A 229,781-nucleotide genomic window follows, 5' to 3' on the forward strand; every position below is an offset into this window, starting at 1 on the left:
TGCCGCAGGTCGCCATTTTGGGTGTGACGCGCGTGGCCAAGCGGGTCGTGGTCAAGGACGACAGCATCATGATCGCGCCCATGATGGGCCTGCATCTGATCTTCGATCACCGCGCGGTGGACGGCTATCCGGCCGCGCGCTTCCTGACCGATCTGAAGACGCGGCTGGAAACCGTCGAAGGCCTGTGATGCTCGCCCCCGCCTTTCTCTCCGATGGCATCCACTGCGCAGACGAGCAGGATTGGAACCGCGCGCAGCTTGCGCAACCGGTCCTGCGGCCCGCTGTGCGGTTGTGGACGTATGCCGCGCCCGGTGTCGTCCTGGGGCGTGCGCAGGCGGCGTTGCATCCGGGCATGGCAGGCGGTGCCACGCCGGTGGTCGTGCGCGATGCCGGCGGCGGTGCGGTGCTGGCCGGGCCGTGGATGTTGTCGGCGTCGATCGTCCTACCGGCCGATCACCCGTTGGTGGCCGGCACCGGCACGGTATCGAGTTACCGCTGGCTGGGGGTGCTGCATGCGGGGCTGCTGCGCGATCTCGGCATCCCCGCCTATGCGGTGCCGCCCGAAGAGTTGCAGATGGCACCGCCGGACCGGTCGCTCAAGTGGGCCTGCTTCGGTGGGCTGTCGCCGTGGGAGGTGGTGGTCGGACAACGCAAGATCGTCGGCCTTGCGCAGGTGCGGCGGCGCACGGGTGTGCTGCTGACGTGCGGCACGCTCATCTCGCCGCCGGACTGGCCGCTGCTGTGCGCGGCATTGGGCGCGAGCCCGGCCGACGCGCAGCGCCTGCAGGCCTGCACCACGTCGTGCACCGAGCAACTCGGTGTGCCGCTGATGGCCACCGTGCTGGCAGAAGGTCTGCATCACATGCTCGTCGATGTGCTCGGCGAACACGACCCCACCAATCCATCCCAGCCTTCCCGCCGCGCGTGGCATACGGCGCAGGCAACCCTGTCCGCTGCGGCGGGCCCGTGAGCCCACGGTCAACGTTGTGCATTTCAACAAGATAAGGCGCGCACTGTGCTCGCCCACAAAAGGAGGCAACCAATATGAAACCCACGCCAGCCGCTGGCTCTGCCATGCGCGTTTTGGACAAGCAACCGAAGGTGTCGCGCCGGGGTTTTCTACGCGGCAGCGGCTTGGCCGCCATCAGCGTCACGGTCGTTCCCGCGGCCATCGCGGCCAGCAAGGATGTGGCGGTTGAGCAGAGCTTTCCGCGCCTGGGCATGGCCGCCGGCAAGACCCTGTTGCGCATGGCGCGCGACATCTATCCGCACGACAAGCTGGCCGAGAAGTTCTACGTCGAGGCCGTCGCGCCGTATGACGCGGCAGCAGCCAAGGACCCGGCGGTGAAGACGCTGCTGACCGATGGCGTGCACGATCTGGATCAACGCGCCAAGCAACGGTACGGCGTGCCCTACGTCCAGGTGAAGACCGAGGACCAGCGTGTCGCGCTGCTCAAGGACATCGAGGCCACACCCTTCTTCAAGAAGGTCCAGGGCGATCTGGTCACTGGTCTCTACAACAACAAGAAGCTGTGGCCGCTGTTCGGCTACGAGGGTTCGTCGTGGCAGAAGGGCGGCTACCTGAACCGCGGCTTTGACGACATCGACTGGCTCTGAGCCTCGGCGCATAAAAAATACGGAGACAAGCATCATGACGGATCAGGCAAAGTTTTCCCTCGACGATGACAGCGTCGTCGTGATCGTCGGCTCGGGCGCGGGCGGCGGCACACTCGCCAACGAGCTGGCACAGCGCGGTGTCAAATGCGTGGTGCTGGAAGCGGGCAAGCACTACACGCAGGCCGATTTCGAGAACGACGAATGGGCCATGTTCAACAAGATCTCGTGGCTCGACAAGCGCATCTCGGCGGGGGGCTGGCACCACACCAAGACGTATCCCAACCTGCCGGCCTGGATCGTGAAGGGCGTGGGCGGTTCCACGGTGCACTGGTCTGGCGTGGCACTGCGTTTTCAGGAGCACGACTTCCACACCCGCACGACCTACGGCGCCATCGACGGGGCCAACGTGCTGGACTGGCCCATCACGCTGGCCGAGCTGGAGCCGTATTACGAGCTGGCCGAGAAGAAGATGGGCGTATGCGGCACCAAGGCCAGCGGCCTGCCGCCCATGCCGCCGAACAACCACTACAAGGTGATCGAGGCAGGTGCAAGGAAGGTCGGCTACAAGCACATCGTGCGCCCCGCCGCTTCGAACTCCGAGCCGTACGACGGCCGCCCCGGCTGCATGCAGATCGGTTTTTGCATGCAGGGCTGCAAGATCGGTGCGAAATGGTCAACGCTCTACACCGAAGTGCCGCGCGCGCAGGCTACGGGCAAGGTCGAGCTGCGGCCCGAGTCGATGGTGCTGCAGATCCAGCATGACAAGCAGGGCCGTGCGAATGGCGTGCTCTACGTCGACAACCAGGGCCGCAAGCAACTGCAGAAGGCGCGCGTGGTCTGCGTGGCGGGCAACTCCATCGAGTCGCCCCGGCTGTTGCTGAACTCGGCATCGAGCCTGTTCCCGAATGGGATGGCCAACTCGTCCGGGCAGGTGGGCAAGAACTACATGAACCACGCCACGGCCGCAGCGGTGTCGATCCACAAGAAGCCGGTCTACATGTACCGCGGCTTCGACATCGCAGCGGTGGTGGCCGATGAGGTGCCGCTCAACACCAAGCGCGGGTTTGTCGGCGGGTATTACCTCGAAGGGCTGGCGCTTCACCTGCCGTACACCGCCGCGTTCATGAAGCCGGGGGGCTGGGGGCGCGACTTCACCTCGGCCATGGAGATGTACGACCACATGAGCTGCGTTTGGGTGTGCGGCGAAGACCTGGCGCGCGAGCAGAACACCATCACGCTGCACCCCACGGAGAAAGATCAGTACGGCCTGCCCATTCCCATCGTTACCAAGACCTATCACGAGAACGACGACAAGATCGCGGCCCATGGCCTCGTGCAATGGCGCAAGGTGTCGGAGGCGGTGGGCGCGACGCGTGTGATCGACATGCCCGCCTATCCGGCCAGCCACAACATGGGTACCAATCGCATGAGCGCGAAGGCCAGCGACGGCGTGGTCAATAAGTGGGGCCAGGCGCACGACGTGAAGAACCTGTTCATCTCGGACGGCAGCCAGTTCACGTCCAGTTCGGCGGCCAACCCGACGCTCACCATCGTGGCGCTGGCAATCCGGCAGGCGGAATACATTGCCGGGGCATTGAACCGGAAGGAAATCTAAGCCAGCCAACCCGGTTGCCATTGCGTTGCGGCATCCGGGTAAATCGATTAGCGTAGAACCGCATCTGCCCTCGTCCAAAGGCCGGCAAAGACCGGCGGCGCGGGCTTCGCACCCTACAAATGCGGCGGCTAAGGAGACAGTCGTGCAGCAAAAAGCACACCGCGCACATATCGAGCGGCTGCTCGCCTTTTCGCAGCAGCCGGGCGAGGCGCATGGCGTCATCGAGCGTTCATGGCGGCGCTGCCTCGACGATTACGGCCGCGACCCCAGCCGCCCCACGCCTGCCTACATCGTCGAGGCGCAGCGCCTACGCGAGCACAAGGACCAGATCGAAGATTTTCTGAGCGTCGCGCGCACCGGCATGGAGCAGCTCTACAAGCGTGTCTCGGGCCTCGACTACGTGCTGCTGCTGACCGATGCCTACGGCGTGACGGTGGACTTCATCGGCAACGACAACCTCGACCGCGAGCTCAAACGATCCGGCCTCTACCTCGGCGCCGACTGGAGCGAATCACGCGCCGGCACCTGCGCTGTGGGCGCATGCATCGTCGAGCAGGCTCCGGTGACGTGCCACCAGACCGATCACTTCGACGCTTGTCACATCACGCTCACCTGCAACAGCGCACCGCTGTTTGATCCCACGGGCAACTTCCTGGGCGTGCTCGATGTGTCCGCACTGACTGCACCGGCGCCGCGCGAAGGGCAGCATCTCGCGCTGCAGATGACGGCCATGTACGCGCAGAAGATCGAAGACGCCAACTTCCTGCGCTACTTCCGTGATCAGTGGATTCTGCGGCTGGGCTCGACCTGGTCCTTGGTCGATGTGGACAGCGAAATCATGGTCGCCTTCGATGCCGATGGCGTGATCCGCGGCATCAACAGCGGCGGACGGCGCAAGCTGCGGCTCGAGAGCGATCCCCACGCCGATGTGCGCGGCCATCTGCTGACCGAAGTGTTCCGCGAAAACATGAGCGAGCTGTGGCGCATTGCGCGTGCTGGCACCTCGTCGGAACGCACCGCCGTGCGGATGTTCGACCACGGTCTGTATTACGCGACGGGCATTCCGCCGCGCGGCGCACCCGGCAAGCCGTCCACACCGTCTGCGACGGCGTCTCAACCGGCATTGCCGAGCCCCGAGGCCAGCGCCGCACTGGAGGCCCTCGGCGCCGATGATCCGCAGATGCAGCGGCTGATCCTGCAGGCCAAGCGCTTGGCCAACAAGCCGCTCAACATCCTGGTGCAGGGCGAGACCGGTACCGGCAAGGAAGTCCTGGCCAAGGCACTGCATACCGCCAGCGAGCGTCGTAGCAAGGCGTTCGTTGCGGTCAACTGCGCGGCCATCCCCGAATCGCTGATCGAAAGCGAGCTGTTCGGCTACACGCCCGGCACTTTCACCGGCGCGCGCAGCAAGGGCATGCGTGGCCTGATCGCCCAATCAGACGGCGGCACGCTGTTCCTCGACGAGATCGGCGACATGCCGCTGCATCTGCAGAGCCGGCTGCTGCGCGTGCTGTCCGAACGCGAGGTGATGCCGCTGGGCTCGGAAAAGCCGATCCCGGTCGACCTGCGCGTCATTGCCGCCTCGCACCGCGACCTGCGTCAGCTGATTGCGGAGCAGCGCTTCCGCGAGGATCTCTACTACCGCCTGTGCGGTGCCACGCTGCACCTGCCGACGCTGCGCGAGCGGCGCGACAAGGACTACCTGATCGCGCGCATCGTCGAAGAAGAGGCGCGCCAGCTCGACATGCATGCAGAACTGGCGCCGGCCGCGCTGGCAGTGCTGCGCGGCTACCCGTGGCAGGGCAATGTGCGGCAGTTGCGCAACGTGCTGCGTTTCGCCCTTGCCATGAGCGATGACGGCCTGATCGACATCGATGCGTTGCCGCCGGAGATTCTGGAAAGCGTGACGGACAGCGCGGCAGACGTGGTGTCAGCCACGGCCGATGCGGCACCGGACAGCGAGCGTGAAACCTTGCTGGCGGCCTTGCGCCGGAACAAATGGCGCATCACCCAGGTGGCGCACGAGCTGGGCATTGCCCGCGCGACGGTCTATCGCCAGATGGAGCGTTTCGGAATTGTCGCGCCGAATCAGCAGTAGGGAAGCGAGGGGCTTGCGTCTCAGGCTGGACGAGCGATGCGGATGAGGGAGGGGGGAGCCGGTCGAATGCCAGTTCGTGGTGGGCAGAAATGCAAAAAGGGTTACAGGCAGAACCTGTAACCCTTTTTTTATTCTGGTGCCGCTGACCGGAATCGAACTGGTGACCTTCGCATTACGAATGCGCTGCTCTACCGACTGAGCTACAGCGGCGTCGGAAACAGCGATTCTAACAGAACTTTTTGTTGCCCTGCAAGAGCCGCTGAAACACTGACCTTACACGGCGTGGTTACGCCGTCTTGCCCGCTTCGAGGTGGTACTGCGTGACACGATCCACTTCGTTCTTCGAGCCCAGCACCACGGCCACACGCTGGTGCAGCTTCTCGGGCTGGATATCCAGGATGCGCTGCTCGCCGTTGGTGGCCGCGCCGCCGGCCTGTTCCACCAGGAAGGCCATCGGGTTGGCTTCGTACATCAGGCGCAGCTTGCCGGCCTTGCCCGGCTCGCGCTTGTCCCAGGGGTACATGAAGATGCCGCCGCGCGTCAGGATGCGATGCACGTCAGCCACCATCGAGGCAATCCAGCGCATGTTGAAATCCTTGCCGCGCGGGCCTTCGGTGCCGGCCAGGCATTCGTCGATGTAGCGGCGCACGGGCGGGGCCCAGTGGCGCATGTTCGACATGTTGATGGCGAATTCCTTCGTGTCGGCCGGAATCTTCACGTCGCGGCTGCTGAGGATGAAGCTGCCGACTTCGCGGTCGAGCGTGAACATGTGAACGCCGTTGCCGACGGTCAGCACCAGCGTGGTCTGCGGGCCGTACACGGCGTAGCCGGCAGCGACCTGCTTGGCGCCGGGCTGCATGAAATCAGCTTCGGTCACGGCTTCGCCGGCCTTGGGCATGTGCAGCACCGAGAAGATCGTGCCGATCGACACGTTCACGTCGATGTTGGACGAGCCGTCGAGCGGATCGAACAGCAGCAGGTATTCGCCCTTCGGGTAGCGGTGCGGAATCTCGTAGAACGACTCCATCTCTTCCGAGGCCATGGCGGCCAGGTTGCCGCCGTATTCGTTGGCTTCGAGCAGGACTTCGTTGGCGATCACGTCCAGCTTCTGCTGGGTTTCGCCTTGCACGTTGCCGGTGCCGGCTGAGCCGAGCACGCCGGCAAGGGCGCCCTTGTTGATGCTGTGCGAGATCGCCTTGCAGGCGCGCGCCACGACTTCGAGCAGCAGGCGCAGCTCGGCCGGGATGGTGTTGTGCTCGCGCTGTTCTTCGATCAGGTAGCGGGTGAGGTTGATGCGCTTCATGGGTTCTCCTGAGACGGGCGCGATTTTACGATATCTGACGTTTGCATCCCGTCAGGCCAGTGCCTTGCCGACGATCTCGCGCACGTCGCGCGAGAGGCTGGGGTGGGCTGCCACGCGCTTGAGCGCGTCCTGCATGGCATCGCGCAGCGCCGGCACGTATTTGCGCCAGCGGTCGAGCGCGCGCGCCAGACGGGCGGACACCTGCGGGTTGATGGCGTCCAGCGCCAGCACCTGCTCGGCCCAGTACGCATAGCCGGAGCCGTCGGCAGCGTGGAACTGCGCCGGGTTGCCAGAGCAGAAGCTGAAGATCAGCGAGCGGGCGCGGTTCGGGTTGCGCAGCGTGAAGGCCGGATGCGCCATCAGCGCGCGCACGGTTTCCAGCGTGGGCTTGCCGGCACCGCCCGGCTGCATCGCCTGCAGCGAGAACCACTTGTCGATGACCAGGGCGTCGTCCGCAAAGCGTGTGTAGAAGTCGGCCAATGCGGCTTCGCGGCCCGGAGCGTAGCTGGCGACCATTGCCGAAAGGGCACCCATGCGGTCGGTCATGTTGGTGGCGCGGGCGTATTGCTGTTCGGCCAGGGCTAGCGCTTCGGGCGCCTCGGTCTCGACCAGATAGCCCAGAGCGATGTTCTTGAGCGCGCGCTTGCCGGCGGACACCGCATCAGGCGAATAGGCACCTTCGGTCAGGTTGTTCTGGTAGGCGTGCAGCAGTTCGGCGTTGAGGGCTTCGGCCAGCGTGCGGCGCAGCGTGCGGCGCGCGGTGTGGATGGCGGCCGGGTCGGCCACATCCATGCGCTCCGCCAGGTAGCTTTCGGCCGGCAGGATCAGCATCTGCTCGCGGAAGGCCGGGTCGAGCGTGGCGTCGGCTACCACGGCGCGCAGGGCTTCCACCAGCGCAGGGTCGACCGCTGGCGCGCGGCCATGCTGGATGTCGGCCACCATGCGCAGCAGCGTGTCGGTGGCCAGGCGCTGGCCGGCTTCCCAGCGGTTGAACGGATCGGAATCGTGCGCGAGCTGGAAGGTGAGCTGCTCGGTCGTGTAGCCGTATTCGACGATGACTGGTGCCGAGAAATTGCGCAGCAGCGAGGGCAGCGGCGCTTTGGCCACGTCTTCGAAGACGAAGGTCTGCTTGGCCTGCGTGAAGTCGAGCACGCGCGTGGTTGCGGGTTGGGTCGATGCGGTTTCACCGCGCAGGCGCAGTGGCAAGTCGCGGCCTTGTGCATCGATCAGGCCCACCGCAAACGGAATGTGGAACGGCTGCTTCTGGATGCCACTGTTCACTTCGATACCGACCGGCTCGCAACGCTGGCGCAGTGTGAGTGTGTAGGTGTGCGTGGCCGCATCGTGATGGCCTTCCACGGCAACGACCGGCGTGCCGGCCTGGCTATACCAGCGGCCGAATTGCGTGAGGTCGCGGCCATTGGCATCCGCCATGGCAGCGCGGAAGTCGTCGCAGGTGACGGCTTGGCCGTCGTGGCGTTGGAAGTATAGGTCCATGCCTTTGCGGAAGCCGTCGCGGCCCAGCAGGGTCTGGTACATGCGCACGACCTCCGCGCCTTTCTCATACACGGTGACGGTGTAGAAGTTATTGATCTCTTCGTAGCTGTCGGGGCGCACCGGGTGGGCCATCGGGCCCGCGTCTTCCGGAAACTGTGCCTGGCGCAGCAGGCGCACGTCTTCAATGCGCTTGACGGCGCGCGCGCTCGCCGCTGCCGCTTCGTTGCCAGCCTGTGCTGCCATGTCGGCGGAGAACTCCTGATCGCGGAATACGGTCAGGCCTTCCTTCAGGCTCAGTTGGAACCAATCGCGGCAGGTGACGCGGTTGCCTGTCCAATTGTGGAAGTACTCGTGGCCCACCACCGACTCGATGTTGGCGAAGTCCACATCGGTGGCGGTCTCGGCATTGGCCAGCACGTACTTCGTGTTGAAAATGTTCAGGCCCTTGTTCTCCATCGCGCCCATGTTGAAGTCGCCCACGGCGACGATCATGAAGCGATCGAGGTCGAGTTCCAGCCCGAAGCGGCGCTCGTCCCAATGGATCGAGTGGATGAGCGAGTCCATCGCGTGGCGCGTCTTGCCCAGGTCTTGCGCCTCAACCCACACCTGCAGCAGCTTCTCCTTGCCCGAGGCGGACTGGATACGCTCTTCGATGCATTCGAGCTTGCCCGCCACCAGCGCGAACAGGTACGACGGCTTCTTGAACGGGTCGTGCCACACGGCTTCGTGTCGGCTGTCCGGCAGGTCGCGCTTCGACACGAGGTTGCCGTTGGACAGCAGCACGGGGTAGTCCGCCTTCGACGCACGCAACGTCACGGTGTACACCGTCATCACGTCAGGCCGGTCGAGGAAGTAGGTGATCTTGCGAAAGCCCTCCGCCTCGCACTGCGTGAAGAAGTTGCCGTTGGACACGTACAGCCCCATCAGCGACGAGTTGGCGGCGGGATTGCAGTAGGTGGTGAGCTCGAGCGTGAAACTGGCGCCAACCTCGGCCGGGACGGCGTCGATGGTGAGCGTGTCGTCGTCGGTGTGCAGGCCGGACACGGCTTGGCCATCCACCGTTGCGCCCGCCAGTTCCAGCCCTTCGCCTGCCAGCACGAGCGGCTTGCCGGCGTCCGTGCGCGTCATGCGCATGCGGTTGACGACGCGGGTGCGCTCGGGCACAAGGTCGATCTCCAGCGCCACTTCGTCGATGCGGAAGGCAGGGGCGGTGTAGTCCTTGCGGTAAATCGTCACGGCGGTATCGGTGCGCAACATCGGTAACATCCTCGTAGCGGAACGCAAAAGACCATTGTACTCAGGCCCTCGGCGGGAATCTTCCAGGCGGCGCGCGACTCTGACCAACAGGCCGTGCGCAGCCAGTTCCGGGCGTGCAAAGCCATCTGTCTGATTGAGAGTAGGGGGAATTTCTATGTGGAAGTGGATCAAGACATCGGGCATCTGGCCGATGGCCGGCGCGCTGATGGCGGCCAGCCTGCTGGCGGGCTGCGCGAGCACGGTCACCAGTCAGGTGACGGCCTTCAGGCAGCCCGGCTGGAACGACGCCCCGCCGCGCACCTACGCGTTCGAGCGTACCGCAGCGCAGCAGAACGACCTGGAGCGTCAGACCTACGAGGCCTGGACGTCCGACCAGCTTGCTGCCCACGGCTTTACCACCGCCCCGCGCGCCAGCGCACGCTATCTCGTTCGGCTGGACTACTCGACGGCCACGCGCCTTGTGCAGGTGCGCCAGCCGGTGTACCCCGATCCGTACCTGGGCCCAGGCCCGTGGGGGCCGTGGCGCAGCCCGTGGGGGCCTTGGGGCCCGTGGGGTCCGCAATATGTCGATACCAACGTGCAGGTGCCGTTCTATGCCTATCACGTCGACATCGACGAAGCCGCCACCGGCAAGCGCGTGTATCAGGTGACGGCGCAGACGCAGGGCGGGGACGGCTCGCTCGCCGCCGTCATGCCGTACCTGATCCGCAGCGCGTTCGCCAATTTCCCGGCGCCGAACGCGCAGCCGGTGCTCGTCGAGCTGCCGGTTGATCCATCGGTGAAACCGGCACCTAAGTAGTGCGCCTGAGTGGGCGTGGCGGCTGGTCTACGTTAAAATGCCTGACCTAATTTGTAGGCCGCCAGCCGTACCCCGCTTGAGCGTTGTCACCCCATCCCATCTCGCGCCGACCGCCACCCCTGGCCGGCGCCGCCTGCGCCCCGTCGCTACCCTTTTGACGGTGCACCGCAACGCTTGCGGCCTCACTCCCGGTTTCCCCCTGTTCCCACAGTTTTCTGCCACTCCGTGCCCGGGTGTCTCTGCCTGAGCGCGTGTGCGTCTCATCTGCGGAACGCCCCCATCAGGCCCCATCAGGATTCATCGATATGAACGACAAGCTCCACGACGCCTCGCCCGCTTCCCAAGATCAAGGCGCCGAGGCCGAACTGCGCCGCGCCGCGTTTGAATACCACCGCGCCCCGACGCGCGGCAAGATCGAGGTGCGCCCGACCAAGGCGCTGATCAACCAGCGCGACCTGTCGCTGGCGTATTCCCCGGGCGTGGCCTATCCGTGTACCGCGATCGAGCAGGACCCGTCGCTGGCGGCCGAATACACCTCGCGCGGCAACCTGGTCGGCGTGATCACCAATGGCACCGCTGTGCTGGGCCTGGGCGACATCGGCCCGCTGGCCAGCAAGCCGGTGATGGAAGGCAAGGGCTGCCTGTTCAAGAAATTTGCCGGCATCGACGTGTTCGACATCGAGCTGGCCGAGCGCGATCCGGACAAGCTGGTCGACATCATCGCCTCGCTGGAGCCGACGCTGGGCGGCATCAACCTCGAAGACATCAAGGCACCCGAGTGCTTCTACATCGAGCAGAAGCTGCGTGATCGCCTGAACATCCCCGTCTTCCACGATGACCAGCACGGCACGGCGATCATCTCGTCGTCGGCGCTGCTCAACGGCCTGAAGGTGGTCGGCAAGGACATCGGCAGCGTGAAGGTGGCGGTGTCGGGCGCGGGCGCCGCGGCGATTGCCTGCCTCGACGTGATGGTGGGCCTGGGCGTCAAGCGCGAGAACGTCTACGTGGTCGACTCCAAGGGCGTGATCTACGTTGGCCGCGACGCCAAGATGGAAGCGAACAAGGCACGCTACGCGCAGGACACGTCGGCCCGCACGCTGGCTGACATCGTGCGCGATGCGGATGTGTTCCTGGGTTGCTCGGCCGCCGGCGTGCTGACCGCCGAGATGGTCAAGACCATGGCGCCGAAGCCGATCATCCTGGCGCTGGCCAACCCCGAGCCGGAAATCCGCCCCGAAGTGGCCAAGGCCGCGCGCCCGGACTGCATCATCGCCACGGGCCGTTCGGACTATCCGAACCAGGTCAACAACGTGCTGTGCTTCCCGTACATCTTCCGCGGTGCGCTGGATTGCGGCGCCACCAAGATCACGGAAGCGATGAAGCTGGCGTGCGTGAAGGCCATCGCCGAGCTGGCCGAAGCCGAAACCAATGACGCCGTAGCCCAGGCCTATGCCGGGCAGGACCTGACCTTCGGCCCGGACTACATCATCCCGAAACCGTTCGATTCGCGCCTGATCGAGAAGATTGCGCCGGCCGTTGCCAAGGCCGCGGAAGAGTCCGGCGTGGCCACGCGCCCGATCAAGGATCTGGACGCCTATCGCGCGCAACTGAGCGACTTCGTGTACCACACGGGTCTGACCATGCGTCCGGTGTTCTCGGCCGCCAAGGCCAACCCGAAGCGCGTCGTCTATGCCGAAGGTGAGGAAGAGCGCGTGCTGCGTGCCGTGCAGACGGTGGTGGACGAAGGCCTGGCCAAGCCGATCCTGATCGGCCGTCCGCACGTGATCGAAATGCGCATCCAGAAGGCCGGCCTGCGCCTGAAGGCCGGTGTGCATTTCGAGCTGATCAACCCGGAGGATGATCCGCGTTTCCATCAGTATCACAGCGCCTACCATGAACTGATGGGCCGCAATGGCGTGACGCCGGACATGGCCAAGTCCCAGTTGCGCCGCTCGAACACGCTGATCGGCGCGATGCTGGTGCGCCTGGGCGATGCCGATGCCATGCTGTGCGGCACCGTTGGCCGTTTTGATGCGCACCTGGAGCACGTGCGCGACGTGATCGGGCTGGCACCGAACGCCAAGGTGTTCGCCGCCATGAACGGCCTGATGCTCGAGAAGCACACGCTGTTCATCACCGACACGTTCGTCAACGAGAACCCGAGCGCTGAAGAGCTGGCCGACATCACCAAACTGGCGGCAGAAGAAGTGCGCCGCTTCGGCCAGGAGCCGAAGGTCGCGATGCTGTCGCACTCGATGTTCGGCTCGTCGAAGAGCACGTCGGCCCGCAAGATGCGCGCGGCATACGACCTGCTCAAGACCGAAGCTCCCGAGCTGCAGGTGGAAGGCGAGATTCAGGGTGACGCGGCGCTGTCGGAAGACATTCGCCATCACTTCCTGCCCAAGAGCGCGTTCTCGGGCAGCGCCAACCTGCTGGTGATGCCGACCCTGGATGCCGCCAACATCGCGTTCAACCTGCTCAAGATCACGGGCGGGCAGGGCGTGACGGTGGGCCCGATCCTGCTGGGCGCGGCCAAGCCGGTGCACATCCTGAACCCGTCGGCCACGTCGCGCCGCATCGTCAACATGACGGCGCTGGCGGTGGCGGACGTGTCGGCCGCTCGCTGATCGGTTGATGGTCAATACGCTGGGCTGCCGTGTGCGGTAGCCCAAGAAAGGACGGCGCCTGGAGCGATTCAGGCGCCGTTTTTTCATGCGGGTTTGAGAACCGGAAATCTGCAGGCAAAAAAAACGGCGCCCGAGCCTCGGAACGCCGTTGGAATGATCCGCCCGCGTGTCGAAGCGCGGGGCGGTGACAAGGAAAGCAACCGCTTAGAACTTTGCGCGGATGCCCACGCCGAAGGTGTCGGCCGAGCTCAGGTTCGAGACCTTGTCGCGGAAATACGCGGCATACACGTCCGTGCGCTTGGACAGCGAGTAGTCGTAACCGACCGCCCAGGTGTTGCGCTTCACGTCGGCAGCGCCCGAAGTCTTCGTGTAGGCATACGATGCCAGGATGCTGCCCGGGCCCAGCGGAATCGATGCGCCCAGCTGGCCGCCGTTGCTTTTGGCGTCGCCCGTGTTGATCGTGTTCTTGATGTACTGGTACTGACCGTACAGCTTGACCACGCCAAAGTCATACGTGGCACCCAGCTGGCCCGCCGTCTGGCGCGAGAAACCCGTCACCAGCGCGTTCAGGTCGCCTGGGTTCGAGTTGAAGCGCACTTGCTGGAACGCTGCGGTGGCCGCGAAGTTGCCGTGGAAGTACAGGACGTTGCCGCCCCACTTGTTCTGGCCGTTGTGGCCGGCTTGCTCGCCCGCGCCATAGATGAAGTTGGCGGTCAGGCCATTGAAGTCCGGCGTCGAGTACAGGATCGAGTTGTTCCAGCCCGAATCTCCCACCAGACCCGAAATGCCCGCGGCGCCGGTCAGGCCGTTGCCGAGGTAGGTATGGAAGATCATCGGCGAGAACGTATACGAATCGCCGTACGGGTTGAACAGGATCGTCGAGACGAAGTACGGCGGCGTGATGCGGCCGAGCTTGATCGTGCCCCAGGAATTGGAGGACAGACCCACGTTGGCGTTGCGTGCGAAGAACGTATCGCCGTCAAAGCGGCCAGCCTTGCCGGTGTCGGGGCGGAAGAAGGCTTCCAGCGAGAAGAGCGCCTTCAGACCGTTGCCCAGGTCTTCGCTGCCCTTCATGCCCCAGTACGACGTCGACATGCCGCCGGAGTTGACACCCCATGCGCGGTCGGACGCGCCCAGGTTCTTGGTTGCACCGGCCCAGGCGTCCACCTGGCCGTAAAGCATGACCGACGACTGCGCTTGTGCACCGGCGCTCATTGCCCCCAGTGCCGATGCCACTGCCAGCGCAGCCGCGCCACGCTTCATGTTCCACTGCATAGCTACCTCCTTTGTTGTTGAAAGTTCGCTGCGGGGTGTGCCGCACTCTTTGTTGCGGTCACACGCGGCCGGTCAGGTTCCGTGCCGTGCGGTGTCCTACGCCCCATGACACCGCGCCCACAGCGTTGTTTGTACTGATTAACCTGAAATCAAATCATTCAAGCGGAAGCTCACGACGCGATCGATCTGCTCCAGCGAATTGCGCAGTTCGGTGTCGCGGTCGTTGTTCAGCCGCTGGGTCATGGCGGCGAAGATGGCCTGCCGATCATGGCCGCGCACCGCCATCACGAACGGGAAACCGAACTTCTCGCTGTAACGGGCGTTCAGGCTTTGCAGGCGTGCCAGCTCTTCCGGTGTCAGCTGGTTCAGGCCCGCACCGCCTTGTTCGCTGGTCGACGCAGCAGTCATCTCGCCTCGCGCGGCCGCTGTGCCCGCCAGTTCCGGATGGGCGCGCACGAGCTTGATCTGCTGCGCTTCACCCGCTTGCTGTACCGCGCGGCGCATGGCGGAGCGCAGCGCCTCGGCCGAGGCAAACGGGCGTTGCGACACGACGCGCTCGGCCACCCACGGCGAGTGCTCGTAGACGGCACCGACGATCTGCACGAACTGGGCGTCGCTCATCGCATTGAGTTGCGCGATGGTGTATGTGGTGTGCGCGGCTTTGGCGTGTGCGGGTTGGTGGGGCTGTGGCGCGGGCGATTGGCCGTTGGCGCCCGCGCTCAGCACTGCGAGCGCGGCCGTTGCTGCAACCGTCGTGATACCGCGTTGGATCGTCCACTGCATGGTCTTTCATCCCTAAGGTTCTGTGCCGCATATCCCCGCCGCATTCTCTGCTGCGGTCAGGGACCAGCCGTTCAGGGTTCCGGCCGGGCGACGCCCCGTGCACGCCACGTTCGCGGCGTGGTGTTGCTAGCCTGAAATCAAATCGTGCAGGCGGAAACCCGCGATGCGATGAATCTGTTCCAGCGACGTACGCAGCTCGGTATCGCGGTCGTTGTCAACACGCTTGCTGAAGTTGTCGATGATTCCGTGGCGGTCGTAGCCGCGCACCGCCAGGATGAACGGGAAGCCGAACTTCTCGTTGTAGCGGGCGTTGAGTTCTTGCAGGCGGGCGAACTCTTCCGGCGTGCACTGGTTCAGGCCGGCGCCGCTCTGTTCGCGCGTCGATTCAGCGGTCAGTTCGCCGCGCACGGCGGCCTTGCCGGCCAGCTCCGGGTGAGCGCGCACGAGCTTGAGCTGCGGCTCAACGCCAGCAGCGTCCACGGCGTGGCGCATGGCGGCAGTCAGCGCATCGGCGGAGGCAAACGGGCGCTGCGTGGCGACTTGTTCGGCCACCCACGGCGAGTGCTCGTAGATGCCGCCCAACACTTGCACGAACTGCGCTGCGTCCATGCCGTTGAGCTGCTGAATGGTGTAAGGAGCGGTGTACGTGGTCTGGCTCATGCTGCGGTGCTCAAAACGGGTTGCTTTGCATACGGGTGGTTCTGCATCCAATGATTGGCGATGTCGATGCGCCGGCAGATCCACACCTTGTCGTGCGATTGCACGTAATCCAGGAAGCGCTGCAGCGCGCGGAAACGCGCCGGGCGGCCCAGCAGGCGGCAGTGCATGCCGATCGACAGCATCTTCGGTGCGGCCAGGCCGTTGGGGTCGCCTTCTTCGTACAGCACGTCGAAGGCGTCCTTCAGGTACTGGTAGAAATGGTCGCCCGTGTTGAAGCCTTGCGGGCTGGCGAAGCGCATATCGTTGGTGTCGAGCGTGTACGGCACCACCAGGTGCGGCTTGGTCTCGCCGGATGAGGTTTCGACTTCGGTCCAGAAAGGCAGGTCGTCGCCGTAGTAGTCCGCGTCGTAGGCGAAGCCGCCGTGCTCGACCACCAGGCGGCGCGTGTTGGGGCTGTCGCGGCCGGTGTACCAGCCGAGCGGCGCGTTGCCGGTCAGCTCGCGGATGATCTCGACGCCGATGCGCATGTGCTCGCGTTCGGTGGCTTCGTCGATGTTCTGGTAGTGGATCCAGCGCCAGCCGTGGCAGGCGATTTCGTGGCCCAGGTCAACGAAGGCCTGCGTCACGTCGCGATGGCGCTGCAGGGCCATCGACACGCCGAAGATCGTCATCGGCAGGCCGCGCTTTTCGAACTCGCGCAGGATGCGCCAGACGCCCGCGCGCGAGCCGTATTCGTAGATGCCCTCCATGCTCATGTGGCGAGCAGGGTAGGCGGCTGCGCCGATGATCTCGGAGAGGAATTGCTCCGAGCCGGCATCGCCGTGCAGCACGCAGTTTTCACCGCCTTCTTCGTAGTTGAGGACGAACTGCAGTGCTACGCGCGCGCCGCCCGGCCAGTTGGCGTTGGGCGGATTCTTGCCGTAACCGATGAGATCGCGCGGATAGCTATTGTTGGTCATGATTTTTTGGGTCGAGGAGACTTCATACAACACCGGTCAGACGGTTGAATGGCGCTTTCCAAATTCACGACATCACGGTTGGATGTTGTTCCTGCCAGCGGGCGGGTCCAGCAGCTTGAAGGCGCTGGGTTGTCGCTGTTGCAGGAACGCCGCAGTTGTGCGGTCTTGTCATGAAATTGGCGAGCCTCCATCACGTCAGGCCGAGACTGCCCGGGCAGCCTGCGCCAGTTCCAGCGCGAGCTTCCGGTGAACCGTGAGATGGGCGTCGAGTTCAAGCGTGGTCAGGCGGCCGTCTTCGACAACCACGCGCCCGTTGATCACGCTGTGCGCCACGTTGGACGGGGCGCAGAAGACGAGCGCGGCAACCGGGTCGTGGTCGGCGCCGGCAAAACCGACCTGGTGGCGATCGAAGCTGACAAAGTCGGCGGACATGCCCGGTGCGAGCGCGCCGATGTCATTGCGGTTGAGCACGCGGGCGCCGCCAAGCGTGGCGATTTCCAGCGCCTCGCGCGCGCTCATTGCCGCGGGGCCGAAGCCAACGCGCGCGAGCAGCATCGCCTGGCGCGTTTCACCCAGCATGTGTGCGCCGTCGTTCGAGGCGCTGCCGTCCACGCCCAGGCCGACGGGCACGCCGGCGTCGCGCATGGTGCGGATGGGCGCGATGCCCGAGGCCAGGCGCATGTTCGAGCAAGGGCAGTGCGCCACGCCCGTGCCGGTACGTGCGAACACGTCGATGCCGTGCGCGTCGAGCTTCACGCAGTGCGCGTGCCAGACGTCGTGGCCGACCCAGCCGAGGTCTTCTGCATACTCGGCCGGCGTCATGCCGAACTTCTCGCGCGAGTAGGCGATGTCGTTGTCGTTCTCAGCAAGGTGCGTGTGCATCGACACACCGTAGCTGCGCGCGAGCTTGGCCGATTCGCGCATCAGATCGCGCGAGACAGAGAAGGGCGAGCACGGCGCCACCACCATGCGCAGCATGGAGTGGCGATCGGCGTCGTGCCACGTTTCAATCAGGCGCTGCGTTTCCTTGAGGATGGCTTCTTCGCCCTCGACCACACGGTCCGGCGGCAGGCCCCCCTGGCTGCGGCCGACGCTCATGCTGCCGCGCGCGGCATGAAAGCGCATGCCGATCTGCTGTGCGGCTTCGATCGAATCATCGAGCCGGCTGCCGTTGGGATACAGATACAGGTGGTCGCTGGAGGTCGTGCAACCCGAGAGCAGCAGTTCCGCCATCGCCGTGAGCGTGGACACGCGCACCATCTCCGGCGTGAGGCCCGCCCACACCGGATACAGGTTCGTGAGCCAGCCGAACAGTTCGGCGTCCTGCGCGGCGGGCAGCGCGCGCGTCAGGCTCTGGTACATGTGGTGGTGCGTGTTGACGAAGCCTGGCGTGACCACGTGGTCACGCAGCTCCATTACACGTACGTTGGGTTGGCCGATGGCATCGCGATACTGCGCGGGCAGATCGGCCGTGGCACCCACCCATTCGATCACGCCACCGCGCGCCACCAGGGCGCCATCGGGGATCTCGCGGCGTTGCGCATCCATGGTGACCAGCACGTCGGCATGACGGGCAATCAGCAACGAGGTCGGGCGCGCGTCGGTGTGCGCGACAGTGGCGTTCATGCGATTACTCCGTGCCGTGGGTGTTGGCGGCAGCGTCGCGCATTGCGTGCTCGGCCGACTGCATGCCGTTGTAGTAGAGGTTCAGGATGACCGCGACCAGCGTGCCCAGCACGATGCCGCTGTGCGTGACCGGCTCCAGCCAATGCGGCAGGTATTGGAAGAAGGTCGGAGCCAGCGTCGGGATCATGCCGAAGCCGATCGAGATCGCCACGATGAACAGGTTGTGGCGGTACTTGTTGAAATCGATCGAGCCCAGAATGCGCACGCCCGTTGCCGCCACCATGCCGAACATCACGATGCCTGCGCCGCCCAGTACGAAGGAGGGCACCGATGCCACGATGTGCGCCATCTTCGGAAACAGGCCCAGCGCGATCAGGATGACGCCGCCCATGGCAGCCACGAAGCGCGAGCGCACACCCGTGACGGTCACCAGCCCCACGTTCTGCGAGAACGACGTGTACGGGAACGTGTTGAACAGGCCGCCGATCACGGTGCCCAAGCCGTCAGCACGCAAGCCGCGGGTCAGGTCATCGGTGGAGAGCTTCTTGCCGGTGATCTCGGCCAGCGCCAGGAACATGCCGGTCGATTCCACCAGCGTGATCAGCATCACGATGCACATCGAGGCGATGGCGCCGAAGTGGAACGTCGGCATGCCGAAGTGCAGCGGTGTGATGACGGCCATCCACTCTGCATCCGCAATGCCGGCGAAGCTGACCTTGCCGAACGCCATGGCGATGAACGTACCGATCACGATGCCCAGCAGCACGGCGATGTTGCCGATCAGGCCTTTGCCGTATTTAGTCAGCAACAGGATGATGACCAGCACCGCCAGCGCAATGCCCAGGTTACCGAGGTTGCCGTAGTCGAGGTTCGGCACGGTCTGCAGCACACCGTCCACCACTGCCTTCTTGGTCGGCTGCCCGCCTGCGGCCCAGTTGATGCCCACGCCCATCAGCGACATGCCGATCAGCGTGATGACGGTGCCGGTCACGACCGGCGGGAAGAGCCCGAGCACGCGCCCCATCAGCGGCGCGACGATGATCCCGAATATCCCCGCCGCGATCACCGCGCCGTAGATGCCCAGCAGGCCGATGCTCGGGTCGGTGCCGATGGCGATCATCGGGCCGACCGAGGCGAAGGTCACGCCCATCATGACGGGCATGCGAATACCGAACTTCCACACGCCGAACGCCTGGATGAGCGTGGCCAGGCCGGCGGCGAAGAGGTCGGCATTGATGAGGAATGCGAGCTGCTCCTTGGGCAGATGCAGTGCACCGCCCACAATCAGCGGCACCGCCACGGTGCCTGCATACATGACCAATACATGTTGCAGGCCCAGGGCCAGCAGGCGTCCGTAAGCGACGCGCTCGTTGGTCAGATCCGCCGTGGGGGCGGCGATGGTGCTGCTTGCCATAAAAACGTCTCCTTTGAATGGTGAGCCGGACGGCGTCCGGCTTGGAGCGGCCAGCCTCTGACGTGCCAGCTCGCCCGATACAGCAAAACGGGTCCTAGACCTTGTTGCGCGGGCCCAATACCGAGCGCAGGTCGAAATCAGCTGGCGCCTCCGGGCGCACGCGGTCGGCACAGCATTGCAAGTGCTGGGCCATGTGGGCTTGCGCGGCACTCGCGTCGCCACGCTCCAGGGCGTTGAGAATGTCCAGGTGTTCGTCGAACGAGCAGGCGTTGTTGCCCGGGGCTTCGACGCTGGCGATCATGAGGGTCGTGCGCGACACGAGGCGGCGCATCATCTCGACCACCAGCGGGTTGCCCGACTGCTCGGCCAGCGCAACGTGGAACTCCGCAGACAGGCGGATCCAGCGCGGGCGGTCGTGCGTGACGAAGGCCTCGCGCTCTTCTTTGACGAGCTGGACCAACGGTGCGATGGCCGCCTTGGGGTTGCTGCTGTGGCCGACCTTGTCGAGCACGGCGTGCTCCAGGATCTGGCGCAGTTCGAACATGGCGTGAGCCTCGTCAATGGAGGGCGCGGCGATGAACGCGCCGCGGTTCGGCTCCAGGTCGACCAGGCCGTCAGCGGCCAGTTGAGAGAAGACCTTGCGCACCGTATGGCGCGCGGTGGCATAGATTTCGCAAAGCGCATGCTCCGTCAGCTTCGTGCGCGGAGGCAGGCGGTGCTCCATGATCGCGTCGTAGATCTCGTGGTACATCCGCTCTTCGACCGACATACGCATTGCTCCCGATGCCTTGGTGCCCGACTTCGACGCCGTTTCCGTGGAGACCAGCTTGAGATTCTTGGACATGGCAGATCCGCCTTTGAGTAGTGCAGCGCAACACAAGTCGACTGCGAAGCCGCTGCGAAAATCTGTTGACAATTATTCGTGTGGGCCCTCAATATTGTCAACAAAATGCGTTCGGGTTTCCGACAAACTAGGGAAATCCCTGTCTCGAGTCCCCACCGAGGCTGGGAGTCGGACCCAGAACGAGCGACGGCTTTGCCGGTTTGGCATGCCTCTTCAACATGAAGGTGGCAGGCGTAAACCGGCTGGACGCGCGCCGGGATGCGTGCAGTGCACGTACCGAGCGGGCCCCGACGTCAGCCCCTGTCCCGCTTGGGACACAAGGGATTGGCGCGAGGTGCAAGTGGAGGCAGCGGCGCTTCTGAAAATTCGAACTACAGAGGAAGACAAATGGGACGCTTGACCACCCATGTGCTCGACACCGCTGCAGGCACGCCGGGGCAAGACCTGGCGATTGCACTGTTCAAGATTGTCGACAATCAACGCCAGCCGATCAAATCGGTTCGCACCAATCACGATGGCCGTTGCGATGCGCCGCTGCTGGAAGGCGACGCGCTGCAGACCGGCGTCTATGAGCTGGACTTCGCGGTGGGCGACTACTACCGCGCAGCCGGCGTCAAACTCCCCGAGCCCGCGTTCCTCGACGTGGTGACGCTGCGCTTTGGCGTGGCCGATACCAGCGCGCACTACCACGTGCCGTTGCTGGTCTCGCCGTGGTCGTATTCGACCTATCGCGGTAGCTAACGGGCAGGGAGTCATCATGGAAGGCTATATCCTCGACTGGGCCAACCTGCTCTTGCGTTGGCTGCACGTGATCGTCGCGATCGCGTGGATCGGTTCGTCGTTCTACTTCGTCTGGCTCGACAACAGCCTGACCAAGCCGACCGCATCGGACCTGAAGGACAAGGGCGTCGACGGCGAGCTGTGGGCCGTGCACGGCGGAGGGTTCTACAACCCGCAGAAATACCTGCTTGCACCGAAGCAACTGCCGGATCATCTGCACTGGTTCTACTGGGAGTCGTACTCCACCTGGATGTCGGGCTTTGCCCTGCTGACGGTGGTGTACCTGTTCAACGCCAACGTCTACATGATCGACCGCAGTGTGTTCGACATGACGGCGACGACGGCGGTGATCCTGGCGCTGGCGTTCCTGGTGGTCGGCTGGCTGGTGTACGACACCATCTGCCGCGTGTTCGGCAAGAACGACCGCGTGGTGGGCATTCTGGTGGCGGTCTATGTGGTGCTGGCTGCGTATGCGGCGTGCCACCTGTTCTCGGGCCGCGCGGCATTCCTGCTGATCGGCGCGATGATCGCGACCATCATGAGCGCCAACGTGTTCTTCTGGATCATCCCGGGGCAACGCAAGGTGGTGGCCTCGCTCAAGGCTGGCGAGAAGCCGGACCCGATCCACGGCAAGCGCGGCAAGCAGCGCAGCGTGCACAACACGTACTTCACGCTGCCGGTGCTGTTCGCGATGTTGTCGAACCACTACAGCATGACGTACTCGTTCAAGTACAACTGGGCTGTACTGGTGCTGATCATGCTGGCGGGCGTGCTGATCCGTCAGTTCTTCATCCTGAAGCACAAGGGCGTGGTGAACTGGGGCTACCCGGCCGCTGGCGTGGCTGTGCTGCTGGGTGTAGCGGTGTGGCTGGCTCCGGTGCAGCGTCCGGCGGCACCTGCCGCAGAAACGTCGGCAGCAGCACCCGCCGCGGCAGAAGGCGGCGCTTCGGCACCGGCAGCAGCCGCTCCGGCAGCTGCCGGCGGTTCGGACTTCGCCAAAGTACAGGCAGTCGTTACCGCACGGTGCTACCAATGTCACTCGGCGCATCCTACCCTGATGCCTTCGCCGGCCAAGGGCGTGTTGCTCGATACGCCGGAACAGCTGTCGGCACATGCGCAGCTCGTCTACCAGCAGGTTGTGCAGCAAAAGCTGATGCCGCTTGGCAACGTGACGCAAATCACCGATGACGAGCGCGCGATCATCGCCAAGTGGTTTGAAGGCGGCGCCAAGACCAACTGAGGCGCACGCTGAAGCAACAACAGACAGGTTTATCGGAGCATGCCATTCGTTCCCTAGCGGGTGGCATGACCGGTGAGGGTTGAACGGGGCTACGGCCCCGTTTTTTTTTTCGTCTGGGGCTTTCAGCGCGTGGCGCTCTGCGCGGCACAGCCTTGCACGGGCATGGGGCAGTTCGCCATGGATCGTGAGCAGGCTCCGAGCATGCGCCCAGAGCCCTCTCGGGACTGGGCTTACTTGCCCACCCCCAACAGCGCCAGCACGCCCAGCACCAGGAAGATCAACGCCGCAATCCGATGCACGAGCGTGATTGGCATGCGCGACGCAAACTTGTTACCCATCAGCACGGCGGGCACGTTGGCCAGCAGCATGCCGACGGTCGTACCAGCGACAACCCATGCGACGTCGTGGAAACGCGCTGCCAGGGCCACCGTGGCGATCTGCGTCTTGTCGCCCATCTCGGCAAAGAAGAACGCAACGATGGTGGTGCCGAGGATGCCCGGGCCGCGCGTGTCTTTTGGTGCTTCGTCGTCGTCGAGTTTGTCGGGAATCAGCATCCAGCCAGCCATGGCGATGAACGCGATACCGAGAATCCAGCGCAGCGCGTTCTCGCCGAGCACATGCGTGATCCAGCCGCCGACAGCGCCGGCCAGTGCGTGATTGACGAGGGTGGAGATGAAGATGCCGAGGATGATCGGCACCGGCTTGCGAAAACGCGCGGCCAGCAGGATCGACAGCAGTTGCGTCTTATCGCCGATTTCCGCAAGGGCGACGATGCCGGTGGAGACGAGGAAGGCTTCCATGTTGTTGTGGTGTCCGGGCCGTGTGCGAACCAATGACGCGCCACTGCCGGCCCTGTCCGCAGTGGGTTGTCATCGGTCTCGCCAGGCGCGTCACCAAGGTGCCAAGATGGCACCCTGAGTGGCTGCTGACCACGCCATAACCACCTGTCATTGCGACGGCAGTCAAGTCTGTTGACGTGGTCCTCGAAGTGTCGACTTCGAGCGGCTACTCCCCAATGGAAGCCGCGATTATAAGTGCATCAGGCGTTGGCGCCAACCGCAAATTTGGCCGGCTCGCCCTGGATGTAAGTGGCGGAGACAGCACGGTCCTCACCGAGCAGTGCGAGGGAGAACAGCAGCTCTTCCAGCGTTTCCGAGCGTGCATTGCGGCGCGCCAGCAGCGGCGTGGCGGCCGGATCGAGCACGATGAAGTCGGCTTCGGCGCCCGGCACGAAGCTGCCGATGCGGTCTTCCCAGCCCAGAGCTTCGGCAGCGCCGCGCGTGGCCAGGTAGAACATGCGCAGCGCGGTCAGGTGATAGCCGCCCATGCGCGCAACCTTGTGCGCCGTGCCCATCGTGCGCAGCATCGAGAACGAGCTGCCGCCGCCCACGTCGGTAGCGAGCGTCAGTGCCAGGCGGTGCGCGTCGTTCTTGTGGAAGTTGTACAGGCCGCTGCCCAGGAACAGGTTGGACGTGGGGCAGTGCGCCACGGCCGCGCCCGATTCCGCCATGCGTTGGCGGTCGCTGTCGTCCAGCCAGATGGCGTGGCCGTAGAAGGCGCCCTTGCGCAGCAGACCGTACTTGTCATACACGTCCAGATAGCTGCGCGCGTTCGGGAACAGGTCGGCCACCCATTTCACTTCGTCGGGGTTTTCGGCGACGTGGGTCTGGATGAAGACGTCCTTGTACTGCTTGGCGAGCTCCGCGCAGGCCTGCAGTTGCGCTTCGCTGGAGGTGGGTGCGAAGCGCGGCGTGATGGCGTAGCCCAGGCGGTCCTTGCCGTGCCAGCGCGAGATCAGGTCTGCCGTATCGCGCGCGCCCGATTCGGCCGTGTCGCGCAGGTATTCCGGGCAGTTGCGGTCCATCATCACCTTGCCGGTAATGAGGCGCATGCCGCGCTGTTGGGCTTGGCTGAACAGCGTCTCGGCGGAGCTGCGATGCACGGTGCTCCACACCATCGCGCTGGTCGTGCCGTTGCGCAGCAACTCGTCGAGGAAGAACGAGGCGACGCCGGCGGCGTACTGCTCGCTCTCGAAGCGGCGCTCTTCCGGGAAGGTGTACGTCTCCAGCCAGTGCAGCAGGCCCGGGGACGGCGACGCAATCATGTCCGTCTGCGGGTAATGGATGTGCGTGTCGATGAAGCCGGGGACGATCAGCTTTCCGCTGTAGTCGTGCAGCTGTGTGCCGGCGGGCAGGCCTTCGCGCAATGCGGCGTAATCGCCGGCCTGCAGCACCTTGCCGCCCGAGACCACGAGCAGGCCATCTTCCCAGTACTCATAGGCATCGCGCTCGCGATACTGCGGATCGTGCAGGAAATGCAGCACGCGGCCGCGGTAGGCGTGAACGGTTGCGTTGGGATTTGGAGGCATAGTGGTCATCGTCGTCTCGTGGGTTTTTACGTCGCTAACACAACCTGCCCGGCGTCGTTGCGCCTCCTGGCCGTACGTTTGTACTGTCTGCGTCGGCGCGCCTAGCCAGGCAGGCTGTGTTAGCGACTCTTAGTGTGTGTGCTTCCAGTGGTCGTCGACCTTGGCAAGCCACATTGCTTTGTCCTGCTCGGGCAGGAAGGACGCCTCGAAGCTGTTGCGCGCGAGCATGTGGGCATCAGCGGCGCTCAGGTCGAGGGCGTTGAAGGTGGCGAGCCAGTTGGTGTTCATGTAGCCGCCAAAGTAAGCCGGGTCGTCGGAGTGCAGGGTCACTGCGCAGCCGGCATCCAGCAGTTGCTTGAGCGAGTGGTCGCGCAAGTCGGGGTAGACCTTCAGCTTTTCGTTCGACAGCGGGCAGACCGTCAGCGCGATGCGCTCGGCGGCCAGGCGCTTGACGAGCGCGGCGTCGTCGATGGCACGCACGCCGTGGTCGATGCGCTCGACCTTCAGGATGTCGAGCGCGTCGATCACGTACTGCGCGGGGCCTTCCTCACCGGCGTGGGCGACCAGTCGCAGGCCGAGTTCCTTGCAGCGTGCGAACACGCGCGCGAACTTCTCCGGCGGGTTGCCGCGTTCCGACGAATCCAGCCCCACACCGACGATGCGGTTGGCCGGATCCTGGATGTAGGGCAGGGCGGCTTCGAGCGTGGCGAATGCATCTTCCTCGCTCAGATGGCGCAGGAAGCAGAGGATCAGTCGGCTGGAAAAACCGTGCTCGCGCTCGGCATCATCCAGCGCGCGGACGATGCCGTGGATGGCCACATGCATCGGTACATTGCGCGCGGTGTGCGTCTGCGGGTCGAAGAAGATTTCGGCGTGGTGGACGTTGTCGGCCAGCGCGCGCGCCACATACGCGGCGGTCATGTCGTAGAAATCCTGCTCGGTGAGCAGCACGCTGGCGCCGGCGTAATACAGGTCGAGAAACGATTGCAGATCGTCGAACGCGTAGGCCGCGCGCACTTCTTCAACCGATGCATAGGGCAGCTTGACACCGTTGCGTTCGGCCAGCGCGAACATCAGTTCGGGTTCGAGCGAGCCTTCGATGTGGATGTGCAGCTCAGCCTTCGGGCTGGTGGCGATGCGTTCTGCAAGCGCTGGCGAGATCGGCATGATTAGACAGATGTGGGGACTCGGTATGGAACCGCCGCGCCGCTGCTAGCACTGGTGAGCGCATGTTGTTGCAGCTCGCGTACCTGCAGCAGTTGCGCGACGACGGAGACCGCAATGATATCCGGCGCCTTGTCCACAATGCCCGCCACACCAATCGGGCATACCATTTCCGGCAAGCGTGCCGGGTCCACACCGTGCTCCACCATGCGGTGCTCGAAACGCGCGCGCTTGGTCTTGGAACCGATCAGGCCGAAGTAGGCAAAGTCCGTGCGGCGCATGATGCGTTCGCACAGCGCGAGGTCCAACGCATGGTTGTGCGTCATGACCAGGAAGTAGCTGCCGGCGGGCGCGTGGTCGATCACGGCTTCCGGCGTATCGGTCGATTCGATGACGACGTTCGGCGGCACTTCCGTCGGGAACGGGAACATCGCATCGCGCTCATCCACCCACGTCACGCGGCAGGGCAGATGGGCCAGCGCACGCACGATGGCGTGACCGACATGGCCCGCGCCGCACAGCACGATCGACATGTCGGGCGGCAGTACAGTCTGCGTGAAACCGTTGGCGTCGAACTGCACACCGGCTGCGGCTGCATCACCGATGCTCGCTTCGACGTTCACAGACGCATCTGCAGAGACAAAGCGGCGCAGGCTGCGGCGCTGGCGCATGGCGTCGTCGGCCAGGGCGATCCAGTCCACATCACGCGCATCGAGTCGTTCGAGCGACAGGCGCACCACGCCGCCGCAGCACTGGCCCAGCGCGGGGCCCAGCGGAATGCGCACGAACTGGCGGCGTGCTTCGCCGCTGGCTTCGGGCGCAGCCATCATGGCCTGGGCGATTTCCATCGCGCGCCATTCCAGATGGCCGCCGCCGATGGTGCCGAAGAAACCATCACCGCACACCAGCATGAGCGTGCCGGGCTCGCGCGGGGCGGAGCCCTGTACGTCCGTCACCGTGACCAGCACGCACGGCTGCCCCGCTTGCACGGTGGCAAGCACATCGGCAAAGCGGAATGGGCGCAGTTGCGTGTGGTCGATGGCGGTCATGACAGGGTCTCCGGACTCAGGCTCAGACGGACAGCGGGGCGCTGCGGATGGCGTCCACGGCCTTGAGGATTTCCTCGCACGTGGCTGGCGCGTTCAGCGGTGGGTTGACGCGGCCATCGCCCACGGCGGCCACCGCATCGCGGATGGCAAAGAACACCGAGAACGGCAGCAGCAGCGGCGGCTCGCCCAGCGCCTTGGAGCGGTGGATGCTGTCTTCCACGTTGGCGTTGTTGAACAGGTGCACGCGGAAGTCCGGCGGGCAGTCGTTGACGGTCGGGATCTTGTAGGTGGACGGTGCATGCGTCATCAGCTTGCCGCTCTTGTTCCACCACAGTTCTTCGGTCGTCAGCCAGCCCATGCCTTGGATGAACGCGCCTTCCACCTGGCCGATGTCGATGGCCGGGTTGATCGAGCGGCCGGCGTCGTGCAGCACGTCGGCACGCAGCAGGCGCCATTCGCCAGTCAGCGTATCGACCACCACTTCCGACACCGCTGCGCCATAAGCGAAGTAGTAGAACGGACGGCCCTTCAACTTCGACTGATCCCAGTGCAGCTTGGGCGTGGCGTAGAAGCCGTCAGACCACAATTGCACACGTGCCACGTAGGCTTTGCCGATCAGCTCATCGAACGGCACACGGCGTGCGCCGATCTCCAGATGGTCGCCCACAATCGTCACGGTTTCGACGGGCACCTCGTAGTGCTCGGCGGCAAACGCGATCAGGCGTGCACGGATCTGGCGTGCGGCATCCTGTGCGGCCTTGCCGTTCAAATCGCTGCCGGTCGATGCGGCCGTGGCGGACGTGTTGGCCACCTTGCTGGTGTCCGTGGCGGTGACGCGGATGCGCTTGAACGACACGCCCAGCTCGTGCGCCACTACCTGCGCGACCTTCGTGTTCAGGCCCTGGCCCATTTCGGTGCCGCCGTGGTTCACGAGGATCGAGCCGTCGTTGTACACGTGCACAAGCGCGCCGGCCTGGTTGAAGTGCTTGACGTTGAACGAGATGCCGAACTTGACCGGCGTCAGCGCCAGGCCGCGTTTGAGCACCGGGCTCGTCGCGTTGAATGCGCGGATGGCTTCGCGGCGGGCGCGGTAGTCGGATGACGCTTCCAGCTCGTCGAGCAGCTCATGGATGACGTTGTCTTCCACGGTCTGGCCGTACGGCGTGATGTTGTTCGTGTCCTTGCCGTACAGGTTGGCGCGGCGCACGTCGAGGGCATCCTTGCCGACCGAGCGCGCGATGTTGTCCATGATGTACTCGATGGCAAACGCGCCCTGCGGGCCGCCGAACCCGCGGAAGGCGGTGTTCGACTGCGTGTTCGTGCGCGCGCAGAAGCCATCGATTTCCACCTCGGGCAGCCAGTAGGCGTTGTCGAAGTGGCAGATGGCGCGCGTCATCACGGGGCCGGACAGGTCGGCCGAGAAACCGGCGCGCGAGGTCATGTCGACCTTCACGCCCTGGATGCGGCCGTCGTTGTCGTAGCCGGCCTCGTAGGCAAAGCGGAAGTCGTGCCGCTTGCCGGTGATCATCATGTCGTCGTCACGGTCCGGACGCAGCTTGACCGGGCAGGCGAGCTTCCACGCAGCCAGCGCGGCGCAGCAAGCAAACAGGCCCGATTGCGATTCCTTGCCGCCGAAGCCACCACCCATGCGGCGGCATTCCACCAGCACCTGGTTGGCGTGCCAGCCCAGCATGTGCGATACCAGGTGCTGCATCTCAGTCGGATGCTGCGTCGAGCACCATACGTGCATGCCGTTGTCTTCCTTCGGCACTGCGTACGAGATCTGGCTTTCCAGATAGAACTGCTCCTGACCACCCAGGGACATCTGACCGGCTTCCGAATGCGGCGCGGCCGCGATGCGCTCGGCCGGTTCGCCGCGCTTCAGATGCATCGGCGGCAGCACGGATTTACCGGCGGCGCGGGCTTCTTCGGGCGTCAGCAGTGGGGGCAAGACTTCGTATTCGACATCGCCCAGGCGTGCGGCGCGGCGTGCCGCGTCGTGCGACGTGGCCACCACGATGAACATGGGCTGCCCGATGAAGTGCACCGTGTCGGTCGCCAGGATCGGGTCGTCGTGAATGATCGGGCCACAATCATTGGTGCCCGGAATGTCGCCCGACGTGAATACCGCCACCACACCAGGGGCGGCCTTCACACGCTCCAGGTTCATGTTGACGATGCGTGCATGCGCCTGCGTGCTCATGCCCAGCGCCGCATGCAGCGTGCCGGCCAGCTCGGGGATGTCGTCGGTGTAGGTGGCGGTACCCGCAACGTGCAAGTGCGCGGACTCGTGCGGGCGCGAGATGCCGACCACGGCACCGCGCTGGTCAGGGATCGCCGCCGCAATGTCGGCTTCTGCGAGCAGGAAGGCTTCGGTTTGCTTGTTCATGTTCTCAGGCCGCAGTGAGGGTATTCAGTTCGACCGCGCGCACATTGATCTGTTCGGGGTTGAGCGGCGCGTCGGTGCGGGTTTCCAGCCAGAAGCGGTACACCGTGTTGGCTGCCGAAATGCGGCGGTAGTTGTCGGTGGCACGCATGTCGGTCAGCGGCGTGTAGTCGCGCGACATGGCTGCCATGGCAGCGCGCACGGTTGCTTCGTTCCACGGCTGGCCGATGATGGCGTTCTCGGTCTCCGTGGCGCGCTTGGACGTTGCCGCCATGCCGCCGTAGGCGATGCGCGCGCTGCGCACGCGAGTTTCCCCATCCTTGCCGTCCAGCTCGATGGCGAGCGCGGCGCACACGGCGGAGATGTCTTCGTCAAAGCGCTTGGACAGCTTGTACGTGCGGAAGCGCATGGCATCGCGGCCCTCGCGCACCGGAATGCGCAGGCCGGCGACGAACTCGCCTTCCTCCATCGCGTTCTTCTGGTAGGCGAGGTAGAGGTCTTCGAGCGGCAGCTCGCGGCGGACTTCGCCACGCTGCAGCACGACGCGTGTGCCGATGGCGATGAGCGCCGGTGCCGAATCACCAATCGGCGAGCCGTTGGCGATATTGCCGCCAAGCGTCCCTGCGTTGCGGATCGGCAGCGAGGCGAAGCGCTTCCACAGCTCGGTTAGTTCGGGGTAATCCTCGGCGAGGAACGCGTAGGCTTTTTCCAGCGACACCGCTGCGCCGATCTCGATCCAGCCGTCGCGCTTTTCCAGGGCGTACAGGTCGGCCACCTGGCCGATGTAGAGGATGTCGCCCAGATCGCGGAACTGCTTGGTGACCCACAGGCCCACGTCGGTGCTGCCAGCCAGGATGCGGATCGTCGGGTGCGCGGCCTTGATGGCGGCAAATGCCGATGCCGTGCGCGGGGCGTAGAAATGCGGCGCCTTTTCGGTACCGAGGGGCGCGTAGCTGAAGGTGTCGGTGCGCTGCAGCTTGCGCAGCGTTTCGGCCAGTTGGGTGCGATCGATGCCAGCCGGCGAGGGCAGTTCGAACATGCGTTCGCCCGCGTCGATGATCGGGCGGTAGCCGGTGCAGCGGCACAGGTTGCCGGTGAGCGAATCGCAGATGGTCTGGCGCGAGGGGATCGGGGCCTCGCTGCCGGTGTTCTCGTACAGCGCGTACAGCGACATCACGAAGCCCGGCGTGCAGAAACCGCATTGCGAGCCGTGGCACTCCACCATGGCTTCCTGCGCCGGGTGCAGCGCGCCGTCCTTGCCGCGCACGTCTTCCACGGTAAACAGCGCTTTGCCATCGAGCGTGGGCAGGAACTGGATGCAAGCATTGACGGCTTTCAGGCCGACCGTGCCGTCTTCCTGAAGCTCGCCAAGCACCACGGTACATGCACCGCAATCGCCCTCGGCGCACCCTTCCTTGGTGCCTGTACAGTGTGCGTCTTCACGCAGGTATTGAAGCACCGTACGGGTGATCGGCGCGTCCGTGATGGTGCGCACCTGGCCGCGGTGGAAGAAACGGATGGGCTGAGTCTCCATGGGGTTCTACGCCTGTTTGTGTGTCGTTGGGTCTGTACTGGAACCATAGCACCGGGCCAGGAATGCAATATTTGGCCCAGGTGATAACCCGCATCGGAAAGCCAAAATCCGGGGTATACCCGCCGGTAGCGGTCTGGCGGCGCGGCGTGCAAGTGACATACACTGACAGCGTCCTCCCGCAAGTTTCTTTTGACCGCTCGGCGCTGCTTCGCCACCCATTTCCGCCTCCAGATGCACGGCAAAGATCACCTCGATACCTACCTCCTGCGCGTCCTGTACACGCTGCTGACCGAGCAGAGCGTGACGCGTACGGCGGTCAAGCTCGGCCAGTCGCAGCCGGCCATCAGCAACACGCTCAAGCGCCTGCGCGAGATCACCGGCGACGCCATCCTCGTGCGCGGCAAGAGCGGCATGGTGCCGACCGAGCGCGGCCACGAGCTGCTCTCGCTGGCTCAGCAGAGCCTGGAGGCAATGGAGCGCATTGCGCGGCCGTCGCAGGAGTTCGATCCGGCCAACACCACGCGCACCTTCCACCTTGGCGCGCCGGACTATCTGGACGCCTTCTTCCTCCCGAACATCGTCGAGCGGCTGCGCAAGCAGGCGCCGCAAGCCAAGCTGGTGGTGCATCCGCTCAACGCGGGCGTCGACTATCTGGCCGCACTGGAGCAGGGCGGCATGGATCTGGTGATCGGCAACTGGCTTTCGCCGCCGGAACATCTGCACATTTCGCCGCTGTTCGACGATGAAGTCGTCTGCATGCTGGGCGCGCAGCACCCGCTGGCGCGCAAGGGCATCTCGCTCAAGCATTATGTGGAGATGCCGCACCTGGCGCCCGCACCGTACGCCGTCATGCAGCGCAGCATGATCGATCAGGCACTTGCGGAGCAGGGGCTCAAGCGTCAGATTCAGGTGTCGCTGCCGTACTTCGGGCTGGTGCCGTATGTGCTGATGCGCACAGATCTGGTCTTCACGACTGGCCGCCAGTTCGCGGCGCATTGCGCGCAGTACCTGCCGATCCGCATCCTGCCGCCGCCCATGGCGTTCCCGAAGATGCGCTTCTATCAGCTCTGGCACGAACGCAGCCATGCTGCGCCCGATGTGATGTGGCTGCGCCGCATGATTGGTGAAGTGGCTGCCGATCTGCCGCAGCATCCGCAATTGGAAACGGCAGCCTAAGCTGCCGTCCTGTCTCCAAGCAGCGGACGTTACTTCCCGCTCGCCACCGTCTTCCCGTAGTCGGGGAAGAACACCTGCTCCCCGTTGACCTTGAAATCGGCGATCGCCTGCTGGCCGGGCGACGAGGTGATCCACTCGATCAGCTTTGTGGCGTCGGTGTAGTTGATGCCCGGGTACTTCTTCGGGTTCACGGCGATGATGCCGTACGGGTTGAACATGCGCGTGTCGCCGGCCAGGACGATGTCGAGGCCGGTCTTCGCGCGGTAGGCGCCGTACGTTGCGCGATCCGATAGCGTGTAGGCGTTCATCTGCGCGGCCATGTTCAGCACTTCGCCCATCCCGAGGCCCGCACTGATGTACCACGGCTTGCCTTTCGGGTCGATGTTGGCCGCCTTCCAGTAAGCCTTTTCCATGACGTCTGTGCCGGAGTTGTCGCCGCGCGAGATGAACTTCGCTCCCGCACGGGCCATGGCGTCCATGCCCTGGATGACGTCTTTCTGGCCGCGCAGGTGCGCGGGGTCTGCCGCCGGGCCGACGAGGATGAAGTCGTTGTACATCACGTCGCGCCGGTCGATGCCGCCACCGGAGGCAACGAAGGCGTCTTCCAGTTGCCGGGCGTGGACGAGCACCACATCCACGTCGCCAGATTCCCCCAGCTTGACGGCTTTGCCGGTGCCAACGGCAATCACGTGCACATGGACGCCGGTGGCCGCTTCGAACTTGGGCAGCAGGACTTTCAGCAGGCCGGAGTTTTCGGTGCTGGTGGTGGTGGCCATGCGGAGATCGCCAGCATATGCGGTGGTGGCGATCGCCAGCGTCAGGCAGATAACAGCAGAAAACTGAAGGGTTCTGGACAATCCGGGCATGTTGTCGGGGTGGTATGGAAGACGTGGACGCTTTATGTCGGATGCTGCATGATTGCGGCAAAACAGGGGGCAATCGGCGGCCACGATGCGCCTGCCCCGGGGTGAGCACGATTGTTCCCCGGGGCCGCAGCCGAAGTAAATAGGAAGCCATCAACATAATGACATTCCAGTTCGAGGTATTTCCGGTGGTGGGGCCGGACGACAATCCGCGTGCCAACGGCAAGGTGTTTCAGTTGCTGCGGGCGGTGCGCGAAACCGGCTCGCTGCATCGGGCGGCCAAGCAGGTGGGGCTGTCATACCGGCATGCCTGGGGGGTGATGCGTTCGTGGGAAGAGATGCTCGGGCGTTCGCTGCTCGACATGGAGCGCGGCCGCGGCGCCTCGCTCACGCTGTTCGGCGAACGCATGCTGCGCGCCGAGATGCGTTTGCGCGAGCAGCTCGATCCGGTGCTGCACCAGGCCATGGGGCAGTTTCTGTCGGAGCTGGAAGACGCATCGCAATCGCAGGCGCGCATTCGTTTCTCCGGCAGCCATGATCCGGCCGTGGAGCTGCTGGCCGAAACATTTGCGAAGCAAAGCCACGGCGCGCACATCGATACCGTGTTCTGCAGTGCCGTCGAGGGGCTGATCTGCCTGCAGGAAAAGCAATGCGAGGTGGCCGGCTTCTATGTGGCGCCGCAGCAAGGGGCTGGCTCGATCGCGCACCAGACCTTGCGCAAGTGGCTGCGCCCCACCTCCGTCCGGCTGATTGCCCTGGCCGATCGTGAGCAGGGGTTGATGATGTCGGCGGAATGGGCCGGGCGGGTGCAGTCGCTCGGGGATCTGGCGCGCACGCAGGCGCGCTTCATCAACCGCCAGCGCAGCTCGGGCACGCGTCTGCTGTTTGACCAGTTGCTGGTTGCTGCCGGGCTGTATCCGGATCAGATTCACGGCTATGAAGAGCAGGAGTTCTCCAGCGACAAGATTGCCGTGGCCGTGCAGGAAGGGCGTGCGGACGTCGGCTTCGGCCTGCGCCCGGGCGCCGAGGCCCATGGCCTGCATTTCGTGCCGCTGACGCGCGAAACGTATTACCTGGCGGTGCGCCGCAATGACGCGCTCGCCCCATGGGTGCGCGAGCTGATCGAGCGCATCGGCCAACCGGCCTTCCGTGAAGGGCTGGGCCATCTGGCGGGCTACCGGCCGACCGAGCATGTTGCGCTGCTCACCGCCGAGCAGGCGCTGCCCTGGCACGCCGACGAGGCCCGCGCGCTGGCCCGCTGAAGTCGTGCGAACATGGCGGAGTTCAAGCATCAATGTCGATGTGCTCTCGTCCATGTTCTGCCCATGTCACGTTTTTCCGTCTGGACCCAAGCCCTGCGCATGCTGCGCCGCGACTGGCGCGCCGGTGAGCTGAACCTGCTGCTCATCGCGCTGGTGCTGGCCGTGGCCGCGCTGGCGTCCGTCAGCTTCCTGGCCGATCGCATGCATGCCGGCCTGGAGCGCGATGCGCGCCAGTTGATCGGTGCGGATGTGCTCGTGGTGTCCGACCAGCCGCTGCCCCCCGATATCGAGGCGCATGCACAGGCGAGCGGCCTGCAGGTCACGCATACCGCCACTTTCCCCAGCATGGCTAGCACGCTGACGAAGGGTTCGTCCGGCGAGCCCGCATCCCAGTTGGCCGCCATCAAGGCGGTCGACGCGGGCTATCCGCTGCGTGGCGCCCTCAAGGTGAGCGGCGGTGCGCACGATACCGTCGGCGCCCCGATTCGCGGCATTCCCGCCGCCGGCACGGTGTGGGTGGATGCGCCGCTGCTCGAGGCGCTGGGCCTTCGCGTGGGCGATGCCATCCGCCTCGGCTCGCGCACCTTCAAGGTTGCCCACGTCATCACGCAGGAACTCGATCGTGGTGCGGGCTTCATGAACTTTGCCCCGCGCGTGATGCTGCCGATGGCGGATCTGGCCTCGACCGGCCTCGTCACCTACGGCAGCCGCGTGACGTATCGCCTGCTGGTGGCCGGCCCCGATGCCGCGGCCAACGCATTCCACACGTGGGTCGAGGCCCAACTGAAGACGCGGCAGCTGCGCGGTGTGCGCGTGGAGTCCTTGCAGAACGGCCAGCCGCAGATGCGCGAAACGCTGGACCGCGCCGAACGCTTCCTCTCGCTCGTGGCACTGCTGGCCGCGATGATCGCCGCGGTGGCGATCACCATGGCTGCGCGCCGCTACACGGCGCGGCATACCGATGCGGTAGCCGTCATCAAATGCCTGGGGCTCAGGCAGGGGCAGATTCTCGGGACGTTTGCGCTGGAGTTCCTGCTGATCGGCGTGCTGGGTTCGGCGGCGGGTGTGGCGCTCGGCTATGGCGCGCACTGGCTGCTGCTGGCGTCGCTCGGTGATCTGGTGACGGTGACGCTGCCGGCGGCGTCTTTCTGGCCGGCCGTGGTCGGTGTGACGGCGGGGCTGGTGCTGCTCGTCGGCTTTGCGGTGCCACCGTTGCTGAGTCTCGTGCGGGTGCCGCCGTTGCGCGTGTTGCGGCGGGACGTGGCGGAGCGCGCCGTTGCCGCGTGGGTTGGTTATGCGTTGGGGGCGGCGGCGTTCTTTGCGCTGCTTGTGGTGTCCGCGCGCGACGTGAAGCTCGGCGCGCTGACGGCGGCCGGGTTTGCCGGCGCGATCGTTGTGTTTGCGTTGCTGGCGGCGGGCGGCCTGCGTGCACTGGCGGTGTCGCTGGGGCGGGGCCGTGCGCTGGGCGTGGGCTGGCGTTTTGCTCTGGCCGTGCTGGAGCGCCGTCGCAGCGTGAGCGTGCTGCAGACCGTGGCCCTGGCCGTTGGCCTGATGGCGCTGCTGCTGCTCGCCATGACGCGCAATGACCTGATCCGCTCGTGGCACAACGCTACCCCTGCCGATGCACCCAACCGTTTCATCATCAACATCCAGCCGGACCAGATGGCATCGGTCAGGCAGGCACTGACCCAGGCCGGCGTGGCTGACCCGAAGCTCTACCCGATGGTGCGCGGGCGCCTGACGCAGGTGAACGGCGAGACGATCAATCGCCAGACCTATACCGAATCGCGCGCGCGCAACCTGGTCGAGCGCGAATTCAACCTCTCCTACGCGACCGAGCAGCCGCCCGAGAACCGCGTGGTCTCGGGCCAATGGTTCAACGGGCAGAAGCCCGAAGCCTCGGTGGAAGAGGGCATCGCCAAGACGTTGAATCTGCGCCTGGGCGACGTGCTGCGCTTCGATGTTGCCGGGCAGACAGTGGATGCGCCCATCACTTCATTGCGCAAGCTCGACTGGAGCTCGATGCGCGTGAACTTCTTCGTGATCCTGCCGCCCGTGGCGCTGCATGACATGCCGCAGACGTACGTGACCGCGTTCCGCATTCCAGCAGGACAGGCCGATCTACCCGCCAGGCTCGTCCGCGAGTTTCCGAACCTGACGGTGGTCGACACCGAGCTGATCCTGCAACAGGTGCAGGGCGTGCTGGATCAGGTGACAGCGGCGGTGGAGTTCCTCTTTGTCTTCACGCTGGCGGCGGGCGTGCTGGTGCTGTATGCGGCGTTGTCCGGCTCGCGCGACGAGCGCCTGCGTGATGCCGGTGTGCTGCGGGCGCTGGGCGCGGGCTCCGGCGTGGTGCGCCAGACGCAGTACGCCGAGGTGTTGATCGTTGGCGGCCTGGCGGGGCTGATGGCGGGTGTGGGTGCCATCGCGATCGGCTGGGTCTTGTCCGCGCAGGTGTTCGATTTTCCGTATCGTTTCAACCCGCTGATCCTGCCGGTCGGCATCGTGGGCGGCATGGTGTGCGCGTTCGCTGGCGGCTGGCTGGGCCTGCGCGACGTGCTGCGCCGCCCGGCCATGGCCACGCTGCGGGATGCATGAGACCTTTTTTCTTGATGTGATGGCTGTATGACTGACGACGCAACTTCCGGCCAGGAAACCCTGGCGTTCGACCTGATTGGTGGCGAGGCGCGCGTACGCGAACTCGTTGACCGGTTTTACGACCTGATGGATCTGGAGCCCGAGTTTGCCGTGCTGCGGGCGCTGCATCCCCAGAGCCTCGACGGCTCGCGCGACAAGCTGTTCTGGTTCTTGTGCGGCTGGCTGGGCGGTCCGAACCATTTCATTGAACGATTCGGCCACCCGCGCCTGCGCGCGCGCCATCTGCCGTTCGAGATCGGCACACAGGAGCGTGATCAATGGATGCGCTGCATGGCGCTCGCCATGCAGGACATCGGCCTGGACGAAGCGCTGCAGATGAGGCTGATGCAGGCCTTCTGGCAGACCGCTGACTGGATGCGGAATGTGCAGCGCTAAGGTGCCGCGCTAAAGCATCATCACAAGAACAATTCGAGGAGACCCCGATGATCGGTTTGCCCACCGCCGACGATGTGCTCGCGTTCTGGTTCGGCAACGCGCCGCTGGCCGATGCACGGCCAGAGTGGTTCACCAAGTCCGGCGCATTCGACGCCGATATCCGTGCACGCTTCCTGCCGCTGTGGGAAGCGCTGTCCACCGGAGATGCCGATACCTGGATGGACACGCCGCAGGAGGCCATCGCGCGCATCGTGGTGCTCGACCAGTTCTCGCGCAACATGTTTCGCGGCAGCGCCCGCGCGTTTGCCAGCGATGCGGCGGCATTGCACACTGCGCAGATCGTCGTCGCCGCAGGCTGGGATGCCCAGTTGCCGACGCGCCATCACCGCATGTTCTGTTATCTGCCCTTCGAGCACAGCGAAGCGCTGGCCATGCAGGACGAATCGGTCCGTCTGTACACGCGCCTGCGCGATCAGGAGGGCGATGCCGATTCCCTCGTCTGGGCGGAAAAGCACCGCGAGATCATCGCGCGCTTCGGGCGCTTCCCGCATCGAAACGCGGTGCTGGGGCGTGAGTCGACACCGGATGAGGTGGCGTTTCTGGCCCAGCCCGGATCGTCTTTCTGAGATGGCACGCTGTGCCGCTCAGTGGGTCAGCACCGAATACATCAGCGAGCCCGAGAACGTGAGCAACACCAGCGATGCACCACGCAACAGCGTGGGCGTATGAGACGCCCACGTGCGCCGCGCCGTGAGCAGCATGCCGAGCGTCGACCAGCCGATGGCAATGGGCACCAGCACGACAAGGAACACGCCGATGGTTCGCCCGAAATAGGCTGCGGACTGGAATGCAGCAAGCGGAAACAGCGTGCTGGCAAACAGCAGCGCCTTGGGGTTCATCACGGTGGTGACGAACATGTCGCGCAAGCTGACCGGGCTGGCGGTGACGTGCTGCAGTGCGCCACTTTGCCGCCAGATCTTTGCCGCCAGCAAGAGGATGTAGGCCGAGCTCAGCAGCTTGACCACGACCGGCAGCCAGGGCCGGTCAGCGGACAGGGCATTCAAGAAGAAGCCCCACAACGCGATCGACGAGACATAGCCCAGTGCCTCGGCGGCAATGAGCGGGCTCGTGCGCCGTACCCCCACCTTCAGGCCAGACGAGAGTAGCAGCGTGTTCGTCGGCCCCGGCACGATCAGCACCAGAGCCGTGTACAACGCCAGCATCAGCAGAGGGTCTTGCATGAGGGGAGGGTTTTTCCTGCTTACGTGCGGTCGCGGCGCTCCGACCACTTGTCGACGGTTTCGCGCGGCGCACGGGCCAGCATGTCGATCAGCTCGGCCGGGTTGTCGCTCACGTGCAGAAGATCGGCGTGGTGGCGCTTGAGGAAGCCTTCCTGCACCGCATGGTCGATGAAGGCGAGCAGCTTGTCGTAGAAGCCGGCCACGTTCAGCAGGCCGATCGGCTTGTTGTGATAGCCGAGCTGCAGCCATGTGAACGTCTCGAACAGCTCTTCGTAGGTGCCCACGCCGCCGGGCATGGCGATGAAGGCCTCCGCGCGGTCGGCCATCATCTGCTTGCGCTGGTGCATGTTCTCGACGATGTGCAGTTCGGTCAGCTCTTTATGCCCGACTTCCTTGCGCACCAGTGATTTGGGGATGATGCCGATGACCGGGCTGCCGCCGTGCAGCACCGCATCGGCCACCACGCCCATCAGGCCGACGTTGCCGCCGCCGTAGACGAGCGTGAGGCCGCGTTTGACCATCTCGTTGCCCAGCGCGATGGCGCCGGTCTTGTATTCCGGGCGCTCGCCCGGGCTGGAACCGCAATAAACGCAGATCGATTTCATTTGGCAGGAGTGGTGGGGGTGAGCGGCGGATCGTTGCTGCGGCTCACGGCCAGCAGATCGAAGGCTCGCCGCGGCTTGCCGCGCAGGTAAGGCGCAAGGATCGACAGGATGTGGTAGCTCGCGCCGTGCAGGTGATCGCGGATCGCCTTCTGGTCGTTGTACTGGCGCGGGTGCTGCACGAACTGGAACGACAGCCAATAGGTGGCGATCACGACGATGTTGGTACACATCACATCGATCTGCTCGGGCGTGGCTTCCATCTCGCCGTCTTGAATGAACTGGTGGCAGATGTCCATCGCAAAATGGCGCTTCTGCTCGACGATGCGCTTGAAGTTCAGCTCCAGCATGCGGTTGCGTGCGAGCAGGTCGTTGATGTCGCGATACAGGAAGCGGTAGTTCCACAGGAACTCCGACATGTACTGCAGATAGCCCCAGGTTTCGTCCAGCGTGGCCTTGTGGTCGTCTGGCAGCTTCAGGCGGCGCGCGATTTCCTGTTCGAACTGCACAAAGATCGAGTTGATGATGTCGTCTTTGTTGCGGAAGTGGTAGTACAGGTTGCCAGGGCTGATCTCGAGCTCTTCGGCGATCGTCGTGGTGGTGACGTTGGGTTCGCCCAGCTCGTTGAACAGACGCAGCGACACCTCGAGGATGCGATCGCGCGTGCGGCGTGGGCCGGTGGAATGCTGCTTGGTTTCCATTGAACTGCCAAGGCCAGTGGCCCTGTCTCCGTGGCGTGTTGGTGCCCGGATTATAAGAGATCGTGCTTGTGCAACGACTCCCCCGCAGCGGGTGGGCGTCACATCGCCAAACGTTGACGCGGCGTAAGCGCGGGTATGTCCTAACGCAATAGCGACGCCGCCCACGGCCACGCAATCGCCCCCCATGTTCCCACGCACAGCAGCAGGGCCAGCATGACGGCGGCGCTGCCGAAATCCTTGGCGCGCTTGGACAGCCCATGCTGCTCCAGCGAGATGCGGTCGACGGCCGCCTCCACGCTCGAATTGAGCAGCTCGACAATCAGCACCAGCACCAGCGTGCCGAGCATCAGGATGCGCTCCACCACCGTAGCGGGGATGACGAACGCGCACGGCAGCAGGATCGCGCACAGCGTAAGTTCCTGGCGGAATGCGCTTTCCTCGTCGATGGCGAAGCGGATGCCGCTGATGGAGTTCTTGAGCGCGAACCAGGCCCGTGTGATGCCGCGGTTGCCCTTGTGCGGGTTGTCGGCCGGCGAATAAGCGCCGGCCGCTGGCGGCGCTGGCGCGTCTTCCAGTCCCCGATCCGGCGGGGTGGTGGGCTTCATGGAACGCAAGGCTCAGGCACCCGCTGCAGTGGAGGGTTCGGCGGCCTTGGTGCTGCCGGTGTGCGAGGCGGGCATCGGCCGCAGGTGAGCGAGGAATTGCTCCGACGCCGCGCGCCACGAGAACTTTTCGGCATGCGCGCGCGCGGTTGCACGGTCGATGCGCAGTGCTTCCAGGCAGGCTTCGCGCAGGTCTTCGCGCATGGCGCCGGCCGGTGAATCGCCCAGCACGTCGATCGGGCCCGTCACCGGGTACGCGGCAACCGGCAGGCCGCTGGCAAGCGCTTCGAGCAACACGAGGCCAAACGTATCGGTGCGGCTCGGGAAGACGAACACATCGGCCGAGGCATACACTTTGGCCAGTTCCGGCTGCTTGAGCACGCCCAGGTAGCTGGCGTTCGGATACTTCGCCTTCAGGCCGGCCAGTGCGGGGCCTTCGCCGACCACCCACTTGGAGCCGGGCAGATCGAGTTCCAGGAAGGCTTCCACGTTCTTCTCCACGGCCACGCGACCGACGTACAGGAAGATCGGGTGGGCCGTGTTGAGCACGTTGCTGCGCTGGGCGGTGAACACATCCAGATCGACGCCGCGCGTCCACAGCACGCCGTTGGTGATGCCGTAGGCGGCGAGATCTTTCAGCACCACGGGCGTCGGTGCCATCACGGCCTGGGCGGGGCTGTGGAACCACCGCAGGAAGCGATACGTCCAGGCCAGCGGGATGCCGAAGCGGGCCTGCACATACTCGGGAAAGCGCGTGTGGTACGCGGTCGTATAGGGCAGCTTGTGGCGCAGCGCGTAGGCGCGTGCGGCCAGCCCGAGCGGGCCTTCCGTGGCGATGTGCAGTGCCTGCGGCGCAAACTGTTCGATGCGCTCACGCACGCGCTTGGAAGGCAGGATCGACAGGCGGATCTCCGGATACGTCGGGCACGGCACCGTCTTGAATTCCAGCGGCGTGATCATGTCGACGATGTGGCCCATGGCCTCAAGTTCGCGGCGCGTCTGGGTGAGGGTACGGACGACGCCGTTGACCTGCGGTTCCCAGGCATCGGTGACGATCATGACTTTCACGGGCTCTCCTTGGGGCGTGGGAGTGGGTTGCGCGGCGGCAGGCTGCACGATGTCGATGTTGGTGTGGGTCATGTGGGCGTTCATCAGGCGGCAGCCGCAGCGGCACGGCGTGCGCGGCGGGACATGGGCGGCGCATCGAGCAGGTGCGTCCAATAGACGATCTGCAGCTCGCCTTCCATCGTTTCGACCAGGGCAGATAGGCTCTCCACCCAGTCGCCGTCGTTGCAGTAAAGCTGGCCATCGATCTCGCGGATCTCGGCCTTGTGGATATGCCCGCAGACCACGCCGTCGCAGCCGCGGCGGCGTGCTTCGTCGGTCATCACGCGCTCGAACGAGTTGATGAAGTTGACCGCGTTCTTGACCTGGTGCTTCAGGTATTGCGACAGCGACCAGTATGGAAACCCCAGCCGCACGCGGATGCGATTGAAGTGCCGGTTCATCGCCAGGATGAAGGTATAGAGCGAGTCGCCCACATAGGCGAGCCAGCGCGCGTGCTGCATCACGCCGTCGAACAGATCACCGTGCACGACCCACAGACGCTTGCCCGTGGCGGTCACGTGTACGGCGTCTTCCGCGACTTCGATGTCGCCGAAATTCAGGCCATGGAACTGGCGCGCCATCTCGTCGTGGTTGCCGGGGATGAAGACCACGCGGGTGCCCTTGCGCGCGCGGCGCAGCACCTTCTGCACGACGTCGTTGTGTGCCTGCGGCCAATACCAGCCTTTGCGCAGTTGCCAGCCGTCGACGATGTCGCCCACGAGGTACAGCGTGTCGGATTCGTTGTGCTTGAGGAAGTCGAGCAGGTAGGTGGCCTGGCAGCCTGCGGTGCCGAGGTGGATGTCCGACAGCCAGATCGTGCGGTAGCGGTGGATTTTCTCGGGCGGTGGGTCGGTGTCCTTGTTCGCCAGCTGATCGGGGGCCAGCGCAGATGCCGGTGCGGCGACAGGTGCCTCGTGATCACGCACATCGCCGCGGCCCGCTGGCACTGCCGAGCCGAGCACGCCTGCGGCGGCAAGCCCGGCGGCCATTTGCATCAGAGGCGGTGGAGCGTTCCAGTCGGAACCGGCGAGTGGAGTGGCGCGAAAGCGTTGCGCGAGGCGGCGGAGAAAACCAGGGCTGGGCAGATTTGGCAGGACCATGTCGGCAACGGAGGCTGCGTTGGACGGATTTCGCCACCGCTGCGTGAATCGGCCGTGTCAGAAACATGACCGTCACATGACGTGGTTGCCGCAAGGCAGAAGGTGATGTGCCGAAGATCCGCGCCAGTCGCGCGTTTCAGGCGGATGGCGTTAGCGGGATGCCGTCGATGCGGTTGAGTTCCGCCAGCACGGCAGCGCGCACCCGCGCGTCGCATAGCAGCGACACATGGCCGATGCCGGCGAAGGAAACGTGTCGGGCGCCATCCAGCCAAGACGCCCCGGCCGGCCCGACGATGGAGTCGTGCCACGAGAAGATCGAGGTGATGCGCGCGCGCGCAGTTAGCGTTTCGGATGCCGCCAACTGACGCAGCCACGGGCTCGCCCAAGCCATCTGGCGCACGTTGCGGCTGCGTCCTGTACGTGCCATCGCGGTGCCTCGATGTGGGGTGCCGAGCGTGATGACGTGGGCCACGGGGCTCATCTCCGATCGGCGCAATGCCGCACGCGCGGCGAGTCCACCCATGCTGTGGCAGAGCAGAACGGGTGGCCGGCCATGCGCGCGCGTGAGGCGCACGACCGCTGCTGCAATGTCACGCGCGTAGTCGTCGATGTCGCCCAGCAGCGGCATGAGATCGATAGCCTCGGTCGGATGGCCGGCGGCGGCCAGATGCTTCTGCATCGGCAGCCATACCGCGCGATTGCAGCCGTAGCCGTGAATCATCAGCACGGGCACACGTTTGGTATCGCCCGCTGGCACATCGAACGTGGCGTGCGCACGGAACGGCTGCAGCACGTTGAACATCCACGCGACCGACAGGCATTCGCGCAACCAGCACACCATGAAACCGGCCGCGCCGATGCGTTGTTCGTGGGGCACGGGCACGCGGTCCCATGCCGGGTCATCCGGAATGGGGGAGGCCGTGCTTTTCAAGGACACCAGAAACGCCCAGCCCACCGAAACGAGATAACCGAATACCAGCGCCACGCCCGCGAGGGTTGCCGCAGCCGGCCAACTCCATCCCGCCCAATGATGCGCAGCACCGGCAACCGCCAGCGTTGCCGCGCACTGGAGCGCCACGGCAATGCGGCGCGCGGTGGCGGCGGTCAGAGAAGCCAGGGGAGCAGGCGTTGCGGACAGATCGGCGCGCGTCATGGTGGTGATTGCGCCAACGGTGTCGCCGAATCAGTCGCGCACCAGCCGCGTGCCGGCCAGACGATCGTGCAGGAACTGGCGTTGCGGATCGATCCACGCCAGCGCACCCCAGGCCAGCAGGCACGCCAGGGCAACACCCACACCGGCCCAGCGGGACGCCCCGCTCAAGTGGATGACGCCGACTGCCACAACCACCCACACCCATGCCAGCACATAACGCGCGATGGCACGACCGAGCGAAATGCGCGAGCCGTCGGCGTTGACCACGCGCATGCGCCACGTCTGCATCGCCAGCGTCTGCCCGCGCTTGCGCCAGAACCACACAAAGTACAGACCGAGCGCCAGGAAGCCCCAGACCTGCAGCCCTGCATCACCGGTGCGCGCCAGTGGCGGCACGATCACGCGCAGCAACAGGAAGATGGCCGTCGCGCCAAACATCACGCCAAACAGCAGCAGGCCTTCATAGAGCATCGCCGCAAGACGACGGCGCAGGGTGGGGGCTGCGAGCGGATCAGTTGCCGCTACCGGCGAAGAGGGAGAGACGGAGGTGGCCATCGAACAGGGGGGAGTGCGGCAAGCGCAATGCGTCATGCGCCGGCAAGGGTTGCACGGCGCGTGTTCAGATTATGCCAAAGGGTGTACGGACTCAGCCGCCCAGGACGGTGGATGGCGGCGGATTGCCCGGTTCTCCGCCGGGCGCCACAGGCGGAGCCACCGGGTGCGCGGGCGTGAGTGGCGCACTTGCGGGCGCTGGCGCGGCGGCGGCAGGTGCCGGAGCCGGTGTCGGGGCAGGCGTAGCAACCGGCGCCGATGCCGCAGCGGTCACCTTGTTCGGCGCCGACCGGGTCGTGCCCGGTTTGGTACGCCCATGGTGAACCGCCTTGGCCGCATCTTTTGCGAGGCTCGCATTGCCCGGCAGCGCCGTGACCGCAGACGGATGCTTCTGCGCCTTGGCCGCAGCAGCGAGCGCCTTCTTCTGATCCTCCGTCAGCTTCTGGTAGCTCTGCCACGCTTCGCTTTTCTTCTGAACCGGGACCGACTTGGTGGTCTGGAAATTCTCACGCGCGCGGTGGCGCTGCTCTGGGGTGAGCTTCACCCAGTCAGCCATGCGCGTTTGCAGGCGCTGCTGCTGCGCAGGCGAGTATTTCGGATAGGCCAGGGCGATCTGCAGCCACTTCTTGCGGGCAAGCTCCGGCATGCCGTTCCACTCCGGTGCCAGTGGCGCGAGGATGCGCTGCTGCACGATGGGCAGCTCTGCCCAGTTCGGATGTACGGACGGTTGCGGATTGGTCGCCGGCGGCGTCGGCAGATCGATCGGCGCGTTGGCGGTGACGCCGGAGGCGGGCGTGGGCGCCAAAGCAGCCGGAACCTGCCCAATCGCGAGGCCGGTCATCAGTCCCGCCGCACCGAGCAGCGTGGCGATGCCAGCGCGCAGGCGCAGGCCCCGATCGCCTCGCGGTGGTTGGCCGTGGGTGTGCTGGAAGTCGCTCATCGATCAGCCTTTCACTGATCGTGTTTGAGGTACTGGTGGAAGCCTTGATCGGCGTAAGCGGCCAGCGGCAGGTCGTCGAGCATCATGGCGGTGTCGACTTCGGCGAGTTCGTCCACGCGTTGCTGCTGCTGCCACTGATAGATACCTGCGAGACCGGCGATCAGCGCAATGGTCGGCCACAGTAGGCCGAGGCGGCGCAGGAATGCCGCAGCGCGTTGCAGCGGCGACTGTGCTTCGCCTTCCACGTCGAAAGACACCGCACCAACGCCCGGCATCGCCAAGACGGGCGAGCGCACCGTGCTCGGTGCTTCCGCTTTCTTGTGCGCGAGCGCCGTCCGGCGCGCCGCTGCGAGGCGGTCGCGCACGTCAGGCGGCAGTTGTCCGGCCGACTCGTTCAGAGCGGTACGGACAGCATGCACAAAACGGCGTTCTCGGAGTTCTGCCTTGTTCATAGTCGGATCCCTCGCGCCCGCAGCGCTTGGGCCAGGGCGTGTGTTGCCCGCGAGCAGTGCGTCTTTACGCTCCCCTCGGAGCAGCCCATTGCCTGGGCTGTCTCGGCAACATCCATGTCTTCCCAGTAACGCATCAGGAAGGCCTCCCGTTGACGTGTCGGGAGTTTCTCGATTTCGCGCTCCAGGATTTCCAGCATCTGCGCACGCTCGACCTTGTCGGCGCTGCTCTCCGCCGCTGTGGAGCCGGCTTCGCTTTCGATCAGCTCGAGCGGGTCGGTGTCGTCGCCCTCGGCGTCTGTGCGAAAGCTGGAAAACAGGCTCACCCACGTGTTGCGCACCTTGGTGCGGCGGAACCAGTCGTGGATCGTGTTCTGCAGGATGCGCTGGAATAGCAGCGGGAGCTCGGCCCCCGGCTTGTCGCCGTATTTCTCGGCCAGCTTGATCATGGCGTCCTGCACGATGTCGAGCGCGGCATCGTCGTCGCGCACAGCAAAGACTGCCTGCTTGAAGGCGCGTTTCTCGACGCTGAGGAGAAAGGCCGACAGTTCCTGTTCAGAGGCCATACAACGGCGGTGCGAATCCTGGTGGAGCGGCCGGGCGAACATTCACATTGCGAATGTGACGATCGCGCCGCGTGCCTGCGATGGCCGTGGCCGTGAAAAATGTTGCGATGCTAGCAAAAATGCCGGTCGGCGGACAGCCCGACTGTCTGGTGGACGGCCCGGTGTGGCCGCCGCGTGGCGAATCGCGCCGCCGCTGGACCACCATGCGGCATTGCAGTATCATCCCCGGTTCACAACATCTGTGGTTTGTCTCATCTGGCTGCCCATCAGGCGGTCCTCCATGCAGACGCGCAACCGCTCAAACCCGCGCCACAAGCCCGGTAGAGAGCATCCAAACAATTTTTTGCCGAAAATTGCAAAGGACTGAAATGAATATGCCTAGCGCGGAATTTTCCCACGCCAATAGCGGTTCATCTGCCGACATGATGGGGGCTGACATCCTCGTCAATGCGCTCGCGGCAGAGGGTGTCGAGTTCGTCTGGGGTTACCCCGGCGGCGCGGTGCTCTATATCTACGACGCGTTCTACAAGCAAAACAAGATCGAACACATCCTGGTGCGCCATGAACAGGCGGCAGTCCATGCGGCTGACGGCTATGCGCGCGCCACGGGCAAGGTCGGTGTCGCCCTCGTGACGTCCGGCCCGGGCGTGACCAATGCCGTCACCGGCATCGCGACCGCTTACCTGGATTCGATCCCGATGGTGATCATCACCGGCAACGTGCCGACGCACGCCATCGGCCAGGACGCCTTCCAGGAATGCGACACCGTCGGTATCACCCGCCCGATCGTCAAGCACAACTTCCTGGTCAAGGACGTGCGCAACCTCGCTTCGACCATCAAGAAGGCGTTCTACATCGCCTCGACCGGCCGTCCGGGCCCGGTGGTGGTGGACATCCCCAAGGATGTCTCGCGCGAGATGTGCAAGTACGAGTATCCGAAAACCATCGAGATGCGCTCGTACAACCCCGTCAACAAGGGGCACTCCGGCCAGATCCGCAAGGCCGTGAGCCTGCTGCTGCAGGCCGAACGTCCGTACATCTATTCGGGTGGCGGTGTGGTGCTGGCTGAAGCCAGCGAAGAGCTGCGCCAGTTGGCTGCGCTGACCGGTTACCCGGTGACGAACACGCTGATGGGCCTGGGCGCGTTCCCCGGCACCAGCAAGCAGTTCGTCGGCATGCTGGGGATGCACGGCACGTACGAAGCCAACATGGCGATGCAGAACTGCGACGTGCTGATCGCCATCGGCGCGCGCTTTGACGATCGCGTGATTGGCAGCCCGGCGCACTTCACTTCGCAGCCGCGCAAGATCATCCACATCGACATCGATCCGTCCTCCATCTCCAAACGGGTGAAGGTCGACATCCCCATCGTCGGCAACGTCAAGGACGTGCTGCAGGAGATGATCGCCCAGATCCAGTCGGGCGAAGCCAAACCGAACAAGGCGGCGCTGGCCAAGTGGTGGGAACAGATCGAACAGTGGCGCAGCGTTGATTGCCTGAAGTACGACCGTACTTCCGAGATCATCAAGCCGCAGTACGTGGTCGAGAAGATCTGGGAATTGACGAACGGCGACGCCTTCGTCTGCTCCGACGTCGGTCAGCACCAGATGTGGGCCGCGCAGTTCTACAAGTTCAACGAGCCGCGCCGCTGGATCAACTCCGGTGGCCTGGGCACGATGGGGGTGGGCTTGCCGTACGCGATGGGCATCAAGAAGGCGTTCCCGGACAAGGAAGTCGTCACCATCACCGGTGAAGGCTCGATCCAGATGTGCATCCAGGAACTGTCGACCTGCCTGCAGTACGACACCCCGGTGAAGATCTGCTCGCTCAACAACGGTTACCTGGGCATGGTGCGCCAGTGGCAGGAAATCGAGTACGACAACCGGTACTCGCATTCCTACATGCAGGCGCTGCCCGACTTCGTAAAGCTGGCCGAATCGTATGGCCATGTGGGCATGCGCGTCGAAAAGACAGCAGACGTCGAGCCCGCGCTGCGCGAAGCCTTCCGACTCAAGGATCGCACCGTGTTCCTCGACTTCCAGACCGACCCGACCGAAAACGTCTGGCCGATGGTCCAGGCAGGCAAGGGCATCTCTGAAATGCTGCTCGGCGCGGAGGACCTGTAATGCGTCACATCATTTCCGTCCTGCTGGAAAACGAAGCCGGCGCGTTGTCGCGTGTGGTGGGTCTGTTCTCCGCGCGCGGCTACAACATCGAGACGCTGACGGTCGCTCCGACCGAAGACGCCTCGCTGTCGCGCATGACGATCGTCACGACCGGTTCGGACGACATCATCGAGCAGATCACCAAGCACCTGAACCGCCTGGTGGAAGTCGTCAAGGTCGTCGACCTGACCGAAGGTGCGCACATCGAGCGCGAGCTGATGCTCGTGAAGGTGCGCGCGGTCGGCAAGGAGCGCGAGGAGATGAAGCGTACGGCGGACATCTTCCGCGGCCGCGTCATCGACGTGACCGAGAAGACCTACACGATCGAGCTGACCGGCAACGGCAGCAAGCTTGACGCGTTTCTCGATGCCATCGATCGCACTGCCATTCTTGAGACCGTCCGTACGGGCGGTTCGGGCATCGGCCGCGGCGAGCGCATTCTGAAGGTTTGAACCGGCGCGTGCATGCTGCCGGATCCCATCGATATTTGAAAAATTAGGACATCACCATGAAAGTGTTTTACGACAAGGACGCCGACCTCTCCCTGATCAAAGGCAAGAACGTCACCATCATCGGCTACGGCTCGCAAGGCCACGCCCACGCCCTGAACCTGAATGACTCGGGCGTGAAGGTCACGGTCGGTCTGCGCAAGGGCGGCGCGTCGTGGAACAAGGCCGTCAACGCCGGCCTGCAGGTCAAGGAAGTGGCCGAAGCCGTGAAGGACGCCGACGTCGTCATGATCCTGCTGCCGGACGAGCAGATCGCCGACGTGTACAAGAACGAAGTGCACAACAACATCAAGGAAGGCGCCGCGCTGGCGTTTGCCCACGGCTTCAACGTGCACTACGGTGCCGTGATCCCACGCGCTGACCTGGACGTCATCATGATCGCCCCGAAGGCTCCGGGCCACACCGTGCGCGGCACGTACACGCAAGGTGGCGGCGTGCCGCACCTGATCGCCGTGCACCAGGACAAGTCGGGCGCAGCACGTGACATCGCCCTGTCGTACGCCACCGCCAACGGCGGCGGCCGCGCCGGCATCATCGAGACCAACTTCCGCGAAGAAACCGAAACCGACCTGTTCGGCGAACAAGCCGTGCTGTGCGGCGGTACCGTCGAGCTGATCAAGGCTGGCTTCGAGACGCTGGTGGAAGCAGGCTACGCTCCGGAAATGGCTTACTTCGAATGCCTGCACGAGCTGAAGTTGATCGTCGACCTGATCTACGAAGGCGGCATCGCCAACATGAACTACTCGATCTCGAACAACGCCGAATACGGCGAGTACGTCACCGGCCCGCGCGTCGTGACGGAAGAGACTAAGAAGGCCATGAGGCAGTGCCTGAAGGATATCCAGACCGGCGAATACGCCAAGAGCTTCCTGCTGGAATACAAGGCAGGCCAGCCGACGCTGATCTCGCGCCGCCGTCTGACCGAAGAGCACCAGATCGAGCAAGTTGGCGCCAAGCTGCGCGCGATGATGCCGTGGATCGCCAAGAACAAGCTGGTCGACCAGTCGAAGAACTGATCGCCCGCGCCTTGTGCGAGAAGAAAGCCAGCCTCCAGGCTGGCTTTTTTTATGCTGAACCGATGGGATTCGCCACCGTTTCAAGTGCTGGCGCGGCCCCGTGTCGGCTAGAATGCCGCATTTCCTTCAAGACGCTGTCGAGGTCTGATTTGAACAACACGTATCCGCATCCCATCATCGCCCGCGAGGGCTGGTCGTACCTGGGCGCGATCTTCATCGTCTCGCTCATCGTGCAGGCTGCCGCCGGCTTCGGATGGGCCTGGCCGTTCTGGGTGCTGACGCTGTTCGTGCTGCAATTTTTCCGCGATCCGGCGCGCGCTGTGCCGACGCAGGCCAACGCGATTCTCTCGCCGGCCGATGGCCGCATCGTCGCCGTTGAACAGGTGCGCGACCCGTACGCCGATCGCGACTCGCTGAAGATCAGCGTGTTCATGAACGTCTTCAACGTGCACTCGAACCGCGCGCCGGTGGATGGTACGGTGCAGCAAGTGCAGTACTTCCCGGGCAAGTTCGTCAACGCCGACCTGGACAAGGCTTCGCTCGAGAACGAGCGCAACGCCGTCGTGCTGCGCCGTGCCGATGGTCAACTCGTCACCTCGGTGCAGGTGGCTGGGTTGATCGCGCGGCGCATCCTTTGCTATACCAAGGCAGGGGAAGCCCTCACGCGCGGCCAGCGCTATGGTTTCATCCGCTTCGGCTCGCGCGTCGACGTGTACCTGCCGCTGACGGCGCGCCCGCGCGTGACCATCGGCGAGAAGGTGTCCGCCACGCTCACAGTGCTTGCCGAGCTGGACTGATCCGGAGGCCGCCATGCCCGCGTTCAACCGACGCAAGAAGCGTTTCACCGCCAGCAACGTGACGCACTTGCGTCCGCTGCGACATAACCAGCCGCGCTCGGACGACGACGATCTCGAGATCGTGCGTCCGCGGCGCCGCGGCATCTACCTGCTGCCCAACGCATTCACGACGGCCGCGCTGTTCGCCGGCTTCTTTGCCATCGTGCAGGCGATGAACCTGAACTTCGAGACGGCTGCGATTGCCATCTTCGCGGCCATGGTGCTCGACGGCATGGATGGCCGCGTTGCGCGCATCACCAACACGCAAAGCGCGTTCGGTGAGCAATTCGACTCGCTTTCGGACATGGTGTCGTTCGGCGTTGCCCCAGCGCTGGTGATGTACGAATGGATCCTGCGGGATCTGGGCAAGTGGGGCTGGCTCGCGGCGTTTGTGTATTGCGCTGGCGCGGCGCTGCGCCTGGCGCGCTTCAACACGAACATTGGTTCGGTCGATAAACGCTTCTTCCAAGGCATGCCGAGCCCAGCTGCCGCAGCGCTCATCGCAGGCTTCGTCTGGCTGGCAATCGATAACAAGCTGCCGGTGAAAGAACTCTGGATGCCGTGGGTGGCATTCGGACTGACGCTGTATGCGGGATTGTCGATGGTGTCGAACGCGCCGTTCTATAGCGGTAAGGCGCTCGACGTGCGGCATCGCGTGCCGTTTGGCGTGATGGTGCTGGTGCTCGTGCTGTTCGTGGTGGTTTCGAGCGACCCGCCGGTAGCGCTGTTTGGGTTGTTTGTCGGCTATGCGGTGTCGGGCTATCTACTTTGGGGCTGGCGCACGCTGCATGGGCAGCAGGGTAGTCCGCGCATGCCGAAACAGGCGTCCGATGAAGCCCATGAGTGACCAATGCGCTGCACCATTGTGCGCTTGCGTCAATTTTTGAATTCGTCTATAGTCATTCGTATGCTTTCGCGCCCGATTTCCATTCTGATTACGCTAGTCTCGATTGGTGGCCTACTAGGTCGTCAGGTCGGGACACGCGCATAGGAAATCGCAAGACGAGGCAAGCAAAACCGCCAAGTTTTCGCGAACCAGGATTCAACAGCGCCCCGGCCTGCAACCATGCACGCCGGGGCGTTTTGCATTCTGCGCCGCCAAAATCCAATTATTCGAGACACCACCAAGACCGACGCCAAAAACGTCACCCCACCAAGGAGCCGCCATGAGCGACAAACTGATTATTTTCGACACCACCTTGCGAGACGGCGAGCAGTCCCCCGGTGCGTCGATGACCAAGGAAGAGAAGATCCGCATCGCCAAGCAGCTCGAGCGACTCAAGGTGGACGTGATTGAAGCCGGCTTCGCTGCCAGCTCCAATGGGGATTTCGAGGCGATCCGCGCGATTGCCCAGTCGGTCAAGGATTCGCGTATCTGCTCGCTGGCCCGTGCGAATGATCGCGACATTTCGCGCGCCGCCGAGGCGCTCAAGCCGGCAGGCCAGTTCCGTATCCATACGTTCATTGCCACGTCGGCGTTGCACATGGAGAAGAAGCTGCGCATGACACCGGATCAGGTGTACGAGCAGGCGCGCCTGGCCGTGCGCTTTGCACGTCAGTTCACGGATGACATCGAGTTCTCGCCGGAAGACGGCAGTCGCTCGGACATGGATTTCCTCTGCCGCGTCCTCGAAGGCGTGATTGCCGAGGGCGCGACCACCATCAACCTGCCGGATACGGTGGGCTATGCGGTGCCGGAAGGCTATGCCGCGTTGATCCGCTCGGTGCGCGAGCGCATCCCGAACTCGGACAAGGCGATCTGGTCTGTGCATTGCCACAACGATCTGGGCATGGCGGTTGCCAATTCGCTGGCCGCGGTCAAGCTGGGCGGCGCCCGCCAGATCGAATGCACGATCAACGGCCTGGGTGAGCGCGCCGGCAATACCAGCCTCGAAGAAGTGGTGATGGCGGTGAAGACGCGTCGCGATTACTTCAACCTCGACGTCGGTGTCGATACCACGCAGATCGTGCCGGCTTCCAAGCTGGTCTCGCAGATCACGGGTTTCGTCGTGCAGCCGAACAAGGCCGTGGTGGGCGCCAACGCGTTCGCGCACGCTTCGGGCATCCACCAGGATGGCGTGCTCAAGGCGCGCGATACCTATGAAATCATGCGCGCCGAAGATGTGGGCTGGACGGCCAATAAGATCGTCCTGGGCAAGCTTTCGGGCCGCAACGCCTTCAAGCAGCGCCTGCAGGAGCTGGGCATCGAGCTGGACTCCGAAGCTGAGTTGAACGCCGCCTTCACGCGCTTCAAGGAGCTGGCCGACCAGAAGGCCGAGATTTTCGACGAGGACATTGTCGCCATCGTCTCGAACGAGGCGCAGCACAGCGAAGGCGAGCACTTCCGCTTCGTGTCGCTGGCGCAGCGCTCGGAAACCGGTGAGCGCCCGCACGCACGCATCGTTTTCGTTGCCGACGGCAAGGAAGTGACGGGCGAGGCGGAGGGCAATGGCCCAGTCGACGCCACGCTCAACGCGATCGAAAGCAAGGTTGCCAGCGGCGCCGAACAGCTTCTGTACTCGGTCAATGCCATCACCACCGGCACGCAGGCGCAGGGTGAGGTGACGGTGCGTCTGTCCAAGTCGGGCCGTATCGTCAATGGCGTCGGCACGGATCCGGACATCGTTGCCGCGTCCGCCAAGGCCTACCTGGCTGCGCTGAACAAGCTGCAGGACAAGAGCAGCGAAAAACTCAACCCGCAGATCTGATCGCGGTTCCACCGATACAGGCAGGAGTCAGTCCGACCCTGACACGATCACAACAGAGCGCGCATCCGGGTATCCGCCGGGACGCGAAGCGGGTGCAGCGGCACAGGACACGCCAGGAGCGTGCACCATGCTGATTGTCTTTGAGAGCGATGTCCGTGCGATCCACGACATGGCCGACCCGAACATCCACGCCAGGTGACGCGCCTCGCGTGGATGTTGCCGTTGAAACGATCCCATGCGTCAAATGCGGCTGCGTGTGCCTTGTGTTGGCGTGCGCAGCCGCTTTACCATCCGCGCTTCACGGAGGTTTGCCATGGTGTTTCGTTGGTTGGTGGCCGCGCTGGCGGTCGTAGGGTTGTGTGGTGCGGCAAGCGCCCAGCCTGAAGCCGTGCCGATTCGGCTGGCGCTGATCGAGGGTCTCTCGGGCCCGTTTGCCAATGCGGGGGAGGCGGTGGACCGCAATCTGCGCATCGCCATCGAAGGGGTTAATGCGCGCGGGGGCGTCAAGCTGCCCGATGGACGCCATCCGCTTGTGTTGGTGCGTTTGGACAGCAAGAACACAGTCGATGAATCGTTGCTGCAACTGCAGGCCGCCACCGATGCCGGCATGCGCTTCGTCCTGCAGGGCAATAGCTCGGCGGCTGCAGCGGCGTTGTCGACATCGATTTCACGCTACAACGAGCGTCATCCGGACGCGCGCGTGCTGTTCCTCAATTACGCCGCCGTCGATCCGGCGTTGACCAACGAGGCATGCAGCTTCTGGCATTTCCGCTTCGACGCGTCAGCCGACATGCGCATGCACGCGCTCACGGAAGTCATCCGCGCGGACAGGGCTGTCAGGAAGGTCTATCTGATCGGCCAGGACTACACCTTCGGCCGCCAGGTGGCGCAACTCGCGCGCCAGCAACTGGGTGAGAAGCGGCCGGACGTGGCCATCGTCGGTGAGGTGCTGCATCCCATCGGCAAGGTGAAGGACTTCGCGCCGTATGTGGCGCGCATTGCCGCGTCGGGTGCGGACACCGTCATCACCGGCAACTGGGGCAATGACCTGACGCTGCTGGTCAAGGCGGCGCGCGATGCGGGGCTCAAGGCGCGTTTCTTCACGTTCTACGGCAACTCGCTGGGTGCGCCGGGTGCGATGGGCGAGGCGGGCGTCGGCCGCGTGGTCGCAGTGGCGGAGTGGCATCCGAACTTGGGTGGCGCCAGGTCCGACGCGTTCTACAAGGCCTTCCGCGCGCGCTATCCGTCGCCTGCCGACGACTACCCGCTGCTGCGCGACCAGATGATGATCGACATGCTGGCTGCCGCAATCGAGCGTGCCGGGACCGCAGAGGCGGGTGCCGTGGCACGTGCGCTGGAAGGCGCTTCACTCGATAACGGGTTTCATCGGATCACATTGCGCGCGGATGATCACCAGGCCATCCAGCCGCTTATCGTCACGCAGATGGAACGTGCCGGTACGCCCGGCGTGCCGTTCGATATCGAGGGTTCCGGTTACGGTTTTCGTACGCTGAAAGTGATCCCCGCGGCGCAAACGGCGTTGCCGACGACGTGCAAGATGGTGCGCTATTGATCGCGCGTGACACAGAATTGTCGTCAGGGCGGGGTTCTCGGCTATAATCGCGGTCTTGCCGTCCAAACCGGTTTCGGAATGGCCGGCAAGATCATTGTTCAACACGGCACCCGCGGCGGCTATTCAGGTATTCAGGCGCTGCAGTGTCCGCAAGTCAAAGGAATCAAAATGTCCGTCGCTGACATCAAGAAGCAAGACATCGTCAAGGATAACGGCCGCAGCGCCAACGACACGGGTAGCCCGGAAGTGCAAGTTGCACTGCTGACCGCCCGCATCAACGAACTGCAGCCGCACTTCAAGGCGCACATGAAGGATCACCACAGCCGTCGTGGCCTGCTCAAGATGGTGAGCCGTCGTCGCCGTCTGCTGGACTACCTCAAGAGCAAGGACGCTGACCGTTACACCGCGCTGGTTGCCAAGCTGGGTCTGCGTAAGTAATGGTGGGTCTCACGCACTGCGCGTGATGAACAAGTGCCTGCGTCAGCATGCTGATGCAGGCATTTTGTTTTTGGCGGCCGCATTTGCGGCTGCGCCGGGCAACCGGCAATGATGGCAGTCGGTGATATCGCCGATTGTTAGGACCGGGGGCGGCAGGAAGCAGAATCTTGTGTCATTCCAGCGCGACGTTGAGCCGCAGCGCTGCGCTGGAATGGCATAAACACACCTCTGCAACCGTACCGTCTGCCGGAACGTGTTTGTCGCGGCGAAGCGTAATGAAGCGCGCCGCGAATACCGAACAGGAGATGCTATGACCATGTTCAACAAGGTCGTCAAAGAATTCCAATGGGGCGGCCATAAGGTCCGCATGGAAACGGGTGAGATCGCCCGTCAGGCGAGCGGCGCCGTGCTGCTCGACATGGAAGACACCGTCGTGCTCGCCACCGTCGTGGGTGCCAAGAACGCCAAGCCGGGCCAGGATTTCTTCCCGCTGACCGTCGACTACCTCGAGAAGACCTACGCCGCCGGCAAGATTCCGGGTGGCTTCTTCAAGCGTGAAGGCCGTCCGTCGGAAAATGAGACGCTGACCTCGCGCCTGATCGATCGTCCGCTGCGCCCGCTGTTCCCGGAAGGCTTCTACAACGAAGTCCAGGTCGTCGTGCACGTGCTGTCGATCAACCCGGAAGTGCCGGCTGACATCCCGGCGCTGGTGGCCGCTTCGGCTGCGCTGGCTGTGTCGGGTCTGCCGTTCAACGGCCCGGTGGGCGCTGCCCGCGTGGGTTACAAGGATGGCCAGTACCTGTTGAACCCGAACCGCGCACAACTGGCGCATTCGGAGCTGGACCTGGTGGTTGCCGGTACCGAGCGTGCCGTGCTGATGGTCGAATCCGAAGCGCAGCAACTGTCGGAAGAAGTGATGCTGGGCGCCGTGGTGTTCGGCCATGAGCAGATGCAGATCGCCATCAACGCGATCCACGACCTGGTGCGCGAAGGCGGCAAGCCCGAATGGGATTGGCAAGCTGCCCCGAAGAACGAAGCGCTGATCGCCAAGGTGTCCGAACTGGCCCTGGCCGATCTGCAAGCTGCTTACCAACTGCGCCAGAAGCAGGCACGCAGCCAGAAGCTGAAGGAAGTCTACAAGTCGGTGGCCGAGAAGCTGGCGGCAGCCGGCGTGGAAGCCGACGGCGTGGAAGTCGACAACATCCTGTTCGAGCTCGAATCGAAGATCGTGCGCGGCCAGATCCTGAACGGCGAACCGCGTATTGACGGCCGCGACACCCGCACGGTGCGCCCGATCGAGATCCGCTCGTCGGTGCTGCCGCGTGCGCACGGTTCGGCCCTGTTCACGCGTGGTGAGACGCAAGCGCTGGTGGTGGCCGCTCTGGGCACCAAGAGCGACGAGCAGATCATCGACGCGCTGCAAGGCGAGTACCGTGACCGCTTCATGCTCCACTACAACATGCCGCCGTTCGCCACGGGCGAAACCGGCCGCGTGGGCAGCCCGAAGCGTCGCGAAATCGGTCACGGCCGTCTGGCCAAGCGCGCACTGATTCCGGTGCTGCCGCCCGCTGACGAGTTTGGCTACACGATCCGTCTGGTGTCGGAAATCACCGAGTCGAACGGTTCGTCGTCGATGGCTTCGGTGTGCGGCGGTTCGCTGTCGCTGATGGACGCTGGCGTGCCCATCAAGGCGCACGTCGCTGGCGTGGCCATGGGCCTGATCCTGGAAGGCAATAAGTTCGCGGTGCTGACCGACATTCTGGGCGACGAAGATCACCTGGGTGACATGGACTTCAAGGTGGCGGGTACCGACGCTGGTATCACCGCGCTGCAGATGGACATCAAGGTGCAGGGCATCACCAAGGAAATCATGCAGGTGGCACTGGCGCAAGCCAAGGAAGGCCGTCTGCACATCCTGGGCAAGATGCAGGCTGCCATGGGCGGCGCACGCACCGAGCTGTCGGAGCACGCACCGCGCATGATCACCGTCAAGATCAATCCGGAGAAGATCCGCGACGTGATCGGCAAGGGCGGCTCGACCATCCAGGCGCTGACCAAGGAAACCGGTTGCACGATCGACATCGGGGAAGACGGCACGATCACCATCGCGTCGACCTCTTCGGAAGGCATGGCCGAAGCCAAGCGCCGCATCGAAGGCATCACGGCCGAAGCCGAAGTGGGCAAGATCTACAACGGCACCGTGCTCAAGCTGCTGGACTTCGGCGCGATCGTGAACATCCTGCCGGGCAAGGATGGTCTGCTGCACATCTCGGAAATCGCCAACGAGCGCGTGAACCAGGTCTCCGACTATGTGAAGGAAGGCCAGGCCGTGCGCGTGAAGCTGCTGAGCACCGACGAGAAGGGTCGTATGCGTCTGTCGATCAAGGCCGCCAAGGCTGAGGAAGGCGACGTGCCGGCCGCTGCACCGCAAGCACCGGGTGCTGGCGACGCTGCCTCGCAACAGCAGCAGCAACAACAGCAGTAAGCGCGGGGTTTCTCGCTACCCAAAAACGGCTGGACAGTGTCCAGCCGTTTTTTTGTTTACACTGCCTCGCGAGTTCTCCTTCCGCGACCCATCATGAGCCGCCTGTTCGAGCAAAACCGCATCGCCGTCGTCTGGGATTTCGACAAGACGCTGATCCCGCGCTACATGCAAGTGCCGCTGTTCGAGCGCTTCAACATCGCCGAACAGGGTTTCTGGGATGAGGTTGAGGCCGGATCAAAGGCGATCGAATCGCGCGGGCAGAAGGTCAACCGCGAGACGTTCTATCTGAACGTACTGCTGCGCCATGTGCGCGATGGTCGCATGGGTGGCCTCGACAATGCCACATTGCGCGAGCTGGGTGCCGAGCTTGAATTTTTTCCTGGTGTGACCGATTTCTTCGAGCGCAGCAAGGCCTGGGTGCGCGACAACGGCGCGTATCAAGCCTTCGACATCAAGCTCGAGCACTACATCGTCAGCACTGGTTTGACGGAGATGATCAAGGGTTCGCCCATCGCACCATACATCGACGGCGTGTGGGGCTGCGAATTCCTGGAGGCGCCTGATGCGAGCGGTCGCCCCGTCATTTCGGAAGTCATCTACGCGATCGACAACACCACCAAGACGCGGGCGCTGTTCGAGATCAACAAGGGCGTCAACAAGCACCCCGAGGCGGTCAACGTGAACTCATCGATTGCCGAGGATGAGCGCCGCGTGCCGTTCGCCAACATGATCTATGTGGCCGATGGCCCGAGCGATATTCCCGCGTTCTCGGTGGCGCGCAAGGGCGGCGGCCGCACGTACGCGGTCTACAACCCTGAGAGCCCGCGCTCGTTCGAGCAGGCCGACAACTTGCGCGCCGACGATCGCGTCGACATGCTGGGGCCCGCCGATTACCGCACCGGCTCCCCGACTGAGATGTGGCTCAAATTGCATATCAGCAAGATCGCCGACGCCATCGTCCACGGCAAACAAGAGATCCTGCGCGAAACCACGCGCGGCATTCCGCAGCACTTTGTTGAACCGAAGCGTGCTGCCTCGTAACCCTCATCGATCCGAATCCCATGAAAGCGATTGAAATCACCCAGTACGGCGGCCCCGAAGTCCTGAAGCTCGGCGAGCGCCCGATGCCCGAGCCGAAGGCCGGCGAAGTGTTGATCCGCGTGCGCGCGGCCGGTGTGAATCGGCCGGATGTGTTTCAGCGTACCGGCAACTATCCGGTGCCGCCCGGCGCGTCGGATATTCCGGGTCTGGAAGTGGCGGGGGAAATCGTCAGCGGTGATCTGGCGCACGCCGACAACCGCTATGGCCTGAAGGCTGGCGACCGCGTTTGCGCGCTGGTCCAGGGCGGTGGCTATGCGGAGTTCTGCACCGCGCCGCTGGGGCAGGTGCTGCCGGTGCCGGCAGGCCTGTCCGACATCGAGGCCGCGGCATTGCCTGAGAACTACTTCACCGTGTGGTCGAACGTGTTTGACCGCGGCTTGCTGGGGCGCGGCGCACACGGTGCCGACGAAACGCTGCTCGTGCAGGGCGGCTCCAGCGGCATTGGCACAACGGCGATCCAGATCGCGTCCGCGCTGGGTCATCGCGTATTCGCCACGGCGGGCAGCGCTGACAAGTGCGACGCCTGCGTCGAGCTGGGTGCCACGCGTGCCATCAACTACAAGACCGAAGATTTCGTCGAGATCGTCAAGGCCGAGACGGGGCGTGGCGCCGACGTGGTGCTCGACATGGTCGGTGGCAGCTATGTCGCGCGTGAAATCGCCTGTACGGCCGACGACGGCCGTATCGTGCTGATCGCCCTGCTGGGCGGTGCCAAGGCCGAAGTGCCGCTCGGCGATATCCTGCGCCGGCGCATCACGCTGACGGGCTCGACGTTGCGCCCGCGACCGGTGGCGTTCAAGGCGGCGATTGCGGCCAACCTGTATCAGAAGGTCTGGCCGTTGTTGGCGTCGGGGCGCATCAAGCCGGTCATCCACGAGGTTTTGCCGGCCGCCGAGGCGGCGCGCGCCCACGCCTTGATGGAATCCAGCGCCCACATCGGCAAGATCATGTTGGTTTGGGATTGATTCCAAAACGCCGAAATTGACCCTGTTTTTGCCGCCACGGTAGAATGCCGGGTTTATTTGACAGTCGACCGGGCAAAAACGTGAACGCAAGACCGAAGCTGGTGGTGGGCAACTGGAAGCTGCATGGCAGTCTGAGTGCCAATGCGGCGCTGCTCGAGCAGATCAAGGCGGCGGGCAAGACCAATGCCGCGCTGGCGGTGTGTGCGCCGTTCCCGTATCTGGCGCAGTGCCAATCGTTGCTGACCGGCTCGGCCGTGGGCTGGGGCGCACAAGACGTGTCGGCCGAAACGCGCGGCGCCTTCACCGGCGAAGTCGCGGCCTCGATGCTGTCGGAGTTCGGCTGCGGCTACGCGATCGTCGGCCACTCCGAGCGCCGCACGTACCACGGCGAAACCGATGCCCAAGTGGCGACCAAGGCGCTGCGAGCGCTCGAACACGGCATCACCCCGATCGTCTGCGTGGGCGAAACGCTCGCCCAGCGCGAAGCCGGTGAAACCGAGCAGGTGGTTGGCCGCCAGTTGGATGCGGTGCTTGATGCGTTGTCGGTCGAGCAACTCGGTCGCATCGTCGTTGCCTACGAGCCGGTCTGGGCGATCGGCACGGGCAAGACGGCGACGAGCGAGCAGGCTCAGGCGGTGCATGCATTCCTGCGCGCGCGCGTTGCTGCCCGCGATGCGGGTGTGGCGCAACGTCTGGCGATCCTGTACGGCGGCAGCGTCAAGCCGGACAACGCGGGCGAATTGTTCGCAATGGCGGACATCGATGGCGGCCTGATCGGCGGTGCATCGCTGAAGGCCGAAGATTTCCTGGCGATCGGTCGCGCATAAACGACCGTTCGGGTCGCCGTGTGGCGCATGTGCGACCGCAACATATTATTGAGAGAAGCGAAATGGCAATTCTGAAGACTCTGCTGCTGGTGGCGCAAATTCTGAGCGCGCTCGGCGTGATCGGCCTGGTGCTGCTGCAGCACGGCAAGGGTGCCGATGTGGGGGCCGCGTTCGGCTCCGGCGCATCGGGCAGTTTGTTTGGGGCCACGGGCTCGGCCAACTTCCTGTCGCGCACCACGGCAGTGCTGGCTACGGTGTTCTTCGTGGCCACGCTGGCGCTGACGTTGATCGGCACCAACAAGGGCAGCGTGTCGGCAGGTGTCATGGGCTCGGTGGCGCCTGTTACGTCTGCGGCATCGGCCCCGGCAGCATCGGCTCCTGCCGCTGCGGCTGAGGCGTCCGCGCCGGCAGTGCCGAAATAATTTGGCGTAACGAAAGGGCGCACGTACCCGAGGCTTTTCAGTGCGCCCTCAGGCATAAGTTTTTTGTTTGTGCATTGAACAAAAGCGTAGCTTTGCGGTAGAATGCAAGGCTTGAAACAATACGGGAAACAGCAAGGGCGGCTAAGCCTGATGCGGTGTCCTAGTAGGGTTTCTTCCCCCAGCCGACGTGGTGAAATTGGTAGACACGCTATCTTGAGGGGGTAGTGGCGAAAGCTGTGCGAGTTCGAGTCTCGCCGTCGGCACCAATCAAATTTCGGGGTCTGTTCAACGGGAGTGTTCCGCGCAGGCCCCTCCGCAAGACGACGCGCAGTCGAGGCGTCGTGAGGCTGCGGACCCGGCGCCTTTGATGGGGCGACAAGGCGCCGCCTGCGGGCAGTGCTGTTGCAACCATTCAAAAAGGCGGGCGTCCCTTGAACCTCGAAGCCTATTTCCCCGTACTGTTGTTCATCGTTGTCGGTGTAGGCCTTGGCCTTCTCCTGATGACCATCGGCCGAGTTCTCGGTCCGAACAATCCCGATCCTGACAAGCTCTCGCCGTACGAGTGCGGCTTCGAAGCATTCGAAGACGCGCGCATGAAGTTCGACGTGCGCTATTACCTCATCGCCATCCTGTTCATCCTGTTTGATCTGGAGACTGCGTTCCTCTTCCCGTGGGGCGTGGCGCTGCGTGATATCGGCTGGCCGGGGTTCTTCGCGATGGGCGTGTTTCTTCTCGAGTTTCTCGTGGGCTTCGTCTACATCTGGAAAAAAGGCGCGCTCGATTGGGAGTGATGTGAAATGGCGATCGAAGGCGTACTCAACGAAGGCTTTGTCACGACCACCGCTGACAAGCTGATCAACTGGACCCGCACCGGGTCGCTCTGGCCGATGACGTTCGGCCTGGCATGCTGTGCCGTGGAAATGATGCACGCTGGCGCGTCGCGTTATGATCTTGACCGCTTCGGCGTGGTGTTCCGCCCGTCGCCGCGTCAGTCTGACGTGATGATTGTGGCCGGCACGCTGTGCAACAAGATGGCGCCCGCACTGCGCAAGGTGTACGACCAGATGGCCGAGCCGCGCTGGGTCATCTCGATGGGGTCGTGCGCCAACGGCGGCGGCTATTACCACTACTCGTATTCTGTCGTGCGCGGCTGCGATCGTATCGTGCCGGTCGACGTGTACGTGCCGGGCTGCCCGCCGACGGCCGAAGCGCTGATCTACGGCATCATTCAGCTGCAGGCCAAGATCCGTCGCACCAACACCATCGCGCGCAAGGCCTGACATGACCGACAAGCTTGCCACCCTGAAAGCCGCGCTGGAAAAGGCGCTCGGCAATCGCGTTCAAAGCCTGACCGAGTCGGTTGGTGAACTCACCCTCGTGGTGAAAGCCGCTGATTATCTCGATGTCATGCGCACGCTGCGTGATGACGCATCGCTCAAGTTCGAGCAACTGATGGACCTGTGCGGCGTTGACTATGCAGATTATGGCGACGGTGCCTGGAATGGCCCGCGTTTTGCCGCTGTGTCCCATTTGCTGTCGGTAACGTACAACTGGCGCGTGCGCGTGCGCGTGTTCGCACCGGACGATGACCTCCCGGTCGTCGCTTCCGTGGTTGATCTCTGGAATTCCGCCAACTGGTTCGAGCGTGAAGCGTTCGACCTGTACGGCTTGGTGTTCGAAGGTCACCCCGACTTGCGCCGCATCCTGACCGACTACGGCTTCATTGGTCACCCGTTCCGCAAGGACTTCCCGGTGTCGGGTTATGTCGAAATGCGTTATGACCCGGTGCAGCGTCGCGTGGTCTACCAGCCGGTGACCATCGAGCCGCGCGAGATTACGCCGCGTGTGATCCGCGAGGATCAATACGGCGGTCTGAAGCACTGAAGGGCGCCCGACGATCATGGCAGATATCAAGAATTACACCCTGAACTTCGGCCCGCAGCACCCGGCCGCACACGGCGTGCTGCGCCTTGTGCTCGAGCTGGACGGCGAAGTCATTCAACGTGCCGATCCGCACATCGGCTTGCTGCATCGCGCGACTGAGAAGCTCGCCGAACAGAAGACCTGGATCCAGAGCGTGCCCTACATGGACCGCCTCGACTACGTGTCGATGATGGTCAACGAGCACGCTTACGTCATGGCCATCGAGCGCCTGCTCGGCCTCGAAGTGCCGCTGCGCGCGCAGTACATCCGCGTCATGTTCGACGAAATCACGCGGATCATGAACCACCTGATGTGGATCGGTTCGCACGCGCTGGACGTTGGCGCCATGGCGGTGTTCCTGTACGCCTTCCGTGAGCGCGAAGACCTGTTCGACATGTATGAAGCGGTGTCGGGCGCGCGCATGCACGCTGCCTACTACCGTCCGGGCGGCGTGTATCGCGACCTGCCTGACACGATGCCGCAATACAAGGCATCCAAGGTGCGCAACGAGAAGGCGCTGGCTGCCCTGAACGCAACGCGTTCGGGCTCGCTGCTGGACTTCATCGAAGACTTCACCAATCGCTTCCCGAAGTACGTCGACGAGTACGAAACGCTGTTGACCGACAACCGGATCTGGAAGCAGCGTCTGGTTGGTATCGGCGTGGTGAGCCCCGAGCGTGCGCTCAACAAGGGGTTCTCCGGCGCCATGCTGCGCGGTTCGGGTATCGCCTGGGATGTGCGCAAGAAGCAGCCGTACGAAGTGTACGACCGTGTCGATTTCGACATCCCGGTCGGCGTGAACGGCGATTGCTACGACCGTTATCTGGTGCGCGTGGAAGAAATGCGCCAGAGCAACCGCATCATCCGCCAGTGCATCGAGTGGCTGCGCAAGAATCCCGGCCCGGTGATCACCGATAACCACAAGGTGGCTCCGCCGTCGCGTGTGGACATGAAGACCAACATGGAAGAGCTGATTCACCACTTCAAGCTCTTCACCGAAGGCATTCACGTGCCCGAAGGCGAGGCGTACGCCGCTGTCGAACACCCGAAGGGCGAGTTCGGCATTTATGCGATCTCGGACGGCGCCAACAAGCCGTATCGCCTGAAGATTCGTGCGCCGGGCTTTGTTCACCTCGCGGCGCTCGATGAGATGGCCCGAGGCCACATGATCGCCGACGCTGTGACGATCATCGGAACGCAAGACATCGTGTTCGGCGAGATCGATCGCTAAGCACTCGCAGGAAACAACCGTTTGACGCGCAGGCAAGCGCGGCTGTGAAACGAGGACGCGCGCCGGGGTAAGGCTGTCAGGTAATAGGCCCCGCGTCCCGCACCAATTGCAACGAACATGCTATCAGCAGAAGCTCTCAAGGAAATCGACCGGGCGGTCGCGAAATATCCCGCCGACCAGAAGCAGTCCGCCGTGATGGCGGCGCTGGCGGTCGCGCAGAGCGAGAAAGGCTGGGTCTCGCCCGAAGTCATGCAGTTCGTGGCCGAGTACCTCGACATGCCGCCGGTGTGGGTCGAGGAGGTGGCGACGTTCTACAACATGTACGACACCAAGCCGGTGGGCCGCTTCAAGCTGACGGTGTGCACGAACCTGCCGTGCGCGCTCTCGGGCGGCGAGCGTGCAGCCGACTACCTGAAGAAGAAACTGGGCATCGGTTTCAATGAGACCACCGCCGACGGCAACTTCACGCTGAAAGAAGGCGAGTGCATGGGCGCGTGCGGTGACGCACCGGTCATGATCGTCAACAACACCAATATGTGCAGCTTCATGAGCAACGAGAAGCTCGACGCGCTGATCGCCGATTTGCAGGCGAAGGCGACCAACGGAGCAGGCAAGTAATGACCTCTCTGCACGATCGACACATCCAGCCGTTGATTCTCGCCGGTCTGAACGGTGACAACTGGCACCTTGAAGACTACGTTAAGCGCGGCGGCTATCAGCAACTCAAGCGTATCCTGACGGAAAAGATTTCTCCTGAACAAGTCATCGCCGACGTGAAGGCCTCGGGCCTCCGCGGCCGTGGCGGTGCAGGCTTCCCGACCGGCCTGAAGTGGAGCTTCATGCCGCGCCAGTTCCCGGGCCAGAAGTACTTGGTCTGCAACACGGACGAAGGCGAGCCGGGTACGTTCAAGGATCGCGACATCATCCGCTACAACCCGCACGCGCTGATCGAAGGCATGGCCATCGGCGGCTACGCGATGGGCATCACCGTGGGTTACAACTACATCCACGGCGAGATCTGGAACGAGTACAAGATTTTCGAGCAGGCACTGGAAGAAGCGCGTGCTGCGGGCTTCCTGGGTGACAACATCCTCGGCTCCGGTTTCAACTTCCAACTGCATGCGCACCATGGTTATGGCGCGTACATCTGTGGCGAAGAAACGGCGTTGCTCGAATCGCTGGAAGGCAAAAAGGGCCAGCCGCGTTTCAAGCCGCCGTTCCCGGCGAGCTTTGGCCTGTACGGCAAGCCGACCACGATCAATAACACCGAAACCTTTGCAGCGGTGCCGTTCCTGCTGGCGATCGGTCCGGACAACTACCTGAAGATGGGCAAGCCGAACAACGGCGGCTCGAAGATCTTCTCGGTGTCCGGCGACGTCGAGCGTCCGGGTAACTACGAAATTCCGCTGGGCACGCCGTTTTCCAAGCTCCTCGAGCTGGCCGGTGGCATGCGTGGTGGCAAGAAACTCAAAGCGGTCATTCCAGGTGGTTCGTCGGCGCCGGTGGTGCCGGCCGACCTGATGATGGCCTCCGACATGGACTACGACTCGATCGCCAAGGCCGGCTCGATGCTGGGCTCGGGCGCAGTCATCGTCATGGACGAGACGCGCTGCATGGTGAAATCGCTGCTGCGCTTGTCGTATTTCTACTTCGAAGAGTCGTGCGGCCAGTGCACGCCGTGCCGCGAGGGCACGGGCTGGCTGTACCGCGTGGTCGATCGCATCGAGCACGGCAAGGGCCGCCAGGAAGACCTGGACCTGCTGAACAACGTGGCCGAAAACATCATGGGCCGGACCATCTGCGCGCTCGGCGATGCCGCCGCGATGCCGGTCCGCGGCATGCTCAAGCACTACTGGGATGAGTTCGCGTATCACGTCGAACACAAGCAGTGCATGGTGCCCACCTACATTTAAGCGTGGCAGAACATGGTTGAAATCGAAATCGATGGCAAGAAGGTCGAGGTTGCCGAAGGCAGCCTAGTGATGGAGGCAGCTCGCCAGGCGGGCACCTACATTCCTCACTTCTGCTATCACCGTAAACTGTCGGTCGCGGCCAACTGCCGGATGTGCCTGGTCGAGGTCGAGAAGGCGCCCAAGGCGCTGCCTGCCTGCGCCACGCCGGTCACCGCGGGCATGAAAGTCTTCACCAACTCCGAGAAGGCGGTGAAGGCGCAGAAGTCCGTGATGGAATTCCTGCTGATCAACCACCCGCTGGATTGCCCGATCTGCGATCAGGGCGGCGAGTGCCAACTGCAGGATCTGGCGGTCGGCTATGGCAAGTCCGAATCGCGCTACAAGGAAGAGAAGCGTGTGGTGTTCCACAAGAACGTGGGCCCGCTGATCTCCATGGAAGAAATGACACGCTGCATTCACTGCACGCGTTGCGTTCGCTTTGGCCAGGAAGTCGCCGGCGTGATGGAGTTGGGCATGCTCAACCGTGGCGAGCATTCCGAGATCACGACGTTCGTCGGTCAGACCGTCGACTCGGAACTGTCGGGCAACATGATCGACCTGTGCCCGGTCGGTGCGCTGACCAGCAAGCCGTTCCGTTACTCGGCTCGTACGTGGGAACTGGCACGCCGCAAGTCGGTTTCGCCGCACGACGGCCTGGGCGCCAATGTGATCGTCCAGACGAAGAACCAGCGCGTGATGCGCGTGCTGCCGTTGGACAACGAAGCCATCAACGAATGTTGGCTGTCCGACAAGGATCGCTTCGCCTATGAAGGTGTGAACAGCGACGACCGCCTGACCCAGCCGATGCTCAAGCAAGGCGGTCAGTGGAAGGCCGTCGACTGGACCACGGCACTGGAATACGTTGCCAATGGCCTGAACGAAATCAAGCGCGACCATGGCGCCGAGCAGATCGGTGCGCTGGCCAGCCCGCACAGCACGCTGGAAGAACTGTTCCTGCTGCAAAAGCTGGTGCGCGGCATCGGCAGCGACAACGTCGACTTCCGCCTGCGCCAATCCGATTTCTCCGTTAAGCCGACGGGCGCCCCGTGGCTGGGCCTGCCGATCGCCGATGTGTCGTTGCTGCAGCGCACGCTGGTGGTAGGCGCATTCCTGCGCAAGGACCACCCGCTGCTGGCCGCGCGTCTGCGTCAGGCTGGCAAGAAGGGTGCGCAACTGAACGTGATCGGCGCCGGCGGCGAAGATCTGCTGATGCCGGCCACGCAACTGCTGGGTGCGCCGTCGCAATGGCTGTCGCTGCTGTCGCAAGTGGCTGTGGCTGTGGCTGCCGCCAACAACGTTGCGCGTCCGGGCGGCACGGATGGCGTTGAAGCCGGTGACGTTGCCAAGCGCATCGCCGAAAGCCTGGCTTCGGGTGAGCGCAAGGCCGTTTTCCTGGGCAATGCTGCCGTGGCGCATCCGCAATTCTCGCAGCTGCACGCGCTGGCCCAGTGGGTCGCGCAACAGACCGGCGCCACGTTGGGCTTCCTGACCGAGGCGGCCAATACGGTCGGCGGGTACATTGCTGGTGCGCTTCCGCAAGGCAATGGTCTGGACGCCGCGGCAATGCTGGCGCAACCGCGTCGTGCCTACGTGCTGCTGGGCGCCGAGCCGGAATTCGATTCCGCCAACCCGGCGCAAGCCCGTGCTGCACTGGACCAGGCTGACACGGTGGTTGTGCTGTCGCCGTTCGCCTCACGCGCCGCTCTTGAATACGCAGACGTGCTGCTGCCGACCGCGCCGTTCACGGAAACCTCGGGCACCTTCGTCAACTGCGAAGGCCTGCCGCAGAGCTTCAACGGCGTCGTGCGTAGCCTCGGCGATTCGCGTCCGGCCTGGAAGGTGCTGCGTGTGCTGGGCAACCTGCTGAACGTGTCGGGCTTTGAGTACGACAGCTCGGAAGTGGTGCGCGACGAAGTGCTGGCCAAGCCGGTCACCGCACGCCTGTCGAACACGACCACTGCACAGACCGCCGCTCCCACCGCTTCTGCTGCGGGTATCGAGCGCCTGGCTGACGTGCCCATCTATCACGCTGACCCGATCGTGCGCCGCGCCGGTTCGCTGCAACTGACCGCAGCCGCCCGTGCCGCAGTGCGTGCCAGCCTGCCGGCTGATCTGTATGCGCAACTTGGCCTGACAAACGGTGATGCCGTGCGCGTGACGCAAGGGCAGGCGAGTGTGGTGCTGCCGGCCGTGCTGGACAAGTCGCTGGCTTCCGGCGTGATCCGCGTACCGGCCGCTACCGAGGCTTCGGCCCAGCTGGGTGCCATGTTTGGCGCGGTGAGCGTTGAGAAGGTTGAATCGTCCGCGCTGGCGGCTACGGTGTAAGGGTCAACATGATCGAGTCGATTACTTCTTTCGGTACCGCCACCTTTGGTGGCTGGTGGCCGCTGATCTGGACGCTGGTGCGGGCGGTCTGCATCGTCCTGCCGCTGCTGTTGTGCGTGGCCTACCTGATCCTGTGGGAGCGCAAGCTGATCGGCTGGATGCACGTGCGTCTGGGCCCGAACCGCGTAGGCCCGATGGGCTTGCTGCAGCCGATTGCCGACGTGCTCAAACTTCTGCTCAAGGAAGTCATGGTGCCGAGCGCGGTCAGCCGTGGCATGTACATCATCGCGCCGCTGATGGTGCTGATGCCGGCCGTGGCGATCTGGGCGGTGGTGCCTTTCCAGGCAGAGGCGGTGGTGTCGAACATCAACGCCGGTCTGCTGTATGTGATGGCGATCAGCTCGGTGGGTGTGTACGGCGTGATCCTGGCCGGCTGGGCCTCGAACTCCAAGTACGCGTTCCTGGGTGCGATGCGCGCCTCGGCCCAGATGATTTCGTACGAAATCGCCATGGGCTTCGCGCTTGTGACGGTGCTGATGGTGACGGGCAGCCTGAACCTGTCGGACATCGTCAACTCGCAGAACCGCGGTTTCTTCGCGGGTCACGGCATCAACATCCTGTCGTGGAACTGGCTGCCGCTGCTGCCGATGTTTGGCGTGTACTTCATCTCTGGCGTGGCTGAAACGAACCGCCACCCGTTCGACGTGGTGGAAGGCGAGTCCGAAATTGTGGCCGGTCACATGATCGAGTATTCGGGCATGGCGTTCGCGCTGTTCTTCCTGGCCGAGTACATCAATATGATCGTCATCTCGGCGCTGACGGCGACGATGTTCCTCGGCGGCTGGGCCTCGCCCATCGATGCACCGGTATTCAACTGGATCCCGGGCTTCTTCTGGCTGCTGATCAAGGTCTTCCTGCTGCTGTCGGTCTTCATCTGGCTGCGTGCGTCGTTCCCGCGTTATCGCTATGACCAGATCATGCGCCTGGGCTGGAAGATCTTCATTCCGCTCACTGTGGGTTGGCTTGTCGTTGTTGCCATCTGGATCGTGTCGCCGTGGAACATTTGGAAGTAACGGGACAATAGGAAGCCACCATGTTGCTTGCCATCAAGGAATTCTTTAACAGCCTGCTCCTGAAGGAACTCTTCAAGGGGTTGGCGCTGACCGGGCGCTACCTGTTTGCGCGCAAGATCACCGTTCTCTTCCCGGAAGAGAAGACGCCGCTTTCACCGCGTTTCCGCGGTCTGCATGCGCTGCGTCGCTATCCGAACGGAGAGGAACGTTGCATTGCTTGCAAGTTGTGCGAAGCCGTATGCCCGGCCCTGGCCATCACGATCGAGTCCGATCAACGCGATGACGGTACCCGCCGTACCACGCGCTATGACATCGACCTGACCAAGTGCATTTTCTGCGGCTTCTGCGAAGAGGCTTGCCCGGTGGACGCCATCGTCGAGACGCACATCCTGGAATACCACGGTGAAAAACGCGGCGACTTGTACTTCACCAAGGACATGCTGCTGGCCGTGGGTGATCGCTTCGAGCCGGAAATTGCGGCCAACAAGGCGGCCGACGCAAAGTACCGCTGATTCAGGACGCCCGCCGAGCAGTTGGCGGGTGGTGCAGTTGACATCCCGGAAGGACTTCGGCTCCACGTGAGCCAACCAGTTGTGGCGGCAAGTTGCAAATCTTGCCGCCACGGCTTTGGACAAGCACGTGCCGCAAAACGGCGCGTGCCAGGATCATGGAAATCACGACGATCATCTTCTACTGTTTCGCGCTCGTGCTGGTGCTCGCAGCGCTGAAGGTCATCACCGCGAAGAACCCGGTGCACGCGGCGCTGTTCCTCGTGCTCTCGTTCTTTACTGCGGCGGCGATCTGGATGCTGCTGAAGGCAGAATTCCTCGCCATCACGCTGGTGCTGGTCTACGTGGGGGCAGTGATGGTGCTGTTCCTTTTCGTGGTGATGATGATCGATATCGACATCGAGCATCTGCGACGCGATTTCTGGACATATGTGCCGATGGCGGCCTTTGTGGGCGTGGTCATCATCTTGGAAATGGCCGTGGTGCTGACGAAGACCTTCATGGGCCGCGTGCAGCCCGTGCAGGAACTGCCCAAGGGCTTCAACGGCCCGAACACCCAGGCGCTCGGCAAGCTGATCTACACCGATTACATCTACGCCTTTGAAGTGGCTGGTGCTGTGCTGCTGCTGGCGATCGTCGCAGCCGTGGCCCTGACTGCCCGTCGCCGCAAGGACACGAAGGCGCAGAACCCATCCGAGCAGATCCGCGTACAGCGCAAGGATCGTGTGCGTCTGGTCTCGATGCCGGCAGAGAAGTCCGCTGGTGCAGCTTCGGCTGAATCCAACAGCTGAGCCCCGGGAGTATCCATATGTCTTCGCTATCCCTTGCCCATTACCTCGTGCTCGGCGCGGTGCTGTTTGCCATCAGCATCGTCGGCATCTTCCTGAACCGCAAGAACGTCATCGTGCTGCTGATGGCGATCGAACTGATGCTGCTTGCGGTCAACCTGAACTTCGTCGCGTTCTCCCACTACCTGGGTGATCTGGCGGGGCAGGTGTTCGTGTTTTTCATCCTGACGGTGGCCGCGGCGGAATCCGCGATCGGTCTCGCCATCCTGGTGGTGCTCTTCCGTAACCTGGACACCATCAACGTCGACGATCTGGACAGCCTGAAGGGTTAAACCCCTGGGCTGACCTCCGCATCCACCTATAAGAAGCGTTCCATGGCTACCACGCTCAATCCCAACCTGCTGCTGGCGATTCCGCTCGCGCCGCTGGCCGGCGCGGCGATCGCCGGGCTGTTCGGCACCAAGTTCTTCGGCGAGAAGATCGGCCGCGCGGCGTCCCACAGCGTCACCATCCTCGGTGTTGCGATCGCCTTCATTCTGTCGGCGCTGACGCTTTCCGACGTCATGAACGGCGCTGGCTACAACGGCACCGTCTATGAATGGATGACGGTCGGCTCGCTGAAGATGGAAGTCGGCTTCCTCATCGATTCGCTCACGGCGATGATGATGTGCGTGGTGACCTTCGTCTCGCTGATGGTGCACATCTACACCATCGGCTACATGGCAGAAGACGACGGCTACAACCGTTTCTTCGCGTACATCTCGCTGTTCACCTTCTCGATGTTGATGCTCGTGATGAGCAACAACTTCCTGCAGCTGTTCTTCGGCTGGGAAGCGGTGGGCCTGGTGTCGTACCTGCTGATCGGCTTCTGGTTCAAGCGCCCGACGGCCATCTACGCCAACATGAAGGCGTTCCTGGTCAACCGCGTGGGTGACTTCGGCTTTGTGCTCGGCATCGGCCTGCTGCTGGCCTACAGCGGCAGCCTGAGCTACGCCGACGTGTTCGCCGCCCGCGATAACCTGGCGACGATCGGCTTCCCGGGTACCGACTGGCACATGCTGACGGTGGCTTGCATCTGCCTGTTCATCGGCGCGATGGGTAAGTCGGCCCAGTTCCCGCTGCATGTGTGGCTGCCGGACTCGATGGAAGGCCCGACGCCGATCTCCGCGCTGATCCACGCGGCCACCATGGTGACTGCTGGTATCTTCATGGTCGCGCGCATGTCGCCGCTGTTTGAACTGTCGGACACCGCGCTGTCGTTCGTGCTGATCATCGGCGCCATTACCGCGCTGTTCATGGGCTTCCTGGGCATCATCCAGACCGACATCAAGCGCGTGGTGGCGTATTCGACGCTGTCGCAGCTCGGTTACATGACGGTTGCGCTGGGCGCATCGGCTTACCAGGTGGCCGTGTTCCACCTGATGACGCACGCCTTCTTCAAGGCGCTGTTGTTCCTCGGTGCGGGCTCGGTCATCATCGGCATGCACCACGATCAGGACATGCGCAACATGGGTGGCCTGCGCAAGTACATGCCGATCACATGGCTGACGTCGCTGGTGGGTTCGCTGGCGCTGATCGGCACGCCGTTCTTCTCGGGCTTCTACTCGAAGGATTCGATCATCGAAGCGGTGCGCGAATCGCATCTGCCGGGCGCCGAGTTCGCTTACTGGGCGGTACTGGCAGGTGTGTTCGTGACCGCGTTCTACTCGTTCCGCATGTATTTCCTGGTGTTCCACGGTGAAGAGCGCTTCGGCAAGGCCGACACGCACCACGACGAGCATCACGAAGAGGAAGACGGCGGCCACGAGCATCACGGTCTGGCCCCGGGCGAGAAGCCGCACGAGTCGCCGTGGGTGGTGACGGTGCCGCTGGTGCTGCTGGCGATCCCGTCGGTCATCATCGGTGCGATGGCGATCCAACCCATGCTGTTCGGCGAGTTTTTCAAGCACGGCGTGGTCTTCTCGGAAGTCATCTTCAACGGCGAGAACCACGAAGCGATGAAGGTGCTGGCCGAAGATTTCCACGGCTGGGTCGAGATGGCGCTCCACGGCTTCACGTCGGCACCGTTCATCTTGCTGATGGCTGGCGTCGTGCTGTCGTGGTTCTTCTACCTGAAGCGCCCGGATATTCCGGCAGCGATCGCCAAGCGTTTCTCCGGCGTCTACACGCTGCTGGACAACAAGTACTACATGGACAAGATCAACGAGATCGTCTTCGCCAACGGTGCGGTCAAGTTTGGCCGTGGCCTGTGGAAGGGCGGCGATCAGGGCGTGATCGACGGCGTGGTCGTCAACGGCAGCGCACGTCTGGTGGGGTGGTTCGCAAGTGTCGTGCGCCTGCTCCAGTCCGGCTTCATCTATGACTATGCGTTCGCGATGATCATCGGCACGGTTGGGCTGCTGACGTACTTCGTGTTCCTGGCGGGCAAATAAGGGATAACAAAAATGGTTCTGTCTTTTGCGATCTGGCTGCCGATCTTCTTCGGCGTGCTGGTGCTGGCCTCGGGCTCAGACCGCAATCCCGGTTATGTCCGCTGGATGTCGCTGATCGGCTCGCTGATCAGCTTTGTGATCACGCTGCCGCTGATCACGCGTTTCGACAAGTCGACGGCCGCGATGCAGTTCGTCGAAAAATCGTCCTGGATCGAGCGCTTCCACATCAGCTACTACCTAGGTGTTGACGGCATCTCGATGTGGTTCGTGGTGCTGACGGCGTTCATCACGGTGATCGTGGTGATCTCTGCCTGGGAAGTGATCACCGAGCGCGTGGCGCAGTACATGGCCGCGTTCCTGATCCTGTCGGGTCTGATGATTGGCGTGTTCGCGTCGCTCGACGGTCTGCTGTTCTACGTGTTCTTCGAAGCCACGCTGATCCCGATGTACATCATTATCGGTGTGTGGGGCGGCCCGAACCGCGTGTATGCGGCCATCAAGTTCTTCCTGTACACGCTGCTGGGCTCGCTGCTGACCCTGGTCGCGCTGCTGTACCTGTACTTCCATAGCGGTACGTTCGAGATTCTGCAGTGGCATCAACTCAAGCTGTCGATGAACGAGCAGATCATGATCTTCCTGGCGTTCTTCATGGCGTTTGCCGTGAAGGTGCCGATGTGGCCGGTGCACACCTGGCTGCCGGACGCCCACGTGGAAGCGCCGACTGGCGGCTCCGTGGTGCTGGCCGCGATCATGCTGAAGCTGGGTGCGTACGGTTTCCTGCGGTTCTCGCTGCCGATCGCACCGGATGCGAGCCACAGCCTGTCGACGTTCATCATCGCGATCTCGCTGGTCGCCGTGATCTACATCGGTCTGGTGGCGCTGGTGCAGGCCGACATGAAGAAGCTGGTCGCATATTCATCGATCGCGCACATGGGCTTCGTCACGCTGGGCTTCTTCATCTTCAACGAGATCGGTATCGAGGGCGGTATCGTCCAGATGATCTCGCACGGTTTCATCTCGGGCGCGATGTTCCTGTGCATTGGCGTGCTGTATGACCGCGTGCACTCGCGCCAGATCGCCGATTACGGCGGTGTGGTGAACACGATGCCGAAGTTCGCCGCGCTGTCGGTGTTCTTTGCGATGGCCAACTGCGGCCTGCCGGCCACTTCGGGCTTCGTGGGTGAATTCATGGTGATCCTGGGTTCGGTCCAGTACAACTTCTGGATCGGCCTGCTGGCCGCCACCGCCCTGATCTTTGGTGCAGCGTATTCGCTGTGGATGGTCAAGCGCGTGATCTTCGGTGACGTGACGCACAAGCACGTGGCCGAGTTGAAGGACCTGAATTGCCGCGAGTTCTTCATGCTGGGCGTGCTGGCCATCGCCACCCTGTACATGGGCCTGTATCCGAAGCCCTTCACCGATGTCATGCATGCGTCCGTGGTCAACCTGCTGACCCACGTGGCTCAGTCGAAGCTGTAAGCAGCGAGAAGAAACTATGCAATCGTCCTCCTCTATTGCGGCTGTTGCCCCAATCATTTTTCTCGCGCTAGGCATTGGTGCCGTCAACTGGATCGATCTGGCGCGCGGCAAGAACCGCAGCAGCGTCGCCTATCCGGTTTCGCTGCTGATCACGCTCGTGCTGACTGTCTGGTTTGGTCTGAACGCAGCCACCGGCGAGACGCACTACGCCTTCGGCAACATGGCCGTGATCGACCCGATGGCCAATGTGCTGGCGTCGTTCTGCGCGCTGACGCTCTTTGCGACGCTGGTCTATACGCGCCGCTATCTGACCGATCGCGACATGTCGGCCGGCGAGTTCTACATGTTCGCCCTGTTCACGCTGGGCGGTCAGGTGGTGATGATCACCGGCAACAACTTCCTGGTGCTTTATCTGGGTCTGGAACTGCTGTCGCTGGCGTCGTACACGCTGGTCGCATTGCGCCGCCGCTCGAACGTGTCGTCCGAATCGGCCATGAAGTACTTCATCCTCGGCGCGCTGGCTTCGGGCCTGCTGCTGTACGGCATGTCGATGCTGTATGGTGCGACCGGTTCGTTGGAGCTGGGCAAGGTCTTTGACGCGATCAAGGGCGGCGAGATCAACAAGACGATCCTCGTGTTCGGCGTCGTGTTCATCGTTGCGGGTCTGTCGTTCAAGCTGGGTCTGGCGCCGTTCCACATGTGGGTGCCCGACGTGTACCAGGGTTCTCCGACGGCAGTGACGCTGCTGATTGCCGGTGCGCCGAAGGTTGCGGCGTTTGCGATGACGCTGCGCATTCTGGTCGAGGGCCTGTTGCCGCTGGCATTCGACTGGCAGAACATGCTGATTGTGCTGGCCGTCGTCTCGCTGGCGATCGGTAACGTCACGGGCGTGGTGCAGACCAACTTCAAGCGTCTGCTGGGCTACTCGACGGTGTCGCACATGGGCTTTCTGCTGCTGGGTCTGCTGTCGGGCGTGAGCTCCGGCAAGCCGGACCTGACGGCGCAGGCCTACAGCGCGTCGATGTTCTACGCCATCACCTATGTGCTGACCGCACTGGGCGCCTTCGGCATGATTCTGCTGCTGGCACGCAAGGGCTATGAGGCGGAAGAGATCGCCGACCTGAAGGGCTTGTCGAAGAAGAGCCCGTGGTTTGCGCTGCTGATGCTGTTCATGATGATGTCGCTGGCCGGCTTGCCGCCGACGGTCGGCTTCTACGCCAAGCTGTCGGTGCTGGGCGCAGTGGTCGACGCGGGGATGCCCTGGTTGGCCGTGGTGGCCGTGCTGTTCTCGCTGGTGGGTGCGTTCTACTACCTGCGTGTCGTCAAGGTGATGTACTTTGATGCACCGTCGGACGAGGGCCCCGTGGAAGCCACCTTCGGTCTGCGCTCGCTCCTGTCGGTCAACGGCCTGCTGGTGCTGCTGCTGGGCATTTTCCCGGCCGGCCTGATGGGCATGTGCTATCAGGCGATCCGCCTGACGCTGGCTTCGTAAGCTGTCCGGCGCAATGAGCACTTCGACGGGCGGCCTGTTTGTCATCGTGTTGGCACTGATCTGTGCCAACCTGCCGTTCGTCAACCAACGCGTGCTGGCCCTGGTGCCGGCACGCTGGCCCCGCAAGCCGTTCTGGCTGCGAGGCACCGAGCTGATTGCCATGTATGTGGTGGTAGGGCTGATCGGCTTCGGTATCGAATCGAGCCAAGGCAATGCGTTTGCGCAAGGCTGGCAGTTTTACGCGATCACCGCTTGCCTGATGCTGGTGTTCGCGTTTCCCGGCTTTACGTGGCAATACCTGGTTCGCCATCCCCGCGATTCCCGTTAATTCCCGCCGGGCAGGTTCTCGCTGTCTCGGCATGAGAGAGCGCCATGTCCGATCACACCCCGCTGAACGCCTCGCCTGATACGGCGCAAGACCCGGATGCCGGTCTGCGCGAAACCCAGGTCGCATCTGCGTTGATGCATCAGGGCAAGTTCCTCACGCTCAAGCAGGACATCGTTCGTCTGCCGGATGGCCGCAATGCCAGCCGCGAATACCTGATCCACCCCGGCGCGGTGATGATGATCCCGCTGTTCGATGACGGCACGGTGCTGATGGAGCGCCAGTTCCGCTATCCGGTCGGCAAGGTGATGATCGAATTTCCGGCCGGCAAGCTCGATCCGCAGGAGGGTGCGCTCGCCTGCGGCAAGCGCGAGCTGCACGAGGAAACCGGCTACACGGCCGAGCGCTGGGATTACCTCACTCGCATCCACCCGGTCATTTCGTATTCCACCGAGTTCATCGACATCTATCTCGCACGCGATCTGAAGCAGGGCGAGGCGATGCTCGACGAGGGGGAGTTCCTCGAGACGTTCATCACGCCGGCCGGTCAGTTGATTGATTGGGTGCGCGAGGGCAAGATTTCTGACGTGAAGACCATCATCGGTACGTTCTGGCTCGAGAAGATCCTGTCCGGCGCCTGGACGCCAAGTGGTTCTTGAGTCGCTTGCGTAGCCGTTCCGACGCTTGGTTCTCCTGTTGTCGCTACCATGGCGAACGGTCGTGCGAAAAAATTAGCACGACCGTTCACAAATTTTCGAATCGGGGATACACTCATCCCCATGCGCTGGACCGATCATGAAAGTGCTGGACCTCCGCTGTGCCAATGACCACCGCTTCGAAGGCTGGTTCGGCTCTGATGCCGACCTGCAATCGCAGCAAGAACGCGGGCTATTGACGTGCCCGGTTTGCGGTCACAACGAGGTTGAGCGCTTGCCGAGTGCGCCGCGCCTGAATCTGTCGTCGTCCCGTGCGGAGACTGCTCAGCAGAGCGGTGCCGCCAAGGCAGCAGAAGGCGAAGGTGGCGTGCCCGTGGCCCTGCAACAGCTCTATCTGAAAGCCGTGCGCCATGTCCTTGCCAACACCGAGGACGTCGGCGAGCGGTTTGCAGAGGAGGCGCGTCGTATGCATTACAACGAGGCGCCGGAGCGGGGTATTCGCGGGACGACGTCTCGGGAGGAAGCGCAGGAGCTGGCAGAGGAGGGCATCGAAGTGATGCCGTTGCTGGTGCCCGACGCGCTCAAGCAGCCCGTGCACTAGTCGCCCTGATTCAGGTCCGCGCCGGTCCGACAGAACGTGCTTCGCCGATTTGCCGCGGCGCAGCGCCAACCAAAGGAGACAGGCATGGATCTGAACTACTCGGCGGCTGATGATGCGTTCCGCCAGGAAGTCCGCGGCTGGCTGCAAGCCAATCTGCCCAAGGACATCCAAGACAAGGTGTTGAACCACCGCCGCTTGAACCGCGAAGATTTCGTTCGCTGGCACAAGGCGCTCGCGGGCAAGGGCTGGTCGGTCCCGCACTGGCCGGTCGAGTGGGGCGGTACCGGTTGGTCGCCCATTCAAAAGCATATCTGGGACGAAGAGTGCGCGCAGATCGGCGCGCCTGGCGTGCTGCCGTTCGGCGTCAGCATGGTCGCGCCCGTCATCATGAAATACGGCAACGAGGCGCAGAAGCGCTACTTCCTGCCGCGCATTCTGGATTGCACCGATTGGTGGTGCCAGGGCTATTCCGAACCGGGCTCCGGTTCCGACCTCGCCTCGGTCAAGACCCGCGCCGTGCGCGAGGGCGATCACTACATCGTCAATGGCCAGAAGACCTGGACCACGCTCGGCCAGCACGCCGACATGATCTTCTGCCTCGTCCGCACCGACCCAGAAGCCAAGAAGCAAGAGGGCATTTCGTTCCTGCTGATCGACATGAAGACGCCCGGCATTACCGTGCGCCCAATCATCATGCTCGACGAAGAACACGAAGTGAACGAGGTGTTCTTCGACAACGTGAAGGTACCGGTCGAAAATCTGATCGGCGAAGAGAACCGCGGCTGGACGTATGCCAAGTACCTGCTCGGCCACGAGCGCACCGGCATTGCACGCGTGGGGATGTCCAAGCGCGAGCTGGCCTTCCTCAAGCGCGTTGCCCTGCAGCATGAGAAGAATGGCAAGCCGCTGCTGCAGGACCCGGTGTTCGCGGCCAAGGTGGCTTCCCTGGAGATCGAGCTGATGGCGCTGGAGATGACCGTGCTGCGCGTTGTGTCGAGCGAGAACGCTGGCAAGGGCCCGGGCCCCGAGGCATCGCTACTCAAGATCAAGGGTACGCAGATCCAGCAGCTGCTGACCGAGCTGATGGTCGAGGCTGTGGGTCCGTACGCCCAACCCTTCGACCCGAGCTACCTGGAGGGCGACACCGCCGATGCGGTGACGGGCGACAACGACGCCGCGCCGCTTGCGCCGTACTACTTCAACTATCGCAAGACCTCGATCTACGGCGGGTCGAACGAGATCCAGCGCAACATCATCAGCCAGATGATTCTGGGCGTCTAACGAGCAACGGATAACGGAGACAACAATGGATTTCTCGTTCACCGACGAACAGAAGCAACTGGCCGATGCGGTGCGCCGCTTCATCGACAAGGACTACGGCTTTGAGGCGCGCAACAAGGTGGTGTACTCGCCGGAAGGGGTGTCGCAAGGCCACTGGGATGCTCTCGCCGAGCTGGGCCTGACCGCGCTGCCGGTGCCGGAAGCGCAAGGTGGCTTTGACGGCCGCGCGATGGACCTGCTGGTGGTGATGCAGGAACTCGGCCGTGGCTTGGTGGTGGAGCCGTATCAGGCGACCGTGCTGGGCACGCAGGCGCTCAAGCTCGCGGGTGGCCAGGAAGCGCTGCTGGAGGAAGTGGCCGGTGGCGCCGTCAAGCTGGCGATCGCCTTTGGCGAGCCGCAATCGCGCTACGAACTTTTCAACGTGACGACGCGTGCTGTGCAGCAAGGCAGCGGCTGGACGCTCGCCGGCGCGAAGGCCGTGGTCGTGCACGGCGCGCAGGCCGACAAGCTGATCGTCTCGGCGCGCACCGCTGGCGAGGCCCGTGACACGGCTGGCCTGTCGCTGTTCCTGGTCGACCGCACTGCTGCCGGCGTCACGGTCAAGGACTACCGCACGATCGACAACCTGCACGCCGCAGATATCCGCTTTGACAACGCACCGGCCACGCTGCTTGGCAAGGCTGGCGAAGCCTGGGAGACCATCGACGCCGTGGCCGATCTGGGCTGCGTGCTGCTGTGCGCAGAAGCCGTCGGCCTGATCGACGCTCTGAACGCCGCGACGCTGGAATACACGAAGACGCGCCAGCAGTTCGGCGTGCCGATCGCACGTTTCCAAGCGCTGCAGCATCGCATGGTCGATATGTTCATCCACGCCGAGCAGGCGCGTTCGGTCACGTGGCTGGCCGCGGCGCACTTCGAAGACGGCGACGTGGAAGCGCGCCGCCGCTATGTGTCGGCAGCCAAGGCACGGGTCGGCCAGGCTGCGCGCGACGTTGGCCAGGAAGCGGTGCAGTTGCACGGTGGCATGGGCGTGACGAACGAACTGCCGGCCGCGCACATGTTCAAGCGGCTCACGATGATCAACACGACGCTCGGCGACGTAGATCATCACCTGGCCCGCTTCGCATCGCTGCCGGGCTTCCAGAACGCAGCGTAATTGCAGTCATCAGCGCCCCGCAGTCATGCGGGGCGTTGTCATTTGGAGGACACGCCATGACACAAGCAACGCGCTCGTACGACTTCTATTTCGACGATTTCGAAGTCGGTCGTACGCTGCAGATGGGCACATACACCGTCACCGAAGAAGAGATCCTGACCTTCGCACGGCAGTATGACCCGCAGCCGTTCCACATCGACGCCGAGGCGGCCAAGCACAGCATCTACGGGGGCATTATCTCGAGCGGCTGGATGACCTGCTCGATCATGATGCGACTGATGGTGACGGGCTTCCTGGGCAAGGCCGCCAGCATGGGCTCGCCGGGCGTGGATGAAATCCGCTGGATGAAACCGGTGTACCCGGGCGATACGCTGTCGGTGTCGAGCACATGCATGGAGATCAAGCCGTCGCAGTCGAAACCGGACCGCGGCGTGGCAGTCAACCGCTGGGAGGCTCACAACCAGCGCGGCGAGCTGGTCTGCACGGTGACGGGCATGGGCCTGTTTGGCCGGCGCCCGAAGGCCTGAGGCGATTGCACTTCCATAACAACAAGGAGACAACCCAGATGCGCATCATCGAGTCGCTCGACGAACTGAAAGGATTGATTGGCCAGGAAGTCGCGGTCAGCGATTGGACCGAGATCACGCAGCAGCAGGTCAACCTGTTTGCCGAGGCCACGGGCGATCACCAGTGGATTCACGTGGATGTGGAACGCGCCAAGCGCGAGTCGCCGTTCGGGGCGCCGGTGGCGCACGGTTTTCTGACGCTGTCGCTGTTGCCGATGCTGATGGCCAACGCCATCGAGATGCCGGACGTGAAGATGGGCGTGAACTACGGTTTGAACAAGGTCCGCTTCACAGCGCCGGTGCCCGTGGGTAGCCGTGTGCGCGCGCGCGTGAGCCTGCTTGAGATGGAAACGCTGCCGCCGTTGCCCAACGCGCCCGCGTTGACCGGCGCTCAGATGATCTGGGCGGTGACCATCGAGCGGGAAGGGCAGGAGCGCCCGGTTTGCGTGGCGGAATCGATCTCGAGGCGATATTCCTGAGGCACTTCCACCCATGTCTCCAAGGCCGGCGCAATGCCGGCCTTTGTTTTTTGCGCTTGCGCTTCGCTTGTTCTGTGCTTGTCTGCGCGTGCCCCATGCGCGCGCATCACGGGGGACAAATGCGCGGACTTGGCGCGGAATAGGCACCGTTTTGGCGCGGATTTCCCATTCCAAGAGCGGAAAGTGATGGCACGGTAGTTGCACTTTGGGGCGTGGGAGTCGTTCTCGCTACCAATAAACCCAAGGAGCCGCAATGAAACGTCGTGAGCTGTTGAAGCTGTCCGCAGTCGCCGCCGCAACGCTGTTGTCTGTTTCGAACCTCGCGTTTGCTCAGGCAAAAGAGCCGATCAAGGTTGGGGTCCTGCATTCGCTGTCGGGCACCATGGCCATCTCCGAGACGTCGCTCAAAGATGTGGCCCTGATGACGATCGACGAGATCAATAAGAGCGGCGGCGTGCTGGGCCGCAAGCTCCAGCCGGTGGTGGTGGACCCGGCGTCGAACTGGCCGCTGTTTGCCGAAAAGGCGCGCGGGCTGCTGACGCAGGACAAGGTGGCCGTGACGTTCGGCTGCTGGACCTCGGTGTCGCGCAAGTCGGTACTGCCAGTGTATGAAGAACTGAACGGCCTGCTGTTCTACCCGGTGCAGTACGAAGGCGAAGAGATGTCGAAGAACGTCTTCTACACCGGTGCAGCACCCAACCAGCAGGCCATTCCGGCGGTGGAATACCTGATGAGCAAGGAGGGTGGCGGTGCCAAGCGTTTCTTCCTGCTCGGCACCGATTACGTGTATCCGCGCACGACCAACAAGATCCTGCGCGCCTTCCTGCACAGCAAGGGTGTGAAGGACAGCGACATCGAAGAGGTCTACACGCCGTTCGGCCACTCCGATTACCAGACCATCGTCGCCAACATCAAGAAGTTCGCGCAGGGCGGCAAGACGGCCGTGGTATCGACCATCAATGGCGACTCCAACGTGCCGTTCTACAAGGAACTCGGCAACGCTGGCCTGAAGGCCAAGGACGTGCCGGTGGTGGCGTTCTCGGTGGGTGAAGAGGAACTGCGCGGTATCGACACCAAGCCGCTGGTCGGCCATCTGGCGGCATGGAACTACTTCATGTCGGTCAAGAACCCGGTGAACGACGACTTCAAGAAGAAGTGGGCCGCGTGGGTCAAGGCCAACAACCTGCCGGGCGGCGACAAGCGCGTCACCAACGATCCGATGGAAGCCACCTACGTCGGCATCATGATGTGGAAACAGGCCGTTGAAAAGGCCGGCTCCACCGACGTGGACAAGGTCCGCAAGGCCATGTACGGCCAGCAGTTCAAGGCGCCGTCAGGCTACACGCTGGTGATGAACAACAACCATCACCTCAGCAAGCCTGTGATGATCGGCGAAGTGCGTGGCGACGGGCAATTCAACGTCGTGTGGAAGACGCCGACGGTGATTCGCGCCAAGCCGTGGAGCCCGTACATCGCGGGCAACGAAGGCAAGCCTGACGAGGTGAAGTGATCGGCTGGCTCGGCCGCTTGGTGTTGCGGCCGGCCTTTTGAACCACGCTGTACGACGTGGTGCCCGGCCGCTCATCGCCGGGTACCACGCATCGGATTGCCATGATGCGTCTGTCTCGCTGTTTGCCCCGTTTTCTTGCCGCACTGCTGTGCGCTTTCTGCTTGGCTGCGATGCCCGCCGTCTCTGCATCGGCTGCCGGACAGCGCCTGACACAGGCCGATCTCAAGCCCCTGGCCGAAGACGATTTCGACGCCAAGGTGAAGACGCTCAACGCACTGGTTGCGGCGCCCGCCGAACAGGCCGGGCCGATCCTGCAAGCGCTGCAGAACGATGCACTGTTCTTCGCTCCTGCGGCCGGCATGGTCCGCCAGGACGGCGATCGCTATCTGGACGCGATCTCGGGCCAACCCGTCACCGTCAAGGCGGATGACCTGCAATCCCTCACGCTGAACAACGCGCTGCGCTCGCAAGTGGACAGCGCGGCGAGCGGCTTCGTGCTGCAATCGCCGGACCGCGCCGTGCGTGCACAGGCAGTCGATACGCTGCTGGCGCGCCCGGAGACGGCCTCGCGCCCCATCGTCGATGCCGCACGCAAGCATGAGACCGATCCGGAGCTGCGCACCAAGCTGCATCTGCTGTGGGCCAACCTCGCGCTCGACGACGGCACGCATGCCGAAAAGCTCGAAGCGCTCAAGCTGCTCGCGGGCGATACCAACCCGCAGACGCGCCAGCGCATCGCACCGCTGCTCGCCAAGGACAGCGGGGCGGATGACGAACTGCGTGCAGCCGCACAACAAGCGCTCGATAGCCTGTCTGCTCAGGAGCGCAAGTCGGAGCTGATCGGCAACCTGTTTGCCGGCCTGAGCCTGGGCTCGGTGCTGCTCTTGGCTGCCCTGGGGCTGGCGATCACCTACGGCCTGATCGGCGTCATCAACATGGCGCACGGCGAATTCCTGATGATTGGCGCGTATGCCACGTACGTGGTGCAGACCATCTTCCGCAACTACTTCCCGAACGCGTTCGACTGGTATCTGCCGGCAGCGCTGCCGGCGGCCTTCCTGGCTGCAGCAGTGGTCGGCTTTGCACTGGAGCGGCTGGTGCTGCGCCACCTGTATGGCCGGCCGCTGGAAACGCTGCTCGCCACCTTCGGTATCAGCCTGCTGCTGATGCAGGCCGTGCGCTCGATCTTCGGCGCGCAGAACGTGGAGGTCGCCAACCCGAGCTGGATGAGCGGCGGCATTGCGCTCATGCCGGGGCTGATCCTGCCGTACAACCGCCTGGTGATCCTGCTGTTTGCACTGGCCGTGGTGGCGATTGCGTGGGCCGTGCTCAACCGCACGCGTCTGGGTCTGTTCGTACGTGCCACCACGCAGAACCGCACGATGGCCGCCTGCGTCGGCGTGCGCACGTGGAAGGTCGACAGCTACGCGTTTGCCTTCGGTGCCGGCATTGCCGGGTTGGGCGGCTGCGCGCTCTCGCAGATCGGCAACGTCGGGCCCGACCTCGGCCAGGGCTACATCATCGATTCGTTCATGGCCGTGGTGCTGGGCGGGGTGGGGCAGCTGGCGGGCACCATCATCGGCGCGTTCGGGCTGGGGCTCATCAACAAGTTCATCGAGCCGTTCTATGGCGCGGTGCTGGCGAAGATCATCGTGCTGGTGCTGATCGTGCTGTTCATCCAGAAGCGTCCGCAGGGTCTGTTTGCCCTCAAGGGCCGCAGCGCGGAGGCCTGACAACATGACCAAGTTCTCTCTTGATATTCCGGCGCGCATGCCGTTGCTGTCGCGGCGCGGGTGGACCGCGCTGGTGCTGGTGTCGCTTATCGTTTGCATCGGGGCGCCGGTGTGCGCGCTGCTGGTGCCGGAGGGCAGCCCTCTGCATCTGTCGGCGTATGCGCTCACGCTCATCGGCAAGATCATGTGCTACGCGTTGGCTGCGTTGGCGCTCGATCTGGTGTGGGGCTACTGCGGCATCCTGAGTCTTGGCCACGGGGTGTTCTTCGCACTCGGCGGCTACGCCATGGGCATGTACCTCATGCGCTCCATCGGCCGCGAGGGCGTGTACAAGAGCGACCTGCCGGACTTCATGGTCTTCCTTGATTGGAAGGAGTTGCCGTGGTTCTGGCACGGCACCGAGCATTTCGCCTGGGCAATGCTGCTGGTGATTCTGGTGCCCGGCGTGCTGGCGTGGTTATTCGGCTTCTTCGCGTTCCGCTCACGGGTGAAGGGCGTGTACCTGTCGATCATTACGCAGGCGATGACGTACGCGGCCATGCTGCTGTTCTTCCGGAACGAGACGGGCTTTGGTGGCAACAACGGCTTTACAGATTTCAAGCGCATCCTCGGCTTTCAGGTGTGGGCGTTGCCTACGCGCACCGTGTTGTTCGTCGCGACATTCGTTGCGCTGGTGCTGGCGTTCATCGCCTGCCGCGCGATCGTCACATCCAAGTTCGGCCGCGTCGTCACGGCCATCCGCGATGCCGAAGCGCGCGTGATGTTCTCGGGCTACAACCCGCTCGGCTACAAGCTGTTCGTGTGGACGTTCTCGGCGGTGCTGTGCGGCGTTGCGGGCGCGCTGTACGTGCCGCAGGTCGGCATCATCAACCCGGGCGAGATGTCGCCGGGCAACTCGATCGAGATGGCCGTGTGGGTGGCCGTGGGCGGGCGCGGCACGCTGATCGGCCCGATCATCGGCGCGTTCCTCGTCAACGGGGCCAAGACGCTGCTGACGGCCTGGGTGCCGGAGTATTGGCTGTTCGTGCTGGGCGCGATCTTCGTGCTGGTGACGCTGTACCTGCCGAATGGCGTGCTGGGCGTGATTGGGAAGCTGCGCATGCAGAAGCGCGCGCCTGCACAAAGCAAGGCACCCGAAGCCAAGGCCGCCACTGCCGCACCGCCCGCCGGAGACCACGCATGAGTACCTTTACCGAACTCCCCGACCGTGCGGAGACCGGCACCGCCACCGGCATGGGCCATCTGGTTGAGCCGGACAAGATCGACGTCTCGCATGGCGCCATCCTGTATCTCGAAGATGTGACGGTGCGCTTTGGCGGCTTTCGTGCGCTGAACGCGCTCACGCTGTCGATCGATCACGGCGAACTGCGTTGCATCATCGGCCCCAACGGCGCGGGCAAGACCACGATGATGGACGTGATCACCGGCAAGACCGGCCCGCGCAATGCGGATGTGACGGGTCGCGTCTTCCTTGGCCAGACCATCGACCTACTGCGCTTGACCGAGCCCCGCATCGCGCAGATCGGCATCGGCCGCAAGTTCCAGAAGCCCACGGTGTTCGAGCAGCACACCGTGTGGGAAAACCTGGAACTGGCGATGAAGGCCGACAAGCGCTGGTGGGTGTCGCTGCGCGCGCGCCTGCTGAACGACGGCCGCCAGCGCATCGAAGAGACGCTTGGCCGCATCCACCTGGAAGCCGAGGCCTATCGGCCCGCCGGTTTGCTCTCGCACGGCCAGAAGCAGCGACTGGAGATCGGCATGCTGCTGATGCAACAGCCGCAACTGTTGCTGCTCGACGAGCCCGTCGCCGGCATGACGGATGAAGAAACGATGCAACTCGCCGCGCTGCTCAACGGCCTGCGTGGGTCGTGCTCGATCATGGTGGTGGAGCACGACATGGAGTTTGTCGCCGCGCTGGCGGGGGCGGAAGGGCGCGTGACCGTGCTGGCCGAAGGCAGCGTCCTGGCTGAAGGCACGCTTGATGCCGTCAAGCGCGACGAGCGCGTCATTGAATCGTATCTGGGACGCTGACATGCTCACCATCGCTCAACTGAACCAGTACTACGGCGGCAGCCACATCTTGCGCAACGTCAGTTTCGAAGTGCCTGCGGGCAAGCTGACCACGCTGCTCGGCCGCAACGGCGTCGGCAAGACGACGTTGCTCAAATGCCTGATGGGTGTGGTGCCCACCGCCAGCGGCGCGATCGATTGGGAAGGGCGCGCCATCCAGAAGCTGCCGGCATACGAGCGCGTCTCGCAGGGCCTCGCCTATGTGCCGCAGGGCCGCGAGATCTTCCCGCGCCTGACGGTGGAAGAGAACCTGCTGATCGGCGCGGCGGCCAAGCGTGCGCCGTCCAAGGTGCCGGATTCGATCTACGCGCTGTTCCCGGTGCTCAAGGAGATGAAGGGGCGGCGCGGCGGCGACCTGTCCGGCGGCCAGCAGCAGCAACTGGCGATCGGCCGCGCGCTGATGAGCGAACCGCGCTTGCTGATCCTCGATGAGCCGACCGAGGGCATCCAGCCGTCGATCATCCAGGAGATCGGCCGCACGCTGCGCCGGCTGGTGGACGAGTTCGGCATGTCGGTGCTGCTGGTCGAGCAGTACTACGACTTCGCCCGCAGCATTGCTGACCGCTACGTCGTCATGAGCCGCGGCGAGGTGATTGCCAAGGGCGACGGCGCCAACATGGAAGCGGACGGTGTGCGCGACCTGGTTGCAGTCTGATGCTGTCTGACGCACAGGCGTTTTGCCAAAAATGTCGCGTGGCAGACGTGCGCAAGCCGTGGCATCTGGCTATGATGGACAACCTTTTCGTTTGCTTAGGGCGGTTTCTTCCATGAAACGTGCACACACGTTCAATTGAAGACTCCCCTGATTGCATGACCGATGCGCCATCCCGATTTTCCCGTCCCGCCACAGGCCAGCGCATTCGCATCCTGGGAAGCGTCACTGCGCTTGGCGTTTGCGCGGCGCGGTGAACGTACGGTGCTGGCCACATGCCGGCATCAGGGGCCGCTGCGCGTGCAGAAGGCGCTGTATCCGGAAGGCGAGGGCGTGTGCCACGTCGTCATGCTGCATCCGCCCGCAGGCATTGCCGGCGGCGATGTGCTCGACATCGACATCGAACTCGGTGCCGACGCGCACGCTGTGCTGACCACGCCGGGTGCGACCAAGTGGTACAAGTCGCTCGGCCGTACGGCCACGCAGCGCGTCGCCATCCGTGTGGACGCGGGCGCGCGGCTCGATTGGCTGCCGCAGGAGAACATCGTCTTCAACCAGGCGTGCCCCGTCATCGACCTGGCGCTGGACATAGCCCCTGGCGCCACCGCCATCGGCTGGGATACCACCATGCTCGGCCGGCACGCTGCCGGTGAATCGTGGGCAGAAGGCCGCATCGCCATGCGCACGGAACTGCGCAGCAACGGCCAGCCGCTGTGGATCGAGTCCGCCGCGTTCGATGCGCAGTCACCCATGCTGGGCGCGACGACGGGCATGGCTGGCTTCCACGTCGTCGGCACGCTGTGGGCCGTGGGCGAGGGTGCTACCGAAGCCGTGGCTGAAGCGATGGCCGAACACCTGCCGTACAACGACACCCTGCGTGCCGGCGTGACCTGTCTCACGCAAGATGTGCCCGGCTTACCAAACGTTTTGTTGCTGCGCGTGCTCGCGCGCCGGCCCGAAGATGCGCGCGCGTTGCTGTCGCAGACATGGCTTGCATTGCGCGAACCGATGCACGGCGTAGCGGGCCGTCCGCTGCGTTTGTGGGCGACATGATGGCAACGTAACTGCACGCTGCTTAACCTAGACCCTCACCGAAGAGAGCCCCTCGTGGAACTGACCCCGCGCGAAAAAGACAAGCTGCTGATCTTCACCGCTGCCTTGCTGGCCGAGCGCCGCAAGGGCCGCGGCCTCAAGCTCAACTACCCGGAAGCCGTCGCCTTCATCAGCGCCGCCATCATGGAAGGTGCGCGCGATGGCCGCACGGTGGCCGAACTCATGCACTACGGCACCACGCTCCTCACGCGCGACGACGTGATGGACGGCGTGGCCGAGATGATCCCCGACATCCAGGTCGAAGCGACCTTCCCGGACGGCACCAAGCTTGTCACCGTCCACCATCCGATTGTTTGAACGCCTTCTATGAAGAGTCCAGCCATGACCCAACTCCTATCTCGCATCGTCCGGCCCGCTGCGGCCATTGCGTTCACGTTTGGCGCATCCATCGCCTTCGCCCATCCGGGGCATGCCGGTCATACGGCGGAGGGCAGCCTGCTGGCCGGTTTCCTGCATCCGCTCACGGGGGCCGACCACCTGCTGGCCATGGTGGCCGTCGGCGTGTGGAGCGCGCTCGCCTCGCGCACGGTGCGTGACGCGCTGTGGGCGCCAGTCGCCTTCGTCGCGCTGATGGTGATGGGTGCGCTGCTGGGCGCGGGCGGCATGGCGCTGCCGATGGCCGAGCCGATGATTGCCGCGTCGCTGCTGGTGTTCGGCCTGCTGATCGCCGCACGCGCGCAACTGCCGACGTGGGCCGGCGCGCTGCTGTGCGGTGGGTTTGCCCTGTTCCACGGCTATGCGCACGGCACGGAATTCCCCGCAGGCGCGCAGGCCATGTTCCCGTACTTCGTCGGCGGCTTTGCCGTGGCGACGGCGCTGCTGCATACCGCCGGCATCGGCGCGGGCTTTGCGCTCAAGCCGCGTCTGGCGTGGCTGGCACGTCTGTCGGGTGTGGGCGTGGCGCTGTACGGCGCCGGCCTGCTGGCTGCGGCCATCTGAGCGCGAGGAGCGCAACCATGATCCCCGGCGAACTCATCCCGCAAGACGGCGACCTCGAATTGAATGTGGGCCGCGCCACGCTGACGGTCACGGTAGCCAACACCGGCGACCGCCCCGTGCAGATCGGCTCGCACTACCACTTCTATGAAGTCAACGATGCGCTGCACTTTGACCGCGAGGCCACGCGCGGCTACCGGCTCAACATTGCCGCCGGCACCGCCGTGCGCTTCGAGCCGGGGCAGGAGCGCACGGTCGAACTCGTGGCGCTGGCCGGCGACCGCGTGGTCTACGGCTTTGCCGGACGTGTGATGGGCAAGCTCTGAACGAGGCACGGACATGACATTGAAAATCAACCGCCGCGCCTATGCGGAAATGTTCGGCCCCACCACCGGCGACCGCATCCGCCTGGCCGACACCGACCTCATCGTCGAAGTCGAACGCGACTTCACCATCTACGGTGAAGAGGTGAAATTCGGCGGCGGCAAGGTCATCCGCGACGGCATGGGCCAGAGCCAGCGTGAGTCGAAAGACTGTGCCGACACCGTCATCACCAACGCGCTGATCATCGACCACTGGGGCATCGTCAAGGCCGACATCGGTTTGAAGAACGGCCGCATTGCGGCGATCGGCAAGGCGGGCAACCCGGACATCCAGCCCGGCGTGACCATCGTCATCGGCCCCGGCACCGAGATCATCGCGGGCGAGGGCATGATCGTCACGGCGGGCGGTGTCGACACGCACATCCACTTCATCTGCCCGCAGCAGATTGACGAGGCGCTTAACAGCGGCGTGACGACGATGATCGGCGGAGGCACCGGGCCGGCTACCGGCACGTACGCCACCACCTGCACGTCAGGCCCGTGGTACATGCAGCGCATGCTGCAGGCTGCCGATGCGTACCCGATGAACATCGGCTTCCTCGGCAAGGGCAACGGCAGCCTGCCGGGCGCGCTGCGCGAGCAGGTGGATGCGGGCGCCATTGGCCTGAAGCTGCACGAAGACTGGGGCTCCACGCCTGCCGCCATCGACTGTGCCTTAAGCGTGGCCGACGACACCGACACGCAGGTCGCCATCCACACTGATACGTTGAACGAGTCGGGCTTTGTCGAAGCGACCGTCGCGGCATTCAAGGGCCGCACGATCCACACGTATCACACCGAAGGCGCGGGCGGTGGGCATGCGCCCGACATCATCCGTGTGTGCGGTGAGTCGAACGTGCTGCCGTCGTCGACGAATCCGACGCGGCCGTTCACCGTCAACACGCTGGACGAGCACCTCGACATGCTGATGGTGTGTCACCACCTCGATGCATCCATCGCCGAAGACATCGCCTTTGCCGAGAGCCGCATCCGCCGCGAGACGATTGCTGCGGAAGACATTCTGCATGACCTGGGCGCGTTCTCGATGATCTCCAGCGACTCGCAGGCCATGGGCCGCGTGGGCGAAGTCGTGCTGCGCACCTGGCAGACCGCGCACAAGATGAAGGTGCAGCGCGGCAAGCTGGCCGGGGATCCGAATGATGCGCGTGGCGGGCATGACAACTTCCGCGTGAAGCGCTATGTGGCGAAGTACACGATCAACCCGGCGCTGACGCACGGTATTGCGCATGAGGTGGGCTCTGTCGAAGTCGGCAAGTGGGCGGACTTGGTGCTGTGGAAGCCGGCGTTCTTTGGTGTGAAGCCGAGCTTGATCTTGAAGGGCGGGATGATTGCCTCCGCTGCGATGGGGGATGCGAATGCATCGATCCCGACGCCGCAGCCGGTGCACTATCGGCCGATGTTTGGGTCGGCGGGTGGGGCGCTGGGGCGGACGTCGTTGACGTTCTTGTCGCAGTCGGCGGCTGCTGCTGGGGTGGCGGAGCAGTATGGGTTGGCTAAGACCACCGCCGTGGTTCGGGGCACGCGTACTGTCAGCAAGGCGGACATGATTCATAACGACTGGCAGCCGGATATCAGCGTCGATCCTGAGACGTACCAAGTGGTGGCCGACGGGACTGTGTTGACTTGTGAGCCGGCTGAGGTGTTGCCGATGGCGCAGCGGTATTTCTTGTTTTAGTTGCGTGGGTTGGGATGGGCTTTGGTTTTTTTGTTGTTGGTCCATCCCTCGTATCGTCCCCTGCCGGGGCCGACTCACTTTTCTTTGTCTTGCCAAAGAAAAGTAAGCAAAAGAAAGGCGCGCCCGAGATGGCGACCCCCCTCCTTGAATTTTCGTAACCGGGCGGAGACGGGAAAAACTCGCTGCGCTCAGACAGTTTCCCGTCTTTTTTCCGCCCGCTTACGAAAATTCAAGGCGCCATCAAGGGCAGGAACGTCAAAGGCCAAACCGACGAGGCACAAAGGTGGGCGCCGAGTTGAGATGTGGCGCCGTGCGCAAGCAGGACGGAGTGGTGCGCAGGCAAGAGAGGGTGTGCTTTGCCCTTGCCCTAGATGGCGCCTTGAATTTCTGTTGCAGAGAGGAAAAAGGAAGGGAAACTGTTTGAGCGAAGCGAGTTTTTCCCTTCCCCTCTCTGCGACAGAAATTCAAGGAATCTTTCGCCATCTCGGGCGCGCCTTTCTTTGCTTACTTTCTTTGGCAAGACAAAGAAAGTGAGTCAGCCCCGGCAGGGGATGAAACAGGGGATGCACTGCCGCATCGGAAGTCGGACCTCAAAGGCTCAACGTTGAATCTCCAAGGTCCATCAATGACAGTCAGAGGCTCAACGTTGAATGTTCGAGGTCCATCAATGACAGTGAAAGACGCAACATTGAGTCTTTGAGAGCCATTGATGACCAACAGAGAGTCAACGCCGAGCGTCTAAGGCTCAACAGTGCGGGCTAAAGGCGCATCAATGAGGGTCTGAGGTCCATCGATGCCCCAATTAGGTGCAACAATGAACCTCAGAGACTCACCGTCGAATGTTTGAGAGTCAACGATGCCAGTCAGAGGCTCAACGATGGCCCTATCAGGTGCAAACATGGGGCTCAGAGCCTCAACCTTCGGCAAATTGGATACAGAAGATGCTTTCAATCGATAAACACTTGCCCGCGCCGCACGGCCTGGCCACCGTGCTGGTCAAGCGCGCGCCCAAGCTTGTGCTGCTGTTTCTGGAGCGCAGCCGCAGCCGCCTGCGCGCCACGCTCGACGATGGCCGCGAAGTGGCCGTGGTGCTGCCACGCGGCACCGTCATGCGCGGCGGCGACGTGCTCGTCGCAGAAGACGGCACGCTGATTGAAGTCCAGGCCGCGCCCGAGCAGGTGCTGCGCGTGACCAGCGACAACCGCCTTGCCCTCATGCGCGCGGCCTACCACCTCGGCAATCGCCACACACCGGTACAGGTCAGCGCCGATGCATTGCAGCTCGAAGCCGACCCGGTGCTCGAAGACATGCTCGTACGCCTGGGCGTGACCGTCGCCCATGTGGAAGCGCCGTTCGAGCCCGAAGCCGGCGCCTACGGCGGTGGCCATCGCCACGGCCATGATGCGACGTTCGAAGAGGACTACGCTGCAGCACAGGCGTTGTTCAACGAGCACCACGGCCACGATCACGGCCACTCGCATGACCACGGCCACAGCCACGCGCATGATCATGGGCACAGCCATTCCCATGACCACAGCCACGACCACGGTCATGTACACGGCCCTGGCTGCGGCCATCACCATCATCACCATGACTAGCCCATGGCCAGCATCACGCAACTGACCGCCTTGCTGCACCTCGCATCCCCCGCATTGCCGGTGGGCGCGTTCAGCTATTCACAGGGGCTGGAGGCGGCGGTGGATGTGCGGCATGTGACGGATGAAGCGTCGGCTGCGACGTGGATTGCCGAAGGCCTCGACGTGCTCGCCGCGTGCGAGGCGCCGTTGTGGCTGCTGCAATTTGCCGACTGGCAGGCTGGCCGTTTCGATGCCGTGGCCGAGCGCGATGCGTGGTTTCTCGCCACACGCGAAACGCGCGAGCTGCGGCTGGAAACCTCGCAGATGGGCTGGTCGCTCAATCGCCTCATCCAGCAGATGGGGTGGGGCGACGACGCCTTGCGTGCCGCGCTGGCCGCGCGTGCATCAGTGACGTTTCCGACTGCGTTTGCGGCAGCGGCGGCAGCACTGAACGTTGATCCGCACGATGGCGTGACGGCGTACTGCTTTGCGTGGGTGGAAAACCAGATGGCCGCGGCGGTGAAGGCTGTGCCGCTCGGGCAGGCCGCGGGGCAGCGCATTCTCTTCGGGCTGCATCCGGCGGTCGCTCGCGCAGTGGATGAAGCCACGCGCCGCGCGGCGTGCCATCCGCCCGAACTTTCGACGTTTTCGCCGGGGCTGGGCGTGCTGTCGGCCCGGCATGAAACGCAATACTCAAGACTCTTTCGATCCTGAACCTGATCATCATGCGTACCAAGAAACTTCCTGCCCTGCGTGTTGGCGTGGGCGGCCCGGTGGGCTCCGGCAAGACGACGCTGCTGGAGATGCTCTGCAAGGCCATGCGCGAGCGCTACGACCTCGTGGCGATCACCAACGACATCTACACCAAGGAAGACCAGCGCCTGCTCACCATCTCCGGTGCGTTGCCGGCCGAGCGCATCATGGGTGTGGAGACGGGCGGCTGCCCGCACACCGCCATCCGCGAAGATGCGTCGATCAACCTCGAAGCGGTCGACCGCATGCTCGCCAAGTTTCCGGATGCCGATGTCGTGTTCATTGAATCGGGCGGCGACAACCTCGCGGCCACGTTCAGCCCCGAGCTGTCTGACCTGACCATCTACGTGATCGACGTGGCGGGCGGGGAAAAGATTCCGCGCAAGGGTGGGCCGGGCATCACCAAGTCGGATCTGCTCATCATCAACAAGACGGACCTCGCGCCGTATGTCGGCGCCAATCTGGAGGTGATGGAGAGCGACACGCGCAAGATGCGTGGCGATCGCCCGTTTGTGATGTGCAACCTGCGGGCGCAGGGCGGGTTGGATGCGGTGGTCCGCTTCATTGAGAAGCAGGGGATGCTGGCCGCCTGAGGCGCGCGACGTCGGCACTCGCGATGACACGGCGTGTCAAATCGGCTGTGGCGTGCGCAAAATCGGAGGTGCCGTATGGGCTCGCGTCTTTGGATCGTGCTGACGGGACTGGGGTGGAGTGCCGCGGCGTGTACACCGCTGGTGGCTGGGCCGTCTTACACCATGGATGTGCGGCTGCACGACGGCAAACCGGTGCGTTGCGCCATCAACCAGCCGCTGGTGCCACCCAACCCGCCGGGTCCGGCACTCACCACGCGCGAGCGCAATGAAGCCGAGGTGCTGGCGTTACAACCGATGCGGTTGGAGGTGGGGCCGAGGGCGCCGTATCCAACGCCCTATACGGCACCGGATGTGCAGTGCTTCGCTTTAGGCGGGCAAGGGTGAGCGCGAAGCTGATCTAATACAGCCAGGGAATCAGGCGCCAGGTCCGGGCGCGGTACGCGTCGTACTCCGCGCCAAACTGCGAGTGCAGCAGGGCTTCTTCGGCGTGCATGCGAGCCACCAGCGGGGGAATGAGCAGCAGCGTAAGAACCACGCCGGCCAGTGCGCGGAAACCTAGCCCCCACCCCAATGTGGTCACCAGCAACCCCAGGTAGCTCGGGTTGCGCACATGCCGATAGATGCCGCTGGTCACGAGCGTATGGCCGGGTTGAATCGCCACCAGTCCGCTGAATCGATTGCCCAGCACGTACACCGGCCACAACCGCAGCGCCCCGCCTGCTGCGTAGAGCGCCACGCCCAACCACCGCACCGCATCACCATCGATGCACCAAAGGTCATGCCGATCGGTGTACGCCGGCAGCCACGCGCTTGCCAACCCGATCACGCCGAACACCGGCAGCACCCACCGGTTGGATCGGTCTTCGCGTTCCCCTGCGCTGAGGTTGCCGCCCGCAAACAGCGCCGCGATGGTCAGCAGCACCGTCACCACCACAAGCGCGACTCGAGCAGGATGCGCAAGCAGCAACCCCACACCGCCCCAGCCGAAGGCAGCCAGGCCAAGATAACCCGCTACGGAAACGATGGCCGCGAGGCCGAGCTTGGGAGACGCTGCCATGGCATTCCGCAAGAACTGGTGTGAGGCCAGTGTAGGCGGCCAGAACGTCGCACGCATTGACGGCTGCCAAAAGAAAAGGCCGCATCACGCGGCCTGTTTTCCCAGAGTCGTGCGGTAATCAGCGGCGCTCGTACTGCGTCGCACCGAACAGGATCTCCTTCGCCTTGTCATCCTGCACGGCGGGGCGTTCCTTGGCCAGTACTTTCACGGCGCGCTGTACGGCGGGGCGTTCTTCAATGGCTTCAAACCAGCGCTGCAGCTTCGGGTAGTCCGACAGCTCGATCCCCTGGCCCTTCCAGTTGCGCAGCCACGGCCATGTGGCGATGTCGGCGATGGAGTATTCGGGGCCACCCAGGTATTTCGATTCCGACAGGCGCTTGTCGATCACGCCATACAGACGCTTGGCCTCGTTGGTGTAGCGATTGATCGCGTACTCGATCTTCTCCGGCGCGTAGAGGCGGAAGTGGTGCGTCTGGCCGAGCATCGGGCCGACGCCGCCCATCTGGAACATCAGCCACTGCAGCACTTCGTACTTGCCGCGCACATCGTCGGGCAGGAACTTGCCCGTCTTGCCGGCCAGATACAGCAGGATCGCGCCCGATTCGAACAGCGAGATGGGTTTGCCGTCCGGGCCATCCTGATCGACGATGGCCGGGATCTTGTTGTTCGGGCTGATCTTGAGGAAATCGGGTTTGAACTGGTCACCGGCGCCGATGTTGATGCCGTGGACGCGGTAAGGCAGCCCGCATTCCTCCAGCATGATGTGCACCTTGTGCCCGTTGGGCGTGGCCCAGCTATAGACGTCGATCATGACTTGCGTGCTCCTGAACGAGAGGGGGGAGAGATAGCCGGTCATTCAAGCACAGAACGCCAAAGCGCGCAGACGGCGCCCACGGGCAAAAAAAATCCCCGCTTGCTGCGGGGATTAAGGAGTGAACGGTAAAAACCGTGCGGACGATCAGGCGCCGCGCGTAACCGGCATGTCAGCCACGTCGCCGAGCTTGTGCAGGTGCTTGGCCAGCTCCAGCTTGGCGATGGCGGCGCGGTGCACTTCGTCCGGGCCGTCGGCCAGGCGCAGCGTGCGCTGGTGCGCATAAGCCGAGGCCAGCGGGAAGTCGCCCGACACGCCGCCGCCGCCGTGCGCCTGGATCGCCCAGTCGACGATCTGGCACGCGATGTTCGGGGCCACGACCTTGATCATCGCAATCTCGGCCTTGGCGACCTTGTTGCCGACGGTGTCCATCATGTACGCGGCCTTGAGCGTGAGCAGACGGGCCTGTTCGATCATGCAGCGCGCTTCGGCAATGCGCTCGTGCCACACGCTGTGCTGCGCGATGGCCTTGCCGAAGGCGATGCGCGACGACAGGCGCTTGCACATCAGTTCCAGCGCGCGCTCAGCCACGCCGATGCTGCGCATGCAGTGGTGGATACGGCCCGGGCCAAGGCGGCCCTGCGCGATTTCGAAGCCGCGGCCTTCGCCCAGCAGGATGTTGCCCACCGGCACGCGCACGTTCTTGAGGTCAACTTCCATGTGGCCGTGCGGTGCATCGTCGTAGCCGAACACCGTCAGCGGACGCATGACGGTGATGCCCGGCGCATCGGCCGGCACCACGATCATCGATTGCTGCTCGTGGCGGCCTGCATCCGGGTTGGTCTTGCCCATGACGATGTACACGGCGCAGCGCGGGTCGCCGGCGCCCGACGACCACCACTTGCGGCCGTTGATGACGTACTCATCGCCTTGGCGCTCGATGCGGCATTCGATGTTGGTGGCGTCAGACGAGGCCACGGCCGGTTCGGTCATCAGGAAGGCCGAGCGGATCTCGCCACGCAGCAGCGGTTCGAGCCATTTGTCTTTCAGGGCTTCGGAGGCGTAGCGCTCCAGCGTTTCCATGTTGCCGGTGTCGGGCGCGGAGCAGTTGAACACTTCGGGCGCCCAGGGCACGCGGCCCATGATCTCGCACAGCGGGGCGTATTCCAGGTTCGACAGGCCTTCCGGGGCGCGTGGCGAGCGCGGCAGGAACAGGTTCCACAGCCCGGCCTTGCGTGCCAGCGGCTTGAGTTCTTCGATGACCTTGGTCGGAATCCAGGCATTGCCCGCACGGCGGTTGGCTTCAACTTCTTCGTGGAAGCGCTGCTCGTTCGGGTAGATGTGCTGGTCGAAGAATTCGAGCAGGCGAGCCTGCATTTCCTTGACCTTGGGCGTGTAGTCGAAATTCATGGGGTCTCCTCAGTACATCGAACAAGCGTCTTGAACGCGCAATCACAATCAATCAATGTCAGACCGGTCCGGCGATGCGACCGCCGAGCACCGCAAACACGGCACTGGCGCGGGCAATCAGCCGGTCGCCGCGGTGGAACAGGGCCTGCGCAAAGGCCAGCTTGCTGCCGGTGCGCAATCCTTCCGGGGTGATCTCGATCCAGTCGCCTTGCGCCGCCGAGGCGATGAAATCCACGGTGAGGCTGGCGGTGGACATGGCGAGCACGCCTTCGTTGCTGTCGCCGCTGGCAGGGTCGGCCAGGCAGTAGCCCAGCGCCGCGTCCGCCAGCGATGCCACCACACCGCCGTGCAGCATGCCGCGCCGGTTCAGGTGGTGGTGCCCCACGTGAAAACCCATCACCATCGATGGCCCCATCCCACGCGCATACACGGGCCCCAGCATGGTGAGGAAGGGGCTCGGTTTATTCAGCCGGTCAAAGCCGGCGGGCGCGCTAGGGTGGGTCGCTGTGGTCATGGCACGTGGCAGAACACACATCAATGCACGCAGCATAAGCCTTCGCCTACAATAAGAGAAATGAATTTACTGGATTGTCGTTCATCAATGCGATGCATATATCCCGGGTCGATCTGAATCTGTTCGTGGTCTTCGATGCCATTTACACGGAAGGCGGGATCACGGCGGCCGCGCGCACGCTGAATCTGACGCAACCGGCTGTCAGCCATGCATTGGGGCGCCTGCGTGAGTTGTTCGACGACCCGCTGTTCGAGCGGCGCGGGCAGGGCATGGTGCCGACCCCGCTGGCCCGCACGCTGATTGCCGAAGTGCGCACGGCGCTGCAGGGCTTTGAGCGCACGTTGCGGGAGGGCACGCGCTTTGACCCGGCCACGAGTGAACGCCGCTTCACGATTTCGATGCGCGACGCGTTGGAAGCGACGCTGCTGCCGCCCCTGATGGCCGCCATCGCCAAGGAAGCGCCGCGTATTGACGTCACCACGGTGCGAGGCGACCGCCGCCAGCTCGAAGCCGAGTTGCTGGCTGGCGGCATCGACGCGGCGGCGGACATTCTGTTGCCGGCGTCGACGGCCATCCGCCATGCGCCGATCCTGGCCGACCCGATGGTGGTGCTGGCGCGCCCAGGGCACCCGCTCACTCAGGGGCCGCTCACGCTGGATCGCTACCTGGCCTGCGAGCACGTGCAGGTGTCGTCAAGGCGGCGCGGGGCGGGGCTGGAGGATGTGGAGTTGCGCCGGCTGGGGCGCGAGCGCCGGGTGCGCCTGCGCTGCCAGCATTACGCGGCGGCCTGCCGCGTTGTGAGCTGCACCGACTGGCTTGTCACGCTGCCGGTGCGCTATGCGCGCATTGCCAACGAGCCGTATGGCAACGTCATGCTGCCGGTGCCGTTCAAGGTGCCGGCGCTGGAGCTCTACCTGTACTGGCATGCCAACAGCGACCAGGATGCCGCCAGCCGCTGGTTGCGCGATCACATATTCGCGGCGATGGCCGAGGTGGCCTTGGATGAGGCCGCAGCCGCCTTCGCGGACGGGAACGGATAGCGCGCGCTGAATTCTGCAAAACGCGCGGCGAGAAAGTCCGCACAGGCCGTCAGCCGTGCCGGGCGATGGCGCCGCGCAAGGCTCACGAGCTGCAGCGGCGTGGGCGCGTGGCTCCAGGCGTGCAGGGCTACTTCCAGCCGGCCGGCGTACACGTCTTGCGCCACATCCAGCCACGACTTGAATGCGAGCCCGCGTCCGGCGACAGCCCAGTCGCGCACGACGGCGCCGTCATCGCATTGGAAGTCGCCGCGCACGTCGATGGGGGCGGGGCCGCTTGCATGCGTGAGCTGCCAGCGCGTGACGGGCTCGCCGTTGCGCAAGAGGATCAGGCAGCGGTGGTCGGCCAGATCGCTCGGGTGCGCGGGGCGGCCATGCTGCTTGAAGTACGACGGCGCGCCCACGATCACGCGCGGGTGGGACGCCAGCGGCCGCCGCACCAGCGCCGAATCCTGCAGGTGCCCGTAGCGCAGCGCGAAATCGAGGTCTTCGCGCATCAGGTCCGCCAGCCGGTCGCCCAGCACCAGGGTGACGCGCACGCCGGGGTGCGTATCGCAGAAGGCATCGAGCCACGGGCGTAGGATGTGCCGCCCCAGGTCTGATGTGGCGGCAATGCGGATCGGGCCGGACAGCTCGGTACGGTCCTGGCCGAGGCTTTCCGCGCCTTCGTCCAGCGCTTCGAGCGCCTGTCTCGCATACCCTAGATAACGCTGGCCGGCTTCGGTGGGCCGCATGCTGCGCGTGGTGCGCTCGAACAGGCGCGCACCCAGTTCGGTTTCCACACGCTTGAGCGCGGCACTGGCGGTTGCAGGCAGCCAGCCAAGCTGCCGGGCAGCGGCGGAGAGGTTGCCGGCGTCAGCAATGCGCACCAGCAGGCGGAGGTCGTCGAGGGCGATCATTGTCAAAGCAGATTTGGAGAATCATCAAAGCATAGCCAGATTATCTTGCTTTTGTTTGATGAAAGAATGGCCCCAATCGATGGACGGTTTCTCTTTCTTCTTCTCAAGGAGCGTTGGCATGACTTTCAAGACGTTGCAGGACCAGGCGGTGGTGGTGTTGGGCGGCACGGCGGGCATTGGGCAGGCGGTGGCACGTGCCGGGGCCGCCGCAGGTGCCCGTGTGACGGTACTGGGGCGCTCGGCCAAGGCGGAGGGCGATATCGATGGGATCGCCGTTGACGCAAATGACACGGCATCACTGGCCGGCGCATTCGCGCGAGCCGCAGGCACCGGCAAGATCGACCACCTCGTCATCACCATCGGCTCGCGCGCGAGCCCGCCGCCGTTTGCCTCGCTCCAACGCGGCGATCTGGAGCAGGGCTTCGGCACCAAGCTGTTTGCCGCGCTGATGGCGGTGCAGGCGGCGTTGCCGCATCTGGCGGAACGGGCGTCGATCACGCTCACGTCGGGCTTGCTTTCGCGCAAACCGACCGCGACGGGTCTGCTGCGTGCGTCCATCAACGCGGCGGTGGAGTCGGCGGGCAAGAACCTCGCGAAGGAGCTGGCGCCGCGTCGCGTCAACGTGGTCAGCCCCGGCGTGGTCGATACGGAAGTGTGGGGCGCGCCGGAAGATCGGCAGGCCATGCTTGCGCGCATCGGCGCCGGATTGCCGGTGGGCCGCGTCGGCACGCCGGAAGACCTCGCGCAGGGTTATCTGCTGGCCATGACCAACGGTTTCATGACCGGCGCCATCATCGACATCGACGGAGGCGGGTTGCTATGACAGCCGACGAAGACTGGACATTCGACCACGTGAACTTTCACGTAACGGGGGACGCGCCCATTCTCAAGTTTTTCGCCGATGTGCTCGGCTGGAACCCGGGGCCGCGCCCGGCGTTTCCGTTTCCCGGCACGTGGCTGTATCAGAACAACGACGCGCTGGTGCATCTGGTGACGCAGGAGGGCGATACGCCGGAGCTGGTGTTCTCGCACATCGCGTTCCGCACGAAGAAGGATGCGGCGGACGTGCTGGCTGCCGTGCGTGAAAGCGGGATTCCGCACCAGGTAAGAAAACACCCCGCGCGGCCTGCCGCACAGATCTTCGTGCAGTTGCCGGGCGGGGTGGTGCTGGAGTTGGAGGCGCCGCTGTCCGGTCCGCTGGAAGCGGCGCGCGAGTATCAATAAGCGGCTGCGTCAGGCGCCGGCGCGCTGGGCGTATTTCCAGCCCAGCTCGGCCATCGGGCGGGCGCGCTTGCCAGCCTCAAGCGCCTGTGCGGAAGACGCAGTGCCATCCACCACGCGCTTCATGATCCCCTGCAGGATGCCGGCAATGCGGAACATGTTGTAGGCGAGATAGAAGTTCCAGTCGCCGGTGATGCGGCGGCCGGTGCGCTCCTTGTACTGGCGGATGTATTCGGCTTCGGTGGGAATACCCAGCGCCTCGAAGTCCAGCCCAGCCACGCCACGGAATTGCCCCGGCTCGATGTGCCAGCTCATGCAGTGGTAGCTGAAGTCGGCCAGCGGATGGCCGAGCGTCGACAGTTCCCAGTCGAGGATGGCCAGCACGCGCGGCTCGGTCGGATGGAAGATCAGGTTGTCGAGCCGGTAGTCGCCGTGGACGATGCTGGTGATCTCTTCCGCCTCTTGCGGCACGTGCTTGGGCAGCCATTCGATCAGACTGTCCATCGCCGGAATCGACTCGGTTTCCGACAGCTTGTACTGCTTGCTCCAGCGCTCGATCTGGCGGGCGAAGTAGTTGCCGGGCTTGCCGTAGTCGGCCAGGCCGATGGCGGCGTAATCCACCGTGTGCAGCGCGGAGATGACGCGGTTCATCTCGTCGTAGATGGCGATGCGCTCGGCGGGCGCCATGCCGGGCAGCGCCTGGTCCCACAGCACGCGACCCTGCACGAACTCCATGATGTAGAAGGCGCGGCCGATCACGGCTTCGTCTTCGCACAGCGCGTACATTTTTGCGACCGGCACGTCGGTCTTGGCGAGTGCATCCATCACGCGGTACTCGCGTTCGATGGCGTGCGCAGACGGCAGCAGCTTTGCCTTCGGGCCCGGCTTGGCGCGCATCACGTACGTGCGCGAGGGCGTGATCAGCTTGAACGTCGGGTTCGACTGGCCGCCCTTGAACTGCTCGACAGTAAGCGGGCCGGCAAAGTCCTCCACGTGTTCGCGCATCCACGCCTCCAGCGCGCCGACGTCGAACTTTTGCTGTTCTGCCACCGGCCGCGTGCCTTCAAAGGCCGAGAAATCCTGCTGCTCCGTCTGTGCCATGGTGTGTCTCCGGATCTTGTTGTGTGTCGAGGAAGGTTCAGGTCGGTTGGCGATGGCGTAAGTACTCTTGCAACAGCACCTCCATCGTCGTCAGCCGTGAGCCGAGATGCGTGGGCGAGGGCGGCGAGAAATTGCTCATGCGCAGCACCCAGTCGGTTGGCGCGTCACCCACGTCGAGCACGTTGATGCAGCCGGCGGTTTGCGCGAGGCTGCCAAAGAACACGCGCTCGCCGCCGGTGATGGCGTGCGAGAGGATCGCGCGATTGGTGCCGCCGTGCAGCACCAGCAGCACGGTGTCCCAGTCGGGCAGGGCGCGCAGGCGCGCAATGGTCGGAATCACGCGGTCGAGGAATTCGCCGATGCTCTCGCCGTTCAGGAAGCGGCGGTCTTCGCGCACCGTGCCCTCAAATGCACCGATAAAGGCTTGCGCGAGTTCATGCTCGGGAATCTCCGCCAGCTTGCCGCCGCGAATTTCTTGCAGCTCTGGCCAGTGCTCCAGCGTGAAGCCACGCTCCTGCATCGCCGGCATCTCGGCCAGCACGCGCTGTGCCGTCTCTACCGTGCGCGGCAGACCGCTGACGATCACGCGATCGAAGACGATGTTCTCGGCGGCGAAGATCTTGCCCGCAGCGGTGGTCTGGCTGCGGCCGAGTTCGTTGAGCGGTACGTTCTCGGGCGAGGGAACGGGGCGGCCGGTTTCGTCGAAGTAAGTTACGGCGCCGTGGCGCATGAGGTAGACGCGCCGGCGCTTGGGTGTCGGAAAGGGAACCATGTGTGCCTGCAATCAGCGGTATTGAGGTTTGCGCTTTTGCAGGAAGGCCGAGATGCCTTCGTTGCCATCGGCGTGGTGCAGCGCTTCGACAAAGCTGTGCTGTTCGGCCTGCAGGTGATTGTGTAGCGACGCGTCTTCCGCGTGGGTGATCAGGCCCTTGATGCGACTCACCGCATGCGGCGATTGCGCTGCGAGTTTTTCCGCCAGCACCAATGCGTGGTCCAGCGCCTCGCCGGGTTTGACGACTTCGTTGACGAGGCCGAAGTGCGCCAGACGCTCTGCACCGACCGGCCGGCCGAGCATGATGATTTCGCTGGCCAGCGGGCGCGGCAGGAAGCGTGCGATGTGCCACGAGCCGCCGCCGTCTGGCGTGAGCGCGACGTTTGCATACGCCATGACGAATTTCGCGTCCGATGCGGCGATCGCAAAGTCGCACGCCAGCACCAGCGAGAAGCCCGCGCCCGCCGCCGGCCCTTCCACTGCCGCAATCACCGGCTTGGGGAAGGTGCGGATCGTCTCGATCCAGTGGTTGAGCGCGTCGATGCTCTGTTCCTGCACGCTCTTGGGCTTGCTGCGGTTTTCCAGCAGGCGGTTCAGGTTGCCGCCCGCGCAGAAGGCGCTGCCCGCACCGGTGAAGATGACGGCACGGATCTCGTTGTCGTTGGAGGCGCGGTCCAGGGCTTCCATCGACGCGGTGTACATCACCGGGTCCAGCGCGTTGCGTGCGTCGGGGTTGGACAGCGTGAGCACCAGCGTCGAGCCGATGCGTTGAGAAAGCAATTGCGCGGTCATGGCGGCCTCGTCAGAGTGGAGTGGGGCGATCAGGCGTCAGGCATCGGGAGCCAGCAACGACATGCCGAGACGGGCACGGCGCAACAGCCACGGGCTCGGGCGATAACGCGGGTCGCCATAGAGGGTTGTGAGGTTCTGCAGCACTTCAAGCACGGCGTTGGCGCCCAGCGTATCGCCCAGTGCCAGCGGCCCCTTCGGATAGCCCAGGCCCAGCGTGACGGCGAGGTCGATGTCGGTCGGTGTGGCAATGCGCTGTTGTGCGATGTCGCACGCGATGTTGACGATGCACGCGACGATGCGCTGCGCCACAAAGCCACCCGAATCGCGGATCACCGTCACCGGCACGCCGTCGGAAGCCAGCAGGCCGTGCGCGGCGTCGCGGTAGGCCGGGTCGGTGCCGGGCGTGGTCATCAGCGTGCGGCGCTTGGTGGCGGCAAACGGATAGAGCGTGTCGAGCGCCACGGTGCGGCGCGCATCCAGTCCTTCTGCAGCCACGCACGCAGTGGCATCCAGCCCGCGCGGCGTGACGATGATCAGCGCATCGGCGGAGGGTTTGGAACCGGCTTCGGGCATGATGCCCAGGTCGAGCATCAGGCGTTGTGCGGCGGCATGACCTGCCTCGTGCGCGCGGCTGATCCACACGGACGATGGACGCGCGTTGGGCACCGGCGCTTCAGCTGGCACTTGCTTCTGGCCCTCCGGGTAGCGATAGAAGCCTTCACCGGTCTTGCGGCCCAGGATGCCGCCGGCAAAGCGCACCGCCGTGATCTGCGAGGGGCGGTAGCGCGGCTCGTCGTAGAACTGGCGGTAGACCGATTCCATCACCGGGTGGGAAACATCGAGCCCCGTCAGATCCATCAACTCGAACGGGCCCATGCGGAAGCCCGCCTGCTCGCGCATGATGGCGTCGATGTCGGCAAAGCTGGCCACGCTTTCCTGCGCCACGCGCAAGCCTTCGGTGTTCATGCCGCGCCCGGCGTGGTTGACGATGAACCCCGGCATGTCGATGCAGCGCACGGCGGTGTGGCCCATGCGCTTGGCCAGTGCGGCCAGGGCATCGCCGGTGGCCGGTGCGCTGCGTAGGCCATCGATCACCTCGACCACCTTCATCAGCGGCACCGGGTTGAAGAAATGGAAGCCAGCTACGCGCTCGGGGTGCTTACAGGTCGCGGCAATGGCGGTAATCGACAGCGACGACGTATTCGACGCCAGGATCGTATCGGCGCGGATGATGTCTTCGAGCTGGCGGAAGAGATCGCGCTTGACCTCCAGCTTCTCGACGATGGCTTCGACCACGAGATCGCAGTCAGCCAGGTCAGTGAGAGCGCCTGCGGGAAGCAGGCGTGCAATTGTGGCGTCGGCTTCATCCGCTGTGAGCTTGCCCTTGGCGGCCAGCTTGGCGAGCGTGTCGGCCAGTGCGGTACGCGCCGCTTCCACGGCTTGCGGGTTGGCGTCGAACAGCTTGACGCGCAGGCCCGCCTGGGCCGCGATCTGTGCAATACCGCGCCCCATGGCGCCGGTCCCTACAATCCCGATAGTCTGCATATGAAATCCGCTGCGATCGAAAGAAGTCTGGCTAAAATAGCACGAGCGTGCGATTTCTGGCATCCGCGCCAACCATAACAAGCTGCCCTCAACCAAGGAGATGGGTTCATGCTGACGCTATACGGTTTTTCCGCGAGCAACTACTACAACAAGGTCAAGCTCGCGCTACTGGAGAAGGGGCTTCCGTTCGAAGAATCGCTGCGCTGGCCTGACCAGACCGACGGCGAGATCTCGCCGCTGCACAAGGTGCCGTATCTGACGGATGGCGATCGCGGCATGTGCGAATCGCAGGTGATCATGGACTATCTGGAGGCGCGCTACCCGGAACATCCGCTGGTTCCGGCTGACCCGTTCCAGGCCGCCAAGGTGCGCGAGATCGTGACCTTCCTGGAGCTGCACCTGGAATTGGTGGCGCGTCAGCTGTTTCCCGAGGCGTTTTTTGGCGGCAAGGTCAGCGACAACCTGAAGGTCAAGGTGCGCGAGCAGTTGCAGAAGAACATCCCGGCGGCGGCCAAGCTGTTCAAGTTCGCGCCGTACGTGGCGGGGGATACGTTCACGATTGCGGACTGCGCGGCCATCGTGCACTTCCCGCTCGTCAGCCAGGCCACCAAGATCATCTACGGAGAAGACCTGCTGGCGCAGGTCGAGGGCGTGAAGCCGTATCTCGCCAAAATGGCTGAGAACCCCAACGTGCAGAAGGTGCGCGCAGACAGCAAGGCGAACCTGGAGCAGATGCTGGCGCATTACGCCAGCAAGCGCTGATCGCCGGTTGCTGTTTCACACCTTCGACAAACGCTCCAGCGCAAGTTGGAGCGTTTCGTCTTTCTTGGCGAAGCAGAAGCGCACCACGCCGGACTCATGCGGCTGCGAATAGAACGCCGACACGGGGATCGCTGCCACGCCGATCTCGCTCGTCAGCCACTTGGCGAACTCCGCCTCGGGTAGGTCGGAGATGGCGCTGTAGTCCACGCACTGGAAGTACGTGCCCTGGCAGGGCAGCAGCTTGAAGCGCGTCTTCTCCAGCCCCGCGCGGAACAGATCACGCTTGTGCTGGTAGAACGCCGAGAGGTCCAGATACGGCCGTGGGTCGGCCATGTAGTTCGCCAGCCCATGTTGCACCGGCGTGTTGACGGTAAACACGTTGAACTGGTGCACCTTGCGGAACTCCGCCGTGAGCGCTGCAGGCGCGGCCACGTAGCCGACCTTCCAGCCTGTCACGTGATACGTCTTGCCGAAGCTCGACACCACGAAGGCGCGCCGCGCCAGCTCCGGAATGCGCGCTACGGACGCGTGCGGCACGCCGTCGTACACCATGTGCTCGTACACCTCGTCGGAGAGCAGCAGCACGTTGGTCGGTGCAAGGATCTCGGCCAGCTTCTGCATGTCATCCGCATGCCAGACCGTGCCGGTCGGGTTGTGCGGCGTGTTGAGCATGATCAGGCGCGTGCGCGGCGTGATGGCGGCAGCCAGCGCATCGAATGGGATGCGGAAGTCCGGCGCGTTCAGCGTGATCGGCACGACCTTGCCGCCGGCCAGTTCGATCGACGGGATGTAGCTGTCGTACGTCGGCTCGAACACGATCACTTCGTCGCCGGGATGCACGCTGCTCAGCACGGTGGTCAGCAGGGCCTGCGTGGCGCCGGCGGTGATGGTGATCTCGCGGTCGGCATCGTACGTGTGACCGTACAAGCTCGCGACCTTTGCGGCGATGGCCTGGCGCAACGCCGGCACGCCGGCCATCGGCGGATATTGGTTCAGGCCGGCACGCATGGCGTCGGACACCGCATCGACGATGCGCGGGTCGCAGTCGAAATCCGGAAAGCCCTGGCCGAGGTTGACGGCCTGCTTCTCCACGGCCAGCGCGGACATCACGGTGAAGATGGTGGTGCCGACATTCGGCAGCCGCGAAGGCGGCGGAGCGATGGGCGCGAGCGGTTCAGCGGAGACGGTTGCGGCAGCGGTGGTCATGGCAATACGAAACGGGGTTCAGGCTTGAACGAGGGGAGCGCTCTCCAATTGGACCAGCGCGACAAACTGCTTGGGCGGCAGCACCGCCACGTCGCAATATTTGGCCATGCGGCGCTTGAGCTTGAGCACGGCCTTGTCTTTGGAGACGAGATAGGCAACGTCGGCGGCGTCGGCCAGCGCCAGGAATTTCTGGTCGTCGCGATCCTTGCAGCGGGGGACGAAGGTTTCGCCTTGCGCGCGGGCCGCGTCTTCCGGATCGGCGACCGAGCGGGTCACGCGATCGACCCAGGCCAGCGCCGCTTGTGCATCGACGGCGTAGTGCGCGAACTGCGGATAGTCGAGCACGCGGCGCAGCTCTTCGCGGCACGCGGGGCTGATGATGGCGTCCAGCCGGCCGGCTTCCAGCGCGGCGCGGATCGGGCGCGCAACGGCATCATCGAAGATCAGGATGTCGACCCAGATGTTGGAGTCCAGCACCACGCGTGGCGCTGGGAATGGGGCCGGGGCAGCAGCGTCTGCCATTCGATACAATTCCAGACTTGTGAACCGCGATTCTGACATGATCATCGTCCTCTCGCCGGCCAAGTCGCTCGACTACGACACCCCGCCGCGCATCAAGACCCACACGCTGCCCGATTTCATCGCGCGCTCCGGAGAACTCATTGAAGTGCTTCGCAAGCTGTCGCCGGCCCAGATCGGCACGCTGATGAAGATTTCCGACCCGCTGGCGGTGCTCAATGTCACCCGCTACGGGGACTGGTCCACCGAATTCACCGCCGGGAACAGCAAGCAGGCCGCGCTGGCCTTCGATGGCGATGTCTATGGCGGGCTCGATGCCAATTCGCTGTCGGCGGACGATCTGCAATTCGCGCAGAAGCACTTGCGCATTCTGTCGGGCCTGTACGGCGTGCTGCGCCCGCTCGATTGGATGCAGCCGTACCGCCTGGAAATGGGCACGCGCCTGGCCAACCCGCACGGCAAGGACCTCTACGCCTTCTGGGGCGACGAGGTGACGCTTGCGCTCAACAAGCTCTTCAAGCAAAGCGATGACCCCGTGCTCGTCAACCTCGCGTCGGAAGAGTATTTCAAGGTGGTGCGGCCGAAAGTGCTCAAGGCACGCATCGTCACGCCCATCTTCGAGGATTGGAAGAGCGGCCAGTACAAGATCATCTCGTTCTATGCCAAACGCGCGCGTGGCCTGATGGCGCGCTACGCGATCGAGCACCGAATCACCGATCCGCGCAAGCTCAAGGCGTTCGATGTCGACGGCTATGCATTTGACGCGGCCGATTCCGACGACGAGCGCTGGGTCTTCCGCCGCAAGCTCATCTGATGACAGGATTCGAAATGACTTCCCAACCGCACATCTCCAGCGCGTTCGACAGCGGTGCCATCGAGATCGTCGATGCCGCACGCGCGGATGCCATCCGCCTGCGCATCCGCCGCGACACGCATGCGGACTTCACGCAATGGTTCCACTTCCGCCTGCAAGGCGTGCAGGGGCAGGCGTGCACGCTGGCCCTCGAAAACGCGGGCGAATGCACCTACGCCGCTGGCTGGAAGGACTACCAGGCCGTCGCCTCGTACGACCGCGAACACTGGTTCCGCGTGCCAACGCGCTATGACGGCAAGACCATGACCATCGAGGTGACGCCCGAGCACGACAGCATCTGGTTTGCGTACTTCGAACCGTATTCGGACGAGCGCCACCTCTCGCTGGTGGCCGCCGCGCAGACCCGGCCCGGCGTGCGCACGCAGCGCTTGGGGCAAACCGTGCAGGGTCGCGACATGACGAGCATCACCGTTGGTGAACCCGGCCCCGGCAAGAAGAACGTGTGGATCATCGCGCGCCAGCATCCCGGCGAGACGATGGCCGAGTGGTTTGTAGAAGGCCTGCTCGCGCGCTTGACGCGTCAGGGCGTGTGGAGCGGTGATCCGATTGGCCGCGTGCTCGCCGAGCGCGCCGTCTTCCACATCGTCCCGAACATGAACCCGGATGGTTCGTCGCTCGGCAACCTGCGCACCAACGCTGCCGGCGCCAACCTGAACCGCGAGTGGATGGAGCCCGATGCCCGGCGCAGCCCCGAAGTGCTATGCGTGCGCCAGGCCATCGAGCAGACCGGCGTCGATCTGTTCTTCGACATCCACGGCGACGAGGTACTGCCCTACGTGTTCGTGGCCGGCAGCGAGATGCTGCCAGGCTTTACCGATGCGCAGCGCGCGGACCAGGATCGCTTTGTGGCGGCCTTCCTGCGCGCCTCGCCAGACTTCCAGACGCAATACGGCTACGAGGCCAGCAAGTACAACGAAGACGCACTCAAGCTCGCCTCGAAGTACATCGGCCACACTTATGGCTGCCTGTCGTTGACGCTGGAAATGCCGTTCAAGGACAACGCCGACCTGCCCGACGCACGCGTGGGCTGGGACGGCGCCCGCAGTGCCGCATTGGGTGCGGCCATGCTGCAGGCGATCCTGGAATATCTCGGCTGAAGACAACGCAGCGCCGCCCATCCAGGCGGCGCGCTGCGTTTAGTTGGAAGACGACTTCTTCGTCGTCTTTTTGGTCGTCGACTTGGCGGTGGTTTTGCCCGCCGTTGTCGACTTCGCCTTGGCCGTGCTGCTGCTCTTGGCAGACTTGCCCGTGGACTTCGTCGAGGCCTTGCCCTTGGCCGTGCTCTTGCCGTGCGCAGCCGCGCTGGTTGTGCAGCGATGGCCGCGGCGGCAGTGCGTGCGGGTTGCCGTTGACGACGGCGCAACGGCCGGTGCGGCGAACGGCTGGCCGTTGGCATCGAGCAGCTCGTACGCGAGCATCATGCCTTCGTCATAACCGCAGCGGATCTTGACCGGTTCCCACTGATCGCTGCCCGTGCCGCGCTTGTGCACGGCGGCATTGAAGCTGACCACGGTAGAGACCTTGACCGCGCCTTGCTTGCTCGACGAGAAGCGCGAGTCCCACGGTTCGACCTTGGCCTGATCGTTGGACAGCGCGCCAGTTGGCAGGCGGAACTGATCGAAATTGGTGGAACGCGGAATGATCCAGCTCGCATGCGCGGCGCAGTCAGCCACGTCGGGGCGGGCATTCTCGGATTTGATCAGGCGGTCACGGGTTTGCGCGCGGTATTCGGACAAGCTCATCTTGTCCTTGGGCGGCAGGTTGACCGTCGTGGTGCCGCCACCGGTATCGGTCGAGCCGAAGACGATGGGCGGCGTGGTCGGTATGGGCTGGATGGCCGGCTTGGGTTGCGCGGCAGGGGTGCTCGGCGTCGCGGTGGCGGCTTGAGCCGACAGAGCCGACGCATCGGTCGGTTCGGTCTGCAGGTTGGAGCAGGCGGCCAGCGAAGCGACGACGCCGAGACAGAGTAGTTTGGGTCGCAACATCACGAGAGTTACAGGGTGTCGGCGTGGAAAGTCGCCATGATAGAGGAAAGCCCACGCTGAAAGTTCCTGCGGGTTACCCCAATGCGTCCGCAATGGGGCCCATCCGGCGATTTAGCTGTAACAGCGCGTTACGAGGTGACTACGCGGCAATCACTGCTTGGTGAACAGCCACGCGAGCGACCATTCGTCGGTGCGTGCTTCATAGCGGATGCCTTTGCGCATGGCCCATGTGGCGAGCTGGTGGTGCGACGGGATGATCGCGACGTCCTGTTGCGCAAAGCGCGCGGCGGTCTTGGCGGCCTGCTCATGGGCCTGTTCGCTCGAGACGGTCGACAGCGACGTCTGCACAAGCTTGTCGAGTTCGGGGTTGCTGTAGCGGCCCCAGTTCCACGAGCCGTAGCCGGTTTGCGCATTGGGCGTGCCGAGAATGCTGCGCAGCGCCACATCCGCCGCCACGGAGCCCCAGCCGAGCATCATGAACGAGAACTCGCCCTGACGTGCGCGCGAGAAGTACGCCGCCACCGGCAGCGTTTCCACCTTCGTCTGAATGCCGATGCGTGTGAGGAATTGCGCGGTCGTCTGCGCGACCTGCGCGTCATTCAGATAGCGGTTGTTGGTGGCGTGCAGCGTCAGCCCGAAGCCGTTCGGATAACCGGCTTCGGCAAGCAGTTTCTTCGCGCGCTCCGGGTCGTACCCAATCGGCTTGCCGCCGGGATGGCCGAAGATCTGCGGCGACACGATGCTCGATGCCACCACGCCCTGGCCCTCGAGCACGCGGCTGACGATGGCATCGCGGTTGATGGCCAGCTCGATGGCTTCACGCACGCGATGATCCTTGAACGGATTCTTGGCGAGCGGCTTGCCGGCCTTGTCCGTGATGAACGGCGACACGTCGCGGCTCTGGTCCATTTGCCAGAAGATCGTGCGCCACGACACCTGCTGTTCGAGGTGGAACTTCGGATTCTGCTTGATGCGCGGCACATCGGCGGCGGGCACGGCCTCGACGACATCCACGTCACCCGAGAGCAGGGCGGCAGTGCGCGCGGCGTTGTCGGTGATGATCTTGAAGGTGACCTTGTCCCATTGTGGTGCGCGGCCCCAGTAGTGCGGGTTCTTCTTCAGCACGATTTCCTGGCCGCGCGTGAAGTGGTCGAACAGGAACGGGCCCGTGCCGATCATCGCGCGGCCCGCATCGAAGTCCGCTTGCGATGCATCGGCCACCTTCTTGGGGATGATCGGCAGGCTGTTCAGGTCGTTGGGGATGCTCGCGTAGTTCGGGATCGACATCTTTAGCCGCACCGTGAGCGGATCGACGATCTGCACCTCGGTGATTGACTTGGTGTAGCTCGTGAACGGGCCCGGGCTGTTGGTCAGGCGCGCAGGCCGTTCGATCGAGGCTTTCACGTCTTCGCCGGTGAACGGCGTGCCGTCGCTCCACTTCACGTTGGGGCGCAGCTTGATTTCCCAGGTGTTGGGATCGACGGCCTTCCATGACGTGGCCAGGCCCGGCGTGTAGCGGCCGTTCTTGTCGAGGAACACCAGCGACTCGAAGACGTGCAGCGCCATGGCGTTGTTGGGCCCGGCGTTGTTCCATTGCGGGTCCATCGACGTGACGTCGGCGGACAGGCCGATGCGCAGGTCGTCGGCCTGCGCAGCGAGCGGCACCGCGACAGCCGCAGCCAGCGCGCATGCGGCGAGGTTGCGGATCAAGGCGCGGATTGGACCACCAAAGAGGGGACGGGTTGTCATCGGGGGCTCCAGGGGTTCGGGCAGTGATGCCATGTGGCGGGAGATCGTCATTGTGCCGCAGCCGGGTTTTGCGCGCGCGACGCAAACCGACAATCAATATGAACGACGGCGGCGCAATAAAAAAGCCACCCGAAGGTGGCTTTGGTGAGCGCCTCGCCGGTCAGTGGAACAACGGCTGCTGCGTGGGCGCGTCTTCCGGCATTTCTGCGTGGACGATCTCGGCCGCACGGTCGGCGTAGAGCGGGGCGCCGCAGTCTTCGCAGTATTCCGGCTCGAAGAGCTGGCCGTGGCGGAAGATGTCTTCGATGCCGCAGGCGCGCAGTTCGTCGCAGATCTGCTCCAGCGGGCTGCCGGGCTCGCCTTCGGCCGTCACATCCGTGGCGCCCCCGTCGCGGCCGTAGACAGGCCAGACGATGCCGTAGATGAGATCTTTTTCACCGCGCACGGTGAAGGCCACGCGGTATTCCTCGATCTGTTCTTCGCCAAACGCACCGATGATGGCCGCGAAGCGGTTGGCCGGCATATCGAGTGCGCCCTGCAGGTAATTGACGGCAGCGCGCACGGTGAGCGGGCGGATCTGCTTGTCGGATTCGCGGCAGGACAGGAAGAAGGCGTCGGGCAGCAGCAGATCGAATTCGCAGCCGGGCATCAGCGTGGAGATGGTCGGCGTGACTTGTTCGCGCCATTGCTCCAGGCAGGCGGAGCGCTCTGCGTGGTGCTCCTTGGCGTCTTCCTGCCAGCGGAACAGCGCCTGGCCGTGCTGTGCCACGACGATGGCCACGAGGTAACGCGGGTCGGCCAGGATCGGCGCCGTTTCGGGCATATCTCGCAAATCGACCTTGGCCGGCTGACCCGACAGCGCATAGGCAGCCAGTTTGTGCGTGAGCGCGAAAGTGTCGGAATGCGTGCGCGGGAGCTGATCGATGCTGTACAGGTAAGGTGCCAGCGCCACGCGTGCGTTCGAGGCCATCACATGCGCCTGCAGGTGCACCTGCAGTGTTTGCGCCAGTTCGGGCTTGATCGTGCCCGACGGGATCATGTAGCGCGTGTGCGCCAGGATGGGGGCCGCGATCAGCAGTGCGTCATATTCCACGCCGCCCGAGGTGAGGATGGCCGATTCGGCCAGCGTCTCGGCCTGTTCGGCCAGCACGTCGGAGGCTTCCTCGTTGTGCTTGAAGAGATGGTCGAGCGCAGCGTCCAGCGCGGTCTGGCTGCCGTTTTTGAGCAGCCGGGAAAGGCGTTCGGACAGCCGTTGTTCCCAATAGACGTCTTCGATGCGGCTGCCTGACGCATCAAGCGCCAGTGCGTCGGCCACCAGCCGTTCTGCATCGGGGGAAAGACGTTGGGGAGCCTTGGAGCGGAATCCTGCCATGCTGTGCCGTACCGGTCGATTGGAAGAAAGAAGGGGCGTTATTTTACCCTCGTATGCCGCCGTGCGAAGCGCATCGGCGAAACCCTAGGTCGAAAACCTTAGGGTTTGGCGGCGGGGGCCGATGCCTCGGCTGTCACGCTGCTCGCGGCGGCGGGTGCTGAAGCTGTTGCCGGCAAGGCTGCTGCAGGGGTGCTGGCCGGCGTATCGGCGGCCGGTGCGGGCACCGGCATGGGCGGAGGGGGTGGAACAGGGGCAGCCGCCACAGCAGGCACTACGGGCGCCGGGATCTGGGCGTCAGTCTGCGGCGCCTTGAACAGGATGTAAAACACGGCAGCCGCCACGACGATTAAGGCTAAGACCACTTGAGCCATGGGTGCGGGACTCCAGCAATGAAATGATCAGGCGATGGTGGCCGGTGCATCACGCGGCCTATTCGGCACACTGTACCAAAGGCTGTGCGCCGGTTGGGGCGTCGTCACCTTGTTTGATTCGGCAAGCAATAAAAAAGCCGGCTCCAAAGAGCCGGCTTCCGATCTGCTACAGCGCAGCGTGATGGCTTAGGCGGCCAGCAACTGACGCAGCACGAACGGCAGGATCCCGCCATGCTTGTAGTAATCGACTTCGATCGGTGTGTCGATGCGCAGCAGGACTTGCGCACGCGTGGTTTCGCCGTTGGCGCGCTTGATCGCCAGGGTGACGTCCTGTTGCGGCTTGATGTCGCCTTCCAGGCCTTCGATGTCGAAGGTCTCGTCGCCCACGATACCCAGCGACTGCACCGAGTCGTTGCCCTTGAACTGCAGCGGCAGCACGCCCATGCCGACCAGGTTCGACCGGTGGATACGCTCGAAGCTGCGTGCGATCACGGCCTTCACGCCCAGCAGCTGCGTGCCCTTGGCAGCCCAGTCACGCGAGCTGCCGGTACCGTACTCTTCGCCGCCAAACACGACCGTCGGCGTGCCTTCGGCGATGTACTTCATGGCCGCGTCGTAGATCGACATTTGCTCGCCACTCGGCTGGAACAGCGTTTCGCCGCCCTCCACGCGCGAACCGTCGGCGCGCGGCGCAATCATCAGGTTCTTGATGCGCACGTTGGCGAACGTGCCGCGCATCATCACCTCATGGTTGCCGCGGCGCGAGCCGTAGCTGTTGAAGTCGGCCTTGAGCACGCCGTTGGCCAGCAGGTACTTGCCGGCGGGCGACGTTTCCTTGATCGAGCCGGCCGGGGAGATGTGGTCGGTCGTCACGGAATCGCCAAACACGCCCAGCGCACGTGCGCCAGTGACCGATGCGGATGCAGCGGCCGGCGTCATCCCAAAGCCTTCGAAGAACGGCGGCTCGGCAATGTACGTCGACTTCGGCCAATCGTAGACCTGACCCTTCGTGCCCTTGACGTTCGCCCACAGCTTGGACGGCTTCTTGACCTGCTCGTAGTTCGTGCGGAACGTGTCGGCGTTCATGGCGAACTTCATCAGCTTGGCGATCTCTTCCGAGGTCGGCCAGATGTCGCCCAGGTAGACATCGCGGCCGTCGTTGCCCTGGCCAACCGGCTGGGTCATCAGGTCGCGCGTCACGTTGCCGGCAATCGCGTAAGCGACGACCAACGGCGGCGAGGCCAGGAAGTTGGCGCGGATGTTCGGGTGGATACGCGCTTCGAAGTTGCGGTTGCCCGACAGCACGGCAGCGGCCACGATGTCGTTCTTGACGATGGCTTCGTTTAGCTCCGGCGTCAGATCACCAGCGTTGCCGATACATGTCGTGCAACCGTAGGCCGTCACGCCAAAGCCCAGCTTTTCCAGATAGGGCAGCAGTCCGGCGGCTTCCAGGTACTTCGTTACCACGCGGCTCCCCGGGGCGAGCGAGGTCTTGATGTGCGGGGCAACCTGCAGTCCGGCTTCCACGGCCTTCTTGGCCAGCAGTCCGGCGGCCAGCAGCACGCTCGGGTTCGATGTGTTCGTGCACGAGGTGATGGCCGCGATCAGCACGTCGCCGCTCTTCACTTCGATACCGTCGGCCGTCGTGTAGCCCTTGTCGAGATCGTCGGCGTTCTTGTTGAAGCCGTTTTCCGCCACCGGCTTGGAGAACAGCGACGAGAAGGTCGACTTCACGTTGCCGATTTCGATACGGTCTTGCGGGCGCTTCGGGCCGGCCAGCGACGGGGCCACCGTGGAGAGGTCCAGCGTCAGCGTCTTGGTGTAGTCGATCTCGCCGGCCTTCGGAATGCCGAACAGCTTCTGAGCCTTGAAGTAGCCCTCGAACGCGGCGATTTCTTCCTTCGTGCGGCCCGTGCCCTTGAAGTATTCGATGGTCTTTTCGTCGACCGGGAAGAAGCCCATCGTGGCGCCATATTCCGGTGCCATGTTGCCGATGGTCGCGCGGTCCGGCAGCGACAGGCTGGCCGTGCCTTCGCCGAAGAACTCGACGAACTTGCCGACGACCTTCTCCTTGCGCAGCATTTCGGTGATGGTGAGCACCAGGTCGGTGGCCGTGCAGCCTTCGCGCAGGCGGCCCTTGAGCTCCACGCCGACCACGTCCGGCGTCAGGAAGTACACCGGCTGGCCCAGCATGCCGGCTTCCGCTTCGATGCCGCCTACGCCCCAGCCGACCACGCCGATACCGTTGATCATGGTGGTGTGGCTGTCGGTGCCGACCAGCGTATCCGGGTAGTACACGCCGTCCTTCTTATGGACGCCGCGCGCCAGGTATTCCAGGTTGACCTGGTGGACGATGCCGAAGCCCGGCTGCACCACGCCAAACGTGTCGAATGCCTGCATGCCCCACTTCATGAACTGGTAGCGCTCGTTGTTGCGCGAGAACTCCAGTTGCATGTTCAGGTCCAGCGCCTTCTTCTCGCGGAAGTGGTCGATCTGCACCGAGTGGTCCACCACCAGATCCACCGGCACCAGCGGCTCGATCTTCTTGGGGTTCTTGCCCATGCGCTCCGCCACGTTGCGCATGGCGGCCAGGTCGGCCAGCAACGGCACACCGGTAAAGTCCTGCAGCACCACGCGGGCGACCACGAACGGGATCTCGTCAACGCGCTCCGCGTTGGGCTTCCAGTTGGCGAGTTGCTCGACGTGCTCTTCGGTCACCTTCTTGCCGTCGCAGTTGCGCAGCACCGATTCCAGCACGATACGGATCGACACCGGCAGGCGCTCGATCGCCACGCCCAGTTCCTTGCCCAGCTGCGGCAGGGAATGGAACTTGCCGGTCTGGCCACCGTTGATCTTGAATTCCTTGAGTGTCTTTTTCAGGTTGTGGGACATGGCATGACTCCAGGCTAGGATTGCGCGGGGTACCGGGGTACTCGTTGCGGATACATTCAAATCAACAAAATCAAGTCACGTACAAATCGATAGACGCACTGGCCGGCACGGCCGGTAGTCGGTGCGGTGCCACGACACGATCGAGCGCCTTGCCGCCGTTGAAGCGGGCGGTGTTGCCATGGGCAATCGAACACTTTTCCGTGTCGTGTTCATTCCCGGTGAGCAGCGCATTTCCCGCATGGGCGAGTTTCATGCGCAGCCCGTGGGCGATGGAATCTTGGTGATCTTCGGCCATGCGATGGCCGAAGACGTTTGAGCCGGGCGCCGCCGCGCCATGTGGTATGGCGGCCTCTGGCACGTCGGGCCCCAGGACCTTGGCCAGCCAGAACACGTTCACGTCATCCGTGAGGATTGTGCCGTGTGCCGGGCGAATGGTCGCAGCCGTTGCGGGCATGGGAAGGTCCTGTGGGCCTGTTGCTTCTTGATGTTACGGCTTGGCCGGTTGCGCGGCGCTGCCGGAGGCGTCCGGGGCGGGCGCGGGCGCCGGTGCCGCGTTGTCTTGCATCATCAGCGGCAGACCGGCTGGTGCGCGCAGGGCGCCGGCTTGCGTCGGAGCCGGTGCGCCGGCGGCCATCTCTGCGGTTTGGCACTCATCGGCCAGGCGGTGGCCTTCGTTGCGGTCGAACAGCATCGACTTGGACGGGATCACGACCAGGTCCATGCCGGTCTTCTGGTCGAAGTAGCGGTCCGCACCGGTGCGGGTCAATTGGCGCGGCAGCTGGTAATTCTTGCCCTTCCAGTGCATCGTGATGATCTGGTCGCGGGCCATGTCGCCCTTGATGTAGAGCTCGTTGCCGAGCTCGCACTTCCATTGCACGCCTTCGGGTTGAACAGCGGCCACCGGAGCGGCTTTCTTGGCGGCCTTTTTCTTGGCCGGAGCCTTCTTTTTGGCTGCCGGCTTGGCGGTCGACGTGGTCTGGGCGGTTGCGTACTGCGATGCGGCAACGGACAGGATGCCGGCGCAGGCACCCACGATGAACTTGTTCATAGGTTTCCTTCGGTAAGACAGGTGGGGGGAGGCGGTTGCCAGGCCACGGAACGCCACGGCATTTCGCACACCGGCCGGTATTTTGACCGATTTGCACGCCATGCCCAACGTTCTGTTACATCGCGATGCAACCGTTCGCCCAAACGTGGGTGTCGGGCGACATGCGACGCGGTTTCCGGGCGATTATCCTCGCGCTTTGTGTCTTCCGTTCTCCTCGTTTTTTGTTGATCGGTGGTCCGGGTCAGTCGAGGTTTGGGGCTGCGCTCCGGTGCCGCCGTTCAGGCGAAGAAACGCGCAACGGCATCGGCCGGCATTTCCACGCCGGTGGTGTGCGCGCGCTGCAGCACGGCCCACCAGTAGCGGTAGCTTGCCCGGTCGTGCAGCCGGCCTTCATGCTGGATCGGTCCCCACGAGGCATCCTGCGCCTGCGCAAGAATGGCCGCGGCCTGTGTCACTTCGTCGTGCGACGGGCGGAACGCCGAGACGATCGGCGCGATCTGGTCGGGGTGGATGCTCCACTTGCGCAGATAGCCGAATTCATTGCGGGCGCGCAGCGCATCGGCGCCTGCGCGGTCCGGATGCTTGATGTCGGTGCTGACGTTGTGCGACGGCACCTTGCCGTACGCATGGCAGGCGGCCGAAATGTCGGACAGTGCGCGGCGAATCAGCGGATGCTCGAACTGTTCCGGCGAGCCCATCGCCGCGCCGGGAATCGCGCCGTTGTGCGCAGAGACGAAATCCATCAGCCCGAAGCTCAGGCATTCCACCTGCACCAGCGAGGCGATATCGAACACCTGCGCCAGCGCGCCATGCGTCTCGATCAGCACGTGGATCGGCAGGTGTCGAGCAATACCGGCGGCGCGCGCGGCCTGGTTCACGCGATCGGTCACGCGGGCCACTTCCACCACGTCGCGCACCTTGGGCACGGTCACATAGGCTAGGCGGCTGCCGGCCTGGCTTATGAGGATGTCGACATCCTGCGTCCAGGCGTCGTGGCTCGGGTCGTGGATGCGTACGCCAACGCGGTTGAAGCGGTTGTCGTCGCTGTTGATGAGCGCGGCGGCCAGTTCGGCGTGCGCGCGTTCGTGGCCGACGGCGGCGCCATCTTCGCAGTCAAACGTGATGTCGAAGACGGGGCCAAGGGCTTGTTGCAGGGCGAGCGACTTGCGCATCAGCTTTTCGGCGCCCGCATAGTGGTCGCAGACCGGCAACTGGGCCGGCATGGCATCGTCCTGGAACAAAACCTCGGTGGGGTGCACTGCGTTGTATTCGGTTATTGGCGCTTGTGCCGCTTGTGCCGCTTGTAGGGCTTGCGGCGCCTGGGGTTCTGCGTCGTTGCAGATGCAAAAAAACCGGAGGGTTCGCTGCCGATCCGCTCCGGTTCTTCCTTAGATCATGCCGATTACAGCAGGTGCTGCACGCCGGCGCGCTCGCTTTCCAACTCGTCGAGCGTAATCTTGATCTTGCCTTGGCTGTACTCGTCGATCTCCAGGCCTTCGACAATCTTGTACTTGCCGTTTTCCGTGGTGACCGGGAAGCCGAACATCACGTCCTTCGGGATGCCGTATTCGCCGTTCGACGGGATGCCCATCGTCACGATCTTGCCGTTGGTGCCGAGCACCCAGTCGCGGACGTGGTCGATAGCGGCGTTGGCAGCCGAAGCAGCCGACGACAGGCCGCGCGCCTCAATGATGGCGGCGCCGCGCTTGCCGACGGTCGGCAGGAACACGTCGTTGTTCCACACCGGATCGTTGATCATGTCCTTGACGCTCTTGCCGTCGATCGTGGCGTAGCGGTAGTCGGCGTACATCGTCGGGCTGTGGTTGCCCCACACGAACAGCTTTTCGATGGAGGACACCGGCTTGCCGGTCTTGGCGGCGATCTGCGACAGGGCACGGTTGTGGTCCAGGCGCAGCATGGCGGTGAAGTTCTCGCGCGGCAGGTCCGGCGCCGACTTCATGGCGATATAGGCGTTGGTGTTGGCCGGGTTGCCGACCACGAGCACCTTGACGTCGCGCTTGGCAACGGCGTTCAGGGCCTTGCCCTGTGCCGTGAAGATCTGTGCGTTGGCCGACAGCAGGTCAGCACGCTCCATGCCCGGGCCACGGGGGCGGGCGCCCACCAGCAGCGCCACATCGATGTCCTTGAACGCGGTCATCGGGTCGGAATGCGCTTCCATGCCGGCCAGCAGCGGGAATGCGCAATCTTCGATTTCCATCATCACACCCTTGAGCGCCTTCTGGGCCTTCTCATCGGGGATTTCCAGCAGTTGCAGGATGACGGGCTGATCCTTGCCCAGCATTTCGCCGGCGGCGATGCGGAACAGCAGCGCGTAACCGATCTGTCCAGCAGCGCCGGTCACTGCGACGCGCATGGGTGCTTTTGCCATGAGAACTCTCCAAACGGTAGTGAAAAGCGGACCGCACTGCGCAGGGCGCACACCCTTGGCAGGATGGCGGCGCAGCCGCGCAGGCATTGCCGGCAACAGCCGCCGCCCCGTGGGCGGTTGGCTTGGAATCGGCAGGAGCCTCGCAGTTTACTGCGTCCGCATGACGATGTGGAAACACACTTGCGATTTCTCTTGGAGTCGCCGCTGCGCGTGTCGAGCCCGTCGTCCGGAACAGGCGCGAGTGTAGGGCGGGCCTCCTGCGAAAGTCAATCAATCTTCTGTCTTATATAAGACATAAGACATTCTATAAACAGGCTGGACGCCTCTGTCGCTTTTGTGGTGAAATCGCAAGCTATGTCGAGCACATCAAGCCCCCAATCCGCTGCCGTGCCGCCGTCTTTGGGCGGCGAGGTCAGTGCGTCGCCCGCATCCTCGGGTGCGGGGGCGGGCTCGCCCACGTTCAGTCCGCTGTATCAGCAGATCAAGACGCTGATCCTGCAAAGCCTGCAAGCCGGCGAATGGAAGCCCGGCGAAATGATCCCCAGCGAAATGGAATTGGCGGCCCGCTACAAGGTCAGCCAGGGTACCGTGCGCAAGGCGATCGACGAACTGGCGGTCGAAAACCTGGTCGCGCGCCGTCAGGGCAAGGGCACCTTTGTCACCACCCATCATGAAGAGGGTGTGCAGTTCCGCTTCCTGCGCCTGATGCCGGAGCAGGGCGAGCAGCACTATCCCAGCAGCCGCGTGCTCGAGTGCAAGCGTATGCGCGCCCCTGCCGAAATCGCCCGCCTGCTCGAGCTCAAGGCCGGTGACAGCGTCGTGCAAATCCGCCGCGTGCTGTTTTTCTCGGGCGAGCCGACGGTGCTTGAGGACATCTGGCTGCCGGGCGCAAGTTTCAAAGGGCTGACGGCCGAAAAGTTGACCGAGTGGAAGGGCCCGATGTACGCCTTTTTCGAGGCGGAATTCGGAGTGCGCATGCTGCGTGCCACGGAGCGCATCCGCGCCGTAGCGGCCGATGCAGCCACGGCAGAGCTGCTGTCGGTGGCGGTGGCTTCGCCGCTGCTGTCGGTGGAGCGCGTGTCGCATACGTTCGGGGACAAGCCGGTGGAACTGCGTCGTGGCCTGTACGTCACGACACGGCACTTCTACCAGAATGAATTGAATTGACGATACGTCGCCGGGCCGGTTCATGCGGCCGGTGTGGGCCGATGCGGCGGCGTCTGGATTTGTGGGGTGCGCAACAGCGTATTGCGCGTCATGCAGACAGCGTAGAGAGGACAATACGCCCCCGTATCACGCCGCTGGCAGGCGAGGGTGGAAAGCACAAAAGTGGAGCGCGCTGGAAGGAATTATTGGTGCGCTGCGCAACGAAAGCGCGATAGAATCTCGCGGATTTGTGCAAAGCTGTTTTGTTTGTTGATTAGCCAATGGGGTCTGACATGGCAGAAGCCATCAAGAAAGCCAGGCCGGTATACAGGAACATCGGTTTGGGCGATATCGCCCGCTACCGCTTGCCCTGGGCCGGTAAGGTGTCCATCCTGCATCGTGCCAGCGGTGCACTGATGTTCCTTCTTCTTCCGTTCGTGCTGTATCTGTTTGAGCAGAGCATCACCTCGGAAATCAGTTTCGCCAAGTTCTCGGCGCTTCTGTCCAACGGCTTCGTCAAGGTCGTCGTCCTTGCCCTCATCTGGGGGTATCTGCACCACTTCTGCGCCGGCATCCGTTACCTGATCCTCGATCTGCATATCGGCATCGACAAGGCTTCGGCCTCCAAGTCGGCCGTGAGCGTGCTGATCGTCAGCCTGCTGCTGACCGTTGTGTTCGGCGCCAAGCTGTTCGGCCTGTTCTGAGGAGTGGATTGATGGCAAATAACAATATCGGTCCCAAGCGCCTGGTTGTCGGCGCGCACTACGGCCTGAAGGATTTCCTCGCGCAGCGCGTCACCGCCGTGATCATGGCGGTCTACACCATCGTGCTGCTGGCCGCGTTCCTGCTCTCGAAAGACACGTCGTATCAAAGCTGGGCTGGCCTGTTCGCCAACCAGTGGATGAAGCTGCTGACGTTCCTGGCATTCCTGTCGCTCACGTATCACGCCTGGATCGGCGTGCGTGACATCTGGATGGACTACGTGAAGCCCGTGGCAGTGCGTTTGACGCTGCAAGTGTTGACGATTCTGTGGCTCGTCGGTTGTGCGGGCTACGCAGCTCAGATTCTCTGGAGGGTTTAAGACATGGTCGCAGTCAAGACTGGGCTGCCGCGCCGCAAATTCGACGTCGTGATCGTCGGTGCGGGCGGTTCGGGCATGCGCGCATCGCTGCAGCTCGCAGAAGCCGGCCTCTCCGTGGCCGTGCTGTCCAAGGTTTTCCCCACCCGCTCGCACACCGTGGCGGCGCAGGGTGGTATCGGTGCTTCGCTGGGTAACATGAGCGAAGACAACTGGCACTATCACTTCTACGACACGATCAAGGGTTCCGACTGGCTTGGCGACCAGGATGCGATCGAGTTCATGTGCCGTCAGGCGCCGAACGTGGTCTACGAGTTGGAACACTTCGGCATGCCGTTCGACCGCAATGCCGACGGTACGATCTACCAGCGTCCGTTCGGTGGCCACACGTCGAACTACGGTGAGAAGCCGGTGCAGCGCGCTTGCGCCGCCGCTGACCGTACCGGCCACGCGTTGCTGCACACGCTGTACCAGCGTAACGTGCGTGCCAAGACCCACTTCTTCACCGAGTGGATGGCGCTCGACCTGATCCGCGATCAGGAAGGCGACGTGCTGGGCGTGACCGCGCTGGAAATGGAAACTGGCGAGGTCTACATCCTCGAAGGCAAGACCACGCTGTTCGCCACGGGCGGTGCTGGCCGTATCTACGCCGCTTCCACCAACGCCTTCATCAACACGGGTGACGGCCTGGGCATGGCAGCACGCGCTGGCGTGCCGCTGGAAGACATGGAGTTCTGGCAGTTCCACCCGACCGGCGTGGCCGGCGCGGGCGTGCTGATCACCGAAGGCGTGCGCGGCGAGGGCGGCATCCTGCGTAACAAGGATGGCGAGCGCTTCATGGAGCGCTACGCTCCGACGTTGAAGGATCTGGCACCGCGTGACTTCGTGTCGCGCTCGATGGACCAGGAAATCAAGGAAGGCCGCGGCTGTGGCCCGAACGGCGACTACGTGCTGCTCGACCTGACCCACGTCGGTGCCGAGACCATCATGAAGCGCCTGCCGTCGATCCGCGAAATCGGCCTGAAGTTCGCCAACGTCGACGCGATCAAGGAACCGATCCCGGTCGTGCCGACCATCCACTACCAGATGGGCGGTATCCCGACGAACTATCATGGTCAAGTCGTGGTGCCGAAGAACGGCAACTCGAACGAAGTCATCAACGGCTTCTACGCCATCGGCGAATGCTCCTGCGTGTCGGTGCACGGTGCCAACCGCCTGGGCACGAACTCGCTGCTCGACCTCGTGGTGTTCGGTCGTTCGGCGGGCAACCACATCATTGCGCAGAACCTGAAGAACCGCGAGCACAAGCCGCTGCCGGCAGACGCTGCCGACCGTGCGCTGGAGCGCCTGGCCAAGCTGGATTCGTCGACCTCGGGCGAGTACGCCCAGGACGTCGCCAACGACATCCGCCGCAACATGCAGTCGCACGCCGGTGTGTTCCGTACGCAGGCGCTGATGGACGAGGGTGTCGAGCGCATCCTGGAAGTGGCCGAGCGCGGTGCCAACATCCACCTGAAGGACAAGTCCAAGGTGTTCAACACCGCGCGCGTCGAAGCGCTGGAAGTGGCCAACCTGGTGGAAGTGGCGAAGGCGACGATGGTGTCGGCGGCGGCTCGCAAGGAATCGCGTGGTGCCCACGCCCACAGCGACTTCCCGAACCGCGACGACGAAAACTGGATGAAGCACACGCTGTACTACAGCGAAGGCAATCGTCTGGAATACAAGCCCGTGACGATGAAGCCGTTGACGGTGGAAAGCGTGCCGCCCAAGGCCCGTACGTTCTAACCGGAAGGACCCACAAAAATGAAGCGTATTTTTGAAGTCTATCGCTACGATCCGGACAAGGACGCAGCGCCCCGCATGCAGACCTACGAGGTGGAACTCGACGGTCATGAGCGCATGCTGCTCGACGCGCTGGTCAAGCTGAAGAAGCTGGACGAGTCGATCGCGTTCCGTCGCTCGTGCCGTGAAGGCGTGTGCGGCTCGGACGCCATGAACATCAACGGCAAGAACGGTCTGGCTTGCCTGACCAACATGCGCGAGCTGCCCGAGAAGATCGTGCTGCGTCCGCTGCCGGGGCTGCCCGTGGTGCGCGACCTGATCGTCGACATGACGCAGTTCTTCAACCAGTACCACTCGATCAAGCCGTACCTGATCAACGACGAGCCGCCGCCCGAGAAAGAGCGTCTGCAGTCGCCGGAAGAGCGCGAGGAGCTCGACGGCCTGTACGAGTGCATTCTGTGCGCGAGCTGCTCGACGTCGTGCCCGTCGTTCTGGTGGAACCCGGACAAGTTCGTCGGCCCGGCCGGTCTGCTGCAGGCGTATCGTTTCATTGCCGACAGCCGCGACCAGGCTACCAGCGAGCGTCTGGATAACCTGGAAGATCCGTACCGCCTGTTCCGCTGCCACACCATCATGAACTGCGTCGATGTGTGCCCGAAGGGTCTGAACCCGACCAAGGCCATCGGCAAGATCAAGGAACTGATGGTGCGCCGCGCGGTGTAAGCCGCAACGCACCCTGCGTCGCCGGAGCGGTTTGCCGGCGACGCGCTTTTTGAGAAGCATGACCGCTGTGAATACTCCGACGTTCTCCCACCAGTCCGATCCGCACAAGCGCGCGCGTTTGCGCTGGCGAGCCAGGCGCGGCCTGCTTGAGAACGACATCATCGTCGAGCGCTTCTTCAACCGCTATGAGACGGAACTGTCGGACGACGACGTTGCCGCGCTCACGCAGTTGTTCGAGCTACCCGACAACGACCTGATGGATCTCCTGCTTGCACGCAAGGAGCCGGAGGGCGATCTCGACGTGCCGCAAGTCCAGCACGTCCTGACCTTGCTGCGCTCGGTCTGACACCGGCGCGCGAGAGGTTGCCGCAAGACGAATCGGTCCAGCCGTCCCCCCGGCCGGCGCTCCTTTGATCCGTCTGGCGGGAGTCTCCCGTATTCATTTTTATAAACAGCAGAGAAGGAAACCGACATGACGCCGTCCGATGTGAAAGCCACCCTATCGTTTTCCGATGGCTCGCCCAGCGTTGAGCTGCCGATCTACAAGGGCACGGTCGGGCCCGACGTGATCGACATCCGCAAGCTGTACGGCCAGACGGGCAAGTTCACGTACGACCCCGGCTTCATGTCGACCGCGTCGTGCAATTCCAAGATCACCTACATCGACGGCGACAAGGGCGAGCTGCTGTACCGCGGCTACGCCATCGACGATCTGGCCAGCAAGTGCGACTTTCTGGAAATCTGCTACCTGCTGCTGAAGGGCGAGCTGCCGAACGCCAAGCAGAAGGAAGAGTTCGACCACGTTGTGACGAATCACACGATGGTGCACGAGCAGATGCAGTTCTTCCTGCGCGGTTTCCGCCGTGACGCACACCCGATGGCCGTGCTGACGGGCCTGGTTGGTGCGATGAGCGCGTTCTACCCGGATGCCGCCAACATCAACGACCCGCGTGAGCGCGAGATCTCGCAGATCCGCCTGATCGCCAAGCTGCCCACGCTGGTGGCCATGGCCTACAAGTACAGCATCGGCCAGCCGCTGATTTACCCGCAGAACAACCTCTCGTACACCGGCAACTTCATGCGCATGATGTTCGCCACGCCGTGCGAAGAATACAAGGTGAATCCGGTGCTCGAGCGTGCACTGGACCGCATCTTTATCCTGCACGCGGATCACGAGCAGAATGCTTCGACTTCGACGGTGCGTCTGGCTGGTTCGTCGGGCACGAACCCGATCGCCGCGATCGCTGCCGGTATCGCTTGCCTGTGGGGCCCGGCGCACGGTGGCGCGAACGAAGCTGCGCTGAACATGCTGGAAGAAATCGGCTCGGTGGACAAGGTTCCCGAGTTCATCAAGCAGGTCAAGGACAAGAACAGCGGCGTGCGCCTGATGGGCTTCGGTCACCGCGTGTACAAGAACTATGACCCGCGCGCCAAGCTGATGCGCGAAACCTGCCATGAAGTGCTGAACGAGCTGGGCCTGCACAACGACCCGCTGTTCAAGCTCGCCATGGAACTGGAAAAAATCGCGCTGGAAGACGAGTACTTTGTCAGCCGCAAGCTGTACCCGAACGTCGACTTCTACTCGGGCATCGTGCAGCGCGCGCTGGGCATCCCGTCGGCGATGTTCACCTGCATCTTCGCGCTCGCTCGCTCGGTGGGCTGGATCGCACAGTGGGAAGAGATGATCACGGATCCGGAATACAAGATCGGTCGCCCGCGTCAGCTGTTCAACGGCGCCGCTCTGCGCGAAGTGCCGGTGCTCGACAAGCGCTAAGCCAAGCTGTTGCTTCACAAGAACCCCGCTCGGGAAACCGGCGGGGTTTTTTTGTTGTCCGCAGCGTGTCGGCGGGCTTTCGCGAAATGGCGAAACCCCCTTTCGCCAGTCACGTCCGGTGCAGAATGCCCCGGGTGGCATAATCGATCACTCCCCACGAAACTGCTCGCGCAGCCGCCAAAAATGGCGTGTTGTGCACGGATCGCATCATGGCAAAGACGCTCTACGACAAACTCTGGGACGATCACGTCGTTCATACCGAAGAGGACGGCACGACCGTGCTCTACATCGATCGTCAATTGCTGCACGAAGTGACGAGCCCGCAGGCGTTCGAAGGCCTGAAGATGGCCGAACGGCCGGTATGGCGCATCAGCGCCAACCTGGCCGTGTCGGACCACAACGTGCCGACCACCGATCGCTCGCACGGCATTGCCGATCCGGTCTCCAAGTTGCAGGTCGACACGCTCGATGCCAACTGCGACAGCTACGGCATCACGCAATTCAAGATGAACGACAAGCGTCAGGGCATCGTGCACGTGATCGGGCCGGAGCAGGGCGCGACGTTGCCGGGCATGACGGTGGTCTGCGGTGACTCGCACACCAGCACGCACGGCGCATTCGGCGCACTGGCCCACGGCATCGGCACGTCGGAAGTCGAACATGTGCTGGCCACGCAGACGCTGCTCGCCAAGAAGAGCAAGAACATGCTTGTGAAGGTGGAAGGCACGCTGCCGCGGGGCTGCACCGCCAAGGACATCGTGCTCGCCATCATCGGCAAGATCGGTACGGCAGGCGGTACGGGTTACGCCATGGAGTTCGGCGGCTCGGCCATCCGCGCGCTGTCGATGGAAGGGCGCATGACGGTGTGCAACATGGCGATTGAAGGCGGCGCACGCGCCGGCATGGTCGCCGTGGATGACGTCACGCTCGAATACATCAAGGGCCGCCCGTTTGCGCCGCAAGGCGTGGAGTGGGAGCAGGCCGTTGCGTACTGGCGCACGCTGCATTCCGACGATGGCGCCCACTTCGACCACGTGGTCGAACTGCGTGCCGAAGACATCCGCCCGCAGGTGAGCTGGGGCACGTCGCCGGAAATGGTGGTCAGCATTGAAGACCGCGTGCCGGATCCCGACAAAGAGAAGGACCCGAACAAGCGCAACGCCATGGAGCGCGCGCTCGAATACATGGGCCTGCAGCCGAACGTCGCCATCAGCGATATCAGCATCGACAAGGTCTTCATCGGCTCGTGCACCAACAGCCGTATTGAAGACATGCGCGCTGCTGCGTGGGTCGTGCAGAAGCTGGGCAAGCGCATCGCCTCGAACGTGAAGCTGGCGATGGTCGTGCCGGGCTCGGGCCTCGTGAAGGAACAGGCCGAGCGCGAGGGGCTCGACAAGATCTTCAAGGCCGCTGGCTTTGAATGGCGCGAGCCGGGTTGCTCGATGTGCCTGGCGATGAACGCTGACCGCCTCGACCCGGGCGAGCGCTGCGCTTCCACGTCCAATCGCAACTTCGAAGGCCGTCAGGGCGCGGGGGGGCGCACCCACCTCGTGAGCCCGGCAATGGCCGCTGCGGCCGCGCTGGAAGGCCACTTCGTCGACGTGCGCAAGCTCGCTTGAGCGGCAGGATAGAGAGAGCAATCATGGAACAATTCACCATCCACACCGGCCTCGTGGCCCCGCTCGACCGCGAGAACGTCGACACCGACGCCATCATCCCGAAGCAGTTCCTCAAGTCGATCAAGCGCACGGGCTTCGGCCCGAACCTGTTCGACGAGTGGCGCTACAAGGACGTCGGCGAACCCGGCCAGGACAACAGCAAGCGTCCGCTGAACCCGGATTTCGTGCTGAACCAGCCGCGCTACCAAGGCGCGTCAGTGCTGCTGGCGCGCAAGAACTTCGGCTGCGGCAGCTCGCGTGAGCATGCGCCGTGGGCGCTGCAGCAGTACGGCTTCCGCGCCATCATCGCGCCGAGCTTTGCCGACATCTTCTTCAACAACTGCTTCAAGAACGGCCTGCTGCCGATCGTGCTGACGGAGTCGCAAGTCGACCATCTGTTCAATGAGACGCTGGCATTCCCCGGCTATCAGTTGACTGTGGACTTGGACAAGCAGGTCGTCGTCACGCCGGGTGGCACGGCGTATCCATTCGACATCACGGCGTTCCGCAAATACTGCCTGCTCAACGGTTTCGACGACATTGGTCTGACCTTGCGTTACGCCGACCAGATCAAGGCCTACGAAGCGCAGCGCCTGGCCAAGATGCCGTGGCTCGCACACAAGCTCGTCGGCTGAGCTAGTCAAAGAACACGCAGAACAACAAGGAAATACGCATGACCAAGATTGCAGTGTTGCCGGGTGACGGCATTGGCAAGGAAATCGTCGCCGAGGCCGTGAAGGTGCTCAAGGTGCTGGGCGAGTCGTTCGAGATGGAATTCGCCCCGGTGGGCGGCGCCGGCTACGAAGCCAAGGGCCATCCGCTGCCGGAAGACACGCTCAAGCTCGCCAAGGAAGCTGATGCCATCCTGTTCGGCGCGGTGGGCGACTGGAAGTACGACACGCTGGCGCGCGAGCTGCGCCCCGAGCAGGCGATCCTGGGCCTGCGCAAGCATCTGCAGCTGTTCGCCAATTTCCGACCGGCGATCTGCTATCCGGAACTGGCCGGTGCGTCGAGCCTGAAACCCGAAATCGTGGCGGGCCTCGACATCCTGATCGTGCGCGAACTGACCGGCGACATCTACTTCGGTCAGCCGCGCGGTGTGCGTGCAGCACCGGACGGCCTGTTCGCCGGTGCACGTGAAGGCTTCGACACCATGCGCTACAGCGAGCCGGAAATCCGACGCATCGCGCACGTCGCCTTTCAGGCCGCCGCCAAGCGCGGTAAGAAGCTGTGCAGCGTCGACAAGGCCAACGTGCTCGAGACATTCCAGTTCTGGAAGGACGTCGTCACCGATGTGCACAAGGAGTATCCGGAAGTCGAGCTCTCGCACATGTACGTCGACAACGCTGCCATGCAGCTTGTGAAGGCGCCGAAAAACTTCGACGTGATCGTCACTGGCAACATGTTCGGCGACATCCTGTCGGATGAAGCCGCCATGCTGACGGGCTCGATTGGCATGCTGCCGTCGGCGTCGCTGGATGCGAACAACAAGGGCCTGTACGAGCCGTCGCACGGTTCCGCGCCGGACATCGCGGGTAAGGGCATCGCCAACCCGCTGGCGACGATCCTGTCGGCGGCAATGATGCTGCGTTATTCGCTGGGCAAGGCCGAGCAAGCCGACCGCATCGAAAACGCCGTCAAGAAGGTGCTGGCCCAGGGCTACCGTACTGGCGACATCCTCACGCCGGGCTGCAAGCAGGTTGGCACCGTGGAGATGGGCGACGCGGTGGTGGCTGCTTTGTAAGTCAAAACGCGCGTTGCGACGCCGTCACTTGAGGCGCCGCAATCGTCGTTTTTTGGGCGGGCGCATGGTGCAGTGCATTGTGCCTCCGCCAAATCGTGTATATTTTTGCAGATGATCTCGACCGCGCTTCTCTTCGGCATTCTGGGTACCCTGGCGATCACCGCCAAGGGCACTGCCGTTCGCGCTCGCATGACGCCTGTCGAGATTCGCACGACCATTAAAACCATTACGAAAAAAACGATCTCCTGATCGTCCGTCGTGCCCGTTCGCCTTCCCCGCGCGGTCACGCCGGGCGACCGAGGCGGGGAAAATCACTAGAGGTTCACAATCATGAAGGTAGGTCTCGTCGGTTGGCGCGGCATGGTCGGCAGTGTGCTGATGCAGCGCATGCAGGAAGAAAAGGATTTCGACCTGATCGACACGGTGTTTTTCAGCACCAGCAACGCTGGCGGCAAGGCGCCTGCATTCGCCAAGACGGATGCGCCCCTGGCCGACGCCAACGACATCGAAGCGCTGAAGGCATGCGACACGATCATCACGTGCCAGGGCGGTGACTACACCACCGAAGTCTTCCCGAAGCTGCGCGCCGCCGGCTGGAGCGGCTACTGGATCGATGCCGCGTCGACGCTGCGTATGGAAGACGACGCCGTGATCGTGCTGGATCCGGTCAACCTGTCGCTCATCAAGAATGCGGTGGCGGCCGGCACCAAGAATTTCATCGGCGGCAACTGCACGAACTCGATCCTGCTGATGGGCGTGGGCGGCCTGTTCCGCGAAGGCCTGGTCGAATGGGTCAGCTCGATGACCTACCAGGCTGCTTCGGGTGGTGGCGCAAACCACATGCGCGAACTGCTCAAGGGCATGGGCGTGATCCACAGCGCCGTGGCTGACGAACTGGCCAACCCGGCCTCTGCCATCCTGGACATCGACCGCAAGGTCGCCAAGACCATCCGCGAAGACGTGCCGACCGAGTTCTTCCCGGCGCCGCTGGCGGGCGGTTTGATCCCCTGGATTGACAAGCAGCTCGACAACGGCCAATCCAAGGAAGAGTGGAAGGGCCAGGCCGAAGTCAACAAGATCCTTGGCACGGCGCAGACGATTCCGGTTGACGGCCTGTGCGTGCGCATCGGTGCGATGCGTTGCCACAGCCTGGGGCTGACGCTCAAGCTCAAGCGCGACCTGCCGCTCGAAGAGATCGAGCAGATCATCCGCTCGGGCAACCCTTGGGTGAAGTGGGTCCCGAACGACCGCAGCATCACCGAGAAGGAATTGACGCCGGCGTCCATCACCGGTGGCCTCGAAATCGGTGTGGGCCGCGTGCGCAAGCTGAACATGGGCCCGGAATATGTGAGTGCTTTCGTGATCGGCGACCAGCTCCTGTGGGGCGCCGCCGAGCCGCTGCGCCGCACGTTGCGCATCCTGCTGGGCAAGTGATTCGAGCTTTGCTTTTGTTGTCAGGTCAGGCTTCGGCGGCTGTCGTTGCTGCCTGACAACAGAAAGTGTGCTTTTTCTACCAACGCCGCGCGGCCTGCGCGGCGTTGTGCCATCTGGATGCCCACGGCTAGTAACGTTGGTACACAATAGCGGCCAGAATCAGGCAAGAAGGCTGTCCCCCCATGCGTGGGGTGGACGAAGCATGGGGAAGGGTTAGCGCCACATAGAAGCATTCGCATTCCGGGGGGTACGACGGGTGCTTCAGAATCTCGCCAACGGTGTCGTTTTGATAAAAATTGACGGCGGTTCTTATCCCGGCATTTCGCCTTTTAGGTGAACTTGCTGCGCTAACTCGTTGATGTTAAGTTCGTTTGCACATTAAAAGATAACGGAGTCGAAGGTGAGGGTGAGCCAATACCGCCGGAGAGAATCGTCCCATCGCAGTCCTCGCTGGTCGGCCGTCGCGTTTGCCGCGGCGAGCCTGCTCCTGATTCAGCCCGCTGCGCAGGCTGCTGGTTTCGGCGCGTTGCATGTGCGCTCCAGCCTCGGCCAGCCGCTGCAGGCCGATATCGATCTGACCGGTGTGACCGCCGAAGAGGCGCAAAACCTGTCCGCCAAATTGGCTGCGCCGGACGCCTATGCGCGTGCGGGCCTAACCTACAACCCGATCGTCTCTTCGCTGCGTGCCTCGCTCGTGCGTCAGTCCGACGGCAACTATGTAGTGCGACTGCGCTCCAGTCAGCCTGTCGCTGAGCCGTTTGTTGATGTTCTCGTCGATCTGAACTGGGCCAGCGGCCACGTTTCGCGCGCCTATACCTTCCTGCTGGACCCGGTGGGTTCCAGCAACACTGCGCAGAATTTCGCGCCGACGCCGGTGGTGCAGGCGACGACGCCCGGCGCCGCCGAATCGTCTGCTCCGGCAGCACAGCCGCAAGCCGCCGCACCGGCGGTCGCCACGCCTGCACGTCAGCCGCGGCAGGCACGCCAGCCGGCGCGTCAGCAGCCTGCTGCGTCGGCTGCAGCCGCGGCGCCAGACGCCACGCCGGGTGGCTCATACACCGTGCAGCGCGGCGATAGCCTGTATGACATCGCGTCGACCGCAGCGCAGGGCCAGGAGGCCGTGTCGCTCGACCAGATGCTGCTGGCGTTGTATCGCAACAATCCGAACGCGTTCATTGGCGGCAACATCAACCGGCTGCGTACCGGCTCGGTGCTGAAGGTGCCGTCGCAGGCCGACGCGCAAAAGACCTCGCCGCGCGAGGCGCGCCGTGAGGTGATTGCGCAGACGTCCGGCTTTGCCGGCTATCGCAACCGCGTGGCCACGGCCGCGGAAGCCAATGCCGCCACGGATACCGATTCGGCACGCCAGCAAAGCGGCAGCGTGTCGGCCCGCGTACAGGATCAGGCCACGCCGGCCGCCAGCGGCCGCGACGAGTTGCGACTGTCGAAGGCGGATCGCACCGGCAAGGCTGGCGCGGCTGCCGCGCGCGATGAAGAGCTCATCGCCAAGGAGCGCGCGCTCAAGGACATGGAATCGCGTGTTGCACAGTTGGAGAAGAATCTCGCCGACATGCAGCACCTGGTGGAGTTGAAGAACGCCGAGCTGGCCAAGGCAGCCAACGCAGCCAAGCCAGCTACAGGGGCGGCGCCGGCAACGGCTGCCCCGGCTGTGGCTGCCGCCAATGCGCCAGCACCGGCTGCATCGTCGTCTGCGCCCGCTCAGCCGGCCGTAGCTCCGGCGGAAACGGCGGCCGCTGCACCAGCTTCGTCGGCCGCGGTCGCAACGGCGGCTTCCGCACCGGCTGGGGCATCGGCACCGTTGGCCGCGGCCTCGGCACCGACAGCAGCTGCCAGCGCACCGGTAGTCGCTGCTTCCGCTCCGGCGGCTGCACCCAAGAAGAAGGCGCCGGTGGTTGTGGCGCCGCAGCCACCAGTTGCAGAAGAGTCGTTCGTCTCCACGCTGCTGAGCAACCCGATGACGCTGGGCCTGGGTGGTCTGGCTGTCGCGCTGCTGGGCGGCTTGGTGGTGTATCGCCGCCGTCAGCAGAAGCCCGAGCAGGCACATGGCTTCCAGGACAGCCTGCTGTCGCAGGAAAGCACCGTCATGGCGGGTGCCAATTCACTGTTTGGCGCCGCGGGCGGCCAGAGTGTCGACACCTCGCAGCACAGCGTGTTCGGTGCGGATTTCCGGATCGGTGGCGGCAATGAAAGCAACGAGGTCGATCCCATCGCCGAAGCCGACGTCTATATCGCCTATGGCCGCGACGTGCAGGCCGAGGAAATCCTGCGCGAGGCGCTGGAGCAGCATCCGGAGCGTCAGGCCATCCGCCTGAAGCTGATGGAGATTTACGCCAATCGCCAAGACGCACACGGCTTCCAGACCATTGCCGAAGAGATGCTGGCGCAAGTTGGCGCGTCTTCGTCGGAATGGGCCGAAGCCGCTGCGATGGGTCGCAAGTTCGATCCGGCCAATCCGCTGTACCTGACGATGCATGGCGAGGCGCCGCATGCGGGCACTGAAACGCTTGCTACGTCGAGCCACGCTGGCGCCGCTGTTGCCGGGGCTGCCGCGCTGGCGGGTGTCGGCGCCGCGGTCGCTGCTGAGGCCTTCAGCCCGACCGTGACGGGCCAAACGACCCGCCGCGGTGATGACTGGACCACGCTGTCGCCGGACTTGGACCCGTCCGCGCCGGCGACAAGGGCTCCGCAACTGGCCGATCTGGAGTTGCCGCTGGAGTCGTTCCCGGCGCCGGCCGCCGGCGAGCCGATCACGGCACCGGCCGAAGCGTCGGACATCTTCAAGGTACACGCCGAGCCCGAAGCCGGTCTGCCGGAGTTCAACGCGCACGCTGGTGAGGCCTATCAGCCCGTCGCCGCGCCGCCGTTGCACATGGATCTGTCGGATCTGTCGCTCGATCTGAACCCCACGCCGCCGGCCGACGAAACGGCCGCTGCGGCTGCTCCGGCCACCGCAGAAGACAGCCTGCCGAGCTGGGCTCAGCCGACAGACCTGTCGCAAGCGCCGATGCACTTCGAATCTGAGCCGCTTCACGCTGAGCACCACGGCGAACGCGCCGAGGTCGCCAACGACGAGCCGCAATCGGCCATCCGCCTGGACACCAACCTGCCGCACACGCTGTCGGGCGAACATGGTGCCGATGGTGTGCGCGATCTGCAGATCAAGTTCGACCTGGCCAAGGCCTACATCGAGATCGGCGACAAGGAAGGTGCGCGCGAGTTGCTGCAGGAAGTGCTGGACTTGGGCGATCCGGCGTTCCATGCCGAGGCTCAGGCCCTGATGCGCCAGATCGGCTGACGCACTGCGCTTACAGCCATCGACAGCGCCGGCAGGGTGGTATCCTGCCGGCGTTTTTCTTTCCGCACGAGGATTCACACGGCATGACGCGCATCGCGCTCGGCATCCAGTACGACGGTGCCGCGTTTTCGGGGTGGCAATCGCAGCCGCACGGTAACACCGTGCAGGACGCGCTGGAGGCGGCGCTGCGCCAGTTTGCCGGTGTGGCGCTGCCCACCATGGTGGCTGGCCGCACCGATGCCGGCGTGCACGCGCTGGGGCAGGTCGTCCATCTTGATACCGACCTCGTGCGTGATCCGTTCTCGTGGGTGCGCGGCACCAACGCCTTTCTTCCGCCGACGGTGGCTGTGCGCTGGGCGCAGGCCATGCCCGAGGATTTTCACGCGCGCTTCTCGGCCCACCGCCGCACGTACTACTACGCGTTGACCTTCGGCCCGACGCGCGCGCCGCTGCTCGAAGGCAAGGCCGGTTATGTGACGCTGCCGCCGGGCCAGTTCCTCGACGTGGCGGCCATGCATGAGGCCGCCCAGGTGCTGGTCGGCGAGCACGATTTCTCGTCTTTCCGCGCAGCGGAATGCCAAGCCAAGTCGCCCGTCAAGACGATGTATTCGATGGAGGTGCGAGGCGCTGGCGAGTGGGTGTTCGTGCGCATTCGAGGCAGCGCCTTCCTGCATCACATGGTGCGCAACATCATGGGCTGCCTGGTAGCGATCGGCCGAGGCCGCCAGCCGGCATCGTGGATGGCTGACGTGCTGGCCGCCCGCAGCCGTGTAGCTGCCGCCCCGACGTTCATGCCGGATGGGCTGTATCTGGCTGAGGTCGGCTATCCTGAGGGCTTCCAGTTGCCGGCATCTCCGGCATCGTCCAGCTTGTTCCGCGGTGTGTTCGATGAGCACGCCGGGCTTTGAATTCCGCCATGTCGCTCCACCGAACCCGCATCAAATTGTGTGGCCTCACGCAACCGGCCGACGTCGACCACGCCGTCGCGCTGGGCGCCGATGCCATCGGGCTGGTGTTCTATCCGCCCAGCCCGCGCTATGTCGCCACCGAACGTGCGGCTGAGCTGGCCCGCCGGGCCGGCCCCTTCGTCACCGTGACGGGCCTCTTCGTCAATGCCAGCGCGGACGACGTCGCCCGTGTGCTCGACCAAGTGCCGCTTACGTTGCTCCAGTTCCACGGCGATGAGCCGCCGGAGCAATGCGCGGAGATCGCCGACAAGGTCGGGCTGCCCTGGCTGCGGGCCCTGCGTGTTCAGCCCGGGGCCGATTTGGTAGAATTCGCCGATCGGTTTGCCGCGGCCCAAGGCCTGCTGCTCGACGCATTTGTCGAGGGTTATGGCGGCGGCGGCCACGTCTTCGACTGGACTCTGATTCCCCCGCAATGGCTCTCGCAATCCGCACTGCCAAGCGCCGCTCCTCGGCTCGTTTTGAGTGGTGGGTTGAGCGCGCAAAACGTCGCTGGTGCGATTGAGCGCGTGCGGCCCTACGCTGTTGACGTCAGCAGCGGAATCGAGGCCGCACGGGGCGTGAAAGACCACGCCCGCATGACCGCATTCGTGCGTGCGGTCCGCGAGGCCGATGCAGCCCTGGGCGCATCGGTTCAGGCCTGAGCGATAGCCTGGACCTCTCGCGGTTCGCACCTTTCTGAATTCTTCCGCCGACAAGCCCCCACGTTGTTGGGCTGCGGTGGATGCCTCGAGAGATTGCCATGTACAACCTGCCCGACGCCCACGGCCACTTCGGCCCCTACGGCGGCACCTTCGTTGCAGAAACGCTGTCCCACGCGCTGGATGAGCTGCGCGACGCCTATGCGCGCTACCAGCACGATCCCGAATTCATCAAGGAATACGAGTACGAGCTGAAGCATTTCGTCGGCCGTCCGTCGCCCATCTATTTCGCCAGCCGACTGACCGAGCACTGTGGCGGCGCGCAGATCTACCTCAAGCGCGAAGACCTGAACCACACCGGCGCGCACAAGGTGAACAACGTCATCGGCCAGGCGCTGCTGGCACGCCGCATGGGCAAGCCGCGCGTGATTGCCGAAACCGGCGCCGGTCAGCACGGCGTAGCAACGGCCACCATTGCCGCGCGCTACGGCATGGAATGCGTCGTCTACATGGGCAGCGAAGACGTGCGCCGCCAGGCCGCCAACGTCTACCGCATGAAGCTGCTGGGTGCGACCGTGGTGCCGGTGGAGTCCGGCTCACGCACGCTCAAGGATGCGCTGAACGAAGCCATGCGGGACTGGGTGACCAACGTGGCCGATACCTTCTACATCATCGGCACGGTGGCCGGGCCGCATCCGTATCCGATGATGGTGCGCGACTTCCAGGCCGTGATTGGCGAAGAGTGCAAGGTGCAGATGCCCGAGATGATCGGTCGCCAGCCGGACGCCGTGATCGCGTGCGTGGGCGGCGGCTCCAACGCCATGGGCATCTTCTATCCGTACATTGACCACACGGACGTGAAACTGATTGGCGTGGAAGCGGCGGGCGAGGGCATCGAGACGGGCCGCCATGCCGCATCGCTCACGGGCGGCTCGCCGGGCGTGCTGCACGGCAACCGCACGTATCTGCTGCAGGATGACGACGGGCAGATCATCGAGACGCATTCGATCTCGGCGGGGCTGGACTATCCGGGCGTCGGTCCGGAACATGCATGGCTCAAGGATGTTGGCCGCGCGGAATACGTCCCCATCAGCGACAAGGAAGCGCTGCAGGCCTTCCACGATCTGTGTCGCATGGAGGGCATCATCCCGGCGCTGGAATCGAGCCACGCGCTGGCCTATGCGTGCAAGCTGGCGCCGACGCTGCCGAAGGACAAGATCCTGCTGGTGAACCTCTCGGGCCGCGGCGACAAGGACATGCACACCGTCGCCGAATTCTCCGGCATCAAACTCTAACGGCACTGGCACCCGCATGACCGAGCGCGCCATCGACGGCATCTTCAACGAGGACTGCATCACCGGAGTCGGGCATCTGGCCGACGGCAGTGTGGACCTCGTCATCGCCGATCCGCCGTACGGGCTGGGCAAGGATTACGGCAACGACTCCGACAAGCTGTCGGGCGATGCCTATCTTGCGTGGTCCGAACGCTGGGTCGATGCGGTGTTGCCGAAGCTGGCGCGCAACGGTTCGCTCTACCTGTTCTGCACGTGGCAATACGCGCCGGAACTGTTCGTGATGCTCAAGCGGCGTCTCACGATGATCAACGAGATCATCTGGGACCGCCGCGTGCCCAGCATGGGCGGCAGCACGCGCAAGTTCTCGTCGGTGCATGACAACATCGGTTTTTTTGCCGCTTCGCGTGATTACTACTTTGACGTCGACGCCGTGCGCATTCCGTACGATGCGGAGACGAAGAAGGCGCGCAGCCGCAAGCGTTTCGAGGGCAAGAAGTGGCTGGAGGTCGGCTACAACCCGAAGGACGTGTGGAGCGTGTCGCGCCTGCACCGGCAAGACCCGGAGCGCGCCGAGCATCCGACGCAGAAGCCGCTGGAACTCGTGGAGCGGATGATCCTGGCAAGCTGCCCGCCGGATGGCCTGGTGGTCGACCCGTTCCTGGGTAGCGGCACCACGGCGGCGGCCTGCGCACGCCTTGGCCGCCGCTTTGCCGGCTTCGAGATCAACGCCGACTATTGCCGCGTGGCGCGCGAGCGGGTGGCTGCTGTACACGCCGCCGCTGCCGCCAACGCCCAACCGACTGATTCGCAGGCGCCTGAGACCATCAAGGTCGCCTGACACACTGATCCCGCTATGTCCCGTATCGCTCAAACTTTCGCGCAGTTGTCCGCACAGGGCCGCAAGGGCCTGATTCCGTTCATCACGGCGGGCGATCCGTACCCCGAGATGACCGTCGATTTGATGCACGCGCTGGTCAAGGGCGGCGCCAACGTCATCGAGCTGGGCGTGCCGTTTTCAGACCCGATGGCCGATGGCCCGGTCATTCAACGTGCGTCGGAACGTGCACTCGCCAACAAGGTCGGCCTGCGTAACGTGCTGGAATACGTGCGCGCGTTCCGCACCACCGACACGACCACGCCCGTGGTGCTGATGGGCTACGCCAACCCGATCGAACGCATGGGCGTCGACACCTTTGCCAAGGCGGCATCGGAAGCCGGCGTGGACGGCGTGCTGGTGGTCGATTATCCGCCCGAAGAGTGCGAGGGTTTCGCCAAGACCATGCGCGAAGCCGGTATCGATCCGATTTTCCTGCTGGCGCCCACTTCCACCGAGGCGCGCATCGCGCAGATTGCCCGCGTGGCAAGCGGCTACATCTACTACGTGTCGCTCAAGGGCGTGACCGGCGCCGCCACCATCGACCTGGATGCCGTGGCCGCGCGCATCCCGCAAATTCGCCAGCATGCGCGTCTGCCTGTGGGTGTCGGTTTTGGCATCCGTGATGCGGCAACGGCACGTGCAATTGGCGGTGTGGCCGATGCGGTGGTCATCGGATCCCGCATTGTGCAATTGCTTGAAGAAGCACCTCGCGAACAAGCGGTACAATACTTGACTGATTTCATCGCGGAGATTCGCCAGGCGCTCGACGCCTAATCTCGGCGACACTGCATTCAAGGAGCACGCATGAGCTGGCTGGATAAACTGCTTCCGCCCAAGATTCAACAGACCGACCCGTCGCAACGCAAGGGCATCCCGGAAGGCCTGTGGGTCAAATGCCCGGCTTGCGAGTCGGTGCTGTATCGCACCGACATCGAGGCGAACCTGCACGTCTGCCCGAAGTGCGACCACCACATGCGTATTGGCGCCCGTGCCCGTCTGGACGCGCTGCTGGACGCGGAAGGCCGCTATGAGCTGGGTCAGGAGATCCTCCCGGTCGACGCGCTCAAGTTCAAGGACAGCAAGAAATACCCCGATCGCATCAAGGCCGCCATGGACAACACTGGCGAGACCGATGCGATGGTCGTGCTGGGCGGCGCCATTCACGCGCTGCCGGTGGTGGTGGCCTGCTTTGAGTTTGAGTTCATGACCGGCTCGATGGGCTCGGTGGTGGGCGAGCGCTTCGCGCGTGGCGCGCAGATGGCACTGGAGCAAAAGGTGCCGTTCATCTGCATCACGGCTTCGGGCGGCGCGCGCATGCAGGAAAGCCTGCTGTCGCTGATGCAGATGGCCAAGACCACTGCGATGGTCCAGAAGCTGGCCGAAGCCAAGCTGCCGTTCATCAGCGTGTTGACCGATCCGACGACTGGTGGTGTGTCCGCCAGCTTCGCCTTCATGGGCGATGTGGTGATCGCCGAACCTAAGGCCATGATCGGCTTTGCCGGTCCGCGCGTGATCGAGCAGACCGTGCGTGAGAAGCTGCCGGAAGGCTTCCAGCGTGCCGAATTCCTGTTGCAGAAGGGCGCCATCGACATGATCGTCGACCGCCGCAACATGCGCCGCGAGATCGCCGAGTTGCTGGCGCTGCTGCAAAAGCAACCGGCCGACGCACTGGCCTGATGCACCACATCCGTTAATCGAAGCGCGGGCGATGAGTCCGCGCTTCTTGTTTTTGCGCGACCGGTTTCCGACTCGGCGCAACTGCATTCCATGCCTACATTCGATACGCTGCCGGCCTGGCTGGCCCATCTGGAAACCGCACACCCGGTCGGCATCGACATGGGCCTGGCCCGCATCAGCCGTGTGCGTGATGCACTGGGGCTGGAGCTTAAATCCGTCATCTTCACGGTAGGCGGCACCAACGGCAAGGGCTCGACCTGCGCGATGCTGGAGGCGATCCTGCTGGCTGCGGGCTACAAGGTCGGCAGCCATACCTCGCCGCACCTGATCGACTTCAACGAGCGCGCCCGCGTGAACGGCGAGATCGCCTCCGACGCGATGCTGCTGCCGCATTTCGAGGCGGTGGAGCGCGCGCGTTGCAGCCTAAGTGACGACCGCGGCGAGCCCGTCAGCCTGACGTATTTCGAATTCACCACGCTGGCTATCCTGCATTTGTTCGCCAACGCGGGGTTGGATGCTGTGGTGCTGGAAGTCGGCCTGGGTGGCCGGTTGGATGCGGTCAATATCATCGATACCGATTGCGCCATCATTACCAGTGTCGATCTGGACCACATGGCCTACCTGGGCGACACGCGCGAGGCGATCGGCTTCGAGAAGGCCGGCATCTTCCGCCCGGGTAAGCCGGCGATCTGTTCCGACCCGGTGCCGCCCATCTCACTGGTCAAGCATGCCGAAGCCATCGGTGCAGACCTCTGGCTGATCGGCCGCGATTTCAATTTCCAGGGTGACAAGCAGCAATGGGGCTTTAGCGGGCGAGGGCGGCGGTGGCCCAGCCTTGGCTATCCGGCGCTGCGCGGGGCCAATCAGTTGCTGAATGCGTCGGCGGCGCTGGCCGCGCTGGAGTCAGTGCGCGATCGGCTGCCGATCTCGGCGCAGGATGTGCGCCTAGGGTTGTCACACGTGGAATTGCCGGGACGCTTCCAGGTTCTGCCGGGCCGCCCGTCGGTCATTCTGGACGTGGCGCATAACCCGCACGCGTCAGCCGCGCTGGGTCAGAACCTTGAGAACATGGGGTTTTATCGCTACACCTACGCGGTGTTCGGCGCGATGCAGGACAAGGACATCGCCGGGGTGCTCGGTCACATGCTCGACAAGGTGGACCACTGGTGTCTGACGGATCTGCCCACACCGCGCGCCGCGAGCGCCGCAAGCCTGGAGCAGGCGCTGACCGATGCCGGCTTCCGCGCTGGCAAGGAATCGAGCGTGAGCACATTCAGCGATCCCGCCACAGCCTATCGCAACGCCATGGAGCGGGCGACCGAGGATGATAGAATCGTGGTCTTCGGATCGTTCTACACCGTTGCCGGCGTGCTGGCGGAGCGCAAGCGTCGCGCGCACTAAACCCGGGGCCCTCATGGGACTGTTTTCCATCTTCTCCTCCCGCAAGAACGCTGAAGGCGAACGCACCCGCGGCGGCGCCGCGGGCAGTGCCGCCGATGTGGCCCGCGATGCGGTGCGCGGGTCTCGTGCATCCGCGAACACCCGCAGCCGTGCCTCCCGTCGCACTGACGACGATGATGACGGCCTCGACCCCGAGCTCCCGCAAAAGCAACGCGCACGCCGTCGTTTGATCGGCGCGGTGGTTTTGGTTGGCGCCGCCGTGGTCGTGTTACCCATGGTGTTCGATGCCAAGCCTCGCCCGGTGACCGATGCCGTGGCTGTGCAGATCCAGGATCAGCCGGTCGATCGCGGTGCCAAGAATTCGAGCGACGAGCCCAAGGTGGCCAGTCGCCGTTCTGCATCGCGCGGGACGAATGCGCCGCCAGCTCAGGCTCAGGCACTCGACCAAGGTGAAGAGGTGGTCGCCGACAATGAGACCACAGCCGCTGGCGCGAAGGCACCAGCAGTGGCGGCAACTGCGAACACGCCGCCGGCCAAGCCGGCCCCGGCAAAAACGGTCGCCAGCCAGACGCCGCCTGCAGAGCCCAAGCCGGCTGCGAAACCTGCCCAGTCCACACAGCAAGCCGCGGCGCAAAACACCGATGCCAATGGTGGCAAGTTCATTCTGCTGATCGGCGCCTTCGCTTCCGAAGATCGTGCCCGCAACTGGCTGAGCAAGCTCAAGGGCGAGAAGATTCCCGGCTACATCGAACACAAGAAGGTGCCTGAGAAGGGCGATCTGGCCTTGCTGCGTGCAGGCCCGTTCAATGACCGTGCGGCGGCGGAAGCTGCGCAGAAGCGTGCCGAACAGATCGGCCTGACGCCCAAGCTCGTTCAGCAATAACGCCATCAACATGCGGCCCGACGCGCACTCGCCAGATTCGCTGACCCGCTGCGCCGCCTCCAGTCAATTCGAGCCGCTGTCCGATGCATCCGACTTTCTTTGACTACGGCGTCCTGTTCATTGTCGTGACGTCTGCGCTGGTGGGGTTGTTTCGCGGGCTGATTCGCGAAGTGCTGGCGCTGCTTGGCTGGTTGTTTGCTGCGTGGGTGGCGTATTCGTTTTCGGGGGTGGCCGCGGGCTGGATGCCTGAGTCGCTGCCGGGCGGTCCGGTCGTGCGCACCATTCTCGGTTTCGTCCTACTGTTTATCGTGACGGTGATTGCAACGTCGCTGGTGGGGGCCCTGCTCTCGGCTGTACTGTCGAGCGCAGGGCTCAAGCCCGCCGATCGCGGCCTGGGCATGGTGTTCGGGCTGGTGCGCGGTGGCGTGATCATCCTGGTGGTGATGACGGTGGCGGGCTTTACCAGCCTGCCGGAGCAACCGTTCTGGCGCGAGGCGATCACACGGCCGTATGCGGAGCAGGCAGCACAGGCGGCCAAGCCATTGCTGCCCCCGGATGTCGCAAAGTACGTTCACTATTGATCTAGGGCGTCTGGCCACAAGCTAGACGATCCAGAAAGCTTTTCCGGCGCCCGCAACGGGTGTGGGCGCCACCAAATACACGTTCTCGCTGGAGTTCGACATGTGCGGTATCGTTGGGGTGGTTTCAGCCACGCCCGTCAATCAGCTGATCTACGACAGCCTGTTGCTTCTGCAACACCGGGGGCAGGATGCGGCAGGCATTGCCACCGCATCGGGCAGCACTTTCCACATGCACAAAGCCAACGGCATGGTGCGCGACGTGTTCCGCACGCGCAACATGCGTGGTCTGCCGGGCACGAGCGGCATCGGGCAGGTGCGTTATCCGACCGCCGGTTCCTCCAGCGAGGAAGAGGCCCAGCCGTTCTACGTCAATGCGCCGTTCGGGATCGTGCTGGCACACAACGGCAACCTGACGAACTCCGATCAGCTGCGCGAAGAGATGTTCCGGCGCGACCGCCGCCACATCAACACGCAGTCCGATTCCGAAGTGCTGCTTAACGTGCTGGCCGATGAACTGCAACGCGCCAGCAACGACATCCCGCTGGATCGCGATTCCATCTTTACCGCCGTGGAAGGCTTGCACCGTCGCGTGCGGGGTTCGTACGCCATCGCTGCGGAGATCTCCGGCTACGGTGTGCTGGCTGTGCGTGATCCGTTCGGTATCCGCCCGCTGGCGCTGGGTAGCCAGGAAACGCCCGACGGCACGATCGAATACATGGTCGCTTCCGAATCGGTGGCGCTGGAGGGCATCGGCTTCAAGTTCGAGCGCGACGTGGCACCCGGCGAGGCGATCTTCATCGACCTCGAGGGCAAGCTGCACACCAAGCAATGCGCGAAGAACCCGCAACTCACGCCGTGCATCTTCGAATACGTGTACCTCGCGCGTCCGGACTCGCGCATGGACGGCGTCTCGGTGTACGACGCGCGCCTGCGGATGGGCGATTACCTGGCCGAGAAGATCAAGCGCGAGGTAACCGACCCGATCGACGTGGTGATGCCGATTCCGGATTCGTCGCGCCCGGCCGCTATGCAGGTCGCCAACCATCTGGGTGTGCCGTACCGCGAGGGCTTCTTCAAGAACCGCTACGTGGGCCGCACCTTCATCATGCCGGGCCAGGCGGTGCGCAAGAAGTCGGTGCGCCAGAAGCTCAACGCCATGGCGATCGAGTTCAAGGGCAAGAACGTGCTGATCGTCGACGACTCCATCGTGCGCGGCACGACCTCGTCGGAGATCGTGCAGATGGCGCGCGATGCGGGCGCGAAGAAGGTGATCTTCGCTTCGGCCGCGCCGCCGGTGAAGTTCCCGAACGTGTACGGCATCGACATGCCGACGCGCGGCGAACTGGTGGCCTATGGCCGCACGCACGAAGAGATTGCCAAGATCATCGGCGCAGACCAGCTCGTGTACCAGGACGTGGAAGACATGAAGCGCGCCGTGCGTGACGTCAACCCCGCGCTCAAGGACTTCGATGCGTCGTGCTTTGACGGCAAGTACGTGACGGGCGATATCGATGAGGCGTATCTCGATCGTCTGGAGGCCGCGCGCAACAACTCGGCCAAGGCAGATCGTGAAAATGCGCAGAACGATGATCCGCGCACGCAACTGCATCTGCAGCGCTCTGCCGTGAACGAGTAAAGGGTTCTCGGTGCAAAAGAAAAGCCCGTCATTGCGACGGGCTTTTTTGTTGGGTGTCTGGATCGCGCCTCACTTCAGCATGCGACGGCGCAGCAGCCACAGGCACAGCAGCAGCGCGCCCACGGCATACGCTACGAGTACGCCAAGGTGCAGCAGGATGTTGTCGGGCGTGCGGCCCAGCATCAGCGGACGAATCAGATCGACGGCGTGCGGCAGCGGCAGCACGTTCGTGATTGCGCGCACGGGCGCTGGCAATTTCGACAGCGGAAAGAACACGCCTGAGAGCATCATCATCGGCGTGATTACCAGCGTCTGGTAGAACATGAAGAAGTCGTAGTTGGGCGCAAGCGCCGTCATGTTCATCGCCAGGCAGGCAAAGGTGAAGCCGGTGAGCACGATAACGGGCAGCGCCAGCAGCGCCTGCGGCATCGACGCATAGCCCAGTGCACCCGCCACCAGCATGATCGCCAGGCCTGACAGCACGGATTTGCTGGCCGCCCAGATCAGCTCGCCGAGCACCACGTCGCCAAGGCTGAGCGGAGCGTAGAGAATCGCTTCCCACGTGCGCTGCACATGCATGCGCGAGAACGCGGAGTACATCGACTCGAAGCTTGCCGACATCATCGTGCTGGAGGCCACGGTGCCGGCCGCAAGGAAGGCGATGTACGACACGCCCTCGACGCGCCCGACCAGCAGGCCCAGGCCAAGTCCGAGACCAAACAGATAGATCATCGGGTCGGCCAGGTTGCCGGCCATCGATGGAATGGCGAGCTTGCGCCACACCATGAAATTGCGCAGCCAGACGTATTGCCAGTTGCGGAAGTTGAGCGGCAGCAACGGCTGAGGAAAGGCGCGCTGCTGCGCGTGGGTGAGCGTGGTTTCAGTCGACATGGGAGAGTTCGGTCAGTCGCGCATCTCGCGGCCGGTCAGTCGCAGGAACACATCTTCGAGATTGGCGGGGCGGTGCAGGTAGCGCAGGCCGGGCATGGCGTGCGTTTCCGACTGCGTTCGCAGGGCGGTCACCAGCGGCTGCGGATCGCGCGCGTAGCAGAAGAGGGTTTCGCCGCTCGCCTCGACGCGATCGGCCAGCGGGGTGAGCAACGCGCGCAGGGCGTTGAGATCGTCGCCGTAGACCTCCACCACATCGCAGCCGATCTCGCGCATGATGAGCTCTTGCGGCTTGCCTTGCGCAATCTTGCGGCCGTTGTCGATCACGCAGAGCTCGTCGCACAGGCGTTCGGCTTCTTCCATGAAGTGCGTGGTCAGCAGGATGGTCTTGCCCGCGGCCAGCAGCGAGCGCAGGCGCTCCCAGATCAGGTGGCGCGCCTGGGGGTCGAGCCCCGTTGTGGGCTCGTCCATGACAAGGATGTCCGGATCGTTGATGAGCGCGCGCGCCACCGTCAGGCGGCGCTTCATGCCGCCGGAGAGCGCTCGGACCGGCGCGTCGGCCTTCTGTTCGAGTCGCGCGAATTCCAGCAGCCTGGGGATGCGCTCACGGATGGTCGCAGCAGACAGGCCAAAGTAGCGCCCGAAGATGCGCAGGTTTTCCGAGACGGAGAAATCGGGATCGAGATTGTCGAACTGCGGCACCACGCCCACCCGCATGCGCGCACGGTGTGCGGCCTCGGGGACGGGCTCGTCGCACAGTCGCAGGCTGCCCGCGTCGGGCATGGTCATGCCGAGCAGCATGCGCAGCGTGGTGGTCTTGCCCGCGCCATTGGGGCCGAGCAATCCAAAGCATTGTCCGCGCCGGACGCTGAAGCTCAGGTTGTCGACGACGGTCTGGTCGCCATAGCGTTTGCGCAAGCCTTCAACGCTCAGGATCGGTGTGCTGCCCATGCCGAAGCCTTCTTGCTCGTATCGCACGTCACCTCCGTTGCAAAACGCCGATTATGCGCCGGTGGCGGCATATGCGTATGCGATGACTGTGCAATCGTTCGACCTGCGTCAGACAACAAAAAGGGCCAGGCAACACTGCCTGGCCCCGAGCTTGCAGCGCACGCTCTTGCGCGCGCGGATGGTGTTACTTGGTGGCGGCGTTCCCGATCACGCCACCCAGCGCCGCACCACCCAGCGTGGCGCCCGGACCGCCCCAGATGGCCGCCCCGGCGACACCACCTGCGGCTGCGCCCAGCGCAGTATTACGCTGCTTTGGCGTCATGTCCGCGCATCCGCTGACGGATGCCAATGCGGCCGCCAGAATCAAGGATACGAAGGCACGCATAACAAACTCCTTTTGTCGTTTGTGTGCCTTCATTGAAGACCATGCGCGCGCGCATGTGCAGGCGGCGTTGCCTGAAAGGCCTGTCAGCCGATTCCGACACCTCAAGCGCGGTCTGTGTGGGCAAAGTTCCTGGCACTTCTCAGGCCTTGGCAGGCTTTTCCTGGCGCTCGTATTTGAATTCAGGCAGTGCCTTGATGGCGTCCTTGGTGGCACCCGGCAGTACGATCTTGCCCTGCTCGTACTTGAATTGATTCACGGGGATGGCCACGTCGTGACGACCCACGCCCACAAAGCCGCCTGCGCCTACGATCGCGAACGAGACCGCATTCTCCGGCGTCACGATCAGGTCTTGCACGTTGCCCACCTTCTGGTTGGCCTCGTTGTAGACCGGCTTGCCGAGCACCTGCTTTTTCACGCTTACGCCCTGGATGATGGCGTCCAGTTCCGTGACTGATACGCCCAACGCAGCATGGCCCGCGACTTGCGAAAAAGTTGGCGGTGCAGCAGCAATGAAAACCGTGGCGAGCAGAGCAGGGGCGAGGCGTTTCATCATGACTCCGAGGTGTGTGAGGAAGTCGTTTCACTCTAACGCGCACATCCCCGGCACCCCACGTGAGCGCGTCCGAAACGCCTGTAGGACAAACGGGGGATGTCACGGAAATCGGGCTTGCCCGCAGCTAAACTGAAACGCTCCGGCGCTTGCCGGATACATTCACCGATCTCACGAGGGAGAACCCGACATGATGACTCTGGAGCAACTCGGCATTCTGCAACGATCGCAGCTGGAGACCTGGATGGCTGTGACCGAAGAGGCGTTCGACGGCGTCAACCGCCTGATCGGGCTCAATCTCCAGGCCTTCAAGGCAGGCATCGGCGAGACGGAGCACTGCTTGCAGGAAACCGCCGGCGCACAGGATGCCGGCCAATGGTGGAATGCCCAAGCACGTTATCTCCAGCCGGCAGGAGAACGTGTCTCCGGATACACGCGCAATCTCATTGAAATCGGCGTGGAGACACAGAACGGCATCGCCCGCGCGCTGCAGCGTCATGGTGATGAAGTGCGCCGTCAATGGGGTTTTGTGGCAGAAAACCTTGTAGATGCCGCGCCCCCGGGTGCGGAGCTGGCGGTCAACTTCCTCAAGGCTTCGGTTGGCCTGGAAGTCGCGGCCGCGCAAGCCGCAGAGGCGGCCGTGTCCAAGGCAAGTGACGCCGCCGCCAAGGAAAGCGCGGCACGCTGAACCTCCGCTGTACGGGGGAGACCCGTCGGTACCAGGACGACAGCGATTTCGGCGCAGTCCTACAAAACGGCACGGGCGGAGGGCGGTACTCCGCCCGTGCACGCATTTCTACACTTCCTATATGTCCATCAACCTATAGGAGGTGATCATGTCCTATCTCGTTGCGTGGCTCTTGGGTGTTCCCGCGTTCGTGTTGTTGCTGATCTGGCTGTTCGTCCATTAACGCGGACGGACCAGATTTCTCAACACGAACCGGAGGACACATGACTTTCCGAGACGACTGCAAAATCGAGGTTTCTGCCTATGAACTCTCGCCCGAAGCGTGGCGCGCGGAAGTGAGCATCTTGCGTGTCAGCAACGGCGAGATCCTGTTGCCCCGTACCACCGTGCGTGAATCGGCCAATACGTATCCGAGCGCGGCTTCGGCGCTGGAGGCCGCCCGTACCTATGCCGAAGCGATGATCGCGGCGGGGCAGTTCGACTGCAGCCCGTGCTGAGTGAATCCGCGCCCTGCCCGTACGAACGCCATGGGGTTACGTTCTGTTACCAAATCGCCAGCCCCGTATCACCTGTGTCAGCGGTCCTGAATACAATACAGATACCGTATTTCGCGCCGGCTACGGGACTGGTCCGGCGCTTTCAGCTGCAGGTGATACAGATGATTCGACGCAATGTGCTGTGGATTGCAGGTGCAGCGGCATTGGCAGTACTGGCTGTGCCGCAGATGGCGTCGGCGCATGTGAGCGTCGGCATCGGCCTGGGTGTACCGGTGGCACCGGTGTATGTTGCGCCGGCCCCGGTGTATTACCCGCCACCCCCGCCGGCGTACTATCCGCCGCCTCCCCCGCCCCCCGCGTACTACGCGCCTGCGCCGGTGTATTACGGCCCGGCACCGGTGGTGGTGGGCCCGGGCTGGTACCGGTGGGGCCCGCGCTACCGGTGGTACGACGGCCGTCACTGGCGGCACTGGCGTTAATTCGCGCGCCTGCGTGATCAAAGGCTCCATCTGGAGCCTTTTTTGTTGGCCGATCGTCTGGCACCGAATTGGCACGACATCTGCGTGGAGCGCAATGACGGGCAGCCATCGTGACGGACTCCGAAGACGAAGCAGCACGGGGTGGAACCGCGAGCGTGCCTGCCTCTGTCGTGCATCGTCCTCGTAACGCAATGACAAGGAGTCTTCATGCAAGTCACCACGCAACGCTTCGCAACGCGCACCCTGGTCGCAGCCGCAAGCGGTTTGGCCCTGGCGTTGGGCGCGGCGGTCGCGCACGCTGGCTCGATCGATCCGCACCAGGCCGCCGATCGGGTGAGCCGCGCTGATCCATATACCGACGGTGCCAAGCTCGGTAGCCCTGACCCCTATACTGACGGCGCCAGGATAGGCCGTGCCGACCCATACACCGACGGCGGCTGCACCGACCGTCAGCCGTAACGGGGTCGCAGCGGCCTTGCTGCCGCATCGCAACATCATGCCCGGGCGATACCCGGGCTTTTTCTTTGCGCATATTGAGATCGCGGATCGCGTGTTAACGTCATCCGCAAGAAAGGCTGGCGTACGGCGCGAGCGTGACGATACTGGAACGCAGGAATGTATCGGCACTCTTGCGCCGCAGGGGCAGGATCGCGCTGTGGAAGCGACCGACGCCGGTGGCATACTTTTGCTTCGCGCAACGTTGCGCATCTGCATTACAACGACCAAGGAGAACGTCATGAAAACCAAGCCCTGCCTGTGCCAGGAAGATGTCACCAAGATCCTGGATGCCGCCGAGAAGGAAGCGCGCGCACACCAATGGGCCGTGACGATCGCCGTGGTGGACGATGGCGGTCACCTGATGGGCCTGCGCCGCATGGACGGCTGCGCGACCATCTCGTCGTACATCGCGCCGGAGAAGGCCCGGACCGCCGCGCTGGGCCGCCGCGAGTCGAAGGTCTACGAAGACATCATCAACAACGGCCGCATTTCGTTCCTGTCGGCGCCGCATCTGCAGGGCATGCTCGAAGGCGGTGTGCCGGTGATGGTGGAAGGCGTGTGCGCCGGTGCAGTGGGTGTGTCGGGCGTGAAGTCGGCCGAGGATGTGGTGATCGCCAAGGCGGGCATTGCCGCGGTGAACGTGATCTGCTGATACGCAGATCGCACTAGGCGAATCGAAGGGAAGGGCGCGGCGCAGGTCGCGCCCTTTTTGTTTGGGTGGACGGTGAGAGAAAGAACGGCCTTGGCTGGCGGTGGTCCGGCAGACGGGTCTGGGTGTCTGCAACGCGAATGGACGATGGCTGGCTAGCGCCGAAGGTCTCCTGAGAGAGACGTCCCCACAAAAGTCGATGCGTACTGCGTGTTCTGTACTGCGTTATTTGGTCAGGATCAGCTTGCCGAAGCGCGTCACGCGCAGCGTGTACATCGCACCGTTGTGCTGGATGGCCACGGCGCTCTGGCCGGCGAAGAGCTGCTCGGAGGTCATCACCCGCGTGTCGCCGATGGTGGCAGGTGTGGGGGCCATCGTTGCGGACGTCGCCGGCGCAGCGGACGGTGCCTCCGGGCTGGCTGGCCGCTGTCGGGCCACGATGACATGGCGACGGCGAGTCACGGTGCGTCCTGCGTCTTGGTATTCAGCAGCGTTCATGGCGATGTCCTGGCGGGCGGGAAAGCGTTGGCTGGCAAGGTATTTCCAGCGAATGCCAAGCAGTGTAAATGCGAATCGTTATCATTACAAGCATGATCTGACGATGTGCTGACCCAGGACCGAAAAAAAACCGGGCGCGCGGCCCGGTTGTCTGGTGTCGGTGCGGATCAGGTATGCCCTGGCGCCTCGCGCAGCAGGCGCGTGCGCTGATCAGCCCGCTGAGCGCGATAGCGCTCGTAGTGGCGCAGGATGTCGGCGATGATTTCTTCGCCGCGCAGGTATTCGATGTCGTAGCCTTCGCGGCCGTCTTCGAAGAAGGTGATTGGCTCGTAGACGTGCGCATGGTCGGGCTCCGCGGCCTGGCGCGGGGTGATGACCGGCAGCGGTTTGCTGGCGACGCGCACGCCGTAGACGAAGTCGCGGTACGAGGCATCGGGAATGACAAGGCGCACGCTGTCTTCGACTTCGCGCACCTGGGCTTCGATGCCGCGCGCGCCGAGTTCGTCGACGACATCGTTCATGGCCGGCCGCACGTGCTCGGCGAGGAAGGCGCGCACGTCGGCCTCGGTGGCGGGGTGCACCATCTGCGTGAGGCGCTGCCGCCAGCGCTGGCCGCTCCAGTACGAGGTGGCGGGCGCCAGTTCGCGCGAGTAGTGCGCCCGGTCTGCCGACATGCCGCGCCACAGGCCGTAGCAGAGCAACACCATGATGATCGCCACCGGCAGTGCGGCCACCAGCGTCATCGCCTGCAACGCCTTGAGGCCACCGGCCAGCATCAGGATGGCGGCCGTCGCGCCAAGCACCGCGGCCCAGAACAGCCGCTGCCACACCGGCGACTGCGTCGCGCCGCGCGAGGCAATGGTGTCGATCACGAACGCGCCCGAATCGGCCGAGGTGACGAAGAACACCGCGATCAGCACGATGGCCAGCCACGACAGTGCCGTGGTGCCCGGGAAGAAATCGAAGAAGCGGAAGAGCAGCGCATCCACGTTGGTGGCCGTTTGCGCCAGCTTGCCCATGGCTACATGCGAATCGAGCCAGATGGCGCTGTTGCCGAAGGCGGTCATCCACAGCAGGTTGAACACCGTCGGCACGATCAGCACGCCGATCACGAATTGCCGCACCGTGCGCCCGCGCGAGATGCGCGCAATGAACATCCCCACGAACGGCGACCACGATACCCACCAAGCCCAGTACTGGATGGTCCAGCCGCCGAACCAGTCGGCTGCGTTGGGCGGCGTATACGCAAAGGTGCGGAACGACAGGCTGACGAGATTCGAGAGGTAGCTCCCGATGTTCTCGCTGAAGGCCTGCAGCACAAAAGTCGTCGGGCCCGCGATGACGACGAAGGCCAGCAGCAGGAAGGCCAGCGTCAGGTTCAGTTCGGAGAGTCGCCGGACACCGTTGCCAAGCCCCGACGCGGCCGACACGCCCGCGAGCACGACCACCGCGCAGATCAGCGCGACGCGAAATGTATCGGAATCGGTCTGCCAGCCGCCCACCTGGTGCAGGCCTGCGCTGAGCTGCAGCACACCGTACCCCAGCGTGGTCGCAATGCCGGCGATGGTGCCGATGAGCGCGAACGCATCGACGCCGTGGCCGAGCGCGCCGTTGATGCGCTCGCGCAGCAGCGGATACAGGCCCGAGCGCATCGTGAGCGGCAGGTTGTAGCGGAACGCGAAATACGCCAGCGCCAGGCCCATCACACCGTAGACGGCCCACGCATGGAAGCCCCAGTGGAAGAACGTGGTGAGCATCGCCTCGCGCGCGGCAAGGGCCGTTTGCGGTGTCGTTGTCGGCGGCTGCAGGTAGTGTTGCATCGGCTCGCCCACGCCGAAGTACATCAGGCCGATGCCCATGCCGGCGGCGAACAGCATGGCCGTCCACGAGACGAAGCTGAATTCGGGCTCGGCCTCGTCGGGCCCCAGGCGGATGTCACCGAAACGGCTGGCCGCGACGATCACGAGAAACGCCAGGAAGCCCGTGACGGCGAGCATGTAGAACCAGTCGAAATGCGTCGTCACCCATCGCTGGGCAACACCGAAGACAAAGCCGGCCAGTTCGGGTTGAACGGTACAGAGCACCAGCAGCAAGACCAGTACGGCCAAGGCTGGTACGACGACCTGGGGAACAAGGGTGGTCCGTGGCGGCGCAATCGATGCTTCTTGGGAAGGAAGGGACATTCGGAAGGGGGCGAAAGGGAAGGGTTGGTCACAAAAGTACAGGCACGGCGGTCCCAATGCAAATATGGGTGCCCAGAAATGACGAACCCCCGTACGGGGACGGGGGTTCTTGAGCAACGCGGGGGCTGCGTCGGCGCCCTAGTTGCGCTGCGGCTCCGTGACAAAGCCGATGCGTGCGAGGCCGCCGCGCTGGATGGCGGCCATGACCTGCGCCACGCGCTCGTAGCGCACGTTGCGATCGGCGCGCAGGTGCATCTCGGGCTGCGGTTGCTGCTGCGCGGCCTGCACGATGTCGGCCTGCAGCGTGGCTTCGTCAACCGGCTGGTTGTTCCAGAACACCTGACCGTCTGCGTTGATCTCGACGTTTACGCTTTGCGGCTTGGCGTCGTCGGGTTTGTTGGATGCGCGCGGCAGGTCGATCTTCACCGCGTGGTTGATCACCGGAATGGTGATGATGAAGATGATCAGCAGCACCAGCATGACGTCGACCAGCGGCGTCATGTTGATCTCGCTCATCACCTCGTCATCGCTGTCGAAGGATCCGAAGGCCATGGCTGCTCCCTGTTTCCGGCTGAGTTATTGCGGCTTGACCGAAGCCAGGCGCACGCCGGCCTCGTCGCGCGAGGCACCCGGGCGCAGGCGGGCGCCGGTCACGAAGTAGGCGTGCAGGTCATGCGCGAAGCGGTTGAGCTTGGCGATGATGGCCTTGTTGCCGCGCGTGAGCGCGTTGTAGCCGAGCACCGCCGGAATGGCCACGGCCAAACCGAAGGCCGTCATGATGAGCGACTCGCCCACGGGGCCGGCGACCTTGTCGATGGTCGGCACGCCTACGGCGCCAATGCCCAGCAGCGCGTGATAGATGCCCCACACCGTGCCGAACAGGCCGACGAACGGCGCGGTCGAGCCGACCGAGGCCAGCACGGCCAGGCCCGATTGCATCTGGCCGACGGACTCGTCGATGGCGCTTTTGAGCGAGCGCGTGATCCAGTCGGAGATGTCCATCACGTCGTGCAGTTGCGGCTGGCTGGCGCGATGATGCTGCGCGGCCTCACGGCCAGTCTGCGCGAGCGTGTGGAACGGGTTGTCCTTGGGCGAGCCCAGCGTCTGCATGGCGTGGTCGAAATCATCCGAGTGCCAGAAGCGCTTTTCAGCGCCTTGCGCCATCGACTTCAGGCGGACGATGTCCCAGGCCTTGGTGAAGATGACGATCCACGAGGCGAGCGACATGAGCAGCAGCAGAATCGCCGTGGCGCGCGTGACGACATCGCCTTGTGTCCAGAGGTGGGAAAGACCGAGTTCCTGCATGATGAATATCCTGAATTGAGCGAGAAGCTAAGCGAGAAGCGGAATCGAATCAGTTATCGAGCTTGAAGACATACGGCTTGCTGGCCACCACGGGCACGGCATGGCCGTTCTGCTTGTACGGGGTGCACTTGATGGAGCGGGCGGCTTCGGTGGCCGCGCGGTCCAGGCGTGCAGAACCGGACGACGACGTGAGCGCCACGTTGGTGACTTCGCCGGTGGTGCCGATGGAGAGCTTGACCATGGCGCGGCCTTCCTCGCCCATCTTTTGCGACATCGACGGATATACCGGCTGTGGATCGCTGCACTGGATGTCGTTGATGCCTACGCTGATCGGCCCCGATGATACGGGGGCTGGCGCGGGTGCGGGTTCAGCCGGCGGTGCAGGTGGCGCAGGAGGTGCGGCAGGCACCACCGGTGCGTTGTTCGACGGGGGCAGTGTGGGCGCGGGCGTCGGTGTGGGCTTGGGCTGCGCGATGGGCTTGACGATATTGACCGGCTTGGGCGCTTCCTGTTTGACGGGCGGTTGCGGCTGTTGCTTGGGCGGTTCAGGCTGCTTGATGGGCTCCGGCGCGGCCGGAATGATGTGGGCCTGGATTTCCAGCGGTTCTTCGGCAGTCGGGCGCGGCGCGATCAGGCCGAGCTGAATCAGCATCAGCACGCCCGCGTGCAGCAATAGCACGACCACCAGGATCTTGAGAGTACGAGGGTGAATCATCAACGACCGGGAATCGAAAGCAGAAGAAAGAGGTGCGATGCGATGGTGGCGGGATGAACAGCGAAGTCGGCGACAGCTTGAGCGGTACACCGCGTCAGCGCTTGCCGAAGACGATCAGTGAAACCCCAATGCTGATGAGCAGACTCAGGAGCAATTCCATGGCGCCTTGCGTTGGAGCTGACGGGGTCGCCGCCAGCATGACAGGTATTGTAGGCCCGCAACTGCAACAGTGTTGCGACAACCGAGCTCAGTTCGGGTTCAGCCTATTGTGTCGATAGGTAAAGTATAAACGATAATGATTCCCATTTGCGAGGAATTCCATGGCATTCGTGGGGTGAGGCGCACATCCACAAGGCTGATGGCGAAAAACTGCCTGTGCAGGCGGTTGGCCGTGCAAGGGGCTGCGGGCGCGCAACTTGCAAAGACACGGGTCCATCCGGGCTCCGCTGTGCGTACAAACGCGCTAGGATAAAAAGCATTCAAACACGGTGACCGGCCGGCCAACCGTGAAACGGGGAAGAAGGGGGCGACCATGGATGAAGCCAACCTCAGCATGGACGACGCCGACGCTGGTGGTAGCGACGGCACGTTCGTCCCCACAGGCGGCAGGCAGCCCCAGTCGCTGCTGTCGTCGCTCGACTCCATGTGCGCTCAATTTGCGCTGCGCACGGTCTGCGCGATGGGGCTGCGGTTCAACCTGCGCACCAACATCAACGACATCCTTACCGTCTGCGCGCCGGAGTTGATCTGGCCGGTAACGGTCATTCAACGCCTGCAGCGCTTCTTGGCCGCGCGCTGCGCCGACATGCCCGGCTGGCGAGCCGTCGGCAAGCTCGACCTGCCCACCTTCATGGACCGCCATGGCCAGTGGAGCAGCGCCTTCGATGAAGGCTCGCTGTTCTACTACCTCGACGAGTACGTCAAGCATCACGCCAAAGACATGTTCACTGTGTTCGGCGCGTCGTGCGATGCCCTGGGCGAACGGCTTTCCAACGAGCGTGTGCTGCTGGTCGGCAACATCGATATGCTGGCCCGCGTGCTGGGCCTGCCGCCCCACGAGCGTGCGCTGCTGCTGTTTGCGTCGCTGGTCAAATACAAGCGCGACCTGCGCGCAGTGATGGTCGACTGCAAGGTCGCGCACAGCCAGGAAGCGTTCCAGCTGCTTGCCAACCTGGCCGGTGCGAGCACGGCGGAGGTGGCGGCCTCGCTGCGGCCCGGTTCGCGGCTGGAAACGCTGGGACTGATCGAGCCGCCGCTGCCGGAAAACAGCGTCACGGACCTGGGCGACCTGATGCGTATCTCCGACCGCCTGCTGCACGTGCTGCTGGGCGACTACGCCAGCGAAGCGGAGATGATGGCGGTATTCACGCGCCCAGCGCCGCCGACCACGCTGTCGCAATCCGATTACCCCCACGTTGAAACCGACGCTCGCTACCTGACTGCGTTGCTGGAAAACGCTTCGCAGCAGCGCGCAGTGGGCGTGAACATCCTGCTGTACGGTGCGCCCGGCACCGGCAAGACGGAGCTGGCCCGCGTGCTGGCACGCGATGCCGGCTGCGAACTGTACGAGGTGGATTGCCTCGACAAGGACGGCAACAGCCTCACCGGCAAGGACCGCTATCGCTCTCTCCAGGTCTCGCAGGCCTTCCTGCGCGGACGGCCGGGTGCGGTGCTGCTGTTCGATGAAGTCGAAGATGTATTTCCGGGCCCCACGCGCGAGCTGATGAGCCTGTTTGGCCACGACGAGCCGCGCGGCTCCGTCAACGGCAAGGCGTGGGTCAACCAGACGCTGGAGCAGAACCCGGTGCCGGTGATCTGGGTGTCGAACTCCATCCGCCAGATCGACCCCGCGTACCTGCGCCGCTTCCAGTTCCATCTGGAGTTGAAGGTGCCGCCGCCGACAGTGCGCGAGAGCATCATCCGCAAGCACCTGGAAGGGCTGGATGTGTCCGATGCGTTCATGGCCAAGCTGGCTGCACGCAAGACGCTTACGCCCGCACAGATCGACTCCGCCGCACGTTTCGCGCGCCTGACACAGCCGGCAATGGAAGAGTCCGCCGAGTCGCTGATCGTGCGTCAGCTCGACCACGCGGACCAGGCGATGGGGCTGCACCCGGAAGTGGCCGCGCATCGCGTGGTGACCGAGTACAAGCTCGACTACCTGAACCTTGAGACGCGCTTCTCGGTGGAGCGCATCATCGATGCGCTGCGTGCACGCAAGCGCGGCACGCTGTGCTTCTACGGGCCGCCGGGCACCGGCAAGACGGTGCTGGCCGAGCACATCGCTACGCAGCTCGATATGCCGCTGATGATTCGCCGCGCGTCGGATCTGATGAGCAAGTACGTCGGCGAGACCGAGCAGCAGATCGCCGCGATGTTCTCGCGCGCCGAGGACGAGCGCGCGCTGCTCCTGCTCGACGAGGCCGACAGTTTCATGCAGAGCCGCCAGGCTGCTGTGCGCAACTACGAGGTGTCGGAAGTCAACGAGATGCTGCAGGGCATGGAGCGCTTTGACGGCATCTTCATCTGCACGACGAATTTGTTCGATCGGATCGACGAGGCCGCGCTGCGGCGCTTTGCGTTCAAGATCCGCTTCAAGCCACTGGAGCGTGCGCAGCGCGAGCAGATGTTCATTGCGGAGGCGCTGGGTGGCAACGCCGACGCGCTCAAGCCCGTGTGGCGCGAGATACTGGCCTCGCTCGACATGCTCACGCCAGGTGATTTTGCGGTGGTGAAGCAGCAGTCAGTGCTGCTGGGCGAGGCGCTCGACCCCGAGGCGTTTCTGGCGCAACTGCGGCAGGAGCATTCGATCAAGCCGGAGTTGCGCGAGCGGCGGTCGATCGGGTTCAGGTCGACCTAGCTGCGTCGCGGTGATCAATCGACGATGAACAGCCGGGCGCCGTTCTTCGTGTACGACTGATGCGCCTCGGCATCATCGCCCACCTGATAGCTCATGCCGGGCGTAAGCGTGAACTTGCGGCCGTCTTCCAGCATGGTTTCCAGTTCGCCCTCCAGGCAGAACAGGATGTGACCTTTCTTGCACCAGTGGTCGGCCAGGTAGCCGGGCGTGTACTCGACCATGCGCACGCGGATGCGGTTCGGCTCGTCGCCGAAGTAGCGCGTGCGCCAATAGGCCATGCCCGTCTCGCCGGTGTGTTCCGTGCGCCCGACAGCAGACCAGTCGGTCGTATCGAATGCGAAGGGAGGCATCTTCATCGTGGGGGTCCGTTGGCGAATCCAGGGTGCGATCGTAGCAGTGCGCGAGTGCCTTGCGCGACGCATTTCGGATGCACCAAAGGGCGCTTGTTGGTATGCGCCGACGGCATTGCGTTGTGATCAATAATCCCGCCCGCAGGGTGCAATTCCAACGCCGGTGCGGCATCGCTCACTGCCCCCGTCCCGCGCCGCGCAAACTATGCAAACTTTGCATGTTGCTATGCAACATCGACATAACGCGGGTCATCTGCTTGTCTAATATCGTCGCTTTTTACAAAGCGTGACGAAATGGGGCCGCCCTGGTCCTGATGAGATCCGCGTCCCCGCGCGCCGTTCCCTCCGGCCCCGGACCTTCCTGGAGAAAGTCTTGAACACCAAACGTCTGACCTCCCATATCGGGCTGGCAATGCTGCTGGGCATTGCCGTCGGCTGGGGCTGCCACGAATACGCCAAGGACGCGGCAGCGGCCAAGGACATCGCGTCGTACTTCAGCATCATCACCGACATCTTCCTGCGCATGATCAAGATGATCATTGCGCCGCTGGTGTTCTCGACCCTGGTGACGGGTCTGGCGAGCATGAGCGGCGGCAGCGCGGTCGGCCGCGTGGGCTTGCGCGCGATGATCTGGTTCGTGTGCGCATCGGCCACGTCGCTGGCGCTGGGCATGCTGCTCGTCAACTTCTTCCAGCCCGGCATGCACATGAATCTGGCGTTGCCCGATGTGTCGGCCACGTCGGGTCTGAAGACGGGTGACTTCACCCTCAAGGCGTTCATCACGCACGTGTTCCCGCGCAGCATCGTCGAGGCCATGGCCACCAACGAGATTCTGCAGATCCTGGTGTTCTCGCTGTTCTTCGGCGCCGCACTGTCGACCATGAAGAACCCGATGGAAAGCGTGATCGGCCGTGGCCTGGAAGAGCTGACCAAGCTGATGTTCCGCATTACCGACTACGTGATGCGCTTCGCACCGCTGGGCGTGTTCGCCGCCATGGCCGCCGCCATCACGGTGGAAGGCGTGGGCGTGCTGTGGACCTACGGCAAGCTGATCGGCGAGTTCTACCTGGGCCTGGCGCTGCTGTGGGCGATCCTGTTCTTCGTCGGGTATGTGCTGCTGGGCCGCTCGCTGGGCCGCCTGCTGGGCTTGATTCGTGAACCGACCATGCTGGCCTTTGCAACCGCAAGCAGCGAATCGGCCTATCCGAAGACGATGGAAGCGCTGGAAAAGTTTGGCGTGCCCAAGCGCGTGGCGAGCTTCGTGCTGCCGCTGGGGTATTCGTTCAACCTCGATGGCTCGATGATGTACCAGGCGTTTGCGGTGTTGTTCATCGCGCAGGCCTACAACATCCAGATGAGCTTCACGCAGCAAGTCACGCTGCTGCTGGTACTGATGCTCACGAGCAAGGGCATGGCCGGCGTGGCGCGCGCTTCGCTGGTGGTGGTGGCTGCGACGCTGCCGATGTTCCATCTGCCCGAAGCCGGCCTGCTGCTGATCATCGGCATCGACCAGTTCTTCGACATGGGCCGCACGGCTACCAACGTGATCGGCAACAGCCTGGCCACTGCCGTAGTGGCGAAGTACGAGCCAGCGGAAGAAGAGAGCGAAGCCGAAGTGGCCGAGCCTGTCGCGCAGCCGAACCTCGGCTGAGGCCAACAGTGATAACGCCGCCTACCCAGGCGGCGTTTTTTATTCAGGCTGTGAAGCGAGCGAAGCCAGCGCTGGTGCGTCGCCAATGTCGACGCGCTGCGCCATCGGCGCTTCGCCCAACAAGGCGGCCACCATCGCCTGCAGCGGGAGCACATCGCCGGTGCTCATGAAGCGCGGTGATGCCGCGTTGCCTGTGGCCTGCAATTGCGCCGCGGCCAGCGTACGGCCCAAATGCCGTGCAACGGCGTGGCCGGTATCGATCAGCGTCAGCCGATCGCCGGCAATCTCGCGGATGGCGTCTTCCAGAAACGGGTAGTGCGTGCAGCCGAGCACCAGCGTGTCGGCACCAGCATCGAGCATCGGCTGCAGATAGGCCTGCAGCAGTTCCAGCACGGCGGGGGAGTGCGTATCGCCGCGCTCAATCAGGGGGACAAGGCCGTAGCCGGGTTGGCTCAGTACCGTGCAATCACCGGAGGCAGCGGCCAGCAGGCGCGCAAACTTATCGCTGCGCAGCGTGCTTTCCGTGGCCAGCACACCCACCACGCGACTCTTTGACGTTGCGACGGCCGGCTTCAGGCCCGGCTCGACGCCAATCACCGGCACCGCCAGTTTCTCGCGCAGCACATGCACGGCCTGCGCCGTGGCGGTGTTGCACGCGATCACCAGTGCCTTGCAGCCCTGGTCGACCAGCCACTCGCACACACGCAGCGTGCGCTTGGCGATGAATTCGGGAGATTTTTCCCCGTACGGGGCATGGCGGGAATCCGCCAGGTAGAGAAGCGATTCGGCCGGCAGTTCGGCGCGAATTGCGCGCAGGACGGAGAGCCCTCCGAGGCCGGAGTCAAAGACCCCGACCGGTGCCTGCGCGCGTGTCGTCACGATAGCGACGGTAAGCCGATTAAGCAGCTGCGACCGGAATCTTGCCGATCTTCGCTTGCCATTCCGCCGGGCCGGTCTTGTGGACCGAGGTGCCCGAACTGTCCACCGCGACGGTGACAGGCATGTCCTTCACGTCGAATTCGTAGATGGCTTCCATGCCCAGGTCTTCGAACGCCAGCACCTTGGAACCGCGGATGGCCTTCGACACCAGGTACGCCGCGCCGCCCACGGCCATCAGGTAGGCCGACTTGTGCTTCTTGATCGACTCGATGGCAACCGGGCCGCGCTCGGCCTTGCCCACCATGGCGATCAGGCCCGTCTGGGCAAGCATCGTCTCGGTGAACTTGTCCATGCGGGTAGCGGTGGTCGGGCCCGCCGGGCCGACAACTTCATCGCGCACCGGGTCGACCGGGCCGACGTAGTAGATCACGCGGTTGGTGAAGTCGATCGGCAGCTTCTCGCCCTTGGCTAGCATGTCGGCAATGCGCTTGTGCGCGGCGTCGCGGCCGGTGAGCATCTTGCCGTTGAGCAGCAGGGTCTGGCCCGGCTTCCACGAGGCGACTTCTTCCGGCGTGAGCGTGTTCAGGTCGACGCGCTTCGACGTTTCCGTGTTCGGCGCCCACTCGACCTTCGGCCATTGCGACAGGTCCGGCGCTTCCAGCTTGGCAACGCCGCTGCCGTCCAGCGTGAAGTGCGCGTGGCGGGTAGCGGCGCAGTTCGGGATCATGGCGACCGGCAGGTTGGCCGCGTGGGTCGGGTAGTCGAGGATCTTCACGTCCAGCACGGTGGCCAGGCCGCCCAGGCCCTGCGCGCCAATACCCAGCGCGTTGACCTTCTCATATAGTTCGATGCGCAGTTCTTCTGCGCGGTTGCTCGGGCCGCGTGCGATCAGGTCTTGAATGTCGATCGGCTCCATCAGGGCTTCCTTGGCCAGCAGCATGGCCTTTTCAGCCGTGCCGCCAATGCCGATGCCCAGCATGCCCGGCGGGCACCAGCCGGCGCCCATGGTCGGCACGGTCTTGAGCACCCAGTCGACGATCGAGTCCGACGGATTCAGCATCACGAACTTCGACTTGGCTTCCGAGCCGCCGCCCTTGGCGGCAACGATCACCTCCACCGTATCGCCCGGCACGATCGACATGTTGATCACGGCCGGGGTGTTGTCCTTCGTGTTGGTGCGCTTGCCGGCGGGGTCAGCCAAGACGCTTGCGCGCAGCTTGTTGTCGACGTCGTTGTACGCGCGGCGCACGCCTTCGTTGACCATGTCTTCCAGGCTCATCGTGGCGCCGTCCCAGCGCACGTTCATGCCCACCTTCAGGAACACGGTGACGATGCCGGTGTCCTGGCAGATCGGGCGCTTGCCTTCCGCACACATGCGGCTGTTGGTCAGGATCTGCGCGATGGCATCTTTGGCCGCCGGGCTCTGCTCCTGCTCATAGGCGCGGCCCAGAGCAGTGATGTAGTCCATCGGGTGGTAGTAGCTGATGTACTGCAGCGCGTCGGCGACGCTCTGGATGAGGTCTTCTTGACGGATGACGGTCATGGTGGGGGACCAACGTATAGGAATGAGAAACCGGATGCTGGATGTGGCGGGAAGGCAGTGATCAGCACTCCCTGCCTGTGGCCCAGCGGCGGGCGCCGCAGGCTCAGAACAGCCAGAGATCATACACCCAATGTCGGGTGCCGATTGTCCGAGCGGATTCGTCGGAATCGGTGGCGCGACAAGGCAGCGGTGTCAATGTGCGTCGGCGGTCTCGCCCTTGGGATGGGCGTGCGAAACGAGGCGATCTACCCAAGCCATCACGAGTGCAGACACCAGGAACGCCACGTGAATCACCACCTGCCACAGGATCGTGTGCGTGTCTTTCTGGGCCGCATCGATGAAGGTCTTGAGCAGGTGGATCGACGAAATGCTGATCAGCGCCATCGATAGCTTCACCTTCAGCACGCCCGCGTTGACGTGGTCGAGCCATTCCGGCTCATCCTCATGGCCTTCGATGCCGAGCTTGGACACGAAGATGTCGTACCCGCCGATGATCACCATGATCAGCAGGTTGGAGATCATCACCACGTCGATCAGGCCCAGCACGGCGAGCATGATCTTGGTTTCGTCCAGCTCGGTCATGTGCGAGACCAGGTGCCAGACTTCGACGACGAACAGGTACACATAGGCCGCCTGGGCGACGATCAGCCCCAGATACAACGGCAGTTGCAGCCAGCGGGAAAAGAAGATCAGGCGCGGAATCGGGCGCAGCGGAGCAATGGGCGACTTCATGTTCGGAGCGGGTGCGGGTGAAAAACCGCGCGATTGTAGCGTTCAGTGATTGCTAAAACGCTTACAGGAAAACGCTTGCGATGCGTATTATTCGCGATCGAGTGACGGATCGAGCGGGTCCAGCGGGTCGACCACCCGCCCGCGTCGTACGGGGTGGCGCGGGCGCGCTGGCCAACTCGCCACCAGAATGCCCGCCACCACGCATGCCAGTGCCACGCCGTGCGGCCAGCCGGGCGTCTCGCCGAGCGCGACCACGCCGTACGTGGCCGCCGCAATCGGCAGCACCGAGGTGAACACGCCAGCCAGATGTGCGGGCACATGCCGGATGCCCTTCATCCACAGCCAGAACGAGAAGATGCTGGCCGACAGCGCATACCACAGCACGAGGCCCCAGATGGGCCATGGCACGCTCGATGCGTCGAAGGTAAGCAGCGGCACCAGCCCCAGCGGCAGCATCAGCAGCCCACCGATCAGGTGGGTGTACGCGCAGATTTCGATGGCGGGCAACGTTTGCGTCAGCCGACGCGACAGAATCACGTAGATCGACTCGCACAGCACCGCGCCCATCACGAGCGCATTGCCGAGCAGCGCCTGCGACGCATCGGCCGGCGCTGCGCCGGAAGACTCGCCGCCGCGATAGACGTTGAGAATCGCCACGCCCGCCACCGCCAGCACGACGGACACCAGCGTGCGTCCGGAGGGCTTCTCGCGCAGTACCACCCACGACAGCAGCGCCACCGTGGCCGGGATCGTGCTGGTGATGATGCCGGCGGCCAGCGCCGAGGTCAGCCGCACGCCATTGAGCATCAGCAGCGTGAAACCGAACGTACCGAAGAACGCCTGCAGGAAGAGGTTGGTCCACTCGCTGCGCGTCACGCGGCGCATGCGCGCCGGCTTGTACCAGGGCGCCATGCAGACGATGGCGATCAGAAAGCGCAGCAAGGCAAACAGCATCACCGGCATGACGGCGACGATCGATTTACCGAAGCCGACGTTGCTACCGACCAATGCCATGGCAGCAATCAGAAAAAGGGCGTGGATAGGCACAATGAAGAACGGGGTGGAAAACGGCACGGCGCGCGGTTTTCAGGCCGGCCATGTTGCGTTGCGATGCGTGCCATAGCATGAGGTGACGCATTATAGTAGTGCCCTTCGCGTCGGCTTGCGGCACTGGATTGGCGTCAGAACGCGTAAGGCTGGAGTCAGTTCAGTCGCTTAGATTCGCCGCAAAACGATCACAGACATCGCACTATCAGGAGACACCATGGCTGGCATTGAATCTGTCCTGCAGGAAACGCGCGTGTTCGACCCGCCCGAGTCCTTTGTTAAACAGGCAAACATCGCCGGCATGGATGCGTACCGTGCCCTGTGCGCCGAAGCCGAGCGCGATTACGAAGGCTTCTGGGCTCGCCTGGCGCACGAACACCTGCTGTGGCACAAGCCGTTCAGCAAGGTGCTGGATGAATCCAACGCACCGTTCTACAAGTGGTTTGAAGATGGCGAGATCAACGCCTCGTACAACTGCCTGGAGCGCAACCTTGAAAACGGCAACGCTGACAAGGTCGCCATCATCTTCGAAACCGACGACGCCAAGGTCACGCGCGTCACGTATCGCGAACTGCACGCACGCGTCTGCCGCTTTGCCAACGGCCTAAAGGCTCTCGGCATCAAGAAGGGTGACCGCGTGGTCATCTACATGCCGATGTCGATTGAGGGCATCGTTGCCATGCAGGCCTGCGCACGCATCGGCGCGACGCACTCGGTGGTGTTCGGCGGGTTCTCGGCCAAGTCGCTTCAGGAACGCATCGTCGACGTGGGCGCCGTCGCGCTCATCACCGCCGACGAGCAGATGCGCGGCGGCAAGGCGCTGCCGCTCAAGGCCATCGCCGATGAAGCGCTGGCCATGGAAGGCACCGACGCCATCAAGCACGTGATCGTCTATCGCCGCACCAACGGCAACGTGAACTGGGTGGAAGGCCGCGATCGCGCGATGGACGAAGTCGAAGCCGGCCAGCCCGATACCTGCGAAGTCACGCCGGTCAGCGCCGAGCATCCGCTGTTCATCCTCTACACCTCGGGTTCGACCGGCAAGCCCAAGGGCGTGCAGCACAGCACCGGCGGCTACCTGCTGTGGGCCTTGCTGACCATGCAGTGGACGTTCGACCTCAAGCCCGACGATGTCTTCTGGTGCACGGCCGACATCGGCTGGGTGACGGGCCACAGCTACATCGCCTACGGGCCGCTGGCTGCCGGCGCCACGCAGGTCGTGTTCGAGGGCGTGCCGACGTATCCGAACGCCGGCCGCTTCTGGGACATGATCGCCCGCCACAAGGTCAACACGTTCTACACCGCGCCGACGGCAATCCGCTCGCTCATCAAGGCGGCCGAAGCCGACGAGAAGATCCACCCGAAGCAGTACGACCTGTCCACTCTGCGCTTGCTGGGCACCGTGGGCGAGCCGATCAACCCCGAAGCCTGGATGTGGTACCACACGAACGTGGGCGGCGGCCGCTGCCCGATCGTGGATACGTTCTGGCAGACCGAGACCGGCGGCCACATGATCACGCCGCTGCCGGGCGCCACGCCGCTGGTGCCGGGTTCATGCACGCTGCCGCTGCCGGGCATCATGGCTGCCATCGTCGATGAAACGGGCGGCGACGTGCCGAACGGGCAGGGCGGCATCCTGGTCGTCAAGCGCCCGTGGCCGTCGATGATCCGCAACATCTGGGGCGACCCGGAGCGCTTCAAGAAGAGCTACTTCCCGGAAGAGCTGGGCGGCAAGCTGTACCTGGCGGGTGATGGCTCCATCCGCGACAAGGACACCGGCTACTTCACCATCATGGGCCGCATCGATGACGTGCTGAACGTATCGGGCCACCGCATGGGCACGATGGAAATCGAATCGGCGCTGGTGGCGAACCCGCTGGTGGCCGAGGCCGCCGTGGTGGGTCGTCCTGACGACATGACCGGCGAGGCCATCTGCGCATTCGTGGTGCTCAAGCGCTCGCGCCCCGAGGGCGATGAGGCCAAGCAGATCGCCACCGAACTGCGCAATTGGGTGGGCAAGGAGATCGGTCCGATCGCCAAGCCGAAGGACATCCGCTTTGGCGACAACCTGCCGAAGACGCGCTCGGGCAAGATCATGCGCCGGCTGTTGCGCTCGCTGGCCAAGGGCGAAGACATCACGCAGGACACGTCCACGCTGGAGAACCCCGCCATCCTTGAACAACTGAAGGACGCACGCTAACACTGGCCGCCACCTTGGCCACCGATCTGCAATCAGACAGCCGCTTTCGCAAGCGGCTGTTTCTGTATTACGGGCTCTATACCGTAGGGCTGCTGCTCTTCATCGTCATGATGGGCGCGATCGAGCGCGTGCGCGGGCCGGGCGTGTGGCTCGGCTACGTGTTCCTGTTCGTCACGATTGCCATCTACGCATGCATCGGGCTCATCTGCCGCACGGCGGACCTGACCGAGTACTACGTGGCCGGGCGCCGCGTGCCCGCGTTCTTTAACGGCATGGCCACCGCGGCAGACTGGATGAGTGCCGCGTCATTCATCGGCCTGGCGGGCATCGTGTTTGCCTCGGGCTACGAAGGCTTGGCCTACGTGATGGGCTGGACGGGCGGCTACTGCCTTGTCGCTTTCCTGCTGGCGCCGTACCTGCGCAAGTTCGGCGGCTATACGGTGCCGGATTTTCTTGCCAACCGCTATGGCAATGGGGAGCGCGGCGGTAGCTCCGTCGTGCGCGGCATCGCGGTGCTGGGTGCGACGCTGTGTTCGTTCGTCTACCTTGTTGCGCAGATCCAGGGCGTTGGGCTCGTGGTCACACGCTTCATCGGCGTGGAGTTTTCGGTGGGCGTGTTCTTCGGGCTCGCCGGCATCCTGGTGTGTTCGTTCCTGGGCGGCATGCGGGCGGTCACGTGGACCCAGGTGGCGCAGTACATCATCATGATCGTGTCGTTCCTGGGCGTGGTGTCGATCATCGGCTGGTATCGGTATCACGATCCGGTGCCGCAGCTCTCGACCGGCCGCCTGCTGCAGCAGATCGAGAAAGAGGAGCGGCGCATCGCCCGGGATCCGGCCGAGCAGCATGTGCGCGATCATTTCCTGAACGAGGCGCAGGCGCTGGAGGAGCGGATCGCGCACCTGCCGGCGTCGTTCGACCATGCGCGTGACGCATTGAATACGCAACTCAAGCTCGCCCGCGAGCGCAATGCACCGCTGCGTGAGATCAAGGCGCTGGAGCGCGCGCGCGAGGAGTTTCCGCCCGACGCGGCCACGGCATCGATCCTCTGGAACCAGGAGCGCGAAGATGCGCTGGAACGTAGCCGCGTGGCTGCGCCGTCCACCGAGCCGTTCCCGTCAAAGTCCGAAAACGAGCGCGGCACCGAGCGGCTGAACTTCGTGCTGCTGGTGTTCTGCCTCATGGTGGGCACGGCCAGCCTGCCGCACATCCTCACGCGCTTTCACACCACGCCATCGGTGCGCGAGACGCGCAATTCGGTGAGCTGGACGCTGTTCTTCGTGGCGCTGCTGTATGTGTCGGCGCCGGCGCTGGCAGCACTGGTCAAGCTCGACCTGCTGCAGCATCTGGTGGGGGCGCCGTTTGCTGACTTGCCGAATTGGATCGCGCCGTGGCGCAAGGTCGACCCGCCCGTATTTGCGCTGCACGACATCAACGGCGACGGCATCGTGCAATGGGCCGAGGTGCTGATGCAGCCTGACATGGTCGTGCTCGCGGCGCCCGAGATCGCCGGGCTGCCGTACGTGCTGTCGGGCTTGATTGCAGCGGGTGCGCTGGCGGCGGCGCTGTCCACCGCCGACGGCCTGCTGCTGACGATTGCCAATGCGCTGTCGCACGACGTGTACTTCCACATGATCGACAATACCGCCAGCCACCAGCGGCGCGTGACGAGCGCGAAGGTGGTGCTGCTTGGCGTGGCGCTGCTGGCGGCCTATGTGACGTCGCTCAAGCCGGGCAACATCCTCTTTCTGGTGGGGGCGGCCTTTTCACTGGCGGCGTCGTGCTTCTTTCCGGTGCTGGTGCTCGGGGTGTTCTGGAAACGCACCAACCGTGCCGGCGCCATTGCGGGCATGCTGACCGGTCTGGCCGTGAGTGTGTACTACATCATCGCCAACTACCCATTCTTCACGCGCATGACCGGCGTGCTGGGGCAGCCGTGGTTTGGCGTGGACCCCATCGCCTCAGGCGCATTCGGTGTACCGGCGGGGTTTGTCGCGGCGATTGTCGTGAGCCTGCTCACCAAACCGAACCGGCCGGTGGTCGACAAGCTGGTTGGCTACATCCGCGATCCGCTGTAGCAAGAAAAAAGGCCCGCGACTTCCCGGCGCGGGCCCAATGACGGCTTGGAGACTTGAAAGCGTGCGTCAGGCGACGCGGAAGAATGCCATCGTCGCATTGAGCTCCTGCCCCTGGTCCTGCAGCGATTGCGAGGCGGCCGCAGCTTCTTCCACCAGCGCCGCATTGCGCTGCGTGACTTCGTCCATCTGCGAGATCGCCTGGTTGACCTGCTCGATGCCGCGCTTCTGCTCGACCGAGGCGGCCGCGATTTCTTCCATGATGTGCGTGACGCGGGCCACGGCTTGCGTGACTTCGGTCATCGTCTCGCCGGCTTCGCCTGCCAGCGTGGAGCCATCGTGAATGCGCTCCACCGACGAGGCGATCAGCTCCTTGATCTCCTTGGCGGCCGTGGACGAGCGCTGCGCCAGGCTGCGCACCTCGCTGGCAACCACCGCAAAACCGCGGCCCTGTTCGCCTGCGCGGGCGGCTTCCACCGCGGCATTCAGCGCGAGGATGTTGGTCTGGAACGCGATGCCTTCGATGATGCCGGTGATGTCGGCGATCTTGCTCGAGCGCTCGCTGATGTCCTGCATGGTCGACACGACCTGGCTGACCACCGAGCTGCCCTTGAGTGCGACTTCCGATGCGGTGGAGGCCAGTGCGGTGGCGTGCTGGGCGTTGTCGGCGTTCTGCTTCACGGTGGAGGTCAGCTCTTCCATGCTGGCCGCGGTTTCCTGCAGCGACGATGCCTGTGCTTCGGTGCGCTGGCTCAGGTCGGCGTTGCCGGCGGCAATCTGCTTGGCCGCGCCGGCCACGCTGCTGCTGCTGTCGCGCACCTTGTCGACGATCTCGGTCAGGCGGCCGTTCATGTCGCGCAGGGCCGAGAGCAGGTGGCTCGTTTCATCCTTGCCTTGCACGTCGATGCGGCTGCTCAGGTCACCGCGCGCCACCGTTTTGGCGACGTCCACGGCGGTGCGGATCGGTTGCGTGATCGAGCGGGTGATGATCATGCCCGCAATGACGGCCAGCAGCACCGCGCCGATCGACAGCCCCGTCAGCACGTTGCGCTGCATGACGTATTGGGCTTCGTAGGCTTGCACGAGCTGCTCCTGGCGCTCGTGCGTGTAGGCGGCATATGCATCGGTGGACTTGATGAGCGCAGCCAGCAGCGGGCGGCACTCGTTGTCCATTTTCTGGATGGCCTCCTCGCGCTTGCCGGCCAGCGCCAGCCCGACGATGTCGGTCGCCACCGGGCCGTACTTCGCTTCCACGTTGTTGATGTCCTGCAGTAGGGAACGGGCACGGTCGCTGGTGTCGCGGGCGTTGGTGATCAGCTCGTTGAGCAGCTTGAGCTTGTTCTTCACATCGTCGTGCGCGCGAAGCACGTCGGCCTTTTCCAGCTCCAGATCCTGCTGCGTGACGACCAGCACCAGGTTGCGGGCGGCAATGGCGCGGCGGTCTACGGCTGTGCGTACGTCGTTGGCAACGTCGGCGCGGGCGCTGATGCCATGCACGTAATTCGAGAAGCCCTCGGTCGACTCGGACAGGGCTCGCAACGACATGCCCGACACCACGACAACGATGGCAGCCAGCACGCCAAAGCCCATGGTGAGCTTGGCCTTGATGGTCATCTGGGAAAGGTTCACAGCGTCCTCCGGTTTGCAGAATCAGTTCGAGTGGGGTCGCGCATCGAGGCCGTTAGAGAAGGGCAGCCGGCAACCACGATTGTTATGTGCAAGGTGCTGCGTAGATAAGAGGAAGGAGCGGGCTCCACCAGGGCGAGGCCGATTTTTCTGGGATTGCATTTCCGTGCCTCCACGGAGTTATCGGCATTGGGGTGGGGGTTCTTAATATGCCTTTTCGTACGCGTTTTCACTTAATGCATTGTGTGGCCGCTGTTTTGCCTGTGGAACGTTGTGCGGCAAGGCTCGGCGCCAGACAATTTCGGATCGTGTGACGGGTTATGAAAAGAGCAGTGGAATCGGCGCATTCACGCTGTGGTTACTGCCGCTGAAGTCAGGTATCGATATTGTCTTTACACCGCGTACTGCGTGGTTTTACGGATGTATTTAGGCGGCTACATATTTTGGTGGTGACCAGTGTGTAAAGAAAACGGCCCGCCGAAGCGAGCCGTCGGGCAACGCTGAAGGGGCGCGCGGCTAGAGCGCAGTGGCGGGCACCACAGGCAGGACCACCTTGGACGGGTGATCCGCATCGCTATAGACCGTCAACACGCCGATGAGCGAGTTGAGCAGCGTGGGCAGGGGGGGCACCCCCTGTGGCAGATTGCTCGCCCCGACAGCCACGCGCAGCTTGTGACCCTTGGCGATCAGCGCGCTGGTCGGAAACACCTCCACTGGAACCAGCACGGCGTGGCCGGGCGTGAGCGCCTGCACCGAGCCGGGGGTGAACGGGTGCCAGGGCTGGATCGACAGGCCGTTCATCATGCGCGAGCGGCTGGCGTCGACCGCGCGCAGCGACGCCGTCTGCAAACCGTCAGTGAGCGGGGTGACATTGCCGGCGGCATCCACATCGTCGATGCGCACCGACACGCCGGCATCCAGCGCCGTGGTGGAGATCCACACATCGGCTTCGATCGGGCCATTCAGGTAGACGTCGGCCGGCATGGGTGGCGTTTCGAACTTCACATCGGCGGCTTCGGCGAGGGTGTCGTCGGTCTGGCAGGGCAACGGGAGGAAGCCAGTCAGGCCTGCTGTCCACTGCGACAGGCTCATCGAACACGCGCCATTCAGCGGCTGTTGGGCGACCTGGCTGGCGGTTTCGTTGGCGGCCGGCGCGGTGGTCGACAGGCTCTTGTCGCCGCGCAGGAAGAGCTGCTGCGCCTGCACTTGCGGATGCGGCCAGTCGGTGGCGGTGGCGTAGTGGCCGTAGCCGGTCACGTACTGCGTAACGTTGGGCAGCGCATCGGCCCCTACGTTCATGCCCTTCACGTACTGGTCAAACCACTGCAGCTGGATGTGGTTCAGCGGTGGCACGCCGTCCACCGGCAAACCATTGCCCATGGCGGCCTGCAGGTGCGTCCAGGGGCCGATCAGCAGCTTGGCCGGTGCCTGCGTCTTGATGGCTTCATACGTGAGCGGTTCGCTGCGCTGGAAGAGATCATGCAAGCCGCCCACAACGAAGGTCGGTACCTTGATCTTGCCGTCGTTCTCCAGCGGCGAGCGTGTCGCCCAGAATGGGCCGTCGTAGGCGGTGGCTGTTGTGCCCAGCAGCGCCTGCAGCATCGTCGGCAACTGGAACGTTGTGACTGCGGACACCAGGTGCTGCAGCACCGCCGGCAACCCGATGGTCGAGTCGCTCAGCAATGTCGGATCCGTCAGGCTCAGCACCGACACCAGCCCGAACCACGCCGGGATGAACGTCAGGTTGGTCTGCCCGCCGGTGAAGACGATGTCGCGATACCCGTCGCCAATGGGCACGATGGGGAAGGCCGCCTTCACCGCTGGATGGTTCTGCGCGGCCGTGATGACCGTCGTGATGCCGAGATACGAAACGCCGTACAGGCCGATGGCGCCGTTGCTCCACGGCTGTTGCGTGACCCAGTCGACGACGTGGCCGTAGTCGCTCTGCTCGTCGGCGCCGAAGGCATCCCAGGTGCCTTGTGACTGGCCGGTGCCGCGCACGTCCACCACCACGGTCGCATAGCCGTGTTGGACGATGTACGGGTCCGCCCCGCCCAGCGCTGCGCCGATCGAAGCGGTGTATTGCGCGTTGCCGCCGTTGTATGAGGTCTGCACCAGCACCGTTGGGAACGTGCCGGAAGCAGGCTTGCCTGATGCGTCGGCCGGCAATGTCACGTAAGCGGCGAGCTTCGTGCCGTCGGGCATCATGATGTATTGGGTGGCTTGTCGTGCGATGCCGGCGTAGAGCGCGGGCGGGTTGTAGTCGACCCACTTGGCACCTGCGTTGCTCGTGATGGACGTGCCCGGTTGCGCAGCGGTGGCACGCGTGCCGAGCGTGGTCCAGTTGATTGCGGCGGGCTGTGCCGGCTGTGTTGGCTGCGGTGTGGTGTTTGAATTAAGCGGGGTGCTGTCGTTGGTGGCGACAGTCGAGCCGCTGTCACCGCCGCAGCCCGACAGCGAAAGCGCTACGCATAGCAGCACCGAAATCAGCGCGCGGCTGTGCCGCAAGCGTGGGTTGCCCATCTCCATGGGGGTGTCTCCTCTTGAATGCTCTTGTTGTTTGGGGGGGGCGGCATGCCGAGGGTGGCGGCACGCGGCAGCGCGCTTCCGGTCGGGAAGCGATGCAAGCGAAGAGGCCGGCGCAGAAGAGGGGTGAGTCACACGGCCGACCATGCGCCAGCGGGCTTGGACGCAAGGTAAAGCGCCAAGCATGCCTGTTAAGCGATGATGCGCACCCCGCCTCGCGCCGTACGTTGGAGCGTGTTCGGGGCCCGGAATACCCTTCGCGTTACGTAACGTGCGACGTAACGCAGGCGGCAGTGGCGCGATTTTCGGATGAGAAATCCGCACCCCACCGCCGGAGGGACTCTACCCGCCAATCCGCGCCAACAGGGCGTTTCAAACACGTCGGAATGACAATGGATGCATGCATAGAGTGCGCGCTCGAATGTGTGCTGGCACTGGCATGGAGGTTGCGTAACTCCAGCGGACACGCCCGGCACAGGGCGCCGCGCATAGACAGACAGGGGCCAATATGAACCGCACCATTCAAGACGTTGAAATTGCCGCCGCCATCGACGCGGACCTGCTGCGCCGTCGCGAGCAGTTTTCCGGGCAGCCCGCCGCATGGCGCGTGTGGTCCGAGGCCGCGCACGTTGCCACCCTGAACGAACGTGCGCGCATCGCCTTCATCGAACATGTCGCCGCCAGTCGCGGTGCTGATATCGCGCTCCGCCTGCTGATGAAGGCGCAGTCGATTCGCGAACAGATTACGCAGACGTTGCTCCTGAGCGAGGCACCGACGCTGCATTGAGTTAGCGAGGGGAATGCCGGCCGTGCAAGACGTGCCGGAAGTGCAGTGGGATGCAAAAGGCCCGGTCGGGAGACTGGGCCTTTTGTTTTGGGCGATGCGGATGGGCCGGGGAAATGAAAATGCCCGCTTGCGCGGGCATTTGTGTTCTGGCGGAGAGAGGGGGATTCGAACCCCCGATAGGCTATTAACCTATACACGCTTTCCAGGCGTGCGACTTAAACCACTCATCCATCTCTCCGGAAGCCCGCGATTGTAGCACACCGTGCGGGCCAGCCAAGCCTTTGTGCGTGTATCGAGGGGGCAGCGGTGGGTTTGTGCTCTGGAGGGGAACCACTATTGCCGCGCGCAGGCGTTTGAACGTACGCTTCGCCGCATAAAAGTCACAAAAAAGAAACCATCCGGAGACCCTCACCCCCATGGACTTGGACGTCAACCACAAGCCGGTCAGCGTCGATTGCGACCCGGCTACGCCGCTCTTGTGGGTGCTGCGTGATCACCTGAACCTGACCGGTACCAAGTTCGGCTGCGGCGTTGCGGCCTGCGGCGCGTGCACGGTGCATGTGGATGGGGCGGCGGTGCGTTCCTGTGTGCTGCCGGTGGCTGCTGTGGCAGGCAAGCACATCACCACCATCGAAGGCTTGGGCGGCGGCGAAGGCAAGCGCCACGCGCTGCAGCAGGCCTGGGTGGAAGAACAGGTGCCGCAGTGCGGCTACTGCCAATCCGGCATGCTGATGGCGGCCGCTGACCTGCTGGCGCAGCACCCCGACCCCACCGACGCCGACATCGACGCCGCCATGACCAACATCTGCCGCTGCGGCACGTACCCGCGCGTGCGTGCCGCCATCAAGCGCGCTGCCAGGGCGCTGCGGGAGGGGCAGGCATGAACGCCAACGCAACCAAGCCGACGAAGGTCCGTTCAGGACGCCGCCGCTTCCTGCTGGGCGCACTGGGGGTGGGCGGAGCGCTGGTGGTGGGTTGGGGCGTGATGCCGCCGCGCAGCCGCGTGGGCACTCCGTCCGTCTTTCCGGAACACAGCGGCGAGATCGCGCTGAACGGCTGGATCAAGATCACGCCCGAAGGCAACGTCGTGCTCGCCATGCCGCGCGTAGAGATGGGGCAGGGCATCCACACCGCGCTGTCGATGCTGGCGGCGGAAGAACTCGATATTCCGCTCACGCGCGTGCGCATCGATACCGCGCCGGTGGAGCGCATCTACGGCAACGTCGTCGCCATGGGCATCGGCTCGCTGCCGGTGCACCCGGACAGCGAGGGCAAGACCTGGGCGCGTGCGTTGGCCTGGGTGATGTCCAAGAGCGCGCGCGAGATCGGCCTCATCATCACCGGCGGCAGCAGCAGCGTGGCCGACGGCTGGCAACCGGTGCGCGAGGCGGCCGCCACGGCGCGTGCCGCACTGGTGGAGGCGGCTGCACGCGAATGGAACGTGCCGGCGGCGCAGGTCAGCATCCACGATGGTCAGTTGATCGGGCCCAACGGCAAGCAGGCCGCGTTCGGCGGCATGGCAAAGACGGCGCAGGGCATTTCTGCGCCTTCCAACGTCACGCTCAAGCCTGCCTCGCAATACCAGTTGATCGGCAAGCCGGCGCTGCGCAATGATCTGGCGTCCAAGACGGATGGCAGCGCGCGCTTCTCGATCGACACGCGCCTGCCCGGCATGCTGTATGCGGCCGTGGTCATGTGCCCGGTGTTTGGCGGCAAGCTCAAGACGTTCCAGTCGAAGGCGGCGCTCGGCATGCCGGGCGTGCGCTACGTGGTGCCGTTTGAAGGTTCGGCGGGTGGCGCACCCGGTGTGGCTGTAGTGGCCGACCACTACTGGCAGGCGCGTCAGGCCCTGGCAACGGTCGAGCCGGTGTGGGACAACGGCCCGCATGCCGGGCTCGATTCGGCCGGTATCCGGCAGCAGCTCATCAGCGCGCTCGACAGCGACAAGAGCGGCTTCACCTATCGCTCGATGGGCGATGGCTTGAAAGCCTTCGACAGCAAGGCCGACGGCGTGACCGTGGTCGAGGCGGAATACACCGCGCCGTATCTCGCGCATGCAACCATGGAGCCGATCAACTGCACGGCACAGGTGACAAAGGACGGCGTGCAGCTCTGGGCGCCCACGCAGGTCGCCACGCTGGCGCAGTTGGTGGCGGCACATGCGGCCGGTGTCGGCCGCGACAAGGTGCACATCGACATCCCGTTCATCGGCGGCGGCTTTGGGCGGCGGCTGGAATCGGATTTCATCGGTCAGGCCGTGACCATCGCCACCAAGACCGAGGGCAAGCCGGTGCAGGTCATCTGGTCGCGCGAGGAAGACGTGCGGCACGACTTCTATCGCCCGCATGCCATCGCACGGCTGAAGGCGCGCGTGGAGAACGGCAAGGTCACGGCGATCGCTTCGCGCAGCGCCGGTCAATCGATCCTCGCCGGTGAGCTGGACCGCCTGGCCGGCGCGCCCTCGGCGGGGATCGATCGCTACGCTGCGGAAGGGCTGTTCGACCTGCCGTACGAGATCGATCACGAACACATCGCGCATCTGGTGGTCGATCTGCCGATCCCCGTGGGGTTCTGGCGCAGTGTCGGCCACTCGTACAACGGCTTCTTCATGGAGGGCTTCCTCAATGACGTGGCGGCTGCGGCCAAGCTCGACCCGCTAGCCATGCGGCGCGATTTGCTGAAGGCCCATCCGCGTGAGCTGAAGGTGCTTGACACGGCGGCACAGGCGGCCGGTTGGGGGCCACCGCTGCCGCCCGCTGCCGATGGCGCACCGCGTGCGCGCGGGATCGCGCTGCACCCGAGCTTCGGCTCCGTGGTCGCGCAGGTGGTGGAGGTGTCGCTGAAGGACGGCAAGCCGCGCGTGCATCGCGTGGTGTGCGCGGTGGATTGCGGTACGGTGGTCAATCCGCGCATCGTCACGCAGCAGATGGAGAGTGCGGTCATCTTCGGCCTGACGGCGGCGCTGTACGGGCGGATCGACATCAAGGACGGGCAGGTCGTGCAGTCGAACTTCCCGGACTATCCGGCGCTCAAGATGGCCGAGACGCCCATCATCGAGACGCACATCGTGCCGAGCACGGCGCAGCCCACTGGCGTGGGTGAGATTGGCGTGCCGCCGATTGCGCCTGCCGTGGCGCACGCCGTGGCGCAGTTGACCGGCAAGCCGGTGCGGCAACTGCCAATCGTGTGAGGCTGACCACGTCTGCTGAACACGTGCTCACAGCAGCGCATGACGGATGGCAAATGCCGCGGCCTCCGCGCGATTGGCGCTGTGCGTTTTGCTGAGGATGCTGCTCACGTGGTTTGCCACCGTGTTCGGGCTGACAAACAGTTCGCGGGCAATCTGGCGGTTGCCCTTGCCCTGGGCCACCAGACGCAGCACTTGAGTTTCGCGACGGCTCAGCCCCGCAGGGTAATGCTCCATCGCAGCGGTCTGGGCCAACGCGCTGGCTGCGTCAATGCATGCCACCACACTGGTCATCCCGAGCGCTGCTGCCTCCTCTCTGGCTGCGTTCTGCAAGCGGGTGGCATGCTCGAGGTCGCCCGGCTCGCCGCGACGCAAAAGCATCTGGGCAAAGTACAGGCGCGTGCGCACGAGCGCTGGCCGCGCGCCTTGGCGCTCATTCATCGCCAACGCGGCTTCGAAATGTTGCTGGGCTCGCGGCAAGTCGCCCACCGTTGCACTCAGTGCGCCGAGTATCGCGTCGGCCGCGCCGAATGAGGCGATGGCCGTACCGAACAGCAGGTTGCGTCCGCTGGAAGGGGCCAGCAACTGGTACAGCGTTACGGCTCGGGCGGCATCGCCGAGGGCGTGGCAGACAATGGCCAGGTACGTGAGATTGGCCACCCAGACGCCATCGCGCGCAATCGCACGGAAGTCACTGTCGGCGAGTGCGTCGAACTTCTTGCGCGCCGCGTCCATCTGGCCAAGCTCGACGTGCATCAAGGCGATTCCGGGCTGCCAGACATCCATCGCGCTGGTGTGCTGAACGAAATGCTCCACCAGCGGTGCCACCTCGTGCAGTCGGCCCTGCTCGCGGCGCAGGGTGAACATCTGAACGCTGTAGGCACCGGCTGCGTCCATGCCTGGCATGCGGCGCGCGATTTCGTAAGCGCGGGGTATCAGGCGCTCCGCATCGGCAAAGCGCCCCTCGAACAACGCGTGCATGGCGCGCGACATGCTGGCGGTATAGCGGATGAAGGGCAGGCGCAGCGTCTCTCCGCCGTGCTCGTATTCCTCCAGGTTTGCGCGCCAGGCCGCCATGTCGCCGAGCTCGAAGTCATCGAAGAGGTGCCAGGCTCGCGTCGCGCACATCAGTATGCGATCGCCGGCCTGCCGGGCCAGTTCATATGCTTCGTCCGAGGCAGCGATGCGCTCGGCGATGCGCTCCTGCTGCCAGCGCAGCGACACGGTGGCGACCAGGGTATCGGCCAGCGTTGCCGGGTCGCCGGCGGTGCGTGCCACTGCGATGGCCTGCTCATGCACCCGGATGGCCTGCTCCTCCTCGCCGCTGAAGATGAGGGCGCGCGCGAGGGCGCTCAGCAGGCGGGCGTTCATCACGGGGTCGGCGCTGGTCTGGGCCGCAAGGGCTTCGCGCAGCAGCTCGGCCGCGGGGCCGCCGGGCAGCCCTGGGCTCCAGCTCGCCGTTTCGAAGCCGAGTGCCGCGTGTGCCAGCTCCTTGGTGTTGCCGTACTCGGCGCTCAGGCGCGCCGCCTCCTTGAAGGTCTGCATGGCCTGGAGCCAATCGCCGGCGCGGCTGTGCGCGGTGCCCAGCGCATTGAGCAGACTGCAGCGCGTCTCGCGTGGGAGGCCAGTGCCAACGTCCATCGCTTGCAGCGCCATCTGGCAATAGCGCGCCGATTCCTCGTGCGCAAGCTGGCAGTCGGCGCGCCGTGCCGCGCGCTGCGCGTAATCCACGGCCTGCGCGGCATCCCCGCCGGGCAGTGCAGCCCAGTGGTGATGGGCCAGTGCGGGGAGATGCGGCTCGAGGTCGTCGCCGCAGATCATCTCGATGGCGCGCGCGAGCTTCAGGTGGAGCCGGCTGCGCCGGGGTACGGGGATCTCGTCGTAAAGGGTCTCGCGAAACAGGGCATGGGCGAAGTGATAGTGGCCGGGTTCACGCAAGGCTTCGACCACACGGGCCTGCAGAGCCTCGTCGATCGCCGCGCTGCAGGCGTCCTCGTCGATATCATCCGCCAGGGCGGTCAGCAGCCGGAATTCGAAGGCGCGGCCGATGACGGCTGCGGCGGTGAGCACCTTGTTCGTGCTGGCGGACAGGCGATTCAGGCGGCGCCCGATCACTTCCTTGATGCCTTCGGGAATGCGCAGCGCACGGCTCGTGCCCGCTGCAGAACCTTCCTGTGCGAGCAGGCGCGTCATTTCACCGATGAACAAGGGGTTGCCTTCGGTCTGCACGTGAATCGCATCGACCAGCGCCGCAGCAAAGGTTGCCCCGCCGGCCAGATGCATCATGTGCGCCGTTTCCGCATGGGACAGCCCGCCCAGGCGCAGCCGTTCGAAGTGCGGTTGGCGCGCCAGTTCACCCAGCGTGGCCGACAGCGGGTGTTGCCTCGACAGTTCGACATCACGGTACGTCACGAGCAGCAGAATGCGGCTGCCAGCCAGGTCGGGGGCAAGAAATTCGAGCAGGCGCAGCGATGACGCATCGGCCCAATGCAGGTTGTCGAGAACGAGCAGTAGCGGGTGCTGTTGCGCTGCGCGCTGCCAGAACGTGTTCACGGCATCGAACAGCCGGAACCGGGCCTGGGCGACTTCGGTACTTGGCGCGGCAACGGCGCGGTCGCGTAGTGGTTCAGGTAACCGGTCGGCAAGGTCGGGCACGATTTCCGCAAGCGGCGCCACCCCGCCAGCCAGCGCACGATTGATGCTGTCTTCGTCGTGCGCGGCGATCCAGCTACGCACCAGTTGTTGCCAGGGCCAGTAGGGCGGCGCACCGGGCTCTTCATTGCAGCGGCCCCAAAACGCGCGCATACCTTGCCGTTCGGCCCGCTCGGCAACGATTTCCGCGGTGCGTGTTTTGCCGATGCCGGGCTCTCCGGCGAGCGCTGCGATGCTGCCGGTGCCGTTGTGTGCATGCGCCAACAGGCGATCAAGTGCCTCGAGCTCATGCTCGCGGCCGACGAAGCGGGCCATGGCCTGGCCGCTTTCTGTGCTGGCGGTCCGATCATCTTGCGTTGCAGGCTCAAGCGGCAACGGTGCGCCGCAGCCGTCGCAGAACTTCGCGTCCGGCCGGCACCAGCGGTCACAGCGAGTGCAGCGCATGTTGCGAAAGCCTTACACCAAGCTCTCCGGGCGCAGTTGCGTGACCTCGATCACCGCATCGGCGGGCAGGTTGGCCAGGCGCGCCGCCTGCCGGATGGCTTCCGCGCTCGGTGCTTCGTACAGGCAATAGGTCTTCTTGCGGTTGGCCGAGAGGAACGAAAAGACCCAGTTCACGCCGACGTCTGCATTGATCTTCTGGACGTTCGCGACGTCCGCGCCGCTCAACTCCAGCTCGTCGGCAAATTGGCGCTCGATGAGGAACAGTGGCATTGGGTTTCCCTCCTGACGCATCGACGGGCCATGCCGCCATTGCGTTTCATTGAAGGCCGAAGACCGGGCAAAACAAATAGTCAATATTGACTATCCCAGGACAGTTCGGGCGCCGCGCCAAAATGATCAAGGCAGCGGATAGAACCGACGACGACCGCTACCTAGACTTCCATCACGATTTCCCTGCCCGAAGTGCCAAGGAGGCCAACATGATGGAAGACACTACGGTGCAGGCCTCAGTGGAGGCCTCAGTGGAGACATTCCGCGCCCAGTTGCGTGGGGCGCTGATCGAGCCCGGCGATCCGTCCTACGATGCGGCCCGCCGCGTCTATAACGCAATGATCGACAAGCGGCCACGCTTCATCGCGCAGTGCGCGGACGTGGCCGACGTGATCGCGTCGGTCAACTTCGCGCGCGAGAACGACCTGCTTCTGGCGGTGCGCGGCGGCGCTCACAATGGCGGCGGCCTGGGTGTGTGCGATGACGGTCTGGTCATCGACCTGGGCCGGCTGCGCGGCATTCGCGTCGATCCGGTCGCCCACACGGTGCGTGCCGAGGGCGGTTGCACCTGGGGCGATGTCGATCATGCGACGCACGCTTTCGGTCTGGCCACGCCGGCCGGCATCATCAGCACGACAGGCGTCGGCGGGCTCACCCTGGGTGGCGGTATCGGCCATCTGGCGCGGCGCTTCGGCCTGACAATCGACAATCTGCTGTCGGTCGACGTCGTGCTCGCCGACGGCAGCTTTGTGACAGCCAGCGCGCATGCCAATGACGACCTGTTCTGGGCGGTGCGCGGCGGCGGCGGCAACTTCGGCGTTGTGACCTCGTTCGAGTTCCGCCTGCACGCACTGAGCCATATCGTCGGGGGCCCCACGCTGTGGTCGCTCGATCAGGCCGCAGAGGTGCTGCGCTGGTATCGCGACTTCATGCCGAAGGCGCCGCCCGAGCTGAATGGCTTTTTCGCGTTCCTCACCGTGCCGCCTGCGCCGCCGTTTCCGCCGGCACTGCATTTGCAGAAGATGTGCGGCGTGGTGTGGTGCTACTCAGGCGACCCCGCGGCGGCAGACGAGGCCTTCGCACCAGTGCGGGCGATGGAGCCCGCGTTGTACGGCGTCGGGACGATGCCTTATCCGATACTGCAAAGCGCCTTCGATGCGCTGTATCCGCCGGGTCTGCAGTGGTACTGGCGTGCCGATTTCGTCAATGACCTGCCGGACGACGCCATTGCCCTGCATGTGGAACATGGCTCGCAACTGCCGACCATGCACTCGACGATGCACCTGTATCCGATCGATGCCGCCGTGCATCGCATGGGGCGCAAGGAAACGCCGTTCGCCTACCGCGATTCGAAGTGGGCAGCCGTCATTGTTGGCGTGGACCCCGACCCAGCCCAGCGCGAGCGCATCACCAACTGGTGCAAGGGCTACTGGGATGCACTGCACCCGTATTCGGCAGGCGGCGCCTACGTGAACTTCATGATGGACGAAGGGCAGGAGCGCGTGCAGGCGACCTACCGCGACAACTACGCCCGGCTGGCCGCGATCAAGGCCCGATACGACCCGGGCAACCTGTTCCGCGTCAACCAGAACGTGCGGCCGGCGTCGTGAGCGTGTCAGCCTTGGCAACTTGGCGGTATGAGCGTTGGCTGCAGGAAACCCATCCTGCAGGAAAGGAGGTGTGAAATGGACAAGAGACTGTGGACCCTCGCCGCGGCGATCGTCGCTGCGTTGGGTGCGACTGTGGCGCATGCCAGTGCCACGCGGGATATGTACACGGATGGCGCCGCCGCCATGGAGGCACGCAATCCCTACACCGATGGCGGACTTGCGACGAAATTCGACGTCTACGCAGACGGCGCAAAGGCCGGCAAGTTCGATTCCTATACCGACGGCACGCACGCGCCGATGACGGACTGCGCCCGCTAGCCTTTCGGCAAAAAAAAACCGCAGGCGCAAACCTGCGGTTTCTTTCTTTGATGCGGTGCGAGGCGCTCAGGCCGCTTCCGGAAACACCGGCTCGCCCAGGTTCAGCATCAACCGGTTGGCCCACGCGAAGATCGCCACGGCGTGGATGAGGTCGAGGATCTCCGCATCCGTCAGCCCGGCGGCCTTGAGTGGTTTCAGGTCTTCGGCGCGCACATCGCCGGGGCGCAGCGTCAGGTCGATGGAGAACAGCGCGATGGCCCGTTCGCGCGCGTTCGTGCCGGCGGTGTGCGGGTCTTCGAAGACCTGCTTGATGACGTCGTTGCGCTTGGCCAGCTGCTCGAAGCGCTGGGCGTGAACGGAGGCGCAATACACACAGCCGTTCACACGTGATACCACCGCGCTGGCGAGTTCTCGTTCAGCGCGCGACAGGCCGCCGGGCGCATACATGATCGCGTTGAATGCAGCTGAGCGCTGACGCAGGATCTCCGGCTGGTGGACGAGGAAGCGGTAGTAGTCCGAGGTTTTCGCTTTCGGGTGGCTCTCTTCCAGCACGGCGATCTGCTCAGGCGTGGCGCGGTCCAGGTCGACCACATCGAGCCACGCATTCCATTCGAGCGATTCGTTGGTGAAGCCGTGGGCGCGGATGATCTCGGTCATGCTGCGGTCTCCGTGGAGGCGGGGGAGGTGTTGGCCCCGTTCAGTGCATTCAATGCGCGCAGGCCGGCCACCAGCCGCGTCTGATACGACAGGAAGGCGATGAGTTGCGCGAGCGTGACGACGTCTGCGGTGGCGAGGCCGGCAGCGGGCAGGCGCAGCAGCGCATCACGGTCGCCTTCGATGGGGCGCTCGACCAGCGTGCGCGTGAAGGCGAGGATGGCGCGCAGGCGTGTGTCGGCCAGCGTGTCCACTGCGTCCACATCGCCGTGTTCGATGGCTTGCAGGGCGTCCGTGTCGACGGGCGTGTCGGCCAGACGCAGTCGGTAGTGCTCGGCCAGTTCGGGCGCGGGCGTCAGGCGGCAGGCGTAGAGCGCCACGAGCAGGCGCTCACCGAGCGTGAGGCCGGGCAGGGCTGCGTCGAACAACCCGTCATAGCTGCCTTGCGTGGCAGTGGCGACCTTCTCGCGGGTGTGGCGCAGCGCATGTGTGGTGCTGCCCTCGTCCAGACCGGCAACGTGGTCGACCACATCTTGGGTGGGCGTGAAATCCATGGATGAAAGGCTCCGAGAATCGGGTACGGAGGCGCCGCGCGCAGCCACTGCGCTGGCGAGGAAACGTCGCACGGCGGCCCACGACTGCGCATCGGCGCGGGCATTGGCACGCGGCTCGCCACCGCCGGTGCTGATGCGACCAGACACCGGGTGCGCATAGACGAGCTGCGTGGTCGGCACATACGGGAAGACGATGGCGTGGCCCGCGCCTTCGTAGTCGAAATGCTCAACGGGGTAGGGGTGGCGCACCTCGGCCAGCTTGGCGGTGACCATGCGCGAGTAGTCGCCCGAGGGCCACGAGCCATCGTCGGTGGCGGAGAGCAGCAGTACGGGCCCGCGCGCACGCTCGATGCGGATGCGCGCACGCGCCACGGCGTCGGGGTCCTGAAGTGCGGTGCGGATGGCGCGCTCATGCCGATGCGGCGCCGGGCCTTCGTCGAACGGCGCCCAGCTGGCGGTGCGATTGCCTTCCCACAGATGCGGCAGCGGCTGGCCGCGATACAGCCACGTCGGGCCTTCGCGGCCGACGGCGGGGTCGGCGGCGTTCTGCCCGCTGTGCACCACGGCCCCCGGTACGTAGCCGATCACCGCAGAGACCGCCTCGGGGAACGTCGCGCCCAGCAGCAGTGCCAACTCGCCACCGCGCGACTGGCCGCTCACCGCGACAAAGTCGTGCAGCGGTTCGACACGCTTGCGCAGCCAGGCGAGTGCTCGCTCGAAATACTCCAGCGGCGTGTTGGAGATGTAGTCCGACAACCCCGGCGCCTTGAAGTAGGCGAGCGCAAACGCAGCATAACCGTGGGAGGCATACAGCGCCGCGCGCGGCTCGTTGATGCCGCCACCCGAGCCATTCAGGATCAGCACCGCCGGGCGGGGGCCCGGGTGCGCATACGGATCCGGAAGGTAGAGCGTGCCGACCAACCCTTCATCGCGCACCTCGTGACGTGTCACACCCGGCGCGGCGAGCCGCTGCACGAAGCTCGCGTGGACGGACTCGCCATTCGCCGTGGCTGTGAGCGTGGTCGTCAGCGGTTCGAACCCTGCTGCGGACAACGGCGGAAACACCTCGCGCGCCTTGCCGTCTTCGGGGCGCTGGCTCCAGACCAGGCCCATGGCGCTGACGCCGCTGTAGTCGCTGATCCCATCGCCGGAGACAGGCGCATCACGGGTCAGGTCGACGGTGCCTTGCGCGTCGGCTACGAATGCGGCGCGGGCATGCCAGAGTACGCCCGCATTTTTGTTACCTGCCCGATTTGTCTGCGCGACGATGCCGACCTGTGCGCCGGGCGCCAGCCCCGTCACGACGATCTGGCGCGATACGTCGATCAGGTCATCCGCCGGTGTAACGCTGAGCACGAAATTCCCCATGGCGTGCTTACTTGCCGTCCTTGGTGACCATCTGCGCGGCCGTGCGGTCGCTGGTCATCGGGGTCACCTTCAGGCCCTTCTTGGCGGCCCACACGTTCTGGTAGTGGTACAGCGGCACCACGCCCACGTCGTCCGACACCAGCTTGACCGAGTGGCGCAGGATGGCAGCGCGCTTCTCGGTGTTGAACTCTTCGGTGGAGGCGTTCAGCGCGTTGTCCACGGCCGGGTTGCTGTAGTGGCCCCAGTTGGACGCGCCCAGGCCTTTCTTGGTGTCGACGGTGGCCAGCACGTTGACCAGCGCATAGCTCGCCTCGCCTGTGCCGTTGCCCCACGCCAGCATGCTCATCGCGTATTCATTCTTGTTGGCGCGGCCGGAGTAGACCGACCAGGGCACCACCTCCACGCGCGCCTTCACGCCGATGCGCGTCCAGAACTGCGCCACCGCCTGCGCCGTTTCCGGGCCTTGCGGGTAGCGGTCGTTCGGCACGTGCATCACCAGGTTGAAGCCCTGCGGGAAACCGGCCTCGGCCAGCAGCTTCTTCGCTTGCGCCGGGTCGTAGGCAATGTTCTTGACCTCGGGGTTGTAGCCGTAGGTGTCCGACGGCATCCACTGGTTGGCGACGGTGGCGGCACCTTGCAGGATGCGATCGACGATCGCCTTGCGATCAATCGCCAGCGACAGCGCCTGGCGTACGCGCACATCCAGCAGCGGGTTGTTCGGCAGCGGCTTGCCGTCGTTGCCGGTGATGTACTGGTTTTCACCCTTGCGGAAGCTCGGCTGCAGCAGCATCACGCGCAGGCCGGGGTAGGCGAACACCTTTACGTTGGGTGACTGGCGCAGGCGCGCGAGGTCCGACACCGACACCTTGTCGATCACGTCCACCTCGCCCGAGAGCAGGTTGGCCGTGCGTGCAGCGGCGTTGTTGATGTAGCGGTAGTTGACCTTCTCCCAGATCTGCTTGCCGCCCCAGTAGTTGTCGTTGCGCGCCATCACCACGCGGTCGCCGGGCACGTACGAGACAAACTTGTATGGGCCCGTACCCACCACGGCGCGGCCGGCGTTGTAGTCCTCGGTGGAAGACTTCTCGCCCACGTGCTTGCTGACGATGTGCACGGACGCCAGGTTCAGCGGCAGGTCCGGGTTCGGGATGTTCGTCTTGATGATGAGCGTGAGTGGGTCCTTGGCCGTGACGGATTCCACCGTGCGCAGGTAGCCCGCGAAGGTCGCCACGCTGCCCGGCACGCTGCGCGCGCGCTGGTACGAGAAGATGACGTCATCCGCCGTGAACGGCTGGCCGTCGTGCCACTTCACGTTGGGGCGCAGCTTGAATTCCCACGTCTTCGGGTCCAGCGTCTTCCACGACAGTGCCAGGCCGGGCTGCAGCTTGTTCCACTTGTTCTCGACCAGCAGATCCCAGAAGTGCACGTCGACGGAGCGATCGCCCGCGTGGTTGTTCAGTTGCGGATCCAGTGACGACAGCGGATCGGCAAAGGCAATGTTCAGCGTCTGCGCGCCCACCGCCCCAGCGGCAGCGAACAGGGCAACGGCAAGCGACGAGGCAAGGAGGCGTTTCACAGTGGTTCCTTTTTTTGGGAATCGTTGGCTTATTGGAGGTCGTTCAAATGACAGGCGCTGATGTGATTGACCGCGATGCCTTTCAAGGTCGGCGTTTCGGTCTTGCAGCGCGGCATGGCGTGCGGACAGCGCGGGTGGAAATGGCAGCCGGTGGGCGGGTGCAGCGGGCTCGGCATCTCCCCCTGGATGGCCGTGAACGTTTTGTGCCGTGCCGACAGACGCGGAATTTCCGCCAGCAGCGTCTGCGTGTACGGATGGTTCGGGTGGCGGAAGACTTCCTCCGCCGGCGCCGATTCCACCACGCGGCCCAGGTACATGATCACCACGCGGTCTGACAGGTGCTCCACCACGCCCAGGTCGTGGCTGATGAAGAGGTAGGTCAGGTTGAGCTGCTCGCGCAGGTCCATGAACAGGTTCAGGATCTGCGCCTGGATCGACACGTCCAGCGCGGCCACCGCTTCATCGCAGACGAGCATCGACGGCTGCACCGCCAGCGCGCGTGCAATGCCGATGCGCTGCCGCTGGCCGCCGCTGAACTGGTGCGGGTAGCGGTCGCGCAGGGCGGGGTCCAGACCTGCGCGCTGCATCTGCGCGGCCACGTAGTCGGCAAAGTTGGCGCGGTCGGTCAGGCCGTGCACGCGCGCCGCCTCGCCGACGATCTCTTCCACGCGCAGACGCGGGTTGAGGCTGGCGTACGGGTCCTGGAAGATCATCTGGATCTTCAGGCGGGCGGCGCGAGCTTCGTCGGCGGAAAGTTGTTCGACGGCCTTGCCGCTAACGAGCACCTCACCCGCCGATGGGGGCATCAGGCCCGCGGCAATCCGGCCGAGCGTGGATTTGCCGCAGCCCGATTCGCCGACCAGGCCAACGACTTCACCGGGCTGGATCGCGAGATCGACGCCATCCACGGCCCGCACCACCGACGGTGGATGCGCTAGGCCGAAGCGTTGCAGCATGCGGTCGCCCGCGCCGCTCCTGCGATCGCCAAAGCGCTTGCTGACGTGCTTGAGTTCGACAAGAGGTGTGCTCATGCAACCTCCTGCTGGTTGTGGCTTCCCGGCGCGTGCAGCGTGCCCGGATGGAAGCAGCGCACGAGGCGGTTCGGCATCGGTTGCGTGATTTCAGGACGGACACCACAGACATCGGTGGCGCGCGGGCAGCGTGCCGCAAACGCGCAGCCCGCCGGCAGCGACAACAGGTTCGGCGTCATGCCCGGAATCTGGCGCAGGCGCTGGCCGCGGCGGTTCTCGCTAGGCAGGCTGTCGATCAGGCCCATCGTGTAGGGGTGCAGCGGCGCATCGAGCACGGCATCCACTGGGCCGTGTTCGACGATGCGGCCGGCGTACATCACCGCCACTTCATCGGCCAGACCGGCCACCACGGACAGGTCATGCGTGATCCAGATCAGCGCGGTGCCGTGCTGGCGCGCGAGCTTCTGCACCTCCGACAGGATCTGCGCCTGGATGGTCACGTCCAGCGCGGTGGTCGGTTCGTCGGCAATGATCAGGTCGGGGCGATGCAGCATCGCAATGGCAATCGCCACGCGCTGCCGCATGCCGCCCGAGAGCTGATGCGGATACGCGCGCAGCCGCTCTTCCGGGCTGGGAATGCCCATCAGGCCCAGCGTGTCACGTGCATGTTCGCGGGCTTGTTTGTGGCTCATGCTGCTGTGCGCGCGCACGGCCTCGATCATCTGGGCGTCGATGCGCAGCACGGGGTTGAGCGTCATCATCGGGTCTTGAAAGACCATGGCGATGCGGTTGCCCTGCAGCTTGCGCAGCTCGCGCGGCGGCAGCTTGGTGAGGTCGCGGCCCTGGTAGAGGATCTCGCCGCCGACCACGCGGCCGGGCGGGTCCACCAGACCCATGATCGAGAACCCGGTGACCGACTTGCCCGAGCCCGATTCCCCAACCAGCCCGAGGATACGGCCGCGCTCCAGCGCGAACGACACGTCGTCCACGGCCGGCAGCACGCCTTCGCGGGTGAAGAAATGCGTGCGCAGGTTGCGCACTTCCAGGGTGTTGGCGTGGGGCGATGCACTCATGGACGCACTCATCGTTGCGTCCTCGGGTTGAGCACTTCGCGCAGGCGGTCGCCCACCAGGTTGATGGCCACCAGCGCCGACAGCAGCGCGATGCCCGGATAGAAACTGATCCAGTACTGGCCAGACAGCATGTATTGGTATCCGTTGGCAATGAGCAGGCCCAGAGACGGCTCGGTAATCGGCACGCCCAGGCCCAGGAATGAAAGGGTGGCTTCCAGCGTGATGGCGCGCGCCACCTGGAGCGTGCCCACGACGATGAGCGGCGGCAGGCAGTTCGGCAGGATGTGCTTGATCGCGATGCGCCAGCCGGGCAGGGCGAGCGAGCGCGCGGCTTCCACGTATTCGCGGCGGCGCTCGACCAGCGCCTGCCCACGCACCGTGCGCGCGTAGTACGCCCACTCCAGCAGGACCAGCGTCAGCACCACGTTGGTGATGCTCTTGCCGAGGTACGCGAGGATCATCATCGCCACCAGCACCGACGGGAACGACAGCAGCAGGTCGACCGTGCGCATGATGATGCTGTCGACCTTGCCGCCCGCGTAGGCGGCAATCAGCCCGAGCAACGTGCCGATCACAGCCGCCACTGCCGCCGAGCCGATGCCGACGCCCAGGCTGATGCGCAGGCCATAGAGGATGCCCGAGTACAGATCACGCCCCTGGCCATCGGTGCCGAGCCAGTACGTGAACGTGCCCAAACCGTTGGGCGAGCCCGGCGGCAGGCGCGAATCCAGCACATCGAGCTGCATCAGGTCGTACGGGTTCTGCGGCGTGATCCAAGGTGCGGCCAGCGCGGCCAGGATCAGCACCACCACCACCACCAGCCCGAGGACGGCCGCCTTGGATGCCAGAAAATCCGACAGAACGCGACGCCAGGGCGATTGCTTGCGCGGCGCATGGGCTACCGTTGAGGCCGTCGTTGCGGCGGATTGCGGAGTCGTGTTCATGCAGCCTCCGCGGAGTCTGCCGCACGCACACGCGGGTCAAGCAGGCGATACAGGATGTCGACGATCAGGTTGAGTGACACGAACAGGCACACCACGACGATGAGATAGGAAACGATGACCGGGCGATCCAGCGCGTTGATGCTGTCGAGAATCAGCTTGCCCGCACCGGGCCACGCAAAGATGCTCTCCGTCACCACGGCAAAGGCGATGGTCGAGCCCAGTTCCAGGCCCAGCACTGTCACCAGCGGGATCAGCGTGTTGCGCAGCACATGCGCCAGCACCACGCGCAGCGGCGATAGCCCTTTGGCACGCGCGAACTTCACGAAATCTTGCGGCAGTACCTCGCGCACACCGGCAGACGTGAGCCGCAGCACCAGCGAGAGCTTGAACAGCGACAGGTTGACCGCCGGCAGCACCAGGTGCCGCAGCCCATCTACCGTCAGCCAAGACCACTCGATGCCGAACAGGCGGGCAGTCTCGCCACGCCCGCTGGCGGGCAGCCAGCCGAGGCTCACGCTGAACGCCATGATCAGCATCAGGCCAACCCAGAACGTCGGCAGCGAGAAGCCCACCACGCTGCCCATCATCAGCAGCCGCGACACCGGGTGACGCGGATACAGCCCCGCGAACAGTCCCAGCGGCACCCCGATCACCACCGCGATGATCAGCGCTGAAAATGCCAGCTCCAGCGTGGCCGGCAGGCGTTGCAGGATGAGCTGGATGGCCGGTTCGTTGTAGACGAAGCTCTTGCCCAGATTGCCGTGCAGCGCGCCGTTCAGGAACGCGAGGTATTGCTCCCACAGTGGCTTGTCCAGACCCAGCTCGGCAATGATGCGCGCGCGGTCGATCTGGTCGACGTCCTGGCCGATCAGGATGTCGACCGGGTTGCCGATGGCGTGCAGCCCGACAAAGACGATCATCGTCATCACCAGGACTACCAGCAGGGCCTGGCCGATGCGGCGGATGAGCCAGGCGGTCATTGCGCGGCCTCCTGGCTCGGTGCCGTGTCGACTTCGACTGCGGGCGGCAGAGCGGGCGTCCACTCATCGCCGAAGATTTCCGGCTCGGCAAAGGCCTGGATGGCGGCGTAGTGCGCGTCGATGTCGTCCTGGTACAGCAGCCCGGCAATGCCTTGCGCCAGACGCTTCGCGCCTTCGCTGATGGCCGGGATGTCGCCGGAGACGCTGCCGTGCGTGACCGACGCCGGGTAGCAGAAGCAGTGCACGTGCGAGAGGCCGGGCAGTGCGCCAGGCGTTTTCTCGCGGAATTCGAAAGCGTGGCCCAGATCGGGCGAATCGGCGAGTTCCGCGTCTTCCTCGCCGGGGCGGGGTGTGTAGCGGTCGCGCCATTGTCGGATGTGCGGCGCCAGCGCGCTGAACTCGGGGCGGGCGGTCCAATCGGTGCGGAAGCCCGTCGAAAAGATCAGGAAATCGAGGTGGAAGACGCCCTTGGTGGTCATCACATGCAATACGCCGTCGCGCTCGTCCACGCGCAGGATGCCGCAGCCGAGGTTGAAGCGCGCATTCGGGTGCCGCGATACGCGCAGCGTGCTGCCGCGCGGCGGGGGCACCTGTTCGACGTTGATGTAATGGCGGATGCGCCATTTCCACGCGTCGGGCAGATGCACGTGGCCGTGCACGAGGCCTGGGCTGCCTGCGCCCTTGCCCTTGTTCACGCGCGGCAGGTCGGGGCGGCGAATGAGCATGTCGACGCTGGCGGCGCCCGCTTCCAGCGCCGTCGCGGCGGAGTCCATCGCCGATGCGCCCGCGCCGATCACACCGATGCGCTTGCCAGCCAGCGTGCCGTAGTCCATATCGTCCGACGAGTGCGCCCACCGGTTGCGCGGCAGCCGCTGTGCAAAGTCGGGCACCGACGGGCCACCCAGGCCATCTCGCCCGGTGGCCAGCACCACGCGGCGCGCAAACACGCGCTGGGTCGGCTGGCCCGGTGCGTCGATCAGCAACTCCACGGCACCGTCCGCACGCGGCAGGATCGCCTTCACATGGTGTTCGTTGCGCACGTCCAGCTGCAGCACGCGGCGGTACCAGCGCAGGTAGTCCATCCACTGCAGGCGCGGAATCTTGTCGAGTACCTCCCACGCATCGGTGCCGAACTGCGCCTCGAACCATGCGCGGAACGTCAGCGCCGGCAGCCCGAGCGCAGGGCCGGTCAGCTGCTTGGGCGAGCGCAGGGTTTCCATGCGCGCAGTGGTCGCCCACGGGCCCTCAAAGCCGGCGGGCGAGCGGTCGAACACCACCACGCCCACGCCGAGGTGTTTGAGCGATGCCGCCGCCGCCAGGCCGGCCATGCCGCCCCCGATGACGGCCACGTCGAGCACGGGCTGCCCATCGACCGTATGCGGCAGTGTCCAATTTTTGGCGGGCAACTCCAGCCACGACAGATCCTGGTGCAGGCGGGCTTCCAGCGCGGCAAGCCCATGGGTCTGGGCGGTTTGCAGCGTGTTGTGTTGTTGTGCAGCGGTCATGCGGACGCGCCTTCGGTTTCGTTGATAGGGTCGCCGTAGAGCACCTGCAGCATGCTCGCGTGGCGCGCCGGGTCGTGGAGCTTGCAGTCGGGCAGCAGGCGCTGCGCGGCGCGAGAGAGGGCGTCGATCAGCGAGGTCACGGCCGCCGACGGCCGCTTGGCTTCGGGCGTGATCACGCCAAAGAAGAAGGGGATATCGGCATCAATCGGGCGCACTGTCACGCCCTCGATGGGCACGCCGTACGCCGTAACCGGCTCCAGCAGCGCCACGCCCAGGCCCGCGCGCACGGCGGTCAGCGCATTGAACGAGGCGTTTGTCTCGATGAGCGACGTGGGTGCTACGCCGGCCTGGGCCAGAGCCTGATCCAGGCGGCGGCGCAGGCGGTACGGGTTGTGCATCGTGATGATGCGCTTTCCCGCGCAATCGGCCAGTGCCATGCGCTTGCCGGCGGCCAGCGGGTCGCTTGCCCGCACGGCGGCCACGCACGCGGCTTCGCCGATCCAGTGCACGGTCACGCCGCGATGTTCCAGCGGCAGGCTGCTGATGCCGAGGTCGGCCGCGCCGGTCAGCACGGCATGCACGACCTGCTCGGGCGAGGCGCTGCGGATCTGGATGTGCTGCGCGAGCTCAGGCTCCTCGGCCAGCGCTGCGGGCAGCAGCCCCGCCGCCAGCGCAGACGTGGCCGCCAGGCGCAGCGGGCGCGCCTCGCCGCGCGCGATTTCTTCGGCACGCGTGCGGATCTGACGTAAGCTGATCAGCGTGTGCTCAACGTCTTCATACAACAGGAAACCCTGCTCCGTGGGCGAGACCCGTGGCCCCGCGCGCGTAAAAAGGGCATAGCCGATCTCCGCTTCCAGATCCTGGATGAGCCGGCTGATGGCGGGCTGCGAACGGCCTAGCAGCTTGCCCGCCGCAGTGACGCTGCCGGTCGACATGACCGCCGCGAACGCTTCGAGTTGTCGGAGTTCCATCCGCCTGTTTGATCCCAGTCATGCATGTGGTTTGTGCATTCTGGTAGAGGCAGTATGCGAATTCCAAATAGTATTTTCTTATGTGCTCATGCGGTTTACGCGGGCAACCGCTATCTACTGCGGTGCAGCAATTGCCCGGGCAGGCTACATCGTTCGACAAATCCCTATCTGACGAAGGTGCCGTTGGGCCCGATCACCGTCAACTCGACGTAGTTGGACCCCTTGCGGATGCTGGGCCCGTAGCGCACTTCCGGCCCGCCCAGATCGATCGTGCCGGCCGATTCCAGCCCCGCGACAAAGCTGGCCCGCGTTGGCGTTTTGCCTGCACGCTTGAGCCCTTCGACCAGCACCCGGGCCGATGCGTAGCCTTCCATCATGGCGTACGACGGCGCCACGCCGGCTGCCTTGGCGCTGGCCGCCAGGTCGCGGCCCAGGCGCGAGGTCGAGCGCACCGGCGAGGGCATCACCTGCGACACCACCACGCCGCGCCCCAATGCCCCAAGCGACTGTGCAAAGGCCAGCCCCGCGTTGTTGGATAGCACGGCCAGCTGCGCCAGGGTGCCTTGCTTGCTGAACGTTTCGATCATCGCGCGGGCCGTGGTGCTCGGGCACGCCAGAATCACCGCCTGCGGCGCGAACCGGCCCACCTCCGCGGCCGCCTTGGCGACGTCCGGCTTCAGGCGATCAACGGTGAAGATGTGGTGCGCGTCCACCGACAGCTTCTGCGTGGCGTTGTTGAAGCCGATCTCGGTGTCCTTGCCGAAGGTGTCGTTCACGTTGACGAGCGCCACACGGCGCAGGCCCAGCGTGTCGAAGTAATTGACCAGTTCGGCAATCTCCGTCTGGTATTTCGCGCGCACCACGAAAAGCAGCGGGTCGGGCTGGTCGAAGAACGTCGCGGCGCCGGTTGAGGGCGCCACCACGGGAGCGCCCACCGGGCGCGCCTCGGTCATGATGGCCTCGGTATTGGGCGTGCCGCGCGGCAGGAAGAGGGCGAAGACCTGCTTGTCGGCCAGCAGCGTGTGCGCATGCTGCTTGGAAGCGGTGGCATCAAAGCCGTCGTCTTCCGAGAGCAATTCGATCTTGCGGCCATACACGCCGCCCGCCCGGTTGACCGCATCGATGTACAGCCTGGCGCCTTCCGTCAGCTCCTTGACCTGTTCGCCGGCGGGGCCCGTAAAGCCTGCGGTCTGACCGATCAGGATCTTGTCTTGCATGACGCCCGGCTCGGCCATCGTCAGGCCGGAGCCCAGCAGCAGAGCACCAAACAGCGCGCGCGCAAAAGCGCCGCGCAACGCAGCGTTGCGACTCGTCATGTCTCCCCTTTCTTTTTTCGGGTGGTTTGTTTTGTCGTGTCCGCCGAAGTGGCAGCGCGCACTGCAGCATCGGACGCACGATGCTAGCCGAGAAGGTTGGCGCCGCCTGCTCCGGGTTTCCCCGGGACTGCGACATCGCTGCAACGCTTCGTGCCGGCTCCGCGCAAAAAAAACCGCCGTACGAGACGGCGGCATTGGCAATCAGCGGTGTGCGGATCAGTTGTTCTGCTTGGTGATCTTCGTGCCTTCGACCGAGGCGCCGGCCATCAGGCCTGCGTTGGTCAGGTTGAAGCCGATGATGGGCTGTTGCGCGGTGTTGGTATCCACGGCGCCATTCGCGCCGATCTTGGCCAGTGCCACCGTGGCATCCACGCCGGCCGTCCAGCCCTGGCTGTTCTGGAATTTCTGCAACGCCTCGTCGGTCATGAACAGGATGATGAGCGCACGCGATTGCGCGCCAGCCTGGAAGCCCACCGACGCCGAGGCGATGTTGTAGTAGCCCAGCGGACGGCCGCCGCCAGTGCGCAGCACACCTTCGCCGTATTGGCCGCCCACCACGAAGCCGGCATTGAGCACCGACGGGAACACCAGCACGCCCTTGGCGCGCGAGACCAGTTCACGCGAGCCATTGGCCGTGGTGTACAGGCGCGACAGCACCGAATCGGCCTGTGAGTTGGTGGTGGCGTGTTTGTTGGTCGACGTCATCACGTCTGAGCCCTGAGCGTTCGGGCTGGTGGTGGTACAGGCCGCGATCTGGGTGCCAAGTAGCGCGACGGCAGCTAGAGTGGCGGCGGTACGGCGGCTGATGAGTTTGTTATTCATGGCGATCGATCTCTCTGTCTCTGTTGTGAAAGGAGGGGATACAGCCACGCGCATCCCGGCTATGACTGGGGCCCGAGCGATCTGCAAGGGTGTCATGCACGGGCCAGCAAGCGGCGTGCCCGCCATATCGGATAAGCGCCGGAGCGCTCAGTTCCTGACATTAGGCGAGATTTGTGGCTGACGTAGCGCTTTTTCACCTTCTCTTGTGTAAAAGCGAAAAGCGGTCACGCCCCTTGTGCGTTTTGCAGTCGCAACAAAAAAACCGGCGCGAGAGCCGGTTTTTTTATTGTGCGCTGCGAAGAGCGTGTCAGATCCAGATGATCAGCGCTGCCACGCCAATGATCAGCCCGAACTTCACCACGTAATAGACCTTGCGGTTCCACGCCTTGAAGCGGCGGCGGTATTGACCCATCAGCCAGACGTAGCGGAACAGCTTGTTGATGCCGCCGGTCTGGTCGCCCTCATCGTTGGGCGAGCTAGCGGCGGTCATGACCTTGCGACCGAGCCACTTGTTGATGCGCTGCGCCCAGCCGAACTTCATCGGCCGCTCGATATCGCAGAAGAGGATCAGGCGGTCCTTGTCGGAGGCGTTCTCGGCCCAGTGCAGGTAAGTCTCGTCAAAGACGACGCCCTGGCCGTCACGCCAGCTGTGGCGTTGGCCGTCGACCTCGATGAAGCAGCGGTCGTCGTTGGGCGTGGCCAGGCCAAGGTGGTAGCGCAGCGAACCGGCAAACGGGTCGCGATGCGGGTTGAGCTTGCCGCCGGGCGGCAGCTCGGCAAACATCGCGGCCTTCACGCTGGGCAGATCTCGCAGCAGGGCAACGGTGTTCGGGCAGAGCTGTTCGGCCGACGGATGGCTTGCCTCGTACCACTTCAGGTAGAAGCGCTTCCAGCCATTCTTGAAGAAGGAGTTGAAGCCCGCGTCGTCGTTCTTCTCAGCGGCCTTGATCTTGCGCAGGTTGATCAGCGCCAGGCCCTCGTCGCGGATCTGCGGCCAAGCGGCCTGCAGCTTTGCCAGGTCGGGAAAGCGTTCAACGGGCACATACGGCGTCTGCGGCACGCCCGAGAAGGCATACATGAAGCAGTTGACCGGCGCGACCACCGCCGAGTGGTCGAACATCTGGCGCCAGAATTTCAGGCGCACCTTACCGCGAAAGTGCACATACAGAATGGAGCCCAGATAGAGGGCCACAATAATCCACTTGATCAAGGCGATTTCCTTGCCGCGCGAAGGGCGGTCTGAATTGAGAGGCAAGCGCGCGAAGCGCAAACTGCTATTTTAACCGTGGCGCGCTCCCGCCGCGTGGGTGGCTGCCAACACTCGGCCGTGGTTTTGTGACGTCACGTTATCGTTTGCGCCGTCTTTGCAATATGGAACATGTGCTAGGAGCGCGTCGAGCCATGTGCGCCGCCTTCTACAATGCCGTTTCTGCCCATGCCTCCTCGCAAGGGCGACCACGGAGCGCGCGCGATGGACGTGAGGAAATGCGACCAACAACCCGGCGAGGGGCCGACCCTCGGCATCACGCCCGGCACCGCGGAATCGCTGGAAGCGTCCATCCGCCGTGCGCAGGAAGCGCTTTCCGCCGTCTCTACGCGACTGGCCAGACAAGCCCCGCTGGCCGCTGCAACGACCGAACGCTTCATCGAGACCGACGCCATGCCGCCCGCCGAAGCACGCACCGTGGCGGAGCGCTGCATCGCCGGCCAGACCCTCGGGACTGCGACCACGGCACGCGCCTTTTCCGCGTTGCTGGAACAGATTGACCGGTTAGAGGCCGGCCACGCCGGCCGGCGCCGCGTGCTGCGGCAGTGGATGGTGAGCCAGCTCACCTACAAGATGCTGTACCTGCACCACACCGGTCAGGATTCAACCGTGCCGTCACGCGCGTTGCGCGTGCAGAAGGAGCAGGTGAAGGCGCAGATTTCGGCGTTGCTCGAGGCCGGGCGGTCCCACGCCGATGTGCGCCTGACCGACCTGCGCTTTGCCGATGATGGCGGGGCAGGCGGCCAGGGCTGAGCGATCACTCCTCGTCGTCGTCCGGTTCGGAGTCGAGGAAGTCGCGGCGGGTCAGCCAATCGGCGATGGCTTCGTCGCAGGCTTTCTTCAGCTTGGCCTTGTTGTCCACCTTGTCGAACAGGGTGAAGTTCATCAGCGCCAGGCCCAGGTCGGTGATGTAGAACATCCGCTTCGGGTTGTCGAAGTGGACGATGCGGCCATCGATGTCGCCATCGTCTTCTGGCTCGGCGGGCGCGTCTTCCAGTTCCACTACGCGGCAGGTGAAGCGCGGCGCGCGGGTATGCGTCAGGTATTCGAACTCGTCGTGCGACACTTCGCCGGACGGTGTGACGGCAATGGCGAACCCCCAGATAAAGCGCGGGGTCGGCAGATCCGACAGCTCGTCGATTTCATCCATCCTTGTTTCTCCAGTCTGATGACGGCTTGTATTAATGGTGCATTATCGCGCATGAACAGTGCATTATGGCGCGCCATGGAAAGCACAACGTGCGCCCGGCCTTGCGAGGGACCGGCATGAGCGACCCGCGCATTCGCCGCGTAATCGAGGGGCTGGCGGCCCGTAACGGCTTCGATGCCGACACGTTGATCCCGTGGGTCGTGGCCGGGCAGCGCGTCGGCTGGCTGGGCCGGGAGCGCGCCGCGTTGCTCGCGCGCTGGCCGCAGTGGTTCGAAGTATCGGCGCAGCGCGTCGAGCTGCGCGACACGCTGGCGATGGAGGCTGAGCGCACCGCCGCGCTGGCCGAGGTGATCGCGCGCCTGGCTGAAGCGGGCCATGTGCGGGGCTGGCGCAACGAGCTGTTTGCCGTGAACACCGGCTGGGGCGCGCCCACACTGGCGCTGATCGAACGCGCGGCCGCCCGTTTTTTCGGCATCCGCACCTACGCCGCGCACATGAATGGCCTCATCGAGGGCATGGGCGACGCGGGGCCGATGCTCTGGTTAGCCCGTCGTGCCGACACCAAGCCGATCGACCCCGGCATGTGGGACAACCTCGTCGCCGGCGGCATCGGCCATGGCTTCGATGCGCGCGGCGCGCTGGAAAAGGAGTGCTGGGAAGAGGCCGGTATCGGCGCCGACTTGGCCGGCAGACTGGTGCCGCGCGGCACGGTCGACGTCTTGCGCGCCGTACCCGAGGGCATCCAGCATGAAACGCTCTTCGCCTTCGACCTGACGCTGCCGGCGGGCTTCACGCCCGCGAACCAGGACGGCGAGGTTGCCGGGCACCTGCGTGCCAGCCCCGACGCAGCGCTTGATATCATGGCGGACTGTGCGATGACGGTCGACGCCACGCTCGTCACCCTCGATGCCTTGGCGCGCATGGAACCGCAACGGTTCGCGCCCGACAACAATACGTAAAACGCTTGATGAGTCACTCCGGTTTCATTCTCACCCTGTCTTGCCCGGACCAGCCCGGCATCGTCCACGCCGTGTCCGGCCTGCTGTTCGAGCAGGGCTGCAACATTCTCGATTCCGACCAGTTTGGCGACGAATTCACGGGCCGCTTCTTCATGCGCGTGCATTTCGTGCCGCAGGGCCAGCCGTTGGGCCTCGCCACGCTGCGCGACCGCTTCAAGCCCATCGGCGAGCGCTTTTCCATGCAGTGGGGCATGTTCGACGCCGCGGTCAAGCCGCGCGTGATGATCCTGGTCTCCAAGATCGGCCACTGCCTGAACGACTTGCTGTTCCGCGCCCGCGCCGGCCAGTTGCCGATCGAGATCGCAGCGATCGTTTCGAACCACAGCGATTTCTACCAACTGGCGGCGTCGTACAACGTGCCCTTTACCCACCTGCCGCTGCTCAAGGGAACGGACGAGCAGAAGGCCCAGCAGGAAGCCCGCATCTGGGAAATCGCCCAGGAGCAGCAGATCGACCTGGTCGTGCTCGCGCGCTACATGCAGATCCTGTCGGACGACCTGTGCCGCAAGCTGGAAGGCCGCGCCATCAACATCCACCATTCGTTCCTGCCGAGCTTCAAGGGCGCCAAGCCGTACTACCAGGCACACGAGCGCGGCGTGAAGCTGATCGGGGCGACGGCGCATTACGTGACGGCCGATCTGGACGAAGGCCCGATCATCGAACAGGAAATCGAGCGCGTGGACCACAGCATGGACCCGGAGCAGCTGACCGCCGTCGGCCGCGACGTGGAATGCGTGGCCCTGGCCCGCGCCGTGAAGTGGCATGCGGAACACCGCATCCTGCTCAACGGCCACAAGACCGTCGTCTTCAAGTAAGAGCAGGGGAGCCAGCGTGACGCGACAGATCATTCTCGATACCGAAACCACCGGCCTGAACGCCGCCACCGGCGACCGCGTGATCGAAATCGGCTGCGTGGAAATGGTCAACCGGCGCCTGACCGGCCGCAACCTGCACTTCTACATCAACCCCGAGCGCGAAATTGACCCGGGCGCGATGGCGGTGCACGGCATCACCAACGAGTTCGTGGCCGACAAGCCCAAGTTTGCGGAAGTCGTGAACGAAATCCGCGACTACGTGCAGGGCGCCGAGGCCATCATCCACAACGCCGCGTTCGACTTGGGCTTCCTGGATATGGAATTCCAGCGCCTGGGCCTGCCGACCTTCCGCGAGCACCTGTCCGGCCATATCGACACGCTGCTCGAAGCGCGCCGAATGTTCCCGGGCAAGCGCAACTCGCTCGATGCGCTGTGCGACCGCCTGGGCGTGAGCAACGCGCACCGTACGCTGCACGGCGCATTGCTGGATGCGGAGCTGCTGGCCGAGGTGTATCTGGCCATGACGCGCGGCCAGAACACGCTCGTGATCGACATGCTCGAGTCGGGCGAAGGCGCCTCGGCGGTGGCCGTTGCCGTCGACCTGAGCGCGCTCGAGCTGCCGGTGCTGCTGGCCACGGAAGCTGAGGCCGAAGCCCATGCCGGCGTGCTCAAGGAGATCGACAAGGCCAGCGGCGGCAAGACGGTCTGGACGCGCGAGGCTGTCGAAGCGGCCCCGCCTGGCGCCTGACGAAAAAAAGTGCGGCCGGGGTCTTTACACGAATACGGTTTTTCGCCATAATCTCGTTTTCACCGCATTCGGGTGGTTAGCTCAGCGGTAGAGCACTGCCTTCACACGGCAGGGGTCACAGGTTCAATCCCTGTACCACCCACCAAACAGGCGAGCAATCGCTTAAAAGGCCCTCAGGCAGATGCCGAGGGCCTTTTTCTTTGTCCGGGCTGTCCTCTCGACAGCGGAAATTCCCACCTGCACCGCCCGCCACACCTGGCAAAACTTTCCTTTTGGCGCAAAAAAGCGACAACTCAGCGGCCAATCACCGTGGCTCGCCGGGTCGCCGGTGCTCTGTGCACCGAGTCGAGTGCAGCGCAGTGTTTTGCACAATGGGTTGTTGCATCACAACGAGAAAGACTGCCGCCACAAGCGCAGCCTCTGGGACGCAGCACCGCGGCCACGCTGCTCTCCACCGTGCCCGCGCACATCGGGACATCCCTCATGCGCGCACAGACGACAGGCGGGAACTCATGCAGATCGTTACGTACAAACTCTGCGAGCGCGCCGAAAAGGGCCATGGGTACGCTTTCTGCTGTGCTCGGGGTGGCTGATCGCGGCTGCGTTTGTGCTCACGCAAGGTGCAAAGGCTGTTTAGCACTGTACGAGGTCGAGCGCTAACGAAATCACGATCGGTTGTGCACCACTTCAGCCTCTTAACCGTTCTTGTGCTCATCTGTGATTCGTCTACAGTGGAATCAGTAACGTCGGATTCAACGCACGCAAGAACTAGCCTGGCTCTCGCTTGATGGTGTGGGGTCGGGAAGAAATCTACGGGGGAGATATGGATATTTTCCGCCACTACGCCACGCGTTTTGAAGCACGGAAAGAGGACGAGTACAGCATCCAGGAGTATCTGGATATCTGTAAGAAAGACGCCACCGCCTATGCGACCGCCGCCGAGCGCATGCTCACCGCGATCGGTCAGCCTGAGTTGGTGGATACGCACCACGATCCTCGACTGTCGCGGCTGTTCTTCAACAAGGTCATCAAGATCTACCCGGCCTTCCGGGAGTTCTATGGCATGGAGGACACGATCGAGCAGATCGTCTCGTTCTTCAAGCATGCCGCGCAGGGCCTTGAAGAACGCAAACAGATCCTTTACCTGCTCGGGCCGCCGGGCGGCGGTAAATCCTCGCTTGCCGAGAAGTTGAAGTCGTTGATGGAGCAGGTACCCATCTACGCGCTCAAGGGCTCGCCTATTCACGAGTCCCCGCTCGGGCTGTTCTCGCCCGAGGAAGACGGCAAGATCCTCGAGGAAGACTACGGCATCCCCAAACGCTATCTGAATACGATTGCCTCGCCGTGGGCGGTGAAGCGCCTGCACGAGTTCAATGGCGATATCACGCGCTTCCGCGTGGTGAAGCTGCACCCGTCGGTGCTGTCGCAGATTGCGATTTCCAAGACGGAGCCAGGCGACGAAAACAATCAGGACATTTCGTCGCTGGTCGGCAAGGTCGACATTCGCAAGCTGGAGGACTATCCGCAGGACGATCCGGACGCGTATTCGTACTCGGGCGGGCTGTGCCTGGCCAACCGCGGGCTGCTTGAGTTCGTTGAGATGTTCAAGGCGCCGATCAAGGTGTTGCACCCGCTGCTGACGGCCACGCAGGAGGGCAACTACAAGGGCACCGAGGGTTTTGGCGCGATCCCGTTCGACGGCGTGATCCTGGCGCACTCGAATGAGGCAGAGTGGCAGAGCTTCAAGTCCGACCGCAACAACGAGGCTTTCCTCGACCGCATCTACATCGTCAAGGTGCCGTACTGCCTGCGCGTGTCAGACGAGGTGAAGATCTACGACAAGCTCCTGCGCAACAGCTCACTGGCGGCCGCGCCATGCGCGCCGAACACGCTCAAGATGATGGCGCAGTTTGCGGTGCTCACCCGCATCAAGGAGCCCGAGAACTCGAACATCTTCTCGAAGATGCGGGTGTACGACGGCGAGAGCCTCAAGGATGTCGACCCGAAAGCGAAGTCGTATCAGGAGTACCGCGACTTTGCTGGCATCGACGAAGGCATGACGGGCTTGTCGACGCGCTTTGCGTTCAAGGTGCTGTCGAAGGTGTTCAACTTTGATGGGACGGAGGTGGCGGCCAATCCGGTGCATCTGCTCTATGTGCTCGAACAGCAGATCGAGCGCGAGCAGTTCCCGCCGGAGACGGAATCCAAGCTGATGTCCTACATCAAGGAGTACCTCACGTCGCCTTATGTGGAGTTCATCGGCAAGGAGATTCAGACCTCTTACCTGGAATCGTATTCGGAGTACGGGCAGAACATCTTCGACCGCTACGTCGTGTTTGCCGACCTGTGGATCCAGGATCAGGAATATCGCGATCCGAACACCGGCGAGATTCTTGATCGCAGCGCGTTGAACGATGAGCTGGAAAAGGTGGAGAAGCCCGCGGGCATCTCCAACCCGAAGGATTTCCGTAACGAGATCGTCAACTTCGTGCTGCGCGCACGAGCCAAGAACGGAGGCAAGAACCCGGTCTGGACCAGCTACGAGAAGTTGCGCGCGGTGATTGAGAAGCGGATGTTCTCGACGACGGAAGACCTGCTGCCTGTGATCTCGTTCAACGCCAAGTCGTCGCACGACGACAAGGAGAAGCATGAGAACTTCGTCAACCGGATGGTGGAGAAGGGTTATACCCAGAAGCAGGTGCGGTTGCTGGTCGAGTGGTACCTGCGCGTGAGGAAGTCGTCTTAAGGAGGAAGCGAAGGCACACAGCAGGCAACTTCCAACCGAGGGCAGTCACATGGGTACGATCATCGATCGGCGGGAGAATGGCGGCGGCAAGAGCACCGTCAACAAGCAACGCTTCATCAAGCGTTACCGTGACCAGATCCGCCGCGCGGTGGCCAAGGCGGTAACGGGCCGCAAGATCATGGACATCGAGCAGAGCGGGCAGGTGTCCATCCCGGTGAAGGACATCTCCGAGCCCATGTTCCATCATGGCCCGGGCGGGCGCCGCGAAGGCGTTCACCCGGGTAACAAGGAATTCATTCGCGGCGATAGCTTTGACCGCCCGCAGCAAGGCGCCGGTGGCACTGGCTCGCAGGCCAGCGACTCGGGCGAGGGCGAAGACGATTTCATCTTCACGCTCTCGCGCGAGGACTTCCTCAACTTCTTCTTCGAAGACATGGCACTGCCCGATCTGGCCAAGCGCAGCCTGGCCAAGATCGCGGAGGTGCGTAAAGTGCGCGCGGGCTTCTCGCTCGATGGCACACCTTCCAACCTGTCGATCCTGCGCACGATGCGCAGCTCGCTTGGCCGCCGTATCGCGCTGTCGAGCCCCTATCAGCGGCGCCTGCACGAACTCGAAGGGGAGTACAACGAAGAGCTCGAGAAAGACGGCCCGTACAGTGCCCGCGCGCAGGAGCTGATGAAGGAGATGCGTCACCTGCGCTCCTGCCTGGACCGTGTGCCCTTCATCGAAAAGCTCGACCTGCGCTACAACAACCGGGTGATGCGCAAGCGCCCGCAGGCGCAGGCGGTGATGTTTTGCGTGATGGATGTGTCGGGCTCGATGGACGAATCGCGCAAGGATCTCGCCAAGCGCTTTTTCATGCTGCTGTACTTATTCCTGAAGCGGAATTACGAGCGCATCGATGTCGTGTTCATCCGCCATCACACCGTGGCCAAAGAGGTGGATGAGGAAGACTTTTTCCATTCACGCGAGTCCGGCGGCACCGTCGTGTCGAGCGCACTCAAGCTGATGGCGGAAGTGATTCAGGAGCGCTATTCGCCGAGCCAATGGAACATTTATTGTGCGCAGGCCTCGGATGGCGACAACTGGGCAGGAGACTCGGAACTCTGTGCCAAGATCCTGCGCGAATCGATCCTGCCGCTCACGCAGTACTACGCGTATGTGGAGGTGGTCTCCACGGAGCCGCAGAACCTGTGGGAGGAGTATCTTACGTTGAAGGCTGGGCACGACAACTTCGCGATGCAGCGCATTCTCAAACCGGATGAGATCTATCCGGTGCTGCACGAGTTGTTTCAGAAGCGCGCCACCTGAGGGGCGGTAGGGGGTCGCTCCCAGCCGGCACTGCTGCCGCGCAGTGACAGCGCGCGTGCCATGGCGGACACGCCACCTGTGACCCTGTGTGATGGACCAACGGGAACGAGCATGGCCTACCTATCTACAGGCTCGGAATGGACCTTCGAGCTGATCAGGCGCTACGACCAAAGCATCGCCCAGATTGCCGCCGAGTTCGGCCTGGACACCTATCCGAACCAGATCGAGATCATCACTGCCGAGCAGATGCTCGATGCCTATGCCTCGTCCGGGTTGCCGCTTGGCTACAACCACTGGTCTTACGGCAAGCACTTTCTTGCGTCGGAACGCGGCTACCAGCGTGGCCTGATGGGGCTCGCCTACGAGATCGTCATCAACTCCAACCCCTGCATCGCCTACCTGATGGAGGAGAACACGATGCCGATGCAGGCGCTGACCATCGCGCATGCCTGCTATGGCCACAATTCCTTCTTCAAGGGCAATTACCTGTTCCGCACGTGGACGAACGCCGACGCCATCGTCGACTATCTGCTGTTCGCCAAGAACTATGTCGCTGAATGCGAGCAGCGTTACGGCGAGCAGGAAGTGGAGCTGCTGCTCGATTCCTGCCACGCGCTGCAGAACTACGGCGTCGATCGCTATCGCCGGCCGAAGAAGCTGTCGATCAATGAAGAGCAGGCCCGCCAGGCCGAGCGTGAGAAATATCTCGAGGCGCAAGTCAACGACCTATGGCGCACATTGCCCACGCACCGTTCGCGGGCTCTGACGGCGGAGGACGACGCCCCCGAACCTGACCCCCAATTCCCGCCCGAGCCGGAAGAAAACCTGCTGTACTTCATTGAGAAGAACGCGCCCAAGCTCCAGCCGTGGCAGCGGGAGATCGTGCGCATCGTGCGCAAGATCGCACAGTACTTCTACCCGCAGCGGCAGACCAAGGTGATGAATGAAGGCTGGGCGACCTTCTGGCACTACACCATCCTGCAGAAGCTCTACGACGAGAAGCTCGTCAACGACGCCTTCATGCTCGAACTGCTGCAGGCCCACACCAATGTGATTTACCAGCCGCCCTTCAACAGCCCGTACTACAACGGCCTGAACCCGTACACGCTGGGCTTCCTGATGTTCCAGGATATCCGCCGCATCTGCGAATCGCCCGAAGACGAGGACTACCGCTGGGCGCCGGAGATTGCCGGCAGCGACTGGCAGAAGACGCTCGACTTCGCCATGCGTAACTTCAAGGACGAGAGTTTCCTGCTGCAGTTCCTGTCGCCGCGTGTGATCCGGGAGCTGAAGCTGTTCTCGGTGCTGGATGACGACCGCGATGCGCGGCTGCGCGTTACTGCCATCCATGACGACGACGGCTATCGCATGATCCGCGAGTTGTTGGCGAGCCAGTACGACCTGTCGAACATCGAACCCAACATCCAGGTCACCAATGTCGACGTTGGCGGCGATCGTTCATTGACGCTGCGGCACCTGCAGAGCAACCGCCGCCCGCTGGGCACGAACAACGAAGAGATGCTGCGGCACGTCGTACGCCTGTGGGGCTTTACGTGCCGGCTGGAAGTGGTCTACGAAGACGGGCGGCGCGAAATGAAATACGAGTGCAGGCCTGAGTAGCGCGCGTGAGCTTCGAAAAAAGGCCAGCTTGACGCTGGTCTTCTTTTTTTTCGATGCGGCTACATCCCGAACCGGAAGTGGCCGCTGCGCAGCACGATGTTGTGCGAGTCGGTCAGCTTGAACAGGGAGCGGGCCATGTCTTCGATCGTCCCGCGATGCGATTCCATGGCTTGCAGCAGATCTTCCTGCCGCCAGGAACGGGCGCCAAAGTGCTCCTCCAGCGCCTCGGCAGTCACCGCATACCAAGCCGGCGCACCGTCGACGCTGGCCGTGCAGGTGAGGGTGAGATCCGCCGCGCAGTAGCGTGGCGGGCTGGTGTGGAATTCGATGGAGTTCATGGCCGGCCTCCATGAAAAAACGGCGATGCACCGTGCGCCGCCTTGCAACCAGTGTATGGCGCGGCGGCATGAATGCAATGAGTGTGTGCTGTTGCCGCGTGGCTTCAGGCGCGCACGGCCGCGGCCTGCCGTGCCATCTCCACACCTTTATTGGCCAGCGCATCGGCGCGCTCGTTGCCGGGGTGGCCGGCATGGCCCTTGACCCAGTGCCAGCTCACGTCATGTCCGGCGACGAGTTCGTCGAGCATGCGCCAAAGGTCGTCGTTCTTCACGGGCTTCTTGTCGGCGGTTTTCCAGCCGCGTGCCTTCCAGCCGGCCAGCCATTCGCTGATGCCTTTCTGCACGTACTGCGAGTCGGTGTACACCTGCACCCGGCACGGTCGCTTGAGTGCGCGGAAGGCCTCAATCACGGCCATCAGTTCCATGCGGTTGTTGGTGGTAAGCGCTTCGCCGCCGAAGAGCTCTTTTTCGTGGCCGCCCGAGACGAGCACGGTACCCCAGCCGCCAAGGCCGGGGTTGCCCTTGCATGCGCCATCGGAATAGACGGTGACTTCTTGCATGAAAACAATCGAAGAATGGTGAGGGGAGGGCTGCGTTCAGGCGCCCGATTGGCCGTCGCGCGCAGTGGCCTGGGGCGTCTTGGTCGAATGCGAGCCCGAAGGCGTGGCAACTGGCGTACCGGCTGGCACCAGCGACGATGCTTTGCGCGACTTCCACGCCGGGCCCACCAGTCGCATGGTTCGCACGCGCTTGACGGCCTGCAGCATGTACACCGCACCGAAGATGGGCCACCAGCGGTCACCTGCCTTCTCCATGAAGGCGGCGCGCTGCAGCCATTTGTCGGTGCGGTTGGGCGGACAGTAGCAGCCAAAACGGCCGCGCACGATATCAAATCCGAGCAGCTTGAGCCAGTCTTTTAGGCGCGTGAACGCAATCATCTGGCTCTGCGCCGGCAGGAACGATTCGGTGCCCAGGCGCCGCATGCCCTGGCGCATGCCCCACAGGCTCAACGGGTTGAAGCCCGTAATGACCAAGCGCCCCTCGGGCATGAGCACACGTGCCACCTCGCGCAGCACCTCATGGGGGTCGTCGGTGAATTCCAGCACGTGGGGCAGGGCCACCAGGTCGATGCTCTGCGAAGCGAAGGGCAGCTCGTCGTAGCGGCAGATCACGCGTGGCGTTGCCTGGCGCTGCGGCGTGCTGGCTTCAGATGCCCCGTCGCCGGCGTCGGCAGGTTCAGCTGGATCACCGTCCATCGAATCGAGTGTTTCCGTGGGGGCGGTCGGGTCGATGTCATCCACCACACGCGCGATCAGCGGAATGCGGTTTTCGCGCAGGGCGCCAAAACCCGGATGGCCGAGCTGCAGTGCGTGATAGCCAAACATGTCGGCCACCGTGCGATCGAACTGAGCCTGCTCCCAGCGCAGGACATATTGCCCGGGCGGTGAAGCCAGCCAGTGGTGCCAATCTATAATGCGACGATCGTTAGAGGAGTCGGACATGGTCCAGGGTGGTGTGCCGCGCGACGTGTCGTGTGACGTGGCGCTTGAGGTCGAGGCGATCGCTGCGTTTACCGACAATTATATTTGGGCACTACACGATGGCCGCGTGGCTGCTGTTGTCGATCCGGGTGACGCGCAACCGGTGCTGCGCTTTCTGAAGGAACGAGGGCTCGCGCTCGGTGCCATTGTAATCACACATCATCACGGCGATCACGTCGGCGGGGTGCGCGAACTGGTCGCGGCGTATCCGGAGAATCCCGATGGTCAGCCGCTGCAAGTGATCGGCCCCGCGGGGGAGTCGATTCCGTGCCGCACGCAGGCCGTGCGTGAAGGCGACGTCGTCGCACTCGTGCAGCCGGCTGCCACCTTTCAGGTAATCGACGTGCCCGGCCATACCAGCGGCCACGTTGCCTATGTGGGGCACCTTCAGGGTGATGCCGCAGCAGCGAGCCTCTTTTGCGGCGATACCCTCTTCGCCACCGGCTGCGGCCGGCTGTTTGAGGGCACACCCGCGCAGATGCGCGTGTCGTTGGCCAAGCTGGCGGCGCTGCCACCCGATACGCGCGTGTATTGCGCGCATGAATACACGGCGTCGAATGTGCGCTTTGCGCGCGTCGTCGAGCCCGACAACGCCAAGCTCGCCGCATGGGAAGACGAGGTAACAGCGTTGCGGGCCCAGGGCCGCTCGACTGTGCCGACGACCGTCGGCCACGAACGCGCCACCAACCCCTTCATGCGTTCGGATGACGCCAAGGTGACGCAGGCGGTGGCGCGCCATGCCGGTGTTGACGCGGAGAATCCGGTCGCCATATTCGCCGCGTTGCGTGAATGGAAGAACGGTTTCCGTTGAAAACGCTGGGCGCGCGGGTTGGCGGTCGGCTTGCTGCCCGACGCTTGCCTGGTCAAGCGCCGGGTGAACGCGGGTTGACGTGGCCCAACGCGTTTCTTACTATCTGGGGCAATTTTTAGGTCCAACCCCTTAGAACTTGATGCGATCCGTGCGACTTCTTGCGGCAACTGTGCTCAGTCTGCTTCTGGCGGCCTGTGCCACGGCCCCCGGGCCGAATGCCGACACAGCCAGCACCAGCGCCTCCACCTCCGCCGGCCAGACTGCTGCGCCGGTCGTCAATGTCGATCAGCAGCCCGTGGCCTCCCTGAAAGGGCCGGCCAAGGATCTCTGGGCGCGCATTCGCCAAGGCTTCTCCATGCCCGACCTGCAAAGCTCGGCCGTGGATGACCGTGCCGACTGGTATGCGCAGCGTCCCGATGCCTTCCGCCGCATGGTGGATCGTTCCAACCGCTACCTGTATCACATCGTCGAAGAACTGGAGCGGCGCAACATGCCCACTGAACTGGCGCTCCTGCCGTTCGTGGAAAGCGCGTTCAACCCGCAGGCTGTGTCGAGCGCCAAGGCAGCCGGGATGTGGCAGTTCATCCCGAGCACCGGCAAAACCTACAACCTCAAGCAGAACGTCTTCCAGGACGAGCGCCGCGATGTGCTCGCCTCGACTGATGCGGCGCTCGACTATCTCTCCAAGCTGCATGACCAGTTTGGCGACTGGCAACTCGCGCTGGCCGCCTACAACTGGGGCGAGGGCGCGGTGGCGCGGGCCATTGCGCGCAACCAGGCGGCCGGTCTGTCGACGGATTACGTCAACCTGAACATGCCCGCCGAAACGCGCATGTACGTGCCCAAGCTCCAGGCGGTGAAGAACATCATCGCCAACCCGGAGCGCTATGGCGTCACGCTGCCGGACATCCCGAACCATCCGTACTTCGTGACGGTCACCACCTCGCGTGATATCGACGTGACGCTGGCCGCCAAGCTGGCCAACCTGCCGATGGATGAGTTCAAGGCATTGAACCCGTCATTCAACCGGCCGGTGATCCTGGGGGCATCGAACCCGCAGATCCTGCTGCCGTACGACAACGCGGAAACGTTCCAGTACAACCTGAACACGTATCGCGGCGGGCTGTCGAGCTGGACGGCCGTTACGGTCGGCAACCGCGAGCGTGTGGAGGTGCTGGCGGCGCGGTTGAAGGTCGACCCCGACACCATCCGCGAAATCAACCGCATTCCCAAGGGCATGCGCTTGAAGGCCGGCTCCACTGTGGTGGTGCCGCGCACGGACGGTCCCAAGGAAAGCGCGCCCGACATCAGCCCCGAACTGGCGGAGAACGCCACCATGGCTGTCGAGCCGGATCTGCCCGATCTGCGCCGCGTGGTGGTGCGTGCGGGCAAGCGGGACACGGTGACGGCGCTCTCCCGGCGTTATGGCGTGACGGTCGCTCAGATCCGCGCCTGGAACCAGTTGCCCGGCGAGGCCATCCCCAGGGGGCACAACGTTGTGCTGATGCTGCCGCAAGCGCGCGCTGGCAGTCGCGGTGGTCCGGTGCGCGTCGTGCGTGTCTCGGCTGCGGCGGGCCGAGCGACCACCACACGTGTGCCGACCGCGAAGGTGGCCGGCAAGCCTGTGGTCAAGGCCAAACCAGTGGCCAGCGCGTCCACATCGGCCAAGCGCAAGAAGCGCTGAGGCTGGCAAGAAGAGACGGCGTCCTGCGGGGCGCCGTTTCACTTTGTGGCGGCGTAAGGCCGGCTGCGGTAAGACCTGCGTAAGTTGCGAGCCGCACAGTAAGTGCATCGAGCACACCCAAGATTGAGCCGTCGCACACGATGGCCAGGAGACGACGTCATGCCCATGTCCGCAGCGTATCGCGCGCTGTATCAGCGTTCCATCAACGACCCTGCCGGCTTCTGGGGCGAGCAGGCGCAGCGCATCGACTGGCAGACGCCGTACAGCGCTGTTCTCGACGATTCGCGCTTGCCGTTCGCGCGCTGGTTTGTCGGCGGGCGCACCAACCTGTGTCACAACGCCATCGACCGGCACCTTGCCACGCGCGGCGAGCAGCCCGCCCTGGTGTACGTGTCCACCGAAACGGGCATCGAGACCACCTACACGTATCGCCAGCTCTATCGCGAGGTCAACCGCATGGCGGCAAGCCTCCAGGCGCTGGGCGTCAAGCGTGGTGATCGCGTGCTGATCTACCTGCCGATGATTCCTGAGGCGGCGTTTGCCATGCTGGCCTGTGCGCGACTCGGGGCGATTCACTCGGTGGTGTTCGGCGGTTTCGCATCCAACAGCCTCGCCACGCGCATCGATGACGCCACGCCGCGCATCATAGTCAGCGCTGATGCGGGCTCGCGCGCGGGCAAGGTGGTCGAGTACAAGCCTCTGCTTGATGCCGCGATCGACCTGGCCGCGCACAAGCCCGAGCGGGTACTGCTGGTCAATCGCAAGCTGGCGCCAATGCAGCACCACCCGCGCGATGTCGATTACGCCACGCTCGCTGCGCAGCATGCCGATGCGGACGTGCCCTGCGAATGGATGGAATCGAGCGAGCCTTCGTACATCCTCTACACGTCGGGCACGACCGGCAAACCGAAGGGCGTGCAGCGCGACACCGGTGGCTATGCGGTGGCGTTGGCCGCTTCAATCCCGCTCATTTTCGGTGCGCAGGCCGGCGACACGATGTTCACCGCATCGGATGTCGGTTGGGTCGTGGGGCACAGCTACATCGTCTATGCGCCGCTGCTCGCCGGCCTCACGACCGTCATGTACGAAGGTACGCCGATCCGTCCGGACGGCGCTGTCTGGTGGCGCATCGTCGAGCAATACCGCGTGAATGTGATGTTCACCGCGCCGACCGCTATCCGTGTGCTCAAGAAGCAGGACCCGGCGCTGCTGCAGCGGCATGATCTCTCCAGCCTGCGCCGCCTGTTCCTGGCCGGCGAGCCGTTGGATGAGCCCACGGCAAGCTGGATCGGCGAGGCGCTGCACAAGCCCATCGTCGACAACTACTGGCAAACCGAAACCGGCTGGCCGATGCTGGCCATCCCGCAAGGTGTCGAGCCCTCCACGCAGAAGCTCGGTTCGCCGGGCTTTCCGGTCTACGGCTACAAGCTCGACATCCTGGATGAGGCGACCGGCGAACCCTGTGCCCCCGGCGAAAAAGGTCTGCTGGCCGTTGCCGCGCCGTTGCCGCCAGGGTGCATGAGCACCGTCTGGGGCGACGATGCGCGCTTCCTGAGAACGTACTGGTCCGCATTCCCAGGTCGCCACATCTATTCAAGCTTTGACTGGGGTGTGCGCGACGAGGAGGGCTACGTCACCATCCTGGGTCGCACGGACGACGTCATCAACGTCGCTGGCCATCGCCTCGGCACGCGCGAGATTGAAGAGAGCCTCTCGTCGCACCCGGCGATCGCCGAGGTCGCGGTGGTGGGCGTGGCCGACCAACTCAAGGGGCAGGTGGCAATGGGGTTTGCCATCGTGCGTGATGCGTCGCGCGTTGCTGAGCCTGCAGATCGGCTGACGCTGGAAGGCGAACTGATGCGCACGGTGGAGGCGCAATTAGGAGCGGTGGCGCGGCCGTCACGCGTGTTTTTCGTTAATGCGCTGCCCAAGACGCGCTCGGGCAAGCTGCTGCGCCGCGCGATGCAGGCAGTGGCCGAAGGCCGTGATCCGGGCGATTTGACGACCATTGAAGACCCGACCGCGCTGGCGCAGGTGCAAGCGGCAATGCAGGGGTAGCAACGTAAGGAAAAGTGACGTGCCCGCCAGTCCGGAGGCGGGCCAGCGACACAGGCGGGCCGTCACAATTGACGGGCAACCCGCCGATAAGTCCTTCCTTTCATTGAGTTTTTTGCGGCGTCACGGTATAATTTTCAGGTTTGAGTTCAGAAACCCATCACCCTAGCGCCAACCGCTTCCTACCTCCCGCCTACCGCCCCGTCTGCCTCGTTTCCCGGTGAATTTCGCCCCGGTTTCGACGCGCAAACGGCCCGGATTCCGCGCAGCCGGAACTCCGCTTTGGCGCCAAGGCGATCAGGTCGGCACAGGGTGAATCCAGCAGGAGCTACCCGTGTTGCCGTCTTTCCCGCCCGCCATTCTTGCGCTTGCAGACGGCACGGTCTTTCGTGGCTATTCCATCGGTGCGGCCGGTCATACGATCGGCGAAGTGGTGTTCAACACCGCCATCACCGGCTATCAGGAAATCCTTACCGATCCGAGCTACTCGCGCCAGATCGTCACGCTCACGTACCCGCATATCGGTAACGTTGGTGTGAACCGTGAGGACGTCGAAGCCACGAAAGTCCATGCCGCCGGCCTCATCATCAAAGACTTGCCGCTTCTGGCATCGAACTTCCGCAAGGAACACTCGCTCTCGCACTACCTGAAGGGCGAGAAGGTCGTCGCCATTGCCGGCATCGACACCCGCAAGCTGACTCGCATCCTGCGCGAGAAGGGCGCCCAGAACGGCTGCATCCTGGCCGGCGAAGACAACGTGCAGAAGGCCATCGACCTGGCGCGCTCGTTCCCGGGCCTGTCGGGCATGGATCTGGCGAAGGTGGTGTCCGTCACCGAGCCGTACGAGTGGACCCAGACCGAATGGGAGCTGGGCCGCGGCTACGGCAAGCAGGAAGCGCCGAAGTACCACGTGGTTGCATATGACTTCGGCGTCAAGTTCAACATCCTGCGCATGCTGGCCGAGCGCGGCTGCCGCGTGACGGTGGTGCCGGCGCAGACCAGCGCGGCCGACGTGCTCGCGCATAACCCGGATGGCGTCTTCCTCTCCAACGGCCCCGGCGATCCGGAGCCGTGCGACTACGCCATCGCCGCTGCCAAGGAATTCCTCGAGCGCCGCATCCCGACGTTCGGCATCTGCCTGGGTCACCAGATCATGGGCCTGGCCGTCGGCGCCAAGACGCTCAAGATGAAGACGGGCCACCACGGTGCCAACCACCCGGTCAAGGATCTGCAGGACGGCCGCGTGGTCATCACCTCGCAGAACCACGGCTTTGCAGTGGACCCGGAATCGCTGCCGGCCAACGCACGCGTGACGCACGTCTCGCTGTTCGACGGCACGCTGCAGGGCTTCGAACTGACGGACCGCCCGGCATTCTGCTTCCAGGGTCACCCGGAAGCGTCGCCTGGCCCGCACGACATCGCGTATCTGTTCGACCGCTTCACCGCGGCGATGGACGCAGCCAAGCAATAAGGCAAACGAGATCGCCATGAACGCCTTCATGCTCGCCCACTTCGGCATCACCGAGTTCTGGACCTTCCTGCTCGGCACGATCTTCATCGTGCTGCTGCCGGGGCCGAACTCGATGTACGTGCTGTCGGTGGCGGCCCGTCGCGGTGTACGCGCGGGCTACCAGGGCGCATGCGGCGTGTTCCTGGGCGATGCCATCCTGATGGTGCTGTCGGCAGCGGGCGTGGCTTCGCTGTTGAAGGCGAGTCCGGCGCTGTTCTACGTTGTGAAGTACATCGGCGCGGCGTACCTGTCGTGGATTGGTCTGCAGATGCTGCGCGGTGCGCTGCGTAGCTGGCGTGCGCGCAAGGCAGGCGAGTCGGTCGAGCAGAACGCAGCCCCGGCCGATGAATCGCATCCGTTCAAGAAGGCGCTGATCATCAGCCTGCTGAACCCGAAGGCGATTCTGTTCTTCATCTCGTTCTTCATCCAGTTCGTCGATCCGCACTACGCATTGCCGGTGGTGTCGTTCGTCGTGCTGGGGCTGGTCTGCCAACTCTGCAGCTTCCTGTACCTGACCACCATCATCTTCGTGGGCGCGCGGCTGGCCGCGGCGTTCCGCGCGCGACGACGCCTGTCTGCCGGAATGAGCAGCGGCGTCGGCGCCATGTTTATCGGCTTCTCCGCCAAGCTGGCGACGGCCACACTGAATTAATCGAATCGAGCGGGTTATGCCAAAACGTACAGACATTAAAACCATCCTGATCATCGGCGCGGGTCCGATCATCATCGGCCAGGCGTGCGAGTTCGATTACTCCGGCGCGCAGGCTTGCAAGGCGCTGCGTGAAGAAGGCTTCAAGGTGGTCCTGGTCAACAGCAACCCGGCCACCATCATGACCGACCCCAGCACGGCCGATGTGACCTACATCGAGCCCATCACCTGGGAAGTGGTCGAGCGCATCATCGCCAAGGAGCGCCCGGACGCGATCCTGCCGACCATGGGCGGCCAGACCGCGCTGAACTGCGCGCTCGATTTGCACCGCCACGGCGTGCTCAAGAAGTACAACGTCGAGCTGATTGGTGCATCGCCGGAGGCCATCGACAAGGCCGAAGACCGCCAGAAGTTCAAGGACGCGATGACCAAGATCGGCCTGGGTTCGGCCAAGTCGGGCATTGCGCATTCGATGGACGAAGCGGTGGCCGTGCAGTCGCACATCGCCAAGGAAACCGGCACCAGCGGTTACCCGATCGTGATCCGCCCGTCGTTCACGCTGGGCGGCACGGGCGGCGGCATCGCCTACAACCGTGAAGAATTCGAAGAGATTTGCAAGCGTGGTCTCGACCTCTCGCCGACCAACGAGCTGCTGATCGAAGAATCGCTGCTCGGCTGGAAGGAATACGAGATGGAAGTCGTGCGCGACAAGGCCGACAACTGCATCATCGTCTGCTCGATCGAAAACCTGGACCCGATGGGCATCCACACCGGTGACTCCATCACCGTGGCCCCGGCGCAGACGCTGACCGACAAGGAATACCAGATCCTGCGTAACGCCTCGCTGGCCGTGCTGCGCGAGATCGGCGTCGACACGGGCGGCTCGAACGTGCAGTTCTCGATCAATCCGAAGGATGGCCGGATGATCGTGATCGAGATGAACCCGCGCGTCTCGCGTTCGTCGGCACTGGCTTCGAAGGCCACCGGCTTCCCGATCGCCAAGGTCGCCGCCAAGCTGGCCGTGGGCTACACGCTGGACGAGCTGAAGAACGAGATCACCGGCGGCGCGACCCCGGCATCGTTCGAGCCGTCGATCGACTACGTGGTCACCAAGGTGCCGCGTTTCGCGTTCGAAAAATTCCCGCAAGCTGATAGCCACCTGACCACGCAGATGAAGTCGGTGGGTGAGGTGATGGCCATGGGCCGTACCTTCCAGGAATCGTTCCAGAAGGCACTGCGCGGCCTGGAAGTCGGCGTGGACGGTCTGGACGAAAAGTCGACCGACCGCGACGAGATCATCGAAGAGATCGGCGAAGCCGGTCCGGACCGCATCTGGTATCTGGGCGATGCATTCCGCCTGGGCCTGTCGATCGACGAGGTTTACTCCGAGACGGCTGTGGATCCGTGGTTCCTCGCCCAGATCGAAGACATCGTCAAGACCGAAGCGCTGGTCAAGGCCCGCACGCTGGATAGCCTGTCGGCTGCCGAACTGCGCCTGCTCAAGCAGAAAGGCTTCTCCGATCGCCGCCTCGCCAAGCTGATGAAGACGACGGCCAAGGCCGTGCGCGAGAAGCGCATCGCTGAGAAGGTCCGCCCGGTCTACAAGCGCGTGGACACCTGCGCGGCCGAGTTCGCCACCAACACGGCGTACCTGTACTCGACGTACGAAGCCGAGCACGGCGAGTGCGAAGCCGAGCCGACCAACAACAAGAAGATCATGGTGCTGGGCGGCGGCCCGAACCGGATCGGTCAGGGCATCGAGTTCGACTACTGCTGCGTGCACGCCGCGCTGGCGCTGCGCGAAGACGGGTACGAGACCATCATGGTCAACTGCAATCCGGAAACCGTCTCGACCGACTACGACACCTCCGATCGCCTGTACTTCGAGCCGGTGACGCTGGAAGACGTGCTCGAGATCGTCGACAAGGAAAAGCCGGTTGGCGTGATCGTGCAGTACGGTGGCCAGACGCCGCTGAAGCTCGCGCTCGATCTCGAAGCCAACGGGGTGCCCATTATCGGTACGTCGCCGGACATGATCGACGCAGCCGAAGACCGTGAGCGCTTCCAGAAGCTGCTGCACGAACTGGGCCTGCGCCAGCCGCCCAACCGCACCGCGCGCGCTGAAGACGAAGCCCTCAAGCTGGCCGACGAGATCGGCTACCCGCTGGTGGTGCGTCCGTCGTACGTGCTGGGTGGCCGCGCGATGGAAATCGTGCACGAGCCGCGCGACCTCGAGCGCTACATGCGCGAGGCCGTGAAGGTGTCGAACGACAGCCCCGTGCTGCTCGACCGCTTCCTGAACGACGCCATCGAATGCGACGTGGATTGCCTTTCCGATGGCAAGCGCGTGTTCATCGGCGGCGTGATGGAACACATCGAGCAGGCCGGCGTGCACTCGGGCGACTCGGCGTGCTCGCTGCCGCCGTACTCGCTGTCGCAAGCCACCGTCGACGAACTCAAGCGCCAGACCGCCGCGATGGCCAAGGCGCTGAACGTGGTCGGCCTGATGAACGTGCAGTTCGCCATCCAGCAGAAGGGCGGCGAAGACATCGTCTATGTGCTGGAAGTGAATCCACGTGCGTCGCGTACGGTGCCGTACGTGTCGAAGGCGACCGGCATTTCGCTGGCCAAGGTGGCCGCGCGCTGCATGGCCGGCCAGTCGCTGGATTCGCAAGGCATCGAAACGGAAGTCGTGCCGTCGTACTACAGCGTCAAGGAAGCCGTGTTCCCGTTCAACAAGTTCCCGGGCGTCGATCCGGTGCTTGGACCGGAAATGCGCTCCACCGGCGAAGTGATGGGCGTCGGCAAGACCTTCGGCGAGGCACTGTTCAAGAGCCAGCTCGCCGCCGGTTCGCGCCTGCCCGAGAAGGGCACCGTGCTGATGACGGTCAAGGACAGCGACAAGCCGGCCGCAGTGGAAGTTGCCCGCGCCCTGCATACGCTGGGCTACCCGATCGTCGCGACGCGCGGTACGGCCTCGGCCATCGAGGCGGCCGGCATTCCGGTACGCGTGGTGAACAAGGTGAAGGATGGTCGCCCGCACATCGTCGACATGATCAAGAACGCCGAGATTGCCCTCGTGTTCACGACCGTCGACGAGACGCGTACCGCGATTGCTGACTCGCGCTCGATCCGCCAAGCCGCTCTGGCGCAACGCGTGACGTACTACACCACCATCGCTGGCGCTCGCGCCGCGGTGGAGGGCCTGAAGCACATGCAGAACCTGGATGTGTACGACCTGCAGGGGCTGCACGCCAGCCTGTAAGGTCGGATCAGGTCTTCGTCAGATCTTGCGACGCGGCATAGCGTCGCGCTCAGAACCCCCGGGGGTGGCGGTTGCCGCCTCCGGATGGTTCGCCTACACTACAGCGTTCGTGTCAAAACAACGACAGCCGCCGTCTGGCGGGTGTGCGCTACGCGCCCTCCCGCTTCGCAGCGGCTGATTTTTTTGTGATTCAGAATTACTCACTATGAGCACCATTCCCATTACCAAGCGCGGTGCCGAGATGCTCAAGGAAGAGCTGCAGCGCTTGAAGACCAAGGAGCGTCCGGCCGTCGTGACCGCCATCGCCGAGGCACGTGCCCAGGGCGATCTGTCCGAAAACGCCGACTACGATGCCGCCAAGGAGCGCCAGGGCTTTATCGAAGGCCGCATCCAGGAAATCGAATCCAAGCTGTCGGCGGCGCAGATCATTGACCCGGCCGCGCTCGACGCCGAGGGCCGTGTGGTCTTTGGCGCCACCATTGACCTGGAAGACCTGGACTCGGGCAAGCCCGTCACGTACCAGATCGTCGGCGATGACGAAGCCGATCTCGAAAGCGGCAAGATCTCGATCAGCTCGCCGATCGCCCGTGCATTGATCGGCAAGTTCGAAGGCGATGTCGCCACCGTGGTCGCCCCGGGCGGCGAGCGCGAGTACGAAGTTCTGGCTGTCAAGTACCTTTAATCCGCACCCGGAGCCGAACCGCCATGCCGCAGCGCTTCTTCCAGTTGCTTGCCACGGTGTGGTGCGGTTCGCTCTGGACCATTGGCTACGTCGTCGCGCCGACGCTGTTTGCCATGCTGGACGATCGCCAGATGGCCGGCTCGATTGCCGGGCGGCTGTTTCACGCAGAAGCCTGGATCGGCCTCGCGACAGGGTGCTTGCTTCTGCTGGCTGCCACGACGCTGGTCCGGCGCGGCCAAGCAGGGTACAAGCAGTTGCGCTGGCTGGTGCTGGCGATGCTGGTGTGTGTACTGGTGGGCTATTTCGGTCTGCAGCCGTTCATGGCATCGCTGCGCGCACAGGCCGATGTGCTGGGCGTGGCGGTGGGCGATTCGCCATATCGTGCCCAATTCGGCATGCTCCACGGCGTGTCGAGTGTTTTCTATCTGGTGGAAAGCCTGCTCGGCCTGGCGCTGATCTGGAAAGCTGCTGGCATCCGTCAGGTCGCCTGAGGGCAAAAAAAACCGGCTGAAAAAGCCGGTCATTTTTTGTGCGTGCACGAGTCAGGACAGTGCCTTCTTCTTCTGGCTGGTTTGACGCGGTTTGGCGCGTTTGACGTTGCCGCCGGCCGTGACTCGCTCGTTGCCGAGCACATTCAGGTGGATCGGTTTCGGGCGGCGTGTGCTGTTCGGATTCGGCTTGCGCACTGTTACCGAACGGGGACCGGCACCCACGGTGGTCTTGCGCGGCGGCTTGAGGTCGCGCGGCTGGTTTTCCTTCAGATAAGCCGGGCCTTCGCGCCAGATCACCAGCAGTTTGCCGATGTGCTGCACGGGCGCAGCTTGCAGGCGGGCGCAGATGGTGTCGTAGATTTCGATGCGCGCCTCGCGGTCATCGCCGGCGACGCGCACCTTGATCAGCGTATGGGCCGCCAGCGAGCGGTCGATTTCGGCCAGAACGGCCTTGGTCAGGCCCTCCGCACCGATGATGACGACCGGGTTCAACGCGTGCGCTTCCGAGCGCAGTTCCGATCGTTGGGCAGGGGTGAGGATGAGGGCGGGCATAAATGAGGGCGAAATCGCGCAAAAGGACAAACGGCGCGTATTATCCGCCAAAATCCCTCCCAGTCGCCATGTTTGGCGCGATGTTGGGGCGATATAGCAACCAATTCGATGGCAAAGAACAAGTTCAACCAGTCGTGGCTGCACGACCATATCAACGATCCGTACGTGAAGCTGGCGCAGCGCGAGGGCTATCGCGCCCGCGCCGCCTACAAGCTCAAGGAGATCGACGAGCAGGACAAGCTGATCAAGCCGGGCCAGGTCATCGTTGACCTGGGCGCCGCGCCGGGCAGTTGGAGCCAGTATGTGCGCAACAAGCTGGCCGCTTCACCGCGCGCCAAGGATGGCCGCATTGATGGTGCCATCGTCGCAATCGACATCCTGCCGATGGAGGCGATCGCCGACGTCGCCTTTATCCAGGGCGACTTCCGTGAGGAGGCGGTCTTCCGGCAACTCGAAGACATCACGCTGCAGGCCACGGGCGGGGGCAAGGTAGACCTTGTTTTGTCCGATATGGCCCCCAACCTCTCAGGTGTGGCGTCGGCGGACGCCGCGCGCATGGAGCACATCGCTGAGCTGGCTGTGGAATTTGCCATGGCGCACCTGAAACCTGAGGGGGCGCTATTGATCAAATGTTTTCACGGCAGCGGCTATAGTCAGATCGTCGAGATGTTCAAGCGCCATTTCAAGATCGTGGCGCCACGCAAGCCCAAGGCCTCCCGCGACAAATCGTCCGAGACGTTCCTGCTCGGCCGTCAACTCAAGCATCCGGGCTGACGGACGTTACACAGGAAAGGATCGGCGGCTGGGTGGTCAGCTGTCTTGCGGGCAATCAACCCGCGGCAGTATCCGTGCATTACAATGCCAAGCATCCCGTCAAGGCATTTCTAAAGGAGTCTCGCCTTGAATAACAACTGGTTTCAGAAGGCGGCCATCTGGCTGGTGATTGCCTTGGTGCTGTTCACCGTCTTCAAGCAGTTCGACAAGCCGCGCGCCCAAGAGGGTGTGACGTACTCGCAATTCATGGACGATGCGAAAGCCGGCAAGGTCAAGCGCGTCGAAGTCCAGGGCCGCACGCTGTTGGTCACGCCCAACGAGGGCAACAAGTATTCCATCATCTCGCCGGGCGACATCTGGATGGTCGGCGACCTGATGAAGTACGGCGTGCAGGTGACCGGTAAGGCGGAAGAAGAGCAAGGTGTGCTCCTGACTGCCCTTTACTATCTCGGCCCGACGCTGCTGATCATCGTGTTCTGGTTCTACATGATGCGGCAGATGCAGGGCGGCGGGAAGGGCGGCGCCTTCTCCTTCGGCAAATCCCGAGCGCGGTTGATCGACGAGAACAACAATAGCGTCACGTTTGCTGACGTGGCAGGGTGTGACGAATCGAAGGAAGAAGTCGTCGAACTGGTCGACTTCCTGAAAGATCCGCAGAAATTCCAGAAGCTGGGCGGCCGTATTCCGCGCGGCGTGCTGCTGGTTGGCCCTCCGGGTACCGGTAAGACGCTGCTGGCGCGTGCCATCGCCGGTGAAGCCAAGGTGCCGTTCTTCAGCATCTCTGGTTCGGACTTCGTGGAAATGTTCGTTGGCGTGGGCGCGGCCCGCGTGCGCGACATGTTCGAAAACGCCAAGAAGCAGGCGCCCTGCATCGTGTTCATCGATGAAATCGACGCGGTCGGCCGCCATCGCGGCGCCGGCATGGGCGGTGGTAACGACGAGCGCGAACAGACCCTGAACCAGATGCTGGTCGAGATGGATGGCTTCGAGGCCAACTCGGGCGTCATCGTCATTGCGGCAACCAACCGTGCTGACGTGCTCGACAAGGCGCTGCTGCGTCCCGGCCGCTTCGACCGCCAGGTCTACGTGGGCCTGCCGGACATCCGCGGCCGCGAGCAGATCCTGAAGGTCCACATGCGCAAGGTGCCGATCGGCAATGATGTGGATGCATCGGTGCTGGCACGTGGCACGCCGGGTTTCTCGGGCGCTGACTTGGCCAACCTGGTTAACGAAGCTGCGCTGTTTGCCGCACGCCGCAACAAGCGCGTGGTGGATATGCAGGACTTCGAAGACGCGAAGGACAAGATCTACATGGGTCCGGAGCGCAAGTCGGCCGTGATTCGCGAAGAAGAGCGCAAGGCGACGGCGTACCACGAGTCGGGTCATGCGGTGGTGGCCAAACTGCTGCCGAAGGCCGACCCGGTGCATAAGGTCACGATCATGCCGCGCGGCTGGGCTGGCGGTTTGACCTGGCAGTTGCCGGAGCACGACAAGCACTACGCCTATAAGGACACGATGCTGGAAGAGATCGCTATCCTGTTTGGCGGCCGTGCAGCAGAAGAGGTGTTCCTGGGCGCAATGAGCACCGGCGCCTCGAACGACTTCGAGCGAGCCACCAAGATGGCCCGCGACATGGTGACGCGCTACGGCATGAGCGATACGCTCGGCACCATGGTGTATGTCGATACCGAGCAGGACGGTTTCTTCGGCCGCATGGCATCGAAGACCGTTTCCGAGGCAACGCAGCAAAAGGTGGACTCGGAAATCCGCCGCATCGTTGACGAGCAATACGCTCTCGCGAAGGGCCTGCTGGAGACCAACCGCGACAAGGTGGAAGCCATGACCGCGGCGCTGCTCGAGTGGGAGACCATCGACGCCGACCAAGTCAACGACATCATGGACGGCAAGCCGCCGCGTCCGCCGCGCTATGGTTCCACCGGCGGTGGCAGCACGCCGCCGGGCGGTGGCACCCCGGCTGTGAATCCGGGTAACGTGCCGGCCACGGCCTGACGTCGCGTTAGTTTGTCGCCCTGGCCGCGACGCAGAGGAGCCGGTGCAAATGCACCGGCTTTTTTGTGGGCGCCTTTTTGGTTTGGCATGCCTGGCGTAACATTCCGGTCCTGCGCAGCATTCCGGTCTATCTATCTTGTCCGCTTCCATTCCCACTACAACGCACTTCCAGTGCGGACGTTTTCGCTACGCGCGTGATCAGCGCCCGCTGGTCATGGGCATTCTCAACGTCACGCCCGACTCGTTTTCCGATGGCGGCCAGCACGCGACGCGTGACGCCGCGTTGCGCCACGCAGAGCAATTGATTGCTGACGGCGCGGACATGATCGACATCGGCGGGGAATCGAGCCGGCCGGGCGCCGAGCCGCTGGGCCTGCAGGAGGAGCTGGGCCGAGTGCTGCCGATCGTCGAGGCGCTGCGCGATTGCGGCAAGCCTTTGTCGATCGACACGTACAAGCCCGAAGTGATGCGCGCCACGCTGGAAGCTGGCGCCGACCTGATCAATGACATCTGGGGTTTCCGTCGGCCGGGGGCGATTGAGGCGGTAACCCCAGGCAACGCAGGCCTGTGCGTCATGCACATGCAGCGCGACCCGGAAACGATGCAGGAAGCGCCCAGCTATGTCGACTTGATGGGCGAGGTCGAGACTTTCTTGCGCGCACGGACCGAAGCCCTGATGACTGCAGGCGTGGCCGCCGAACGCATCTCGCTGGACCCGGGATTTGGCTTCGGCAAGACGCCGGATCACAATCTCACCATGCTCAATCGTTTGGCACAGTTCGAGCGGATTGGGTTGCCGCTGCTAGTGGGTCTGTCGAGAAAGTCGACGTTGGGCGCCGTGCTGGGTGGCAAGCCACCCGCCGAGCGCATCACGGCCAGTGTGGCGGCGGCGTTGCTGTCGGCGGAGCGGGGTGCCTTCATCGTGCGCGTGCATGACGTGCGGCCGACAGTGGAGGCGATCCAGGTCTGGTGGGCCATGCGTCACGAACGTGTGAATCCGCCGCTGGCATGACAGCCGCCCCGGCCCTCACACGGCTGGGGGTCGAGCGAACAGGCGATTGTCCGGCCGTGGCCGGCGCCTTACAAACAAAGAAAGAAAGAAACATTCTCCAGGAGAGACTCTCAATGTCCAGGAAGTATTTCGGCACCGACGGCATCCGCGGGCGTGTCGGTGAAAGCCCAATCACGCCGGACTTTGTGCTGCGTCTCGGCTATGCGGCCGGCCGCGTGCTGGCTCATGGCAGCGAAGCACATGGTCATGGCCGTCCCACCGTGCTGATCGGCAAGGACACGCGCCTGTCGGGCTACATGCTGGAAGCCGCGCTGGAAGCCGGCTTTACCGCAGCCGGCGTGGATGTGCTGATGAGCGGCCCGTTGCCCACACCCGGTGTAGCGTATCTCACGCGCGCGTTGCGGCTGTCGGCGGGGGTGGTGATCTCGGCATCGCACAATCCGTACTACGACAACGGCATCAAGTTCTTCTCGGCCACAGGCGACAAGCTGCCCGACGAGACCGAGCTGCAGATCGAAGCCCAGTTGGAAAAGCCGATGGAATACGCGGCTTCCGACGCGCTGGGCCGTGCCCGCCGCATCGATGATGCCGCCGGCCGCTACATCGAGTTCTGCAAGAGTACGTTCCCCAGCGATCTGGACCTGTTTGGCATGAAGGTTGTGCTGGACAGCGCGCACGGTGCTGCTTACCACATCGCGCCGCACGTGTTCCATGAACTGGGCGCGGATGTAGTGTCGATCGGCAACCAGCCGAACGGTCGCAACATCAACGACGGCTATGGCGCAACGGCGCCGGGCAAGCTGGTCGAGGCCACGCGCGAGCATGGCGCCGACATCGGTTTGGCGTTTGACGGTGATGCCGACCGCCTTCAAGTGGTGGACCGCAATGGCCGCCTGTACAACGGCGACGAGCTGCTCTACGTGATGGTTCAGGCGCGCCGTGCCGCAGGCCAGACCGTGCCGGGCGCCGTTGGCACGCTCATGACCAACTTGGCCGTGGAGCTCGCGCTGAAGGCGCAAGGCGTGGATTTTGTACGCGCCAAGGTGGGTGATCGCTACGTGCTGGAAGAGCTGAAGAAGAACGGTTGGCTGCTGGGCGGCGAAGGCTCGGGTCACCTGTTGTGCCTGGACAAGCACAGTACCGGCGACGGCATCATCTCGGCATTGCAGGTGCTTGCGGCATTGCGTCGCAGCGGCCAAACGCTGGATGAAATGCTGGACGGCGTGCGCCTGTTCCCCCAGAAGCTCATCAACGTGCGGGTCGAGAAGGGCTTCGACTGGAAATCGCACGCTGCTCTGCAGGCAGCACTCAAGACCAGCGAGGCTGAACTCAATGGCAAGGGGCGGGTGCTGATTCGCCCTTCCGGCACCGAACCGGTCGTCCGGGTGATGGTCGAGGCACAAGATGCTGACGTCGCCAGCCAACATGCGGAGCGTCTTGCGGCAACGTTCCAGTAAGTTGCCGCCAGATCAGACAAAGTAGCTAAAAGCGGCCTTCGGGTCGCTTTTTTTATGCGCGCAAGTCGACATTCATGTCTTACAGGTCAGTTATGAGAAGTTTTCGTGTTGTCACGGAACTGTCATTTGAGCGGCCTAAAGTTCGGGGTGTCAAAAATCTGTCATCGCTCAACCGCTCCTCTGGAGAACTCATGAAACTGGTCAAGACCGCAATCGCTGGCGTGGCCGCGCTGGCTTTCGCTGGTGCCGCATTTGCTGTTGACATCACCGGCGCAGGCGCAACATTCCCGGCACCCGTCTACAACAAGTGGGCGGCCGACTACAACAAGGCAACCCAGACCAAGGTGAACTACCAAGGTATCGGTTCGTCGGGCGGCATCAAGCAGATCACCGCCAAGACCGTCGACTTCGGCGCATCGGACATGCCGCTGAAGGACGAAGAGCTGAACAAGGACGGCCTGATCCAGTTCCCGACCGTGATCGGCGGTGTGGTGCCCGTGATCAACCTGCCGGGCGTGAAGCCGGGCGAGCTGACCTTGAACGGCCAGATTCTGGGCGACATCTACCTGGGCAAGATCAAGAAGTGGAACGACCCGGCCATCGCCAAGCTGAACCCGAAGGCCAAGCTGCCGGACCAGGACATCCTGGTGGTGCGCCGTGCTGACGGTTCGGGCACCTCGTTCATCTTCACGAACTACCTGTCGAAGGTGAATGCCGAGTGGAAGAGCAAGGTCGGCGAAGGCACGACCGTGAACTGGCCGACCGGTACGGGTGGCAAGGGCAACGAAGGCGTGGCCGCGTTCGTGCAGCGTCTGGGCGGCGCAGTGGGCTACGTCGAGTACGCCTACGCCAAGCAGAACAAGATGACCTACGTGAACCTGCAGAACAAGTCGGGCGCCACCGTGCAACCGACCGCTGAAGCCTTCAAGGCTGCCGCTGCCGGTGCCGAGTGGAGCAAGACGTACTACCAGATCCTGACGGACGAGCCGGGCAAGGACGCATGGCCGATCGCCGGTGCGACCTTCATCCTGCTGCACAAGACGCAAGCCAAGCCGGAGCAGGGCGCCGAAGTCATGAAGTTCTTCGACTGGGCCTACAAGGGTGGCGACGATGCCGCCAAGAGCCTGGACTACGTGCCGCTGCCGGACGCTGTGAAGAACCAGATCCGCGCCACGTGGAAGTCGAGCGTGAAGGACGCATCGGGAAAGGTTGTCTACAACCACTGATGATGGCCTGACGTGCAAGGCGCGGGCGGTGCGATCCTGCCGCGCGCGCCATTTCAAAAGCTTCTCTCACGGCTGACCGGTTTCCCTCATGGCCACGCTCTCTGATTCTTCCGGCGCTTCCCGTATGCGCGCACCCAGCCGCCTCGGCGATCTGGTGTTCGGCGGTCTGACCCGCCTTGCCGCAATCGTTACGCTGCTGCTGCTGGGCGGCATCATCGTCTCGCTCGTCATCAGCGCTTGGCCCTCGATCCAGAAATTCGGCCTGTCGTTCCTGTGGAGCGGAGAGTGGGATCCGCCCTCTGACATCTACGGCGCGCTGGTGCCCGTCTACGGCACCCTGGTCACTTCGCTGATCGCGCTCATCATTGCCGTGCCCGTGAGCTTCGGCATTGCTCTGTTTCTGACCGAGCTGTCGCCAGCGTGGCTGCGCCGACCGCTGGGTACCGCCATCGAGCTGCTCGCCGCTGTGCCGTCCATCGTCTACGGCATGTGGGGCCTGCTCGTGTTTGCGCCGATCTTCGGCGAATACTTCCAAAAGCCGCTGGCCGCGACCATCGGCAAGATCCCGGTGATCGGGGCGCTGTTCCAGGGGGCGCCGATCGGCATCGGTCTGCTGTGTGCCGGTGTGATCCTGGCGATCATGATCATCCCGTACATCTCGGCAGTGATGCGCGACGTGTTCGAGATCACGCCGACGCTGCTCAAGGAATCGGCCTACGGCGTGGGTTGCACGACGTGGGAAGTCATGTGGAACGTGGTGCTGCCATACACCAAGGCCGGTGTGATCGGCGGTGTGATGCTGGGCCTGGGTCGGGCGCTGGGCGAGACCATGGCAGTGACGTTCGTGATCGGCAACACCAACCTGTTGTCCGACGCGTCGCTGTTCTCGCCGGGCAATAGCATCACCTCGGCGCTGGCCAATGAATTTGCGGAAGCAGGCCAGGGCCTGCACACCGCGGCACTCATGGAGCTGGGCTTGATCCTGTTCGTCATCACGTTCATCGTGCTGGCCGCATCCAAGCTGCTGCTTCTGCGTCTGCAGAAGAGCGAGGGTCAGAAGTGAACCAACGTGACCTACCTGATGCCATGAGACCCAATACCATGCGCACGTCCTCCATTCCTGCCGTCCGTGCCGACTCCGACAAGATCAAGTCTCGCCTGCAGGCCCGCCGCCGCAATGTCAACCGCGTAGCGCTCACGTTGTCGCTCGCCGCCATGGCTTTCGGCCTGGTGTGGCTGGCCTGGATTCTGTGGACTACGCTTTCGCTGGGCGTGGGCGGCTTGTCGATGTCGCTCTTCACGGAGATGACGCCGCCGCCCAACACGCCGGGAGGCGGTCTGGCGAACGCCATCGCCGGCTCGTTCATGCTGGTGGCGATGGCTACGCTGATCGGTACGCCGCTGGGCATCCTGGCCGGCATCTATCTGGCCGAGTATGGCAAGACGTCGATGCTGGCCAGCGCTACGCGCTTCATCAACGACATCCTGCTGTCGGCGCCGTCCATCGTGATCGGCCTGTTCGTGTATGCCGTGGTGGTGGCGAAGGTGCAGCATTTCTCCGGCCTGGCTGGCGTGCTTGCGCTGGCACTGCTGCAGATTCCCATCGTGGTGCGCACCACCGAGAACATGTTGAACCTCGTGCCCAACGCGATGCGTGAAGCCGCCATGGCGCTCGGCACGCCCAAGTGGAAAATGATTCTGTCGATCACACTCAAGGCCTCGTATGCCGGCGTGATTACCGGTGTGCTGCTGGCCGTGGCCCGCATTGCCGGCGAAACCGCGCCGCTGCTCTTCACCGCGCTGAACAACCAGTTCTGGAGCCTGGATCTGAATCAGCCGATGGCGACCATGCCGGTGGTGATCTTCAAGTTTGCGATGAGCCCATTCCCCGAGTGGCAGCAGCTGGCCTGGGCCGGGGTGTTCCTGATTACGCTGGGTGTGCTGGGGTTGAACATCCTCGCGCGTGCCTTGTTCACCAAGAAATGACCATGACTGCTACGTCCCTCGAAGTGCGCGCGCAAAGCCCGAAGATCGATGTTCGCGACCTGAACTTCTACTACGGCAAGTTCCACGCGCTGAAGAACATCTCGCTGCAGATTCCCGAGAAGCAGGTGACGGCGTTCATCGGTCCGTCGGGCTGCGGCAAGTCGACCCTGCTGCGTACGTTCAACAAGATGTACGCGCTGTATCCGGAGCAGCGTGCCGAAGGCGCCATCAACATGGACGGCGAGAACCTGCTGACGTCGAACATGGACATCGCTCTGCTGCGCGCCAAGGTTGGCATGGTGTTCCAGAAGCCGACGCCGTTCCCGATGTCGATCTACGACAACATCGCATTTGGCGTGAAGCTGTTCGAGCGCCTGTCGCGCTCGGAGATGGACGATCGTGTGGAATGGGCACTGACCAAGGCCGCGCTGTGGAATGAAGTGAAGGACAAGCTCAACCAGTCGGGCTATGGCCTGTCGGGCGGTCAGCAGCAGCGTCTGTGTATCGCACGCGGCATTGCCATCCGCCCTGAGGTGCTGCTGTTGGACGAGCCGTGCTCCGCACTGGACCCGATTTCCACGGGCAAGATCGAAGAGCTGATCGCCGAACTGAAGGATGACTACACCGTCGTCATCGTCACGCATAACATGCAGCAGGCGGCGCGTTGCTCCGACTACACGGCATACATGTATCTGGGCGAGCTGATCGAATTCGGCGACACCGAAAAGATCTTCATCAAGCCGCAGCGCAAAGAAACGGAAGACTACATCACCGGCCGCTTCGGCTGATCTGCAACAGCGCAGAAGCTGAATCGACAAGGCAAGGAGAACCCGATGTCCGACAAACATCTGTCGACGCAATTCGATACCGACCTGACCTCCATCAGCACCAAGGTGCTGCAGATGGGCGGCCTGGTGGAAGCGCAGATCGCACGTGCGATGCGCGCCCTGGCCAACTTCGACACCGCGATGTGCGATCAGGTGCTGGCGGTGGAGCAGGAGATCAATGCGCTCGAAATCGAGATCGACGGCGATTGCAACAACATCATTGCGCGCCGCCAGCCGACTGCGCGCGACCTGCGTCTGGTCATGGCCATCTCGAAGACCATCACCAATCTCGAACGCGCAGGCGACGAGGCCGCGAAGATTGCAAAGCGCACCAAGCGCCTCATGCAGGACCCGTCGGCACATGCGCTGAACTACGCCGGCGTGGAGCGTTCGGGCGAGATGGCCGCGACGATCCTGCGTCATGCGCTGGACGCCTTTGCACGCCTGGATACCGCCGAAGCCGTGTCGATCCTGCAGGAAGACAAGGCCATTGATGAGGAATTCCGCGGCTTCATGCGCGAACTCATCACGTACATGATGGAGAACCCGCGCACGATTTCGGTGGCGCTGGATCTGCTGTTCATTGCCAAGGCCATCGAGCGCATTGGCGACCACGCCAAGAACATCGCCGAGTTTATTATCTACATCGTCAAGGGAACTGACGTTCGGCATGCCGGGCGCGAGGCGCTGGAGCGCGAGGTCCAGGGCGAAGGCGAATAAAAGGCAGGATTGGAGACGTGAGTATGCCGAGCAGTATTCTGGTCGTGGAAGATGAACCGGCGATCGCCGAACTGATTGCCGTCAACCTGCAGCACGCAGGGCACTATCCGATCCGCGCGTATAACGCTGAACAGGCACTGTCGCTGATGAGTGACGTGCTGCCCGATCTCGTCCTGCTGGACTGGATGCTGCCGGGCAAGTCGGGCGTGATGTTCGCGAAGGAGTTGCGTGCCAACGAGCGCACGCGCCA

The 229,781-nt window shown here is 64.0% G+C and carries 212 protein-coding genes, 4 tRNA genes and 1 riboswitch (1 of these 217 running past the window's edge); of the genes, 132 read left to right on the forward strand and 84 right to left on the reverse strand.

Annotation, left to right across the window (positions count from 1 at the left end):
• The 5 genes from NG900_RS22465 to NG900_RS22485 all read left to right on the forward strand — a co-directional run.
• Positions 1-188 (forward strand): 2-oxo acid dehydrogenase subunit E2 (locus NG900_RS22465; RefSeq protein ID WP_252683908.1); only part of this gene is annotated, 188 nt, incomplete at its 5' end.
• Positions 188-970, forward strand: a complete 783-nt coding sequence (locus tag NG900_RS22470; RefSeq protein ID WP_252683910.1) for a lipoate--protein ligase family protein — start codon at positions 188-190, stop codon at positions 968-970. The genes NG900_RS22465 and NG900_RS22470, both read left to right, overlap by 1 nt.
• Before the next feature lie 74 nt (positions 971-1,044).
• Positions 1,045-1,617: a gluconate 2-dehydrogenase subunit 3 family protein gene (locus NG900_RS22475; RefSeq protein WP_252683912.1), complete on the forward strand. Its 573-nt coding sequence runs from the start codon at positions 1,045-1,047 to the stop codon at positions 1,615-1,617.
• A 34-nt stretch (positions 1,618-1,651) separates the two neighbouring features.
• Positions 1,652-3,232 (forward strand): GMC family oxidoreductase, encoded by a 1,581-nt coding sequence (locus NG900_RS22480; protein WP_252683914.1) that lies wholly within the window; start codon positions 1,652-1,654, stop codon positions 3,230-3,232.
• A 142-nt stretch (positions 3,233-3,374) separates the two neighbouring features.
• A complete protein-coding gene (locus tag NG900_RS22485) occupies positions 3,375-5,330 on the forward strand; it encodes a sigma-54-dependent Fis family transcriptional regulator (RefSeq protein ID WP_252683916.1) in 1,956 nt (651 codons plus the stop codon).
• 134 nt (positions 5,331-5,464) lie between these two features.
• Here NG900_RS22485 and NG900_RS22490 read toward each other — a convergent pair.
• The 3 genes from NG900_RS22490 to pepN form a co-directional block, all read right to left on the reverse strand.
• Positions 5,465-5,540, reverse strand: a tRNA-Thr gene (locus NG900_RS22490).
• Between the two features lie 76 nt (positions 5,541-5,616).
• Entirely contained in the window at positions 5,617-6,633 is a 1,017-nt protein-coding gene (locus tag NG900_RS22495; protein ID WP_252683918.1) for a class 1 fructose-bisphosphatase, read from the reverse strand.
• A gap of 51 nt (positions 6,634-6,684) precedes the next feature.
• Entirely contained in the window at positions 6,685-9,387 is a 2,703-nt protein-coding gene (gene pepN / locus NG900_RS22500) for an aminopeptidase N (protein ID WP_252683920.1), read from the reverse strand.
• Between the two features lie 154 nt (positions 9,388-9,541).
• Here pepN and NG900_RS22505 point away from each other — a divergent pair, with 154 nt between their 5' ends.
• Together NG900_RS22505 and NG900_RS22510 are read left to right on the forward strand one after the other, a co-directional pair.
• Entirely contained in the window at positions 9,542-10,186 is a 645-nt protein-coding gene (locus NG900_RS22505) for a DUF4136 domain-containing protein (RefSeq protein WP_252683922.1), read from the forward strand.
• A 305-nt stretch (positions 10,187-10,491) separates the two neighbouring features.
• Positions 10,492-12,813 (forward strand): NADP-dependent malic enzyme, encoded by a 2,322-nt coding sequence (locus NG900_RS22510; protein ID WP_252683924.1) that lies wholly within the window; start codon positions 10,492-10,494, stop codon positions 12,811-12,813.
• 204 nt (positions 12,814-13,017) lie between these two features.
• On the opposite strand, the gene NG900_RS22515 is transcribed toward NG900_RS22510, so the two are convergent.
• The 7 genes from NG900_RS22515 to NG900_RS22545 all read right to left on the reverse strand — a co-directional run bounded on the left by NG900_RS22515 (position 13,018) and on the right by NG900_RS22545 (position 20,374).
• Positions 13,018-14,088, reverse strand: coding sequence for a porin (locus NG900_RS22515; RefSeq protein WP_252683926.1), 1,071 nt, complete (start codon positions 14,086-14,088; stop codon positions 13,018-13,020).
• A gap of 138 nt (positions 14,089-14,226) precedes the next feature.
• Positions 14,227-14,709: a 2-oxo-4-hydroxy-4-carboxy-5-ureidoimidazoline decarboxylase gene (gene uraD, locus NG900_RS22520; RefSeq protein WP_252684334.1), complete on the reverse strand. Its 483-nt coding sequence runs from the start codon at positions 14,707-14,709 to the stop codon at positions 14,227-14,229.
• 288 nt (positions 14,710-14,997) lie between these two features.
• Positions 14,998-15,531, reverse strand: coding sequence for a 2-oxo-4-hydroxy-4-carboxy-5-ureidoimidazoline decarboxylase (uraD, locus tag NG900_RS22525; RefSeq protein WP_252683928.1), 534 nt, complete (start codon positions 15,529-15,531; stop codon positions 14,998-15,000).
• The gene (gene puuE / locus NG900_RS22530; protein WP_252683930.1) at positions 15,528-16,490 is read right to left on the reverse strand and encodes an allantoinase PuuE; all 963 of its coding nucleotides are present in this window, start codon (positions 16,488-16,490) and stop codon (positions 15,528-15,530) included. Before puuE ends, uraD (NG900_RS22525) begins: the two co-directional genes overlap by 4 nt.
• 195 nt (positions 16,491-16,685) lie before the next feature.
• A complete protein-coding gene (locus NG900_RS22535) occupies positions 16,686-18,116 on the reverse strand; it encodes an 8-oxoguanine deaminase (RefSeq protein WP_252683932.1) in 1,431 nt (476 codons plus the stop codon).
• Positions 18,117-18,120: 4 nt separating this feature from the next.
• Complete coding sequence (locus tag NG900_RS22540) at positions 18,121-19,530, reverse strand: nucleobase:cation symporter-2 family protein (protein ID WP_252683934.1); 1,410 nt, start codon at positions 19,528-19,530, stop codon at positions 18,121-18,123.
• A gap of 94 nt (positions 19,531-19,624) precedes the next feature.
• Positions 19,625-20,374 (reverse strand): GntR family transcriptional regulator, encoded by a 750-nt coding sequence (locus tag NG900_RS22545; RefSeq protein ID WP_252683936.1) that lies wholly within the window; start codon positions 20,372-20,374, stop codon positions 19,625-19,627.
• A 387-nt stretch (positions 20,375-20,761) separates the two neighbouring features.
• Here NG900_RS22545 and uraH point away from each other — a divergent pair, with 387 nt between their 5' ends.
• Together uraH and NG900_RS22555 are read left to right on the forward strand one after the other, a co-directional pair.
• Positions 20,762-21,115 (forward strand): hydroxyisourate hydrolase, encoded by a 354-nt coding sequence (gene uraH, locus NG900_RS22550; RefSeq protein WP_252683938.1) that lies wholly within the window; start codon positions 20,762-20,764, stop codon positions 21,113-21,115.
• A gap of 16 nt (positions 21,116-21,131) precedes the next feature.
• Entirely contained in the window at positions 21,132-22,394 is a 1,263-nt protein-coding gene (locus NG900_RS22555) for a urate hydroxylase PuuD (protein WP_252683940.1), read from the forward strand.
• A gap of 230 nt (positions 22,395-22,624) precedes the next feature.
• Here NG900_RS22555 and NG900_RS22560 read toward each other — a convergent pair whose 3' ends face one another.
• From NG900_RS22560 to xdhA, 6 genes are all read right to left on the reverse strand, one after another.
• Entirely contained in the window at positions 22,625-23,194 is a 570-nt protein-coding gene (locus tag NG900_RS22560; RefSeq protein ID WP_252683942.1) for a TMEM165/GDT1 family protein, read from the reverse strand.
• A gap of 108 nt (positions 23,195-23,302) precedes the next feature.
• Positions 23,303-23,420, reverse strand: a riboswitch (yybP-ykoY riboswitch).
• A gap of 13 nt (positions 23,421-23,433) precedes the next feature.
• Complete coding sequence (gene guaD, locus NG900_RS22565; RefSeq protein ID WP_252683944.1) at positions 23,434-24,771, reverse strand: guanine deaminase; 1,338 nt, start codon at positions 24,769-24,771, stop codon at positions 23,434-23,436.
• 120 nt (positions 24,772-24,891) lie between these two features.
• On the reverse strand, positions 24,892-25,929 hold the full coding sequence (locus NG900_RS22570) for an adenosine deaminase (RefSeq protein ID WP_252683946.1): 1,038 nt from the start codon (positions 25,927-25,929) through the stop codon (positions 24,892-24,894).
• 2 nt (positions 25,930-25,931) lie between these two features.
• On the reverse strand, positions 25,932-26,966 hold the full coding sequence (gene xdhC / locus NG900_RS22575) for a xanthine dehydrogenase accessory protein XdhC (protein ID WP_252684336.1): 1,035 nt from the start codon (positions 26,964-26,966) through the stop codon (positions 25,932-25,934).
• A gap of 31 nt (positions 26,967-26,997) precedes the next feature.
• Positions 26,998-29,364, reverse strand: a complete 2,367-nt coding sequence (gene xdhB, locus NG900_RS22580; protein ID WP_252683948.1) for a xanthine dehydrogenase molybdopterin binding subunit — start codon at positions 29,362-29,364, stop codon at positions 26,998-27,000.
• A gap of 4 nt (positions 29,365-29,368) precedes the next feature.
• A complete protein-coding gene (gene xdhA / locus NG900_RS22585) occupies positions 29,369-30,895 on the reverse strand; it encodes a xanthine dehydrogenase small subunit (RefSeq protein ID WP_252683950.1) in 1,527 nt (508 codons plus the stop codon).
• Between the two features lie 231 nt (positions 30,896-31,126).
• Here xdhA and NG900_RS22590 point away from each other — a divergent pair, with 231 nt between their 5' ends.
• Positions 31,127-32,071 (forward strand): LysR substrate-binding domain-containing protein, encoded by a 945-nt coding sequence (locus NG900_RS22590; RefSeq protein ID WP_252683952.1) that lies wholly within the window; start codon positions 31,127-31,129, stop codon positions 32,069-32,071.
• A gap of 29 nt (positions 32,072-32,100) precedes the next feature.
• Here the strand turns inward: NG900_RS22590 and NG900_RS22595 are convergent, their stop codons facing one another.
• On the reverse strand, positions 32,101-32,937 hold the full coding sequence (locus NG900_RS22595; RefSeq protein ID WP_252683954.1) for an ABC transporter substrate-binding protein: 837 nt from the start codon (positions 32,935-32,937) through the stop codon (positions 32,101-32,103).
• A 158-nt stretch (positions 32,938-33,095) separates the two neighbouring features.
• Between NG900_RS22595 and NG900_RS22600 the strand changes: the two genes are divergently transcribed.
• The 4 genes from NG900_RS22600 (at position 33,096) to NG900_RS22615 (ending at position 37,855) form a co-directional block, all read left to right on the forward strand.
• On the forward strand, positions 33,096-34,196 hold the full coding sequence (locus NG900_RS22600) for a substrate-binding domain-containing protein (RefSeq protein WP_252683956.1): 1,101 nt from the start codon (positions 33,096-33,098) through the stop codon (positions 34,194-34,196).
• A gap of 63 nt (positions 34,197-34,259) precedes the next feature.
• Positions 34,260-36,794 carry an ABC transporter permease gene (locus NG900_RS22605; protein WP_252683958.1) on the forward strand — a complete coding sequence of 845 codons (2,535 nt, stop codon included), beginning with the start codon at positions 34,260-34,262 and terminating at the stop codon, positions 36,792-36,794.
• 27 nt (positions 36,795-36,821) lie between these two features.
• Positions 36,822-37,229: a group II truncated hemoglobin gene (locus NG900_RS22610; RefSeq protein ID WP_252683960.1), complete on the forward strand. Its 408-nt coding sequence runs from the start codon at positions 36,822-36,824 to the stop codon at positions 37,227-37,229.
• A gap of 47 nt (positions 37,230-37,276) precedes the next feature.
• Positions 37,277-37,855, forward strand: a complete 579-nt coding sequence (locus NG900_RS22615; protein WP_252683962.1) for a DUF924 family protein — start codon at positions 37,277-37,279, stop codon at positions 37,853-37,855.
• An 18-nt stretch (positions 37,856-37,873) separates the two neighbouring features.
• Here the strand turns inward: NG900_RS22615 and NG900_RS22620 are convergent, their stop codons facing one another.
• From NG900_RS22620 to NG900_RS22670, 11 genes are all read right to left on the reverse strand, one after another.
• Positions 37,874-38,470: a LysE family translocator gene (locus NG900_RS22620; protein WP_252683964.1), complete on the reverse strand. Its 597-nt coding sequence runs from the start codon at positions 38,468-38,470 to the stop codon at positions 37,874-37,876.
• A 20-nt stretch (positions 38,471-38,490) separates the two neighbouring features.
• A complete protein-coding gene (locus NG900_RS22625) occupies positions 38,491-39,075 on the reverse strand; it encodes an LOG family protein (protein ID WP_252683966.1) in 585 nt (194 codons plus the stop codon).
• Positions 39,072-39,773 carry a TetR/AcrR family transcriptional regulator gene (locus tag NG900_RS22630; protein WP_252683967.1) on the reverse strand — a complete coding sequence of 234 codons (702 nt, stop codon included), beginning with the start codon at positions 39,771-39,773 and terminating at the stop codon, positions 39,072-39,074. Before NG900_RS22630 ends, NG900_RS22625 begins: the two co-directional genes overlap by 4 nt.
• Positions 39,774-39,913: 140 nt before the next feature.
• A complete protein-coding gene (locus NG900_RS22635) occupies positions 39,914-40,378 on the reverse strand; it encodes a diacylglycerol kinase (RefSeq protein ID WP_252683969.1) in 465 nt (154 codons plus the stop codon).
• A 12-nt stretch (positions 40,379-40,390) separates the two neighbouring features.
• Positions 40,391-41,434: a glycosyltransferase family 4 protein gene (locus NG900_RS22640; RefSeq protein ID WP_252684338.1), complete on the reverse strand. Its 1,044-nt coding sequence runs from the start codon at positions 41,432-41,434 to the stop codon at positions 40,391-40,393.
• A 92-nt stretch (positions 41,435-41,526) separates the two neighbouring features.
• Positions 41,527-42,477, reverse strand: coding sequence for a UDP-2,3-diacylglucosamine diphosphatase (locus NG900_RS22645; RefSeq protein ID WP_252683971.1), 951 nt, complete (start codon positions 42,475-42,477; stop codon positions 41,527-41,529).
• Between the two features lie 241 nt (positions 42,478-42,718).
• A complete protein-coding gene (locus NG900_RS22650; RefSeq protein ID WP_252683973.1) occupies positions 42,719-43,735 on the reverse strand; it encodes an alpha/beta fold hydrolase in 1,017 nt (338 codons plus the stop codon).
• Between the two features lie 30 nt (positions 43,736-43,765).
• Positions 43,766-44,290 (reverse strand): RDD family protein, encoded by a 525-nt coding sequence (locus NG900_RS22655; protein ID WP_252683975.1) that lies wholly within the window; start codon positions 44,288-44,290, stop codon positions 43,766-43,768.
• A 91-nt stretch (positions 44,291-44,381) separates the two neighbouring features.
• Positions 44,382-45,227, reverse strand: coding sequence for a DUF3106 domain-containing protein (locus NG900_RS22660; protein WP_252683977.1), 846 nt, complete (start codon positions 45,225-45,227; stop codon positions 44,382-44,384).
• 11 nt (positions 45,228-45,238) lie between these two features.
• Positions 45,239-45,679, reverse strand: a complete 441-nt coding sequence (locus NG900_RS22665; protein WP_252683979.1) for a DUF3619 family protein — start codon at positions 45,677-45,679, stop codon at positions 45,239-45,241.
• Positions 45,676-46,242 (reverse strand): RNA polymerase sigma factor, encoded by a 567-nt coding sequence (locus tag NG900_RS22670; RefSeq protein ID WP_252684340.1) that lies wholly within the window; start codon positions 46,240-46,242, stop codon positions 45,676-45,678. Before NG900_RS22670 ends, NG900_RS22665 begins: the two co-directional genes overlap by 4 nt.
• 368 nt (positions 46,243-46,610) lie before the next feature.
• On the opposite strand from NG900_RS22670, the gene NG900_RS22675 reads away from it, so the two are divergent.
• From NG900_RS22675 to NG900_RS22915, 49 genes are all read left to right on the forward strand, one after another.
• Positions 46,611-48,368: an acetolactate synthase 3 catalytic subunit gene (locus NG900_RS22675; RefSeq protein WP_252683981.1), complete on the forward strand. Its 1,758-nt coding sequence runs from the start codon at positions 46,611-46,613 to the stop codon at positions 48,366-48,368.
• Complete coding sequence (gene ilvN / locus NG900_RS22680) at positions 48,368-48,859, forward strand: acetolactate synthase small subunit (protein ID WP_021195003.1); 492 nt, start codon at positions 48,368-48,370, stop codon at positions 48,857-48,859. Before NG900_RS22675 ends, ilvN begins: the two co-directional genes overlap by 1 nt.
• Before the next feature lie 56 nt (positions 48,860-48,915).
• Positions 48,916-49,932 carry a ketol-acid reductoisomerase gene (gene ilvC, locus NG900_RS22685; protein ID WP_252683983.1) on the forward strand — a complete coding sequence of 339 codons (1,017 nt, stop codon included), beginning with the start codon at positions 48,916-48,918 and terminating at the stop codon, positions 49,930-49,932.
• A gap of 149 nt (positions 49,933-50,081) precedes the next feature.
• Complete coding sequence (locus NG900_RS22690) at positions 50,082-50,729, forward strand: phosphatidylserine decarboxylase (RefSeq protein ID WP_252683985.1); 648 nt, start codon at positions 50,082-50,084, stop codon at positions 50,727-50,729.
• Positions 50,730-50,742: 13 nt separating this feature from the next.
• Positions 50,743-51,615 carry a CDP-diacylglycerol--serine O-phosphatidyltransferase gene (gene pssA, locus NG900_RS22695; RefSeq protein WP_252683987.1) on the forward strand — a complete coding sequence of 291 codons (873 nt, stop codon included), beginning with the start codon at positions 50,743-50,745 and terminating at the stop codon, positions 51,613-51,615.
• Positions 51,616-51,934: 319 nt separating this feature from the next.
• Positions 51,935-53,476: a 2-isopropylmalate synthase gene (locus tag NG900_RS22700; RefSeq protein WP_252683989.1), complete on the forward strand. Its 1,542-nt coding sequence runs from the start codon at positions 51,935-51,937 to the stop codon at positions 53,474-53,476.
• 313 nt (positions 53,477-53,789) lie between these two features.
• Positions 53,790-55,049, forward strand: a complete 1,260-nt coding sequence (locus tag NG900_RS22705; RefSeq protein ID WP_252683991.1) for a branched-chain amino acid ABC transporter substrate-binding protein — start codon at positions 53,790-53,792, stop codon at positions 55,047-55,049.
• Between the two features lie 168 nt (positions 55,050-55,217).
• Positions 55,218-55,487: a 30S ribosomal protein S15 gene (rpsO, locus tag NG900_RS22710; protein ID WP_252683993.1), complete on the forward strand. Its 270-nt coding sequence runs from the start codon at positions 55,218-55,220 to the stop codon at positions 55,485-55,487.
• A 310-nt stretch (positions 55,488-55,797) separates the two neighbouring features.
• Complete coding sequence (gene pnp / locus NG900_RS22715) at positions 55,798-57,972, forward strand: polyribonucleotide nucleotidyltransferase (protein ID WP_252683995.1); 2,175 nt, start codon at positions 55,798-55,800, stop codon at positions 57,970-57,972.
• Between the two features lie 93 nt (positions 57,973-58,065).
• Positions 58,066-59,013 carry an HAD family hydrolase gene (locus tag NG900_RS22720; RefSeq protein WP_252683996.1) on the forward strand — a complete coding sequence of 316 codons (948 nt, stop codon included), beginning with the start codon at positions 58,066-58,068 and terminating at the stop codon, positions 59,011-59,013.
• A 20-nt stretch (positions 59,014-59,033) separates the two neighbouring features.
• Complete coding sequence (locus NG900_RS22725) at positions 59,034-60,038, forward strand: NAD(P)H-quinone oxidoreductase (protein WP_252683998.1); 1,005 nt, start codon at positions 59,034-59,036, stop codon at positions 60,036-60,038.
• Positions 60,039-60,118: 80 nt separating this feature from the next.
• Entirely contained in the window at positions 60,119-60,865 is a 747-nt protein-coding gene (gene tpiA / locus NG900_RS22730; RefSeq protein WP_252684000.1) for a triose-phosphate isomerase, read from the forward strand.
• Between the two features lie 62 nt (positions 60,866-60,927).
• Positions 60,928-61,287: a preprotein translocase subunit SecG gene (gene secG, locus NG900_RS22735; protein ID WP_252684002.1), complete on the forward strand. Its 360-nt coding sequence runs from the start codon at positions 60,928-60,930 to the stop codon at positions 61,285-61,287.
• Positions 61,288-61,468: 181 nt separating this feature from the next.
• Positions 61,469-61,553, forward strand: a tRNA-Leu gene (locus NG900_RS22740).
• Between the two features lie 165 nt (positions 61,554-61,718).
• A complete protein-coding gene (locus tag NG900_RS22745) occupies positions 61,719-62,078 on the forward strand; it encodes an NADH-quinone oxidoreductase subunit A (RefSeq protein WP_252684004.1) in 360 nt (119 codons plus the stop codon).
• Between the two features lie 6 nt (positions 62,079-62,084).
• Positions 62,085-62,567 carry a NuoB/complex I 20 kDa subunit family protein gene (locus NG900_RS22750; RefSeq protein ID WP_004630808.1) on the forward strand — a complete coding sequence of 161 codons (483 nt, stop codon included), beginning with the start codon at positions 62,085-62,087 and terminating at the stop codon, positions 62,565-62,567.
• Between the two features lies 1 nt (position 62,568).
• Entirely contained in the window at positions 62,569-63,171 is a 603-nt protein-coding gene (locus NG900_RS22755) for an NADH-quinone oxidoreductase subunit C (protein WP_252684006.1), read from the forward strand.
• 16 nt (positions 63,172-63,187) lie between these two features.
• Positions 63,188-64,441 carry an NADH-quinone oxidoreductase subunit D gene (locus tag NG900_RS22760; RefSeq protein WP_252684008.1) on the forward strand — a complete coding sequence of 418 codons (1,254 nt, stop codon included), beginning with the start codon at positions 63,188-63,190 and terminating at the stop codon, positions 64,439-64,441.
• Positions 64,442-64,558: 117 nt separating this feature from the next.
• The gene (gene nuoE / locus NG900_RS22765) at positions 64,559-65,059 is read left to right on the forward strand and encodes an NADH-quinone oxidoreductase subunit NuoE (RefSeq protein WP_252684010.1); all 501 of its coding nucleotides are present in this window, start codon (positions 64,559-64,561) and stop codon (positions 65,057-65,059) included.
• Positions 65,059-66,354, forward strand: coding sequence for an NADH-quinone oxidoreductase subunit NuoF (gene nuoF / locus NG900_RS22770; protein ID WP_003261933.1), 1,296 nt, complete (start codon positions 65,059-65,061; stop codon positions 66,352-66,354). Before nuoE ends, nuoF begins: the two co-directional genes overlap by 1 nt.
• Positions 66,355-66,366: 12 nt before the next feature.
• Positions 66,367-68,718: an NADH-quinone oxidoreductase subunit NuoG gene (gene nuoG / locus NG900_RS22775; RefSeq protein WP_252684012.1), complete on the forward strand. Its 2,352-nt coding sequence runs from the start codon at positions 66,367-66,369 to the stop codon at positions 68,716-68,718.
• An 8-nt stretch (positions 68,719-68,726) separates the two neighbouring features.
• Positions 68,727-69,791: an NADH-quinone oxidoreductase subunit NuoH gene (gene nuoH, locus NG900_RS22780; RefSeq protein WP_252684014.1), complete on the forward strand. Its 1,065-nt coding sequence runs from the start codon at positions 68,727-68,729 to the stop codon at positions 69,789-69,791.
• A gap of 20 nt (positions 69,792-69,811) precedes the next feature.
• Positions 69,812-70,303: an NADH-quinone oxidoreductase subunit NuoI gene (gene nuoI, locus NG900_RS22785; protein WP_003261939.1), complete on the forward strand. Its 492-nt coding sequence runs from the start codon at positions 69,812-69,814 to the stop codon at positions 70,301-70,303.
• A gap of 155 nt (positions 70,304-70,458) precedes the next feature.
• The gene (locus NG900_RS22790) at positions 70,459-71,091 is read left to right on the forward strand and encodes an NADH-quinone oxidoreductase subunit J (protein WP_252684016.1); all 633 of its coding nucleotides are present in this window, start codon (positions 70,459-70,461) and stop codon (positions 71,089-71,091) included.
• A gap of 17 nt (positions 71,092-71,108) precedes the next feature.
• The gene (nuoK, locus tag NG900_RS22795) at positions 71,109-71,420 is read left to right on the forward strand and encodes an NADH-quinone oxidoreductase subunit NuoK (protein WP_004630788.1); all 312 of its coding nucleotides are present in this window, start codon (positions 71,109-71,111) and stop codon (positions 71,418-71,420) included.
• A gap of 42 nt (positions 71,421-71,462) precedes the next feature.
• Entirely contained in the window at positions 71,463-73,520 is a 2,058-nt protein-coding gene (nuoL, locus tag NG900_RS22800; protein WP_252684018.1) for an NADH-quinone oxidoreductase subunit L, read from the forward strand.
• Between the two features lie 12 nt (positions 73,521-73,532).
• The gene (locus NG900_RS22805) at positions 73,533-74,999 is read left to right on the forward strand and encodes an NADH-quinone oxidoreductase subunit M (RefSeq protein WP_252684020.1); all 1,467 of its coding nucleotides are present in this window, start codon (positions 73,533-73,535) and stop codon (positions 74,997-74,999) included.
• Between the two features lie 16 nt (positions 75,000-75,015).
• Positions 75,016-76,491 (forward strand): NADH-quinone oxidoreductase subunit NuoN, encoded by a 1,476-nt coding sequence (gene nuoN, locus NG900_RS22810; RefSeq protein WP_252684022.1) that lies wholly within the window; start codon positions 75,016-75,018, stop codon positions 76,489-76,491.
• Positions 76,492-76,504: 13 nt separating this feature from the next.
• Positions 76,505-76,819, forward strand: a complete 315-nt coding sequence (locus NG900_RS22815; RefSeq protein ID WP_027681039.1) for a DUF2818 family protein — start codon at positions 76,505-76,507, stop codon at positions 76,817-76,819.
• Between the two features lie 44 nt (positions 76,820-76,863).
• On the forward strand, positions 76,864-77,475 hold the full coding sequence (locus NG900_RS22820; RefSeq protein WP_252684024.1) for an NUDIX domain-containing protein: 612 nt from the start codon (positions 76,864-76,866) through the stop codon (positions 77,473-77,475).
• Positions 77,476-77,611: 136 nt separating this feature from the next.
• Entirely contained in the window at positions 77,612-78,073 is a 462-nt protein-coding gene (locus NG900_RS22825; RefSeq protein ID WP_252684026.1) for a DUF1178 family protein, read from the forward strand.
• Positions 78,074-78,157: 84 nt separating this feature from the next.
• A complete protein-coding gene (locus tag NG900_RS22830) occupies positions 78,158-79,354 on the forward strand; it encodes an acyl-CoA dehydrogenase family protein (protein WP_252684028.1) in 1,197 nt (398 codons plus the stop codon).
• Between the two features lie 25 nt (positions 79,355-79,379).
• Entirely contained in the window at positions 79,380-80,510 is a 1,131-nt protein-coding gene (locus NG900_RS22835; RefSeq protein ID WP_252684030.1) for an acyl-CoA dehydrogenase family protein, read from the forward strand.
• Between the two features lie 56 nt (positions 80,511-80,566).
• Complete coding sequence (locus NG900_RS22840) at positions 80,567-81,037, forward strand: MaoC family dehydratase (protein ID WP_252684032.1); 471 nt, start codon at positions 80,567-80,569, stop codon at positions 81,035-81,037.
• A 38-nt stretch (positions 81,038-81,075) separates the two neighbouring features.
• Positions 81,076-81,555 (forward strand): MaoC family dehydratase, encoded by a 480-nt coding sequence (locus NG900_RS22845; RefSeq protein WP_252684034.1) that lies wholly within the window; start codon positions 81,076-81,078, stop codon positions 81,553-81,555.
• A gap of 253 nt (positions 81,556-81,808) precedes the next feature.
• Positions 81,809-83,065 (forward strand): urea ABC transporter substrate-binding protein, encoded by a 1,257-nt coding sequence (gene urtA, locus NG900_RS22850; RefSeq protein WP_252684036.1) that lies wholly within the window; start codon positions 81,809-81,811, stop codon positions 83,063-83,065.
• Positions 83,066-83,166: 101 nt separating this feature from the next.
• A complete protein-coding gene (urtB, locus tag NG900_RS22855; protein ID WP_252684038.1) occupies positions 83,167-84,798 on the forward strand; it encodes an urea ABC transporter permease subunit UrtB in 1,632 nt (543 codons plus the stop codon).
• A gap of 4 nt (positions 84,799-84,802) precedes the next feature.
• Positions 84,803-85,981, forward strand: a complete 1,179-nt coding sequence (gene urtC / locus NG900_RS22860; RefSeq protein ID WP_252684040.1) for an urea ABC transporter permease subunit UrtC — start codon at positions 84,803-84,805, stop codon at positions 85,979-85,981.
• Entirely contained in the window at positions 85,978-86,829 is an 852-nt protein-coding gene (gene urtD, locus NG900_RS22865; protein WP_252684042.1) for an urea ABC transporter ATP-binding protein UrtD, read from the forward strand. The genes urtC and urtD overlap by 4 nt, the downstream gene beginning before the upstream one ends.
• 1 nt (position 86,830) lies before the next feature.
• The gene (gene urtE, locus NG900_RS22870) at positions 86,831-87,523 is read left to right on the forward strand and encodes an urea ABC transporter ATP-binding subunit UrtE (RefSeq protein ID WP_252684044.1); all 693 of its coding nucleotides are present in this window, start codon (positions 86,831-86,833) and stop codon (positions 87,521-87,523) included.
• A gap of 162 nt (positions 87,524-87,685) precedes the next feature.
• Complete coding sequence (locus NG900_RS22875; RefSeq protein WP_252684046.1) at positions 87,686-88,573, forward strand: urease accessory protein UreD; 888 nt, start codon at positions 87,686-87,688, stop codon at positions 88,571-88,573.
• A 54-nt stretch (positions 88,574-88,627) separates the two neighbouring features.
• Positions 88,628-88,930, forward strand: a complete 303-nt coding sequence (gene ureA, locus NG900_RS22880; RefSeq protein ID WP_252684048.1) for an urease subunit gamma — start codon at positions 88,628-88,630, stop codon at positions 88,928-88,930.
• Between the two features lie 24 nt (positions 88,931-88,954).
• Entirely contained in the window at positions 88,955-89,572 is a 618-nt protein-coding gene (locus NG900_RS22885; protein WP_252684049.1) for a HupE/UreJ family protein, read from the forward strand.
• A gap of 17 nt (positions 89,573-89,589) precedes the next feature.
• Positions 89,590-89,895, forward strand: coding sequence for an urease subunit beta (locus NG900_RS22890; protein WP_252684050.1), 306 nt, complete (start codon positions 89,590-89,592; stop codon positions 89,893-89,895).
• 13 nt (positions 89,896-89,908) lie between these two features.
• Entirely contained in the window at positions 89,909-91,627 is a 1,719-nt protein-coding gene (ureC, locus tag NG900_RS22895) for an urease subunit alpha (RefSeq protein ID WP_252684051.1), read from the forward strand.
• Between the two features lie 941 nt (positions 91,628-92,568).
• Complete coding sequence (gene ureE / locus NG900_RS22900) at positions 92,569-93,225, forward strand: urease accessory protein UreE (protein ID WP_252684052.1); 657 nt, start codon at positions 92,569-92,571, stop codon at positions 93,223-93,225.
• 3 nt (positions 93,226-93,228) lie between these two features.
• Complete coding sequence (locus NG900_RS22905; RefSeq protein ID WP_252684053.1) at positions 93,229-93,918, forward strand: urease accessory protein UreF; 690 nt, start codon at positions 93,229-93,231, stop codon at positions 93,916-93,918.
• An 11-nt stretch (positions 93,919-93,929) separates the two neighbouring features.
• Positions 93,930-94,550 (forward strand): urease accessory protein UreG, encoded by a 621-nt coding sequence (ureG, locus tag NG900_RS22910; protein ID WP_252684054.1) that lies wholly within the window; start codon positions 93,930-93,932, stop codon positions 94,548-94,550.
• A 75-nt stretch (positions 94,551-94,625) separates the two neighbouring features.
• Complete coding sequence (locus tag NG900_RS22915; RefSeq protein ID WP_252684055.1) at positions 94,626-94,934, forward strand: hypothetical protein; 309 nt, start codon at positions 94,626-94,628, stop codon at positions 94,932-94,934.
• Positions 94,935-94,947: 13 nt separating this feature from the next.
• Here the strand turns inward: NG900_RS22915 and NG900_RS22920 are convergent, their stop codons facing one another.
• The 4 genes from NG900_RS22920 to NG900_RS22935 form a co-directional block, all read right to left on the reverse strand.
• Positions 94,948-95,607: a methyltransferase family protein gene (locus NG900_RS22920; RefSeq protein WP_252684056.1), complete on the reverse strand. Its 660-nt coding sequence runs from the start codon at positions 95,605-95,607 to the stop codon at positions 94,948-94,950.
• 118 nt (positions 95,608-95,725) lie between these two features.
• Entirely contained in the window at positions 95,726-96,418 is a 693-nt protein-coding gene (locus NG900_RS22925; protein WP_252684057.1) for a glutathione S-transferase N-terminal domain-containing protein, read from the reverse strand.
• A 147-nt stretch (positions 96,419-96,565) separates the two neighbouring features.
• Positions 96,566-97,828 (reverse strand): acyl-CoA dehydrogenase family protein, encoded by a 1,263-nt coding sequence (locus tag NG900_RS22930; RefSeq protein ID WP_252684059.1) that lies wholly within the window; start codon positions 97,826-97,828, stop codon positions 96,566-96,568.
• A 58-nt stretch (positions 97,829-97,886) separates the two neighbouring features.
• Positions 97,887-98,378: a PaaI family thioesterase gene (locus tag NG900_RS22935; RefSeq protein ID WP_252684060.1), complete on the reverse strand. Its 492-nt coding sequence runs from the start codon at positions 98,376-98,378 to the stop codon at positions 97,887-97,889.
• Positions 98,379-98,434: 56 nt separating this feature from the next.
• Here NG900_RS22935 and NG900_RS22940 point away from each other — a divergent pair, with 56 nt between their 5' ends.
• Positions 98,435-99,382: a LysR family transcriptional regulator gene (locus NG900_RS22940; protein ID WP_252684062.1), complete on the forward strand. Its 948-nt coding sequence runs from the start codon at positions 98,435-98,437 to the stop codon at positions 99,380-99,382.
• On the opposite strand, the gene NG900_RS22945 is transcribed toward NG900_RS22940, so the two are convergent.
• The gene (locus NG900_RS22945) at positions 99,310-100,278 is read right to left on the reverse strand and encodes a LysR family transcriptional regulator (RefSeq protein WP_252684064.1); all 969 of its coding nucleotides are present in this window, start codon (positions 100,276-100,278) and stop codon (positions 99,310-99,312) included. The two genes, NG900_RS22940 and NG900_RS22945, sit on opposite strands and share 73 nt — an antisense overlap.
• Positions 100,279-100,396: 118 nt before the next feature.
• Between NG900_RS22945 and NG900_RS22950 the strand changes: the two genes are divergently transcribed.
• Positions 100,397-101,101, forward strand: coding sequence for an SDR family oxidoreductase (locus NG900_RS22950; RefSeq protein ID WP_252684066.1), 705 nt, complete (start codon positions 100,397-100,399; stop codon positions 101,099-101,101).
• A complete protein-coding gene (locus NG900_RS22955; protein WP_252684068.1) occupies positions 101,098-101,502 on the forward strand; it encodes a VOC family protein in 405 nt (134 codons plus the stop codon). Before NG900_RS22950 ends, NG900_RS22955 begins: the two co-directional genes overlap by 4 nt.
• Before the next feature lie 9 nt (positions 101,503-101,511).
• Here NG900_RS22955 and NG900_RS22960 read toward each other — a convergent pair whose 3' ends face one another.
• Genes NG900_RS22960 through NG900_RS22975 form a run of 4 tightly spaced genes read right to left on the reverse strand, consistent with a single transcriptional unit; the run spans position 101,512 to position 105,772 of the window.
• On the reverse strand, positions 101,512-102,600 hold the full coding sequence (locus NG900_RS22960) for a phosphotransferase (RefSeq protein ID WP_252684070.1): 1,089 nt from the start codon (positions 102,598-102,600) through the stop codon (positions 101,512-101,514).
• A 37-nt stretch (positions 102,601-102,637) separates the two neighbouring features.
• Complete coding sequence (locus tag NG900_RS22965) at positions 102,638-103,372, reverse strand: histidine phosphatase family protein (RefSeq protein WP_252684072.1); 735 nt, start codon at positions 103,370-103,372, stop codon at positions 102,638-102,640.
• 12 nt (positions 103,373-103,384) lie between these two features.
• Positions 103,385-104,164: an oxepin-CoA hydrolase, alternative type gene (locus tag NG900_RS22970; RefSeq protein ID WP_252684074.1), complete on the reverse strand. Its 780-nt coding sequence runs from the start codon at positions 104,162-104,164 to the stop codon at positions 103,385-103,387.
• Between the two features lie 36 nt (positions 104,165-104,200).
• Entirely contained in the window at positions 104,201-105,772 is a 1,572-nt protein-coding gene (locus NG900_RS22975; protein WP_289813949.1) for a 3-hydroxyacyl-CoA dehydrogenase, read from the reverse strand.
• A gap of 45 nt (positions 105,773-105,817) precedes the next feature.
• Between NG900_RS22975 and NG900_RS22980 the strand changes: the two genes are divergently transcribed.
• Positions 105,818-106,471, forward strand: coding sequence for a glutathione S-transferase (locus NG900_RS22980; RefSeq protein ID WP_252684078.1), 654 nt, complete (start codon positions 105,818-105,820; stop codon positions 106,469-106,471).
• A 15-nt stretch (positions 106,472-106,486) separates the two neighbouring features.
• On the opposite strand, the gene NG900_RS22985 is transcribed toward NG900_RS22980, so the two are convergent.
• The gene (locus tag NG900_RS22985) at positions 106,487-107,677 is read right to left on the reverse strand and encodes a pyridoxal phosphate-dependent aminotransferase (RefSeq protein WP_252684080.1); all 1,191 of its coding nucleotides are present in this window, start codon (positions 107,675-107,677) and stop codon (positions 106,487-106,489) included.
• An 18-nt stretch (positions 107,678-107,695) separates the two neighbouring features.
• Positions 107,696-108,199 (reverse strand): putative toxin-antitoxin system toxin component, PIN family, encoded by a 504-nt coding sequence (locus NG900_RS22990; RefSeq protein WP_252684082.1) that lies wholly within the window; start codon positions 108,197-108,199, stop codon positions 107,696-107,698.
• 37 nt (positions 108,200-108,236) lie between these two features.
• Here NG900_RS22990 and yaaA point away from each other — a divergent pair, with 37 nt between their 5' ends.
• Both yaaA and NG900_RS23000 read left to right on the forward strand, forming a co-directional pair.
• Complete coding sequence (gene yaaA, locus NG900_RS22995; protein WP_252684084.1) at positions 108,237-109,010, forward strand: peroxide stress protein YaaA; 774 nt, start codon at positions 108,237-108,239, stop codon at positions 109,008-109,010.
• A gap of 14 nt (positions 109,011-109,024) precedes the next feature.
• Positions 109,025-110,167, forward strand: coding sequence for a M14 family metallopeptidase (locus NG900_RS23000; RefSeq protein WP_252684086.1), 1,143 nt, complete (start codon positions 109,025-109,027; stop codon positions 110,165-110,167).
• Positions 110,168-110,206: 39 nt separating this feature from the next.
• Here the strand turns inward: NG900_RS23000 and NG900_RS23005 are convergent, their stop codons facing one another.
• From NG900_RS23005 to NG900_RS23045, 9 genes are all read right to left on the reverse strand, one after another.
• Complete coding sequence (locus NG900_RS23005; RefSeq protein ID WP_252684088.1) at positions 110,207-111,055, reverse strand: BspC domain-containing protein; 849 nt, start codon at positions 111,053-111,055, stop codon at positions 110,207-110,209.
• A 150-nt stretch (positions 111,056-111,205) separates the two neighbouring features.
• Positions 111,206-112,804, reverse strand: coding sequence for an ABC transporter substrate-binding protein (locus NG900_RS23010; protein WP_252684090.1), 1,599 nt, complete (start codon positions 112,802-112,804; stop codon positions 111,206-111,208).
• A 160-nt stretch (positions 112,805-112,964) separates the two neighbouring features.
• Entirely contained in the window at positions 112,965-114,176 is a 1,212-nt protein-coding gene (locus NG900_RS23015) for a DUF2863 family protein (protein ID WP_252684092.1), read from the reverse strand.
• A gap of 98 nt (positions 114,177-114,274) precedes the next feature.
• Positions 114,275-114,547, reverse strand: a complete 273-nt coding sequence (locus NG900_RS23020; protein WP_252684094.1) for a hypothetical protein — start codon at positions 114,545-114,547, stop codon at positions 114,275-114,277.
• Positions 114,548-114,733: 186 nt separating this feature from the next.
• Positions 114,734-117,439: an aconitate hydratase AcnA gene (acnA, locus tag NG900_RS23025; RefSeq protein ID WP_252684096.1), complete on the reverse strand. Its 2,706-nt coding sequence runs from the start codon at positions 117,437-117,439 to the stop codon at positions 114,734-114,736.
• A gap of 70 nt (positions 117,440-117,509) precedes the next feature.
• The gene (locus NG900_RS23030) at positions 117,510-117,893 is read right to left on the reverse strand and encodes a 2-methylcitrate dehydratase (protein WP_252684098.1); all 384 of its coding nucleotides are present in this window, start codon (positions 117,891-117,893) and stop codon (positions 117,510-117,512) included.
• A gap of 33 nt (positions 117,894-117,926) precedes the next feature.
• Positions 117,927-118,487 carry a hypothetical protein gene (locus NG900_RS23035; protein WP_252684100.1) on the reverse strand — a complete coding sequence of 187 codons (561 nt, stop codon included), beginning with the start codon at positions 118,485-118,487 and terminating at the stop codon, positions 117,927-117,929.
• A gap of 278 nt (positions 118,488-118,765) precedes the next feature.
• Positions 118,766-119,746: an HpcH/HpaI aldolase/citrate lyase family protein gene (locus NG900_RS23040; protein WP_252684102.1), complete on the reverse strand. Its 981-nt coding sequence runs from the start codon at positions 119,744-119,746 to the stop codon at positions 118,766-118,768.
• A gap of 143 nt (positions 119,747-119,889) precedes the next feature.
• A complete protein-coding gene (locus tag NG900_RS23045; RefSeq protein WP_252684104.1) occupies positions 119,890-120,876 on the reverse strand; it encodes a malate dehydrogenase in 987 nt (328 codons plus the stop codon).
• 354 nt (positions 120,877-121,230) lie between these two features.
• Between NG900_RS23045 and NG900_RS23050 the strand changes: the two genes are divergently transcribed.
• From NG900_RS23050 to purF, 23 genes are all read left to right on the forward strand, one after another.
• Positions 121,231-122,043, forward strand: a complete 813-nt coding sequence (locus tag NG900_RS23050) for a GntR family transcriptional regulator (protein WP_252684106.1) — start codon at positions 121,231-121,233, stop codon at positions 122,041-122,043.
• Between the two features lie 272 nt (positions 122,044-122,315).
• A complete protein-coding gene (sdhC, locus tag NG900_RS23055) occupies positions 122,316-122,726 on the forward strand; it encodes a succinate dehydrogenase, cytochrome b556 subunit (protein WP_252684107.1) in 411 nt (136 codons plus the stop codon).
• Positions 122,727-122,737: 11 nt separating this feature from the next.
• Positions 122,738-123,103, forward strand: coding sequence for a succinate dehydrogenase, hydrophobic membrane anchor protein (gene sdhD / locus NG900_RS23060; protein WP_252684109.1), 366 nt, complete (start codon positions 122,738-122,740; stop codon positions 123,101-123,103).
• Positions 123,104-123,106: 3 nt separating this feature from the next.
• Entirely contained in the window at positions 123,107-124,885 is a 1,779-nt protein-coding gene (gene sdhA, locus NG900_RS23065; protein ID WP_252684111.1) for a succinate dehydrogenase flavoprotein subunit, read from the forward strand.
• Positions 124,886-124,903: 18 nt separating this feature from the next.
• A complete protein-coding gene (locus NG900_RS23070) occupies positions 124,904-125,605 on the forward strand; it encodes a succinate dehydrogenase iron-sulfur subunit (RefSeq protein ID WP_009241007.1) in 702 nt (233 codons plus the stop codon).
• A gap of 58 nt (positions 125,606-125,663) precedes the next feature.
• A complete protein-coding gene (locus NG900_RS23075) occupies positions 125,664-125,951 on the forward strand; it encodes an FAD assembly factor SdhE (protein ID WP_252684114.1) in 288 nt (95 codons plus the stop codon).
• Between the two features lie 126 nt (positions 125,952-126,077).
• A complete protein-coding gene (gene gltA, locus NG900_RS23080) occupies positions 126,078-127,379 on the forward strand; it encodes a citrate synthase (RefSeq protein WP_252684116.1) in 1,302 nt (433 codons plus the stop codon).
• 209 nt (positions 127,380-127,588) lie between these two features.
• Positions 127,589-128,998, forward strand: a complete 1,410-nt coding sequence (gene leuC / locus NG900_RS23085) for a 3-isopropylmalate dehydratase large subunit (protein ID WP_252684118.1) — start codon at positions 127,589-127,591, stop codon at positions 128,996-128,998.
• Between the two features lie 23 nt (positions 128,999-129,021).
• Positions 129,022-129,672 (forward strand): 3-isopropylmalate dehydratase small subunit, encoded by a 651-nt coding sequence (gene leuD, locus NG900_RS23090; protein ID WP_048932749.1) that lies wholly within the window; start codon positions 129,022-129,024, stop codon positions 129,670-129,672.
• 38 nt (positions 129,673-129,710) lie between these two features.
• Positions 129,711-130,781 carry a 3-isopropylmalate dehydrogenase gene (leuB, locus tag NG900_RS23095; protein WP_252684120.1) on the forward strand — a complete coding sequence of 357 codons (1,071 nt, stop codon included), beginning with the start codon at positions 129,711-129,713 and terminating at the stop codon, positions 130,779-130,781.
• A gap of 105 nt (positions 130,782-130,886) precedes the next feature.
• Positions 130,887-131,030, forward strand: coding sequence for a hypothetical protein (locus NG900_RS23100; protein WP_252684355.1), 144 nt, complete (start codon positions 130,887-130,889; stop codon positions 131,028-131,030).
• An 81-nt stretch (positions 131,031-131,111) separates the two neighbouring features.
• Positions 131,112-132,215, forward strand: a complete 1,104-nt coding sequence (gene asd, locus NG900_RS23105; protein WP_252684122.1) for an aspartate-semialdehyde dehydrogenase — start codon at positions 131,112-131,114, stop codon at positions 132,213-132,215.
• 400 nt (positions 132,216-132,615) lie between these two features.
• Complete coding sequence (tapV, locus tag NG900_RS23110) at positions 132,616-135,531, forward strand: FimV/HubP family polar landmark-like protein TapV (RefSeq protein WP_252684124.1); 2,916 nt, start codon at positions 132,616-132,618, stop codon at positions 135,529-135,531.
• An 83-nt stretch (positions 135,532-135,614) separates the two neighbouring features.
• Entirely contained in the window at positions 135,615-136,439 is an 825-nt protein-coding gene (gene truA, locus NG900_RS23115; protein ID WP_252684126.1) for a tRNA pseudouridine(38-40) synthase TruA, read from the forward strand.
• Between the two features lie 8 nt (positions 136,440-136,447).
• Entirely contained in the window at positions 136,448-137,140 is a 693-nt protein-coding gene (locus NG900_RS23120) for a phosphoribosylanthranilate isomerase (RefSeq protein ID WP_252684128.1), read from the forward strand.
• Between the two features lie 98 nt (positions 137,141-137,238).
• Complete coding sequence (gene trpB, locus NG900_RS23125; protein ID WP_252684130.1) at positions 137,239-138,432, forward strand: tryptophan synthase subunit beta; 1,194 nt, start codon at positions 137,239-137,241, stop codon at positions 138,430-138,432.
• 16 nt (positions 138,433-138,448) lie between these two features.
• Positions 138,449-139,270, forward strand: a complete 822-nt coding sequence (locus tag NG900_RS23130) for a DNA-methyltransferase (RefSeq protein ID WP_252684132.1) — start codon at positions 138,449-138,451, stop codon at positions 139,268-139,270.
• Positions 139,271-139,285: 15 nt separating this feature from the next.
• Entirely contained in the window at positions 139,286-140,083 is a 798-nt protein-coding gene (gene trpA, locus NG900_RS23135) for a tryptophan synthase subunit alpha (RefSeq protein ID WP_252684134.1), read from the forward strand.
• Positions 140,084-140,113: 30 nt separating this feature from the next.
• Entirely contained in the window at positions 140,114-140,986 is an 873-nt protein-coding gene (gene accD / locus NG900_RS23140; RefSeq protein WP_252684136.1) for an acetyl-CoA carboxylase, carboxyltransferase subunit beta, read from the forward strand.
• A gap of 90 nt (positions 140,987-141,076) precedes the next feature.
• Entirely contained in the window at positions 141,077-142,387 is a 1,311-nt protein-coding gene (gene folC, locus NG900_RS23145) for a bifunctional tetrahydrofolate synthase/dihydrofolate synthase (RefSeq protein ID WP_252684138.1), read from the forward strand.
• Positions 142,388-142,400: 13 nt separating this feature from the next.
• Positions 142,401-143,270 carry an SPOR domain-containing protein gene (locus NG900_RS23150; protein WP_252684342.1) on the forward strand — a complete coding sequence of 290 codons (870 nt, stop codon included), beginning with the start codon at positions 142,401-142,403 and terminating at the stop codon, positions 143,268-143,270.
• A gap of 83 nt (positions 143,271-143,353) precedes the next feature.
• Positions 143,354-143,851 (forward strand): CvpA family protein, encoded by a 498-nt coding sequence (locus NG900_RS23155; protein WP_252684140.1) that lies wholly within the window; start codon positions 143,354-143,356, stop codon positions 143,849-143,851.
• Positions 143,852-143,951: 100 nt separating this feature from the next.
• Positions 143,952-145,487 (forward strand): amidophosphoribosyltransferase, encoded by a 1,536-nt coding sequence (purF, locus tag NG900_RS23160; RefSeq protein WP_252684344.1) that lies wholly within the window; start codon positions 143,952-143,954, stop codon positions 145,485-145,487.
• 69 nt (positions 145,488-145,556) lie between these two features.
• Here the strand turns inward: purF and NG900_RS23165 are convergent, their stop codons facing one another.
• From NG900_RS23165 to NG900_RS23180, 4 genes are all read right to left on the reverse strand, one after another.
• Positions 145,557-146,378, reverse strand: coding sequence for an ABC transporter permease (locus NG900_RS23165; RefSeq protein WP_252684142.1), 822 nt, complete (start codon positions 146,376-146,378; stop codon positions 145,557-145,559).
• A gap of 12 nt (positions 146,379-146,390) precedes the next feature.
• The gene (gene nodI / locus NG900_RS23170; RefSeq protein WP_252684144.1) at positions 146,391-147,353 is read right to left on the reverse strand and encodes a nodulation factor ABC transporter ATP-binding protein NodI; all 963 of its coding nucleotides are present in this window, start codon (positions 147,351-147,353) and stop codon (positions 146,391-146,393) included.
• Positions 147,354-147,510: 157 nt separating this feature from the next.
• Positions 147,511-147,711 (reverse strand): glycine zipper 2TM domain-containing protein, encoded by a 201-nt coding sequence (locus NG900_RS23175; protein WP_252684146.1) that lies wholly within the window; start codon positions 147,709-147,711, stop codon positions 147,511-147,513.
• Between the two features lie 139 nt (positions 147,712-147,850).
• Entirely contained in the window at positions 147,851-148,261 is a 411-nt protein-coding gene (locus NG900_RS23180) for a PRC-barrel domain-containing protein (protein WP_252684346.1), read from the reverse strand.
• A 190-nt stretch (positions 148,262-148,451) separates the two neighbouring features.
• Between NG900_RS23180 and NG900_RS23185 the strand changes: the two genes are divergently transcribed.
• The 5 genes from NG900_RS23185 to NG900_RS23205 all read left to right on the forward strand — a co-directional run bounded on the left by NG900_RS23185 (position 148,452) and on the right by NG900_RS23205 (position 151,075).
• Positions 148,452-148,949 (forward strand): phasin family protein, encoded by a 498-nt coding sequence (locus NG900_RS23185; protein ID WP_252684148.1) that lies wholly within the window; start codon positions 148,452-148,454, stop codon positions 148,947-148,949.
• A gap of 263 nt (positions 148,950-149,212) precedes the next feature.
• Positions 149,213-149,446, forward strand: coding sequence for a hypothetical protein (locus NG900_RS23190; RefSeq protein ID WP_252684150.1), 234 nt, complete (start codon positions 149,213-149,215; stop codon positions 149,444-149,446).
• 161 nt (positions 149,447-149,607) lie between these two features.
• A complete protein-coding gene (locus NG900_RS23195) occupies positions 149,608-149,925 on the forward strand; it encodes a hypothetical protein (RefSeq protein WP_252684152.1) in 318 nt (105 codons plus the stop codon).
• 207 nt (positions 149,926-150,132) lie between these two features.
• The gene (locus tag NG900_RS23200) at positions 150,133-150,384 is read left to right on the forward strand and encodes a hypothetical protein (RefSeq protein ID WP_252684154.1); all 252 of its coding nucleotides are present in this window, start codon (positions 150,133-150,135) and stop codon (positions 150,382-150,384) included.
• A gap of 277 nt (positions 150,385-150,661) precedes the next feature.
• Positions 150,662-151,075, forward strand: coding sequence for a GlcG/HbpS family heme-binding protein (locus NG900_RS23205; protein ID WP_252684156.1), 414 nt, complete (start codon positions 150,662-150,664; stop codon positions 151,073-151,075).
• Between the two features lie 222 nt (positions 151,076-151,297).
• Here NG900_RS23205 and hemP read toward each other — a convergent pair whose 3' ends face one another.
• From hemP to NG900_RS23230, 5 genes are all read right to left on the reverse strand, one after another.
• Positions 151,298-151,570, reverse strand: a complete 273-nt coding sequence (gene hemP, locus NG900_RS23210; RefSeq protein WP_252684158.1) for a hemin uptake protein HemP — start codon at positions 151,568-151,570, stop codon at positions 151,298-151,300.
• Positions 151,571-151,737: 167 nt separating this feature from the next.
• On the reverse strand, positions 151,738-153,753 hold the full coding sequence (locus NG900_RS23215; RefSeq protein WP_252684160.1) for a BCCT family transporter: 2,016 nt from the start codon (positions 153,751-153,753) through the stop codon (positions 151,738-151,740).
• Between the two features lie 138 nt (positions 153,754-153,891).
• Positions 153,892-154,305 (reverse strand): ExbD/TolR family protein, encoded by a 414-nt coding sequence (locus tag NG900_RS23220; RefSeq protein ID WP_252684162.1) that lies wholly within the window; start codon positions 154,303-154,305, stop codon positions 153,892-153,894.
• A gap of 24 nt (positions 154,306-154,329) precedes the next feature.
• Complete coding sequence (locus NG900_RS23225) at positions 154,330-155,058, reverse strand: MotA/TolQ/ExbB proton channel family protein (protein WP_252684164.1); 729 nt, start codon at positions 155,056-155,058, stop codon at positions 154,330-154,332.
• 49 nt (positions 155,059-155,107) lie between these two features.
• Positions 155,108-155,773, reverse strand: a complete 666-nt coding sequence (locus NG900_RS23230) for an energy transducer TonB (protein ID WP_252684166.1) — start codon at positions 155,771-155,773, stop codon at positions 155,108-155,110.
• Between the two features lie 532 nt (positions 155,774-156,305).
• On the opposite strand from NG900_RS23230, the gene NG900_RS23235 reads away from it, so the two are divergent.
• Entirely contained in the window at positions 156,306-158,633 is a 2,328-nt protein-coding gene (locus NG900_RS23235) for an AAA family ATPase (protein ID WP_252684168.1), read from the forward strand.
• 14 nt (positions 158,634-158,647) lie between these two features.
• Here NG900_RS23235 and NG900_RS23240 read toward each other — a convergent pair whose 3' ends face one another.
• Positions 158,648-158,989: a DHCW motif cupin fold protein gene (locus NG900_RS23240; RefSeq protein ID WP_252684170.1), complete on the reverse strand. Its 342-nt coding sequence runs from the start codon at positions 158,987-158,989 to the stop codon at positions 158,648-158,650.
• 367 nt (positions 158,990-159,356) lie between these two features.
• Between NG900_RS23240 and NG900_RS23245 the strand changes: the two genes are divergently transcribed.
• The gene (locus NG900_RS23245) at positions 159,357-160,634 is read left to right on the forward strand and encodes a dicarboxylate/amino acid:cation symporter (protein ID WP_252684172.1); all 1,278 of its coding nucleotides are present in this window, start codon (positions 159,357-159,359) and stop codon (positions 160,632-160,634) included.
• A gap of 39 nt (positions 160,635-160,673) precedes the next feature.
• On the opposite strand, the gene murI is transcribed toward NG900_RS23245, so the two are convergent.
• From murI to NG900_RS23265, 4 genes are all read right to left on the reverse strand, one after another.
• Complete coding sequence (murI, locus tag NG900_RS23250) at positions 160,674-161,513, reverse strand: glutamate racemase (protein WP_252684174.1); 840 nt, start codon at positions 161,511-161,513, stop codon at positions 160,674-160,676.
• 19 nt (positions 161,514-161,532) lie between these two features.
• Positions 161,533-163,056, reverse strand: coding sequence for a fumarate hydratase (locus NG900_RS23255; protein ID WP_252684176.1), 1,524 nt, complete (start codon positions 163,054-163,056; stop codon positions 161,533-161,535).
• A 192-nt stretch (positions 163,057-163,248) separates the two neighbouring features.
• Positions 163,249-163,788 carry a TIGR00645 family protein gene (locus NG900_RS23260; RefSeq protein WP_252684178.1) on the reverse strand — a complete coding sequence of 180 codons (540 nt, stop codon included), beginning with the start codon at positions 163,786-163,788 and terminating at the stop codon, positions 163,249-163,251.
• Between the two features lie 87 nt (positions 163,789-163,875).
• Positions 163,876-164,835, reverse strand: a complete 960-nt coding sequence (locus tag NG900_RS23265) for a DMT family transporter (protein WP_315862388.1) — start codon at positions 164,833-164,835, stop codon at positions 163,876-163,878.
• A gap of 217 nt (positions 164,836-165,052) precedes the next feature.
• Here NG900_RS23265 and acs point away from each other — a divergent pair, with 217 nt between their 5' ends.
• Entirely contained in the window at positions 165,053-167,035 is a 1,983-nt protein-coding gene (gene acs, locus NG900_RS23270; protein ID WP_252684183.1) for an acetate--CoA ligase, read from the forward strand.
• A 14-nt stretch (positions 167,036-167,049) separates the two neighbouring features.
• Positions 167,050-169,113: a sodium:solute symporter family protein gene (locus NG900_RS23275; protein ID WP_252684185.1), complete on the forward strand. Its 2,064-nt coding sequence runs from the start codon at positions 167,050-167,052 to the stop codon at positions 169,111-169,113.
• A gap of 66 nt (positions 169,114-169,179) precedes the next feature.
• Here NG900_RS23275 and NG900_RS23280 read toward each other — a convergent pair whose 3' ends face one another.
• Together NG900_RS23280 and NG900_RS23285 are read right to left on the reverse strand one after the other, a co-directional pair.
• Complete coding sequence (locus tag NG900_RS23280; protein ID WP_252684348.1) at positions 169,180-170,724, reverse strand: methyl-accepting chemotaxis protein; 1,545 nt, start codon at positions 170,722-170,724, stop codon at positions 169,180-169,182.
• A gap of 528 nt (positions 170,725-171,252) precedes the next feature.
• Positions 171,253-173,265, reverse strand: coding sequence for a CocE/NonD family hydrolase (locus NG900_RS23285; RefSeq protein WP_252684187.1), 2,013 nt, complete (start codon positions 173,263-173,265; stop codon positions 171,253-171,255).
• A 505-nt stretch (positions 173,266-173,770) separates the two neighbouring features.
• On the opposite strand from NG900_RS23285, the gene NG900_RS23290 reads away from it, so the two are divergent.
• A complete protein-coding gene (locus NG900_RS23290) occupies positions 173,771-174,049 on the forward strand; it encodes a DUF7696 family protein (RefSeq protein WP_252684189.1) in 279 nt (92 codons plus the stop codon).
• Between the two features lie 147 nt (positions 174,050-174,196).
• Here the strand turns inward: NG900_RS23290 and NG900_RS23295 are convergent.
• Positions 174,197-174,287 (reverse strand) — tRNA-Ser (locus tag NG900_RS23295).
• A 178-nt stretch (positions 174,288-174,465) separates the two neighbouring features.
• Here NG900_RS23295 and NG900_RS23300 point away from each other — a divergent pair.
• A complete protein-coding gene (locus NG900_RS23300) occupies positions 174,466-174,933 on the forward strand; it encodes a (2Fe-2S)-binding protein (protein WP_252684191.1) in 468 nt (155 codons plus the stop codon).
• The gene (locus tag NG900_RS23305) at positions 174,930-177,239 is read left to right on the forward strand and encodes a xanthine dehydrogenase family protein molybdopterin-binding subunit (protein WP_252684193.1); all 2,310 of its coding nucleotides are present in this window, start codon (positions 174,930-174,932) and stop codon (positions 177,237-177,239) included. The genes NG900_RS23300 and NG900_RS23305 overlap by 4 nt, the downstream gene beginning before the upstream one ends.
• A gap of 27 nt (positions 177,240-177,266) precedes the next feature.
• Here NG900_RS23305 and NG900_RS23310 read toward each other — a convergent pair whose 3' ends face one another.
• Together NG900_RS23310 and NG900_RS23315 are read right to left on the reverse strand one after the other, a co-directional pair.
• Positions 177,267-180,203: an ATP-binding protein gene (locus NG900_RS23310; RefSeq protein WP_252684195.1), complete on the reverse strand. Its 2,937-nt coding sequence runs from the start codon at positions 180,201-180,203 to the stop codon at positions 177,267-177,269.
• A 141-nt stretch (positions 180,204-180,344) separates the two neighbouring features.
• Positions 180,345-180,602: a DUF4242 domain-containing protein gene (locus tag NG900_RS23315; RefSeq protein WP_252684197.1), complete on the reverse strand. Its 258-nt coding sequence runs from the start codon at positions 180,600-180,602 to the stop codon at positions 180,345-180,347.
• A gap of 209 nt (positions 180,603-180,811) precedes the next feature.
• On the opposite strand from NG900_RS23315, the gene NG900_RS23320 reads away from it, so the two are divergent.
• Together NG900_RS23320 and NG900_RS23325 are read left to right on the forward strand one after the other, a co-directional pair.
• Positions 180,812-182,212, forward strand: coding sequence for an FAD-binding oxidoreductase (locus NG900_RS23320; protein ID WP_252684199.1), 1,401 nt, complete (start codon positions 180,812-180,814; stop codon positions 182,210-182,212).
• A gap of 75 nt (positions 182,213-182,287) precedes the next feature.
• Positions 182,288-182,530, forward strand: a complete 243-nt coding sequence (locus NG900_RS23325) for a hypothetical protein (RefSeq protein WP_252684201.1) — start codon at positions 182,288-182,290, stop codon at positions 182,528-182,530.
• A gap of 66 nt (positions 182,531-182,596) precedes the next feature.
• Here NG900_RS23325 and NG900_RS23330 read toward each other — a convergent pair whose 3' ends face one another.
• The 12 genes from NG900_RS23330 to lpxO form a co-directional block, all read right to left on the reverse strand.
• Positions 182,597-183,187: a peroxidase-related enzyme gene (locus NG900_RS23330; RefSeq protein WP_252684203.1), complete on the reverse strand. Its 591-nt coding sequence runs from the start codon at positions 183,185-183,187 to the stop codon at positions 182,597-182,599.
• A complete protein-coding gene (locus NG900_RS23335; protein ID WP_252684205.1) occupies positions 183,184-185,106 on the reverse strand; it encodes an acyl-CoA thioester hydrolase/BAAT C-terminal domain-containing protein in 1,923 nt (640 codons plus the stop codon). Before NG900_RS23335 ends, NG900_RS23330 begins: the two co-directional genes overlap by 4 nt.
• A gap of 7 nt (positions 185,107-185,113) precedes the next feature.
• The gene (locus NG900_RS23340; protein ID WP_252684207.1) at positions 185,114-186,682 is read right to left on the reverse strand and encodes an ABC transporter substrate-binding protein; all 1,569 of its coding nucleotides are present in this window, start codon (positions 186,680-186,682) and stop codon (positions 185,114-185,116) included.
• 29 nt (positions 186,683-186,711) lie between these two features.
• Positions 186,712-187,713, reverse strand: coding sequence for an ABC transporter ATP-binding protein (locus tag NG900_RS23345; RefSeq protein WP_252684209.1), 1,002 nt, complete (start codon positions 187,711-187,713; stop codon positions 186,712-186,714).
• Positions 187,710-188,726, reverse strand: coding sequence for an ABC transporter ATP-binding protein (locus tag NG900_RS23350; protein WP_252684211.1), 1,017 nt, complete (start codon positions 188,724-188,726; stop codon positions 187,710-187,712). Before NG900_RS23350 ends, NG900_RS23345 begins: the two co-directional genes overlap by 4 nt.
• Before the next feature lie 8 nt (positions 188,727-188,734).
• Positions 188,735-189,670, reverse strand: coding sequence for an ABC transporter permease (locus tag NG900_RS23355; RefSeq protein ID WP_252684213.1), 936 nt, complete (start codon positions 189,668-189,670; stop codon positions 188,735-188,737).
• Entirely contained in the window at positions 189,667-190,650 is a 984-nt protein-coding gene (locus NG900_RS23360) for an ABC transporter permease (RefSeq protein ID WP_252684215.1), read from the reverse strand. Before NG900_RS23360 ends, NG900_RS23355 begins: the two co-directional genes overlap by 4 nt.
• A complete protein-coding gene (locus tag NG900_RS23365) occupies positions 190,647-192,155 on the reverse strand; it encodes a flavin-containing monooxygenase (protein ID WP_252684217.1) in 1,509 nt (502 codons plus the stop codon). The genes NG900_RS23360 and NG900_RS23365 overlap by 4 nt, the downstream gene beginning before the upstream one ends.
• Entirely contained in the window at positions 192,152-193,126 is a 975-nt protein-coding gene (locus NG900_RS23370; protein WP_252684219.1) for a LysR family transcriptional regulator, read from the reverse strand. Before NG900_RS23370 ends, NG900_RS23365 begins: the two co-directional genes overlap by 4 nt.
• Positions 193,127-193,290: 164 nt before the next feature.
• Positions 193,291-194,442, reverse strand: a complete 1,152-nt coding sequence (locus tag NG900_RS23375) for an ABC transporter substrate-binding protein (RefSeq protein ID WP_252684221.1) — start codon at positions 194,440-194,442, stop codon at positions 193,291-193,293.
• Between the two features lie 216 nt (positions 194,443-194,658).
• Positions 194,659-195,264: a BPSL1445 family SYLF domain-containing lipoprotein gene (locus NG900_RS23380; RefSeq protein ID WP_252684223.1), complete on the reverse strand. Its 606-nt coding sequence runs from the start codon at positions 195,262-195,264 to the stop codon at positions 194,659-194,661.
• A 307-nt stretch (positions 195,265-195,571) separates the two neighbouring features.
• Complete coding sequence (gene lpxO / locus NG900_RS23385) at positions 195,572-196,474, reverse strand: lipid A hydroxylase LpxO (RefSeq protein ID WP_252684225.1); 903 nt, start codon at positions 196,472-196,474, stop codon at positions 195,572-195,574.
• A 261-nt stretch (positions 196,475-196,735) separates the two neighbouring features.
• Between lpxO and NG900_RS23390 the strand changes: the two genes are divergently transcribed.
• Positions 196,736-197,284 (forward strand): hypothetical protein, encoded by a 549-nt coding sequence (locus tag NG900_RS23390; RefSeq protein ID WP_252684227.1) that lies wholly within the window; start codon positions 196,736-196,738, stop codon positions 197,282-197,284.
• 4 nt (positions 197,285-197,288) lie between these two features.
• On the opposite strand, the gene NG900_RS23395 is transcribed toward NG900_RS23390, so the two are convergent.
• A complete protein-coding gene (locus tag NG900_RS23395) occupies positions 197,289-197,681 on the reverse strand; it encodes a hypothetical protein (RefSeq protein WP_252684229.1) in 393 nt (130 codons plus the stop codon).
• A gap of 116 nt (positions 197,682-197,797) precedes the next feature.
• Here NG900_RS23395 and NG900_RS23400 point away from each other — a divergent pair, with 116 nt between their 5' ends.
• The 7 genes from NG900_RS23400 (at position 197,798) to NG900_RS23430 (ending at position 205,941) form a co-directional block, all read left to right on the forward strand.
• Entirely contained in the window at positions 197,798-198,640 is an 843-nt protein-coding gene (locus tag NG900_RS23400) for an NUDIX hydrolase (protein WP_252684231.1), read from the forward strand.
• Positions 198,641-198,648: 8 nt separating this feature from the next.
• The gene (gene purU / locus NG900_RS23405; RefSeq protein ID WP_252684233.1) at positions 198,649-199,515 is read left to right on the forward strand and encodes a formyltetrahydrofolate deformylase; all 867 of its coding nucleotides are present in this window, start codon (positions 198,649-198,651) and stop codon (positions 199,513-199,515) included.
• Between the two features lie 16 nt (positions 199,516-199,531).
• The gene (gene dnaQ / locus NG900_RS23410) at positions 199,532-200,263 is read left to right on the forward strand and encodes a DNA polymerase III subunit epsilon (protein ID WP_252684235.1); all 732 of its coding nucleotides are present in this window, start codon (positions 199,532-199,534) and stop codon (positions 200,261-200,263) included.
• Positions 200,264-200,333: 70 nt separating this feature from the next.
• Positions 200,334-200,408: transfer RNA gene (locus NG900_RS23415), tRNA-Val, on the forward strand.
• Positions 200,409-201,086: 678 nt separating this feature from the next.
• Positions 201,087-203,009 (forward strand): PrkA family serine protein kinase, encoded by a 1,923-nt coding sequence (locus NG900_RS23420; protein WP_252684238.1) that lies wholly within the window; start codon positions 201,087-201,089, stop codon positions 203,007-203,009.
• A gap of 49 nt (positions 203,010-203,058) precedes the next feature.
• Complete coding sequence (locus tag NG900_RS23425; protein WP_252684240.1) at positions 203,059-204,321, forward strand: YeaH/YhbH family protein; 1,263 nt, start codon at positions 203,059-203,061, stop codon at positions 204,319-204,321.
• A 111-nt stretch (positions 204,322-204,432) separates the two neighbouring features.
• Positions 204,433-205,941, forward strand: a complete 1,509-nt coding sequence (locus NG900_RS23430) for a SpoVR family protein (protein ID WP_252684241.1) — start codon at positions 204,433-204,435, stop codon at positions 205,939-205,941.
• Positions 205,942-206,000: 59 nt separating this feature from the next.
• On the opposite strand, the gene NG900_RS23435 is transcribed toward NG900_RS23430, so the two are convergent.
• The 3 genes from NG900_RS23435 to NG900_RS23445 all read right to left on the reverse strand — a co-directional run bounded on the left by NG900_RS23435 (position 206,001) and on the right by NG900_RS23445 (position 207,781).
• Positions 206,001-206,279, reverse strand: a complete 279-nt coding sequence (locus NG900_RS23435) for a DUF1488 family protein (RefSeq protein ID WP_252684243.1) — start codon at positions 206,277-206,279, stop codon at positions 206,001-206,003.
• A 104-nt stretch (positions 206,280-206,383) separates the two neighbouring features.
• Positions 206,384-206,839 (reverse strand): ribonuclease HI, encoded by a 456-nt coding sequence (gene rnhA / locus NG900_RS23440; protein ID WP_252684245.1) that lies wholly within the window; start codon positions 206,837-206,839, stop codon positions 206,384-206,386.
• A gap of 36 nt (positions 206,840-206,875) precedes the next feature.
• Complete coding sequence (locus NG900_RS23445) at positions 206,876-207,781, reverse strand: class I SAM-dependent methyltransferase (RefSeq protein ID WP_252684247.1); 906 nt, start codon at positions 207,779-207,781, stop codon at positions 206,876-206,878.
• Between NG900_RS23445 and gloB the strand changes: the two genes are divergently transcribed.
• The 8 genes from gloB (at position 207,780) to NG900_RS23485 (ending at position 218,967) form a co-directional block, all read left to right on the forward strand.
• Positions 207,780-208,631, forward strand: coding sequence for a hydroxyacylglutathione hydrolase (gene gloB, locus NG900_RS23450; protein ID WP_252684249.1), 852 nt, complete (start codon positions 207,780-207,782; stop codon positions 208,629-208,631). The two genes, NG900_RS23445 and gloB, sit on opposite strands and share 2 nt — an antisense overlap.
• 139 nt (positions 208,632-208,770) lie before the next feature.
• The gene (locus NG900_RS23455) at positions 208,771-210,315 is read left to right on the forward strand and encodes a transglycosylase SLT domain-containing protein (RefSeq protein WP_252684251.1); all 1,545 of its coding nucleotides are present in this window, start codon (positions 208,771-208,773) and stop codon (positions 210,313-210,315) included.
• A gap of 159 nt (positions 210,316-210,474) precedes the next feature.
• Positions 210,475-212,373 carry a propionate--CoA ligase gene (prpE, locus tag NG900_RS23460; RefSeq protein ID WP_252684253.1) on the forward strand — a complete coding sequence of 633 codons (1,899 nt, stop codon included), beginning with the start codon at positions 210,475-210,477 and terminating at the stop codon, positions 212,371-212,373.
• A 331-nt stretch (positions 212,374-212,704) separates the two neighbouring features.
• Entirely contained in the window at positions 212,705-213,841 is a 1,137-nt protein-coding gene (gene carA / locus NG900_RS23465; RefSeq protein WP_252684255.1) for a glutamine-hydrolyzing carbamoyl-phosphate synthase small subunit, read from the forward strand.
• Positions 213,842-213,857: 16 nt separating this feature from the next.
• A complete protein-coding gene (gene leuE, locus NG900_RS23470; protein ID WP_252684257.1) occupies positions 213,858-214,532 on the forward strand; it encodes a leucine efflux protein LeuE in 675 nt (224 codons plus the stop codon).
• Positions 214,533-214,548: 16 nt separating this feature from the next.
• Positions 214,549-217,794: a carbamoyl-phosphate synthase large subunit gene (gene carB / locus NG900_RS23475; RefSeq protein ID WP_252684259.1), complete on the forward strand. Its 3,246-nt coding sequence runs from the start codon at positions 214,549-214,551 to the stop codon at positions 217,792-217,794.
• A gap of 205 nt (positions 217,795-217,999) precedes the next feature.
• The gene (gene greA / locus NG900_RS23480; protein WP_252684261.1) at positions 218,000-218,476 is read left to right on the forward strand and encodes a transcription elongation factor GreA; all 477 of its coding nucleotides are present in this window, start codon (positions 218,000-218,002) and stop codon (positions 218,474-218,476) included.
• A gap of 23 nt (positions 218,477-218,499) precedes the next feature.
• Positions 218,500-218,967, forward strand: coding sequence for a DUF4149 domain-containing protein (locus NG900_RS23485; protein ID WP_252684263.1), 468 nt, complete (start codon positions 218,500-218,502; stop codon positions 218,965-218,967).
• Between the two features lie 51 nt (positions 218,968-219,018).
• On the opposite strand, the gene NG900_RS23490 is transcribed toward NG900_RS23485, so the two are convergent.
• A complete protein-coding gene (locus NG900_RS23490) occupies positions 219,019-219,519 on the reverse strand; it encodes a YhbY family RNA-binding protein (RefSeq protein WP_252684266.1) in 501 nt (166 codons plus the stop codon).
• A 108-nt stretch (positions 219,520-219,627) separates the two neighbouring features.
• Here NG900_RS23490 and NG900_RS23495 point away from each other — a divergent pair, with 108 nt between their 5' ends.
• From NG900_RS23495 to phoB, 10 genes are all read left to right on the forward strand, one after another.
• The gene (locus tag NG900_RS23495) at positions 219,628-220,293 is read left to right on the forward strand and encodes an RlmE family RNA methyltransferase (RefSeq protein WP_252684268.1); all 666 of its coding nucleotides are present in this window, start codon (positions 219,628-219,630) and stop codon (positions 220,291-220,293) included.
• Positions 220,294-220,419: 126 nt separating this feature from the next.
• Positions 220,420-222,303: an ATP-dependent zinc metalloprotease FtsH gene (gene ftsH / locus NG900_RS23500; protein ID WP_252684270.1), complete on the forward strand. Its 1,884-nt coding sequence runs from the start codon at positions 220,420-220,422 to the stop codon at positions 222,301-222,303.
• A 148-nt stretch (positions 222,304-222,451) separates the two neighbouring features.
• Entirely contained in the window at positions 222,452-223,315 is an 864-nt protein-coding gene (folP, locus tag NG900_RS23505; protein ID WP_252684350.1) for a dihydropteroate synthase, read from the forward strand.
• 113 nt (positions 223,316-223,428) lie between these two features.
• Positions 223,429-224,772 carry a phosphoglucosamine mutase gene (glmM, locus tag NG900_RS23510; protein ID WP_252684272.1) on the forward strand — a complete coding sequence of 448 codons (1,344 nt, stop codon included), beginning with the start codon at positions 223,429-223,431 and terminating at the stop codon, positions 224,770-224,772.
• Between the two features lie 191 nt (positions 224,773-224,963).
• Positions 224,964-225,998 carry a phosphate ABC transporter substrate-binding protein PstS gene (pstS, locus tag NG900_RS23515; protein ID WP_252684274.1) on the forward strand — a complete coding sequence of 345 codons (1,035 nt, stop codon included), beginning with the start codon at positions 224,964-224,966 and terminating at the stop codon, positions 225,996-225,998.
• A gap of 88 nt (positions 225,999-226,086) precedes the next feature.
• Positions 226,087-227,061, forward strand: a complete 975-nt coding sequence (gene pstC, locus NG900_RS23520; protein ID WP_252684276.1) for a phosphate ABC transporter permease PstC — start codon at positions 226,087-226,089, stop codon at positions 227,059-227,061.
• A 38-nt stretch (positions 227,062-227,099) separates the two neighbouring features.
• On the forward strand, positions 227,100-227,984 hold the full coding sequence (gene pstA / locus NG900_RS23525; RefSeq protein ID WP_252684278.1) for a phosphate ABC transporter permease PstA: 885 nt from the start codon (positions 227,100-227,102) through the stop codon (positions 227,982-227,984).
• Positions 227,981-228,772 (forward strand): phosphate ABC transporter ATP-binding protein PstB, encoded by a 792-nt coding sequence (gene pstB / locus NG900_RS23530; protein ID WP_252684280.1) that lies wholly within the window; start codon positions 227,981-227,983, stop codon positions 228,770-228,772. The genes pstA and pstB overlap by 4 nt, the downstream gene beginning before the upstream one ends.
• A gap of 45 nt (positions 228,773-228,817) precedes the next feature.
• On the forward strand, positions 228,818-229,531 hold the full coding sequence (gene phoU / locus NG900_RS23535; RefSeq protein WP_252684282.1) for a phosphate signaling complex protein PhoU: 714 nt from the start codon (positions 228,818-228,820) through the stop codon (positions 229,529-229,531).
• Positions 229,532-229,554: 23 nt separating this feature from the next.
• On the forward strand, positions 229,555-229,781 hold the 5' end (the start) of the coding sequence (gene phoB / locus NG900_RS23540; protein ID WP_252684284.1) for a phosphate regulon transcriptional regulator PhoB. Its footprint extends 487 nt past the window's final position; the window shows 227 of its 714 coding nt (coding positions 1-227); the start codon lies at positions 229,555-229,557; the stop codon falls past the right edge of the window.

Source organism: Ralstonia soli, from assembly GCF_023955655.1.
GTDB classification, from domain to species: Bacteria; Pseudomonadota; Gammaproteobacteria; order Burkholderiales; family Burkholderiaceae; genus Ralstonia; species Ralstonia soli.

Bases quoted from the DNA above. Each gene is read 5' to 3' on its own strand.
- NG900_RS22470 (WP_252683910.1), top strand. From the start codon at position 188: ATGCTCGCCCCCGCCTTTCTCTCCGATGGCATCCACTGCGCAGACGAG.
- NG900_RS22475 (WP_252683912.1), top strand. From the start codon at position 1,045: ATGAAACCCACGCCAGCCGCTGGCTCTGCCATGCGCGTTTTGGACAAG.
- NG900_RS22480 (WP_252683914.1), top strand. From the start codon at position 1,652: ATGACGGATCAGGCAAAGTTTTCCCTCGACGATGACAGCGTCGTCGTG.
- NG900_RS22495 (WP_252683918.1), bottom strand. From the start codon at position 6,633: ATGAAGCGCATCAACCTCACCCGCTACCTGATCGAAGAACAGCGCGAG.
- pepN (WP_252683920.1), bottom strand. From the start codon at position 9,387: ATGTTGCGCACCGATACCGCCGTGACGATTTACCGCAAGGACTACACC.
- NG900_RS22505 (WP_252683922.1), top strand. From the start codon at position 9,542: ATGTGGAAGTGGATCAAGACATCGGGCATCTGGCCGATGGCCGGCGCG.
- NG900_RS22510 (WP_252683924.1), top strand. From the start codon at position 10,492: ATGAACGACAAGCTCCACGACGCCTCGCCCGCTTCCCAAGATCAAGGC.
- NG900_RS22515 (WP_252683926.1), bottom strand. From the start codon at position 14,088: ATGCAGTGGAACATGAAGCGTGGCGCGGCTGCGCTGGCAGTGGCATCG.
- uraD (WP_252684334.1), bottom strand. From the start codon at position 14,709: ATGAGCGACGCCCAGTTCGTGCAGATCGTCGGTGCCGTCTACGAGCAC.
- uraD (WP_252683928.1), bottom strand. From the start codon at position 15,531: ATGAGCCAGACCACGTACACCGCTCCTTACACCATTCAGCAGCTCAAC.
- puuE (WP_252683930.1), bottom strand. From the start codon at position 16,490: ATGACCAACAATAGCTATCCGCGCGATCTCATCGGTTACGGCAAGAAT.
- NG900_RS22535 (WP_252683932.1), bottom strand. From the start codon at position 18,116: ATGAACGCCACTGTCGCGCACACCGACGCGCGCCCGACCTCGTTGCTG.
- NG900_RS22540 (WP_252683934.1), bottom strand. From the start codon at position 19,530: ATGGCAAGCAGCACCATCGCCGCCCCCACGGCGGATCTGACCAACGAG.
- NG900_RS22545 (WP_252683936.1), bottom strand. From the start codon at position 20,374: ATGTCCAAGAATCTCAAGCTGGTCTCCACGGAAACGGCGTCGAAGTCG.
- uraH (WP_252683938.1), top strand. From the start codon at position 20,762: ATGGGACGCTTGACCACCCATGTGCTCGACACCGCTGCAGGCACGCCG.
- NG900_RS22555 (WP_252683940.1), top strand. From the start codon at position 21,132: ATGGAAGGCTATATCCTCGACTGGGCCAACCTGCTCTTGCGTTGGCTG.
- NG900_RS22560 (WP_252683942.1), bottom strand. From the start codon at position 23,194: ATGGAAGCCTTCCTCGTCTCCACCGGCATCGTCGCCCTTGCGGAAATC.
- guaD (WP_252683944.1), bottom strand. From the start codon at position 24,771: ATGACCACTATGCCTCCAAATCCCAACGCAACCGTTCACGCCTACCGC.
- NG900_RS22570 (WP_252683946.1), bottom strand. From the start codon at position 25,929: ATGCCGATCTCGCCAGCGCTTGCAGAACGCATCGCCACCAGCCCGAAG.
- xdhB (WP_252683948.1), bottom strand. From the start codon at position 29,364: ATGAACAAGCAAACCGAAGCCTTCCTGCTCGCAGAAGCCGACATTGCG.
- xdhA (WP_252683950.1), bottom strand. From the start codon at position 30,895: ATGGAGACTCAGCCCATCCGTTTCTTCCACCGCGGCCAGGTGCGCACC.
- NG900_RS22590 (WP_252683952.1), top strand. From the start codon at position 31,127: ATGCACGGCAAAGATCACCTCGATACCTACCTCCTGCGCGTCCTGTAC.
- NG900_RS22595 (WP_252683954.1), bottom strand. From the start codon at position 32,937: ATGCCCGGATTGTCCAGAACCCTTCAGTTTTCTGCTGTTATCTGCCTG.
- NG900_RS22600 (WP_252683956.1), top strand. From the start codon at position 33,096: ATGACATTCCAGTTCGAGGTATTTCCGGTGGTGGGGCCGGACGACAAT.
- NG900_RS22605 (WP_252683958.1), top strand. From the start codon at position 34,260: ATGTCACGTTTTTCCGTCTGGACCCAAGCCCTGCGCATGCTGCGCCGC.
- NG900_RS22610 (WP_252683960.1), top strand. From the start codon at position 36,822: ATGACTGACGACGCAACTTCCGGCCAGGAAACCCTGGCGTTCGACCTG.
- NG900_RS22615 (WP_252683962.1), top strand. From the start codon at position 37,277: ATGATCGGTTTGCCCACCGCCGACGATGTGCTCGCGTTCTGGTTCGGC.
- NG900_RS22620 (WP_252683964.1), bottom strand. From the start codon at position 38,470: ATGCAAGACCCTCTGCTGATGCTGGCGTTGTACACGGCTCTGGTGCTG.
- NG900_RS22625 (WP_252683966.1), bottom strand. From the start codon at position 39,075: ATGAAATCGATCTGCGTTTATTGCGGTTCCAGCCCGGGCGAGCGCCCG.
- NG900_RS22630 (WP_252683967.1), bottom strand. From the start codon at position 39,773: ATGGAAACCAAGCAGCATTCCACCGGCCCACGCCGCACGCGCGATCGC.
- NG900_RS22635 (WP_252683969.1), bottom strand. From the start codon at position 40,378: ATGAAGCCCACCACCCCGCCGGATCGGGGACTGGAAGACGCGCCAGCG.
- NG900_RS22640 (WP_252684338.1), bottom strand. From the start codon at position 41,434: ATGATCGTCACCGATGCCTGGGAACCGCAGGTCAACGGCGTCGTCCGT.
- NG900_RS22645 (WP_252683971.1), bottom strand. From the start codon at position 42,477: ATGCAAATGGCCGCCGGGCTTGCCGCCGCAGGCGTGCTCGGCTCGGCA.
- NG900_RS22650 (WP_252683973.1), bottom strand. From the start codon at position 43,735: ATGACGCGCGCCGATCTGTCCGCAACGCCTGCTCCCCTGGCTTCTCTG.
- NG900_RS22655 (WP_252683975.1), bottom strand. From the start codon at position 44,290: ATGGCCACCTCCGTCTCTCCCTCTTCGCCGGTAGCGGCAACTGATCCG.
- NG900_RS22660 (WP_252683977.1), bottom strand. From the start codon at position 45,227: ATGAGCGACTTCCAGCACACCCACGGCCAACCACCGCGAGGCGATCGG.
- NG900_RS22665 (WP_252683979.1), bottom strand. From the start codon at position 45,679: ATGAACAAGGCAGAACTCCGAGAACGCCGTTTTGTGCATGCTGTCCGT.
- NG900_RS22670 (WP_252684340.1), bottom strand. From the start codon at position 46,242: ATGGCCTCTGAACAGGAACTGTCGGCCTTTCTCCTCAGCGTCGAGAAA.
- NG900_RS22675 (WP_252683981.1), top strand. From the start codon at position 46,611: ATGAATATGCCTAGCGCGGAATTTTCCCACGCCAATAGCGGTTCATCT.
- ilvN (WP_021195003.1), top strand. From the start codon at position 48,368: ATGCGTCACATCATTTCCGTCCTGCTGGAAAACGAAGCCGGCGCGTTG.
- ilvC (WP_252683983.1), top strand. From the start codon at position 48,916: ATGAAAGTGTTTTACGACAAGGACGCCGACCTCTCCCTGATCAAAGGC.
- pssA (WP_252683987.1), top strand. From the start codon at position 50,743: ATGCCCGCGTTCAACCGACGCAAGAAGCGTTTCACCGCCAGCAACGTG.
- NG900_RS22700 (WP_252683989.1), top strand. From the start codon at position 51,935: ATGAGCGACAAACTGATTATTTTCGACACCACCTTGCGAGACGGCGAG.
- NG900_RS22705 (WP_252683991.1), top strand. From the start codon at position 53,790: ATGGTGTTTCGTTGGTTGGTGGCCGCGCTGGCGGTCGTAGGGTTGTGT.
- rpsO (WP_252683993.1), top strand. From the start codon at position 55,218: ATGTCCGTCGCTGACATCAAGAAGCAAGACATCGTCAAGGATAACGGC.
- pnp (WP_252683995.1), top strand. From the start codon at position 55,798: ATGACCATGTTCAACAAGGTCGTCAAAGAATTCCAATGGGGCGGCCAT.
- NG900_RS22720 (WP_252683996.1), top strand. From the start codon at position 58,066: ATGAGCCGCCTGTTCGAGCAAAACCGCATCGCCGTCGTCTGGGATTTC.
- NG900_RS22725 (WP_252683998.1), top strand. From the start codon at position 59,034: ATGAAAGCGATTGAAATCACCCAGTACGGCGGCCCCGAAGTCCTGAAG.
- secG (WP_252684002.1), top strand. From the start codon at position 60,928: ATGGCAATTCTGAAGACTCTGCTGCTGGTGGCGCAAATTCTGAGCGCG.
- NG900_RS22750 (WP_004630808.1), top strand. From the start codon at position 62,085: ATGGCGATCGAAGGCGTACTCAACGAAGGCTTTGTCACGACCACCGCT.
- NG900_RS22755 (WP_252684006.1), top strand. From the start codon at position 62,569: ATGACCGACAAGCTTGCCACCCTGAAAGCCGCGCTGGAAAAGGCGCTC.
- NG900_RS22760 (WP_252684008.1), top strand. From the start codon at position 63,188: ATGGCAGATATCAAGAATTACACCCTGAACTTCGGCCCGCAGCACCCG.
- nuoE (WP_252684010.1), top strand. From the start codon at position 64,559: ATGCTATCAGCAGAAGCTCTCAAGGAAATCGACCGGGCGGTCGCGAAA.
- nuoF (WP_003261933.1), top strand. From the start codon at position 65,059: ATGACCTCTCTGCACGATCGACACATCCAGCCGTTGATTCTCGCCGGT.
- nuoG (WP_252684012.1), top strand. From the start codon at position 66,367: ATGGTTGAAATCGAAATCGATGGCAAGAAGGTCGAGGTTGCCGAAGGC.
- nuoH (WP_252684014.1), top strand. From the start codon at position 68,727: ATGATCGAGTCGATTACTTCTTTCGGTACCGCCACCTTTGGTGGCTGG.
- nuoI (WP_003261939.1), top strand. From the start codon at position 69,812: ATGTTGCTTGCCATCAAGGAATTCTTTAACAGCCTGCTCCTGAAGGAA.
- NG900_RS22790 (WP_252684016.1), top strand. From the start codon at position 70,459: ATGGAAATCACGACGATCATCTTCTACTGTTTCGCGCTCGTGCTGGTG.
- nuoK (WP_004630788.1), top strand. From the start codon at position 71,109: ATGTCTTCGCTATCCCTTGCCCATTACCTCGTGCTCGGCGCGGTGCTG.
- nuoL (WP_252684018.1), top strand. From the start codon at position 71,463: ATGGCTACCACGCTCAATCCCAACCTGCTGCTGGCGATTCCGCTCGCG.
- NG900_RS22805 (WP_252684020.1), top strand. From the start codon at position 73,533: ATGGTTCTGTCTTTTGCGATCTGGCTGCCGATCTTCTTCGGCGTGCTG.
- nuoN (WP_252684022.1), top strand. From the start codon at position 75,016: ATGCAATCGTCCTCCTCTATTGCGGCTGTTGCCCCAATCATTTTTCTC.
- NG900_RS22815 (WP_027681039.1), top strand. From the start codon at position 76,505: ATGAGCACTTCGACGGGCGGCCTGTTTGTCATCGTGTTGGCACTGATC.
- NG900_RS22820 (WP_252684024.1), top strand. From the start codon at position 76,864: ATGTCCGATCACACCCCGCTGAACGCCTCGCCTGATACGGCGCAAGAC.
- NG900_RS22825 (WP_252684026.1), top strand. From the start codon at position 77,612: ATGAAAGTGCTGGACCTCCGCTGTGCCAATGACCACCGCTTCGAAGGC.
- NG900_RS22830 (WP_252684028.1), top strand. From the start codon at position 78,158: ATGGATCTGAACTACTCGGCGGCTGATGATGCGTTCCGCCAGGAAGTC.
- NG900_RS22835 (WP_252684030.1), top strand. From the start codon at position 79,380: ATGGATTTCTCGTTCACCGACGAACAGAAGCAACTGGCCGATGCGGTG.
- NG900_RS22840 (WP_252684032.1), top strand. From the start codon at position 80,567: ATGACACAAGCAACGCGCTCGTACGACTTCTATTTCGACGATTTCGAA.
- NG900_RS22845 (WP_252684034.1), top strand. From the start codon at position 81,076: ATGCGCATCATCGAGTCGCTCGACGAACTGAAAGGATTGATTGGCCAG.
- urtA (WP_252684036.1), top strand. From the start codon at position 81,809: ATGAAACGTCGTGAGCTGTTGAAGCTGTCCGCAGTCGCCGCCGCAACG.
- urtB (WP_252684038.1), top strand. From the start codon at position 83,167: ATGATGCGTCTGTCTCGCTGTTTGCCCCGTTTTCTTGCCGCACTGCTG.
- urtC (WP_252684040.1), top strand. From the start codon at position 84,803: ATGACCAAGTTCTCTCTTGATATTCCGGCGCGCATGCCGTTGCTGTCG.
- urtD (WP_252684042.1), top strand. From the start codon at position 85,978: ATGAGTACCTTTACCGAACTCCCCGACCGTGCGGAGACCGGCACCGCC.
- urtE (WP_252684044.1), top strand. From the start codon at position 86,831: ATGCTCACCATCGCTCAACTGAACCAGTACTACGGCGGCAGCCACATC.
- NG900_RS22875 (WP_252684046.1), top strand. From the start codon at position 87,686: ATGCGCCATCCCGATTTTCCCGTCCCGCCACAGGCCAGCGCATTCGCA.
- NG900_RS22885 (WP_252684049.1), top strand. From the start codon at position 88,955: ATGACCCAACTCCTATCTCGCATCGTCCGGCCCGCTGCGGCCATTGCG.
- NG900_RS22890 (WP_252684050.1), top strand. From the start codon at position 89,590: ATGATCCCCGGCGAACTCATCCCGCAAGACGGCGACCTCGAATTGAAT.
- ureC (WP_252684051.1), top strand. From the start codon at position 89,909: ATGACATTGAAAATCAACCGCCGCGCCTATGCGGAAATGTTCGGCCCC.
- ureE (WP_252684052.1), top strand. From the start codon at position 92,569: ATGCTTTCAATCGATAAACACTTGCCCGCGCCGCACGGCCTGGCCACC.
- NG900_RS22905 (WP_252684053.1), top strand. From the start codon at position 93,229: ATGGCCAGCATCACGCAACTGACCGCCTTGCTGCACCTCGCATCCCCC.
- ureG (WP_252684054.1), top strand. From the start codon at position 93,930: ATGCGTACCAAGAAACTTCCTGCCCTGCGTGTTGGCGTGGGCGGCCCG.
- NG900_RS22915 (WP_252684055.1), top strand. From the start codon at position 94,626: ATGGGCTCGCGTCTTTGGATCGTGCTGACGGGACTGGGGTGGAGTGCC.
- NG900_RS22920 (WP_252684056.1), bottom strand. From the start codon at position 95,607: ATGGCAGCGTCTCCCAAGCTCGGCCTCGCGGCCATCGTTTCCGTAGCG.
- NG900_RS22925 (WP_252684057.1), bottom strand. From the start codon at position 96,418: ATGATCGACGTCTATAGCTGGGCCACGCCCAACGGGCACAAGGTGCAC.
- NG900_RS22930 (WP_252684059.1), bottom strand. From the start codon at position 97,828: ATGAATTTCGACTACACGCCCAAGGTCAAGGAAATGCAGGCTCGCCTG.
- NG900_RS22935 (WP_252684060.1), bottom strand. From the start codon at position 98,378: ATGCTGCGTGCATTGATGTGTGTTCTGCCACGTGCCATGACCACAGCG.
- NG900_RS22940 (WP_252684062.1), top strand. From the start codon at position 98,435: ATGCATATATCCCGGGTCGATCTGAATCTGTTCGTGGTCTTCGATGCC.
- NG900_RS22945 (WP_252684064.1), bottom strand. From the start codon at position 100,278: ATGATCGCCCTCGACGACCTCCGCCTGCTGGTGCGCATTGCTGACGCC.
- NG900_RS22950 (WP_252684066.1), top strand. From the start codon at position 100,397: ATGACTTTCAAGACGTTGCAGGACCAGGCGGTGGTGGTGTTGGGCGGC.
- NG900_RS22955 (WP_252684068.1), top strand. From the start codon at position 101,098: ATGACAGCCGACGAAGACTGGACATTCGACCACGTGAACTTTCACGTA.
- NG900_RS22960 (WP_252684070.1), bottom strand. From the start codon at position 102,600: ATGGCACAGACGGAGCAGCAGGATTTCTCGGCCTTTGAAGGCACGCGG.
- NG900_RS22965 (WP_252684072.1), bottom strand. From the start codon at position 103,372: ATGGTTCCCTTTCCGACACCCAAGCGCCGGCGCGTCTACCTCATGCGC.
- NG900_RS22970 (WP_252684074.1), bottom strand. From the start codon at position 104,164: ATGACCGCGCAATTGCTTTCTCAACGCATCGGCTCGACGCTGGTGCTC.
- NG900_RS22975 (WP_289813949.1), bottom strand. From the start codon at position 105,772: ATGCCAGAAATCGCACGCTCGTGCTATTTTAGCCAGACTTCTTTCGAT.
- NG900_RS22980 (WP_252684078.1), top strand. From the start codon at position 105,818: ATGCTGACGCTATACGGTTTTTCCGCGAGCAACTACTACAACAAGGTC.
- NG900_RS22985 (WP_252684080.1), bottom strand. From the start codon at position 107,677: ATGACCACCGCTGCCGCAACCGTCTCCGCTGAACCGCTCGCGCCCATC.
- NG900_RS22990 (WP_252684082.1), bottom strand. From the start codon at position 108,199: ATGGCAGACGCTGCTGCCCCGGCCCCATTCCCAGCGCCACGCGTGGTG.
- yaaA (WP_252684084.1), top strand. From the start codon at position 108,237: ATGATCATCGTCCTCTCGCCGGCCAAGTCGCTCGACTACGACACCCCG.
- NG900_RS23000 (WP_252684086.1), top strand. From the start codon at position 109,025: ATGACTTCCCAACCGCACATCTCCAGCGCGTTCGACAGCGGTGCCATC.
- NG900_RS23005 (WP_252684088.1), bottom strand. From the start codon at position 111,055: ATGTTGCGACCCAAACTACTCTGTCTCGGCGTCGTCGCTTCGCTGGCC.
- NG900_RS23010 (WP_252684090.1), bottom strand. From the start codon at position 112,804: ATGACAACCCGTCCCCTCTTTGGTGGTCCAATCCGCGCCTTGATCCGC.
- NG900_RS23015 (WP_252684092.1), bottom strand. From the start codon at position 114,176: ATGGCAGGATTCCGCTCCAAGGCTCCCCAACGTCTTTCCCCCGATGCA.
- NG900_RS23020 (WP_252684094.1), bottom strand. From the start codon at position 114,547: ATGGCTCAAGTGGTCTTAGCCTTAATCGTCGTGGCGGCTGCCGTGTTT.
- acnA (WP_252684096.1), bottom strand. From the start codon at position 117,439: ATGTCCCACAACCTGAAAAAGACACTCAAGGAATTCAAGATCAACGGT.
- NG900_RS23030 (WP_252684098.1), bottom strand. From the start codon at position 117,893: ATGCCCGCAACGGCTGCGACCATTCGCCCGGCACACGGCACAATCCTC.
- NG900_RS23035 (WP_252684100.1), bottom strand. From the start codon at position 118,487: ATGAACAAGTTCATCGTGGGTGCCTGCGCCGGCATCCTGTCCGTTGCC.
- NG900_RS23045 (WP_252684104.1), bottom strand. From the start codon at position 120,876: ATGGCAAAAGCACCCATGCGCGTCGCAGTGACCGGCGCTGCTGGACAG.
- NG900_RS23050 (WP_252684106.1), top strand. From the start codon at position 121,231: ATGTCGAGCACATCAAGCCCCCAATCCGCTGCCGTGCCGCCGTCTTTG.
- sdhC (WP_252684107.1), top strand. From the start codon at position 122,316: ATGGCAGAAGCCATCAAGAAAGCCAGGCCGGTATACAGGAACATCGGT.
- sdhD (WP_252684109.1), top strand. From the start codon at position 122,738: ATGGCAAATAACAATATCGGTCCCAAGCGCCTGGTTGTCGGCGCGCAC.
- sdhA (WP_252684111.1), top strand. From the start codon at position 123,107: ATGGTCGCAGTCAAGACTGGGCTGCCGCGCCGCAAATTCGACGTCGTG.
- NG900_RS23070 (WP_009241007.1), top strand. From the start codon at position 124,904: ATGAAGCGTATTTTTGAAGTCTATCGCTACGATCCGGACAAGGACGCA.
- NG900_RS23075 (WP_252684114.1), top strand. From the start codon at position 125,664: ATGACCGCTGTGAATACTCCGACGTTCTCCCACCAGTCCGATCCGCAC.
- gltA (WP_252684116.1), top strand. From the start codon at position 126,078: ATGACGCCGTCCGATGTGAAAGCCACCCTATCGTTTTCCGATGGCTCG.
- leuC (WP_252684118.1), top strand. From the start codon at position 127,589: ATGGCAAAGACGCTCTACGACAAACTCTGGGACGATCACGTCGTTCAT.
- leuD (WP_048932749.1), top strand. From the start codon at position 129,022: ATGGAACAATTCACCATCCACACCGGCCTCGTGGCCCCGCTCGACCGC.
- leuB (WP_252684120.1), top strand. From the start codon at position 129,711: ATGACCAAGATTGCAGTGTTGCCGGGTGACGGCATTGGCAAGGAAATC.
- asd (WP_252684122.1), top strand. From the start codon at position 131,112: ATGAAGGTAGGTCTCGTCGGTTGGCGCGGCATGGTCGGCAGTGTGCTG.
- truA (WP_252684126.1), top strand. From the start codon at position 135,615: ATGACGCGCATCGCGCTCGGCATCCAGTACGACGGTGCCGCGTTTTCG.
- NG900_RS23120 (WP_252684128.1), top strand. From the start codon at position 136,448: ATGTCGCTCCACCGAACCCGCATCAAATTGTGTGGCCTCACGCAACCG.
- trpB (WP_252684130.1), top strand. From the start codon at position 137,239: ATGTACAACCTGCCCGACGCCCACGGCCACTTCGGCCCCTACGGCGGC.
- NG900_RS23130 (WP_252684132.1), top strand. From the start codon at position 138,449: ATGACCGAGCGCGCCATCGACGGCATCTTCAACGAGGACTGCATCACC.
- trpA (WP_252684134.1), top strand. From the start codon at position 139,286: ATGTCCCGTATCGCTCAAACTTTCGCGCAGTTGTCCGCACAGGGCCGC.
- accD (WP_252684136.1), top strand. From the start codon at position 140,114: ATGAGCTGGCTGGATAAACTGCTTCCGCCCAAGATTCAACAGACCGAC.
- folC (WP_252684138.1), top strand. From the start codon at position 141,077: ATGCCTACATTCGATACGCTGCCGGCCTGGCTGGCCCATCTGGAAACC.
- NG900_RS23150 (WP_252684342.1), top strand. From the start codon at position 142,401: ATGGGACTGTTTTCCATCTTCTCCTCCCGCAAGAACGCTGAAGGCGAA.
- NG900_RS23155 (WP_252684140.1), top strand. From the start codon at position 143,354: ATGCATCCGACTTTCTTTGACTACGGCGTCCTGTTCATTGTCGTGACG.
- purF (WP_252684344.1), top strand. From the start codon at position 143,952: ATGTGCGGTATCGTTGGGGTGGTTTCAGCCACGCCCGTCAATCAGCTG.
- NG900_RS23165 (WP_252684142.1), bottom strand. From the start codon at position 146,378: ATGTCGACTGAAACCACGCTCACCCACGCGCAGCAGCGCGCCTTTCCT.
- NG900_RS23175 (WP_252684146.1), bottom strand. From the start codon at position 147,711: ATGCGTGCCTTCGTATCCTTGATTCTGGCGGCCGCATTGGCATCCGTC.
- NG900_RS23180 (WP_252684346.1), bottom strand. From the start codon at position 148,261: ATGAAACGCCTCGCCCCTGCTCTGCTCGCCACGGTTTTCATTGCTGCT.
- NG900_RS23185 (WP_252684148.1), top strand. From the start codon at position 148,452: ATGATGACTCTGGAGCAACTCGGCATTCTGCAACGATCGCAGCTGGAG.
- NG900_RS23190 (WP_252684150.1), top strand. From the start codon at position 149,213: ATGACTTTCCGAGACGACTGCAAAATCGAGGTTTCTGCCTATGAACTC.
- NG900_RS23195 (WP_252684152.1), top strand. From the start codon at position 149,608: ATGATTCGACGCAATGTGCTGTGGATTGCAGGTGCAGCGGCATTGGCA.
- NG900_RS23200 (WP_252684154.1), top strand. From the start codon at position 150,133: ATGCAAGTCACCACGCAACGCTTCGCAACGCGCACCCTGGTCGCAGCC.
- NG900_RS23205 (WP_252684156.1), top strand. From the start codon at position 150,662: ATGAAAACCAAGCCCTGCCTGTGCCAGGAAGATGTCACCAAGATCCTG.
- hemP (WP_252684158.1), bottom strand. From the start codon at position 151,570: ATGAACGCTGCTGAATACCAAGACGCAGGACGCACCGTGACTCGCCGT.
- NG900_RS23215 (WP_252684160.1), bottom strand. From the start codon at position 153,753: ATGTCCCTTCCTTCCCAAGAAGCATCGATTGCGCCGCCACGGACCACC.
- NG900_RS23220 (WP_252684162.1), bottom strand. From the start codon at position 154,305: ATGGCCTTCGGATCCTTCGACAGCGATGACGAGGTGATGAGCGAGATC.
- NG900_RS23225 (WP_252684164.1), bottom strand. From the start codon at position 155,058: ATGCAGGAACTCGGTCTTTCCCACCTCTGGACACAAGGCGATGTCGTC.
- NG900_RS23230 (WP_252684166.1), bottom strand. From the start codon at position 155,773: ATGATTCACCCTCGTACTCTCAAGATCCTGGTGGTCGTGCTATTGCTG.
- NG900_RS23235 (WP_252684168.1), top strand. From the start codon at position 156,306: ATGGATGAAGCCAACCTCAGCATGGACGACGCCGACGCTGGTGGTAGC.
- NG900_RS23240 (WP_252684170.1), bottom strand. From the start codon at position 158,989: ATGAAGATGCCTCCCTTCGCATTCGATACGACCGACTGGTCTGCTGTC.
- NG900_RS23255 (WP_252684176.1), bottom strand. From the start codon at position 163,056: ATGACCGTCATCCGTCAAGAAGACCTCATCCAGAGCGTCGCCGACGCG.
- NG900_RS23260 (WP_252684178.1), bottom strand. From the start codon at position 163,788: ATGAAGTCGCCCATTGCTCCGCTGCGCCCGATTCCGCGCCTGATCTTC.
- acs (WP_252684183.1), top strand. From the start codon at position 165,053: ATGGCTGGCATTGAATCTGTCCTGCAGGAAACGCGCGTGTTCGACCCG.
- NG900_RS23280 (WP_252684348.1), bottom strand. From the start codon at position 170,724: ATGACCATCAAGGCCAAGCTCACCATGGGCTTTGGCGTGCTGGCTGCC.
- NG900_RS23285 (WP_252684187.1), bottom strand. From the start codon at position 173,265: ATGGAGATGGGCAACCCACGCTTGCGGCACAGCCGCGCGCTGATTTCG.
- NG900_RS23290 (WP_252684189.1), top strand. From the start codon at position 173,771: ATGAACCGCACCATTCAAGACGTTGAAATTGCCGCCGCCATCGACGCG.
- NG900_RS23300 (WP_252684191.1), top strand. From the start codon at position 174,466: ATGGACTTGGACGTCAACCACAAGCCGGTCAGCGTCGATTGCGACCCG.
- NG900_RS23305 (WP_252684193.1), top strand. From the start codon at position 174,930: ATGAACGCCAACGCAACCAAGCCGACGAAGGTCCGTTCAGGACGCCGC.
- NG900_RS23310 (WP_252684195.1), bottom strand. From the start codon at position 180,203: ATGGCCCGCTTCGTCGGCCGCGAGCATGAGCTCGAGGCACTTGATCGC.
- NG900_RS23315 (WP_252684197.1), bottom strand. From the start codon at position 180,602: ATGCCACTGTTCCTCATCGAGCGCCAATTTGCCGACGAGCTGGAGTTG.
- NG900_RS23320 (WP_252684199.1), top strand. From the start codon at position 180,812: ATGATGGAAGACACTACGGTGCAGGCCTCAGTGGAGGCCTCAGTGGAG.
- NG900_RS23325 (WP_252684201.1), top strand. From the start codon at position 182,288: ATGGACAAGAGACTGTGGACCCTCGCCGCGGCGATCGTCGCTGCGTTG.
- NG900_RS23330 (WP_252684203.1), bottom strand. From the start codon at position 183,187: ATGACCGAGATCATCCGCGCCCACGGCTTCACCAACGAATCGCTCGAA.
- NG900_RS23335 (WP_252684205.1), bottom strand. From the start codon at position 185,106: ATGGGGAATTTCGTGCTCAGCGTTACACCGGCGGATGACCTGATCGAC.
- NG900_RS23345 (WP_252684209.1), bottom strand. From the start codon at position 187,713: ATGAGCACACCTCTTGTCGAACTCAAGCACGTCAGCAAGCGCTTTGGC.
- NG900_RS23350 (WP_252684211.1), bottom strand. From the start codon at position 188,726: ATGAGTGCATCGCCCCACGCCAACACCCTGGAAGTGCGCAACCTGCGC.
- NG900_RS23355 (WP_252684213.1), bottom strand. From the start codon at position 189,670: ATGAACACGACTCCGCAATCCGCCGCAACGACGGCCTCAACGGTAGCC.
- NG900_RS23360 (WP_252684215.1), bottom strand. From the start codon at position 190,650: ATGACCGCCTGGCTCATCCGCCGCATCGGCCAGGCCCTGCTGGTAGTC.
- NG900_RS23365 (WP_252684217.1), bottom strand. From the start codon at position 192,155: ATGACCGCTGCACAACAACACAACACGCTGCAAACCGCCCAGACCCAT.
- NG900_RS23370 (WP_252684219.1), bottom strand. From the start codon at position 193,126: ATGGAACTCCGACAACTCGAAGCGTTCGCGGCGGTCATGTCGACCGGC.
- NG900_RS23375 (WP_252684221.1), bottom strand. From the start codon at position 194,442: ATGACGAGTCGCAACGCTGCGTTGCGCGGCGCTTTTGCGCGCGCGCTG.
- NG900_RS23380 (WP_252684223.1), bottom strand. From the start codon at position 195,264: ATGAATAACAAACTCATCAGCCGCCGTACCGCCGCCACTCTAGCTGCC.
- NG900_RS23390 (WP_252684227.1), top strand. From the start codon at position 196,736: ATGGACGTGAGGAAATGCGACCAACAACCCGGCGAGGGGCCGACCCTC.
- NG900_RS23395 (WP_252684229.1), bottom strand. From the start codon at position 197,681: ATGGATGAAATCGACGAGCTGTCGGATCTGCCGACCCCGCGCTTTATC.
- NG900_RS23400 (WP_252684231.1), top strand. From the start codon at position 197,798: ATGAGCGACCCGCGCATTCGCCGCGTAATCGAGGGGCTGGCGGCCCGT.
- purU (WP_252684233.1), top strand. From the start codon at position 198,649: ATGAGTCACTCCGGTTTCATTCTCACCCTGTCTTGCCCGGACCAGCCC.
- NG900_RS23420 (WP_252684238.1), top strand. From the start codon at position 201,087: ATGGATATTTTCCGCCACTACGCCACGCGTTTTGAAGCACGGAAAGAG.
- NG900_RS23425 (WP_252684240.1), top strand. From the start codon at position 203,059: ATGGGTACGATCATCGATCGGCGGGAGAATGGCGGCGGCAAGAGCACC.
- NG900_RS23430 (WP_252684241.1), top strand. From the start codon at position 204,433: ATGGCCTACCTATCTACAGGCTCGGAATGGACCTTCGAGCTGATCAGG.
- NG900_RS23435 (WP_252684243.1), bottom strand. From the start codon at position 206,279: ATGAACTCCATCGAATTCCACACCAGCCCGCCACGCTACTGCGCGGCG.
- rnhA (WP_252684245.1), bottom strand. From the start codon at position 206,839: ATGCAAGAAGTCACCGTCTATTCCGATGGCGCATGCAAGGGCAACCCC.
- gloB (WP_252684249.1), top strand. From the start codon at position 207,780: ATGGTCCAGGGTGGTGTGCCGCGCGACGTGTCGTGTGACGTGGCGCTT.
- NG900_RS23445 (WP_252684247.1), bottom strand. From the start codon at position 207,781: ATGTCCGACTCCTCTAACGATCGTCGCATTATAGATTGGCACCACTGG.
- NG900_RS23455 (WP_252684251.1), top strand. From the start codon at position 208,771: ATGCGATCCGTGCGACTTCTTGCGGCAACTGTGCTCAGTCTGCTTCTG.
- prpE (WP_252684253.1), top strand. From the start codon at position 210,475: ATGCCCATGTCCGCAGCGTATCGCGCGCTGTATCAGCGTTCCATCAAC.
- leuE (WP_252684257.1), top strand. From the start codon at position 213,858: ATGAACGCCTTCATGCTCGCCCACTTCGGCATCACCGAGTTCTGGACC.
- carB (WP_252684259.1), top strand. From the start codon at position 214,549: ATGCCAAAACGTACAGACATTAAAACCATCCTGATCATCGGCGCGGGT.
- greA (WP_252684261.1), top strand. From the start codon at position 218,000: ATGAGCACCATTCCCATTACCAAGCGCGGTGCCGAGATGCTCAAGGAA.
- NG900_RS23485 (WP_252684263.1), top strand. From the start codon at position 218,500: ATGCCGCAGCGCTTCTTCCAGTTGCTTGCCACGGTGTGGTGCGGTTCG.
- NG900_RS23490 (WP_252684266.1), bottom strand. From the start codon at position 219,519: ATGCCCGCCCTCATCCTCACCCCTGCCCAACGATCGGAACTGCGCTCG.
- NG900_RS23495 (WP_252684268.1), top strand. From the start codon at position 219,628: ATGGCAAAGAACAAGTTCAACCAGTCGTGGCTGCACGACCATATCAAC.
- glmM (WP_252684272.1), top strand. From the start codon at position 223,429: ATGTCCAGGAAGTATTTCGGCACCGACGGCATCCGCGGGCGTGTCGGT.
- pstS (WP_252684274.1), top strand. From the start codon at position 224,964: ATGAAACTGGTCAAGACCGCAATCGCTGGCGTGGCCGCGCTGGCTTTC.
- pstC (WP_252684276.1), top strand. From the start codon at position 226,087: ATGGCCACGCTCTCTGATTCTTCCGGCGCTTCCCGTATGCGCGCACCC.
- pstA (WP_252684278.1), top strand. From the start codon at position 227,100: ATGCGCACGTCCTCCATTCCTGCCGTCCGTGCCGACTCCGACAAGATC.
- pstB (WP_252684280.1), top strand. From the start codon at position 227,981: ATGACCATGACTGCTACGTCCCTCGAAGTGCGCGCGCAAAGCCCGAAG.
- phoU (WP_252684282.1), top strand. From the start codon at position 228,818: ATGTCCGACAAACATCTGTCGACGCAATTCGATACCGACCTGACCTCC.